The 229,915-nt window shown below is 69.2% G+C and carries 217 protein-coding genes, 7 tRNA genes, 2 pseudogenes and 2 riboswitches (1 of these 228 cut by a window edge); of the genes and pseudogenes, 96 read left to right on the top strand and 130 right to left on the bottom strand.

Annotated features, from left to right (window positions below; all coding sequences use genetic code 11):
* The 10 genes from E0497_RS03390 to E0497_RS03345 form a co-directional block, all read right to left on the bottom strand.
* Positions 1-506 carry the 5' end (the start) of an FAD-binding protein gene (locus E0497_RS03390; RefSeq protein ID WP_137723366.1) on the bottom strand. 1,117 nt of this gene lie to the left of the window's left edge, so the window shows 506 of its 1,623 coding nt (coding positions 1-506); it begins with the start codon at positions 504-506; the stop codon falls past the left edge of the window.
* A 54-nt stretch (positions 507-560) separates the two neighbouring features.
* A complete protein-coding gene (hsaA, locus tag E0497_RS03385; protein WP_137723365.1) occupies positions 561-1,736 on the bottom strand; it encodes a 3-hydroxy-9,10-secoandrosta-1,3,5(10)-triene-9,17-dione monooxygenase oxygenase subunit in 1,176 nt (391 codons plus the stop codon).
* 262 nt (positions 1,737-1,998) lie between these two features.
* A tRNA-Phe gene (locus E0497_RS03380) sits at positions 1,999-2,075 on the bottom strand.
* A gap of 51 nt (positions 2,076-2,126) precedes the next feature.
* Positions 2,127-2,200, bottom strand: a tRNA-Asp gene (locus E0497_RS03375).
* A gap of 72 nt (positions 2,201-2,272) precedes the next feature.
* A tRNA-Phe gene (locus E0497_RS03370) sits at positions 2,273-2,349 on the bottom strand.
* 55 nt (positions 2,350-2,404) lie between these two features.
* Positions 2,405-2,478, bottom strand: a tRNA-Asp gene (locus tag E0497_RS03365).
* Between the two features lie 47 nt (positions 2,479-2,525).
* Positions 2,526-2,598, bottom strand: a tRNA-Glu gene (locus E0497_RS03360).
* A gap of 106 nt (positions 2,599-2,704) precedes the next feature.
* Positions 2,705-3,394: a TetR/AcrR family transcriptional regulator gene (locus E0497_RS03355; RefSeq protein ID WP_137723364.1), complete on the bottom strand. Its 690-nt coding sequence runs from the start codon at positions 3,392-3,394 to the stop codon at positions 2,705-2,707.
* 228 nt (positions 3,395-3,622) lie between these two features.
* A tRNA-Lys gene (locus tag E0497_RS03350) sits at positions 3,623-3,698 on the bottom strand.
* Positions 3,699-3,804: 106 nt separating this feature from the next.
* Positions 3,805-4,413 carry a hypothetical protein gene (locus E0497_RS03345; RefSeq protein ID WP_241665683.1) on the bottom strand — a complete coding sequence of 203 codons (609 nt, stop codon included), beginning with the start codon at positions 4,411-4,413 and terminating at the stop codon, positions 3,805-3,807.
* Between the two features lie 380 nt (positions 4,414-4,793).
* On the opposite strand from E0497_RS03345, the gene E0497_RS03340 reads away from it, so the two are divergent.
* The 4 genes from E0497_RS03340 (at position 4,794) to phoU (ending at position 9,752) form a co-directional block, all read left to right on the top strand.
* Positions 4,794-5,747 carry an acyl-ACP desaturase gene (locus tag E0497_RS03340; RefSeq protein ID WP_137723363.1) on the top strand — a complete coding sequence of 318 codons (954 nt, stop codon included), beginning with the start codon at positions 4,794-4,796 and terminating at the stop codon, positions 5,745-5,747.
* 96 nt (positions 5,748-5,843) lie between these two features.
* A complete protein-coding gene (gene dusB / locus E0497_RS03335) occupies positions 5,844-6,998 on the top strand; it encodes a tRNA dihydrouridine synthase DusB (RefSeq protein ID WP_137723362.1) in 1,155 nt (384 codons plus the stop codon).
* Positions 6,999-7,292: 294 nt separating this feature from the next.
* Complete coding sequence (locus E0497_RS03330; RefSeq protein WP_421958301.1) at positions 7,293-8,981, top strand: LCP family protein; 1,689 nt, start codon at positions 7,293-7,295, stop codon at positions 8,979-8,981.
* A gap of 81 nt (positions 8,982-9,062) precedes the next feature.
* Complete coding sequence (phoU, locus tag E0497_RS03325; RefSeq protein ID WP_137723360.1) at positions 9,063-9,752, top strand: phosphate signaling complex protein PhoU; 690 nt, start codon at positions 9,063-9,065, stop codon at positions 9,750-9,752.
* A 60-nt stretch (positions 9,753-9,812) separates the two neighbouring features.
* Here phoU and E0497_RS03320 read toward each other — a convergent pair whose 3' ends face one another.
* Together E0497_RS03320 and E0497_RS03315 are read right to left on the bottom strand one after the other, a co-directional pair.
* A complete protein-coding gene (locus tag E0497_RS03320) occupies positions 9,813-10,658 on the bottom strand; it encodes an SAM-dependent methyltransferase (RefSeq protein ID WP_206663621.1) in 846 nt (281 codons plus the stop codon).
* Positions 10,659-10,782: 124 nt separating this feature from the next.
* Positions 10,783-11,166 (bottom strand): YybH family protein, encoded by a 384-nt coding sequence (locus tag E0497_RS03315; RefSeq protein ID WP_137723358.1) that lies wholly within the window; start codon positions 11,164-11,166, stop codon positions 10,783-10,785.
* Between the two features lie 195 nt (positions 11,167-11,361).
* Between E0497_RS03315 and E0497_RS03310 the strand changes: the two genes are divergently transcribed.
* A complete protein-coding gene (locus E0497_RS03310) occupies positions 11,362-12,801 on the top strand; it encodes an aldehyde dehydrogenase family protein (protein WP_137723357.1) in 1,440 nt (479 codons plus the stop codon).
* A gap of 64 nt (positions 12,802-12,865) precedes the next feature.
* Here E0497_RS03310 and E0497_RS03305 read toward each other — a convergent pair whose 3' ends face one another.
* The 7 genes from E0497_RS03305 to E0497_RS03280 form a co-directional block, all read right to left on the bottom strand.
* Complete coding sequence (locus E0497_RS03305) at positions 12,866-13,996, bottom strand: class II histone deacetylase (RefSeq protein WP_137723356.1); 1,131 nt, start codon at positions 13,994-13,996, stop codon at positions 12,866-12,868.
* A 113-nt stretch (positions 13,997-14,109) separates the two neighbouring features.
* Positions 14,110-14,241 (bottom strand): hypothetical protein, encoded by a 132-nt coding sequence (locus tag E0497_RS20945; protein WP_277751661.1) that lies wholly within the window; start codon positions 14,239-14,241, stop codon positions 14,110-14,112.
* A 176-nt stretch (positions 14,242-14,417) separates the two neighbouring features.
* Positions 14,418-15,485 carry a 3,4-dihydroxyphenylacetate 2,3-dioxygenase gene (gene hpaD / locus E0497_RS03300; protein WP_137723355.1) on the bottom strand — a complete coding sequence of 356 codons (1,068 nt, stop codon included), beginning with the start codon at positions 15,483-15,485 and terminating at the stop codon, positions 14,418-14,420.
* A 26-nt stretch (positions 15,486-15,511) separates the two neighbouring features.
* Positions 15,512-17,029: a 5-carboxymethyl-2-hydroxymuconate semialdehyde dehydrogenase gene (gene hpaE, locus E0497_RS03295; RefSeq protein WP_137723354.1), complete on the bottom strand. Its 1,518-nt coding sequence runs from the start codon at positions 17,027-17,029 to the stop codon at positions 15,512-15,514.
* A 29-nt stretch (positions 17,030-17,058) separates the two neighbouring features.
* Positions 17,059-17,985, bottom strand: a complete 927-nt coding sequence (gene dapA / locus E0497_RS03290; protein ID WP_137723353.1) for a 4-hydroxy-tetrahydrodipicolinate synthase — start codon at positions 17,983-17,985, stop codon at positions 17,059-17,061.
* A complete protein-coding gene (locus E0497_RS03285) occupies positions 17,982-18,686 on the bottom strand; it encodes a GntR family transcriptional regulator (RefSeq protein WP_137723352.1) in 705 nt (234 codons plus the stop codon). The genes dapA and E0497_RS03285 overlap by 4 nt, the downstream gene beginning before the upstream one ends.
* Complete coding sequence (locus E0497_RS03280) at positions 18,683-20,137, bottom strand: fumarylacetoacetate hydrolase family protein (protein WP_137723351.1); 1,455 nt, start codon at positions 20,135-20,137, stop codon at positions 18,683-18,685. Before E0497_RS03280 ends, E0497_RS03285 begins: the two co-directional genes overlap by 4 nt.
* Positions 20,138-20,236: 99 nt before the next feature.
* Between E0497_RS03280 and E0497_RS03275 the strand changes: the two genes are divergently transcribed.
* Positions 20,237-21,742 carry an NAD-dependent succinate-semialdehyde dehydrogenase gene (locus E0497_RS03275; RefSeq protein ID WP_137723350.1) on the top strand — a complete coding sequence of 502 codons (1,506 nt, stop codon included), beginning with the start codon at positions 20,237-20,239 and terminating at the stop codon, positions 21,740-21,742.
* Positions 21,743-21,765: 23 nt separating this feature from the next.
* On the opposite strand, the gene E0497_RS03270 is transcribed toward E0497_RS03275, so the two are convergent.
* A complete protein-coding gene (locus E0497_RS03270) occupies positions 21,766-22,719 on the bottom strand; it encodes an AraC family transcriptional regulator (protein WP_137723349.1) in 954 nt (317 codons plus the stop codon).
* Positions 22,720-22,879: 160 nt separating this feature from the next.
* Between E0497_RS03270 and E0497_RS03265 the strand changes: the two genes are divergently transcribed.
* Positions 22,880-23,638 (top strand): alpha/beta fold hydrolase, encoded by a 759-nt coding sequence (locus E0497_RS03265; RefSeq protein WP_241665682.1) that lies wholly within the window; start codon positions 22,880-22,882, stop codon positions 23,636-23,638.
* Positions 23,639-23,666: 28 nt separating this feature from the next.
* Here E0497_RS03265 and E0497_RS03260 read toward each other — a convergent pair whose 3' ends face one another.
* A complete protein-coding gene (locus E0497_RS03260; RefSeq protein WP_137723348.1) occupies positions 23,667-24,632 on the bottom strand; it encodes an aldo/keto reductase in 966 nt (321 codons plus the stop codon).
* Between the two features lie 143 nt (positions 24,633-24,775).
* Here E0497_RS03260 and E0497_RS03255 point away from each other — a divergent pair, with 143 nt between their 5' ends.
* Positions 24,776-25,519, top strand: a complete 744-nt coding sequence (locus tag E0497_RS03255; RefSeq protein WP_137723347.1) for an SDR family NAD(P)-dependent oxidoreductase — start codon at positions 24,776-24,778, stop codon at positions 25,517-25,519.
* Between the two features lie 42 nt (positions 25,520-25,561).
* Here the strand turns inward: E0497_RS03255 and E0497_RS03250 are convergent, their stop codons facing one another.
* Positions 25,562-26,911, bottom strand: coding sequence for an amidohydrolase (locus tag E0497_RS03250; RefSeq protein ID WP_137723346.1), 1,350 nt, complete (start codon positions 26,909-26,911; stop codon positions 25,562-25,564).
* A gap of 111 nt (positions 26,912-27,022) precedes the next feature.
* On the opposite strand from E0497_RS03250, the gene E0497_RS03245 reads away from it, so the two are divergent.
* The 4 genes from E0497_RS03245 (at position 27,023) to E0497_RS03230 (ending at position 31,474) form a co-directional block, all read left to right on the top strand.
* Entirely contained in the window at positions 27,023-28,141 is a 1,119-nt protein-coding gene (locus tag E0497_RS03245) for a zinc-binding dehydrogenase (RefSeq protein ID WP_241665681.1), read from the top strand.
* A 24-nt stretch (positions 28,142-28,165) separates the two neighbouring features.
* Positions 28,166-29,134, top strand: coding sequence for an aldo/keto reductase (locus tag E0497_RS03240; RefSeq protein ID WP_206663620.1), 969 nt, complete (start codon positions 28,166-28,168; stop codon positions 29,132-29,134).
* A 100-nt stretch (positions 29,135-29,234) separates the two neighbouring features.
* Positions 29,235-30,242, top strand: coding sequence for an alpha/beta hydrolase (locus E0497_RS03235; RefSeq protein WP_137723344.1), 1,008 nt, complete (start codon positions 29,235-29,237; stop codon positions 30,240-30,242).
* A complete protein-coding gene (locus tag E0497_RS03230) occupies positions 30,239-31,474 on the top strand; it encodes a multidrug effflux MFS transporter (RefSeq protein ID WP_206663619.1) in 1,236 nt (411 codons plus the stop codon). Before E0497_RS03235 ends, E0497_RS03230 begins: the two co-directional genes overlap by 4 nt.
* 60 nt (positions 31,475-31,534) lie before the next feature.
* Here E0497_RS03230 and E0497_RS03225 read toward each other — a convergent pair whose 3' ends face one another.
* The 4 genes from E0497_RS03225 to E0497_RS03210 are packed head-to-tail and all read right to left on the bottom strand — an operon-like array spanning position 31,535 to position 36,723.
* Positions 31,535-32,404 carry an ABC transporter ATP-binding protein gene (locus E0497_RS03225; protein ID WP_137723343.1) on the bottom strand — a complete coding sequence of 290 codons (870 nt, stop codon included), beginning with the start codon at positions 32,402-32,404 and terminating at the stop codon, positions 31,535-31,537.
* Positions 32,401-34,209 (bottom strand): dipeptide/oligopeptide/nickel ABC transporter permease/ATP-binding protein, encoded by a 1,809-nt coding sequence (locus E0497_RS03220; RefSeq protein WP_137723342.1) that lies wholly within the window; start codon positions 34,207-34,209, stop codon positions 32,401-32,403. The genes E0497_RS03225 and E0497_RS03220 overlap by 4 nt, the downstream gene beginning before the upstream one ends.
* Positions 34,206-35,147 carry an ABC transporter permease gene (locus E0497_RS03215; protein ID WP_137723341.1) on the bottom strand — a complete coding sequence of 314 codons (942 nt, stop codon included), beginning with the start codon at positions 35,145-35,147 and terminating at the stop codon, positions 34,206-34,208. Before E0497_RS03215 ends, E0497_RS03220 begins: the two co-directional genes overlap by 4 nt.
* A gap of 58 nt (positions 35,148-35,205) precedes the next feature.
* Entirely contained in the window at positions 35,206-36,723 is a 1,518-nt protein-coding gene (locus E0497_RS03210) for an ABC transporter substrate-binding protein (RefSeq protein WP_137723340.1), read from the bottom strand.
* Between the two features lie 440 nt (positions 36,724-37,163).
* On the opposite strand from E0497_RS03210, the gene E0497_RS03205 reads away from it, so the two are divergent.
* The 3 genes from E0497_RS03205 (at position 37,164) to E0497_RS03195 (ending at position 39,892) form a co-directional block, all read left to right on the top strand.
* Positions 37,164-38,144, top strand: a complete 981-nt coding sequence (locus E0497_RS03205) for a methyltransferase (RefSeq protein ID WP_137723339.1) — start codon at positions 37,164-37,166, stop codon at positions 38,142-38,144.
* Positions 38,145-38,181: 37 nt separating this feature from the next.
* Complete coding sequence (locus tag E0497_RS03200; protein WP_137723338.1) at positions 38,182-39,144, top strand: alpha/beta hydrolase; 963 nt, start codon at positions 38,182-38,184, stop codon at positions 39,142-39,144.
* Between the two features lie 154 nt (positions 39,145-39,298).
* Positions 39,299-39,892 carry a TetR/AcrR family transcriptional regulator gene (locus E0497_RS03195; protein WP_137723337.1) on the top strand — a complete coding sequence of 198 codons (594 nt, stop codon included), beginning with the start codon at positions 39,299-39,301 and terminating at the stop codon, positions 39,890-39,892.
* On the opposite strand, the gene E0497_RS03190 is transcribed toward E0497_RS03195, so the two are convergent.
* The 9 genes from E0497_RS03190 to E0497_RS03150 form a co-directional block, all read right to left on the bottom strand.
* Positions 39,879-40,478: a TetR/AcrR family transcriptional regulator gene (locus E0497_RS03190; RefSeq protein WP_137723336.1), complete on the bottom strand. Its 600-nt coding sequence runs from the start codon at positions 40,476-40,478 to the stop codon at positions 39,879-39,881. The genes E0497_RS03195 and E0497_RS03190 overlap by 14 nt on opposite strands.
* A gap of 10 nt (positions 40,479-40,488) precedes the next feature.
* A complete protein-coding gene (locus tag E0497_RS03185; RefSeq protein ID WP_161987381.1) occupies positions 40,489-40,947 on the bottom strand; it encodes a hypothetical protein in 459 nt (152 codons plus the stop codon).
* Entirely contained in the window at positions 40,944-42,884 is a 1,941-nt protein-coding gene (locus tag E0497_RS03180; RefSeq protein WP_137723334.1) for a primary-amine oxidase, read from the bottom strand. Before E0497_RS03180 ends, E0497_RS03185 begins: the two co-directional genes overlap by 4 nt.
* A 244-nt stretch (positions 42,885-43,128) precedes the next feature.
* Positions 43,129-43,905 carry a phosphate ABC transporter ATP-binding protein PstB gene (gene pstB, locus E0497_RS03175; RefSeq protein WP_137723333.1) on the bottom strand — a complete coding sequence of 259 codons (777 nt, stop codon included), beginning with the start codon at positions 43,903-43,905 and terminating at the stop codon, positions 43,129-43,131.
* A 95-nt stretch (positions 43,906-44,000) separates the two neighbouring features.
* A complete protein-coding gene (pstA, locus tag E0497_RS03170; protein ID WP_137723332.1) occupies positions 44,001-44,906 on the bottom strand; it encodes a phosphate ABC transporter permease PstA in 906 nt (301 codons plus the stop codon).
* A gap of 3 nt (positions 44,907-44,909) precedes the next feature.
* Positions 44,910-45,962 carry a phosphate ABC transporter permease subunit PstC gene (gene pstC / locus E0497_RS03165; protein ID WP_137723331.1) on the bottom strand — a complete coding sequence of 351 codons (1,053 nt, stop codon included), beginning with the start codon at positions 45,960-45,962 and terminating at the stop codon, positions 44,910-44,912.
* A gap of 57 nt (positions 45,963-46,019) precedes the next feature.
* Complete coding sequence (gene pstS / locus E0497_RS03160) at positions 46,020-47,147, bottom strand: phosphate ABC transporter substrate-binding protein PstS (RefSeq protein ID WP_137723330.1); 1,128 nt, start codon at positions 47,145-47,147, stop codon at positions 46,020-46,022.
* 211 nt (positions 47,148-47,358) lie between these two features.
* Positions 47,359-48,264 carry a mycothiol synthase gene (gene mshD / locus E0497_RS03155; RefSeq protein ID WP_137723329.1) on the bottom strand — a complete coding sequence of 302 codons (906 nt, stop codon included), beginning with the start codon at positions 48,262-48,264 and terminating at the stop codon, positions 47,359-47,361.
* Complete coding sequence (locus tag E0497_RS03150) at positions 48,261-49,046, bottom strand: winged helix-turn-helix transcriptional regulator (RefSeq protein WP_137723328.1); 786 nt, start codon at positions 49,044-49,046, stop codon at positions 48,261-48,263. Before E0497_RS03150 ends, mshD begins: the two co-directional genes overlap by 4 nt.
* A 139-nt stretch (positions 49,047-49,185) precedes the next feature.
* Here E0497_RS03150 and E0497_RS03145 point away from each other — a divergent pair, with 139 nt between their 5' ends.
* The 6 genes from E0497_RS03145 (at position 49,186) to E0497_RS03125 (ending at position 52,347) form a co-directional block, all read left to right on the top strand.
* On the top strand, positions 49,186-49,968 hold the full coding sequence (locus E0497_RS03145; RefSeq protein ID WP_137723327.1) for an LmeA family phospholipid-binding protein: 783 nt from the start codon (positions 49,186-49,188) through the stop codon (positions 49,966-49,968).
* Complete coding sequence (locus tag E0497_RS03140; RefSeq protein ID WP_137723326.1) at positions 49,965-50,420, top strand: thioredoxin family protein; 456 nt, start codon at positions 49,965-49,967, stop codon at positions 50,418-50,420. The genes E0497_RS03145 and E0497_RS03140 overlap by 4 nt, the downstream gene beginning before the upstream one ends.
* 34 nt (positions 50,421-50,454) lie before the next feature.
* The gene (locus E0497_RS21060) at positions 50,455-50,541 is read left to right on the top strand and encodes a putative leader peptide (protein ID WP_421958300.1); all 87 of its coding nucleotides are present in this window, start codon (positions 50,455-50,457) and stop codon (positions 50,539-50,541) included.
* A gap of 135 nt (positions 50,542-50,676) precedes the next feature.
* Positions 50,677-51,147: a DUF4395 domain-containing protein gene (locus E0497_RS03135; protein ID WP_137723325.1), complete on the top strand. Its 471-nt coding sequence runs from the start codon at positions 50,677-50,679 to the stop codon at positions 51,145-51,147.
* A gap of 55 nt (positions 51,148-51,202) precedes the next feature.
* The gene (locus tag E0497_RS03130) at positions 51,203-52,036 is read left to right on the top strand and encodes a sulfurtransferase (RefSeq protein WP_137723324.1); all 834 of its coding nucleotides are present in this window, start codon (positions 51,203-51,205) and stop codon (positions 52,034-52,036) included.
* A gap of 5 nt (positions 52,037-52,041) precedes the next feature.
* Positions 52,042-52,347 carry a DUF1416 domain-containing protein gene (locus tag E0497_RS03125; RefSeq protein WP_137723323.1) on the top strand — a complete coding sequence of 102 codons (306 nt, stop codon included), beginning with the start codon at positions 52,042-52,044 and terminating at the stop codon, positions 52,345-52,347.
* Positions 52,348-52,423: 76 nt separating this feature from the next.
* Here E0497_RS03125 and E0497_RS03120 read toward each other — a convergent pair whose 3' ends face one another.
* The gene (locus tag E0497_RS03120; protein WP_137723322.1) at positions 52,424-52,651 is read right to left on the bottom strand and encodes a PLDc N-terminal domain-containing protein; all 228 of its coding nucleotides are present in this window, start codon (positions 52,649-52,651) and stop codon (positions 52,424-52,426) included.
* Positions 52,652-52,732: 81 nt separating this feature from the next.
* Between E0497_RS03120 and E0497_RS03115 the strand changes: the two genes are divergently transcribed.
* From E0497_RS03115 to E0497_RS03105, 3 genes are all read left to right on the top strand, one after another.
* Positions 52,733-53,137, top strand: a complete 405-nt coding sequence (locus tag E0497_RS03115) for a hypothetical protein (protein WP_137723321.1) — start codon at positions 52,733-52,735, stop codon at positions 53,135-53,137.
* A 161-nt stretch (positions 53,138-53,298) separates the two neighbouring features.
* Positions 53,299-53,748 carry a hypothetical protein gene (locus E0497_RS03110; protein WP_137723320.1) on the top strand — a complete coding sequence of 150 codons (450 nt, stop codon included), beginning with the start codon at positions 53,299-53,301 and terminating at the stop codon, positions 53,746-53,748.
* Positions 53,749-53,984: 236 nt separating this feature from the next.
* Entirely contained in the window at positions 53,985-54,620 is a 636-nt protein-coding gene (locus E0497_RS03105; RefSeq protein ID WP_241665697.1) for a heme-binding beta-barrel domain-containing protein, read from the top strand.
* Positions 54,621-54,980: 360 nt separating this feature from the next.
* Here E0497_RS03105 and E0497_RS03100 read toward each other — a convergent pair whose 3' ends face one another.
* The 6 genes from E0497_RS03100 to E0497_RS03075 form a co-directional block, all read right to left on the bottom strand.
* Positions 54,981-55,682, bottom strand: coding sequence for a hypothetical protein (locus E0497_RS03100; RefSeq protein WP_137723318.1), 702 nt, complete (start codon positions 55,680-55,682; stop codon positions 54,981-54,983).
* A 266-nt stretch (positions 55,683-55,948) separates the two neighbouring features.
* Complete coding sequence (gene cydC, locus E0497_RS03095) at positions 55,949-57,664, bottom strand: thiol reductant ABC exporter subunit CydC (protein ID WP_137723317.1); 1,716 nt, start codon at positions 57,662-57,664, stop codon at positions 55,949-55,951.
* Entirely contained in the window at positions 57,654-59,366 is a 1,713-nt protein-coding gene (gene cydD, locus E0497_RS03090) for a thiol reductant ABC exporter subunit CydD (protein WP_137723316.1), read from the bottom strand. Before cydD ends, cydC begins: the two co-directional genes overlap by 11 nt.
* Position 59,367: 1 nt before the next feature.
* Positions 59,368-60,387 carry a cytochrome d ubiquinol oxidase subunit II gene (cydB, locus tag E0497_RS03085; RefSeq protein ID WP_137723315.1) on the bottom strand — a complete coding sequence of 340 codons (1,020 nt, stop codon included), beginning with the start codon at positions 60,385-60,387 and terminating at the stop codon, positions 59,368-59,370.
* A gap of 9 nt (positions 60,388-60,396) precedes the next feature.
* Entirely contained in the window at positions 60,397-61,899 is a 1,503-nt protein-coding gene (locus E0497_RS03080; protein ID WP_137723314.1) for a cytochrome ubiquinol oxidase subunit I, read from the bottom strand.
* 156 nt (positions 61,900-62,055) lie between these two features.
* Positions 62,056-62,916, bottom strand: a complete 861-nt coding sequence (locus tag E0497_RS03075; protein WP_137723313.1) for an aminodeoxychorismate lyase — start codon at positions 62,914-62,916, stop codon at positions 62,056-62,058.
* Between the two features lie 86 nt (positions 62,917-63,002).
* Between E0497_RS03075 and ygfZ the strand changes: the two genes are divergently transcribed.
* The 3 genes from ygfZ (at position 63,003) to E0497_RS03060 (ending at position 65,502) form a co-directional block, all read left to right on the top strand.
* Positions 63,003-64,133 (top strand): CAF17-like 4Fe-4S cluster assembly/insertion protein YgfZ, encoded by a 1,131-nt coding sequence (gene ygfZ, locus E0497_RS03070; protein WP_137723312.1) that lies wholly within the window; start codon positions 63,003-63,005, stop codon positions 64,131-64,133.
* A 29-nt stretch (positions 64,134-64,162) separates the two neighbouring features.
* Positions 64,163-65,158: an asparaginase gene (locus tag E0497_RS03065; protein ID WP_137723311.1), complete on the top strand. Its 996-nt coding sequence runs from the start codon at positions 64,163-64,165 to the stop codon at positions 65,156-65,158.
* A gap of 143 nt (positions 65,159-65,301) precedes the next feature.
* Positions 65,302-65,502: a DUF3073 domain-containing protein gene (locus E0497_RS03060; protein ID WP_137723310.1), complete on the top strand. Its 201-nt coding sequence runs from the start codon at positions 65,302-65,304 to the stop codon at positions 65,500-65,502.
* Between the two features lie 200 nt (positions 65,503-65,702).
* Here E0497_RS03060 and purM read toward each other — a convergent pair whose 3' ends face one another.
* From purM to E0497_RS03030, 6 genes are all read right to left on the bottom strand, one after another.
* Entirely contained in the window at positions 65,703-66,782 is a 1,080-nt protein-coding gene (purM, locus tag E0497_RS03055) for a phosphoribosylformylglycinamidine cyclo-ligase (RefSeq protein ID WP_137723309.1), read from the bottom strand.
* 145 nt (positions 66,783-66,927) lie between these two features.
* Entirely contained in the window at positions 66,928-68,517 is a 1,590-nt protein-coding gene (gene purF / locus E0497_RS03050; protein WP_137723308.1) for an amidophosphoribosyltransferase, read from the bottom strand.
* A gap of 120 nt (positions 68,518-68,637) precedes the next feature.
* Complete coding sequence (locus tag E0497_RS03045; protein ID WP_137723307.1) at positions 68,638-69,024, bottom strand: sterol carrier family protein; 387 nt, start codon at positions 69,022-69,024, stop codon at positions 68,638-68,640.
* Between the two features lie 29 nt (positions 69,025-69,053).
* Positions 69,054-70,838 carry an alpha/beta hydrolase gene (locus tag E0497_RS03040; RefSeq protein ID WP_137723306.1) on the bottom strand — a complete coding sequence of 595 codons (1,785 nt, stop codon included), beginning with the start codon at positions 70,836-70,838 and terminating at the stop codon, positions 69,054-69,056.
* A gap of 3 nt (positions 70,839-70,841) precedes the next feature.
* Entirely contained in the window at positions 70,842-73,121 is a 2,280-nt protein-coding gene (gene purL / locus E0497_RS03035; RefSeq protein ID WP_137723305.1) for a phosphoribosylformylglycinamidine synthase subunit PurL, read from the bottom strand.
* Positions 73,122-73,217: 96 nt separating this feature from the next.
* A complete protein-coding gene (locus E0497_RS03030) occupies positions 73,218-74,516 on the bottom strand; it encodes a M18 family aminopeptidase (RefSeq protein ID WP_170312851.1) in 1,299 nt (432 codons plus the stop codon).
* Positions 74,517-74,667: 151 nt separating this feature from the next.
* On the opposite strand from E0497_RS03030, the gene E0497_RS03025 reads away from it, so the two are divergent.
* Complete coding sequence (locus E0497_RS03025; protein WP_137723304.1) at positions 74,668-75,630, top strand: Dyp-type peroxidase; 963 nt, start codon at positions 74,668-74,670, stop codon at positions 75,628-75,630.
* 99 nt (positions 75,631-75,729) lie between these two features.
* On the opposite strand, the gene purQ is transcribed toward E0497_RS03025, so the two are convergent.
* A complete protein-coding gene (gene purQ / locus E0497_RS03020; protein WP_137723303.1) occupies positions 75,730-76,407 on the bottom strand; it encodes a phosphoribosylformylglycinamidine synthase subunit PurQ in 678 nt (225 codons plus the stop codon).
* On the bottom strand, positions 76,404-76,640 hold the full coding sequence (gene purS, locus E0497_RS03015) for a phosphoribosylformylglycinamidine synthase subunit PurS (protein ID WP_137723302.1): 237 nt from the start codon (positions 76,638-76,640) through the stop codon (positions 76,404-76,406). The genes purQ and purS overlap by 4 nt, the downstream gene beginning before the upstream one ends.
* A 141-nt stretch (positions 76,641-76,781) precedes the next feature.
* Here purS and E0497_RS03010 point away from each other — a divergent pair, with 141 nt between their 5' ends.
* Positions 76,782-77,429: an MBL fold metallo-hydrolase gene (locus tag E0497_RS03010; protein ID WP_137723301.1), complete on the top strand. Its 648-nt coding sequence runs from the start codon at positions 76,782-76,784 to the stop codon at positions 77,427-77,429.
* 12 nt (positions 77,430-77,441) lie between these two features.
* Here E0497_RS03010 and E0497_RS03005 read toward each other — a convergent pair whose 3' ends face one another.
* From E0497_RS03005 to E0497_RS02970, 8 genes are all read right to left on the bottom strand, one after another.
* A complete protein-coding gene (locus E0497_RS03005; RefSeq protein WP_137723300.1) occupies positions 77,442-78,146 on the bottom strand; it encodes a DUF2334 domain-containing protein in 705 nt (234 codons plus the stop codon).
* Between the two features lie 100 nt (positions 78,147-78,246).
* A complete protein-coding gene (locus tag E0497_RS03000) occupies positions 78,247-78,735 on the bottom strand; it encodes a glutathione peroxidase (RefSeq protein ID WP_137723299.1) in 489 nt (162 codons plus the stop codon).
* A 10-nt stretch (positions 78,736-78,745) separates the two neighbouring features.
* Positions 78,746-79,711 (bottom strand): DMT family transporter, encoded by a 966-nt coding sequence (locus E0497_RS02995; protein ID WP_137723298.1) that lies wholly within the window; start codon positions 79,709-79,711, stop codon positions 78,746-78,748.
* Positions 79,712-79,733: 22 nt separating this feature from the next.
* Positions 79,734-80,846 carry an ABC transporter ATP-binding protein gene (locus E0497_RS02990; protein ID WP_137723297.1) on the bottom strand — a complete coding sequence of 371 codons (1,113 nt, stop codon included), beginning with the start codon at positions 80,844-80,846 and terminating at the stop codon, positions 79,734-79,736.
* Positions 80,843-81,679, bottom strand: a complete 837-nt coding sequence (locus E0497_RS02985) for an ABC transporter permease (protein WP_137723296.1) — start codon at positions 81,677-81,679, stop codon at positions 80,843-80,845. Before E0497_RS02985 ends, E0497_RS02990 begins: the two co-directional genes overlap by 4 nt.
* Positions 81,676-82,599 (bottom strand): ABC transporter permease, encoded by a 924-nt coding sequence (locus tag E0497_RS02980; protein ID WP_206663618.1) that lies wholly within the window; start codon positions 82,597-82,599, stop codon positions 81,676-81,678. The genes E0497_RS02985 and E0497_RS02980 overlap by 4 nt, the downstream gene beginning before the upstream one ends.
* Positions 82,596-83,654: an ABC transporter substrate-binding protein gene (locus E0497_RS02975; protein WP_206663617.1), complete on the bottom strand. Its 1,059-nt coding sequence runs from the start codon at positions 83,652-83,654 to the stop codon at positions 82,596-82,598. Before E0497_RS02975 ends, E0497_RS02980 begins: the two co-directional genes overlap by 4 nt.
* A gap of 205 nt (positions 83,655-83,859) precedes the next feature.
* Positions 83,860-85,287 (bottom strand): cation:dicarboxylate symporter family transporter, encoded by a 1,428-nt coding sequence (locus tag E0497_RS02970; RefSeq protein WP_137723295.1) that lies wholly within the window; start codon positions 85,285-85,287, stop codon positions 83,860-83,862.
* A 172-nt stretch (positions 85,288-85,459) separates the two neighbouring features.
* On the opposite strand from E0497_RS02970, the gene E0497_RS02965 reads away from it, so the two are divergent.
* The gene (locus tag E0497_RS02965) at positions 85,460-87,061 is read left to right on the top strand and encodes a sensor histidine kinase (RefSeq protein WP_170312850.1); all 1,602 of its coding nucleotides are present in this window, start codon (positions 85,460-85,462) and stop codon (positions 87,059-87,061) included.
* The gene (locus E0497_RS02960) at positions 87,058-87,756 is read left to right on the top strand and encodes a response regulator (RefSeq protein WP_137723293.1); all 699 of its coding nucleotides are present in this window, start codon (positions 87,058-87,060) and stop codon (positions 87,754-87,756) included. Before E0497_RS02965 ends, E0497_RS02960 begins: the two co-directional genes overlap by 4 nt.
* Positions 87,757-87,769: 13 nt before the next feature.
* Here E0497_RS02960 and E0497_RS02955 read toward each other — a convergent pair whose 3' ends face one another.
* Entirely contained in the window at positions 87,770-89,881 is a 2,112-nt protein-coding gene (locus E0497_RS02955) for a S9 family peptidase (protein ID WP_137723559.1), read from the bottom strand.
* Between the two features lie 10 nt (positions 89,882-89,891).
* The gene (locus E0497_RS02950) at positions 89,892-90,776 is read right to left on the bottom strand and encodes a phosphoribosylaminoimidazolesuccinocarboxamide synthase (protein ID WP_137723292.1); all 885 of its coding nucleotides are present in this window, start codon (positions 90,774-90,776) and stop codon (positions 89,892-89,894) included.
* A 140-nt stretch (positions 90,777-90,916) separates the two neighbouring features.
* Between E0497_RS02950 and E0497_RS02945 the strand changes: the two genes are divergently transcribed.
* The 5 genes from E0497_RS02945 to E0497_RS02925 all read left to right on the top strand — a co-directional run bounded on the left by E0497_RS02945 (position 90,917) and on the right by E0497_RS02925 (position 96,193).
* Positions 90,917-92,353, top strand: a complete 1,437-nt coding sequence (locus tag E0497_RS02945; protein WP_421958298.1) for an MFS transporter — start codon at positions 90,917-90,919, stop codon at positions 92,351-92,353.
* A gap of 16 nt (positions 92,354-92,369) precedes the next feature.
* Positions 92,370-92,559, top strand: a riboswitch (cobalamin riboswitch).
* A 31-nt stretch (positions 92,560-92,590) separates the two neighbouring features.
* Positions 92,591-93,586 (top strand): ABC transporter substrate-binding protein, encoded by a 996-nt coding sequence (locus E0497_RS02940; protein ID WP_241665679.1) that lies wholly within the window; start codon positions 92,591-92,593, stop codon positions 93,584-93,586.
* Positions 93,583-94,650 carry a FecCD family ABC transporter permease gene (locus E0497_RS02935; RefSeq protein ID WP_137723290.1) on the top strand — a complete coding sequence of 356 codons (1,068 nt, stop codon included), beginning with the start codon at positions 93,583-93,585 and terminating at the stop codon, positions 94,648-94,650. The genes E0497_RS02940 and E0497_RS02935 overlap by 4 nt, the downstream gene beginning before the upstream one ends.
* A complete protein-coding gene (locus tag E0497_RS02930; protein WP_137723289.1) occupies positions 94,647-95,459 on the top strand; it encodes an ABC transporter ATP-binding protein in 813 nt (270 codons plus the stop codon). The genes E0497_RS02935 and E0497_RS02930 overlap by 4 nt, the downstream gene beginning before the upstream one ends.
* Entirely contained in the window at positions 95,456-96,193 is a 738-nt protein-coding gene (locus tag E0497_RS02925) for a (2Fe-2S) ferredoxin domain-containing protein (protein ID WP_137723288.1), read from the top strand. The genes E0497_RS02930 and E0497_RS02925 overlap by 4 nt, the downstream gene beginning before the upstream one ends.
* Here E0497_RS02925 and E0497_RS02920 read toward each other — a convergent pair.
* Together E0497_RS02920 and E0497_RS02915 are read right to left on the bottom strand one after the other, a co-directional pair.
* The gene (locus E0497_RS02920; RefSeq protein WP_137723287.1) at positions 96,156-97,175 is read right to left on the bottom strand and encodes a 1-aminocyclopropane-1-carboxylate deaminase/D-cysteine desulfhydrase; all 1,020 of its coding nucleotides are present in this window, start codon (positions 97,173-97,175) and stop codon (positions 96,156-96,158) included. The genes E0497_RS02925 and E0497_RS02920 overlap by 38 nt on opposite strands.
* Complete coding sequence (locus E0497_RS02915) at positions 97,168-97,596, bottom strand: HIT family protein (protein ID WP_137723286.1); 429 nt, start codon at positions 97,594-97,596, stop codon at positions 97,168-97,170. The genes E0497_RS02920 and E0497_RS02915 overlap by 8 nt, the downstream gene beginning before the upstream one ends.
* Positions 97,597-97,769: 173 nt before the next feature.
* Between E0497_RS02915 and E0497_RS02910 the strand changes: the two genes are divergently transcribed.
* Positions 97,770-99,254 carry an FAD-dependent oxidoreductase gene (locus E0497_RS02910; protein ID WP_137723285.1) on the top strand — a complete coding sequence of 495 codons (1,485 nt, stop codon included), beginning with the start codon at positions 97,770-97,772 and terminating at the stop codon, positions 99,252-99,254.
* On the opposite strand, the pseudogene E0497_RS02905 reads toward E0497_RS02910, so the two are convergent.
* Positions 99,243-101,054, bottom strand: a pseudogene (locus E0497_RS02905) (ABC transporter ATP-binding protein); the annotation flags it as partial. The gene E0497_RS02910 and the pseudogene E0497_RS02905 sit on opposite strands and share 12 nt — an antisense overlap.
* Before the next feature lie 89 nt (positions 101,055-101,143).
* Here E0497_RS02905 and E0497_RS02900 point away from each other — a divergent pair.
* Together E0497_RS02900 and E0497_RS02895 are read left to right on the top strand one after the other, a co-directional pair.
* A complete protein-coding gene (locus E0497_RS02900; RefSeq protein ID WP_137723284.1) occupies positions 101,144-101,575 on the top strand; it encodes a MarR family winged helix-turn-helix transcriptional regulator in 432 nt (143 codons plus the stop codon).
* Positions 101,576-101,619: 44 nt separating this feature from the next.
* Positions 101,620-102,039 carry a hypothetical protein gene (locus tag E0497_RS02895; RefSeq protein ID WP_137723283.1) on the top strand — a complete coding sequence of 140 codons (420 nt, stop codon included), beginning with the start codon at positions 101,620-101,622 and terminating at the stop codon, positions 102,037-102,039.
* 86 nt (positions 102,040-102,125) lie between these two features.
* Here E0497_RS02895 and purB read toward each other — a convergent pair whose 3' ends face one another.
* Genes purB through E0497_RS02870 form a run of 5 tightly spaced genes read right to left on the bottom strand, consistent with a single transcriptional unit; the run spans position 102,126 to position 107,352 of the window.
* Positions 102,126-103,547 carry an adenylosuccinate lyase gene (gene purB, locus E0497_RS02890; protein ID WP_137723282.1) on the bottom strand — a complete coding sequence of 474 codons (1,422 nt, stop codon included), beginning with the start codon at positions 103,545-103,547 and terminating at the stop codon, positions 102,126-102,128.
* A 37-nt stretch (positions 103,548-103,584) separates the two neighbouring features.
* Positions 103,585-104,211 carry a TetR/AcrR family transcriptional regulator gene (locus E0497_RS02885; RefSeq protein ID WP_137723281.1) on the bottom strand — a complete coding sequence of 209 codons (627 nt, stop codon included), beginning with the start codon at positions 104,209-104,211 and terminating at the stop codon, positions 103,585-103,587.
* Between the two features lie 52 nt (positions 104,212-104,263).
* A complete protein-coding gene (locus tag E0497_RS02880; protein ID WP_137723280.1) occupies positions 104,264-105,430 on the bottom strand; it encodes a pyridoxal phosphate-dependent aminotransferase in 1,167 nt (388 codons plus the stop codon).
* A gap of 14 nt (positions 105,431-105,444) precedes the next feature.
* Positions 105,445-106,698 carry a phosphoribosylamine--glycine ligase gene (gene purD / locus E0497_RS02875; RefSeq protein WP_137723279.1) on the bottom strand — a complete coding sequence of 418 codons (1,254 nt, stop codon included), beginning with the start codon at positions 106,696-106,698 and terminating at the stop codon, positions 105,445-105,447.
* Between the two features lie 54 nt (positions 106,699-106,752).
* A complete protein-coding gene (locus tag E0497_RS02870) occupies positions 106,753-107,352 on the bottom strand; it encodes a YdcF family protein (RefSeq protein WP_137723557.1) in 600 nt (199 codons plus the stop codon).
* A gap of 247 nt (positions 107,353-107,599) precedes the next feature.
* Here E0497_RS02870 and E0497_RS02865 point away from each other — a divergent pair, with 247 nt between their 5' ends.
* Positions 107,600-108,025, top strand: coding sequence for an HIT family protein (locus E0497_RS02865; protein WP_137723278.1), 426 nt, complete (start codon positions 107,600-107,602; stop codon positions 108,023-108,025).
* 6 nt (positions 108,026-108,031) lie between these two features.
* On the opposite strand, the gene E0497_RS02860 is transcribed toward E0497_RS02865, so the two are convergent.
* On the bottom strand, positions 108,032-109,438 hold the full coding sequence (locus E0497_RS02860) for a sensor histidine kinase (RefSeq protein ID WP_137723277.1): 1,407 nt from the start codon (positions 109,436-109,438) through the stop codon (positions 108,032-108,034).
* Positions 109,439-109,448: 10 nt separating this feature from the next.
* Entirely contained in the window at positions 109,449-110,150 is a 702-nt protein-coding gene (locus E0497_RS02855; protein ID WP_137723276.1) for a response regulator transcription factor, read from the bottom strand.
* An 82-nt stretch (positions 110,151-110,232) separates the two neighbouring features.
* Positions 110,233-110,293: riboswitch (guanidine-III (ykkC-III) riboswitch) on the top strand.
* 15 nt (positions 110,294-110,308) lie between these two features.
* On the opposite strand from E0497_RS02855, the gene E0497_RS02850 reads away from it, so the two are divergent.
* Together E0497_RS02850 and E0497_RS02845 are read left to right on the top strand one after the other, a co-directional pair.
* Positions 110,309-110,623: a DMT family transporter gene (locus tag E0497_RS02850; RefSeq protein ID WP_137723275.1), complete on the top strand. Its 315-nt coding sequence runs from the start codon at positions 110,309-110,311 to the stop codon at positions 110,621-110,623.
* Between the two features lie 57 nt (positions 110,624-110,680).
* The gene (locus tag E0497_RS02845) at positions 110,681-111,520 is read left to right on the top strand and encodes an ABC transporter (RefSeq protein ID WP_137723274.1); all 840 of its coding nucleotides are present in this window, start codon (positions 110,681-110,683) and stop codon (positions 111,518-111,520) included.
* Here the strand turns inward: E0497_RS02845 and E0497_RS02840 are convergent.
* On the bottom strand, positions 111,503-112,117 hold the full coding sequence (locus E0497_RS02840) for a helix-turn-helix domain-containing protein (RefSeq protein ID WP_137723273.1): 615 nt from the start codon (positions 112,115-112,117) through the stop codon (positions 111,503-111,505). The two genes, E0497_RS02845 and E0497_RS02840, sit on opposite strands and share 18 nt — an antisense overlap.
* 88 nt (positions 112,118-112,205) lie before the next feature.
* Between E0497_RS02840 and E0497_RS02835 the strand changes: the two genes are divergently transcribed.
* Complete coding sequence (locus tag E0497_RS02835) at positions 112,206-113,180, top strand: NAD(P)/FAD-dependent oxidoreductase (protein WP_137723272.1); 975 nt, start codon at positions 112,206-112,208, stop codon at positions 113,178-113,180.
* On the top strand, positions 113,180-113,815 hold the full coding sequence (locus E0497_RS02830) for an SAM-dependent methyltransferase (protein WP_137723271.1): 636 nt from the start codon (positions 113,180-113,182) through the stop codon (positions 113,813-113,815). The genes E0497_RS02835 and E0497_RS02830 overlap by 1 nt, the downstream gene beginning before the upstream one ends.
* A 4-nt stretch (positions 113,816-113,819) precedes the next feature.
* Here E0497_RS02830 and E0497_RS02825 read toward each other — a convergent pair whose 3' ends face one another.
* Together E0497_RS02825 and E0497_RS02820 are read right to left on the bottom strand one after the other, a co-directional pair.
* Positions 113,820-114,977, bottom strand: coding sequence for an LLM class flavin-dependent oxidoreductase (locus E0497_RS02825; RefSeq protein WP_137723270.1), 1,158 nt, complete (start codon positions 114,975-114,977; stop codon positions 113,820-113,822).
* Between the two features lie 268 nt (positions 114,978-115,245).
* Positions 115,246-115,320 (bottom strand) — tRNA-Thr (locus tag E0497_RS02820).
* 82 nt (positions 115,321-115,402) lie between these two features.
* Between E0497_RS02820 and E0497_RS02815 the strand changes: the two genes are divergently transcribed.
* Both E0497_RS02815 and E0497_RS02810 read left to right on the top strand, forming a co-directional pair.
* Positions 115,403-115,795, top strand: a complete 393-nt coding sequence (locus tag E0497_RS02815; protein WP_137723269.1) for a nuclear transport factor 2 family protein — start codon at positions 115,403-115,405, stop codon at positions 115,793-115,795.
* 1 nt (position 115,796) lies between these two features.
* Positions 115,797-117,269: a threonine/serine exporter family protein gene (locus E0497_RS02810; protein WP_137723268.1), complete on the top strand. Its 1,473-nt coding sequence runs from the start codon at positions 115,797-115,799 to the stop codon at positions 117,267-117,269.
* Between the two features lie 11 nt (positions 117,270-117,280).
* Here the strand turns inward: E0497_RS02810 and E0497_RS02805 are convergent, their stop codons facing one another.
* The 5 genes from E0497_RS02805 to E0497_RS02785 all read right to left on the bottom strand — a co-directional run bounded on the left by E0497_RS02805 (position 117,281) and on the right by E0497_RS02785 (position 121,911).
* The gene (locus E0497_RS02805; RefSeq protein ID WP_137723267.1) at positions 117,281-117,514 is read right to left on the bottom strand and encodes an MbtH family protein; all 234 of its coding nucleotides are present in this window, start codon (positions 117,512-117,514) and stop codon (positions 117,281-117,283) included.
* Between the two features lie 178 nt (positions 117,515-117,692).
* Positions 117,693-120,347 carry a condensation domain-containing protein gene (locus E0497_RS02800; protein ID WP_137723266.1) on the bottom strand — a complete coding sequence of 885 codons (2,655 nt, stop codon included), beginning with the start codon at positions 120,345-120,347 and terminating at the stop codon, positions 117,693-117,695.
* Between the two features lie 7 nt (positions 120,348-120,354).
* A complete protein-coding gene (locus tag E0497_RS02795) occupies positions 120,355-121,155 on the bottom strand; it encodes an alpha/beta fold hydrolase (protein WP_137723265.1) in 801 nt (266 codons plus the stop codon).
* Positions 121,156-121,213: 58 nt separating this feature from the next.
* Positions 121,214-121,540 carry a DMT family transporter gene (locus E0497_RS02790; protein WP_137723264.1) on the bottom strand — a complete coding sequence of 109 codons (327 nt, stop codon included), beginning with the start codon at positions 121,538-121,540 and terminating at the stop codon, positions 121,214-121,216.
* The gene (locus E0497_RS02785; RefSeq protein ID WP_137723263.1) at positions 121,537-121,911 is read right to left on the bottom strand and encodes a DMT family transporter; all 375 of its coding nucleotides are present in this window, start codon (positions 121,909-121,911) and stop codon (positions 121,537-121,539) included. Before E0497_RS02785 ends, E0497_RS02790 begins: the two co-directional genes overlap by 4 nt.
* Positions 121,912-121,979: 68 nt before the next feature.
* Between E0497_RS02785 and E0497_RS02780 the strand changes: the two genes are divergently transcribed.
* The gene (locus E0497_RS02780) at positions 121,980-123,152 is read left to right on the top strand and encodes a sensor histidine kinase (protein ID WP_137723262.1); all 1,173 of its coding nucleotides are present in this window, start codon (positions 121,980-121,982) and stop codon (positions 123,150-123,152) included.
* Entirely contained in the window at positions 123,149-123,796 is a 648-nt protein-coding gene (locus tag E0497_RS02775) for a response regulator (RefSeq protein ID WP_137723261.1), read from the top strand. Before E0497_RS02780 ends, E0497_RS02775 begins: the two co-directional genes overlap by 4 nt.
* Here the strand turns inward: E0497_RS02775 and E0497_RS02770 are convergent.
* Together E0497_RS02770 and E0497_RS02765 are read right to left on the bottom strand one after the other, a co-directional pair.
* Complete coding sequence (locus E0497_RS02770; protein WP_241665678.1) at positions 123,790-125,271, bottom strand: multicopper oxidase family protein; 1,482 nt, start codon at positions 125,269-125,271, stop codon at positions 123,790-123,792. The two genes, E0497_RS02775 and E0497_RS02770, sit on opposite strands and share 7 nt — an antisense overlap.
* Before the next feature lie 264 nt (positions 125,272-125,535).
* Positions 125,536-127,224, bottom strand: coding sequence for a metallophosphoesterase (locus tag E0497_RS02765; RefSeq protein WP_170312849.1), 1,689 nt, complete (start codon positions 127,222-127,224; stop codon positions 125,536-125,538).
* 531 nt (positions 127,225-127,755) lie between these two features.
* Between E0497_RS02765 and E0497_RS20580 the strand changes: the two genes are divergently transcribed.
* Both E0497_RS20580 and E0497_RS02760 read left to right on the top strand, forming a co-directional pair.
* Positions 127,756-127,920 (top strand): hypothetical protein, encoded by a 165-nt coding sequence (locus E0497_RS20580; RefSeq protein WP_170312848.1) that lies wholly within the window; start codon positions 127,756-127,758, stop codon positions 127,918-127,920.
* Between the two features lie 50 nt (positions 127,921-127,970).
* Entirely contained in the window at positions 127,971-129,524 is a 1,554-nt protein-coding gene (locus tag E0497_RS02760) for an alpha,alpha-trehalose-phosphate synthase (UDP-forming) (protein WP_137723260.1), read from the top strand.
* Between the two features lie 82 nt (positions 129,525-129,606).
* On the opposite strand, the gene E0497_RS02755 is transcribed toward E0497_RS02760, so the two are convergent.
* The 12 genes from E0497_RS02755 to E0497_RS02700 all read right to left on the bottom strand — a co-directional run bounded on the left by E0497_RS02755 (position 129,607) and on the right by E0497_RS02700 (position 141,387).
* Complete coding sequence (locus E0497_RS02755; RefSeq protein ID WP_241665677.1) at positions 129,607-130,158, bottom strand: h domain protein; 552 nt, start codon at positions 130,156-130,158, stop codon at positions 129,607-129,609.
* Positions 130,155-130,871, bottom strand: a complete 717-nt coding sequence (locus E0497_RS20575; protein ID WP_170312847.1) for a hypothetical protein — start codon at positions 130,869-130,871, stop codon at positions 130,155-130,157. Before E0497_RS20575 ends, E0497_RS02755 begins: the two co-directional genes overlap by 4 nt.
* Positions 130,838-132,256, bottom strand: a complete 1,419-nt coding sequence (locus E0497_RS02745) for an MCE family protein (protein ID WP_137723259.1) — start codon at positions 132,254-132,256, stop codon at positions 130,838-130,840. Before E0497_RS02745 ends, E0497_RS20575 begins: the two co-directional genes overlap by 34 nt.
* Entirely contained in the window at positions 132,253-133,488 is a 1,236-nt protein-coding gene (locus E0497_RS02740; RefSeq protein ID WP_137723258.1) for an MCE family protein, read from the bottom strand. Before E0497_RS02740 ends, E0497_RS02745 begins: the two co-directional genes overlap by 4 nt.
* Positions 133,485-134,780, bottom strand: coding sequence for an MCE family protein (locus E0497_RS02735; RefSeq protein WP_137723257.1), 1,296 nt, complete (start codon positions 134,778-134,780; stop codon positions 133,485-133,487). The genes E0497_RS02740 and E0497_RS02735 overlap by 4 nt, the downstream gene beginning before the upstream one ends.
* The gene (locus tag E0497_RS02730) at positions 134,777-135,829 is read right to left on the bottom strand and encodes an MCE family protein (RefSeq protein ID WP_137723256.1); all 1,053 of its coding nucleotides are present in this window, start codon (positions 135,827-135,829) and stop codon (positions 134,777-134,779) included. Before E0497_RS02730 ends, E0497_RS02735 begins: the two co-directional genes overlap by 4 nt.
* Positions 135,826-136,851 (bottom strand): MCE family protein, encoded by a 1,026-nt coding sequence (locus E0497_RS02725; protein ID WP_137723255.1) that lies wholly within the window; start codon positions 136,849-136,851, stop codon positions 135,826-135,828. The genes E0497_RS02730 and E0497_RS02725 overlap by 4 nt, the downstream gene beginning before the upstream one ends.
* Complete coding sequence (locus E0497_RS02720) at positions 136,851-138,032, bottom strand: MCE family protein (protein WP_137723254.1); 1,182 nt, start codon at positions 138,030-138,032, stop codon at positions 136,851-136,853. Before E0497_RS02720 ends, E0497_RS02725 begins: the two co-directional genes overlap by 1 nt.
* A 12-nt stretch (positions 138,033-138,044) precedes the next feature.
* Complete coding sequence (locus E0497_RS02715; RefSeq protein WP_137723253.1) at positions 138,045-138,896, bottom strand: MlaE family ABC transporter permease; 852 nt, start codon at positions 138,894-138,896, stop codon at positions 138,045-138,047.
* Between the two features lie 20 nt (positions 138,897-138,916).
* A complete protein-coding gene (locus E0497_RS02710; protein ID WP_137723252.1) occupies positions 138,917-139,681 on the bottom strand; it encodes an MlaE family ABC transporter permease in 765 nt (254 codons plus the stop codon).
* Positions 139,682-140,156: 475 nt separating this feature from the next.
* Complete coding sequence (locus E0497_RS02705; protein ID WP_137723251.1) at positions 140,157-141,071, bottom strand: 3-oxoacyl-ACP reductase; 915 nt, start codon at positions 141,069-141,071, stop codon at positions 140,157-140,159.
* Positions 141,072-141,198: 127 nt separating this feature from the next.
* Positions 141,199-141,387, bottom strand: a complete 189-nt coding sequence (locus E0497_RS02700) for a ferredoxin (RefSeq protein ID WP_137723250.1) — start codon at positions 141,385-141,387, stop codon at positions 141,199-141,201.
* A gap of 282 nt (positions 141,388-141,669) precedes the next feature.
* Here E0497_RS02700 and E0497_RS02695 point away from each other — a divergent pair, with 282 nt between their 5' ends.
* The 3 genes from E0497_RS02695 to E0497_RS02685 all read left to right on the top strand — a co-directional run bounded on the left by E0497_RS02695 (position 141,670) and on the right by E0497_RS02685 (position 145,697).
* Positions 141,670-142,851 carry an acyl-CoA dehydrogenase family protein gene (locus E0497_RS02695; RefSeq protein WP_137723249.1) on the top strand — a complete coding sequence of 394 codons (1,182 nt, stop codon included), beginning with the start codon at positions 141,670-141,672 and terminating at the stop codon, positions 142,849-142,851.
* A gap of 14 nt (positions 142,852-142,865) precedes the next feature.
* Positions 142,866-143,987 carry an acyl-CoA dehydrogenase family protein gene (locus tag E0497_RS02690; protein ID WP_137723248.1) on the top strand — a complete coding sequence of 374 codons (1,122 nt, stop codon included), beginning with the start codon at positions 142,866-142,868 and terminating at the stop codon, positions 143,985-143,987.
* Between the two features lie 75 nt (positions 143,988-144,062).
* Positions 144,063-145,697, top strand: a complete 1,635-nt coding sequence (locus E0497_RS02685; protein ID WP_137723247.1) for a long-chain-fatty-acid--CoA ligase — start codon at positions 144,063-144,065, stop codon at positions 145,695-145,697.
* 66 nt (positions 145,698-145,763) lie between these two features.
* Here E0497_RS02685 and E0497_RS02680 read toward each other — a convergent pair whose 3' ends face one another.
* Complete coding sequence (locus tag E0497_RS02680; protein ID WP_137723246.1) at positions 145,764-146,876, bottom strand: NAD(P)H-dependent flavin oxidoreductase; 1,113 nt, start codon at positions 146,874-146,876, stop codon at positions 145,764-145,766.
* Entirely contained in the window at positions 146,876-148,522 is a 1,647-nt protein-coding gene (locus tag E0497_RS02675; RefSeq protein ID WP_137723245.1) for an acyl-CoA synthetase, read from the bottom strand. The genes E0497_RS02680 and E0497_RS02675 overlap by 1 nt, the downstream gene beginning before the upstream one ends.
* A gap of 79 nt (positions 148,523-148,601) precedes the next feature.
* Here E0497_RS02675 and E0497_RS02670 point away from each other — a divergent pair, with 79 nt between their 5' ends.
* The 3 genes from E0497_RS02670 to E0497_RS02660 all read left to right on the top strand — a co-directional run bounded on the left by E0497_RS02670 (position 148,602) and on the right by E0497_RS02660 (position 151,079).
* Positions 148,602-149,432 carry a crotonase/enoyl-CoA hydratase family protein gene (locus tag E0497_RS02670; protein ID WP_170312846.1) on the top strand — a complete coding sequence of 277 codons (831 nt, stop codon included), beginning with the start codon at positions 148,602-148,604 and terminating at the stop codon, positions 149,430-149,432.
* A 164-nt stretch (positions 149,433-149,596) separates the two neighbouring features.
* Positions 149,597-150,220: a TetR/AcrR family transcriptional regulator gene (locus tag E0497_RS02665; RefSeq protein WP_137723244.1), complete on the top strand. Its 624-nt coding sequence runs from the start codon at positions 149,597-149,599 to the stop codon at positions 150,218-150,220.
* Positions 150,221-150,317: 97 nt separating this feature from the next.
* On the top strand, positions 150,318-151,079 hold the full coding sequence (locus tag E0497_RS02660; protein WP_137723243.1) for a 3-hydroxyacyl-CoA dehydrogenase: 762 nt from the start codon (positions 150,318-150,320) through the stop codon (positions 151,077-151,079).
* Between the two features lie 66 nt (positions 151,080-151,145).
* Here the strand turns inward: E0497_RS02660 and E0497_RS02655 are convergent, their stop codons facing one another.
* Positions 151,146-152,186: an LLM class F420-dependent oxidoreductase gene (locus tag E0497_RS02655; protein WP_137723242.1), complete on the bottom strand. Its 1,041-nt coding sequence runs from the start codon at positions 152,184-152,186 to the stop codon at positions 151,146-151,148.
* A 104-nt stretch (positions 152,187-152,290) separates the two neighbouring features.
* On the opposite strand from E0497_RS02655, the gene E0497_RS02650 reads away from it, so the two are divergent.
* The 5 genes from E0497_RS02650 to E0497_RS02630 are packed head-to-tail and all read left to right on the top strand — an operon-like array spanning position 152,291 to position 156,812.
* On the top strand, positions 152,291-153,247 hold the full coding sequence (locus tag E0497_RS02650; RefSeq protein ID WP_421958297.1) for a Zn-ribbon domain-containing OB-fold protein: 957 nt from the start codon (positions 152,291-152,293) through the stop codon (positions 153,245-153,247).
* A gap of 13 nt (positions 153,248-153,260) precedes the next feature.
* Positions 153,261-154,325: a thiolase domain-containing protein gene (locus E0497_RS02645; protein WP_137723240.1), complete on the top strand. Its 1,065-nt coding sequence runs from the start codon at positions 153,261-153,263 to the stop codon at positions 154,323-154,325.
* Position 154,326: 1 nt separating this feature from the next.
* Complete coding sequence (locus tag E0497_RS02640; RefSeq protein ID WP_137723239.1) at positions 154,327-155,502, top strand: thiolase domain-containing protein; 1,176 nt, start codon at positions 154,327-154,329, stop codon at positions 155,500-155,502.
* Positions 155,503-155,515: 13 nt separating this feature from the next.
* Positions 155,516-156,379, top strand: a complete 864-nt coding sequence (locus E0497_RS02635; protein ID WP_137723238.1) for a TIGR03619 family F420-dependent LLM class oxidoreductase — start codon at positions 155,516-155,518, stop codon at positions 156,377-156,379.
* 10 nt (positions 156,380-156,389) lie between these two features.
* A complete protein-coding gene (locus E0497_RS02630; protein WP_137723237.1) occupies positions 156,390-156,812 on the top strand; it encodes a nuclear transport factor 2 family protein in 423 nt (140 codons plus the stop codon).
* A 146-nt stretch (positions 156,813-156,958) separates the two neighbouring features.
* On the opposite strand, the gene E0497_RS02625 is transcribed toward E0497_RS02630, so the two are convergent.
* The gene (locus E0497_RS02625; protein ID WP_137723236.1) at positions 156,959-158,209 is read right to left on the bottom strand and encodes a cytochrome P450; all 1,251 of its coding nucleotides are present in this window, start codon (positions 158,207-158,209) and stop codon (positions 156,959-156,961) included.
* 183 nt (positions 158,210-158,392) lie between these two features.
* On the opposite strand from E0497_RS02625, the gene E0497_RS02620 reads away from it, so the two are divergent.
* From E0497_RS02620 to E0497_RS02610, 3 genes are all read left to right on the top strand, one after another.
* Positions 158,393-159,556 (top strand): steroid 3-ketoacyl-CoA thiolase, encoded by a 1,164-nt coding sequence (locus tag E0497_RS02620; protein WP_137723235.1) that lies wholly within the window; start codon positions 158,393-158,395, stop codon positions 159,554-159,556.
* 7 nt (positions 159,557-159,563) lie between these two features.
* Entirely contained in the window at positions 159,564-160,034 is a 471-nt protein-coding gene (locus E0497_RS02615; RefSeq protein WP_137723234.1) for a nitroreductase family deazaflavin-dependent oxidoreductase, read from the top strand.
* Between the two features lie 99 nt (positions 160,035-160,133).
* On the top strand, positions 160,134-160,805 hold the full coding sequence (locus E0497_RS02610; protein ID WP_137723233.1) for a GNAT family N-acetyltransferase: 672 nt from the start codon (positions 160,134-160,136) through the stop codon (positions 160,803-160,805).
* Between the two features lie 69 nt (positions 160,806-160,874).
* Here the strand turns inward: E0497_RS02610 and E0497_RS02605 are convergent, their stop codons facing one another.
* The gene (locus E0497_RS02605) at positions 160,875-161,789 is read right to left on the bottom strand and encodes an SDR family oxidoreductase (protein WP_137723232.1); all 915 of its coding nucleotides are present in this window, start codon (positions 161,787-161,789) and stop codon (positions 160,875-160,877) included.
* 125 nt (positions 161,790-161,914) lie between these two features.
* Between E0497_RS02605 and echA20 the strand changes: the two genes are divergently transcribed.
* The 4 genes from echA20 to E0497_RS02585 are packed head-to-tail and all read left to right on the top strand — an operon-like array spanning position 161,915 to position 165,427.
* Positions 161,915-162,700, top strand: coding sequence for a (7aS)-7a-methyl-1,5-dioxo-2,3,5,6,7,7a-hexahydro-1H-indene-carboxyl-CoA hydrolase (echA20, locus tag E0497_RS02600; RefSeq protein WP_137723231.1), 786 nt, complete (start codon positions 161,915-161,917; stop codon positions 162,698-162,700).
* Positions 162,700-163,590: a CoA transferase subunit A gene (locus E0497_RS02595; protein ID WP_137723230.1), complete on the top strand. Its 891-nt coding sequence runs from the start codon at positions 162,700-162,702 to the stop codon at positions 163,588-163,590. Before echA20 ends, E0497_RS02595 begins: the two co-directional genes overlap by 1 nt.
* A complete protein-coding gene (locus tag E0497_RS02590; RefSeq protein ID WP_137723229.1) occupies positions 163,587-164,336 on the top strand; it encodes a CoA-transferase subunit beta in 750 nt (249 codons plus the stop codon). The genes E0497_RS02595 and E0497_RS02590 overlap by 4 nt, the downstream gene beginning before the upstream one ends.
* Complete coding sequence (locus tag E0497_RS02585) at positions 164,333-165,427, top strand: NAD(P)H-dependent flavin oxidoreductase (protein WP_241665676.1); 1,095 nt, start codon at positions 164,333-164,335, stop codon at positions 165,425-165,427. The genes E0497_RS02590 and E0497_RS02585 overlap by 4 nt, the downstream gene beginning before the upstream one ends.
* An 84-nt stretch (positions 165,428-165,511) precedes the next feature.
* Here E0497_RS02585 and E0497_RS02580 read toward each other — a convergent pair whose 3' ends face one another.
* From E0497_RS02580 to E0497_RS02550, 7 genes are all read right to left on the bottom strand, one after another.
* Positions 165,512-167,815 (bottom strand): ATP-binding protein, encoded by a 2,304-nt coding sequence (locus E0497_RS02580; RefSeq protein WP_137723228.1) that lies wholly within the window; start codon positions 167,813-167,815, stop codon positions 165,512-165,514.
* 76 nt (positions 167,816-167,891) lie between these two features.
* Positions 167,892-168,512, bottom strand: a complete 621-nt coding sequence (locus tag E0497_RS02575; protein ID WP_137723227.1) for a DUF8176 domain-containing protein — start codon at positions 168,510-168,512, stop codon at positions 167,892-167,894.
* Positions 168,513-168,564: 52 nt separating this feature from the next.
* The gene (locus E0497_RS02570; protein WP_137723226.1) at positions 168,565-169,680 is read right to left on the bottom strand and encodes a hypothetical protein; all 1,116 of its coding nucleotides are present in this window, start codon (positions 169,678-169,680) and stop codon (positions 168,565-168,567) included.
* A gap of 370 nt (positions 169,681-170,050) precedes the next feature.
* On the bottom strand, positions 170,051-171,205 hold the full coding sequence (locus E0497_RS02565) for an acetyl-CoA C-acetyltransferase (RefSeq protein WP_137723225.1): 1,155 nt from the start codon (positions 171,203-171,205) through the stop codon (positions 170,051-170,053).
* 22 nt (positions 171,206-171,227) lie between these two features.
* Positions 171,228-171,851: a TetR/AcrR family transcriptional regulator gene (locus tag E0497_RS02560; RefSeq protein WP_137723224.1), complete on the bottom strand. Its 624-nt coding sequence runs from the start codon at positions 171,849-171,851 to the stop codon at positions 171,228-171,230.
* 126 nt (positions 171,852-171,977) lie between these two features.
* Positions 171,978-172,787 (bottom strand): SDR family oxidoreductase, encoded by an 810-nt coding sequence (locus E0497_RS02555; RefSeq protein ID WP_137723223.1) that lies wholly within the window; start codon positions 172,785-172,787, stop codon positions 171,978-171,980.
* Positions 172,784-173,977 (bottom strand): acyl-CoA dehydrogenase family protein, encoded by a 1,194-nt coding sequence (locus E0497_RS02550; RefSeq protein ID WP_170312861.1) that lies wholly within the window; start codon positions 173,975-173,977, stop codon positions 172,784-172,786. The genes E0497_RS02555 and E0497_RS02550 overlap by 4 nt, the downstream gene beginning before the upstream one ends.
* Before the next feature lie 95 nt (positions 173,978-174,072).
* Between E0497_RS02550 and E0497_RS02545 the strand changes: the two genes are divergently transcribed.
* From E0497_RS02545 to E0497_RS02525, 5 genes are read left to right on the top strand one after another with little or no spacing between them, the layout of a single operon-like run.
* Positions 174,073-175,659 (top strand): FadD3 family acyl-CoA ligase, encoded by a 1,587-nt coding sequence (locus E0497_RS02545; RefSeq protein WP_137723550.1) that lies wholly within the window; start codon positions 174,073-174,075, stop codon positions 175,657-175,659.
* On the top strand, positions 175,656-176,519 hold the full coding sequence (locus tag E0497_RS02540) for an enoyl-CoA hydratase (RefSeq protein ID WP_137723221.1): 864 nt from the start codon (positions 175,656-175,658) through the stop codon (positions 176,517-176,519). Before E0497_RS02545 ends, E0497_RS02540 begins: the two co-directional genes overlap by 4 nt.
* On the top strand, positions 176,519-177,658 hold the full coding sequence (locus tag E0497_RS02535) for an acyl-CoA dehydrogenase family protein (protein WP_137723220.1): 1,140 nt from the start codon (positions 176,519-176,521) through the stop codon (positions 177,656-177,658). The genes E0497_RS02540 and E0497_RS02535 overlap by 1 nt, the downstream gene beginning before the upstream one ends.
* A complete protein-coding gene (locus tag E0497_RS02530; RefSeq protein ID WP_137723219.1) occupies positions 177,655-178,644 on the top strand; it encodes an acyl-CoA dehydrogenase family protein in 990 nt (329 codons plus the stop codon). Before E0497_RS02535 ends, E0497_RS02530 begins: the two co-directional genes overlap by 4 nt.
* Complete coding sequence (locus E0497_RS02525) at positions 178,641-179,762, top strand: acyl-CoA dehydrogenase family protein (protein WP_241665675.1); 1,122 nt, start codon at positions 178,641-178,643, stop codon at positions 179,760-179,762. Before E0497_RS02530 ends, E0497_RS02525 begins: the two co-directional genes overlap by 4 nt.
* 34 nt (positions 179,763-179,796) lie before the next feature.
* On the opposite strand, the gene E0497_RS02520 is transcribed toward E0497_RS02525, so the two are convergent.
* Entirely contained in the window at positions 179,797-180,624 is an 828-nt protein-coding gene (locus E0497_RS02520; RefSeq protein ID WP_137723218.1) for an HAD family hydrolase, read from the bottom strand.
* A 111-nt stretch (positions 180,625-180,735) separates the two neighbouring features.
* Positions 180,736-180,906, bottom strand: a pseudogene (locus E0497_RS20730) (cyanase); the annotation flags it as partial.
* Here E0497_RS20730 and cynR point away from each other — a divergent pair.
* The 6 genes from cynR (at position 180,862) to E0497_RS02485 (ending at position 186,640) form a co-directional block, all read left to right on the top strand.
* On the top strand, positions 180,862-181,752 hold the full coding sequence (gene cynR / locus E0497_RS02510; protein WP_137723217.1) for a transcriptional regulator CynR: 891 nt from the start codon (positions 180,862-180,864) through the stop codon (positions 181,750-181,752). The pseudogene E0497_RS20730 and the gene cynR sit on opposite strands and share 45 nt — an antisense overlap.
* Positions 181,753-181,761: 9 nt before the next feature.
* Positions 181,762-182,637, top strand: coding sequence for an aldo/keto reductase (locus E0497_RS02505; RefSeq protein WP_137723216.1), 876 nt, complete (start codon positions 181,762-181,764; stop codon positions 182,635-182,637).
* An 80-nt stretch (positions 182,638-182,717) separates the two neighbouring features.
* Positions 182,718-183,146 (top strand): cupin domain-containing protein, encoded by a 429-nt coding sequence (locus E0497_RS02500; RefSeq protein ID WP_137723215.1) that lies wholly within the window; start codon positions 182,718-182,720, stop codon positions 183,144-183,146.
* A 47-nt stretch (positions 183,147-183,193) separates the two neighbouring features.
* Positions 183,194-183,736, top strand: a complete 543-nt coding sequence (locus E0497_RS02495; protein WP_137723214.1) for a hypothetical protein — start codon at positions 183,194-183,196, stop codon at positions 183,734-183,736.
* 16 nt (positions 183,737-183,752) lie between these two features.
* Positions 183,753-184,481 (top strand): acetoacetate decarboxylase family protein, encoded by a 729-nt coding sequence (locus E0497_RS02490; RefSeq protein ID WP_137723213.1) that lies wholly within the window; start codon positions 183,753-183,755, stop codon positions 184,479-184,481.
* Positions 184,482-184,585: 104 nt separating this feature from the next.
* Positions 184,586-186,640, top strand: coding sequence for a neutral/alkaline ceramidase (locus E0497_RS02485; RefSeq protein ID WP_137723212.1), 2,055 nt, complete (start codon positions 184,586-184,588; stop codon positions 186,638-186,640).
* Between the two features lie 71 nt (positions 186,641-186,711).
* Here the strand turns inward: E0497_RS02485 and E0497_RS02480 are convergent, their stop codons facing one another.
* The 5 genes from E0497_RS02480 to hsaA (E0497_RS02460) all read right to left on the bottom strand — a co-directional run bounded on the left by E0497_RS02480 (position 186,712) and on the right by hsaA (E0497_RS02460) (position 190,913).
* On the bottom strand, positions 186,712-187,173 hold the full coding sequence (locus E0497_RS02480; RefSeq protein ID WP_137723211.1) for an SRPBCC family protein: 462 nt from the start codon (positions 187,171-187,173) through the stop codon (positions 186,712-186,714).
* A gap of 197 nt (positions 187,174-187,370) precedes the next feature.
* On the bottom strand, positions 187,371-187,952 hold the full coding sequence (gene hsaB, locus E0497_RS02475; RefSeq protein ID WP_137723210.1) for a 3-hydroxy-9,10-secoandrosta-1,3,5(10)-triene-9,17-dione monooxygenase reductase subunit: 582 nt from the start codon (positions 187,950-187,952) through the stop codon (positions 187,371-187,373).
* Positions 187,952-188,851 carry an iron-dependent extradiol dioxygenase HsaC gene (gene hsaC / locus E0497_RS02470; protein ID WP_137723209.1) on the bottom strand — a complete coding sequence of 300 codons (900 nt, stop codon included), beginning with the start codon at positions 188,849-188,851 and terminating at the stop codon, positions 187,952-187,954. The genes hsaB and hsaC overlap by 1 nt, the downstream gene beginning before the upstream one ends.
* Positions 188,848-189,756 (bottom strand): 4,5:9,10-diseco-3-hydroxy-5,9,17-trioxoandrosta-1(10),2-diene-4-oate hydrolase, encoded by a 909-nt coding sequence (gene hsaD, locus E0497_RS02465; protein ID WP_137723208.1) that lies wholly within the window; start codon positions 189,754-189,756, stop codon positions 188,848-188,850. Before hsaD ends, hsaC begins: the two co-directional genes overlap by 4 nt.
* An 8-nt stretch (positions 189,757-189,764) precedes the next feature.
* On the bottom strand, positions 189,765-190,913 hold the full coding sequence (gene hsaA, locus E0497_RS02460; protein ID WP_170312860.1) for a 3-hydroxy-9,10-secoandrosta-1,3,5(10)-triene-9,17-dione monooxygenase oxygenase subunit: 1,149 nt from the start codon (positions 190,911-190,913) through the stop codon (positions 189,765-189,767).
* A gap of 217 nt (positions 190,914-191,130) precedes the next feature.
* On the opposite strand from hsaA (E0497_RS02460), the gene E0497_RS02455 reads away from it, so the two are divergent.
* The 5 genes from E0497_RS02455 to E0497_RS02435 all read left to right on the top strand — a co-directional run bounded on the left by E0497_RS02455 (position 191,131) and on the right by E0497_RS02435 (position 197,373).
* Entirely contained in the window at positions 191,131-192,300 is a 1,170-nt protein-coding gene (locus E0497_RS02455) for a 3-ketosteroid-9-alpha-monooxygenase, oxygenase component (RefSeq protein ID WP_137723206.1), read from the top strand.
* Entirely contained in the window at positions 192,297-192,635 is a 339-nt protein-coding gene (locus E0497_RS02450) for a hypothetical protein (RefSeq protein ID WP_137723205.1), read from the top strand. The genes E0497_RS02455 and E0497_RS02450 overlap by 4 nt, the downstream gene beginning before the upstream one ends.
* A 203-nt stretch (positions 192,636-192,838) precedes the next feature.
* Positions 192,839-194,539 (top strand): 3-oxosteroid 1-dehydrogenase, encoded by a 1,701-nt coding sequence (gene kstD, locus E0497_RS02445; RefSeq protein ID WP_137723204.1) that lies wholly within the window; start codon positions 192,839-192,841, stop codon positions 194,537-194,539.
* A 13-nt stretch (positions 194,540-194,552) separates the two neighbouring features.
* Positions 194,553-195,413, top strand: a complete 861-nt coding sequence (locus tag E0497_RS02440) for a MaoC/PaaZ C-terminal domain-containing protein (protein WP_137723203.1) — start codon at positions 194,553-194,555, stop codon at positions 195,411-195,413.
* Positions 195,414-195,516: 103 nt separating this feature from the next.
* Positions 195,517-197,373, top strand: coding sequence for a cholesterol oxidase substrate-binding domain-containing protein (locus tag E0497_RS02435; RefSeq protein ID WP_137723202.1), 1,857 nt, complete (start codon positions 195,517-195,519; stop codon positions 197,371-197,373).
* A gap of 3 nt (positions 197,374-197,376) precedes the next feature.
* Here the strand turns inward: E0497_RS02435 and E0497_RS02430 are convergent, their stop codons facing one another.
* The 6 genes from E0497_RS02430 to E0497_RS02405 form a co-directional block, all read right to left on the bottom strand.
* Positions 197,377-198,879: an MFS transporter gene (locus tag E0497_RS02430; RefSeq protein ID WP_241665674.1), complete on the bottom strand. Its 1,503-nt coding sequence runs from the start codon at positions 198,877-198,879 to the stop codon at positions 197,377-197,379.
* Positions 198,876-199,721, bottom strand: a complete 846-nt coding sequence (locus tag E0497_RS02425; protein WP_137723201.1) for a mycofactocin-coupled SDR family oxidoreductase — start codon at positions 199,719-199,721, stop codon at positions 198,876-198,878. The genes E0497_RS02430 and E0497_RS02425 overlap by 4 nt, the downstream gene beginning before the upstream one ends.
* Positions 199,722-199,844: 123 nt before the next feature.
* Positions 199,845-200,180 carry a DUF202 domain-containing protein gene (locus tag E0497_RS02420; protein WP_137723200.1) on the bottom strand — a complete coding sequence of 112 codons (336 nt, stop codon included), beginning with the start codon at positions 200,178-200,180 and terminating at the stop codon, positions 199,845-199,847.
* Positions 200,181-200,184: 4 nt separating this feature from the next.
* On the bottom strand, positions 200,185-200,547 hold the full coding sequence (locus E0497_RS02415; RefSeq protein WP_137723199.1) for a YidH family protein: 363 nt from the start codon (positions 200,545-200,547) through the stop codon (positions 200,185-200,187).
* Positions 200,548-200,569: 22 nt separating this feature from the next.
* Complete coding sequence (locus E0497_RS02410; RefSeq protein ID WP_137723198.1) at positions 200,570-201,487, bottom strand: TauD/TfdA dioxygenase family protein; 918 nt, start codon at positions 201,485-201,487, stop codon at positions 200,570-200,572.
* A 12-nt stretch (positions 201,488-201,499) separates the two neighbouring features.
* On the bottom strand, positions 201,500-202,129 hold the full coding sequence (locus E0497_RS02405; protein ID WP_241665695.1) for a TetR/AcrR family transcriptional regulator: 630 nt from the start codon (positions 202,127-202,129) through the stop codon (positions 201,500-201,502).
* Positions 202,130-202,342: 213 nt separating this feature from the next.
* On the opposite strand from E0497_RS02405, the gene E0497_RS02400 reads away from it, so the two are divergent.
* Positions 202,343-204,685: an arylsulfatase gene (locus E0497_RS02400; protein ID WP_137723196.1), complete on the top strand. Its 2,343-nt coding sequence runs from the start codon at positions 202,343-202,345 to the stop codon at positions 204,683-204,685.
* A 70-nt stretch (positions 204,686-204,755) separates the two neighbouring features.
* Here the strand turns inward: E0497_RS02400 and E0497_RS02395 are convergent, their stop codons facing one another.
* Genes E0497_RS02395 through E0497_RS02370 form a run of 6 tightly spaced genes read right to left on the bottom strand, consistent with a single transcriptional unit; the run spans position 204,756 to position 211,871 of the window.
* A complete protein-coding gene (locus E0497_RS02395; RefSeq protein WP_137723195.1) occupies positions 204,756-205,928 on the bottom strand; it encodes a lipid-transfer protein in 1,173 nt (390 codons plus the stop codon).
* Entirely contained in the window at positions 205,925-206,368 is a 444-nt protein-coding gene (locus E0497_RS02390; protein WP_137723194.1) for a MaoC family dehydratase, read from the bottom strand. Before E0497_RS02390 ends, E0497_RS02395 begins: the two co-directional genes overlap by 4 nt.
* Positions 206,365-207,369, bottom strand: coding sequence for a bifunctional MaoC family dehydratase N-terminal/OB-fold nucleic acid binding domain-containing protein (locus tag E0497_RS02385; protein ID WP_137723193.1), 1,005 nt, complete (start codon positions 207,367-207,369; stop codon positions 206,365-206,367). Before E0497_RS02385 ends, E0497_RS02390 begins: the two co-directional genes overlap by 4 nt.
* A complete protein-coding gene (locus E0497_RS02380) occupies positions 207,366-208,544 on the bottom strand; it encodes an acyl-CoA dehydrogenase family protein (protein ID WP_137723192.1) in 1,179 nt (392 codons plus the stop codon). The genes E0497_RS02385 and E0497_RS02380 overlap by 4 nt, the downstream gene beginning before the upstream one ends.
* Positions 208,529-209,638 (bottom strand): acyl-CoA dehydrogenase family protein, encoded by a 1,110-nt coding sequence (locus tag E0497_RS02375; RefSeq protein WP_137723191.1) that lies wholly within the window; start codon positions 209,636-209,638, stop codon positions 208,529-208,531. The genes E0497_RS02380 and E0497_RS02375 overlap by 16 nt, the downstream gene beginning before the upstream one ends.
* Positions 209,639-209,672: 34 nt before the next feature.
* Positions 209,673-211,871: an acyl-CoA dehydrogenase family protein gene (locus tag E0497_RS02370; RefSeq protein WP_137723190.1), complete on the bottom strand. Its 2,199-nt coding sequence runs from the start codon at positions 211,869-211,871 to the stop codon at positions 209,673-209,675.
* A gap of 93 nt (positions 211,872-211,964) precedes the next feature.
* Here E0497_RS02370 and kstR point away from each other — a divergent pair, with 93 nt between their 5' ends.
* Together kstR and otsB are read left to right on the top strand one after the other, a co-directional pair.
* The gene (gene kstR / locus E0497_RS02365; protein WP_137723189.1) at positions 211,965-212,612 is read left to right on the top strand and encodes a cholesterol catabolism transcriptional regulator KstR; all 648 of its coding nucleotides are present in this window, start codon (positions 211,965-211,967) and stop codon (positions 212,610-212,612) included.
* Positions 212,613-212,672: 60 nt separating this feature from the next.
* A complete protein-coding gene (gene otsB / locus E0497_RS02360; protein WP_137723188.1) occupies positions 212,673-215,234 on the top strand; it encodes a trehalose-phosphatase in 2,562 nt (853 codons plus the stop codon).
* An 11-nt stretch (positions 215,235-215,245) separates the two neighbouring features.
* Here otsB and E0497_RS02355 read toward each other — a convergent pair whose 3' ends face one another.
* Positions 215,246-216,334 carry a LacI family DNA-binding transcriptional regulator gene (locus tag E0497_RS02355; RefSeq protein WP_137723187.1) on the bottom strand — a complete coding sequence of 363 codons (1,089 nt, stop codon included), beginning with the start codon at positions 216,332-216,334 and terminating at the stop codon, positions 215,246-215,248.
* 169 nt (positions 216,335-216,503) lie between these two features.
* Here E0497_RS02355 and E0497_RS02350 point away from each other — a divergent pair, with 169 nt between their 5' ends.
* The 6 genes from E0497_RS02350 (at position 216,504) to E0497_RS02325 (ending at position 221,563) form a co-directional block, all read left to right on the top strand.
* Positions 216,504-217,475: a metal ABC transporter solute-binding protein, Zn/Mn family gene (locus tag E0497_RS02350; protein ID WP_137723186.1), complete on the top strand. Its 972-nt coding sequence runs from the start codon at positions 216,504-216,506 to the stop codon at positions 217,473-217,475.
* Positions 217,472-218,326, top strand: a complete 855-nt coding sequence (locus tag E0497_RS02345; RefSeq protein ID WP_137723185.1) for a metal ABC transporter ATP-binding protein — start codon at positions 217,472-217,474, stop codon at positions 218,324-218,326. Before E0497_RS02350 ends, E0497_RS02345 begins: the two co-directional genes overlap by 4 nt.
* Positions 218,323-219,222 (top strand): metal ABC transporter permease, encoded by a 900-nt coding sequence (locus E0497_RS02340; RefSeq protein ID WP_137723184.1) that lies wholly within the window; start codon positions 218,323-218,325, stop codon positions 219,220-219,222. The genes E0497_RS02345 and E0497_RS02340 overlap by 4 nt, the downstream gene beginning before the upstream one ends.
* A 10-nt stretch (positions 219,223-219,232) precedes the next feature.
* Complete coding sequence (locus E0497_RS02335; RefSeq protein WP_137723183.1) at positions 219,233-219,991, top strand: LamB/YcsF family protein; 759 nt, start codon at positions 219,233-219,235, stop codon at positions 219,989-219,991.
* Positions 219,991-220,596, top strand: a complete 606-nt coding sequence (locus E0497_RS02330; protein ID WP_137723182.1) for a 5-oxoprolinase subunit B family protein — start codon at positions 219,991-219,993, stop codon at positions 220,594-220,596. The genes E0497_RS02335 and E0497_RS02330 overlap by 1 nt, the downstream gene beginning before the upstream one ends.
* A 100-nt stretch (positions 220,597-220,696) precedes the next feature.
* Positions 220,697-221,563, top strand: coding sequence for a 5-oxoprolinase subunit C family protein (locus E0497_RS02325; protein ID WP_137723181.1), 867 nt, complete (start codon positions 220,697-220,699; stop codon positions 221,561-221,563).
* Here E0497_RS02325 and rlmB read toward each other — a convergent pair.
* From rlmB to carD, 5 genes are read right to left on the bottom strand one after another with little or no spacing between them, the layout of a single operon-like run.
* Complete coding sequence (rlmB, locus tag E0497_RS02320; RefSeq protein WP_137723180.1) at positions 221,548-222,513, bottom strand: 23S rRNA (guanosine(2251)-2'-O)-methyltransferase RlmB; 966 nt, start codon at positions 222,511-222,513, stop codon at positions 221,548-221,550. The two genes, E0497_RS02325 and rlmB, sit on opposite strands and share 16 nt — an antisense overlap.
* Entirely contained in the window at positions 222,513-223,931 is a 1,419-nt protein-coding gene (gene cysS / locus E0497_RS02315) for a cysteine--tRNA ligase (RefSeq protein ID WP_137723179.1), read from the bottom strand. Before cysS ends, rlmB begins: the two co-directional genes overlap by 1 nt.
* Positions 223,932-223,942: 11 nt before the next feature.
* Positions 223,943-224,419, bottom strand: a complete 477-nt coding sequence (gene ispF, locus E0497_RS02310) for a 2-C-methyl-D-erythritol 2,4-cyclodiphosphate synthase (protein ID WP_137723178.1) — start codon at positions 224,417-224,419, stop codon at positions 223,943-223,945.
* Positions 224,420-224,455: 36 nt separating this feature from the next.
* Positions 224,456-225,139, bottom strand: coding sequence for a 2-C-methyl-D-erythritol 4-phosphate cytidylyltransferase (gene ispD / locus E0497_RS02305; RefSeq protein ID WP_137723177.1), 684 nt, complete (start codon positions 225,137-225,139; stop codon positions 224,456-224,458).
* A gap of 2 nt (positions 225,140-225,141) precedes the next feature.
* Positions 225,142-225,630: an RNA polymerase-binding transcription factor CarD gene (gene carD, locus E0497_RS02300; RefSeq protein ID WP_007528440.1), complete on the bottom strand. Its 489-nt coding sequence runs from the start codon at positions 225,628-225,630 to the stop codon at positions 225,142-225,144.
* A gap of 320 nt (positions 225,631-225,950) precedes the next feature.
* Here carD and E0497_RS02295 point away from each other — a divergent pair, with 320 nt between their 5' ends.
* Together E0497_RS02295 and radA are read left to right on the top strand one after the other, a co-directional pair.
* Positions 225,951-226,550, top strand: coding sequence for a copper chaperone PCu(A)C domain-containing protein (locus tag E0497_RS02295; protein ID WP_137723176.1), 600 nt, complete (start codon positions 225,951-225,953; stop codon positions 226,548-226,550).
* An 88-nt stretch (positions 226,551-226,638) separates the two neighbouring features.
* Positions 226,639-228,027 (top strand): DNA repair protein RadA, encoded by a 1,389-nt coding sequence (gene radA, locus E0497_RS02290; protein WP_137723175.1) that lies wholly within the window; start codon positions 226,639-226,641, stop codon positions 228,025-228,027.
* A gap of 20 nt (positions 228,028-228,047) precedes the next feature.
* Here the strand turns inward: radA and E0497_RS02285 are convergent, their stop codons facing one another.
* Positions 228,048-228,608, bottom strand: a complete 561-nt coding sequence (locus E0497_RS02285) for a PaaI family thioesterase (RefSeq protein ID WP_137723174.1) — start codon at positions 228,606-228,608, stop codon at positions 228,048-228,050.
* Between the two features lie 102 nt (positions 228,609-228,710).
* On the opposite strand from E0497_RS02285, the gene disA reads away from it, so the two are divergent.
* Complete coding sequence (disA, locus tag E0497_RS02280) at positions 228,711-229,796, top strand: DNA integrity scanning diadenylate cyclase DisA (protein WP_137723173.1); 1,086 nt, start codon at positions 228,711-228,713, stop codon at positions 229,794-229,796.
* Positions 229,797-229,915: the final 119 nt, after the last annotated feature.

The raw sequence follows: 229,915 nt of genomic DNA, 5'->3' as shown, positions 1-229,915 counted from the left end.
ACCTTGCCCGACGTTCCGCGGCCCTTGGTGCGGTGTCCGCGTGGCGCCGGCTTCGCCGCCTCCTTGTACGGCGGGGCGAGTTCGTTGCCGGAGTAGTACAGGTAGTAGTCGTTCGTGGGATACGACGTCTTCCGCGGCGCCATGCTGCCCTCGAACGGCACTCCGAGCGATTCGAGCCACTGCAGGTTCTCGACGCTGCGCGCGCAGAAGTCCTCGAGCACCTCGTCGGAGACCACGCCGTTCGCCTCGAGTTTCAGGTACTCGAGCATCGCGGCCGGGGTGTCGTAGTCGATCCCCGCTTCCTTCTGCTGCGTCGTCCCGCCACCCGCGTAGACGATGCCGCCGCTGATCGCGGTGGCACCGCCGCCGTCGAAACGTTCGACGACGAGCACGTCGGCGCCCCGGTCCGCAGCCTCGATCGCGGCACTCGCCCCGGCCGCACCGAATCCGACGACCACCACATCGGCCTCGCCGTCCCAGTGATCGATCTCGTTGTGCGACTTCATGTCCTCGTCTCCTTGCCGCTCATCTGCAGGGTCGAATACTTGCCGGTGGACGCGTCACACCCACGCGTCGCGAATGTCGTGGCCGAGTTCGCTGCGGCCGGACAGGGTGAGCGCCTGGTGCGGATCATTGATCACGTGAGCACGTCCGGCGTGCGCGTCCCGCCAGAACCGTTGCAGCGGGGCGCTGCTCCGCAGTGCTGCACCCCCGGCGAAGTCGAACAGCCGATCGATCGCGGCCACCGCCGACCCGGATGCACCGACCTGGTCGCGCCGGGTCTTGATCCGCAACGACAGTGGAATCCGCTCCTGCGCCCGCGCCGACTCCAGCAGCGCGTCGAGATTGCCCCGCAGCTGGGTCCACGCGATCTCGATGTCGCGCGCAGACTCCGCGAGTGCCGCATGCATGAACGGATCGTCGGGAACCCGGAGCGTGTTCGACGACTCCCGTCGCGCCGTCTGCTGCTCGACGAAAGCCGTGTACGCCCCGTCCGCCATCCCGACGATCGGCGTCGCGATCGCCGTGGAGAACACCGCCGAGAACGGAAGCCGATACAGTGCAGACGGATTGACGTCCTGCCCGGGGCAACGGCACTGGACCGTCGCGGCGAAACTCAGCGTGCGGTACTCGGGCACGAACGCGTCCTCGACCACGACATCGTTGCTGCCGGTGCCCCTCAGGCCGACGGTGTCCCACACATCGTCGACGCGGTAGTCCCGGGCCGGGATCAGGAACGTGCGGAAGTCGATCGGATCGCCGGCGTCATCGACGACGAATCCACCGACGAGCACCCAACCGGCATGCGCGATGCCCGACGAATAACTCCACCGACCCGAGAAGAAGTAGCCGCCGTCGGAAGCGACGGCCCGCCCCATCGGCGCGTACGCGGACGACAACAGGGTGTCCGGGTCCTCGCCCCACACGTCCTGCTGCGCACGTCCGTCGAACAGCGCGAGATGCCACGGGTGTACGCCGAGGACCGACGACACCCATCCCGTGGACCCACACGCGCTCGCCACCCGGCGCACCACCGCGAAGAAGTCGACGGGATCGGCCTCGAGTCCCCCGTACCGGTGTGGCTGCAGCACGGTGAACAGGCCGGTCCCGGTGAGATCCCGCATCACCTCGGTCGACACCTGCCGCTCGTCCTCGGTCGCGCGCGCCCGGGTCCGCAACTCCGGCAGCAACGCCTCGACGGCGTCGTACACATCCGATATCCGACGGTTCCGCATCGAAGCCCCCATCCCAGCCAGGAGCAGTTTCCGCGGCCGCACGATCATGACTGATCCGAGACTAGAACAGGGTACAGATTTTGTCGATGACAACAGTGCTCGAACACACATCCACCCATGCTGAACTGCGAATTCACTCGCGCAGGTCGACTGACACGAAGGTGGAATCTGTTCCACTTCCATCGAGTGTTCACCACGGATGCAGAAACGAGAAAACCTCCCCTCGAAAAATCGAGGAGAGGCTGTGAAGCGGCCGAGGCCGTGGTGGCCAGGGCCGGGATCGAACCGGCGACCTTCCGCTTTTCAGGCGGACGCTCGTACCAACTGAGCTACCTGGCCGGGAACACCCGAACCGAATGTTGTCGCATCGCATCGTCTCCGATACGTGAGCGACCCTGACGGGACTCGAACCCGCGACCTCCGCCGTGACAGGGCGGCGCGCTAACCAACTGCGCCACAGGGCCATGCTGCAAAGCATGAAACTGGGTATTGCGTGTGAAACTGTACTGCTTTCACGGAAGTGGAAACACTTCCCGTGGTGGCCAGGGCCGGGATCGAACCGGCGACCTTCCGCTTTTCAGGCGGACGCTCGTACCAACTGAGCTACCTGGCCGGGCGGCACCCGAACCGAATGCCTATCGCACCACACCGTTTCCGGTGCAGCATTGCGACCCTGACGGGACTCGAACCCGCGACCTCCGCCGTGACAGGGCGGCGCGCTAACCAACTGCGCCACAGGGCCATACTGTACTGCTATTCAACTGTGCGTTCACTTCTGCGAGAGAAGCGTACCCCCTACGGGATTCGAACCCGCGCTACCGCCTTGAAAGGGCGGCGTCCTAGGCCGCTAGACGAAGGGGGCCCGCTGGATTGCTCCAGCCAGTACCCTCAACGGCGTTCCGTTGGGAGCGTGGATAGCTTAGGGCACCGCTTTCGGAAACCACAAATCAGCTGTTCAGAACCCGTATTCACCCCGCGTCTCCACCACTGTCGGACTCCACCGTGTCGGAGTCGGCGGCCGGCGACTCCACCGGCCAGCCGTCCCGCCGCCACCCGGTCAGCCACTCGTCGGTCGCGACGCCCGCGAGGATCACGTCGAGCGACTCCTCGAACCGGGCCCGCAGGTCGATCTGCCGGGCGGTGAGATCCGACATGTACCGCTGGCCGGCCAGGCTCGCCGCCAGCACCCGGGTCACCTTGTCGGCGTCGACGCCGTCGCGCACCAACCCGTCCTGCACGGCCCGCTGGATCAGGTCGCGCGCCGACGCTCCCCAGACCCGCGCGCCCCCGTTCTGCACGTCGGGGTAGAACTCGGGTTCGATGATGAGCCGGAACTCGGCCTGCACGATCGGGTCGGACAGGAACATCCACGCAACCTCGTCGACGAGCCCGTGCAGGGTCTGGAACGCGTCGAGGTCGGTGCGATCCGTCCACCGATCCGTGACCGCCCTGAATTTCTCGAGCGCCGCGGCGAGCACCGCCCGCCCGAGTTCCTCCTTCGATTCGAAGTGGAAATACATTGCGCCCTTGGTGGCGTGCGACCCCTCGAGGATCGCATTCACCGACGCTGCCGCATATCCGTGCTTGCCGAACTCCACCGCAGCCGCTTCCACGATCGCGGCGCGGGTCCGCCGCGCACGTTCCTGTTGACGTGCCATTGCGCTGATCGCCTCCGAAAGCCGTGATGCTCGCCGATGGTTTCGGCCAGCTCCCCGCTCGACAACCAGACTAGTCCGCTTGTCCGGCCACCTGAAACGTCTCCGCGGGAGGTTGCTGCGCACCGCTCTCGACCGTTCGTGCAGCAACCACCCGTGTCGGGCGTGGCACGAAGTTGGCACGCCCCGGAAATGCGAAACCCCTCACCCGGCGAAATGCCAGGTGAGGGGTGGTGCCCCCAGTAGGGCTCGAACCTACGACCTGCGGATTAAAAGTCCGTAGCTCTACCAACTGAGCTATAGGGGCGTGCGGCGAGCAGTCTAGTGGGATCGACTCGCTCACGGAAACCGCGGCCCCGACAAGCGTGTTGGCGGACGGACTTTCGGCGTGTGCCGGGCCGACGGGGACCCGGTCAGAGCTCCGGGGCCGGCGACTCCCCCGACGACTCGGGTTCCCGCTGGTGCAGGTCGCTGCGCAGCCGCGTCACTTCCTCCCCGCGTTTGCGGTAGCGCCACTGGAGGACGAGCGCGCCCACGAACAGGGCGGCACCGATGATCGCGCCCCACAGGGATGCGCCCCGGAACCCGGGTGCGGACACGTCGAGGACGCGTTCACCGGCGTGCGCCGCGCTGCTGCCGCCGAGCACCACGGTCAGGGTCAGCAGATTCGGGATCGCGACGACCACACCGAGGATCACGCTCGACAGGACCCAGATCCTGGCGTGGGCCCGGCGGCGCGACCGCCACGCAAGGTAGAAGAAGAGCAGCGGCACCGCGGTACACAGCACCCCGTACAACAGCCCCCACGTGATTCCCCGGCCGAAGCTTCCGTCCGCGAGCGAGGCGACCCGCTGGGACCACCAGCGTGGCAGGAACGCGGCGAGCACGAAGTAGGCGATCACGAGGGCCGCGAGAACGACAGCACCCCAGATCGCTTTCTTCGCCCAGGCCGGCAGGCCAGCTTTCCCGACGGCGGCAGCGGCGGTGCCGATGCCACCGGATGGCGTCGAAGTGTCGTTCACGCTCGTCCTCCCGTCGTGAATGTGCCGCCGTCACCGAGCGCGACCCTGGCCAGATTGTGTGCGCACCGGACCCGGTGCCGCAACACCTGCCGACGGAGTGCGGCGAACCTGCGAAAACCGCACCCGAGAAGGTCACCGACATGTAACGTCCGTCACGCGCGATGCGGTGTACGTCACGACGGCGGGAACCGTCGAGCAGGGGAAACGGGACTTTCGGCAGCGGCGTACGGGCTTCGGACCCCACCTCGACGGACAAACCTACGCTACCGTAGGTTTGCGACCCGCCCCGACGACCACGCCGACGGCGCACACCAGCGAAGGACAGCCACAGAAGACGCCAACGTCTTTTCGCGTCAACGACTTTCATGGAGGCAGAACTGATGTCGAGGGATCTCACCCAGCTCGAGTTGCTGCAGGAACTGCAGCCCGTCGCGGAAGAGAACGTCAACCGGCATCTCTCGATGGCCAAGGCGTGGCATCCGCACGACTACGTGCCGTGGGACGAGGGCCGCAACTTCGCCGCGATGGGCGGCGACGACTGGGATCCCGAACAGTCCCGCCTCGGCGAGGTCGCGAAGGCCGCGATGATCACCAACCTCCTCACCGAGGACAACCTGCCGTCCTACCATCGCGAGATCGCGGAAAACTTCTCGCAGGACGGCGCGTGGGGCACGTGGGTCGGACGGTGGACGGCCGAGGAGAACCGGCACGGCATCGTGATGCGCGACTACCTCGTCGTCACCCGTGGCGTCGACCCGGTCGAACTCGAGAACGCCCGCATGATCCACATGACGAACGGCTACAACTCCCCCGCCGGGGACAACGTCGGCCTGCTGCACTCGGTGTCGTACGTGACGTTCCAGGAACTCGCGACCCGGGTGTCGCACCGGAACACCGGCAAGGCCTGCCAGGATCCGATCGCCGACCGGATGCTGCAGCGCATCGCCGCCGACGAGAACCTGCACATGATCTTCTACCGGAACATCTGCGGCGCGGCGATGGACATCGCCCCCGACCAGACGCTCCGGGCCGTGACCGACATCATCAAGAACTTCGAGATGCCCGGCGCCGGCATGCCGAACTTCCGACGCAACGGCGTCCTCATGGCCAAGCACGGCATCTACGACCTGCGCCAGCACCTCGAGGAGGTCGTGCAGCCGGTCCTGCGGAAGTGGAATGTGTTCGACCGCACCGACTTCACCGCTCGCGGCGAGGACACCCGCGAGGAACTCGCCACGTTCCTCGAGAGCCTCGAACAGCAGGCCGTCAAGTTCGAGGAGATGCGCGACCGCTCCCTCGCCCGCGACGCCGCCCGCGCCGAGAAGGCGTCCTGACAGGTTCCCACCTGGCCCGTTGCGGCTATCCTGTGCCCGGTACCGGATTCGGTACCGGGCACAATTTTTCTCCCAAAGCAGTCACCCCGAGGTCACATGTCTTCTTCCCGATCGCCCCTCCGCATCGGTTCGCTCGAGCTGGGCAGCCCCGTCGTGCTCGCCCCCATGGCCGGCATCACGAACGTCGCCTTCCGGACGCTGTGCCGGGAACTCGAACTCGAACGCGCCGGCAGCACCGCCGGCCTGTACGTGTGCGAGATGGTGACGGCCCGCGCCCTCGTCGAACGCCATCCGGTGACGATGCACATGACCACGTTCGGTCCCACCGAGACGCCACGGTCGCTGCAGCTGTACACGGTCGATCCGGAGATCACCTACGCCGCGGCGAAGATGATCGTCGACGAGAACCTCGCCGACCACATCGACATGAACTTCGGCTGCCCCGTCCCCAAGGTCACCCGCAAGGGCGGCGGCTCCGCCCTGCCCTACAAGCGCCGACTGTTCGGGCAGATCGTCGCGGCCGCGGTGAAGGCCACCGAGGGCACCGACATCCCGGTCACCGTCAAGATGCGCATCGGCATCGACGCCGAGCACCACACCCACCTCGACGCCGGACGCATCGCCGCCGCCGAGGGTGCCGCCGCCGTCGCACTGCACGGCCGCACCGCCGCGCAGCGCTATTCCGGTCAGGCCGACTGGTCGGAGATCGCCCGACTCAAGGAACACGTCACCGACGTCCCGGTCCTCGGCAACGGCGACATCTTCGCCGCCGAGGACGCCGAGAAGATGATGACCGAGACCGGCTGCGACGGCGTCGTCGTCGGACGCGGCTGCCTCGGTCGGCCGTGGCTGTTCGCGGAACTCAGCGCGGCCCTCAACGGCGCCGAGATGCCCACGCCGCCGAATCTCGGCGAGGTCACCCGGATCATGCGCCGGCACGGCGGACTGCTCGCCGACCACCACGGCGAAGACCGTGGCATGCGGGAAATGCGCAAGCACATCGCGTGGTACCTGCGCGGATTCCCCGCCGGCTCCGATCTGCGCAACGGACTCGCCCGGGTGTCGTCGCTCGCCGAACTCGAGGATCTGCTGGGCCAGCTCGACCCGACGGTGCCGTTCCCGAAGGACGCCGAGGGCCCGCGGGGCCGGCAGGGCTCCCCGGGCACGGTGGCCCTGCCGGACGGGTGGCTCGACGACCCCGAGGACACGCTGGTGCCGGCCGGCGCCGACATCATGCACTCCGGCGGATAGACCAGGCGGTCTGCTCCAGGCCACTGTTCAACTCGCAAACGATCAGTATCATGGCGGCGTCGCCGAGCGACGGTACTTGTTCGCAGGCGGAGAGGTCAGGGCACGCAGGTGGGTGACGAACGCAATCCCGGTCACGACACACCGGAAGGCCGTGCCCCCTGGGAGCGTCACCTGGCCGACCGCCACGGAGACGATCAGGCGGCTCGCCACGGAGACGACCAGGCGGCTCGCCGCCGTGGCCGCAGGGGGATCGACGACCCCGACTCCGAGGAACAACTCTCCGTCGCCGACCTGATGGCAAAGATGGGGCGGCCCACTCCCCCCGCCGACTCCGACCCCGACACCGAGGTCATTCCCGCGGTCCCCGCCCCACCGCCACCGCCCGAACCTGCCCCGAGCGAACCCTCGTGGGTCACCGACACCGTCACCACCGCCGCGCCCCGTGCCGTCGGCACCCCCAACCAGACCCGTCTCGCCGCGAGCCGCGACCGCAAACGCCGCCGACTGCTGGTGGCGGGACGTTCCGCCGTCGCGTTCGTCGCGGTGCTGACGTTGCTCGCGACCGGCGTCATCTGGGGCTACCTACAGTCCACCGAGGGCCGGTTCGCGCAGATCTCGGCGCTCGACGTCGACTCGTCCGACATCGTCGACCCCGGCGGGCAGACCGGTGACGAGACCTACCTGATCGTCGGCACCGACACCCGGGCGGGCGCGGCCGGTCAGGTCGGCGCCGGCACCGTCGAGGACGCCGAGGGCGCCCGCTCGGACACCGTCATGCTCGTGCACGTCCCCGCCGACCGCAGCCGTGTCGTCGCGGTGTCCTTCCCCCGCGACCTCGACGTGGAACGCCCCGTCTGCGAGGGCTGGGACAACGACACCGGCACGTACACCGGTGAGACGTACCCCGCGGCGGACGGCGACAAACTCAACGCCACCTACGCCCTCGGCGGACCGAAGTGCCTGGTCAAGGTGATCCAGAAGCTGTCCGGCGTCAAGATCCGACATTTCGTCGGCATGGATTTCGCGGGCTTCGAGAACATGGTCGACGAGGTCGGCGGCGTGCAGGTGTGCGTTCCCCAGCCCCTCGTCGACGGCGAACTGGGCACCGTGCTGCCGAACACCGGCAACCAGACGCTCGACGGCCGCAAGGCTCTCGACTACGTCCGGGCCCGGCACGTCGACGCCGAAGGCAACGGCGACTACGGCCGGATCAAGCGTCAGCAACTGTTCCTGTCCGCGCTGCTGCGGGAGGCCATGTCGAGCAAGGTGCTGTTCGATCCGGGCAAGCTCAACGGCTTCATCAACGCGTTCACCCGCGCGACGTTCGTCGAGAACATCGACACCAAGTCGCTGCTCACTCTCGGGCAGTCGCTGCGCAACGTCGACGCCGGCGCGGTCACCTTCATCACCGTCCCGACCGCCGGCACCAACGACTGGGGCAACGAGATCCCCCGCCTCGGCGACATCAAGGACATCTTCCAGGCGATCATCGACGACGAGCCGCTGCCCGGCGAGAAGCGGGACGCCGAGAAGAAGGACACCACCGCGCCGGCCCCGGCACCCGAGCCGACGCAGCTGGCCGTCGCCCCGAACGAGGTGAGCCTCCAGGTGTCGAACGGCTCCGGGGTGTCCGGATTGGCCGCGACCACCGCCGACCGGTTCGCCGCGTACGGGTTCCAGATCTACAGCGTCGGCAACTACACGGGTTCGAGCACCCAGACCGTCGTGCGGTTCTCACCGGGCACCGAGGCCGAGGCCGCGACGGTGGCGTCGTCGATTCCCGGTGCGGTGCTCGAACAGACGAGTGGGCTCGGCGCGATCGTCGAGGTCGTGCTGGGCACCGCGTTCGATCGCACCCTGACCCCGCCCGCGGAGGCCGGGGAGACCGTCGACGCGCCGCCCACCCGGATCGCCGAGCCGGAGGAGGTCGAACTGCCCGCCGACCTCGCCGTGACCAACGCGACCGACAACCCCTGCACCTAGGACCGGATTCCCCCGCGCATTCATCGGGCGTTCACCCGACCGTGGTGACTACGTCTCCGACACGCCGTAGGCTGTGGCCTCATGCGCGTCGCATACAACGAACAGATGACCGAACTCGCCGACACCCTGGGCGAGATGGCGGGCTTGGCCGGAGCGGCCATGGAGAAGGCAACCCAGGCGCTCCTGCAGGCGGATCTCGGCCTCGCCGAGGAGGTCATCGGTGAGCACGAGAAGATCACCGAACTGAGCGTGATCGCCGAGGAGCGGGCCTTCGCGCTCCTCGCCCTGCAGGCCCCGGTGGCCGGCGACCTGCGGTCGGTGGTGAGCGGCATCCAGATCGTCGCCGACATCGATCGCATGGGTGCGCTCGCGCTGCACGTCGCCAAGATCACCCGTCGACGGCACCCCAACCACGTCCTCCCCGAGGAGGTCAACGGCTACTTCGCGGAGATGGGCCGCATCGCCGTCGCCCTCGGCGCGGGCGCCAAGGAGGTCCTCGAGACCCGCGATCCCGAACGTGCCGCGAAGATGCACGAAGAGGACGACGCGATGGACGACCTCCATCGCCACCTGTTCAGTGTGCTCATGGACCGGGAATGGAAGCACGGCGTCGCCGCCGCCGTCGACGTCACCCTCCTGGGCCGCTTCTACGAGCGATTCGCCGACCACACCGTCGAGGTCGCCCGCCGGGTGATCTTCCTCGTCACCGGCAAGATGCCCGTCGAACCCGGCAAGGACTTCGAGGACATCACCTCGTACCCCGAACTCTGACCCCACGCGCATTCGACGACGCCCACCGGAACATCCGGTGGGCGTCGTCGTTCGTGGTCGTCACTCCGTCGACACCTGTGCGATCACCGCGAACTGTGGGGCCGCCGGATCGTACGGTGCCCCCGCGACGTCCCCGAGCACCTCGACGACCGAGAGACCGGCCTCGCGCAGTTCCGCGGTCAGTTCGCCGGGGGTGAAGAACTGTGTCCAGTTGAAATACGTCCGCGTCCCGCCCTGCTCGACGATCTCGTACTTGTCGAGGGACACCCGCTCCTGCTCGTACCGGAACGTGTCGAGGAACCCGAAATACGGTCGCGGCGAGAAGAACCCGTCCATGAGGGAGCGGGCGTGGACGACCCGCTCCTCGACCCGGTCGAACGCCGGCGCCGCATCGACGTCGAAGAAGAACGAACCGCCGTCGGCGAGGTGCTCCCGGACCACACCGAGGAGCCGGCGTCGCGCATCCGGGATCATCGCGCAGTAGTCGCGCATGATCATCACGACGACGTCGTACCGCGCGGTGTCCCGGTAGGTCAGGTAGTCCTGGTGCAGATACCGGATGTCCCGGCCCGCCTCCCGCGCCGCGGCGCGCGCGTACTCGATCGACCGCCGCGAGAAGTCGAGGCCCGTCACCTCGCAGCCCGTCTCGGCGAACCGCCGGGTGTACAGGCCCGGACCGCACCCGAAATCCGCAAGCCGCCGCCCCGGCCCGAGCGCGAACCGTTCCGTGACGAACGCGACCGCACGCTCGATCAGCTCACCCCGATACGACGACAGATCCACGCCCGGATCCAGATGCGTGGCGAGCATCCGTTCGGAAATGTGCGGATCCGTCCACAGCTCGGGGATCGTCGTCGACGAGAAGATCACGGGACGGGTGTGGATACGGGCGAGGGCGTCGAACACGCAGGGTTCCCACTTTCGGGGCCGGTCGGGAACTGCCGGGGACAGAAGTATCGGACCTAGGAACTCATGGTCGGGAAGGCTAACGGAGCCACCCGTCCTCCCGCAAAGCATTACCCTGCTCGCGTCACAGCGAGAAGAACGGGTCGTCGAGCACGTACCGCCAGGTTCCGTCGCTCTGTCGGCGGACGACCTCCGTGGTCATCGTGGGCGCGGGCCTGCCGTCGACCGTCACGACGGCGTCGTTCGACAGGACGGCCACGTCCCCGATCTCGTGGATTCGGCGCAATTCGAGGGTGATGGTGGCGCCGACGTCCATCATCGCGCCGAGCGAGCGGCGGATGGCATCCGTCCCGTGATCCGTCTCCCCCGGAGACGGGCAGAACAGGGCTGTCGACTCGTACAGTCCCACGAGCGCGTCGAGGTCGCGCCCGTTGAAGTACGCCGTGAACAGTTCGGCGAGTTGCGCGGGGGTGGTCGCGCCTCGAACGTCGACTCGATCGGTCGTCATCGTCACTCCTTCGATCCGGGTTCGGGCCGGGAACGTCCTCCCGGCACTGTTCCATCGAAGCCGAACTCCCCCAAATGAATCCGAACCGAACAGGACATCGAGCACCGATCACCAACGATCGTGCACGGGTTGCCATGCGCCGGCGGCGGTCCACGCCGCAGCATGACGGCATCCCTCACGCAAAGGACCGGAATCATGGACCGCAAGACCCACCTGTTCATCGGCGGCACCTGGCAGCCCGCCCGCTCCGGTGACACGTTCGAGACCGTCGATCCCGCCACCGGGCGGGTCCACGCGCACTGTGCCGACGCCGGCGCGGCGGACGTCGATGCGACCGTCACTGCAGCCCGCGACGCTCTGCACGATCCTGCGTGGGCCGGGCTGAGTCCGGCGGAGCGCGCAAAACTGTTGTGGCGCATCGGTGATCTGATCGACGAGCATGCCGACGAGCTGGCTGCGCTCGAGACCGCCGATCAGGGCCAGCCGCTCGGGGTCGCCCGCGCGGTGAGTGTCGCGGGCGCCGCCGAGCACTTCCGCTACTACGCCGGCTGGGTCACCAAGATCGAGGGCGAGACGTCGCCGGTGTCGTTCCCCGGGGTGCTGCAGTATTCGACACGCGAACCGGTCGGGGTGTGCGCGCTCATCACCCCGTGGAACTTCCCGCTCATGATCGCCGCATGGAAGATCGCGCCGGCGCTGGCGTGCGGCAACACGGTGATCGTCAAGCCCGCCGAGCAGACCCCGCTGACGACCGTCCGACTCGTCGAGTTGTGCGAGCAGGCCGGGGTTCCGGCCGGGGTGGTGAACCTGCTCACCGGCGGACCGGAGGCCGGCAAGGCCCTGGTCGCCCACGACGACGTCGACAAGGTGTCGTTCACCGGGTCCACCGCGGTCGGGCGGGAGATCGTCCGCGCCGGCGCCGGCAACCTCAAGCGGGTGTCCCTCGAGCTCGGCGGCAAGGCGCCGGTGATCGTGCTTCCCGACGCGGACCTCGATGCCGCCGTCACCGGCGCCCTGCAGGGCGCCCTGCTCAACAGCGGGCAGGTGTGCGCCGCGTTCACCCGCTTCTACGTGCACCGCAGCGTCGCCGACGAGTTCGCCGACCGCTGCGCCCGCGCCGTGGAGTCGATGACGGTCGGGGCCGGCGCCGCACCGGGCACCGACCTGGGCCCGCTCGCCTCCGCAGAGCACCTCGCCCACGTGCAGGACCTGGTGCGGGCCGGCATCGACGAGGGCGCCCGCCTCGTCACCGGCGGTGCGCCGCTGGACCGGCCCGGGTTCTTCTTCGCGCCCACCGTGTTCGCGGACGTCCGCGACGGCATGCGGATCGCCCGCGAGGAGATCTTCGGTCCGGTGCTGGCGATCCTGCCCTACGACGACGTCTCCGAGTTGGTGGCCCGTGCCAACGACACCGAGTACGGGCTGGCGGCGTCGGTGTGGACCCGCGACGTCGGTGCCGCCCACCGGTTCGCGGCGGCTGTACGGGCAGGCACCGTGTTCGTGAACATGGCCAACCCGGTCGACGCGGCCGCGCCGTGGGGCGGGTTCAAGTCCAGCGGCTGGGGCCGGGAGATGGGCAAGCACGCACTCGAGCTGTACACCGAACTCAAGAGCGTGTGGACGAACATCGGCTGATCTGCCGACGACATGGAAACGGCCCCAGGATATTCCGTCCTGGGGCCGTTCACGTGCTCCGGGGTCAGGGTACGGTGACGCCGACGGGCGTGAGCCCCAGCGCCGCCGCCATCTCGTCGATCAACCCGCGCTGGAACGCCTGGAACCGCTCCCCCGGCTGCTGCAGCCGGAAGAAGTCGAGTTCGCCGTCGACGACGTCGGTGCGGACCCCGGCGAGTTCCTCGAGGATCGGCAGTCCGCAGAACGGCACGTACGCCTCCGAGTAGCCGCCCTCGTGGACGAGCACCAGTCGGCCGTCGCCCTCCGCGAGCAGCATCCGGGTCATCTCCCGGAACGTCTCGCTGTGTGCCTGCATCCGGGCGAGCGGGTCGACGGTGTTGGCGTCGAGCCCGGATGCGACGACCACCAGGTCGGGTTCGAACCGTGCGAGCGTCGGCAGCACGACGGTCTCCATCGCATACAGGTATTCGGCGTGCCCGCCGCCCGGCTGCAGCGGCACGTTGACGTTGAAGCCCAGGCCCGCGCCCTCGCCGCGGTCGTCGACGCCGCTGTATCCGGGCGGGAAGCACAGATCCTGATGGATCGAGATCGTGAGCACGTCGTCGCGGCCGTAGAAGATCGACTGGGTTCCGTTGCCGTGGTGGACGTCCCAGTCGACGACCGCGATCTTCCGGGCCAGACCGCGGGCGAGGGCCGACTCGACGGCGATCGCGATGTTCGCCAGGAAGCAGAAGCCCATCGACGCGTCGGGCAACGCATGGTGACCGGGCGGACGGCTGAGCACGTAGGCACGGTCGATGTCCCCGGTGAGGACGGCGTCGAGCGCCGCCTGCGCCAGCCCCGCGGACAGTTTCGCGATCTCGTAGGTGCCGGGACCGCACGGGGCGTGGTCGCCGAGGCTGCCGCCACCGGCGTCGCTGACCGCCTTGAAACGGTCGAGGTACTCGGCGGTGTGGATGCGCCGGATGTCGTCCTCGGACGCCATCGGTGCGGTGCGGAACTCGAGATGCGACGCCAGTCCGGAGACGTCCACGAGGTTCTTCAGGCGCCGCTTGCTCTCCGGCGACTCGGCGAGACCGGAACCGGACGGCGGCTGCACCCACCCGCCGACCGGGAGCGTGAGCGCGTACTGACCGGCACTGTGCCACATGCATTTCTCGTCGAAGTACAGTGCAGCCTTCTTGTTCGGGTCCATGAACGTAACCTCTTCGATGCCATCGATGATTCGGAGTGGAGAAACACCTCGGCCGGTACCCCTCGGGGGATCGCCCCGATGCCGGTACCGGCCGAGATACGCAGAACTGTGGATCAGCCGAGGAGGCCGACGACCATCGCGGCCAGTCCGGCCGCCGCACCGAGACCGGCGAGGGTGCCGCCGATGGCACCGAGCCAACCGCCGGCCTTGCCGAGGTTCTCGAGGTCAGTGGCAGAAGATCCCATGTCAAACTCCTTGTCCGAAGGGTGAACTGCTTACCGAAATGCGCACCGTGGCGCGGCGGATCGCCCGGAACCTCTTTCGCCCCAAGCGCTTCCGTAGGGAGAACTCTAGGATCCCGGATACACCGGCGGATTGTCGCCGCGTGCACGAACCTTGCCGATCGGCGCGAACCGACCCGTCACACCTGCTCGCCGAGCTTGAAGCCGGCGATCGCATCGTCGACGCGGGTGTAGGAGAAGCCGTCCGCGCCGATCGTGACGTCGGACTCGCGGGCGTCGGTGCGTTCGACGACCACCTTCGGCCGGCGGTCCAGGTCCAGGACCGTCGACGCGTTGCTGTACCACGACGGCACGACCGCGTTGCCCCACCAGTCGCGGCGCTGGTTGTCGTGCACGTCCCACGTGATCGTCGGGTTGTCCGGGTCTCCGGTGTAGTAGTCGTGCGTGTAGATCTCGATGCGGTGCCCGTCCGGGTCCAGCAGGTACAGGTAGAAGGCGTTGGAGACGCCGTGCCGGCCCGGGCCACGCTCGATGGCGTCGGAGCGGCGCACCGCCCCCAGATGGTCGCAGATGTGCAGCAACTGGTGGGCTTCCTGCGTCGCGAACGCGATGTGGTGCAGGCGCGGTCCGTCACCGCCGGTGAGGGCGACGTCGTGGACGGTGGGCTTGCGGAACATCCAGGCCGCGTAGACGGTCTCGTCGGAGTCCTGGATGTCCTCGGACACCCGGAAGTTCAGCGACTCGTAGTAGGTCCGGGCCGCGGGCACCGACGGCACCATGAGGTTGAAGTGGTCGAGTCGGGCGATCGCGCCGGCACCGTGCAGGTCGTAGCGCTGGGTGAAGCGTTCGACGTGGTCGGCGGCGTAGAAGAACTCGATCGGGAATCCGAGCGGGTCCTCGATCCGGACAGCCTCCCCGATGCCGCGTTCGGTTCCGGCCGGCACCCGTTCGGTCCGCACCCCGAGTTCGCGGTAGAACATCTCGGCGGCGTCGACCTCGTCGGCCGAGCGCACCCGGTAGGCGAGACGACCGAGCGCCGCCACCGGCCCGCGCCGCAGCACCAGCGAGTGGTGCAGGTACTCCTCGAACGCGCGCAGATAGATGGCGTCGTCGTCCTCGTACGTGACGACGAGCCCGAGCACGTCGACGTAGAACGCGCGCGACGCGGCGAGGTCCGTGACGACCAGTTCGACGTAGGCGGCGCGGACGACGTCCGGCGGCGGCGCCTGGATGCTGTTGTCGGACATGATGGTTCTCCTCGTGAGGGTAGGGGTCAGTGGGCGCCGAAGCGAGGGGTGTGCACGTCGCCGAGCGTGATGTGGACGGCCTGCTGGTCGGTGTAGAAGTCGATGCTGCGGTAGCCGCCCTCGTGGCCGAGGCCGCTGGCCTTGACGCCGCCGAACGGGGTCCGCAGGTCGCGGACGTTGTGCGAATTCAGCCACACCATCCCGGCCTCGACGGACTGCGCGAACGTGTGGGCACGCTTGAGGTCGCCGGTCCACACGTACGCGGCCAGGCCGTAGCGGACACCGTTCGCGAGTTCGAGGGCCTCGGCGTCGGTGTCGAACGGGGCGATCGCCACGACCGGGCCGAAGATCTCCTCCTGGAAGATGCGGGCGTCGCGGTCGACGTCGGCGAACACGGTCGGTGCGATGTAGTTGCCCTCCGGCAGGTGTTCCGGTCGGCCGCCGCCGGCGAGCAAGCGGCCCTCGGTCTTGCCGATCTCCACGTAGGAGGCGACCTTGTCGTAGTGCTCGGGGTGGACCAGCGCGCCGACCTCGGTGGCCGGGTCCTGCGGGTCGCCGACGACGATGCTCTTCGCGCGCTCGGCATAGCGGGTGACGAACTCGTCGTAGATGCTGCGTTCCACCAGGATTCGCGATCCGGCGGTGCAGCGTTCCCCGTTGAGGGAGAACACACCGAACAGGGTGGAGTCGATCGCGGCGTCGAGGTCGGCGTCGGCGAACACGATCGCCGGCGACTTGCCGCCCAGTTCCATCGACATGCCCTTGAGGTGCTCGGCACAGTTCCGGAAGATCGTCTTGCCGGTGTTCGATTCGCCGGTGAACGAGATGAGTGGGACGCCGGGGTGTTTGACGAGGGCGTCGCCGGCCTCCTCGCCGATGCCGTTGACGAGATTGAACACGCCGTCCGGCAGCCCGGCCTCCTCGAAGATCTCCGCCCACAGGCTCGCCGAGAGCGGCGTGAACTCGGCCGGCTTGAGCACCACGGTGCAGCCGGAGGCCAGGGCGGGGGCCAGCTTCCAGCTCTCGAGCATGAACGGGGTGTTCCACGGCGTGATGAGCCCGGCCACGCCGACCGGCTTGCGGTTGACGTAGTTGACCTGCGCACCGGGCACCTTGTAAGTGTCGTCGGCCTGCGCGACGATCAGGTCCGCGAAGAACCGGAAGTTCTCGGCGGCCCGCTGGGCCTGCCCGAGGGCCTGGGTGATGGGCAGGCCGGTGTCGAAGGTCTCGAGTTCGGCGAGGCGGCTGTCCCGGGCGGCGACACCGTCGGCGATCCGGTTCAGGATCCGGGCACGTTCGCGCGGCTTCATCTGCGGCCACGAGCCGTGGACGAACGCCTCGGTGGCAGCGGCGACGGCCCGGTCGACGTCCTCGGCCCGACCGGCGGCCGCGGTCGCGTACGGCAGGTTGGTGACCGGGTCGAGCACGTCGAACGTGTTGCCGGACAGGCTGTCCACGAACTGTCCGCCGATGTAGTGCTGGATGTGCGTGGGCAGTCCCTGCGGGGCGCGCGCCGGCAGCGCGCGGGATTCGGTGGTGGTCATCGGTGGTCTCCGGGAAGGTAGGGGCGAGCTCAGACGGTGATCGGGGTGAGGTACTCGGCAGCTCGGTCGGCGAGCGTCTTCACGCGGGCCTGCCCGTCCTCGGTGAGCGGGATCAGCGGGGGCCGCACGTGCGCCGAGGACAGCAGCCCTCGCTGGTGCAGCAGCCACTTCGCGGGCGCCGGGTTGGTCTCGACGAACAGCAGGTCCACCAGCGGGTGCACCCCGTAGTGCAGCGTCCGGGCCAGGTCGAGGTCCCCGGCCTGGTACGCCTCGTAGGTCTGTGCGACGGCCGCGGGCGCGATGTTGCACAGCGCCGAGACGAAGCCGACGCCGCCGAGGGTGAGCAGCGGCAGGCACAGCAGCTCGATGCCCGACCACACCAGCAGGTCCGGGCCTGTGGCGTGCAGGGTGCGGGAGAAGTGCTCGAAGTCCTTGGTGGTCTCCTTGACGCCGACGAAGTTGTCGAAGTCGCGGAACAGCCGGGCGATGGTCTCGGGCGCGATGTCCACGGCGGTCCGCGACGGCACGTTGTACGCGATGATCGGCAGGTCCGGGAATTCCCGGGCCACCGTGGCGTACCACGTGTACAGCGCCTCTTGGGTGGGCTTGGCGTAGTACGGGGTGATGATGAGGGCGGCGTCGACGCCGGCGTCCTGCGCCGCCGCGGTGAGCTCGAGGGTCTCGTCGAGCTTGGCCGAGCCGGTACCGGGCACGAACGGCACCCGGTCGCCGATCTCGTCGGCGACGGTGCGGATCGCGGCGGCCCGCTCGGCGATCGACTGCGACGACGGCTCGCCGGTGGAACCCCCGAGCGAGATGCCGTGGGTGCCGGAGGCGAGCTGCCAGCGCACCAGCCGGCGCAGTGAGTCGTGGTCGACGGCGGAGTCGTCGGTGAACGGGGTGATCAGCGGGGCGATGGAACCCTTGATCTGACGCGGGTCGGAGCGAAATTTCATGCCGGGCTGCTTCCTGGGCTCTTGTACGCCGCAAACGGTTTCGCTGCGGACGGCTGGTTGGCGAGGACGAGGTTCAGGGTGTTCTCGCGGTGCGCGCGGGCGGCGGTCTCGATGTCCGCGCGCGGCGCACCGGCGTCGATGAGGTCGAGGATGTGCTCGTGCTCGGCGACGGATTCCTCCGCCCGCCCCGGCACGAACACGAACGTGGACGAGCGCAGTACCGTCAGCCGAGCCCAGCCCCGCCCGACGAGGTCGAGCAGGTGCGGGTTGGGGCACTGCGCGCACAGTTCCTGGTGGAATCGGGCGTTGAGGGCGGTGAATTCCTCGGGGTCGAAACGGGTGAGGCACGCGCGCATCTCGTCGTTGATCGACCGGGCGCGAGCCCGGGCGGTCGGGTCGAGCAGCGGCGCCGAGTAGCCGGTGGCCGCGGACTCGACGACCGCGAGGGTCTCCATCGTCCAGCGGTACTCGTCGAGGTCGAGGCGGGCGACGGTGGCGCCGACGTTGCGCTCGAACGTCACCAGCGACTCGGCCTCGAGCCGGCGCACCGCCTCGCGCACCGGCACCACCGACACCCCGAGTTCGGCGGCGACCCGGGAGAGCACGAGTCGGTGCCCCGCGGCCCACTGGCCGTCGACGATCCGCGCGCGGATCTGCTGGTAGGCGAACTCGGACTTGGACTGCTGGGCCGGTTCGCTCATCGCTGAGCTCCCGCCGCGGCTCCGGTCCGGTCGAGGTAGCGCTGCTTCCAGTCGCCGGACAGCGGGTAGAGTCCGTCGACGCTGTGCCCGGCGCGCACCTGCTCGGCGATGAACGTCTCCTGCCGTTCCTGTTCCTCGGCGGCGGTGAGAACCTCCTCGACGAGGTGCCGCGGGATCGCGATCACCCCGTCGTCGTCGCCGACGATCACGTCCCCGACCTGCACGGTGGCGCCGCCGCACCCGATGGTCACGTCGGTCTCCCACGGCACGTGCCGGCGGCCCAGCACCGACGGGTGCCGCCCACCGCCGAACACCGGCAGACCCACGTCGGCGACCGCGGCGGCGTCACGGACCGCACCGTCGGTGACGATGCCGGCGGCGCCGCGGGCCAGCGCCCGCAGGGCGAGGATGTCGCCGAGGGTGCCGGCGGTGGTGTCACCGCGAGCCTCCATCACCAGCACCTCCCCCTCTCCGAGCGTGTCGATCGCACGTTTCTGCGCGTTGTAGCCGCCGCCGTGGGCGGTGAACAGGTCCTTGCGGAACGGGATGTAGCGCAGGGTGCGTGCCGTCCCGACCATCCGACGGCCCGGCGCGAGCGACCCGACACCGTCGATGCTCACGGATTCGAAGCCGCGGGTCCGCAACTGCGCGGACAGCGTCGCCACCGCGACCTTGCCGAGCCGGCTCCGCAGTTCCGGGTCGAGCCGGGGTGCGGCCGCGCTGCCGTAGGCGTCGGCGGCCGTGGCCGCGTCGGCCTTCGCCGGGGAGCCCCACGACGCGAGCGGCTCCCCCTCGACGACCTCGGTGCGCAGCCGTCCGGTGGTCACCGCAGGATCGGCGAGCGCGTCGATCTCGACCTCGACGACCTGGCCGGGCAACGCGACGGACGCGCCCGCGGGGGTGCCGGTGAGGATCACATCTCCGACCTCGAGAGTCATCACCCGGGACAGGTCCGCGACCAGGTGCCCGAACGGGAACAGCAGGTCGGCGGTGGTGTCCTCCTGGACGAGCCGGCCGTCGAGCCACGCGCGGATCCGCAGACCGTCGGGTGCCACGGTGGCCGCGTCGATCAGCCGCGGTCCGAGTGGAGTGCACCCGTCGCCGCCCTTGGATCGGGTGTTGGAGCCGGCGTCCGCGTACCGCAGGTCGTACAGACCGAGATCGTTTGCGGCCGTGACCCATCCGATGTGCCGCCAGCCGTCGTCGGGGGCGACGTGCCGGGCGGTGGCACCGACGACGAGGGCGATCTCGCCCTCGAACCCGAGGAGTTCGGTGCCGCCGGGGCGGACCACGGCCCCGCTGCCGGCCAGTGACGTCGCCGGCTTGAGGAAGTAGGACGCGTATCGCGGCGTCCTGCCCCGTTCGGCGGCGCGGGACGGGTAGTTCAGGTGTACCGCAATGATTTTCCCGGGGCGGGACCCCAGGGTTTCCGTTACTGCGTCGACGGACATCGTGCCTCCCGATGGAGCTAAATCGTATACGATGTGAGATATGATACGGATCACGTTCGATCCGTCAACCCCAACACACCCACTCCGCGAGGACGCGCGATGACGATCCAGACCTCCCCCCTTCGTTCTGCTGAAGCCTTGTCCCCCAAGCACACCGGCGTCTTCGTCGCCGGCCGATGGCAGGCCGCGTCGACCGGTGCCACGTTCGACGTGCTCGACCCGGCCACCGGTCACGTGATCGCCGAGGTCGCCGACGCAACCCCCGAAGACGGCGCCGCAGCCCTCGACGCCGCGGCCGCCGCACAGCGCGACTGGGGCCGCACCCCCACCCGCGAGCGGTCCGAGATCCTGCGTCGCGCATACGATCTGCTCATCGCACGCACCGACGAGTTCGCGGTACTGATCACCGCCGAGATGGGCAAGTCCCTCACCGAGGCCCGCGGCGAGGTGGTCTACGGTGCCGAGTTCCTGCGCTGGTTCTCCGAGGAGGCGGTGCGGATCGGCGGCCGCTACTCCCACGCCCCCGACGGCCGCTCCCGACTGCTCGTCACCAAGCGCCCCGTCGGCCCGGCCCTGTTCGTCACTCCGTGGAACTTCCCGCTCGCGATGGCCACCCGCAAGATCGCTCCCGCACTGGCCGCGGGCTGCACCAGCATCCTCAAGCCCGCCGCGCAGACCCCGCTCACCGCACTCGCATTCGCGGCCCTGCTCGCCGAGGCCGGGGTACCCGACGGCGTCGTCAACGTCGTACCCACGACCTCCGCGGGCGCGGTGACCGCGCCGCTGCTGCGGGATCCGCGGCTGCGCAAGCTGTCGTTCACCGGGTCGACCGGTGTCGGCAAGCGTCTGCTCGCCCAGGCCGCCGAGGGCGTCCTGCGGACGTCGATGGAACTCGGCGGCAACGCCCCGTTCCTGGTGTTCGAGGACGCCGACATCGACGCCGCACTCGACGGCGCGATGATCGCCAAGGTCCGCAACATCGGCCAGGCCTGCACGGCCGCGAACCGGTTCCTCGTCCACGAGTCGGTGGCCGAGGAGTTCACCGCCGGTCTGACCGCCCGGTTCACTGCGCTGCGGCTCGGCCCCGGCGCCGCGGACGGTACCGATGTCGGCCCGCTCGTCGACGAGACCGCCCGCGCCGGCGTCCACGCCCTGGTTCGCGCCGCGGTCGCGGACGGGGCCCGGGTCTGCACGGGTGGCTCGATCCCCGACGGGCCCGGCCACTTCTACCCGCCGACCGTGCTCGCCGACGTCCCCCGTGGCGCCGCGATCCTGCGGGAGGAGATCTTCGGCCCGGTCGCCCCGGTCGTCACGTTCGCCACCGAGGCCGAGGCGATCGCACTCGCCAATGCGACCGAGGTGGGTCTGGCCGGCTACGCGTACACCCGCGACGCGGCCCGGATGCTGCGGCTGTCCGAGGAGATCGAGGTGGGCATGCTGGCGATCAACCAGGGGCTGATCTCCAATCCGGCTGCGCCGTTCGGCGGCCTCAAGGAGTCCGGGCTGGGCCGCGAGGGCGGCACCGAGGGGGTCGAGGAGTTCCTCGACACCGTGTACGTGGGCATCGTCGACCCCCACACCGATCCGCACCTCGGAGCCCGCTGACCGTATGGGGGCGGGTACTGCCGTCAGGCGCCCGCCCCCGACGCCGCGAGCCGGTACTGCTTGGGACTGGACCCGTACGCGGACTTGAAGATCCGCGACAGGTGGGCCGGGTCGTCGAGGCCCCACCGGGCACCGATCGCACCGACGGACAGACCCGCGAGCATCGGATCCGCGAGGTCGCGACGGCAGCGTTCGAGCCGTCGACCGCGCACCCACGCCGCCACCGTCCGACTCTCGGCCCGGAACAGGCTGTGCAGGTGCCGGGTCGAGATGAAGTGGGCCGCCGCGATCCGCGGTGGATCCAGTGCCGGATCACCGAGGTGTTCGTCGATGTAGCCGCGGATGCGGGCGACGAGTTGCCGGTGCGGGTCCGGACGTTCGTTCGCGCCGAGGCCCAGGTGGGCGGTACACGCCGTCGAGATCAGGTCGAGCGCCGAGTGGGTGAGGCGGGCCCCTGCCGGTCCGGTCAGAACGTCGAGATTCGCGGCGACGGCCGCCAGGTACGGGGCGACGACCCGCCCGAGCGGATCGTCGGCGCGCGTCGCGACTGCGGTCACCTCGCGGACCGACGCGGGCGGCAGGTCGAGCATCGACTGCGGGAACATCAGCACCAGCGACGAGAACTCGTCGTCGAATTCGAGGGCATAGGGGCGGCCGGCGTCGTAGATCGCGAAGTCGCCTGCCCGCAGTACAGTTTCGCGACCGTCCTGGACGAGGATGCCACTGCCCCGCAAGAGCATCGACACCTTGTAGGCGGGATCGGGCGGCACCGCTGCGTCCCCACAGGTCCGATGGACCCGGTGGGCCGTCGCATGCACGGTGGACCAGCCGACGTCGCCGACGGCGCACCGGCGCAGTTCCCCGGCGAACGACGCGACGCCCGGTGTCTCGACGCCGAGCGGGACGAACGCGGAGCTGACGAGGCGCCGCCAGTCGTCCCTCGCCCCCACCCGGTGGCACTGCACGTCGATCGTCATGCGCTCCACCCTCCGTGTATCCATGTTCGATCGATCGACCGGATCGGTTGCGACCCAGTGCAATCTGCGGAAAATCCTTGTCCGGTCGGCCACCCGACTTTATTGTCTACATTCATAGACTAAAAGTGGTTCGTCCACCAGAGATTCCGAAGGAGCTTCCGTGACCGCTCACCCCCGGACCGGCATCGCACCCCTGACCGTCCGCACGACCACCCCCACCGCCCCGCCGTCCGGTCCCCCGGTCCTGCTCGTCCACGGATTCACCTCCGACGGCACCGCCGACTGGGCGGACGCCGGCTGGCCGCAGGAGCTCGCGGCGGCAGGCCGGACCGTGATCGTTCCCGATCTGCGCGGCCACGGCGCCAGCCCGGCACCCTCCGACGCCGCGCAGGTCACCGCCACCGCGATGGTCGACGATCTGGTGGCGGCGCTCGGCGGCGCGACCGTCGTCGATGTGATCGGCTACTCGCTCGGCGCCCGGCTGGCCTGGGAGCTGCCACGACATCCGGCGGTGACGGTGCGGAAGATGATCCTCGGTGGACTGAGTCCCGTCGAGCCGTTCGGGGCCGTCGACGTCGATGCGATCCACACCCACCTGGGCGGCGGCGACGCCCCGGCCGACGGCCTGACCGCGATGATCACCACGATGATCACCACCCCCGGCCGGAACGCTGCCGCGCTCGCCACCTGCATCGAAGGCCTGCGCGCCGAGCCGTTCGCGCCGCAGGACACCAGGTTCGACACCCCGACCCTGTTCGTGGCCGGCGACGCCGACCCCATGACGGCGGGGATCGACGACCTGGCCGCCCTGATTCCGGGAGCGACCGTCGTGCGGGTCCCCGGCGACCACCACGGAGCCCTGACGAGCACCGAGTTCCGCAGTACGGCACAGGAATTCCTCGCCGCACCCGCATCCTGAGCGGGCACGGCGAGCCGCGCGGACGGTACTACCAGGCGCCGTCCGCGCGGACCTCCCGGTCGAGCCACAGCTCGGACAGCGCGGCGTCGATCTCGGCGCCGTGCCGGGCGTACAGTTCGATCGCTCCGAGGTTGTCCTCGAGCTGCGAGATACGGCTCACCCCGACCAGCACGTTCGCGACCGCCGGGTTGCCCAGGCAGAACGCGACCGACAACTGCGCCGGGGTCACCCCGAACTCGGCGGCGATCCGCGCGACCGTGTCCGCGGCGTCGCGGATCCGCTCCCGGATCTCCCCCGGATCGGCGCCGATCTTGCGGTCGGGATGCTTCTTTCCGGCCAGGATGCCACCCTCGAGGACGTCGGAGGCCTGCAACGCCAGGGTGCCGTCGGCGAAGAGTGCGCCGTAGTGCGACCCCTCGGCCATGCTGCGGCGTACGACGCTGTACTTGAGCTGCGCGAAGGTCGGTGCCGGAATGCTCTCGGCTCGAGCGAAATCGAGTGCTGCGCGCAGGTCGTCGGCGATCCAGTTGTTGACACCCCAACTCGCGAACCGGCCGGCTCGGATCTGCTCGCCGACATCGGTGACCAGGCGTGGAATGTCGGGGCGTTCGAAGTAGTCGCCGACCACCACGGTGTCGGCGGACTCGATCCCGATCCGGTCGAGGGACCGCACCATCTGCTCGCCGAACCCGGTCGCCGGGTATTCCCACAGCCACAGCTTGCCGCACAGTTGGTACTCGCCGCGGGGCACACCGGCCGCACGGATCACCTCGCCGAAGATGATGTCGGTCCGGGCCTGTTCGGCGTGCGGGCCCATGTTGTAGTGCGCGACGTCGAACAGCGTGACCCCCGCGTCGACGGCCCGGTGGACGAGCGCCACCGCATCGTCGAAGTCCATGCGGTCCCACGTGTTCCACGAGCCGAGCCCGAGGAGCGACACCTCCGGCCCACCGGGCCCGAGCCGACGCCTCGGGGTCGTGATGCTCTCGGTCATCCGTCCACCTCCTGTTGCCTCCGTCACATTTATTTTCTACGCTTGTATAACATAGCGAGCGGACGGTGTGCCATCCCGGACGTTCTCCGAACTCTCACGCGCTCAACAGAAATCACTCCTCTCCGACCCATGGAGGTCTCACCATGAACACATCCAGCGGACGCACGGTGCTCGTCACGGGCGGCGCGAGCGGTATCGGCCGCGGTATCGCCGAGGCCTTCGTCGCCGCCGGCGACCGCGTCGTCGTCGCCGACATCGACCCCGCGGCCGCGGCCTCCACCGCGCAGGAGATCGGCGCCGGACACGTGCGCGTCGACATCGGTGACGCGGACTCGATCGACGCCGCCGTCGCCGCCGTCACCGCCGAGCACGGGCCGATCGAGGTCCTGGTCAACAACGCCGGCCTGGCCGCCGGCGGCGCACCGCTCGTCCACCTGCCCGTCGAGGTTCTCGACACCGTGCTCCGGGTGAACTTCCGCGGCACCTTCCTGATGACCCGCGCCGTCGGGGCACACATGATGACGCACGGCACGCGCGGTGCGATCGTCAACGTCAGCTCGATCGGCGCCCGCCAGCCCACCCCCGGACTCGGGCACTACGAGGCCACCAAGGCCGCCGTCGACGCCATCACCCGGTCCGCCGCGATCGAGTTCGCCGCCGACGGGATCCGGGTCAATGCCGTCGCCCCCGGACCGGTGCTCACGCCGATGACCGCCGAGTTCGCGAGCAACGCCGAGGCCCGGGCGGCATGGGAGTCGCGGATTCCGTCCGGACGCATCGCCGGGGTCGACGACGTCGTGCCGTCCGTGGTGTTCCTGGCCGGCCCCGGGGCCGCCCACATCACCGGAGTGAGCCTGGCTGTCGACGGCGGCCAACTCCTCGCCTGAGCCGGTCGTGGTGGGGGCGGGTACGTCCCGCCCCCACGAGGCTCAGCTCCGGCGGAACACCGTCCGGCCGTCGACGATCGTCGCATCGACCGCGACGTCGGGCAGTTCACTCGGGGCGAGCTCGAGTGGATCCTGTTCGAGGACACAGACGTCCGCGGCCATCCCGACGGCAAGCGTGCCCTTCCAGTGCTCGGCGCGATCCTGCACCGCCGGCTCGACGGTGTAGCAGCGCAGCAGCCGCCGCATCACCGCCCGCGGGTCGCGGCGCACCGCGTCCGGCATCGACGCGGCCGCGGCCGCGATCCCGAGCCGCCAGTCCGGGGTGAGGACCGGAGCATCCGAGCTCAGCGACACCGGCACCCCGGCGGCGAAGGCCTGTTCGAGCGGCCAGGCGGCGCCGGCGATCTCGTCGCCGAGGGCGCCGGCCATCCACCCGCGGGTCTGCGCGGCGATGCACGGCTGGGTGTTCAGACCCACCCCGACGGCGGCCATCCGGCCGAGGATCTCGGGGGTGACCAGGTCGCCGTGGATGACGTAGTGCCGGGGCCGCTGCGGATCCCGTTGCTGCTCACGGGCGAGCGCGTCGACCATCGTCTCGATGGTGCGGTCCCCGGTGGCGTGGACGCCGATCTGCAGGCCGCGCGCGTGCGCGAGGGCGATCATCCGGCGCAGGTTCGCCTCCCGCTCGGCCGCGTCGGCGCCGTCGACGAGCAGGGCACCGTCGGTGCCGTCGGCGTAGCAGTGGTGGGTCCACGCGGTCCGCATGGGCGGGATGCCGTCGGCGAAGATCTTCACCCCGGCCACCCGCAGCCACCGCGGGTCGGACTGCGGGACAGGTGTGTCCAGTCCGCGCTCGAGGTTCGCCACGGCGCTCGGCCCGTCGAGTTCCCCGAACAGGCGCAGCACCGTGACGCGCGCATCCAGGGCGCCCTCCCGCGACAGGGCCGCGTACTCGTCGAGAACGGCGGACGAGAAACACCCGGTGGGGCCGTCGTCCTCCCCCGGCCCCAGTCCCGGTTCGGTGAAACTGGTGATGCCCAGGCCGGAGGCGATCCGCACCGCTCGCAGGATCGCCGCGCGCCGGTCCGCCGCGGTCACCAGGGCCGGGGGCGGGTCGGCGGGGTCGGTTCCGCCGCCGAGGAGCGTGGCGGGCCACATCGCGCCGAGCCACGCGGCGTGCAGGTGCGAGTCGTTGATACCGGGAACCAGGGCCCGTCCGGCGAATTCGAGGACCTCGGTGCGGGGTCCGATCAGGTGCCGGACGTCGCGCTCGTCGCCCGTCGCGACGATCCGTCCGCCGCGGATCGCGAGCGCGGTCGCCGGACGGGCATCGGGATCGAGTGCCGATACGGTCGCTCCGAGGACGACCGAATCCGCGTGTGCGTCAGTCACGTTCACAGCAGGTGGGGCGAAATCCGCCTCCGGAAACTCTGGTGATTTTATTTCCACGCTCGTAGACTAAAGCAATTCACGGCGATGTCCACCCCGATCAAGGAGACCGAATTGCCCGTATCCACCACGCCACGCGTCTCGACCCGCGCCGCGGTCCTCACCGCGCACGGACAGCCCCTGAGCATCGGCGAGATCCCGCTGCCGCCCACCGTCGAACCCGGCGCCGCCCTGGTCCAGGTCAGCTGTACCTCCTTGTGCGGCACCGATGTCCACCTGTGGTCGGGCGCCATGACCTTCCCCGGCATGCTGCCGATGGTCCTCGGGCACGAGATGGTCGGCACCGTCGTCGCGGTCGGTGACGGCACCGTCGACACCCTCGGCCGTCCCGTGTCGATCGGCGACCGCATCGGCTGGTCCGAATCCACGTGCGGCACCTGCTTCGGTTGCACGGTGCTGCGCGAGCCTGTCGCGTGCTCGTCCCGCGGCTACGGCTTCCTGCAACGCTCCGACGTCGCCCCGTACGCCACCGGCGGGCTCGTCGAGTACTGCTACGTCACCCCCGGTGCCGCGAAACTGCTGCTGCCCGAACAGGTCGCCGACACCCACGCCGCGATGAGTGGCTGCGCCGCCAAGACCGTGCTGCGCGCCTTCTCCCGCGTCGGCGGCATCCGTCCCGGCGCCAGTGTCGTCGTCCAGGGTGCGGGCGCCCTCGGCCTGTTCGCGACCGCGTTCGCGCAGATCTCCGGCGCCGGCCGGATCGTCACCGTCGGTGGCCCCGACGACCGACTGCGCGCCGCCACCGCGTTCGGCGCCACCGACACCGTCGACCTGTCGGCCGCCCCGGCCGAGCGGATCGAGCACATCCTCGACCTCACCGGCGGCGGCGCCGACTACGTGTTCGACTTCGCGGGCGCACCCAGCGTCGGCGAGGAGGCGATCGGGGTGGCCGCGCACCGGGGCACGGTCGCGATCGTCGGCAGCACCGGACCGGTGGCCACCCCCGTCGCCCTGGGCACGGTGATGGGCAAGGAACTGTCCGTAGTCGGCTCCCTCAACGGCGACATCGCCGACTACTACCGGGCCGTCGAGTTCTTCGGCACGTTCGGTGACCGCTTCCCGTGGGACGAATTGTTCAGCACCCCGGTCGGACTCGGATCCGCATCCGACGCGCTCGCCTCGATGCACCGGCTCGGTGAGATCAAGGCCGTCGTCGACCCCCGCCTGCCCTGACCCCTGCTCCCGAAGGAGACCCCCATGCCCGACACTGCCCTGGCCCCGATCCCACAGCGCCGCATCGGCGCCGACGGCCCCCTGACCTCCACGCTCGCCCTCGGCTCGTGGCACACCTACGACCGCATGGACTTCCGCGACGCGGTCGCGATGGTTTCCGAGGCCGTCGACCGCGGTATCACCCTGTTCGACGTCGGCGTCTACAGCATGCCCGGGCACCCGCCGGTGTTCACCGACGTGCTGTTCTCGGCGATCGTCCGGGCCGCCGGGCTGCACCGCGAGCAGTACCAGCTCTCCGCCAAGCTGTGGCTCGAGCCGTACCCGGCGCAGCCGCTGCGCGACCAGTTGGAGAACGCGCTGCTGCGCGCCGGCACCGACCACGCCGACCTGGTGATCCTCGGCGACCTGCGCACCGAGGGCCTCGACCTGACCCGCCTCGTCCACGACCTCGCCGACCTGCGCGACGCCGGCCTGATCGGCGCGTGGGGAGTGAACAACTGGTCCGCCGTCAATGTCGGCACCCTGCTCGACGTCGCCGCCGCCGACGGCGTCCCCGGACCGCAGATCGCGCAACTCAAGTACAGCGTCGCCCGCCGCGCCATCCCCGACGGCGAACCGTTCGCCGCCCTGTGGGCCCGCGGCCTGACCATGCAGTCCTCCGACGTGATGGAGGGCGGCATCCTCGCCGGCAAGACTCCGCAGCGGGAGATCGGCCGCGACCCCGGCGGGATCCGCGAGCGGATCGTCGAGGTCGCCCCGAAGCTCGTCGCGATCGCCGCCGAACTCGGCACCACCGCCGCCCAGTTGGCCGTCGCGTTCACACTCACCCACCCGGCCAACACCACCACCCTGTTCGGGGCCACGAGCATCACCCAACTGCGCGAGAACCTCGGCGCCGTCGACCTCGTCGAACGTGTCGGCGCGCAGCCGCTGCGCGATCTGGTCGCCGACCTGCAGGCCGACGCCGGCGTCGTCGACCCGGCCGGGCCGTAATCGCGGCCGCAGCCACAGCCGCCCATCCCCGATCCCCCGTCGCCCCTCGGACATCCGGTCCGGGGGGCGACGCCGCATCCCTTCCCAGAAAGCCGAGCCCATGACCTACGTTCCCGTCCCGCCCGTCCCCTACGATCCCGACCTCGAACCGGGCCTGGCCGCGTTCCTCGACCTCGTGGAACGGATCCCGTTGCGCGCGGGCACGATCCACGTCAACCGCGCCCACTTCGAAACGATCGTCCCGCCTGCCGACACCCAGATCGGCGACCGCCCCGTCGACGTCGAGCACCGGCGGGTGCCCGGACCGGATGGTGCCCCCGAGATCGAACTGACGATCCTGCGGCCCCGCGACGGCGGCGCACCCGCCGCCGGCCGGCCCGCGATCTACCAGATCCACGGCGGCGGCATGATCCTCGGCAACCGTTTCTTCGGACTCGACGGCCTCGCCGACCTGGTGCTGCGCACCGGTGCGGTCGGGGTGAGCGTCGAATACCGGCTCGCCCCCGAGCATCCCGGCCCCGCCGCCGCCGAGGACTGTTATGCCGGACTGTGCTGGCTGGCCGGCAACGCCGCCGCCCTCGGTGTCGACCCGCAGCGGATCCTCGTCGGCGGTGCCAGCGCGGGCGGCGGACTCAGCGCCGCGGTCGCGCTCATGGCCCGCGACCGCGGCGGCCCGGACCTCGTCGGTCAGCTCCTCGACTGCCCCATGCTCGACGACCGCAACGAGACCGTGTCGGCCCGCCAGTACGACGGGATCGGCGCATGGGACCGCAACAACAACGACACCGCATGGGACGCGATCCTCGGCGCCGACCGCTTCACCGACGCCGTGTCCCCGTACTCCGCACCCGCCCGCGCCACCGACCTGTCCGGGCTGCCGCCGGCGTTCGTCACCGTCGGCGCCGCCGAGGTGTTCCGGGACGAGGCGATCGCCTACGCGGGCCGCATCTGGGCGTCCGGTGGCACCGCCGAGCTGCACGTGTGGTCCGGTGGCTACCACGGCTTCTCCGGGTTCTCCGCCGGTACCGCGGTCGCGGCGGCGTCCGACGACGCACGCCTCTCGTGGATCGACCGGGTGCTGGGCACGGCGACGCAGGGGTCGGTGTGACGGCCCCCGCGGCGCCGGTGATGAGCCTGCGCCGCAGCATCCTCGTCCTCGGTGCGCTCGAGGTCTTCGGGCCGCTGTCGATGGACCTGTACATGCCGTCGCTGCCGCAGCTGGCCGCCGACCTGGGCACCAGCGACGCGCTGTCGCAGGCCACGATGTCGGCGTCGATGATCGGGCTCGGTCTCGGCCAACTCGTCGTCGGACCGCTCAGCGACCGGTTCGGCAGGCGCCCACCACTGCTCGTCGGTGTGGCGCTGTTCGCGGTACTCAGCCTGGCATGCGCCGCCGCACCGAACATCGAAGTCCTGCTGGCGGTCCGGTTCCTCCAGGGGCTCGCCGGATCGGCCGGGATCGTCATGGCGCTGGCCGTGGCCCGCGACCTCTTCGACGGCGCAGAACTCTCGCGGCTGCTGTCGATGCTCGCACTGGTGGCCGCGCTGGCCCCGATCCTGGCGCCCGTCATCGGCGGTCAGCTCGCGACGGTCATGAGCTGGCGGGGCATCTTCGTCGTCCTGGCCGGATTCGGTGCCGCGATCTTCGCGATCGGCGCGACGTCCCTGCGTGAGACGCTGCCCCCGGAACGCCGGCACGGCGGTGGGCCGGCCGCCACGGGCCGGCATTTCGCGGTGGTGCTCGGCGACCGGGCGTTCGTGGCGATCCTCACCGCGCTCGTGTTCGGTGGGATCACGTTCTTCACGTACCTCGCGTCGATCAGTTTCGTCGTGCAGAACGAGCACCACCTGGGCCCGCAGGCGTTCAGCCTGATCTTCGCGGCCAACTCGGTGGCGTCGGTGCTCGGCGCGCAGCTCAACCGGGCCCTCGTCACCCGAGTCGGCCCCCTGCGAATGTATGTGGCCGCGTCGACCGCGACGACGGCCGCCGCACTCGCCATGCTCGGGTTCGCGCTCACCGGTGCGGGACTGTTCCCGGTTCTGACGGCCCTCGCCGTGCTGCTCGCCTGCAGCGGCATGTCGTCGCCCAACAGTTCGGTACTCGCACTCGAATCCCATGCCGCACATGCCGGGACAGCAGCTGCCCTGCTCGGGACGGCAACGTTCGTGGCCGGCCCGCTGGTCGCACCGCTGGTCTCGCTCGGCGGCGCGAACACGGTCACGATGGCGGTGACGATGGTGACCGCGAGTGTGGCGTCCACCGTCGTCGTGTGGACGGTGGTCGCACCGCTCGTGCGCCGACGCGAGGCCACGTCGCCCGTCCTGGCACCGGCACGGTAACCCGCGACACGCGAAAGCCCCTGTGCGTCACAGCACAGGGGCTTTCGTCGTGGGGAGCGGTCAGGCCGTCTCGCGCAGCCGCGCCCACTCCCGTCGGCGGGCCGCCTGCCGCTCAGGGTCCGCGACCGGGGACGCGAGCAGCAGCCTGCGGGTGTACTCGTGCCGCGGCGACCGGGTCACCGCCTCGGCGTCACCGGTTTCGACGATGGTGCCGTGGTGCAGCACCGACACCCGGTGGCAGAGACGGCGCACCACGTTCAGGTCGTGCGAGACGAACAGGTACGACACCCCGGTGTTGCGCTGGACGTCGATGAACAGGTCCACGATCGATGCCTGCGTCGTCAGATCCAGTGCGCTGACCGGTTCGTCACAGATGATCAGGCGTGGCCGGCGCACCAGCGCCCGCGCGATCGCGACCCGCTGCCGCTGGCCGCCGGAGAACTCGCTCGGGTAGCGGTCCGCGGAACCACGGGGCAGCGAGACCAGATCGAGGGCCTCGGTGACGGCACTGCGGGCCGCGGACTTCCCCGTGCCCGACGCGACGAGCGGTTCGGCGAGGACCTCACCGACGGTCATCCGCGGATTCAGCGACCCGTACGGGTCCTGGAACACCACCTGGATACTGCGCGACAGGCTACGGCGGTTCGCGCCCCGGGCCCGGGTGATGTCGGTGCCGTCGAACACGATCCGGCCACTCGCGACGGGCGCGAGCCCGAGGATCGCCTTGCCGAGCGTCGACTTGCCGGACCCGCTGCCGCCGACCAGCCCGACGCATTCGGACTGTCCGATGTCGAGAGAGACACCCTCGAGGGCACGGAACGTCTTCTTGCCACGGGCCGGGTATTCGACGACGACGTTCTCCGCGGAGAGCAGCGCCGTCCCGGGCCGGTCGGGTGCGAACGGATCGGTGGTGTCGATGGTGCCGGTCATGCGTTCACGGTCCTCTCGGTCTCGGCGCTGGCGCCGTCGATCTGCCCCCGACAGTCGGTGTCGTCGAGGGAGGCGCCGATGAGTTCGGCGGTGTACGGGTCGGCCGGGTCGGCGAAGATACGGTCCACCGGGCCCTCCTCCACGACGCGGCCGTCCCTCATGACGACGACGCGGTCGCAGATGTCGGCGACGACCCCGAAGTTGTGTGTGACCAGCACGAGAGCCATTCCGTCCTCCCGTTGCAGTTCCCGCAGCAGGTCGAGGACCTCGGCCTGCACCAGGACGTCGAGGGCGGTGGTCGGCTCGTCCGCGATCAGCAGTGCCGGCTTGCAGATGACCGCGCCGGCGATGAGTACCCGTTGCGCCATACCGCCCGAGATCTGGTGCGGATACGACGCGAGCACCCGATCCGGGTCGACGATCCCGACGCGGGCGAGGGTGTCACGGGCCCGATCACGGGCCTGCGTCTTCGACAGTCCGGCGACGACGCGCAGCGGCTCGGTGAGCTGGTGTCCGATCGTGTAGCAGGGGTCGAGGTTGGTCATGGGTTCCTGTGGGATGTAACCGATTCCGGAACCGAACAGGGCGTGCCGCCGACGCCGGGGCAGGGATCCCACCTCGGTGCCGCCGATCCAGATGCCGTCGGCGTGGGCTTCACCGCCGGCGGGCAGCAGGTCGAGGGCCGCGAACATCGTCTGGGACTTGCCGGAGCCGGACTCACCGACGATGCCGAGGACCTCGCCGGGTGCGGCCGAGAGGCTCACCTCGTGCACGACCTCCCTGTCACCGTCGGGGCCGGGGTAGGTGACGCGCAGGTTCTCGATCCGGAGCGCGGCCCCCGACGGGTCGCGCTCCGGTGCCGGATCCTGTTCTGCCGCGCGAGGTGCCGGCGGGGTGACACCGCCGGGGCGCGGGGCGCGACGTTTACGGCGCGGCACGACGGTGGGCGCCCCGACGACGTCGGCGAGCGTCGATCCCACCAGCGCGAGCGAGGCGATCGTGATGCCGAGTGCCAGCGACGGCCACAGCAGGATCAGCGGATGGTTGAGCATGTTGAGGAAGCCGTCGTTCATCATCGCGCCCCAACTGGGGGTCGACGCGGACCCGACACCGAGGAACTGCAGCCCGGCCTGCATGCCCATCGCGATGCCGGCGGTGAGGGCCGTCTGGATGATGATCGGCGCGTACACCGACGGTGCCACGTGCGCGGCGAGGATCCTCCCGGTCTTCAGACCGGAGACCTGCGCCGCATCGATGTAGGCCTCGCGGCGTACCGTCTGCGCGAGCGACCGGGCGATCCGAAAGTATCCGGGGGCCAGGAAGATTCCGATGGTGACCATCAGCACGGTGAAGTTCGAACCGCTGCCGGACGCGACGATGAGCAGCACGATCATGGCCGGCACCGACTGCACGGCGTCGCTGACCCATGTGCAGGCCCGATCCAGGCCGCCGCCGAAGTAGCCGGCCGCGACACCGGCGGGGGTGCCGAGGAGGAGGCCGGTCAGGCACGTCACGAACGCCCCATAGAGGGTGGTCTGCGCGCCGAAGAGCAACCGGCTGAGGATGTCCCGGCCGGCGGAGTCACCGCCGAGCGGGTGACCCGCACCGGGGGGCGCCTTGGTGAGCGCGAAGTCCACGAGGTTGGGATCGTACGGTGCGAGAACCGGTGCGAGGATCGCGACGACGAGGACCACGGCCAGCATCACGAACGCGATCGTGCCGAGCGGACGGCGGAAGAACCGGGACGCGATGCTTCCACGGTGCGACGGCGACGCAACGGGCGGGTCGAGCGGGGCAGTGGTCATGACTGGCGCGCTTTCGGGTTGACCCACCCGAGTACGACGTCGAGCAGGAGGTTGACGATGACGACGAATGCGACTGTCACAGCCGTCAATCCGAGGAGGACGGGAATGTCTCCGATCTGTGAGGCCGACTGGGTGAGGCTGCCGATGCCCGGCAGGTTGAAGATGATCTCGACGACGACCGCGCCGCCCAGCAGTCCCACGAAGATCAGGGCGAGGACGGCGAGTGTCGACGACGACGCGTTCCGCACCACGTGCCGGGTCACCCGCGACTCGGGGAGGCCGCGGGCACGCAGCGTGCGGACGAAGTCCGAGCCGGAGACCTGGACGAACGCGTTGCGGAGTTGTTCGCCGAGCATGACGATCCCGCCGAGCGCGAGGGATACGGCGGGCAGCGTGATCGAGCGCAGCCACCCGGTGACCGACTCGGCCGGGGCGACGTAGCCCACCGCCGGGAACCAGCGCAGCTGGATCGCGAACCACATCACCAGCACGAGGCTGACCCAGAATCCGGGCAGTGCGAACAGGGCGACGGATGCCAGCTTGAGTGTCCGGTCGACGGCGCCACCGGGATGCCGGCCGGACACGATGCCGATCGCGACGCCGAGGACGCCCGCGAGGACGGTCGCCGCGACGACCACCGACAGTGTCACCGGCAGGCGCAGTGCGATCTGGTCTCCGACCGGCTGGAAGTTACGCCACGACGTACCGAAGTCGCCGCGCACGGCGTGCGAGAACCAGTCCCAGTACTGCACGACGAGGGGACGTTCGAGACCGAGTTGCTCACGGAGAGCGGCTCGCTGCGTCTCGGTGGCACTGTTCCCGAGCAGACCTGCGGTGGGGTCCCCGACCGCGAAATGCGCCATGAAGAACACGGCGCTGGTGACGATCAGCAGCAGGGCGATACCCGACGCGAGTCGCTTGACTATCAGATTGACCATGTTGGACTCCTTGGCGGTGGCGGGCCGCCGGTCTGGGCGGCCCGCCACACGAACGGCGCTAGCCGCGCTGGATGAAGCGCAGCGGCGGGAACATCGTTCCGGTGATCGGGGTGACCGTGACGCCCTGCACGCTGAAGTAGGTGTTGTTCGCCTGGTACCAGACCGCGTTGAACGCCTGGTCGACCACCTGCGCGTTGAGTTCCCGGACCGCGTCCACCTGGTCCTGGCCGGTCGCGGTGTGCGCTGTCTCCGCGAGCCTGGCCATCTCCGGCTGGGACGCGATGCCCGGCTCCGGGTTGTACCACTGCGGGACGGTGATCTGCCGGTTGACCGTCGCCATCATGTTCGAGTCCAAGGCCACGACGGCGATGAACATCGGGTAGGTCGGCGCGTTCTTCTGATAGTCCATGGGCGACACGTTGTCCCAGGTCACCTTGATGCCGAGTTCACGGAACGTCTGCTCGACGGCGGGCTGCCACGGCTGGAACATCGTGGTCATGGGCATCGTCACCGAGAAACCGCCGCCGTAGCCGGCCTCGGCGAGCAGCGACTTCGCCTTCGCCATGTCGTACGCGTACTTGCCGTCGAGCGCGGGGTCGTAGCCCGGATCGTCGGCGGTGAACAACTGATTGGTCAGCTCACCGGCCTTGTTGCCGATCGACGAGAGCATCGCAGCGGTATCGAACGCGTAGTTGAGCGCGCGACGCACCCGGACGTCACCGAGCGCGGGCAGACGCTGTCCGGTGCGGTCGACGAACTGCAGCCCCACCCACGTCGCCACGCCCGACGCGATGTTCCAGTTGTTCTGCTCGGCCCGCGGCCGGTCGGCGGGGTTCGCGTAGTTCACGTTGAGCTGCCCGGAGAGCATCGCGTTGCTGCTCGCGGCCGCGTCGGTGATCGGCAGCAGCCGGACCGACGGGAACGGATAGGTGGCCGAATCCCAGTGCCGATCCTTCTTGGTGAATGCGTACTGGGAGCCGGCGGTCGACTGCGACGCCTCGAACGTGTACGGCCCGGAGCCGACCGGCCCGGCGTCGAGCGTGCCGGACGCGATGGCGGCGGGCGACGCCATCCAGCTGCGCCCCAGTCCCATGAAGTAGAGGAGCGTGTCGTCCCGCTTGTTCAGGTGCACGGCGATCGTGTCGTCGTCGACCTTCGAGATGCCGTCGACGCTGCCGTATGCCTCGGAGGAGCGCACCCCCTTCCGGAGGTGCTCGAGATTGGCGACCGCGGCGTCGGCGTCGAATACCTGACCGTCGTCGAACGTGACACCGGACCGGAGATCCATCGACAGCGTCAACCCGTCCGGCGAGTAACTCCACTGTGTGGCGAGCGCCGGGATCGGCCGGGACTGGTCGTCCAGGGCGATCAGCGGGTCGTACACGGCCGACAGGTAGGGGCCGTCGAAACCGATGTCGGCCTTGGCCGGATCCCAGGACGTCAGGTCCAGGAACGTGCCGATCTTCAACTCGTCGACCTGACCGCCCCCGGCACCGCCACCCGTGGCACCCGCCGAACACGCGGTGAGCACGAGGGCGACGGCGGACGCAGCCACAGCCTTCCAGGTTCTTTTCATCGGAATCTTTCTTCTCGAAGCTCTGCGGGCTGACGCGACGGGCGCACGCCCCTCGCGCATCCTCGATCCGGCACGGGCCGGCGCACGGCGAGCAAGCGGAACGGTTTGGCGGGAAGTGCTTTTCGCTCGACACGGGCAGCCGGCAGGACGTCACTTCGCACCCCGCCCACGGCAGCCCGGAACGACGGCGTTTCAACTACGAGCCACAGACTGTGGCGCGGATCACGCTAGACCCCGATTGCCGGTTTGTCTACACATGTCGGCAAACGAGCGCCGGCGCCGGCTTCCACTCCCCACTCCGAACCCAGGTTCGACTGGGCCCGTGTCGAATTCCCACCCGAGGAAGACCTGGACATGTTTATTCTACGAATGTAGATTTTCCGGCAGTTCGCGTCCGACCCGTCCGGAACGGCGTTCCGGCATCCCGAAAGCGAGACACCATGACCGCTCCCTCCCCCGCCGCCATCGTCGACATCGCCGTCGGCTACATGGGCGCCAAGCAACTGTTCGCCGCTCGCCGCATCGGCCTGTTCGAGGCTCTGGCGGACGGCCCCCTCACGCTGGCCGACCTGTCCACGAAACTCCCTGTATCCCAACAGATGACACGCATCCTGGCCGACGCCATGAACTCGCTCGGATTGCTCGACCGCGCGGACGGCACGTACCGGCTCACCGCCGAGTCCGCCGCCTACCTCACCGGCGAGCACGCCGACCTCGACCTGGGCGACTTCCTCGCCTTCCTGAACGACATCAGCTACGGCCACTGGCTGCAGTTCGACGGCACCGTCGACACCACCGAACCCGGCACCCTCGACCTCGAGGGCGAACGTTGGAACCACTTCCTCGCCGGCGTCATGAACTACAACGCCCTGCACGCCCGGATGCTCGTCGGCGCCTTCGACTTCGGGCCGTACCGTTCGATGCTCGACCTCGGCGGGCTCGCGAGCGGGTTCTCCGTCGCCGCCATGCAGGCCAACCCCGACCTGCACACCACGTTCGTGTTCGATCCGGCGGCCGTCGAGTCGGTGGTCAAGGAGCTGGCCGCCGCCGGACTCACCGACCGCGCCGAGGTGATCGGCGCCGACACCCCCACCGCGCAGCCGGTCGGCGACCACGACCTCGTCATGGTCAACCATGTGGTCCACCGCTTCGACGCCGAACAGAACGCCGCGATCCTGCGCAACGCGCGCGGCGCCGCCCGCACCGGCGCCCGCCTGGTGCTGCTCGACTTCTTCCTCGACGACGACGCCCGCCAGCGCCGCATCGACGCCCTGCACGCCGGCGAGTACCTGGTCATCGACGGCACGATCGTCTACCCCGAGTCCGAGGTCCGCGGCTGGCTCGAGGCCGCCGGCTGGGCCCACGTCGACACCGTCGCGCTGCCGGGATGCCCCCGCATCCTCGTCGCCGAGGCCCGATGACCATCGCATCCCGCCAACCGAGAAACGAGGGGCACCCATGCCGCTAGATCCCGCCGTCGCCGAGATGCTCGCCGCGACCCCGTCCGACGCACCACCGGCCGACGCACCACCGCTCACCGCCGCCGACCTGCGCCGGATGTTCCAGGACGCGCTGCCCCCCACCGGGCCGCTCGAACCGATCCGGTCGGTCACCGACCTCACCGTCCCGGTCCCGTCCGGGGAGATCCGGGTCCGCCTCTATCTGCCCGACACCGACGACCCGGTCCCGGTCTTCGTGTGGATCCACGGCGGCGGCTGGACGATCGGCACCGTGGAGGAGAACGACGTGGCCTGCCATGCGATCTGCCACGACGCCGGCATCGCCGTCGCGTCGATCGAGTACCCGCTCGCCCCCGAGAACCCGTTCCCGGCCGCCCTGACCGACTGCTACGCGGTGGTCGAGTGGCTGTCCCGCGGCGGCACGGTGCACGCACCCGTCACCGGTGGGCCGGAGATCGACGGGGCCCGGATCGCGGTGGGCGGGGAGAGCGCCGGCGGCAACCTCACCGCCGCCATCTGCCTCCGCTCGCGCGACGAGCAGGGGCCGGCCGTCGCCGCGCAGGTCCTGATCTGCCCGGTCCTCGGGCATCCGCGGGACGGACACGCGTCGTACGACGACTTCGCGACCGGCTACGGCATGACTGCCGACAGCATGGACTTCTTCTTCGAGCAGTACGTGGCCGATCCGGCCCAACTGGAGGACCCGTACCTGCTGCCGTCGCGTGCCGACGACCTGTCCGGACTGCCGCCGGCGCTCGTCATGACCGCCGAGTTCGACGTGCTGCGCGACGAAGGTGAGGAGTTCGCCCACCGACTGCAGGATGCCGGCGGGACCGCCCGCCTCGAGCGGTACGACGGCCAGATCCACGGCTTCTACGGCCTGTACACCCATCTCCCTGCGTCGCGGCCGTCCCAGACCGACGTCGCGAAGTTCCTCGGCGACGTCTTCGCGTCGCACTGATCGGATCGGCCGGTCGGATGCCGGTGTGCCGGGTCGTCGGGGCCCGGCACACCGGCGCGCGTGTGAGAACACCGCGTTCCCTCCCCACCGGCAGATCGTCTACGCTGGGCGACAATCACACCGTTGCGAGTTGCCGGCAGGCACGGGGGTACGGATGCCCAAGATCATCGACCACGACGAGCGGCGACGCGAGATCATCGACGTCACCTGGAAACTCATCGTCGACGGCGGCCTCGAGTCGGTCACGATGCGCGAGATCGCGAATGCGGCCGGCTTCGCGAACGGCGCCCTCAAGCACTACTTCCCCAGCAAGGACGACATCGTCGAGGCCACCTACGAGCGTGCGCTGGAGGTGATGACCGAGCGTGTCGTCGCTGCCGTCGAGGAACAACGCGGACTCGCCGCGCTACGCGAACTGTGCTGGGCGGCAATGCCGCTCGACGAAGAAGGCATCACCGCCGGACGGGTCCTGCTGCCGTTCTGGGAACTGTCGCTGTCCAATCAACGGCTCTACGACCACTACCTCGAACACCTCGAGAACTGGCGCCGACAGCTGTTCGGCCTCCTCGCCCAGGCCCGGGAGGACGGCGACGTCGTCGTCGACACTCCCGACGAGCAACTGGTGGACGAGCTGATCGTGATGAACGTGGGCGCCAACGTCATGGCGCTGATCGGCCCACGATTGTCGACGCCAACCCTGCACGAGGCGCACCTGACCGCATTCTTCGACCGGATCACCGCGCGCTAGACCGCAGGCGACCGAGGAACGAATCCAACTCCCCCACCAGCCGAGGTGTCGCGTCGCCCGGGCCGGCGAGCAGACCGAGCATCTGCTGTCCGATCAGCATCGCGAGCAGTTCCCCGGCCACATCCTCGAGCGTGTCCGGATCCGCGAGCTCACCCAACGCCGCCGCCTCGCGCAGGTGCGTGACGACGACGCCCCGCCACTGCGCGACGACGACCGCGTTGATCCGCGCCGACTCCGGGTCGGTGGCGGCGTGATGCCACAGCGCCATCGCGATCCGCGCCTCGAGTCGGGCGTCCGCGGTCACCGGGAGCACCTCGAGGCAGAATGCGCGCAGGGCACGCAGTCCGATCGCCTCGCCCCGCGCCTCGTCCGCCCGGCGGTTCGTCTCGGCGACGATGTGTTCGTGGGCGGCGCGCAGGATCGCCCGCTTGTCCGCGAAGTAGTGCCGCACCGTGCCGTTGGCCAGGCCGGCCTCGTCGGCGATCCTCCGCACCCCGGTCGCCGACATCCCCTCAGAGGCGATCAGACGCCATGTCGCACAAATAATTTCGCGCCTTCGTTCGTCGTGGTCCACCAGTTTCGGCATGTACGTCCCGCTACCCGATCCCGGCGGACATCAGCACCGACGCCGCGATCATCACCGCACCGCCCGCGGCCCGGACCGTCCGCCGCCGCCCGCCGCGTCGCCAGAGCACACCGTGGCCGACCACCCAAGCCACGAGGACCACGACCACTGCCGCCTGCATCCCGAACCCGCCGGCCTCGTGTGCATGACCGGGCCAGGATGCGCCGGACGGAATCGGCTGCGCTGCGCCCCCGTGCGTCATCGTGATCGGCATCAACAGCGCCAGCAGCGCCATCGCCGTCAGGTCCAGGACGCAGTGCCGATAGCGACGGGCCTGCTGCGGGGTGCCGGTGAGCACGAGCACCGTGCCCACCAGCACCGCGACCTCCGCCACCGGCAGCCACACCACCGAGTGCCCGACCAGCATGGCCCCCATCGACACCACCATCACAGCCTGGGCCGCGACCACGCGCGGATCCCGGTCGGTCACCCGTGTGCCACACCGTGACAGCACGAGTCCCCCTCGTCGCGGCGGGCCGACGGCGGCACGTCGAGCGTCGGGTTGCGGTCGAAGAAGCCGTTCGGCTTCAGCGTGAATCCGGTGTAGTCCACCGGCATGATCGGCCAGTCCTCGGGCCGGGGCACGTGGGTGAGTCCGAACGTGTGCCACACCACGAGATGCTCGTCGGCGATGTTCCGGTCGCCGGCGACGTACGCCGGCAGACCCGCCCCACCCGGATGCTGGTTCACGAAATCTCCTGCGGCATAACGCTCCGACGGATCGAACCGGGTCACCCACAGGTGCTCGGTCGCGAACGCGGCCCGACGGCTGATCGAGGACTCGTCCGCCGCGAGGAGCGTGGGATTGCCTTCCGGGACAAGCGAGTACGCCACCGGACGGCCGAGTCGGTTCAGCGAGTTCGGGTTGGTGATCTCCCACGTGCGGCCGACGGAACGGTCCGCCGTCCGCCGGGCGTCCGATTCCCTCGTCAGCGGCGTCGAACGGTAGGTGAACGCGTTCCCGTGCGGGTTCGTCTCCGATATCGGCACTCGCACGAAATCGCGCTCGACCACGGTGTTACCGAAGCCGTCGACGGCCATGTCCAGTCGCGCGGAGAACAGATGCTGATGCAGTGGTCCGCCCAGCCCGGGTGCCAGTTCGGACGCGTACGGGTTGTCGTCGCCCTCGGCGTACGGGCCGGGGTAGGCGGCGGTGAACACGACACCGGTGGCCTTGGCCTCCAACTCGATGGTTCCGTCGAGGTACAGATACCAGTAGAAGCCGTAGTCGTAGTTGCCGATCGTCGTGAAGAACGAGATCACCAGCCGCCGTTGCCGTCTGGTCTCCGACGATCCCGCCCACTCGTCGGTGTGCTTCCACAGGATGCCGTGGTCCTCCTCGTGGATGCAGATCGCGTTCCGGATGGTGTGCGGGTGACCCACCTCGTCGGCGATCGTCGCGTCCAGGTAGGTGATGTCGCCCAGGCAGTCGCACCCGAGCTCGAGCGAGTTCGCGTACCGGCCGATCAGGTACTCGCCGGTGTCGAAGTAGTTCTGCCACGACCGCACCGGGGACGGATCCGCGTACGGCACCACCATCTCCGAGACCGACGCCCGGTTGACGATCGGCCGCACCCGCCCCTCGTCCTCGAACGAGATCTGGTGCAGCACCAGCCCTTCCCTGGCATCGAACCCGATACCGACCGACCACCGCTCCCACTCGAGCACGTTCCCGTCGAGTGTGAAACTCGGCCCCTCGGGCTGAGTGATCTCGATCGGCCGCTGCGTGGTCCGGGTCGGTTCGGTACGCAGATGGAAGTTCCCGTCCCCCTCCGGGATCGGGACCGCGCCCAGATCGATCACGTCGAGCACCTCGCGCGCGACGACGTCCACGAAGCCCACGAGCCCGTCGATGGGGTGCGCCCACGCGTGGTCGTCGGCGTGGTCCTGCCGGAAACCCAGGCCCCGCAGGATCCTGCGGCCCGTCTCCCCCGGATAGTCGAACACCCCGGCCGACAGCGGCGCCACCCGCACCTGCGCCACGTCGATGCCCCGGGCGTCCAGCGCCGCCCGCCACCGCTCGTCGGCCGCGAGGACGGACTCGACCACCGCGAACTCCTCGCCGAGGACCGGCAGCATTCCGTCCGTCGCCCCGTCCAGCACGGTGTGTGACACCACGATGCCCCGGGCCAACGACACCACGACGTCGGCGCCGTTCGCGTGCCGGACGTCGTGCAACAGCACCCGCACCCGCCGGTCCTCGATCGCCTCGGCGTCGTAGTCGTCGAGTCCCAGATACGCGAACCGGGTGTGTTCGCCGACCAACCCCTGCCCGGACAACAGGCTCCGGGCGGCGTCGATCTCGGCTCCACTCAGCGGCGCCGGCGGCCGCGACGTCTGACGGGGGTGGTCGATCCGAACGGTCATGGAAGTGCTCCCGATACGACAGGGGCGGCATGTCGCCCACGTTTTCGGACGGTCGTGCGACCACCCGGCGGCAGCCACGCTATGGCCCCGGTCACAGTCGGGATGTGGTCGCGGACGGATCGTGCCCGCACGTGCAAGACCTGTGCACCGATCGTCATGCCCGGCCCCGCCCCCCGATGCACGAACGACCCGGTGCGACGGGTGTCGCACCGGGTCGTTCGCCGGGCCGGGAGCGCCGTAGGTCTCAGCCGAAGCGGCCGGAGATGTAGTCCTCGGTGGCCTTCTGGGTGGGGTTGGAGAAGATCTTCTCGGTGTCGTCGATCTCGATGAGCCGGCCGGGCTTGCCGGTGGCCTCGAGGTTGAAGAACGCCGTCTGGTCGCTGACGCGGGCGGCCTGCTGCATGTTGTGGGTGACGATGACGATCGTGAAGTCCTGCTTGAGTTCGGTGATGAGGTCCTCGATCGCGAGCGTCGAGATCGGGTCGAGGGCCGAGCAGGGCTCGTCCATGAGCAGCACGTCCGGGGAGACGGCGATCGCGCGGGCGATGCACAGGCGCTGCTGCTGACCGCCGGACAGTCCGCCGCCGGGCTTGTCGAGCCGGTCCTTGACCTCGTTCCACAGGTTGGCGCCGCGCAGCGACTTCTCGGCGACCTCGTCGAGTTCCTTCTTGTTCCGCACGCCCTGCAGCTTGAGGCCGGCGACGACGTTGTCGCGGATCGACATGGTGGGGAACGGGTTGGGTCGCTGGAACACCATCCCGATGGTCTTGCGGACACCGACCGGGTCGACGGTCGAACCGTAGATGTCCTCACCGTCGAGGAGCACGGAGCCTTCGACGCGGGCGCCGGGCGTCACCTCGTGCATGCGGTTGAGGGAGCGCAGCACCGTCGACTTGCCGCAGCCGGACGGGCCGATGAACGCGGTGACGCTGCGCGGCGGCACCGACAGCCCGACATCGGCGACGGCGTGGAACTTGCCGTAGTAGATGTTGACGTCCTTGAGATCCAGACGCTTGGCCATTCATCGGCTCCCTACTGGTGTGAGCTTCTGCTCGAGTATGTACTGACGAGGTTCGGGGGTGGCGGTGATCGCGGCGACCGTCACGGAATCGGTGCTCACTTGCTGCGGACGGCGGTGAAGCGGCCGATCACCTTGGCGACGACGTTGAGGACCGCGATGACGAGGATCAGGGTCAGGGCGGCGCCCCAGATCCGGTTGGAGCCGGCGTCGGTCGGGTTGTTCATCTCGGCGACCATCACGCCGGGCAGGGTGCCCATCTCGCCGCCGAACAGGTTGAAGTTGATGAACGGCGCGTAGCCGACCAGGATCAGCAGCGGCGCGCTCTCGCCGAGGACGCGGGCGAGGGCGAGCATGACACCGGTGATGGTGCCGGGCAGCGCGGTCGGGACGACGATCCGCATGATCGTCTTCCATTTGGGGACGCCCAGCGCGTACGACGCCTCCCGCAGGTCGTTGGGCACGATGCGCAGCATCTCCTCGGTGCTGCGGACCACGACGGGGACCATCAGCAGCACCAGGGCGAGCGACACGGCCAGCGCCGACTTGGGGAAGCCGAACGTGGCGACCCACAGCGCGTAGATGAACAGGGCGGCGACGATCGACGGGATGCCCGAGAGGATGTCGACCATGAACGTCGTGAGCTTGCCGAGCTTCGAGTCGCCCGCGTATTCGACGAGGTAGACGGCGACGAACAGGCCGAGCGGCACTGCCAGGATCGCGCAGAACAGGCCCTGCAGGAGCGTTCCGACGAGGGCGTGGTAGATGCCGCCGCCCTGTGCGGACGCGGACAGGCCGCTGAACGAGTGGGTGAACCACGTCTGCGACGTGACGGCCGGCAGACCCTTGACGATCACCGTCCACAGCACCCACACCAGTGGCACCAGTGCGATCAGCACGGACAGCGTGACCAGCACGGTGGCGGCGTGGTCGGTGATGCGGCGGCGCAGGCCCACCCCTTGGAAGGCGGGCGCCTTGATGGGCTTGTCGAGAACGCTGGTCATCGGTCAGTCCCGCTTTCCGGAGATCACGGCGCGTGCGGCCGCGTTGACCACGAAGGTGAGCACGAAGAGGACCAGGCCGGCGGCGATGTAGGCGCCCGCCTGGATGTCGTTGTTGAACTCGGCGTATCCGAGGGCGATCTTGGATGCGATCGTCGCGCCCGAGTCGTTGAGGCCGAACCACGACGCCGGCGCGGACGTGGTCCGCAGGATCATGTACAGCGCCATGGTCTCGCCGAGTGCACGGCCGAGGCCGAGCATGGAGCCACTGATGTAGCCGGACTTGCCGAACGGGATGACGGTGGTGCGCACCACTTCCCACCGCGTCGCACCGAGCGCGAGCGCGGCCTCGACGTGCGCCTTGGGGGTTTGGGCGAACACCTCGCGGGTGACGGCGGTGATGACCGGCAGGATCATCACCGCGAGCACGATGCCGGCGGTGAACACGGTGCCGCCGCCGCGGATCGAACCGGTGCCGTCCGCGAAGAACGGGATCCAGCCCAGGTGCTCGTTGAGCCACACCGCGGCCGGTGCGACGGCCGGCGCGAACACCAGCAGGCCCCACAGGCCGTAGACGATCGACGGCACCGCGGCCAGCAGGTCGATCACGTAGGCGAGGGGGCCGGCGAGACGTTTCGGCGCGTATTCGGTGAGGAAGATCGCGATGCCGAGCGCGATCGGCATCGCCAGCACCAGCGCGAACACCGACACCTTGACGGTGGTGATGAACAGGTCGAGCACACCGAACGCCATGGCGTCGATGTCGACCGTGTCCCATACCCGGCTGGTGAGGAAGTTGACCTCGTTGCGCTGCAATGCGGGCACGGCACGCCAGATCAGGAAGATGCCGACGGCCGCGACGAGCAGGGTGACGAAGACCGCCGAACCCGAGGCGAAGGAACCGAAGATCCGGTCTCCGGGCCGGGTGACAGCCTTGTTCTTCGTTTCCGGTGAGGAAGTGATCGGGGCCTCCGGGGTACCGTTCGGACCGCCCACCCCGGCCCCGCCGTCCGCGGGGCCGGAGGCGCGTGGTGTTGACCGTGTGCTCGCGTCAGTCATCTGCGCTCACATTCTCCGTCGAATATAGATGGGCAGTCCGGATACGGTGCGTCCCGATCAGCCGATGGCCGCGATCGACTCGTTGATCTTGGCGCGGAACGATTCCGGCAGCGGGACGTAGCCCTGGTCGGCGAGCGTCTGCTGGCCCTCGTTCGCGGCACTGGTCAGGAACGACTTCACGGCGGCGGAGATGTCCGCGGGGTACCCGGCCGAGCACACGATCTCGTAGGTCGCCAGGATCAGCGGGTAGGTGCCGGCCTCGGTGCTGCCGTAGATCGACTTCAGGTCGAGCGTGAGATCGCCGGTGCCCGCGCCCTTGAACGCGGCGTTCGCGATCGCCTTGCCGGCGGTGTCCTGCGTCAGCGCGACCGGGCCGGAACCGTTGTCGATCTGCGCGACCGACAGCTTCTGCTGATCGGCGAACGACTTCTCGACGTACGTGATCGACCCGGGAGCGGTCGCGACGGCCTGCGCGACACCCGCCGAGCCCTTGGCGCCCTCACCGGCACCGCCCTTGAAGTCGGAGCCCGCGCCGGCCGTCCAGGCACCCTTCGACGACGCCTCGAGGTACTGCTGGAAGTTGTCGCTGGTGCCCGACGAGTCGGAGCGGAAGATCGGGTTGATCTTCTCGTCCGGGAGCGTGACACCCGGGTTGAGGGCGGCGATCGCCGGATCGTTCCACGTGGTGATCGTGCCGTTGAAGATCTTGGCGATGGTCTCGCCGTCGAGAACGAGGGCGTCGACGCCGTCGAGGTTGTAGGCGACCGCGACCGGACCGAACACGAGCGGCAGGTTCCACGCGTCGTTGCCGTTGCAGCGCTGCTTGGCCTGCTCGGCCTGCTCCCCCTTGATCGCCGAGTCCGAACCGGCGAAGTCGATCTTGTTCGCGATGAACTGGGTGCGGCCGTCACCGGAACCGCTCGGGTTGTAGGCGACGTTGACGTTCTTGCCCTTGTTCTGGCAGGCCGCGATGTAGGCGGAGGTGAACTCGTCCATCGCATTCTTCTGCGCGGACGATCCGGCCCCGGACAGCTTGTCCTTGCCGTCGCACAGTGCCGTGGACGCCGACGTGTCGACCGTCGAGGAGGCGGCGTTGTTGTCGCTGCCGCAGGCCGTCAGCGTCATCGCCGCGACAGCACCGAACACCACTGCTCCGAACACTGCGCCGTTACGCTCGAGCTTCACCCTGGATCCTCCGCTGTCCTGGCGTTCCGCCCGTCGTCGGGCGGCGTGGGGATGCCGGCCCGTACGGGACCGCACCGGGTGACTCTGCGCCACCCAGGCCAGAAAGGTAAGGGTGCCCGGTAGCCATCGGGACCCGGTTCGGTGAACGGAAGGTGAACTCCCGCCGGGAATTCCTCGAGTGATGCGTCACACCCGCCCGGCCGGGCGTTTCTCAGACGCCGGCGGCGTAGGCGACGTCGACGTGGAACCGCTCGAATCCGAGCCGCTCGTACGTGTGCAGAGCTGCGGTGTTGTCCCCCTCGACGTACAGCAGGACGGCGCCGAGACCACGCTCGCGCAGGTGGTGCAGGCCCGCCAGCGTCAGGACCCGGCCCAGGCCGCGGCCCTGCGCGTCGGGGTCGATACCGACGACGTACACCTCGCCGAGCGCCGGGTTGCCGTGCTCCGGCGCGTGCACCTTGGTCCAGTGGAAACCGAGAAGACGCTCGGTGTCACCGGTGTCGGGGAACGCCAGGAACAGACCCTCCGGGTCGAACCACGGTTCGCTGCGCCGTTCGTCGACGTCGTGCTGCGTCCACGTGCCCTGCTCCGGGTGCCATGCGAACGCGGCCGCGTTGACCCGCAGGATCTCCGCGTCGTCCGCCGGGCCCCGGTACGTGCGCAGCGTGACACCGTCGGGCACGACGACGTCGGGCAGTGGTTCGGTCAGCGACCGCCGCAACTGCAGCAGTTCCCGCGCCCCGACGAGGCCGAGCCGGTCGGCGACGGCGACGGCCGCCGGCAGGTTGCCGTGCGCCCACACCCGGGTGCCCGCTCCCCCGGCGTGCAGCGCCTCCGCGACGAGCCGCCGCCCGGTCCCGGCCCCTCGGCCGTCGGGGTCGACGACGACCTCCGCCATCGCCGGATGGTCTCCGTGCCCGGGTTCGAGCTGCGCGTAGCCGACGACGCGGCCGTCGACCGTGGCCGTCAGGTGCCGTGCGGAACCGGTGCCGGTGAGCGCGTGCAGGGCCTGCTCCGACACCGGTGCGGTGCCGTCGGCCGTCGTGGCCCGGGCCACGAGATCCCGGATCGCCGCGGCCGGCGGTGAATCGATCCAGTCGAGCTGCAGAGTGTTCATCGATACGCCGATCCGTGGGTAGGGGCAGGGGCCGGATCCGGTCCGTCGGGAGCCGGGTCGCGGTCGGGGTTCGGGTCGTCGGGTGCAGTACCGGCCGGCGCCGGGCCCGACCGGGTCGGGGGACGTACCGCCTTGTAGCCGACGTTGCGGACGGTGCCGATGAGCGACTCGTAGTCCGAGCCGAGCTTGGCGCGCAGTCGCCGGACGTGGACGTCGACGGTGCGGGTACCACCGAAGAAGTCGTAACCCCACACCTCCTGCAGCAGCTGCGCGCGGGTGAACACCCGGCCCGCATGCTGCGCGAGGTACTTGAGGAGCTCGAACTCCTTGTAAGTCAGATCGAGGGGACGACCCCGCAGTCGTGCGGTGTACGTCCCCTCGTCGATCACCAGCTCGCCGAGCGTGATCTTGCCGGTCGCTTCGGGCGCGGCGACACCCCCGTTGCGGCCGACGAGCAACCGCAGTCTCGCATCGAGTTCGGCCGGCCCGGTCGTCGGGAGCAGGATGTCGTCGAGACCCCAGTCCGCGTTGACGGCGACGAGCCCGCCCTCGGTGAGGACGGCCACGACCGGGATCGCGGACCCCGTCGTCCCCAGTAGCCGGCACAGTCCGCGGGCCGCGGCCAGGTCGGAGCGGGCATCGACGAGGGCAATGTCCGCCGCGCCTGCCTCGAGGAGCGACGACACGTCGGTCGGGGCCGGCCGCACGGTGTGCGACAGCAGGGCCAACGACGGCAGCACCGTCTCCGGATCGGGGTCGGAGGTCAGTAGCAGAAGCTCCACTCAGGCCTCCCTCTCTGTCGCCGCGAACGCCGGCGGAGGGCCGACACCGAGTGGTCCGACAAGTTTTCGCGCACAGACTAGCGCGAGCCGACACCGGACCGCCGCACCGGCACCCGGGGCGAACGGTAACAATGGAACGGTGCGGAAACTGATCATCGGGCTGGTATGCCTCGTCGGAATCGCCGTCGTCGTCGATTTCGGCGCCGCGGCCTACTCCGAGTATCGGGTGTCCCGGGCGCTGCGTGAGGGTGGATCCCTCACCGCCGACCCCGAGGTCACCGTCCACGGCTTCCCGTTCCTCACCCAGGCGTGGCGCGGCAAGTACGACGACGTCGAGATCCGCGCCCGGCAGGTGCACCGGGACATGATCGGCGACGTGACGATCGAGGCGACGCTGAACGGGGTGTCCGTCCCGGCGTCCTCGATCCTCGACGGATCCGTGTCGCAGGTGCCCGTCGACCATCTGGAGGGCCGGATGATGATCGACGCCACCGACCTGGGGAAGTTCCTCGGCATCCCCGACCTGCAGGTGTCGGCGCCGCCGGCGGACAAGTCGGACGGCACCGGCGGCTCCGGCGGCTCCGGGTCGCCGACCACCGGCGGCATCGTGTTCACCGGCACCGTCCCGGTCGGCCCGCTGCAGACGTCGGTGAGTGTGCAGGCCGATCTGGTGCTGCGCGGCGAACAGTTGATGATCGTGGCCACCGACTTCTACTTCGGTCCCGAGGGTGAGGCGGACTTCTCCGTCCCGAATCCGCTGCGCCAGGGGGTGCTCGACCTGTTCACCAAGACGATCGACCCGCAGGCCCTGCCGTTCGGCATCATGCCCACCGACGTCTACGCCGAGGGGTCGCAGATCGTCGTCGAGGGCACCGGCGACCACCTCGTCATCGACCTCGACCGCCTCCAGGAGGCCGCGTGACCGCCGTCGTCGTGCTCCTGATCGCGGTCGCCGCCACCGTCGCCGTCGGACTCGCACTGCGGGCCCGGGCCGGGCAGGTGCGAGCCTCCGCACCGGCCCCGGCGGCCTCCGACGATCGTCTCGGGCTGCTCGCCGAGGCCGGAGTGACCGCGACCGGACGTCCCGTCGTCCTGCACTTCTCCGCCGACTGGTGCGGTCCGTGCGCGGCGGTCCGCCGCGTCGTCGGGCAGGTGCTCACCAAGCTCGACGCCTCCCGCACCGGCGGTCCCGCCGCGCTCGAGGTGGAACTCGACATCGACGAAAGCCCCGCTCTGGCAAAGACTCTCAGCGTCCTGTCGCTGCCGACGACGTTCATTCTCGACGGCGACCTGACCGAGCGTTTCCGCATCTCCGGGGTGCCGTCGGCGACCGACCTCGAAGTGGCGCTGCTCCCACTCCTCGAAACGGAGTGACCCAGATCGCGAAAAACGGGGTACGCTGCCCCTCGTGTACCCCAACCACGAGCTGATGCTCACCCGGCGCCGCGCAGTCGACCTGTGCCGTGTCGGTGGTTGTTGCTGTCCCTGCTGTTGATCACGGCCGGTCGACGCCTCGTTCCGTCCCAGTGTGTCGTCGCCGACCGACGGCCCCGCCCGTGATCGGTGCATCCCGAACCCCGCCGCCCCGCGCCGGCATCTCAGCACTCGGTATCCCGCAGGAGCACACCCCATGTCCACTCCCACTCTCACCCCGCAGCAGGTCGACGTCCGCGGCCCCCGGTTCGCCGCCTGGGTCACCACCGCCGTCCTGGTGGCCGTCCTGATCGTGTCGACGGTCTCCCCGCTCGCCGCCGGCATCCTGCTGGCCGCGCAGGCGGTCGTCTTCGCGATCGGCGCCCTGGCCGGCCCGCGCCGCAGCCCGTACGGCCGCCTGTTCGCGGCCCTCGTCGCGCCCCGGCTGGGTCCGGTGACCGAACGTGAACCCGCCGCACCGCTGCGATTCGCGCAGCTCGTCGGCCTCGTCTTCGCCGTCGTCGGCACCGCCGGCTTCCTCACCGGTGCCGGGCTCGTCGGGGCCGTCGCCACCGGTTTCGCCCTGTTCGCGGCCCTCCTCAACGCCGCGTTCGGGGTGTGCCTGGGCTGCCAGATCTATCCCCTGGTCGCGCGCCTGCGCGGCGGCAACACGCCGCACCCGGCCTGACCTCACAGTTTCCCGAAATCTCCACTCGCCGTATCGAACCCCGAAAGGACCACCTATGGCTCGCTCCGACGTCCTGGTCTCCGCAGACTGGGCCGAGCAGAATCTGACCGCCCCCAAGACCGTCTTCGTCGAGGTCGACGAGGACACCGCCGCCTACGACGTCGGCCACATCGAGGGCGCGATCCGGCTCGACTGGCGCAAGGACCTGCAGGACGCGGTCCGCCGCGACTTCCTGAACCAGGAACAGTTCTCCGCGCTGCTGTCCGCGAAGGGCGTCGCCAACGACGACACCGTGGTCCTCTACGGCGGCAACAACAACTGGTTCGCCGCGTACGCGTACTGGTACTTCAAGCTGTACGGCCACCAGGACGTCAAGCTGATCGACGGCGGCCGCAAGAAGTGGGAGCTCGACGGCCGTCCGCTGTCGAAGGACACCGTCACCCGCCCGGCCACCGAGTACAAGGCCGCCGCCGCCGACACCTCGATCCGCGCGTTCCGTGACGACGTCATCGCCGCGATCGGTTCCGCGAACCTGGTCGACGTCCGCTCCCCCGACGAGTACTCGGGCAAGATCCTCGCCCCCGCGCATCTGCCGCAGGAGCAGGCGCAGCAGCGCGGCCACGTCCCCGGCGCCATCAACATCCCGTGGAGCACCACCGCCAACGAGGACGGCACCTTCAAGTCCGACGAGGACCTCGCGAAGCTGTACGCGGACAAGGGCTTCGACGACTCCAAGGAAACCATCGCCTACTGCCGCATCGGCGAGCGCTCGAGCCACACCTGGTTCGTGCTGCAGGAGATCCTCGGCAAGCGGAACGTGAAGAACTACGACGGCAGCTGGGTCGAATACGGCTCGCTGGTCGGCGCACCGATCGAGTTGGGAGCATAAGAGTCATGTGCGGAGCACCTGTTCAGACCCAGACCCTGCCCGCAGGCGTCAACGTGGAGACCGAGACGGTCATCACCGGCCGCGTCCTGGCCGCTGACGGCCAGCCGGTCGGTGGCGCGTTCGTCCGCCTCCTCGACGGCACCGACGAGTTCACCGCCGAGGTCGTCGCCTCCGCGACCGGCGACTTCCGTTTCTTCGCCGCCCCCGGCGACTGGAAGGTCCGCGCCCTGTCCTCCACCGGCAACGGCGACGTGCGCATCAGCCCGTCCGCGCCCGGCGTGCACAACGTCGACGTGACGGTCGCCAAGTAGGTCATCCCAAGCCCGGCACAGGGGCGTCGTTCCGTCACGGAGCGGCGCCCCTGTGGCGTGCGCAGGGGCGGTCGTGTCAGCGGGCGCGGCGACGCAGTGGCGGCGCCCCGAACAGGAACCACGCGGCCGGCCCGATGACGGGCAGCACGACGACGAGCGCGGACCACCAGAACTTCGAGCCGACCCGGTCGTGACGGGTGCGGAAGATCGAGACCAGTGCGGCGACGATGAGTCCGACGTAGACCAGCACGATGACCGTCACCCGGATGTCGAAGCTCAGCGGCAGGGTCGCGGTGTGGTCCATCTCTGATTCCCCCTCGAAACGATGTGAGCCTGACGCTAGCGGATGTCGCGGTCACCCGGCGCGGTGTGCTTGGCTGCACGTATGGGGTGGATTGCGCGGGAGATCGGCATCGCATCCGGGGTCGGAGCCGCGGTGGCGGCGGTCGAGACGGTCCGGTCCGGAAACCTGGGACTGACGCCCGTCGCGCTGGTTTTCGGGGTGTTCGCCGGGATGGCGGTCGGCGCGGTGTCGGTGGCAGGCGGCTCGCTGGCCCTGCGGTCGGCGCAGGCGTGGCCGCCACATTCGGTGCGGTGCCTGCGGCAGCGATTCGCGACCTGGTCGGCGGGTGCGGTGTTCCTGTTCGTCGCGATGTTCTTCGTCTGGGGTGCGACGACGGGCACGAACTCAGCCGGCGGGGCATGGTTCCTGACGGTCTCGGCGGCGTGCGCGGCGGTGACCTACGTGTGCACGCTGCTGCTCACGCCGGTGGATCGACCCACGACCTGAAGTCTCGGGTATCGGGAGAACAACACGATTCGGCCCTACCGGTGGTGTCGGTCTGGTTCCATCGACGGATGGGCTTTTCCGCGTCGAATCGGCTCCGCAGGGCGAGTATGGGTGCAGCCGGTGTCGTGTTCGTCGGGTGCGGAGTCGCCGCTGGAGCCGTCGTGCTCACGGAACCGTCCGATCCGCCGGAGACGGCCGGTGACGTGATCGAGATCGCCGCAGTGACGGAAGAGACCGGCCGCGCCCTGCCCTGCGATGCAGTCCGGGAACTCGACCGGCAGTCCGCGGCCCGGGCCGCGGCGTCGGGCGTCCCGCTGCCCCCGCTGGAACAGTGGCCGCCACTGTCGCCGTGGATGAACCCGTGGGAGGGCGCCGAACCCTGGGACGCCGGTGACCGACGGCCGTGCGGCGACGCGGTCGACGCCGCCCAGGCGCAGGCGGAGGCGTCGACCAGCCTTGTCAACTGTTTCCTGCCGGACGGCCGGTTCGGCACCCAGATGATCGTGGACATGCTGCCCGTCCCGCCGGCCACCGTGCTCGACCACCGACCCCCTCAGGACGGTTTCGACGCGGCATGCCGCAGCAGCGGCTGGGACCGCGGCCACCCCTGAACCGCCGTCCGCGAACACGGGAACGAACCACCGATTTCGAACGTTCTCGCGGCGAGGTCTAGGATGAGCGACGTGGTCATCTTCTTCGAGGTTCTTCTTGTCCTTGCCGCCATCCTGATCACCTGGTTCTCCGTGTACACGGTGTACCGCCTGGTCACCGACCAGCCGTGAGTCAGGATCCGGAAGCCGGCACCGATTCGGCGTCCGAGCAGCCCGACGCGGCCGCATCGCAGGTAGTGCGCGGCAGCGGTAACCAGGCTGTCGAGGACGCCGTCGTGCGCGCCGAGGACACGGCGGGACGCAACATCGCGAACCTGCCGGATCTGCCGCTGCCCGACGACACCGCGAATCTCCGCTTCGGCCCGGACCTCAATCCGGGCATGCTCGCGCTGATTCCGCTCGTCGGTGTGTGGCGCGGTGAGGGCGAGGGTCGTGACGCCGACGGCGACTACCGGTTCGGCCAGCAGATCGTCGTCTCCCACGACGGCGAGAACTACCTGGCCTGGGAATCGCGGTCGTGGCGCCTGGACTCCGACGGCAACTACGCGGCCCCCGATCAGCGGGAGAGCGGCTACTGGCGGGTCGCCGGCGACGGCATCCCCGGCAGTACCAACGAGGAAGTCCTCGAACTGCTCCTCACCCACGCCTCCGGTGTCGTCGAACTGTTCTACGGACAGGCGTTGACACAGTCGTCGTGGGAACTCGGCACCGACGTCGTCATCCGCTCCCAGTCCGGTGAGCTGATCGGCGGCGCCAAGCGCCTGTACGGCATCGTCGAGGGCGGCGACCTCGCGTACGTCGAGGAACGCGTCATCGCCGACGGCCCCCTCGAGCCGCGCTTCTCCGCGCGACTCCAGCGCTACGCAGGTTAGAAACCACCCCAGACAAGCAGCAACCCCCGGGCCTGTCCACTGCGGACGAAGCCCGGGGGTTTCGTCGTTCGTGGCGTCCCGACCTGGACACGATCGGGGGGCTCGGGGGTCGGGTAGCTGCCTGGGATTCGCCGGCCTGACACGGTCAGTGAATTCCGAGAGCGTCGTGGCTAGCGGACAGCCACCTCACGTGTCCGTATGTCGATCAACTCCAGACCACCTCCTTCCTCGCGTAGAGCCGAAGGTACGCCCGGATCCGCGAGGTCGGCAACGGGTTTTTCGTCCCCGCACGACTTCCCCGCACACGACGCAGCCCCGCCCCGGACGAATCCGGGACGGGGCTGCGTGGACGTTCTGCGACTAGCTGGCGCTCTTGAAGACGTTCGCGATGATGTCGCCGATGAAACCGGCCGGGTTGTTGATGATCGACGACGCCGCCGAACCACTCGCCACCGGACCCGACGAGCCGAAGCCCGAGGAATCGAGGCTGCCGGTCACGATCTCACCCGGGTTGGCGGCACGAACCGTCACGCACACGCCCATCGGGTTGGCCTTCTTCTCGCCCCACGCATCCGGGGTGGCCGACGCACCACTGTCGAGCACAGAACCGATCTTGGCGTCCGCCGGAACCTTGTACGTGGTGACGAACTCCGCCGGGCTACCGTCGATCGTCCAACCCCAGCCCGAGGTCGTGGACACGGTGTTCGCCGTGTAATCGTTGTTGGTCTTGACGGTCTTACCGTCCACGGTCGCCGACTGAAGCGTGAAACCTGCCGGGAAGTAGTCGGTCATGCTACGCAGCAGCGTCGCGGTACCCGACTCCTTGCCGACCGTGATCTTGTAGCTCACGGTGCCGCCCGGGGCAACGGTGCCGTCGCCGATGACCTGCTTGGTCAGCTTGATCTTCACCAGACCGGCGGGGCCGGCGAAGACCTGAGAGGCCTGGGTACCGCACTCCGTCGGCGCAGCCGAGGCGACACCGGTACCGACGGTGATGCCACCGGCGACGATAGCGGCGGCGGCAGCGGAGGCTGCGATGCGGCGGGTCAGGGGTCGGGTCATGAAAAGCTCCTTTGTTCGTCCTGACGAGGGGGAAATCAGGAGAGGTAGAACACGTTCCAATTACGCCTCACCGCAGATCACAGACTGGTGAACGCTGTCACAGCATGCCACGTAGTCGGACGTTCGTTCAAGCCGCGCCACCGCAGATGAGGCACACTTTTTCGCCCCCCGGAACCCGTAACGTCGCGCCGTCACACGACGATCACCGGAAAAACTGCAACACGTTTCAAGATCGGCGCCGAGTGGATACCGGCGGTTTCACCACGTCAGGACCGACCGACCCGCACGTTCCCCAGGTCGCCGACCGGATCGACGCCCGCGCCACCGACCGCCACCACCCGGTCCGCGCTCGTCCCCTCCGGGAGTTGGTGCGTGACGAGGACCACGGTGCGCCCGAAGTCGATCAGTGTGGACCGCCGGTCGAGCAGCGCCCGCAGGATCGCGTCACCGTCGGACGCGTCGAGATGCTCGGTGGGTTCGTCGAGCAGCAGCACCCGCGCCGGGGACACCAGCGCCCGCGCGAGCAGCAGGCGGCGCCGCTGACCACCCGAGATCGCCCGCGCCCCACCGGCGAGCGGCGTGTGCACGCCCCGCGGCAGCCGGGTCACCCACTCCCCCAACCCCACCGCGCCCAGAGCGTCCAGCGCCTCGTCCTCGGTGAGGTCGCCGCGGGACACCCGCAGATTCTCGAGGACCGACGTGTCGAACACGTGCGCGTCCTCCGCGAAGAAGCCGACAGCCCTGCGCAGTTCGTCGGCGCGGAACCGGTCGAGCCGAACACCGTCGACGGTCACCTCACCGCCGCACGGAGGCAGCAGTCCGGCCAGGGTCATGAGCAGTGTCGTCTTGCCGGCGCCGCTCGCCCCGACGACCGCGATCCGGGCGCCGGGTTGCACGTCGAGATCTAGGGCCGCGGTCACCCGGCCACTGCCCGGCCAGCCGCAGCGCACCCCGGACGCGGCGAGATGCACGGGCCCGGACGGGGTCTCGGTGCCGTCGGTGACCGGATCCCCGGCCCGGTCGACGAGCGCCATGACCCGCCGGGCGGCGATCCGGGCCCGGGTCAGGGCCAACGCCGCGGCGGGCAGTGCCGCGGTCGCCTCGAACGCGGCCAGCGGCACCAGCACGAGGATCGCCAGCGACATCGGCGTCATGCCGCCCGGGGTGCCGCCGTCCGGGCCGTAGAGCGTGATGCCGATCAGCAGGGAACCGAGCACGCTCGCCCCGATCGCGAGTGGGGTCGCGGCGGCGGCGAACGCCGCCGGCAGGGCCGCCCGATCCGTGGCCTCCACCGCGTCCCGGTTCGCGGTCGCGGCGTCGGCGAGGACGTCGTCGAGTCGGCCCGCGACGCGCAGTTCCGCGGCGTGGTCGAGTGCGGTCACCGCGGTCTCACTGAACAGTGCTGCGGCATCGGCACTCTCGTCCTCGGACAGTCGCGCAGCCCGCGCCGACAGCCACGGGGCGAGCACTCCCGACACGGCGAGCGCGACCGCCAGCACGAGGGCGCCGGCCGGGGAGACGACCGCCAGCAGCACGACGGCACTCACCGCGAGGATCGCGCCGACCGCGATCGGGATCAGGGCCCGCACCACGACGTCGCCGAGAGTGTCGATATCGGTGCCGGTGCGGGACAGCAGGTCTCCGCGGCGCAACCCGGCCGCGGCGGCCGGGTCACCGTCGGCGAGGCGCCGGTAGAGCACGGTGCGCGCCGACGTGGTCCCGCGCAGTGCGGCGTCGTGCGTCGCGAGTCGTTCGAGGTAGCGGAAGACACCACGGGAGATGCCGAGGGCCCGCACCGCGACGACCGCGACGGTCAGGTCGAGGACGGGCGGCATCTGCCAGGCCCGGGTGATCAGCCACGCCGACAGCGCCGCGAGCACGAGCGCACTACCGAGGGTCGCGACACCCGCCGCGATCGCCGCGAGGATGCGACGCGGTTCGAGTTCGAGGAGGCGGATCGCCCTCAGCAGATCACGATTCATCGGTCACCTCGTCGGAATGCCGTGCCCGGACCTCGATCACGCGGTCCCCGACCGCCAGCACGGTGGGCCGGTGCCCCACCACGATCACCGTCCGGCCGTCCTGCGCGAGACGGCGCAGCGACGCGAGCACGGTGCGTTCGGTGCCGTCGTCGAGGTGTGCGGTGGGTTCGTCGAGCAGCAGCACCGGCCGCGGCGACACCAGCAGTCGGGTCAGCGCGAGTCGCTGCCTCTGCCCCAGCGACAGGCCCAGTCCGCCGGCCCCGACGACGGTGTTCCAGCCGTCGGGCACCTCGGTCAGCACGGTGTCGAATCCGGTGGCCCGGCAGGCGTCCCGGACGGCGGCGGAGTCCGGGTCGGTGGCGCCGGTGAGGGCGAGGTTGTCCGCCAGTGTGCCGGGTAGGAGCACGGGATGCTGTGGCAGCCAGGCGATCTGCGCCCACCAGCGGTTCAGGGCGAGTTCGGCGACGTCGACGCCGGCCACCCGCACCACACCGTCGTCGGGTGCGGTGAGGCCGAGGATCGTGTGCAGCGCAGTCGTTTTCCCGGATCCGTTGGCTCCGGTCAGGACGGTCACCGCGCCGGGCAGGCATCGTGCGTCGAGGCGGTGCGGGGCCGATCCGGAGCGGGACCCGACACTCACCCCGTCGAGTTCGATCACCTCCCCACCGGCGTCGACCGAGGCGCCCCCGGATGTCCGGCGGCGCGGCGAGTCGTCGAGCACCCCGAATGCCTTGCCGGCGGCGGCGAGTCCGTCTTCGGCGGCGTGGAACTGGGCGCCGACCATCCGCAGCGGCAGATACACCTCGGGGGCGAGGATCAGGGCGATGATGCCGGGTTCGAGTTCCATGTTCCCGAACACCAGTCGTAGGCCGATGCTCACGGCGATGAGCGCCACCGACAGCGTCGCGAGCATCTCGAGCACCATCGACGACAGGAACGCCACCCGCAGCGACGACATCGTCGTCTTCCGGTGGGCGTCACCGAGTTCCCGGACGCGGGCGGCGGGCCCGTGTTCGCGACCGAGGGCCCGCAGCGTGGGCAGTCCGGCGATCAGGTCGAGCAGTTGCGAGGACAGCCGGGTCAGCGCGGACAGGGTCCGGTCCGCCTTCCCCTTCGTCAGCAACCCGATGAGGATCATGAACACCGGGATCAGCGGCAGTGTGACGACCACGACGAGGGCCGACGTCACGTCCTGGGTGAGGATGACGACGAAGGTGGCCGGGGTCAGGGTCGCCGCCAGGATCAGCGCGGGCAGGTAGCCGGTCAGGTACGGGGCGAGGGCCCGCACCCCGCGGGTGACGACGGTGGCGATCTCGTCGCGGCGCGGGTCCAGGTCGCGCGGCGACATCGCGGTCGCGGCCCGCAGCACCTCCGTCTCGAGTTCGGCGACAACACGATTGGACGATCGGTGCGCGTAGCGGGCGTGCAGCCACGACGCCGCCACCCGCACCGTGACGGCCACCGCGAGCCACAGCAGGTCGGTGCGCCAGTCGGCGAGCGACCGCCGGTCCGAGGTGATGACGCCGGCGAGGATCCGTCCGATGAGCACCGCCGAGACGATCACCATCGCGACGTTCACCGTCGACAGCACGACGGTGAGGGTCAGGTAGCCGCGGGCCGACGTCGAGTACTTCCAGATCCGGGGGTCGACCGGCCCCGCCCGGCGGGAGTCGCGGGCGGGGCGGCCGGTGGCGATACTCATGTCACTTCCCGACCGGGAGACCGATCGACGGCGGAATGTGCTTGGTGGAGATGCGCTTGCGGAACACCCAGTACGTCCAGCCCTGGTAGATCAGCACGATCGGGGTGAGGATCACCGCGGCCCAGCTCATCACCTTCAGCGTGTACGGGCTGGACGACGCGTTCTCGATCGTGAGGCTGAACGCCGGGTCGGTCGTCGACGGCATCACGTTCGGGAACAGCGACGCGAACAGCAGCACGCTCGTCGCGACGATCGCCACGGTGGTGAACACGAACGCCCACCCCTCGCGTTCGGCGCGGGTCAGCAGCACCACGGCGAGGACCGCCAGTGCCGCGAGCGCCACCAGGATCCACGTCCAGCCCTTGCCGTACGCCAGCTGCGTCCACAGCACGAACCCGCCGGCGATGGGCACCGCGGGGATCGCGAGTTTCTTCGCCAGGTCGGCGGCGTCTGCGCGGACGTCGTCGGCCGTCTTGAGGGCGATGAACACGGCACCGTGCAGCGCGAACACGAGGGCGGTGGTGATGCCGCCGAGCAGCGCGTACGGGTTCAGCAGGTCGAGCAGGCTCGCGGTGACCTTCTTGTTCTCGTCGATCGCGACGCCGCGCACGATGTTCGCGAACGCCACACCCCACAGGACGGCCGGCACCCAGGAGCCGATCATGATGCCGAGGTCGGCGCGGCTGCGCCAGCGGTCGTCGTCGATCTTGCCGCGCCATTCGATCGCGACGATCCGCAGGATCAACGCCACCAGGATCAGCAGCAGCGGCAGGTAGAAGCCGGAGAACAGGGTGGCGTACCACTCCGGGAACGCCGCGAACATCGCGCCGCCGGCGGTGATGAGCCACACCTCGTTGCCGTCCCACACCGGGCCGATGGTGTTGAGCAGCACGCGACGGCGGGTGTCGGTCCGGCCGAGTACCCGCAGCAGCATGCCGACACCGAAGTCGAAGCCCTCGAGCACGAAGTAGCCGGTGAAGAGCACCGCGATGAGAACGAACCAGAATTCCTGCAGTCCCATGGCGCTCTCCTAGTACGCGAACGACAGTTGGTCTTCGGACCCGGAATCGTCCGGTCCGTCGGGCTTCGGGCCGGTGCCCGGCGGGTGGACGTCGTGGTCGGACGGCCCCGCGATCGTGTAGCGCCGGATCAGGTAGAACCAGACGACGCCGAGCGCGCCGTACAGCAGTGTGAACACGATCAGCGACGTGAGCACCGTGCCCACCGGGTGGTCGGAGACGCCCTGGTCGACCATCAACCGGATCTGGTCGACGCCGGTCGGGTTGGGGTGCACCACCCACGGCTGGCGGCCCATCTCGGTGAAGATCCAGCCGGCGCTGTTCGCGAGGAACGGCGTCGGGATTGCGACGAGGCACAGCCACTTGAACCACTTCTGGTCCGGGACGCGGCCGCGGCGGGTGACCCACAGTCCGGCCAGGGCGAGCGCCAGCGAACCGACCCCGAGGCCGATCATCGCCCGGAACGACCAGTAGGTGACGAACAGGTTGGGCCGGTAGTTGCCGGGCCCGAACTGCGCCTCGTACTTGGCCTGCAAGTCCTCGACACCCTCGAGGGTCACCCCGCTGAACTCGCCCTTGGCCAGGAACGGCAGCACGTAGGGCACCTCGAGCACGTGGGTGACGCTGTCGCAGTTGTTGTGGGTGCCGACGGTGAGGATCGAGAAGTTCGGGTCGGTCTCGGTGTGGCACAACGATTCCGCGGACGCCATCTTCATCGGCTGCTGCTCGAACATGAGTTTGCCCTGGACGTCGCCGGTCGCGATGAGCCCGATACCGGAGATCAGCATGACGATCATGCCGAGTCGGGCCGCGGGGCGGAACATCTCGCGGGCGTCGCGCACCATCGTCTCGGATTCGGCCGGCGCGGCGGTCTTCGACCGGCGCATGTTGCGCACCATCCACCAGCCGGCGATACCGGCGACGAACGTGGCCGCGGTGAGGAACGCGCCGGCGACGGCGTGCCCGAACGCCGCGATCGCGGTGTTGTTGGTGAGCAGCGCCCAGATGCTCTCGAGTTCGGCGCGTCCGGTCTCCGGGTTGTAGCGGGCGCCGACCGGGTGCTGCATGAACGAGTTGGCGGCGATGATGAAGTACGCCGACGCGTTCACGCCGATCGCGACCATCCAGATGGTGGCCAGGTGCACGAGTTTCGGCAGGCGTGTCCAGCCGAAGATCCACAGGCCCAGGAACGTCGACTCGAGGAAGAACGCGATCAGGCCCTCGAGGGCGAGCGGCGCACCGAACACGTCACCGACGAAGCGGGAGTATTCGCTCCAGTTCATGCCGAACTGGAATTCCTGCACGATGCCGGTCGCGACACCGATCGCGAAGTTGATGAGGAAGAGCTTGCCGAAGAACTTGGTGAGGCGATACCAGTGGTCCTTCTTCGTCACGACCCACAGCGTCTGCATGATCGCGATCAGCGGCGCCAATCCGATCGTGAGTGGAACGAAGATGAAGTGATAAACGGTGGTGATGCCGAACTGCCACCGTGAGACGTCCAAGACATCCATGGCTACTCCGAAAAGTCGACCCGCAGGACAGGCTTCGGGGTCGGGGCGTGGGTGTCCGCCCGATCCCTGGTCACAAGCTACTGCGGGGTCGGTAGTCCTCGCAGCGGTTCGCTACGACGCAATGTAGTAGACCGTCGGGTCGAAGCCCAGCCCGGGTCAGCCGACGCCGGCCGTCTCCACCGCCAACTCGACGAGCGACGCCACGTCCTCCGCGGCCGGCGACGGACGCAACACGAGCCCGTCGAGGGTGTGCACCCGCGCCGCCAACGTGACACTCGAGACCAGCCACACCCCTTCCGCCGCAATGAGATCCGACGGGAACAGGGGTGCGTACTCGCACACGTACCCCTTGCCGGGCGCCACCTCGAACAACGCCCGCTGGGTGGTGCCGGCAAGGATCGACTGCTCCGGCGGCGGAGTGATCAACGTCTTACCGCGGGCGATCACGACGGACGACCTCGGCCCCTCGAGCACCCGCCCCTCACTGCTGGTGAAGACGACGTCGTCCGCCCCCCGGGACTGCGCGTGCCGCAGCGCCGCCATGTTCGTCGCATACGACAGCGTCTTCGCGCCCACCAGTTGCCACGGCGCGGTCGCCGACAGGTCGACCGAGTAACCGCGCGGCAGCGTGATCGCCGCGACACCGTCGCGCCGGGACCGCAGCACCCGCTCGGCCACCGGGCCGACGGTGACGAACGCGGTCGGCGGGCCACCGCCCTCGCGGCCCCGGCTGAGGACCAGCCGCATCCAGCCTTCCCGGCCCGCGCCCCACTCGCGGGCGGCCGCACCGATCGCCCGCACCCACAGGCCCCGACCCGGCCACGGCAACTCCAGTGCCCGCGCCGACGACTCCAGCCGATCCAGGTGCAGCGCCGGCTTGCACGGGCGACCGTCACGGACCAGCAACGTCTCGAACACGCCGTCGCCGCGCACGACCGCGAGATCGTCCACGGTCAGCAACGGCGCATCGGCGTCGCGCACCTGCCCGTCCAGCGTCACCAGCACCTGCTCTGCCATGCGCCCACCCTATCCAGGCCGGCCGGACCGACCGGTTCGACGACACGGCCCCGCCACGATCGGTTCCCGCTCCTAGACTGGGGGGCGTGGCCGACACTCCGCTCGTTGCATCCAGCCCACTCCTGACCGCGCCCGGTGCCGTGCCGCCGCCCGAAGGTTCCCCGGATCCCGGGGTCGCCTGGCACTACGGCGACCCGTTCGCCGAACAGCGCGCCGCGACCCGTTCGGTCGCCGTCGTCGACCGGTCCCACCGGTTCGTCGTCGCCGTCCCCGGCGACGAACGGCTGACGTGGCTGCACACCATCTCCAGCCAGCACGTCGCGGCCCTCCCGGACGGGGCGAGCGCCGAGAACCTCAGCCTGGACCTCAACGGCCGCATCGAGCACCACTGGGTGCAGACCGACCTCGGCGGGGTCACCTGGATCGACACCGAGACGCAGCGCGGCCCCGACCTGCTGTCGTTCCTGCAGAAGATGGTGTTCTGGGCCAAGGCCGAACCCCGCGACGGCAACGAACTCGCGGTGCTGAGCCTGATCGGCCCCGACGCCTCCTCCCCCGCGGTCCTCGCGGCGCTGGGAGTCACCGCACTGCCGGACACCTACCGCGCCGTGGCCCTGCCCGGCGGCGGCTTCGTCCGCCGCATGCCGTGGCCGACGGCCGACTCGTTCGATCTGCTCGTCCCGCGCGCCGACCTGCCCCGCTGGTGGGCCACGCTCACCGGTGCCGGGGCCCGCCCCGCCGGATCGTGGGCGTTCGAGGCGCTGCGGGTGGCCGCCCGGCGGCCGCGGATCGGCGCCGACACCGACGACCGCACCATCCCGCACGAGGCCGGCTGGATCGGCGGGCCCGCCGAGCACGGTGCCGTCCACCTCGACAAGGGCTGCTACCGCGGCCAGGAGACCGTCGCCCGCGTCCACAATCTCGGCAAGCCGCCCCGGCACCTGGTGATGCTGCACCTCGACGGCTCCGCCGACGGCCGACCCGAGACCGGCGACCCGGTGACCGCCGACGGGCGTGCCGTCGGCCGTCTCGGCACCGTCGTCGACCACTTCGAGTGGGGTCCGATCGCGCTCGCCCTCGTCAAGCGGGCGGTCCCCGCCGACACCGCCCTGATGGCCGGCCCGTGCGCGGCGGCGATCGACTCCGATTCGATGCCGCGGCACGACGAGGTCCAGGCGGGCCGGGAAGCCGTCGAACGATTGCGCGGCCGGAGGTAGCCGACTCGTCCTGAAGCGGAGGTGGCGTCGTGAGCGTCGAACTGGTGGAGGTCGTCCGATCCGGGTTCCGCGAGTGCGTGCACCGCGGCTCGCTCGTCGCCCTGGCCCCGGACGGCACACCGGTGCTGTCCCTCGGCGAGGTACACGCCCCGATCTACCCGCGGTCGACGAACAAGCCGCTGCAGGCCGTGGCGATGCTCCGCCACGGCTTCGTGCCCGGCTCCGACAAGGAACTCGCGATCGCCTGCGCCTCCCACGACGGCGAGGCGGTGCACGTCGCACTCGTCGAGCAGATCCTCCGCCGGTGCGGGCTCGACGCCTCCGATCTGCGCTGCCCGGCGGACCTACCGGGCAACGAGTCGGCGCGGGCCGCGATCGTCGCCGCGGGCGGACCGCCCCACCCGATCTACATGAACTGTTCCGGCAACCATGCCGCGCTGCTCGCGACGTGCGTGGCCAACGACTGGCCGCTCGACTCGTACGCCGATCCGGCCCACCCGTTGCAGGAGGTGATCGCCCGGGCGGTCTCCGGGGTGGGCGGCGAACCGGAGACCGAACTGGGTATCGACGGCTGCGGGCTGCCGATCGTCCCGCTGTCGCTGACCACCCTGGCGCGCGCCTACACGGCGCTCGTGACCGCGGCACCCGGGACGCCGGAGCGCACGGTGGCCGACGCGATCCGCGCGCACCCGCACCTGGTGTCCGGGACCGGACGCGACGACGCCCGGCTGATGCCCGCGGTGCCGGGACTGCTGTGCAAGGCCGGGGCCGACGGCGTCCACGCCGGCGCGCTCCCCGACGGCACCGCATTCGCCCTCAAGATCGACGACGGTCACGAACGCGCCCGGCTGCCGCTGACCGCGGCGCTGCTGCACCGGCTCGGCGTGGCGTGGTCCGAGGATCGTGCGGCGCTCGCATCGCAGCCGGTGCTCGGCGGCGGGGTCCGGGTCGGCACGATCCGCGCCGTGCCCGGCGTGTTCCAGACTGCAGAGAGCCCGGATAATCCCAGTTCACGACCCCTCTGAGACAAAACAGACACCGCCGAGGGTGACACCTGGAAGCGGAACAGACTTTTCCACGCTAGAGTGTTGGGCAGGACAACATTCAACACTCACGCGGGGCCGCCACTTTCCCCAGGCCGCCCCGCGAAAGCGCGAGGGGGTCAGCCATGGGCCGCGGCCGGGCTAAGGCAAAGCAGACCAAGGTTGCACGGGAGCTCAAATACAGCTCTCCGTCCACGGATTTCGACAGCCTGCAACGAGAGCTCTCGGACACTTCGTCCAGAAGCGGCATCCTCGCGGATCAGCGCTCCGACCAGGAGAGTCGCTCCCGCTGGGAAGACGACGACTACGACGACTGGCGTCGCTGAGCGTCGCACCGATAAGTCTGAAACTCATTGTTGAGGGGGAGCCCGTAACGGCTCCCCCTCAACAATGGCATCCGGGGTATCCCGGGTTCCCGAGTTCCACCTCGACCCGGCACCGACGGCTTGTCGCACATCCGTGAAATACGAAACGTCCCCGGATCCTCCGCAGAGGATCCGGGGACGTTCGTGTGGGACTTGCCGGCTCAGAAGCGCGGGTGATCGCCCAGCAGCAGTGCACGCACCGCGTCGGAGTCCGACGCCTTCTTGACGGTGCCGAGCGTCCAGCAGTCGATGTGGCGGGCCGTCAGGACGGCCAGGGCGCGATCCACGTCCTCCGGCGCGACGATCGCGACCATACCGACACCCATGTTGAACGTCGCCTCCATCTCGGCGCGCTCGACACGGCCACGCTGGCCGATCATCGTGAACACCGGGGCCGGGCTCCACGTGCCGCGATCCAGCTCCGCGACCAAGCCCTTGGGCATGACGCGGGCCAGGTTGTTGGCCAGACCGCCACCGGTGACGTGGCAGAACGTGCGCACATCCGTCTCGGCCGCGAGCGCCAGGCAGTCCTTGGCGTAGATCTTGGTGGGCTCGAGCAACTCCTCACCGAGGGTGCGGCCGAACTCGTCGACGTGACCGGTCAGCGACATGCGACTGATCTCGAGCAGCACGTTGCGGGCCAGCGAGTAGCCGTTCGAGTGCAGGCCCGAGGCCCCCATACCGATGACGACGTCGCCCGGGCGGACCCGGTCCGGGCCGAGCACCTGATCGGCCTCGACCACACCGACACCCGTCGCCGACAGGTCGTAGTCGCCGTCCGCCATCACACCGGGATGCTCGGCCGTCTCGCCGCCGAGCAGCGCGCAGCCGGCCTGGATGCAACCCTCGGCGATACCGCCGACGATCTCCGCGACCCGCTCCGGCACGACCTTGCCTACCGCGATGTAGTCCTGCAGGAACAGCGGCTCCGCGCCGCACACCACGAGATCGTCGACGACCATCGCGACCAGGTCGAGACCGACCGTGTCGTGCTTGTCCATCGCCTGCGCGACGGCCAGCTTGGTGCCGACACCGTCGGTGGACGCGGCCAGCAGCGGCTCCTTGTAGCCACCCTTGAGCGAGAACAGTCCGGCGAACCCGCCGAGGCCGCCCATGACCTCCGGTCGGCTGGCCTTCTTCGCCAACGGGGCGAACAGCTCGACTGCCCGGTCGCCCGCTTCGATGTCGACTCCGGCGGCGGCGTACGAAGCGCCCTGCGTGCGGGTACTGTCCTCGGTCATTGGATTCTGGCTCCAGCCTTGATTTCGGGAACGTCTCGACTGCCGCAACTCACGGCAGCCGCGCATAGGTGTACACGCGCAATCACCTCGATTGCGCTCTTACGCTACCGGAGTCCTCCGCGGACTCCGGTAGCAATCGCGGGCCCTAGGGACGCGACAGTGCGTCGGCGTTGTCGTTGTCGTGCGAGATCGGGATACCCGCAGCGGCTTCCGTGGACTCCAGCATCCCCTCGAGGACGTTCTTGCCCACACCGGCGGCCGGCAGCCCGATCGGGTAGTCCCCGTCGAAGCACGCCTTGCACAGCCGGCTCGTCGGCTGTTCCGTCGCCGCGACCATGCCGTCGATCGAGATGTAGCCGAGCGTGTCGGCGCCGATCGACCGGCGCACCCCCTCGAGCATCTCCTCGAACGTGTCGTTGATACCGCTGCCCTCGGCACCGTTCGCGATCAACTCGGCGGGCGACGCGAAGTCGATGCCGTAGAAGCACGGCCACTTGACCGGCGGCGACGCGATCCGCACGTGGATCTCCAGGGCGCCGGCCTCACGCAGCATCCGGATCAGGGCCCGCTGAGTGTTGCCTCGGACGATCGAGTCGTCGACGACCACCAGGCGCTTACCGCGGATGACTTCCTTCAACGGGTTCAGCTTGAGCCGGATACCGAGCTGGCGGATCGTCTGCGACGGCTGGATGAAGGTGCGGCCCACGTAGGCGTTCTTCATCAGGCCCTGGCCGTACGGAATACCCGAACCCTGCGCGTACCCGACCGCGGCCGGCGTACCGGACTCCGGCACCGGGATCACCAGGTCACCCTCGGCGGGATGCTCCTTGGCCAGCCGGCGACCGATCTCGACACGCGTCGAATGCACCGACCGTCCCGAGATGACACTGTCGGGGCGGGCCAGGTACACGAACTCGAAGACGCAGCCCTTGGGCTCCGGGTTCGCGAACCGCGACGACCGGACACCGTCGGCGTCGATCGCGAGCAGCTCACCGGGCTCGATCTCCCGGACGAACGACGCACCCACGATGTCGAGGGCCGCGGTCTCGGACGCGACGACCCACCCGCGGTCGAGACGGCCCAGGCACAGCGGGCGGATGCCCCACGGGTCACGCGCCGCGTACAGCGTGTGCTCGTCCATGAACGTCAGACAGAACGCGCCACGCAGCGTCGGCAGCAGCGTCATCGCGGCCTGCTCGAGCGTGCTGTCGGCGGCGGCGTGCGCCAGCAGCGCACCGATGATGTCGGAGTCCGACGTCGCGGCACCCGGACGCTTGTCGTTGATCAGACCGGCCTCGCGGGCCCGCTGCGCGAGCTCGGCGGTGTTGACCAGGTTGCCGTTGTGGCCGAGCGCGACCCCGGTTCCGGCGGCGGTGGTGCGGAAGATCGGCTGCGCGTTCTCCCAGGTCGTCGAACCGGTGGTCGAGTAGCGGCAGTGGCCGACGGCGACATGACCCGGCATCGCGGCCAGGGTCTGCTCGTCGAACACCTGACTGACCAGGCCTAGATCCTTGAAGACCAGCACCTGCGCACCGTCGGCGACGGCGATGCCGGCGGCCTCCTGGCCGCGATGCTGGAGGGCGTACAGCCCGTAGTACGTGAGCTTGGCGACATCCTCGTCCGGCGCCCAGACGCCGAAGACGCCGCACTCCTCGCGAGGTTCGTTCTCGTCCTCGTCCGGTGCGGTCGTTGCGAGAAGATTCCGACTGTTGACCGACAGGTCGGCACGAGTCACGGCAGGCGCTCCCTTAGGGGATTCGGTGTGGGGGGCGTGCCCCATTCTAACGACCGCAGTCGCGGAGTACGACGGTCGGTGCACGAGAACCTCCCCGATGCGACCGGCATCACACGACGGTCACAGCCGCAACAGCGGCAGCCAGTGCCCGATTTCGGCGGCCCGACTGCCCGACGCGTCGAGCACACCGGCCGCCGCGGCGGCGTCGAATCCGAGGAGTCCGGTCGCCAGCAGCAGCCACGTCCGCGGGTCGGTTTCGACGACGTTCGGCGGGGTGCCGCGGGTGTGCCGGGGTCCTTCGATGCACTGCACCGCCACGAACGGCGGCACCCGCACCTCCACGCTCGAGCCGGGCGCGACGTGTTCGAGGGTGCGGGCACTCAACCGCACCGCGGCGGCCAGCACCGACCGGGCCGGCGTCTCGTCGTCCTCGCCGCGCAGCCACGGCCCGACAGCGAGCAGCGCGGCGCGGAGTTCGGCGGGGTCGACGGCACGACGAGGGGGCATGGGTACCGAACCTACCGTCGGACGGTGCGCTACTTCTCCGGCCCGTCGTGGCCGCGCAGCGCCTCGAGCACCACCCGGACCCGGTCGGTGTCGGCGGACGTCCACCCGTCCGGTCGGGTGACGGCGACCCAGCCGTCGAGGATCGTGGTGCCGTAGTTGTGGCCGTGACCGTCCGGGACCCCGGCCGCGTTCGCCAGATCGGCGCTCACCTGCCAGAACGTCACGAACGGGAACCACTTCATCGACGGCAGCCGATCGAAACCGGGCGGCTCCGACAACCAGTCCGGACGCTGGAACGCGAGGTCCGTCGACCACCACACCACCGGGTCGGACGGATGCTGGATGTACAGCACCCGGGGCTCGAGCCACGGCCCCGGCGCGCCGGGGATCGAGCCACCGTCGTCCGCGAACCGCACCACCAGCCCGTCCGCGTACACCGGCTGCACCTCCGGGGTGCCGGGGTCGCGGCGCCGGGTGAGCGCCTGCCACAACGGGTTCGAGTTGGGCGGGCCCACCCACAACACGCCGTCGACGGTCTCCCGGATGTCGGCCAGACCGTCGAACGCCCCCTCCCCGGCCTGCGTGCCGAGGCTCTCGCCGTACACGTACAGGCGGGGGCGGGTGGCCTCCGGTTTCGTGAGCCAACGCTCGTGGACGGCGTCGATCAGCGCCCGTCCGGCGACCGCCGCCTTGCCGCGGTCCGCGAGGAACGACACCCAGCTCGGCAGGTACGAGTACTGGGCGGCGACGAGCGCGCTGTCCCCGTTCGCGACCAGTTCGATCGTCTGCGCGGCGGTGGGGTTGACCCAGCCGGTGCCGGTGGTGGGGACGACGACGAGCGTCTTGCGTTCGAAGGCGCCGGTCCGTTCGAGTTCGTCGAGCACCACGTTCATGCGGGCGTCGGCGTCGTCGGCACTCTCGAGACCCGCATACACCCGGATCGGCTCCTTCGCCGGACGTCCGGTGGCAGCGGCCAGGTCGTCGGCGTGGATGCCGCCGGACACGAAGTTGCGGCCCTCGAACCCGAGGGTGTCCCACGGTGCCGCCGACATCGGACTGCCCGACTTCTCGGGCAGCATCGGCTGCACGGCCCCCGGCCGGGTCTCGTTGTTCTGCAAGCTGAACGCCGAGTTGACGGCGGCGTAGCCGACGCGCAGCAGGATGCCGTCGACGAGCATGAACACCAGCACGAGGACGACCGCGAACCCGGATGCGGACGCCGCCGGCCGCGGGATCTTGAGCCACCGGTTGAGTTGCCGGGCCACCCAGCGCACGAGGTCCCGCAGCACCCGCCACAGGGAGATGAGGGCGGCCGCGACGAGGACGCTGAGGCCGAGGGTGCGGATGTAGCCGGTGGTGGTGGTGCCCTCCGCGGTCATCAGCGTGGACAGCTCCCGCTGCCAGCCGGCCGAATACACCAGCATGATCACCGCGGCGATCACCGACAGCACCGGTACCGCGACCTTGACGGGCACCAGGACCCGATCCGACGGCGGCCACCACGGTCGGCGGGCGAGCCCGAACTCGTAGACCAGCCAGCCGATCGCGGTACCGGCCGCGTAGCCGATCGCGGCGCTGATCCCCCCGATCAGCCCCTGGTACAGCCAGTCGCGCGGCAGCAGCGACGGCGTCAGCGACCAGCAGAAGAATAGCGTCCCGAACGCGATGCCGGTGAAGTCCAGGCGCAGCAGACTCCACGCCCAGACGGCGAACGGGTGCCGTTGATCGAACCGGGGGCCGACGGCAGGTGTCGGTGGCTGCGGATCCTCCCGCAGCTCAGCGACCGCCTCCCGTCCGACCCCCGAGTCCGTCACATATCACCCAAACAGGGCGGGAAGGGTCGATTCGAACGTCTTCCGCAGCTCGGCCATCGTGACCGAGAACTGACCCTGGACCTCGATCGAGTCGGAGCCCTCGTCGACGACGCCGATCCGCGTCCACGGCAGGTTGCGGGCCGTGCACATACCGGTGAAACGGGTCTCCTCGGTGCGCGGCACCGCGACCAGCACCCGGCCGGCCGACTCGGAGAACAGCGTCACGAACGGGTCCGCGTCCTCCGGCAGCAGGATCCGGCAGCCGGTCTCCCCGGCCAGCGCGGCCTCGACGACCGCCTGCATCAGGCCACCCTCGGACAGGTCGTGTGCGGCCGAGATCAGGCCGTCCCGCGAGCCCGCGAGCAGGATGTCGGCCAGCAGACGCTCACGCTCGAGATCGACCTTCGGCGGGACACCGCCGAGGTGGCCGTGCTCGACCTGCGCCCAGATGGAACCGTCGAACTCGTCGCGAGTCTCCCCGAGCAGGATCAGCGTCTCGCCCGGCTCGAGGCCGAGACCGGTGGGGATGCGACGGTGCACGTCGTCGATCACACCGAGCACGGCGACGACCGGCGTCGGCAGGATCGCGGTGGCACCGGTCTGGTTGTAGAAGCTGACGTTGCCGCCGGTGACCGGGATACCGAGCTGCGCGCAGCCGTCGGCGAGGCCGCGGACGGCCTGCTGGAACTGCCACATGACACCCGGATCCTCGGGGGAACCGAAGTTGAGGCAGTTGGAGACGGCCTTCGGGGTGGAGCCGGTGACGGCGACGTTGCGGTACGCCTCGGCCAGCGCCAGCTGCGCACCCGCGTACGGGTCGAGCATCGTGTAGCGGCCCGACGCGTCGGTCGCGAGCGCGATACCGCGGCCCGTCTCCTCGTCGATGCGGACCACGCCACCGTCGGCGTTCTCGGCGAGCACCGTGTTGCCGCGGACGTAGCGGTCGTACTGCTCGGTGATCCACTTGCGGCTGCACAGCGCCGGCGACGCCAGCATCTTCAGCGTGGTCGCCTTCAGCTCGTCCGCGGTCTGCGGGCGCGCCAGGTTCGCGGTGGTGTCCGCGATCAGCGCGTCCTGCGTGGCCGGACGCTGCACGGGGCGCTCGTAGACCGGGCCCTCGTGGGCGATGGTGTTCGCCGGGGCGTCGACGACGGTCTCGCCGTACCAGTCGATGACGAGGTGCTCACCGTCGGTGACCTCGCCGATGACGGTGGCCAGGACGTCCCACTTCTTGCAGACCTCCATGAACGCGTCGACGTTCTCGGGGGTCACGACCGCACACATGCGCTCCTGCGACTCGCTCGAGAGCACCTCGGCGGCCGTCATGCCGGTGGCACGGGTGGGCACCAGGTCGAGGTCGATGTGCATGCCGCCGTCACCGGCCGCGGCCAGCTCGGACGTCGCGCAGGACAGCCCGGCACCGCCGAGGTCCTGGATGCCGACGACGAGCTCGGCCTTGTACAGGTCGAGGCAGCACTCGATGAGCACCTTCTCGGTGAACGGGTCGCCGACCTGGACGGCGGGGAGCTTCTTGGGGCGGCCGCCGCTGGACTCGTCGAACGTCTCCGACGCGAGGACGGACACGCCGCCGATGCCGTCGAGGCCGGTGCGCGCACCGAACAGGATGATCTTGTTGCCGGCTCCGGACGCGAACGCCAGGTGCAGGTCCTCGACACGCATCGCGCCTGCGCACAGCGCGTTCACGAGCGGGTTGCCCTGGTAGGAGGCGTCGAACACGGTCTCGCCGCCGATGTTGGGCAGGCCGAGGGAGTTGCCGTAGCCGCCGACACCGCGGACCACACCGTCGACGACACGACGGGTGTCCGGATGATCGGCCGCACCGAACCGCAGCTGATCCATCACCGCGATCGGGCGGGCACCCATCGCCATGATGTCGCGGACGATGCCGCCGACACCGGTCGCCGCACCCTGGTACGGCTCGATGTACGACGGATGGTTGTGCGACTCGACCTTGAAGGTGACCGCCCAGCCGTCGCCGATGTCGACGACGCCGGCGTTCTCACCGATACCGGCGAGCATCGACGCACGCATCTCGTCGGTCGTGGTCTCACCGAAGTACTTCAGGTGGACCTTGGAGGACTTGTAGGAGCAGTGCTCGCTCCACATGACCGAGTACATCGCGAGCTCGGCGTCCGTGGGACGGCGACCGAGAATCTCCTTGATGCGGGCGTACTCGTCGTCCTTGAGGCCCAGCTCCTTGAACGGCTGAGCGACGTCGGGAGTCGCGGAAGCGTTGGTGACGGTATCTACCTGCGGAGACACGGGGCGTGGGGTCCCTTCCCTCTGGGATCGAATCGGCAGGGCGGGCGGCGCACTGCCAGGGCAAAGTCTAACCGGGAGCACCGACCGGTCGCGCACTCACCTCACCGGAGCGAGGAACGCGGCCAGCGCGTCCGCGTACATGCGGACGTCGTCGGCGCCCATCAGTTCCCGCGCCGAGTGCATCGCCAGCTGCGGTGCACCCACGTCGACGGTGGACAGACCTGTGCGGGACGCGGTGATCGGCCCGATCGTGGAGCCGCACGGAAGATCGGCGCGGTGCACGTACCGCTGCAGCGGGACCCCGGCACGATCGCATGCGAGGGCGAACTCGGCGGCCCCGGCGGCATCGGACGCATACCGCAGGTTCTGGTTGACCTTGAGTACCGGACCGGCGTTGACGCGGATGCGGTGTGCAGGCTCGTGCCGGTCCGGATAGTTCGGGTGGGTGGCGTGGGCCATGTCGCCGGACGCGCACACCGACCCGGACATGGCGCGCAGGAACTCCTCCCGGCCGCCTCCGCGGAGCAGCACGATCCGCTCGAGCACCGAGTTCAGCAGATCCGAGAACGCACCCCGGTCGGACATGCTGCCGACCTCCTCGTGATCGAACAGCGCGAGCACCGGAATGCTGTCGCCGGGTTCGTCGACCGCGGCGAGCAGTGCCTGCATCCCCGCGTAGCAGGTGCCCTGGTTGTCGAGGCGCGGCGCACTCACCAGCGAGGCGTCCTCCCCCACCACCGCGGACGGTGCGAGATCGTGCGTCATCAGCTCCCAGCCGAGGACCGCACCGGCGTCGACGCCCGCCTCGCCGGCAACGAAGTCGAGGAACGAACGGGGCTCGTCCCCGATCCCCCACACCGCGTTGACGTGCCGCTGCGGATCCGGCTGCACACCCTTGCGGTCCTCGGACAGGTGGATCGCCAGCTGCGGCACCCGCAGGATCGGACGGTCGATGCGCACCAGCACTTCCCGGACCGCGTCACCTACACGGACACCGAGTCGCCCGGAGATACCGAGGTCCCGGTCGAGCCACGAGTTGAGCCACGCCCCGCCGTACGGTTCGAGACCGACCATCCGCCACCCGGCGGAGATCAGATCGGGGTGCTGCTTGACCCGCAGGTTCGGGCTGTCGGTGTGCCCGCCGACGATCCGGAACGGGGTCACCCCCGAGGTTCCGGAACCCCCGAAGCCTTCGGTGCTCCACGCGATCAGCGAGCCGCCCCGGATCAGGTAGTAGCGGCCCGGGTCCGCCGGCCAGCCGTCGGTCTCCCGCAGTTCGGTGAAACCGTCGTCCGTGAGACGCGCCGCGACCGTCGCGCACACGTGGAACGGCGACGGTGACGCGTCGACGAACGAACACAATCCCTGGGCATCGGCGCTGGTCTTCGCTGGCATACCGACCATCATGCAGGACCGGGTGCGAACGCCCTGTCCGGCAGGCTGACGCGCAGCACCGACATCCGCAGTGGGACCGGACATCTCGGATACGGTGATGTATCGAGAGGGCGCCGCGCAGGCTGGAGCCCACCGGACCCGTGGAGAAGCCATGTACGAAACACCGTCCGCATCGGCCACCATCGCATCGCAGACACTCGCCACCCCGTTGACTCCGGCCGCGATGTTCCTCGTGTTGACGGTCGACGACGGCGGCGAGTCCGGTGTCCGACGAATTCTCGCCGGCCTCGCCGGGATGCATCGCGAGGTCGCCGGACAGTTGCCCGACGCGGAACTCGAATTGATCGTCGGCATCGGATCGGCCGTGTGGGACCGGCTGTTCACCGGCCCACGGCCCGCCGGACTGCACCCGTTCCCGGTGCTGCGCGGCGCCCGCCACCAGGCGCCGTCGACCCCCGGCGACCTGCTCCTGCATCTCAAGGCGATGAGCGCGGACGCCTGCTTCGAACTGGCCCGCCGGATCACCCGGAGCCTCGACGGCGCGGCCACCGTCGTCGACGAGGTGCACGGCTTCTCCTACTTCGAGAACCGCGATCTGATCGGTTTCGTCGACGGCACCGAGAACCCCACCGGCGACGACGCGGTCGCGGCCGTCACCATCGGCGCCGAGTATCCGGAGTTCGCGGGCGGCTCCTACGTCCACGTGCAGCGCTACGTCCACGACATGGAGGCGTGGGAGGCGCTGCCCGTCGCCGAGCAGGAGAACGTGATCGGCCGCAGCAAGACCGACGACGTCGAGATGTCCGACGACGTCAAACCCGCCGACTCGCACGTCGCACTCACCGCGATCAAGGACGAGACCGGCACCGCGCTCGAGATCCTGCGCGCCAACATGCCGTACGGGCGGGTCGGGGACGGCGAGATGGGCACCTACTTCATCGGCTACTGCAAGACGCCGGAGATCACCGAACGGATGCTCGAGAACATGTTCCTCGGCAGCCCGCGCGGCAACCACGACCGGCTCCTGGACTTCTCCACCGCGGTCACCGGGTCGGCGTTCTTCGTTCCCGCCGCCTCATTCTTCGACGCACTGCCGGCGGCGCCGGCGGTCTGACCCGAATCAGCTGAAGGGACCCTTCGGTCGCTGTGAGCGACTGAAGGGTCCCTTCAGCTGTGGACCCAGGGGTGGGCGCGACAAACACGCGCCGACGGCTCAGGCCGTCAGGACGCCCTCGAGGGCCGAGTAGAACATGCCGAGTCCGTCGTCGCTGGGGCCGGTGAGGGCCTCGGTGGCGTGCTCGGGGTGCGGCATGAGGCCGACGACGCGGCCGTTGGCGGATGCGATGCCGGCGATGCCGCGCTGCGAGCCGTTGGGGTTGTCGCCGGCGTAGCGGAACACGACGCGGCCTTCGCCCTCGAGTTCGTCGAGCACCTGCTCGGACGCCTGGTAGCGGCCTTCGCCGGACTTGAGCGGCACGAGGATCTCGGCGCCGGACTCGTAACGCGACGTCCAGGCCGTCGAGTTGGACTCGACCTTCAGCCACTGGTCGCGGCACACGAAGTGCAGACCGGCGTTTCGGGTCAGTGCACCGGGCAGCAGTCCGGCCTCGCACAGCACCTGGAAGCCGTTGCAGATACCGAGGACCGGCATACCGGCCTCGGCAGCCTTGACGACCTCGCCCATGGCGGGGGCGAAACGGGCGATGGCACCGCAGCGCAGGTAGTCGCCGTAGGAGAAGCCACCGGGAACGATGACCGCGTCGACGCCCTTGAGGTCGGCGTCGCCGTGCCACAGGCTGACGGCTTCGCCGCCGGCCAGCTTCACGGCGCGGGCGGCGTCGACGTCGTCGAGCGTGCCCGGGAACGTGATGACTCCGATACGTGCGCTCACTGGACTCGCGTGACCTTCCAGTCTTCGATCACCGTGTTCGCCAGCAGCGACTCGGCGATGGTGGCGAGCTCGTCGTCGCTGACACTGTCGTCGACTTCGAGTTCGAACCGCTTACCCTGACGGACTTCCGAGACACCGGCATGACCGAGCCGGGACAGGGCCCCGGCAATGGCCTGCCCCTGCGGGTCGAGAATTTCGGCCTTGGGCATGACATCGACAACGACACGGGCCACGTGCTGCTCCTCGCTATGGCTGGTTTGTGCCCGGGATCGCACCGGGCATGCAGCAGTTTACCGGTGAGGTGAACAGTCCTCGGCATCGAGTGATCCTGCGAGGCGCCCACGGGCGCGAGTGTGATCCCGCATACTCGTGTCATGCGACTGACGCACTTCGGCCATTCCTGTGTCCTGGTGGAGCTCGACGGTGCAAAGATCCTGTTCGATCCGGGTAATTTCTCGCACGGATTCGAGGGAATCACGGGCCTCGACGCCATTCTGATCACGCATCAGCATCCCGATCATGCCGACCCGGAACGCCTGCCGGCGCTGGTCGACGCGAATCCCGGTGCGGGCCTGTACGCGGACCCGGAGACGTCGGCGCTGCTCGGCGAGACGTGGACGGCGGTGTATCCGGGGGACGTCTTCAACGTCGGCGAGGTGCAGGTGACCGGGACCGGCGGCACGCATGCCGTCATCCATCCGGAGATCCCGCTGATCGACAACACCGCCTACCTGCTCGGTGACGCCGAGAACCCGGCGAAGCTGATGCATCCGGGTGATTCGCTGTTCGTGCCCGAGCAGCGGGTCGATGTGCTGGCGGTGCCGGCGGCGGCGCCGTGGCTGAAGATCTCCGAGGCCGTCGACTACCTGCGTGCCGTCCATCCGCGGGTCGCGGTGCCGATCCACCAGGGTGTGGTCGCGAAGGAGGCGCGCGGTATCTACTACAGCCGACTCACCGAGATGGGTCCCGGAGGCACCGAGTTCCGGGTACTGCCGGAGGAGTCGAGCCTCGAGGTGTCCTGATCCTGCCCTCGCTCACGCCACTTCGCTGACCCCGTCGTGCAGCGGCCAGCGGTAGACGGCCGGGGTGGCATCGTGGTGCAGGGCCAGGTCGACGGCGTCGAGCAGAGCCTGCCGGGGTCCGGGTCTACCGAGTTGTTTCGCGGTGATCGCCAGTCGGACGAGCCGGCCGCGGCGGGCCGCCCGGGACGCTGTGAGGACCATGGTGCGGCACCGCCACGGTTCGGAGCGGAAACCGTCGCCGAGACCGACGACGTGACTGCGGACGGCGGTCCCGTGGGCGAGGTCACGGATCGCGGTCATGCCGGCGAGCAGCCGGAATCCGGTGCCGGGCAGGACTGCGACGGCACCCGGGGAGGCGACCCAGCGGGGGGCCGCGAACAGCCGGGTCCGCAGCCCGGTCTCCTCCAGGACCCGGTCCGCGGCGATGAGCCGCAGCCGGGCCTCGTGCTCGGGAAGGACAGCGAATTCGGCGCGCCGCCGCTTCGTGGCGGCCTGGTCGTAGCCGTGCAGGACGATCGCGTCACCGAGGTCGCGGCGTCCACGCAACCATTCCTGGGTGCCGTGATCGGTGACGAGTCGGTACTTGTCCTTGAGCCGCGGCGCGACCAGCAGCGACAGCCGCACCGCCCGCCGATCCATCTCCGCGGCGAACGCGGCGACCACGTCGCACGTCTCGTCCCTGATTCCCGACACCGACACGATCAGTTGCCCGGTCATGGACTCCAGGGTGACACCCGAAAGTGAACGGGCGCTGACGCGCCCGTGCGCCTTTTTGGTAGTTCTGGCTACCAAAAAGGCGCACGGGCGGCGCAACCGCCTACAGCAACGCGTCGATCGCGGCGATCACTTCGGGGGCGTCGGGTTCGGTGCGGGGGCGGAAACGGTTCGTGACGGTGCCGTCGCGGGCGATGAGGAACTTCTCGAAGTTCCACTGGATGTCGCCGGCCTCGCCGTCGGCGTCGGTGGTCTTGGTGAGTTCGGCGTACAGGGGGTGCCGGTTCTCTCCGTTGACGTCGACCTTCTCGGTGAGAGGGAAGGTGACACCGTAAGTGGTGGAGCAGAACGTCTGGATTTCTTCGGGGGTGCCCGGTTCCTGTCCCATGAACTGGTTGCACGGGACCCCGATGACGGTGAGGCCGCGTTCCGCGTATCCGGACGCCAGCTTCTCGAGCGCCGTGTACTGCGGGGTCAGGCCGCACTTGGAGGCGACGTTGACCAGGAGGACCACCCGGCCCCCGTATTCGCCGAGGCTGGTGGGCACGCCACCGAGGGTGTCGATCGTGATGTTCTGCAGTGGGGTTGTCATGCGCCCCAACCTAGTCCGCCGCGACGTCGGTGCCCACCGGAACTTTCCGCGCAGCGGACACCCGCGGCAGTATCGCGCAGACTGCCAGGATCACGAGCATTCCCGCCCACTGCACCGGCTGCAGCCGCTCCCCCAGCACGACCCGTGCCGCCAGCACCCCGACGACCGGTTCGAGCAGTCCCAGCAGGCTCAGCGAGACCGACCCCAGGCGGCGCACCGCGTAGAAGGCGCAGCCGACGCCGATCGGAATCATGAACGCGCCCTGCGCGATCACCGACACCCATCCGGCCGCGGTGAAGGACGCCGGTTGGGCGGTGACCGCCGCGACGAGTCCCGCCGCGACGAGTCCCGCCGTGGCTGCGGCCCCGACGGTGACGAGGCCGCTGGACAGGACCGCGCCCACATGACGGACCCAGCGCTCCCCGAGAACCAGATAGAGGGCATACCCGACCGCGCTCGTCACCGCGAGTCCGACTCCGGCCGGGGTGACGGCGGCACCACCTGATCCGCCGACCAATCCGATGCCGCCGATCATCACCAGGCACAGGACGATCACGGCAGGATTCTGTCGTTGCCGTGTGGTGAGCCAGACGAAGAACAGCACGAACACCGGGTAGACGTGCACGACGACCACCGACACCTGCGCACCGGTCGACTGGACGGCGGCGAAGTAGCAGATCACCTGGAGGCCGAACAGCGGTCCGCACACCAGCATCAGCCCCAGTGCGGCACGGACCGGCACCCGCCGGATCCTGCCGGTGGCACCGGCGAACGCCAGAATCAGTATCGCGCCGCACAGGCTCCGCAACGCCACCAGCACGGTCGGGGTCAGTCCGGTGTCGTACGAGAGTGCGGCCACCGTCGGTGTCAGCCCGTAGACCACCACCGAGGCGAGGCCGCACGCCCAGGCGACAGCGACGTGCGGTGCGTCGACCGGAAGAGTCTGTGCGGGTGGGCTTTCAGCGCGGGTCGCCATCGATGTCAGAAACCCGTCGGTGTCAGGAGCCGAGGACGACGACGTCCTCGACACCCCAGTGCACGCGCACCGCGGCACCGGGGACGACCCCGTCCGCTGTGTGGGGCACGGGGGTGCGGGCGAGGACGAGCCGGCCGTCGGGGGTGCGCACCTGGACCTGGCGGTTGGTACCGAAGTAGACGGTGTCCTCGACGATGCCGTCGAGTCCGTCACGTCCGCCGGGTACGTGTTCCCCTGCACCGACCACGCCGATGCGTTCGGGCCGCAGCATCACCGAATGCGCTCCGGCGGTACGGGTTACGGGTTCCGATACGCGGAATCGGTGCGCGGTGCCGTTCTCGGTGAAGCCTGCGGTGTCGATGGTTCCGCGGAAGATGTTGGAGGCACCGACGAATTCGGCGGCGTACTGGCAGTTGGGACGCTCGTAGAGTTCTTCGGGGGTACCGACCTGCACGATGGAACCGCCCCGCAGCAACGCGATGCGGTCGGACATGGCGAGCGCCTCGTCCTGGTCGTGGGTGACGAACACGAACGTGATGCCCAGTTCCTGGTGCAGGCGGCGGATTTCGAGTTGCAGTTGCTCGCGCAGGAGCTTGTCCAGGGCACCGAGCGGTTCGTCCATCAGCAGCACCGGCGGCCGGAACACGATGGCGCGGGCGAGGGCGACGCGCTGTTGCTGTCCGCCGGAGAGTTCCGACGGCATGCGGGCACCGAGGTGGCCCAGTTCGACGAGGTCGAGTGCTTCGGCGACACCGCGTTTGATCTCGCTCGTGGACCAGCCGTGCCGGGCGAGTGGAAAGGCGACGTTGTCGGCGATGCTCATGTGTGGGAACAGCGAGTAGTTCTGGAAGACGACGCCGAAACCGCGCTTGTGCGGCGGTACCCGGTTGAGGGTGCGTCCGGCCACCTCGATGGTGCCCGCCGTCGGTTTGATGAATCCCGAGATGATGCCCAGCAGGGTGGACTTGCCGGAACCGCTGGCCCCGAGGAGGGTCAGGAACTCTCCGCCGCGGATCTCGAGGTCGAGGTTGTCGAGCACGGTGGTGGCACCGTAGGTCTTGCTGATACCGGTGACGGTGATCGGCGCACCGGTCACGGTCGTCGCGGGCGAGGCGGTCGGGGTCGAGATGCTCACGGGAGTTCTCCGATCACTGTGACGGAATCGCGGTACTTGAATGCGCGAACGGCCTTGCGGGTCAGTTTCATCGCTCCGAAGAGCACGAACGATCCGATGATGACGAACAGGGTCAGGCCGGAGATCGCGGCCACGCTGGGGTCCACCGACACCTTCACGCCGGACCAGATACGCACCGGCAGGGTGGTCATCTGCGGGCCGGAGAGGAAGATCGCGCTGACGACCTCGTCCCACGAGGTGATGAAGGCGAACAGGGCACCGGCGAAGACACTGGCGGCGATGTTCGGGAAGGTGATGCGGAAGAAGGTGGAGACGGGTCCGGAGCCGAGCGACTGGGCGGCGCGTTCGAGACCGCGGTCGAATCCCACCAGACCGGAGGCGACGTTGATCGTCACGTACGGCACGGCGAGGGCGGTGTGGACGAGGACGAACCCGAGGGTGGTCTCGGTGAGCCCGAGTTTCAGGAACACAATGTACACCGCGAGACCGATGATCACGTACGGCACGATGATCGGCGCGAGGAGCAACGCGGTGATCGGACCGCGCAGCGGGTACCGACCCCGGACCAGTCCCAGCGCCGCGAGCACACCGAGTGTCACCGCGCAGATCGTGGACAGGACGGCAACCCGGAGGCTGACGAGCGCCGAGGCGAGCCAGGTCGGGTCGTCGAGCAACTGTCGGTACCAGCGGGTGGAGAACGCCTTCGGCGGGAACGTCAGGAAAGCACTGTCCGCGAAGGACATCGGGATGACGACGAGGACGGGGAGGATCAGGTAGGCAACGGTGAGGGTGGCGAGCAGCACCAGGCCGGCGCGGGTGAGAAGTCGAGTCATGATTGCCCCATCAGGTATTTCTTCATGTCCACGAACCGGCCGGCGACGGCGAGCAGGATCAGCGTGCTCGCGAGCAGGACCACCCCGAGCGCGGCGGCGAAGCCGAACCGTAGGACGGTGCTGACCTGCTGGACGATGAGTTCGCCGATCATGGTGTTCTGCGGTCCGCCGAGCAGTGCGGGGGTGATGTAGTAGCCGAGCGCCTGGATGAACACCAGCACGATGCCGGCGAACAGGCCGGGCAGGGTCAGCGGGACGAACACCCGCACGAACGCGAGAGCCGGTCGGGCGCCGAGACTTTCGGCCGCGAGCAGCAGCCGGCGATCGATGCCGCGCATCGTGGCGTACAGCGGGAGCACCGCGAACGGCAGCGTGATCTGCACCATGCCGAACAGGACGCCCCACAGGTGCCGTAGCAGCGGCAGCGGCTCGTCGATCAGCCCGATCGACTCGAGCCCGATGTTGAAGGCACCGGTGTCCCGCAGCACGAGCACCAGCGCGAAGCTCCGCACCAGCAGGCTCGTCCAGAACGGGACGAGGACCGCGACGAGCATGATCGCCCGCCAGAACGGGGTCGCCAGCGTCATGAGGTAGGCGTAGGGGAAGGCCAGGAGCACCGTCACCACCGTGGTCGCGCCGGCGACGAGGAAGGTGTTGCCGAGGACCTTGAGATAGAGGGGGTTCTCCCAGATGGCCCGGTAGTTCCCGAGCCCGATCGTCGGGTCGGTGACGCTCTTGGAGAACATGAGGACCAGGGGGATCACGAACACCACGGCGAGGAAGACGAGCAGCGGCACGAGCAGCAGTGCCCAGCCGTTGAATTCGAATCTCGGTCGCCGGGCACGGCGACGGCGTCCGGGCGTCTTCTCGGGTGCCACCGCGGTGTCCGGCGCGGGAGCAGTGTCGATCGTCCGGGTCACGACAGCACCCACGCATTCAGGCGTTCGGTGACCTCGTTGTAGTGCTCCGCCCAGTAGCGGTAGTCGATGGTGCCGGCGGACTTCGCGACGTTCTCGGGGGCGGTCGACAGCAGTTCCGCGACGTCGGCGGGAACCTTGTCGAGCGCGGCCGGGGCGACGGGTGCGAACAGGCTGCGTTCGGCATCCCGGGCCTGCCCGTCGATGTCGCCGAGGAAGTGCGCCATCCAGTCCATCGCGAGGTCGGTGTTGGGGTATCCGGCGGGGACTGCCACCTGGTCGTACGAGACGAGGTTCTGGCCCCACTCGTTGGCGATCGGCTGGCCCTCCATCGCGGCCTGGTCGATCCGGCCGCTCCACGCCTGGACGAGCGGCGCCTCCCCGCTGGCGACGAGTTGCGCCTGTTCGTCGCCTGTGTCGTAGAAGACGATGTCCTTCTTGATGGTGTCGAGTTTGCGGAACGCCCGGTCGATGTCGAGGGGATAGAGCTGGTCGGGCGCGACGCCGTCGGCCAGGAGCGCGGCCTCGAACATGCCGCCGGTGGCGTAGTTCCAGAAGCCGCGTTTGCCGGGGAAGCGTCCGGTGTCGAAGAATTCCGCCCACGTGGTCGGATGCGCGTCGGCGAATTTTTTGGTGTTGTAGGCGATCGTGAAGGAGTACAGCAGGTTCGGTATCGAGCACTCCCCCAGGAACGTCGGGTCGACACCGGCGGCTGCGGCCGCGGCGACGACCTCGTCGGTGAGCGGGGTGAGGATGCCGGCGGCACAGGCCGTCTCGGCGTAGTTCGGTTCCACTTCGACGACGCCCCACGTGACGTGGCCGCTCTGCACCTGGGCGCCGATCTTCGCGTAGTCGGTCGGTGAGTCCTCGAGGACGGTGACGCCGGCGTCCTTGGCCCACGGGTTGACGTAGCTCTGGAGGTGCACGCGTTGGGCGGCTCCGCCCCACATCGTGACGGTGAGCGTCTTCGACGGGTCGGTGGTGCTGCCGCAGGCCGACGCGGCCATCAGGGCGACGAGCCCGATGCCGAGGCCGGCTCGCCTTTTCACTGAAGTCACGTTTCGGCTCCCATACTGACTGACGGATCAGTTATTAGCCGATAGTGTGACGTAGGCCATTCGGGGTGTCAATATGTGATGCGTGTCCCGTTATTGAACGTTCGACCAGGTCAGCGTGGCGGACCGGCCGGAACCCCACAGACGCCGATGCGGGGTGCGGCTCGGCGAATACCGAGCCACACCCCGCATCGGGAAGGCGGACGTGTCAGGCGCTGGCCAGTTTCCGCTCCTCACGGACGGGCGCCGGGCGCGCATCGTCCGCGGCGTCCGTGCTGTCACTGCCGTCGGCGTCGAGCATCGTCGTCTCGTCGAACGGCATCTTCCCGTCGAGGACGTCGCGGACGCGGTCGGTGTCGACGGTCTTGGTCCAGGTGCCGACGAGGAGGGTGGCGACGGCGTTGCCGGAGAAGTTGGTGATGGCGCGGGCTTCGGACATGAACCGGTCGATACCGACGATGAGGCCGACGCCGTCGAGGAGTTCGGGGCGGTGGCTCTGCAGGCCGCCGGCGAGGGTGGCGAGTCCGGCACCGGTGACACCGGCCGCACCCTTCGACGCGACGATCATGAACAGCAGCAGCGACAGCTGTTCGGTCAGCGACAGCGGCTGGTGCATGGCGTCGGCGATGAAGATGGACGCCATGGTGAGGTAGATGGCGGTGCCGTCGAGGTTGAACGAGTAGCCGGTGGGGACGACGATGCCGACGGTGGTGCGGTCGACGCCGACGTGTTCCATCTTCGCGATGAGCCGCGGCAGCGCGGATTCGGACGACGACGTCGCGAAGATCAGCAGGTATTCGCGGGCGAGGTAGCGGACGAGCTTGAAGATCGAGACCCCGGCGAAGGCGCGCAGCAGGCTGCCGAGGACACCGAACACGAAGATCAGGCAGGTCAGGTAGAAGCCGAGCATGAGGGCGGCGAGTTGGACGACGGCGGCGAGGCCGGTCTGTCCGACGACGTTCGCCATCGCGCCGAACGCGCCGATCGGGGCGAGCCACAGGATCATGGTGAGGATCTTGAAGACGAGCTTCTGTGCGTGGCCGACGCCGCGGAGGATCGGTTCGCCCTGCTTGCCGAGGGCCTGCAGGCCGAAGCCGACGAGCAGCGCGACGAACAGGGTCTGCAGGACGCTGCCTTCGGTGAGCGCGGACATCAGCGATGTCGGGATGATCGACGCGATGAAGTCCATGGTGCCACCGGCGGCGTGGGCCTTTTCGGCGTAGGCGGCGCCGGAGCCGGCGGCGCCGGCGATGTCGAGGCTGCTGCCGGGGCTGATGAGGTTACCGACGACGAGGCCGATACCGAGGGCGACGGTCGACATGCCGATGAAGTAACCGAGGGCGAGGCCGCCGACCTTGCCGACGCTGGCGGCGGCGCGGACCGAGCCGATACCGAGGACGATGGTGCAGAAGATGACCGGGCTGATCATCATCTTGATCAGGTCGACGAACATCGTGCCGAGCACACCGAACGACTTGCCGGTGTCGGGGGCGAGCCAGCCGACGAGGATGCCGCCGACGACGGCGACGATGACACCGATGTAGAGCCAGTGTGTGCGGTCCCGCTTCGTACCGGTGGCGGCGGGTTGCGGTGTCGGTTGCGCGGCGCTCAGCTTCCCTGGTGCACTCGTGCTCATCGGTGTTCCCTTGCTCGGATGGATACTCGAGGGGCCGACGTCTCCGATCATCGAGTGATCGAGGTCACGAGAGCCCGTCAGTGATCGTCGTACCGTTCGGGGCGGCGGTGAAGATTGTGTTCATTGATTTCACGAGAGGAGCGCCGTGCCCTACGCCCGGTCCCGTCGGCCGATGAGCGTCGCCCGCCAGTTGCTGGTGCTGCAGTTGGTGGTGTTGACGCTGGTCGCGGCCGCGGTGTCGGGGTTGGCGGTCCTCGACGAACGACGCGACTCGGACGATGCGACACGCCGGGTGGTGACGAGCGTCGCAGAGACGATGGCGCACTCGGATTCGACGGTCGCGGCGCTGCGCGGCCCGGATCCGACGGCGGTGCTGCAGCCGGAGGTCGAGCGGATCCGGGCGGCGACGGGCACCGATTTCATCGTGGTGATGGCACCGGACCGTACCCGGTTCACGCATCCGGATCCGGCGATGATCGGTAAGCGGTTCGAGGGGCACGTCGACCGGGCGCTGGCCGGCGAGACGGACACGGAGACGTACACGGGGTCGTTGGGGCCGTCGATCCGCGCGGTCACACCGGTGTTCGACGCCGGCCGGGTGATCGGGATGGTGTCGGTGGGGGTGACGCGGGAACGGATCGGCGAGCAGTTCGCGGAGGGGTTGCCGTCGCTGCTGGGCATCATCGGGGTCGCGGTCGCGCTGGCCGCGCTCGGGGCGGCCACGGTGAACCGGCGGCTGCGCCGGCAGACGATGGGGTTGGATCCGGGCCAGTTGCGCCGGCTGTACGAGCATCACGAGGCGGTGCTGGGGTCGATCGGCGAGGGGTTGATCGTGTTCGGACGCCGCCGGGACGGCCGGGTCCGGGTCGACGTGATCAACGACGAGGCGCGGCGGCTGCTGTGGCTGCCGGACGGTCCGATCACGGTCGACCAGTTGCCGGAGACGCTGCGGCCGGACGGGCCCGACGACGCCGGTGAGCAGGACGAGGTGCACGTGACCGCGGACCGGGTGCTGGTGGTGGGCCGCTCCCCCGTGTCGTGGGAGGGCCGGCGCATCGGCACCGTCGTCACGCTCCGGGATCACACCGAGTTGCAGACGGCGCTCGGTGAGCTCGATTCGACGCGCAGTGTCGCCGAGTCGCTGCGCGCGCAGGCCCACGAGTACGCGAACCGGCTGCACACGATCGTGACGCTGGTCGAGTTGGGCCGCAGCGACGAGGCGGTCGCGTTCACGACTGCGGAGTTGTCGACGTCGCAGCAGTTGATCGACCGGTTGATGGCGGCGGTGCACGAGCCCGCCCTGGCCGCGCTGCTGCTCGGGAAGGTGAGCGAGGCCGCCCAGCAGGGGGTCGAGTTGACGGTCACCGAGGACACCGCGCTGGGGTCGGTGCGGCCGCTGAGCCCGCTCGAACTGGTGACGGTCGTGGGCAATCTGATCGACAACGCGATCGACGCGGCCCGGTCCGCGGCGGTCGACGGCGAGACCCCGTGGGTGGAGGTGACTGCGGCGGAAGAGGGTTCGACGCTGGTGCTGCGGGTCGCCGACAGCGGCCCCGGGATGGCCCCGGACACGTTGGCCCGTGCGTTGGGCCGTGGCTACTCGACGAAACCGGTGGACGGCCGGCCGGCCCTCCAGCGCGGACTGGGGCTGGCCCTGGTGGCGCAGGTCGTCGCCCGGCACGGTGGCCGCCTGCGCACCGAGCCGTCGCTCGCCGGGATGCTGGTCGTCGAGATCCCCCTGCACGACGTCGGATTCGACGGTGGTGACCGATGATCCGGGTACTGGTCGTCGAGGACGAGCCGCTGATCGCACAGGCACACCACGCCTATGTGGAGCGGGTCGACGGATTCGCGGTGGCGGCGGTCGCGCACACCGCGCAGGACGCGATCCGGGTCGTCACCGAGGCGTCCGCAGCCGAGGCGCCGATCGACCTGGTGCTGCTCGACATCGGCCTGCCGGACGCGAGTGGGCTGGATCTGGCTGCCGCCCTGTCGAATCTGCGTCCCGCACCCGGCATCATCGCGGTGACGTCGGCGCGGGATCTGGACGTGGTCCGGACTGCGGTGGCCCGCGGGGTGGTGTTGTACCTGCTCAAGCCGTTCACGTTCGCGGCGTTGCGCGACAAACTCGAGCACTATCGGGAGTTCCGGGCCGCACTGCCCACGGGCGGGACGGCCGCGAGCCAGCGGGACATCGACCGGGCGATGGCGGTGCTGCGAACCGCGGACGAGCGCGCCACCACACCGAAAGGTGTTGCCCCGCAGACGATCGACCTCATCGGATCGTGTGTACGCGATGCCGGATGTCCTCTGACGGCCGCCGAGGCTGCGACGGCCGCCGGGGTGTCCCGGGTGACGGCGTGGCGATATCTCGAACGTCTCGCCGACGACGGGATCCTCGCCCGCACGACGGAGTACGGGCGGGCCGGGCGACCTCAGGTGCGATACATGTGGGCGACGTCGCGGTGAGGCCGTGCGGCGGCTACCGCGCCCCGGCCGTCTCGATCAGCCACGCGTATTCGAACGCGGCTTCCTTCCACTTCTCGTAGCGTCCGCTGACCCCGCCGTGTCCGGCGCTCATCTCGGTCTTGAGGAGCAGCGGTGCGTCCCCTGTCTTGGTGGCACGCAGGGCGGCAACCCATTTGGCGGGTTCGACGTAGAGGACGCGGGTGTCGTTGATGCTGGTGATCGCGAGGATCGCCGGGTAGTCCTTGGCCTCGACGTTCTCGTACGGGCTGTAGGACCGCATGTACGCGTACACCTGCGGATCGTCGAGCGGGTTGCCCCACTCGTCCCACTCGATCACGGTCAGCGGCAGGTCCGGGTCGAGGATCGAGGTGAGCGGGTCGACGAACGGAACGTTCGCGAGGATGCCCGCGAACAACTCCGGCGCCAGGTTCGCCACCGCACCCATCAGCAGACCGCCCGCGCTGCCACCGTCGGCGACGAGTTGCGCCGGGGTGGTGCGTCCTTCGTCGATCAGATGCCGTGCGCACGCGACGAAATCGGTGAAGGTGTTCTTCTTGGTGAGGGTCTTGCCGTTCTCGTACCAGAGCCGGCCCATCTCGCCACCGCCGCGCACGTGCGCGACGACGAACACCGTGCCCCGGTCGAGCAGCGACAGCCGCGCCACCGAGAACGCCGGATCCATGCTGGCCTCGTACGAGCCGTACCCGTACAGCAGGGTCGGTGCCGGTCCGGAACCGATTCCCTTGCGCTGCACCACCGACAGCGGGATGTGGGTGCCGTCGTCGGCGACCGCCCACTCGCGGTGCTGTTCGTAGTCGGCCGGGTCGAAGTCGCCGAGGACGGGCTGCGCCTTGCGCAGGATCAGGTCCCCGGTGGCGACCCGGTAGTCGTACACCCGCGACGGCGTGACGAACGACGTGTAGCCGATCCGCAGCGTCGGCTGATCCCATTCGGGGTTGGAGCCGAGGCCGACGGAGAACAGTTCCTCGTCGAACCGCATCTCGGTGAGCTCGCCGTACCCGTCGGCGGTGAGCGGCCAGATCGCGAGCCGGGTCAGGCCGTCGCGCCGGTAGCTGAGCACGAGATGGTCGGCGAACGTGTCGATGTCCTCGAGCCGCACGTCCCGGCGGTGCGGGACGAGGATCTCCATCGCCGCCGGGTCCGCGATCGGGGCCTGCGCGAGGACGAAGTTCTCGGCCTTCTCGCCGTCGGCGGTGACATCGTTGTGCAGGATGAGGAAGCGGTCCTCACCGGCGATCACGGCATGTTCGGCCGCGTATTCGACGCCCTCGCGGCGCGGCAGGATCACCCGGAACTCCCCCTCGGGGTCCGCGGATTCGAGGATCCACCCCTCGGTGGTGATCTTGGAGCCGACCCAGATCATCAGGTACTTCTCGCTGCGCGTCGACCCGACGGACACCCAGTAGCGGTCGTCCGGCTCGTGGAAGACCTGCACGTCGGCGTCCTGCGACGTGCCCAGTTCGTGCCGCCAGACGGTGTCGGGACGCCACGCATCGTCGACGGTGAGGTAGAAGACGTGCCGCTGGTCGGCCGCCCACGTGGCGCCGGGGGCGGTGTTCGGGATCTCGTCGGGCAGCAGCGCGCCGGTGGTGAGGTCCTTGAACCGCAGCGTGTACCGCTCGTCGCCGACGACGTCGACGGCGTATGCGAGCAGGGTGCCGTCGTGGCTGACGGTGTAGGCGCCGAGGGAGAAGAACTCGTGGCCTTCGGCCTCGGCGTTGCCGTCGAGTAGGACCTGTTCACCGTCGATCGCGACATCTGCCGACAGCTCGGGCGGCGTCCAGTCGTCGGCGTCGGCGATGGGGCACCGGCAGTGCACGCCGTACTGCTGTCCTTCGACGGTCCGCGAGTAGTACCACCACTGCCCGAGCCGGGTCGGCACCGACATGTCGGTTTCCTGGGTGCGGGATTTGATCTCCTGGAAGATCTTCTCCCGCAACGGCTCCAGATGTTCGAGCTGCTGTGCGGTGTACGCGTTCTCCGCCTCGAGGTACGCGACGACCTCCGGGTCCTCCTTGTCGCGCAGCCACTCGTAGTGGTCGACGAACGTGTCCCCGTGGTGGATCCTCTCGAGCGGAACTCGTTTGGCGACAGGCGGAGTCAGCGCACCCACGTCAGCCCACCCAGTCGGCGAACGACAGACCCGAAATACGCTCGTACGCTTCGATGTAGCGGGTACGGGTCGCGTCGACGATCTCCTGCGGCAGCGCCGGCGGCGGGGTGTCCGACGCGCGGTCCCAGCCGGATGCGGGGCTCGTGAGCCAGTTGCGCACGAACTGCTTGTCGAAGCTGGGCTGCACCTTGCCGACCTCGTAGCTGTCGGCCGGCCAGTACCGCGACGAGTCGGGCGTCAGCACCTCGTCGGCGAGCACCAGGTTGTTCTCGGCGTCGAGGCCGAACTCGAACTTGGTGTCGGCCAAGATGATTCCGCGGTCGCGCGCGAAGTTCGCGGCACGCGTGTAGATGTCGAGGGTGTCGTCGCGCAGCTTGACGGCGAGATTCTGGCCGACCTTGTCGATGACGGCCCGGAAGTCGATGTTCTCGTCGTGATCGCCGAGGTCAGCCTTGCTCGCCGGGGTGAAGATCGGCTCCGGCAGTTCACTCGCCTCGACCAGCCCGTCCGGCAGGGAGACGCCGCACACCGCGCCGGTGTCCCGGTAGTCGACCAGCCCGGACCCGGTCAGGTAGCCGCGGGCCACACATTCGACGGGCACCATGCGCAGCTTGCGGACCACGAGCGCCCGTCCCAGCACCTCCTCGGGGATCCGCTCGTCGAGCGGGTCGCCGGCGAGGTGGTTGTTGCCACCGAGCTTCTCGAAGAAGAACACGCTCATCGCGGTGAGGACGCGGCCCTTGTCCGGGATGGGGGTGCTCAGGATGTGGTCGTAGGCCGAGATCCGGTCACTCGCGACCAGCAGGAGATGCTCGTCGTCGATCGCGAAAAGATCGCGGACCTTGCCGCCGGCCAGGTGGGTGTAGGAGTCGAGTGAAGGGCGCACCCGTCCACCCTATCGGTCCGTCGGGTTTACGTACCGGACACCACGATCTCGACGTTCGTCCAGCATGCCGGTTTTGCCGGTGTCATACTCCCGCCAGCGGTGTCGCCGGCACCGCGCGGTTCCCACACACAGTCGGGGTTGTGATGACGGACACTGCAGTTCGGGACGGGGCAGGTCTGCGCTCGGAGCGCGGCCCTATCCTGGCGTCCCTCATGCTCACAGCGGCCATGGTCGCGATCGAGACCTCCATCGTCGCGACGTCGGTGGCGTCGATCGTCGACGATCTCGGCGGCTTCACCGAGTTCCCGTGGCTGTTCTCGGGCTATCTACTGGCGCAAGCCGTTTCGGTGCCGGTCTACGGACGCCTGTCGGATCTCTACGGCCGCAAGACGATCATGATGTGGGGCCTCGGGGTGTTCACGGTCGGGTCGCTGCTGTGCGCTCTCTCCTGGTCCATGGCGGCGCTGGTGGTGTTCCGGGTCGTCCAGGGATTCGGGGCCGGGGCCGTGCAACCGATGAGCCAGACCATCGCCGGGGACATCTACACGGTCGCCGAACGCGCCCGGATCCAGGGCTATCTGGCCGGGGTGTGGGGTACCGCCGTGCTCGTCGGGCCGTCGCTCGGCGGACTGCTGTCGGCGCACGTGTCGTGGCGGGCCACCTTCCTCGTCGCGATTCCCGGATGCCTGCTCGCGGCGTGGCTGTTGTCCCGGCACTTCGTCGAGGACCAGGACTTCGCCGGGGAGGTGTCCGGACGTCGCACCGTCGACTACACCGGGGCGATCCTGCTCAGCAGTGGTTCCGCGCTGCTGATCCTCGGTCTGCTCGAGGGCGGCGACTCGTGGGCGTGGAGGTCGCCGATCGGCGCCGGGGTCCTCGGGGCGGCGGTCGCCCTGCTGATCGTGTTCGTCTGGGTCGAGCGCCGCGTGCCCGACCCGATCCTGCCGCTGCGGGTGCTGGCCCGCCGGATCGTCGTCGCCGCGTGCCTGATCTCCCTGTTCCGCGGGGCCGTCGCGATCGGGTTGACCGGGTACGTGCCGACGTTCATCCAGGAGGTACTGGGCACCGGACCGGCCCGTGCCGGGTTCGCGCTGGCGGCGCTGTCGGTCGGCTGGCCGATCGCGTCGGCGCTCGCCGGGCGACTGTACATGCGGCACGGGTTCCGGGCGGCCGTCCTGGTCGGGGCGGTGACGACGGTCGTCGGGGCCGTCCTCGCGTCCCGGCTGACGGTGCATTCCGAGTTGTGGCACGTGATCGGGGCGTGTCTCGTCATCGGTACCGGGATGGGCCTGATCGGCGGACCCACGCTCATCGCCGCCCAGTCGTCGGTCGGCTGGGCCGAACGCGGTGTCGTCACCTCCACGTCGGCGTTCGCCGTGTCGATCGGCAGTGCGGTCGGTGTGGCGGTCTTCGGGGCCGTCGTCAACGCCCGCCTCGGCATGGTCGACGCCCCGGAACCGGGAGACCTCGCGGACGCCGTGCACCTGGTGTTCGTGGTGATGCTCGGGGCGGCGATCGTGATGACGGTCGCCGGGACGGTGTTGCCGGGGGGCCGGACGGATCGCACACCGGCCTGAACAGCCCCTCGTCTATCCTTGGCCCCGTTGCCACGGTGAACGGGAAGTCCGGTGCGAATCCGGCGCGGTACTCGCCACTGTGAGCAGGGACGTCGACTCGACGTGCGGCCCCCGAGCCACCGGAGAAGTCCGGGAAGGTTCGATCGGCCGGGAGACGACGGTCGTCCCTGCCGAGCCAGGAGACCGGCCGTGGCACCTACCTGCACGTTTTCCACGAGTCATGGAAGGCGGGTCGCCGTGCGCACCCCTGTCTCTCGCCGAGTCCTGTCCACGACGGCGGTCGCCGTCGCTGCCGCCCTCACCCTCACCGCGTGCGGCGGATCACCACAATCCGAGTCCGACGCCGCCACCGACGCCGCGATCTCCCTGCAGAACTGCGGCCGCACCGTCACCCTCGACGGGCCGGCGCAGCGCGCGGTCACCCTCAATCAGGGGGCCACCGAGTCGGCGCTGTCGGTCGGCGCGCAGGGGCAGATGGCCGGTACCGCCTACCTCGACGACACGATCGCCCCACAGTGGCGCGACGCGTACGCGCAGATCCCGGTGCTGAACGAATCCGCCTACCCGAGCCGCGAGGCCGTCCTCGAGGCGAGGCCGGATCTGGTGCTGGCGTCGTACGCGAGCGCGTTCGACGACAAGGCCGTCGGTTCGCAGGATTCGCTGGCCGACCTCGGTGTCGCCACCTACGTCTCGCCGTTCGGGTGCCAGGACAAGTCCCAGCGTCCGCCCGTCGGATGGGACGCCGTCGCCACCGAGATCGGCGACTACGGGACGCTGTTCGGCCGCGGATCCGACGCCGACGCCGAGAGCACCCGCATGCGTGACACGCTCGCCGGGATCGAGTCCGCGGCACCCGGACGCGGCAAGTCCGTCTTCTGGTACGACAGCAAGACCGACACCCCCTACGTGGGCGGCAACGCCGGCGGCCCGCAGTTGATCATCGATGCGGTCGGCGCCACCAACGTCTTCTCCGGACTGAACGGCGCGTGGGGCAACGGCAACTGGGAGACGGTGCTGCAGGCGAATCCCGACGTCATCGTCCTCGTCGACGCCACGTGGGACACCGCCGAGTCGAAGAAGCAGTTCCTGAAGAGCGATCCGGCGTTGCGGGATCTGACGGCCGTGCGCACCGACGCATTCGTGGTGGTGCCGTTCTCGGAGGGCACGCCCGGCCCGCGGCTGATCGACGGCGCGCGGTCCGCCGCCGATCAGCTGGGCGGCCTGCGGGGATGAGTGCGGTGACCCGGGTACCGGCGCGGGCACGCACGCGGCCCCGGGCCGGCGGGGCCGGGTGGTTCTCGGTCCTGGCCGCGCTGCTCGCGCTCAGCTGCGCGGCCGGTGTCGTGATCGGGGCCGCGGACCTGTCGATCGGGACGGTCGTCGCGTCGATCGCCGGACGCCTCGGTATCGGCCCGGGCACCGATCTGCTCACCACCCACATCGTCGTCGATCTGCGGCTGCCGCGGGTGCTGGCCGCGGCGCTCGCCGGGGCGGGGCTCGCACTGTGCGGCGCGGTGCTGCAGTCGCTGACCGGTAATCCGCTCGCCGACCCGTACCTGCTGGGCATGTCGGGAGCGGCGTCGCTCGGCGCGGTCCTCGCGCTCACCGCCGGCATCGGCACCGTCGGTGTGCTCGGGTTGACGACGGTGTCCGCGGCCGCCTTCGTGGCGGCGATCGCGGGCCTGCTGCTGGTGTTCCTCATCGCGACCAACCGGTCCGGTGCGCTCGTGCCGGGCCGGCTGATCCTCGGCGGTATCGCGGTCGGCCAGTTCACGGCGGCGCTCACGTCGGCGCTCGTCATGCTCGGCGACCGGGATCTCGCGCAGCGGGTGCTGCAGTGGACCCTCGGCTCGGTGGCCGGGGCGCGCTGGGCGAGCCTGACCCCGATGCTCGTGGTGGTCGCGGTCACCGCGGCCGTCGTACTCGCGCACGCACGGGTCCTCGACTCGTTCGCGTTCGGCGACCGGGCCGCCGCGAGCCTGGGCACGCACGTCGAACGGTCCCGCTGGGTGCTGTACGGGGTGGCGTCGCTGTGCACCGCGACGCTCGTCGCGCAGGCCGGGGTGATCGGGTTCGTCGGGCTCGTCGTCCCGCACGCCGCCCGGATGCTGGCCGGTCCGCTGCACGCGCGGCTGCTGCCGGTGGTCGCGCTCACCGGCGCGCTGCTGCTGGTGTGGGCCGATATCGCCGCCCGCACCGTGATCCCGGGCCGCGAGCTGCCGATCAGTGTGGTCACCGCGGTCGTCGGTGTCCCGGTGTTCGTGCTGCTGCTGCGCCGACGTGGGGCCCGCGCATGAGCCACCACTCCCCCGAGGTCCGCGTCGAGCACGTGTCATGGTCGGCGGGCGGCACGACGATCCTCGACGACGTCACCTGCTGCGCCCCGTCGAGGAAGGTGACCGGGCTGATCGGCCCCAACGGCTCCGGCAAGACGTCGCTGCTGTCCGCGATCGCCCGCCTGACCCGCGCCGATTCCGGGCGGGTGCTGCTCGGCGACGACCCGGTGGAGTCGATCCACCGCCGCGAGTTCGCCCGCACCGTCGCCCTGCTCGAACAGCATTCGGCGACCGGACTCGAGCTGACGGTCGAGCAGATCGTCGAGCTCGGGGTGATCCCGCACCGCGGCGGCTGGGCCCGGCCGGCGTCCTCCGTCCCCGACGGGGTCGTCGACGACGCGCTCGCGATGGCCGGGATCACGGGGCTGCGGCGACGGGTGTGGCAGTCCCTGTCCGGCGGCGAGAAGCAGAAGACGCAGCTGGCGCGGGCGTTCGCGCAGCGGCCGTGCGTGCTGCTGCTCGACGAACCCACCAACCATCTGGACGTGTCGGCGTCGCTGGAGTTGCTCGATCTGGTGCGCGGGCGCGGGCTGACGACCGTCGCGGCGATGCACGACCTGAACCTCGCCGCGATGTACTGCGACCACCTGGTGGTGCTGCAACGCGGCCGGGTGGTCACCGAGGGCCCCACCGACACCGTCCTCACCGCGGACCTGCTGGCCGACGTGTACGGCCTGGACGCGATCGTGCAGCCACATCCCCGCACCGGGCGTCCGATGGTGGTGCTGTGCGGCACCCACGGCGCCGACCTCGAAAGGATCCGACCGTGAACGACTTTCGACGCTGGGTGATCGTCACCGCCCCGACGGACCGCGGCGACGACCCGCACGACCAGGTGATCGGCGCACTCACCGAACTACGGAAACGCCACCCCGACACGGTGTTCCGGACGGCGGTCCTCGGCGGCCCCGGACCGACGGTCACCGCGGTGCTCGACGAGGCCGCCGACGCCGGGGTGTCCGAGGTGGTCGTGGTCAGCGCCCAGACCGTCCTCGACCGCAAGATGGACGCATGGTTCCGCCGGGTGATCGGGCACTGGCTGCGGGAACGGGCCGACGCCGCCGTCCCGGACGTGCGGATCGCCGGCCCGCTCACCGACGCCGAGTCCTACCCGGACCTGTTGGACGCCGCGATCAGCGGACCGACCGCACCGGCCCGCACCACCACCGCACCGCTCACCTCCCCCGCGTGGGACGAGGTGCCCGGCTTCGCCCGGCACGTCCTGGTGTGCCGGGGACCGCGCTGCTCGGCACGTGGCGGCGCCGAGACCGGACGCGCCGTCGACGATGCCCTCACCGCCCGCGGCCTCGACGACGACGACGTCCTGATCACGTTGACCGGCTGCATGTTTCCGTGCTCGCAGGCCCCCGTGGTCGCGGTGTACCCGGACGACACCTGGTACGCGGGCCTGACCGCGGACCGCGTCGACCGACTGGTCGACGAGCATCTGATCGGCGGCCGGCCGATCACCGAGTGGGCCGGGGACCGAAGGTGTCGAGCATGACGATCGGCCGGTCGTCGCTGCGGGTCTCGGCGTCGATCTCGAGCAGGCCCGCGAAGGTTTTCGCGGTGTAGACGGGGTCGAGCGACACCTGGTATTCGGCGCCGACGCGTTGCGCGGCCCGACCCTCCGCAGTGGCGTATCCGTAACCGGGGCCGAGGTAGTCGCGGGTCACGGTCAGCCGTGCTTTCCCGAGGTCGAGGTCGTCGAATCGCGCGCCGCGGCGCCGCAGCACCTCCTCGGCGCGGACCGCGAGGTCCCGGATCTCGTGGGCGCCGAGGGGCAGGGTGTCGTTGACGACGACACCGACGACACCCGTGTCCAGCCCCGCGAGTCGCAGACCGAGGAGCAGTCCGGCGACCGTCCCACCGGAGCCGGCGGCCACGACGATCTGCGCCGGTTCCGGCATCACCCCGGCCTCGACCTGCGCACCGATTTCCAGTGCGGCCTCGACGTATCCGAGGGCGCCGATCGGTGACGATCCGCCCGGCGGCAGATAGTAGGGCAGCTTGCCGCCCCGTATGTTGCGGAGCATCAGCAGCGGTGCCGACGCGAACGTCCGCGCCTTGTTGCGGGTGTAGTGGAGTGTGGCACCGGACCGTTCGAGCCGGGCGAGCTGGGCGCGGACGTGGTCGTCGAGGGGTTGGTCGATCAGGGCGAGTGCGGTGTCGATCCCGAAATCCCGTGCGTACAGGGCAGTTGCGAGACCCCAGTTGGTGCCGAGACCGCCCACCGTGATGATCCGCTTGGTTCCACGGGCGAGGACGTCGGGGATGATCCACTCGAGCTTGCGCACCTTGTTTCCACCCCAGCCACCGGACCCGTACTGTCCGTCGTCCTTGAGCCAGAGCCGGTTCCGGGTGCCGAGCCCGTCGAGTCTGCGCAGTGGTGTCGGGGCGTCCCCGAGCCGGACGTACGGCAGTGTCTCCGCCAGTTCCGGGAACCGCACGTGCAGGTGCGGCGGGCGCGCGTCCTCGTCACGCATCGGCGCCGCCGAGTCGGCCGGCGATCGACGCCGCCAGATAGTCGAGGTCGGTGCGGGGCGGCGTCGTCGGACGGCCCCGCAACCCGAATCCGTCTCCCGCCGTGCGGGGTACCACGTGCAGGTGGACGTGGAACACCTCCTGCCCGGCGATGACGCCGTCGGCGAGGAAGAAATTGACGCCCTCGGCGGCGACGGTGCTCTCCCGCAGCGCCGCGGCCACCTGCTGCCCCACCCGGAACAGACGTCCGCCGTCTTCCGGATCGAGCTCGGACAGGTTCGCGGCGTGTGTCTTCGGCACCACCAACAGATGCCCGGGCGTGAACGGACGGATGTCCATGAACGCGATCGTGTGGGCGTCGTCGTAGACGACGCTCGACTCGGCCCCACCCGAGATGACGGCGCAGAAGACGCAGTGACTCATGCACAGATGTTATGCGGCGAACGCCGAAGTGTTACCGCTTCGCAGCCTCTGCGGGTCTTCGTGTCGCGGGGCGCGTGTCCCGCCCACCGAACACCGGTCTTCCCCCACGACCGGACCCTTCCTACGGTGACGGGCACCACAGTCATGGCCGGTTCCGACGACAGGAGTTCCGCATGAGCACCCCCATACCCACCACCCCGCTCGACGTCACATCGATCGGCACGTTCGATCACGAGACCGACGTGCTGATCATCGGTTACGGCTGCGCGGGGGCGTCCGCGGCACTCGAGGCCGACGCCGCGGGCGCCGACGTGATCCTGCTCGAACGACAGAGCGGCGGCGGCGGATCGTCGGCGCTGTCCGGCGGCGAGATGTATCTCGGTGGCGGCACCCCGATCCAGGAGGCGTGCGGGTTCACCGACACCGCGGACGCCATGGAGAAGTTCCTCCTCGCCGCACTCGGCCCGGACGCCGACCGGGAGAAGGTCGGCCTCTACAGCCGTGACAGCGTCGACCACTACCGATGGCTCACCGATCACGGGGTGCCGTTCAAGCCGTCGCTGTGGGATTCGCCGACGTGGGTGCCTCCGACCGACGACGGCCTGATGTGGATGGGCGAGAACGCCTATCCGTTCACCGAGATCGCCGCACCCGCGCCGCGCGGGCACCGGGTCACCGCCGACGGGTTCGGCGGCAAGGTGCTCATGGCGGTACTGGCCGAGTCCGTCACGGCATCCGACGTCGCGGTCCACACCGACACCCGGGCCCTGCGCCTGATCCGGGACGAGGCCGACGGCAACCGGGTCGTCGGTGTCGTGGCCCGGCACTTCAACGACGTCGTCACCTACCGTGCCCGCCGCGGCGTGATCGTCACGACCGGCGGTTTCGCCGACAACCCCGAGATGGTGGCCCAGCACGCACCGCAACTCGTCGGCCTGGGTGTCAACAGCGACGGCGGCGACGACGGCCGCGGCATCGTGATGACCCAGGCCGTCGGCGCGGCCGTCAAGCACATGTCGGCGGGCCAGGTCGGGATCTCGCTGGTGCCGGGAATGATGGTGCGCGGCATGATCGTCGACCGACACGGCCGGCGGTTCGTCAACGAGGACGTCTACCCCGGGCTCGTGGGTCAGGCCGCGCTGTTCAAGCACGACCTGCAGGTGTGGGTGATCCTCGACGAGGAGGCGTACGAGGAGATTCCCGTCGACGAACGCTGGGGTGTGCGGCCGCATTTCGTCGCCGAGACCCTCGAGGAACTCGAACGCGAGATCGGCATGCCGGAGGGGGCGTTGCAGACCACGGTCGGCGAGTACAACCGGTTCGCGGCCCGCGGCGAGGACCCCTACTTCCACAAGTCGGCGCGCTGGCTGCGGCCGCTGCGGTCACCGTTCGCGGCGATCGACGTCCGACGCGGCATGACGGCGCCGAGCGAGGGCGGCACCGAGAACAGCGGTGGTGCCGCGGTGTTCACGATCGGTGGACTGCACACCACCGTCGACGGACACGTTCGGGATCTCGACGGGAACACGATCCCGGGCCTGTTCGCGGCCGGCCGGGCGACGTCGGGCCTGCACTCGTGGGGGTACATCAGCGGCACCTCCCTCGGCGACGGCACCTTCTTCGGTCGCCGCGCCGGTGTCGCCGCCGCGGGCGAGTAGCGCCGCATACCGGCCGCCGAGCACGCGCAACTCGTCGTGGGTGCCGTGCTCGGCGATGCGGCCGTGGTCGAGGACGACGATCCGGTCGGCGCCGCGGATCGTGGAGAGCCGGTGCGCGACGGTGATCGTGGTGCGGCCGCGGCTGACGACGTCGAGGGCGGCCTGCACGGCCCGTTCGGTCTCGTTGTCGAGGGCGCTGGTGGCCTCGTCGAGCACGAGGATCCGGGGGTCCCGCAACAGGGTTCGGGCGATCGCGAGGCGCTGCTTCTCCCCGCCGGAGAAGCGGTGCCCGCGGGCCCCGACGAGGGTGTCGTAGCCGTCGGGCAGCGACGCGATCAGCTGATGCACCTGTGCGGCACGGCACGCGTCCTCGATGTCGGTGTCCGACGCGTCGGGGCGGGCGTGCCGCAGGTTCTCCCGGATCGTGGCGTGCAGCAGGTACGTCTCCTGGGAGACGACGCCGACGAGCCCGGCGAGGTCGGTGAGCCGGATGTCGCGCAGGTCGACGCCGTCGATCGTGACCCGACCGGACGTCGGGTCGTGCAGCCGTGGCACGAGGGATGCGAGTGTGGTCTTGCCGGAACCGGTTTCCCCGACCAGGGCGAGCGACGACCCGGCCGGCACGTCGACGGTGATGCCGGCGAGCGCGTCCCGGTCGGCGCCCGGATAGCGGAAGCCGACACCCTCGAAACGCACCGCGCCGGACACCGTCTCGCGGGGCATCGGGACCGGGTGGGGTGGGTCGTCGATCTCGACGGGCAGGTCGAGGTACTGGAAGATCCGGCTGAACAGGGCGAGTGAACTCGTCACGGACACACCGACGTCCAGCAGGCCCATGAGCGGACGGAACAGGGCGGTCTGCAGGCCGGTGAACGCCACCAGCGTGCCGATCGTCATGCCGCCGGACGTCGCGGGCAGCCCGGCCGCGAGGTACAGCAGGGCGGGGATCGCGGAGAACACGATGCTCATCGTCGCCATCCGCCACCGCCCGGACAGCTGCGATCGGACCTCGAGATCGACCAGGACCGTGGAGGTTTCGTCGAACCGTTCCGACATCGTGGGCCCGGCGCCGAGGGTCTTGCCGAGCTGGACACCGCTGATCGACAGGCTCTCCTCGATCTGGGTCTGCATGTCCGCCAACGCCTTCTGACGCTGCGAGGTGATCGCGCGACGCAGGAGCGCCACCTTGCGGGTGAGCCAGATCGCGGGCGGCAGCACCACGAGCGACAGCAGCGACAGCCGCCAACTGAGCACGGCCATCGCGATCGCGGTGCCGACGACGGTGGTGACGTTCGACGCGATCGACGTCGCGGTCGAGGTGACGACGGTCTGCATGCCGCCGATGTCGTTGGTGAGCCGGGACTGGATCTCCCCGCCGCGGGTGCGGGTGAAGAACCCGAGAGACTGCCGATGCAGGTGACCGAACACCCGGGTACGCAGGTCGTGCATGATCCGCTGCCCGACGGTCGTCGAGATCCACGTCTGGATCACCCCGAACACCGAACCGACGACGGTGACCGCAAGCATCCCGAGCACACACCACACCAGCAGGCGCACATCCTGCTCGGGGATCGCCCGGTCGATGACCTCCCGGACCAGGAACGGGGTGGCCAACGAGATCGCCGATGACGCCACGATCAGCACCGTCACCACGGAGATCTGCCAGCGATACGGCGCGAACAGCGCGCCGATCCGGCGCAGACTCACCGGGGAATCCTCGAGTTGGGCTCGGTCGGCGGGATCGACCTTGCGGGTCCGCATCGGGCCGCCACCGGGTCCGCCGTGGAACGGGTTCGTCATGCAACCACCCCTCTGTCGATGTCGGGGCAAGACTATTACTGAGGTTGGCTCAATATGAGGTGGCTGTCAAGTGAGGTAAGCTCCGACACATGACGGAGGTATCGGCCGAGCACCTGCGCGACCTGGTGATGACGACGTCGCGGGGCCTGCGCCGACGCTGGTTCTCAGCCCTGCAGCCGTGGGAACTCTCCCCGCACGAGTTCCGCGCACTCCGTGTCATCGACCGCGAGTCCGACGGCCGGCCTCGTCTCGGCGACGTCGCGAAGGCCCTGCGGATCGCGCCCCGCTCGGCCACCGAGGTGGTGGACCGACTGCAGAAGCGTGATCTCGTCGAACGTGTCGCCGACGGGGTCGACCGGCGGGCCGTGTGCGTCCGGATCACGGACACCGGCCGCACGCTCCTCGACGAGATGTCCGCGGCCCGCGACGCTCAGGCCGCCGACTTCTTCGCCGGACTCGACGAACGCGACCGCAACGAGCTCGGCCGGATCCTCGGCAAACTCACCGCCGACGACTGCTGACCGAGAAGATCCATGGGCATCCGTATCCCGACTATGGTCCAGTCATGCGTATCCCCGACCGAGGATCCGGCACCGCCGACGAGGAACACAGACAGCACCTTGCTGCGCGGGTGACCTCGGGGCCCACCCTCTACTGGGTGTCCGGGGTCGTCATGGGTTACTACGCATCCGAACGAATGAGCCGGGAATCGGGAGAGTCCTACTGGGAGAACGCGTTCGAGTGGATCAACGTCCCGTTCTTCGCCGCCCTCACAGTCGTGTGCCTACTCGCCGAAGTCGCGTACCGCGCAGGAAGACTCGTCACACTCCGCGCGCTCGCGCCGGCCCCGTTCATCGTGATCCAACTCCGGTTCGCCCTGTGGCTGCTCTACTACCCTGCCTACTGGCTCTTCTGGCTCGGATCCGCAAGCGCGGTCTCCCTCACCGTCGCGGCCGTGATTCTCGGCCGGCCCCGCAGGTCGTAGCCGTGCCGTTCGACGCCGAACGGGAGTCCACCGCACGCCCGGTGGCCGGCAGCGTGCGGTGAACTCCCGTTCGGGGGTCGGTGAACCTAGAGAATCGCGCCGGGCGCGTACCGCGCGGCCTCGGGGTTGGCGTCGACCAGCTTCTGGACCTCGGCGACGACGGAGTCGACCTGGGCGCCGGCGGCACCGACGAATGCGGTCCGGTCGGCGAGGGCCTCGTCGAGGGCGGCGCGGTCGAGCGGCAGACGCTCGTCGGCGGCGAGCCGGTCGAGCAGGTCGGGCTCCTTGCCCTCTTCGCGCATCGCGAGTGCGACGGCGACGGCATGCTCCTTGATGGCCTCGTGCGCGGTCTCGCGTCCGACCCCGGCGCGCACCGCGGCCATGAGGACCTTGGTGGTGGCCAGGAACGGCAGGTAGCGGGTGAGTTCGTTCTCGATGACGGCCGGGTAGGCGCCGAACTCGGCGAGGACCGTCAGGAACGTCTCCATCTGGCCGTCGATCGCGAAGAACGCGTCGGGCAGGGCGACGCGGCGGACGACGGAGCAGAACACGTCACCCTCGTTCCACTGCGCGCCTGCCAGTTCGGAGGCCATCGACGCGTAGCCGCGCAGCACCACCTGCAGGCCGTTGACCCGCTCGCAGGAGCGGGTGTTCATCTTGTGCGGCATCGCCGAGGAGCCGACCTGGCCGGGCTGGAAGCCCTCGGTGACGAGCTCGTGGCCGGCCATGAGACGGATGGTGTGCGCCATCGACGACGACGCGGCACCCACCTGGACCAGCGCGGAGAGCACGTCGTGGTCGAGGGAACGCGGGTACACCTGGCCGACGCTGGTGAACACGTGCGCGAAGCCGAGGTGCGCGGCGACCTTCGTCTCGAGCTGCTCGAGCTTGGCGGCGTCACCGTCGAGGAGGTCGAGCATGTCCTGCGCGGTGCCCATCGGGCCCTTGATGCCGCGCAGCGGGTAGCGGTCGATCAGTTCCTGCACGCGGGTGAGGGCGACGAGCATCTCGTCGGCGGCGGACGCGAACCGCTTGCCGAGGGTGGTGGCCTGCGCGGCGACGTTGTGGGAGCGGCCGGCCATGACGATGCCGGTGTACTCGGCGGCCCGCTCGGCCAGGCGGGCGGCGATCGCGATGCCGTGTGCGTGGACGTGCTCGAGCGAGCGCAGCACCTGCAGCTGCTCGACGTTCTCGGTGAGGTCACGGCTGGTCATGCCCTTGTGGACGTGCTCGTGACCGGCGAGGGCGTTGAACTCCTCGATGCGGGCCTTCACGTCGTGGCGGGTGACGCGCTCACGGTCGGCGATGGAGTCCAGGTCGACGCTCTCGAGCACACGCTCGTAGTCGGCTACGGCCTCGGCGGGAACGCTGATGCCGAGTTCGGCCTGGGCCTTGAGCACCGCCAACCACAGCTGACGCTCGAGCACGATCTTGTGCTCCGGCGACCACAGCTCCTTCAGTGCGGGGCTGGCGTAACGGTTGGCAAGGACGTTCGGGATGCGGCTCACGGGACCCCAGTCTACCGGCGGATTCGGAGCGTCCCCGTCAGCGCATGGTCGGGGGCGCCAGGTCGTCGATCAGGTCGAGCAGCATCGCCTCCACCATCGCCCGCGGATCGGGGTCGACCTCGGCGAGCGCACCGACGACGATCCCGTCGACGACGGCCACGAGGCGGCGCAGGTGCGCCGGCCGGACCAGCCGCCCGGAGCGGCGCAGCACGTCGGCGAGCAGGTCGTCGAGCTGGGCCCGCAGCCGCAGCTGCACCTGCCGCAGTTCGGGATGCCGGGCGCACGCCACGAATCGTTCGTATCGGGCGATCAGGCGTTCCCGGCCACCGTCGTCGGACGTGTCCACGGTGTCGTGTTCGGGCCCCACCAGCAGATCCACGATCAGTTCGACGGTCGCCTCGGTGCCGCGCCGGCGCTGGGAGACGTCGTCGATCCGGGCGCGCATCGTGTCGAGCTCCCGGGTGCCGACGAGTTCGACGGCGACAGCGACCAGTTCGTCGAGGGACCCGAAGTAGTAGGTGGTGGACGCGAGCGGCAGCCGTGCCCGCGCCGCCACCGCCCGATGGCTGACGGCGTCGAACCCACCCTCGACCAGCAGATCGGCTGCCGCGGCCGCGAGGGCCCGACGACGCCGCTCACCTTTGGGAGTCGCGGCCGAAGTCATGCCGCCATCGTGCCAGCCGCCGGCGAGTCGCTCGACGGATTCGACCGAGCCGTTACGCCGGCAGCCACCGCCCGAGCCGGACCAGCGCGTCCTCGATCTCGGCGGTCGACCCCGCGAACGACAGCCGGACCGTGCGATCACCGTGGACGGTGTCGAAGTCGATACCCGGCGCCAACGCCAGCCCGGTGTCCGCGAGCAGGCGCGCACACCACGACGTCGAATCGTCGGTCAGGTGCGCGATGTCCGCGTACACGTAGAACGCACCGTCGGCGGGTGCCAACTCGGTCAGGCCCAGTTTCGGCAGCCCGGTCAGCAGCAACTCCCGGTTCACCGCATACCGCCGGACGTGCCCGTCGAGTTCGGCGCGAGCCTCGTCGCCGAACGCCGCGACCGCCGCGTACTGGGAGATCGCGGGCGGGCACACCGTCATGTTCGACGCGAGCCGCTGCAACGGCCGACGCAGATGCTCGGGCACCAGCATCCATCCCATCCGCCAACCGGTCATCGAGAAGTACTTCGACACCGAGCCGATGACGACAGCCTCCCGCGACGTCTCCCACGCACACGCCGTCACCGGGCTGTCCCCGGAACTGAACTCGATGCCGTGGTAGATCTCGTCGGAGATCAGCAGCGTCCCGTGCTCCTCGCACCAGCGGGCCAGGGCCGCCAGTTCGGCCGGGTCGATGACGGTGCCGGTGGGGTTGGCGGGGCTCGCGACGATCAGCCCGGCGGGCGGGGCGTCCAGTTCCTCGAGCATCGCGACGGTCGGCTGGAACCGGGTCTCGGGACCGCAGTCGATCTCGATCACGGTGCAGCCCAACGCCGTCAGCGTGTTCCGGTAGGCCGGGTAGCCGGGGCGGGCGACGACGACGGTGTCGCCGGCGTCGAACGCGGCCAGGAACAGCAGCGTGAACGCGCCCGACGACCCGGTGGTGACGACGACCTCGTCGGCGTGCACGTCGATCCCCGACCGGTCACGGTGGTAGCCGGCGATGGCCTCCCGCAACTCCTGGATCCCGAACGTCTCGGTGTAGCCGAGCAGGTGCCCGTCGATCGCCTCGCGGGCCGCCCGCAGCACCGGCCGCGGTGCCGGCGTCGACGGCTGACCGGCCGCGAGGGACAGCACGTCACCGTGGGTGCGCTGCCGTTCGGTGGCCGCCTTCCACACGTCCATGACGTGGAAGCCGGGAATGGAGGATCGCTGGGATTCGGTACGCACGTTCTTCCTGTCGATCAGATCGAGATACGGCCCTCGACCGCGGCGAGGCCGATGTCGCTGCGGAAGTGTCCGCCCGGCAGGGTGATCTCGTGCAGGCGCGCGTACGCGTCCTCGCGGGCCTCGGTGAGGTCGGCGCCGACACCGACGACACTCAGGACGCGGCCGCCGGCGGAGACGATCGCGCCGTCCTCGCGGGTCTTGGTGCCGGCGTGCAGGACACGGTCGGCCTCGGACCCGGTGACGACGTCACCGGTGCGCGGGGTGGCCGGGTAGTTCTCGGCGGCCAGGACGACGGTGACCGCGGACCCGTCCTGCCACTGCAGCGGTTCGACCGAGGCGAGGGTGCCGGTCGCGGCCGCGTTCAGGACCTCGCCGAGCGGGGACTCGAGCAGTGCCAGCACGGCCTGAGTCTCGGGGTCACCGAAGCGGCAGTTGAACTCGACGACGGCGGGACCGTTCTTGCCCATCGCCAGGCCCGCGTACAGCAGACCGGTGAACGGGCAACCGCGCTTCACCATCTCGGCGGCGACGGGCTTGCACACCTCGTCGACGATCTGTGTGACGGCGTCCGCGGGCAGCCACGGCAGCGGCGTGTAGGCGCCCATGCCGCCGGTGTTGGGGCCGGTGTCGCCGTCACCGACACGCTTGTGGTCCTGCGCGGGCAGCAACGGGACGACGGTGTCGCCGTCGACCAGGCAGAACAGGGACACCTCGGGGCCGTCGAGGAACGATTCGAGCAGCACCGGATGCCCCACCTCAAGGCATTCCGCGGCGTGTTCGCGGGCGGCGGCCCGATCGGTGGTGACGACGACACCCTTGCCGGCGGCCAGGCCGTCGTCCTTGACGACCCAGTTGGGGCCGAAGCGGTCGAGGGCGGCATCGAGGTCGGCCGGGTTGTCGACGACCTCGCTGTGCGCGGTGCGGACACCGGCGGCGGCCATGACGTCCTTCGCGAACGCCTTCGACCCCTCGATGCGGGCGGCCGCGGCGGACGGACCGAAGCAGGCGATGCCCGCGGCCCGGACCGCGTCGGCGACACCGAGGACCAGCGGCACCTCGGGGCCGATGACGACGAGGTCGGCAGCCTGCGCCTTCGCGAGAGCGACGACGGCGTCACCGGACGCGACATCGACCGCGTGGGTTTCGGCGATGCGGGCGATTCCGGCGTTGCCGGGGGCACACATCAGCTTGTCGACGCCCGGGTCGCGGGCGAGGGCCAACAGGAGGGCATGTTCACGGGCTCCGGAGCCGATCACGAGTACGCGCACGGGTGTCAGCCTACGGCCCGGAGGCCCCCGCCTCGACCACCCCCTCACCCCACGTCAGTACGGGGCGACGACACCGGCGATGGGCATGTTTCCGCCGAGCGCGACCCGGAAGTCGACCATGGCCCGCTGCAGGTGGTCGGGGCTGGTGACGACGACGGCGCCGGTCGCGCCGCGCTGCTCGAGGATCGTGCTGGTGTTGGCCGCGTTCTCGACGGTGGATCGTGACGTCCCTTCCTCGGTGATCCGGATACCGGGGACACCGTGGGCCTCGAGCCACTGTCGCATGGCGCGGGCCTCGGTGACCCCGGACTGCGGCACCCCACCGGAGACGACGATCGGTGTGATCGGAAAACGTTGTGCCAGTTGCAGTGCCGCCTCCAGCCGGGATTCGAGGACGGGTCGCATGGTGCCGTCGGGGAACAGGCCGGCCCCGAGGACGACGATGTTGGTGGTGAACGGGTTGAGGGCGAGCATCACCGGGACCTGGGACGTGAGCGTCTCGAGTTTCGTGCACGAGACGATCAGGTCACGGCTCGCGGTCTGGCAGCCGCCGACCATCGAGAGCACCCCGTTGACGAGCGTGGTCGGCGACAGGGCGTCGACGACGTCGAGCGACGATTCGGCGTGCGCCGGACCGGGCAGGGCCAGGCCCATCACCGCGGCCGCGGCGGCGGACGACACGAGGACACGAACACGACGCGAAGAAATTACGGACACAGCACACTTCCCTGGGTGGTAGTAGTGGTCCCCCCGACCGAATGTGGCGATCGTCACCCAGTGTTACCGAAAGAAGCGCCCCTGTCCTCCGATCCGTGATTTTCCGCGGGGACCGCGCACACCTCCGATGTCCGGCCGTCACGCCGGGCCCCACCGGAGCCGACGAGCCACCTATCCTCGCGGTATGCCTTCAGTGTTCAGCGCCATCATCGCCGGTGACCTGCCGGGACGCTTCGTCTGGGAGGACGACGACGTCGTCGCCTTCCTGACCATCGCTCCCCTGACCCAGGGCCACACCCTCGTGGTCCCGCGGCAGGAGGTCGACCAGTGGCAGGACGTGGACGATCGACTGTTCGACAAGTGCACCGCGGTGTCCCGGACGATCGCGCGGGCCGTCCGGCAGGCGTTCGACGCGCCGCGCGCCGGGTTCCTGATCGCGGGCCTCGAGGTGCCGCACCTGCACATGCACGTGTTCCCCGCCTACAGCATGGGCAACTTCGACGTCTCGAAGGCGGACCCGACCCCGTCGCCGGAGTCGATGGACGAGGCCGCCGACAAGATCAAGACCGCGCTGCGGGATCTCGGCCACGGCGAGTTCGTCCCCGCCTGACCGGCGTCACCCGACCGGTCCCGTACGCGGCAGTCGCACCCGGAACGTCGCACCCGCTCCGGGTGCGCTGTCGACGGTGACGGTGCCGTGGTGGCCCGCGACGATGGCCGACACGATCGACAACCCCAGGCCGGACCCACCGCTCGCGCGGGTGCGGGAGTCGTCGGTGCGGTAGAAGCGTTCGAACACGCGGGCCGCGTCGTCGGCACCGAGTCCCGGACCGGTGTCGGCGACGTCGAGGACGGCGTCCGCGCCGTCGGTACCCACCCGCACCGTCACCTCCGCATCCGGTGGGGTGTGCTCGAGCGCGTTCCCGATCAGGTTGCCGACCACCTGCCGCAGCCGGGCATCGTCCCCGATCACATCGGCGGGATCCGAATCGGGCAGGAACTCCACCATGATTCGCCGGTGCGGGGCCAGGGCGCGGGCGTCGTGGACGGCGTCGACCGCGATCGCCAGCAGATCGACGGGCACCCGATCGAGCGGCCGCTGCGCGTCCATCCGGGCGAGCAGCAACAGGTCTTCGACGAGCAGCCCCATCCGGGTGGCCTGGTCCTCGATCCGGCGCACCACCATGTCGGTGTCGGTGGACGCCCCCTGCCGGTACAGTTCCGCGAACCCGCGGATCGTCGCGAGCGGGGTGCGCAGTTCGTGGCCGGCGTCGGCGACGAAGCGGCGCATACGTTCCTCGGACCGGCGCGCCGACTCCTCCGATGCGGCCGTCGCCGCGAACGCGGCCTGGATCTGCGCGAGCATCCCGTTGAGCGCGGACGACAGCCGTCCTACCTCGGTGCGCTGGTCACGTTCGGGTACCCGCCGGTGCAGGTCGCCGGCCGCGATCGCCGCGGCGGTCTCCTCCACCTCCCGCAGCGGACGCAGGCTGCGTCGCACCACGAGGTAGGTGCCGAAGCCGAGGGCGACGAGCACCACCGACCCGATCACGATCTGCAGCACGACGAGTCGGCCCACCGTCTCGTCGATGTCGGTGAGCCGGACCGCGACCGTCGTCGTACCGGCCGGCGTGGCGACCGTCAGTTCGCGCCATCGCGGCCCGTCCCCGCCGACGGATCCCACCGTGACCGGTCCGGGTTCCGACACGATTTCCGGTGCCGCATCACCTTTTTCGTCGTACACCTGGATTCGCAGCGCACCGTCCGGATCCGTGATCCGCACGTAGAACGGGCTGGGCGGCCGGTTCGGTCCGGGGGCCGTCAACGGTGGCGCGGTGCGCGGGTCCTGCGGTTTGGCCCACCCGTGCGCGGCGTCCGCCAACTGCCGATCCGTCCGGTCCAGCAGCGAGCGTTCCATCGCCGACGTCACGGCGATCCCGGAGGCCAGCAGTCCGACCACGGCCAGCAGGAGCAGCGCGGCGACGAGCGTGATCCGCAACGGCAGTGTGCGCAGACGAGTCATCGCGGATGCCCTACCGGGGTTCGCGCATCACGTAGCCGACGCCGCGCAGCGTGTGGATCAGCCGGGGTTCGGTGGTGTCGACCTTGCGACGCAGATAGGAGACGTACGACTCGACGACGCCGACCTCGCCACCGAAGTCGTAGCGCCACACGTGGTCGAGGATGCGGGGCTTGCTCAGCACGGTGCCCGCATTGACCACGAAATACCGCAGCAGCGTGAATTCGGTGGGCGACAACGACACCGGCTCGCCGGCCTTCCACACCTCGCGGGTGTCGTCGTCGAGTTCGATGTCCGCGAACCGCACGCGCGACGGCTGCCCGTCCGCCTCGCCGTGGCCGACGCGCCGCAGGATCACCCGCAGCCGGGCGACCACCTCCTCGAGGCTGAACGGCTTGGTGACGTAGTCGTCGGCGCCGATGGTCAGCCCGGCCACCTTGTCCTCCACCGCATCTCGCGCGGTGAGGAACAGCACCGGTGCGGTGACCCCGTCGGCGCGCAGTCGACGCAGCATCCCGAACCCGTCCATGCCCGGCATCATGACGTCGAGGATCAACGCGTCGGGGCGGAACGAGCGCGCCTTGTCGAGTCCCTCCGCGCCGTCCGCGGCGGTCTCGACCGCGAATCCCTGGAAACGCAGACTCACCGACAGCAGTTCGACGAGTGTCGGTTCGTCGTCGACGATGAGGATCCGGGCCTGCGGTATGTCGTTCACCCCACCAGAGTCTTCCACCGGCCTGGCCCCGAGCTGGGGGTTTCCTGGGAGGTTTCTGTGAATCCCGATTCGGGTACGCTCGTGCCAGTCGATCGACACCCGGACGAGCGCACCGTACCCGGCCAGCGACAAGACGGTGCTGTGGGAGTTGACTCGTCATGGCCTGGATCGTTCTCGTCCTGTCCGGCATCCTCGAGGCCGTGTGGGCCACCGCCCTCGGCCGGTCCGCCGGATTCACCCGCCTCGCCCCCTCGATCGTGTTCGGTGTCGGCCTGCTGCTGAGCATGGCCGGGCTCGCGTACGCGATGCGCACCCTGCCGACCGGAACGTCGTACGCGGTGTGGGTCGGGATCGGCGCATCCCTGACGGTCGCCTTCGCGATGCTCACCGGCACCGAGTCGGCGTCGATCGTGAAGATCGCACTGATCCTCGGCATCGTCGGCTGCGTGATCGGGCTCAAGGCGTTGCACTGACCTCGCCCACCGACCGGGTGCCCCGATTATGTGTGTGGTGCGGGTTACAGTGAGCGCATGAACCTGGTGTCCGCGATCACCACGCCGATCCGTGTCGGCCTCGCCGTCACCGATGCCGCGCTCGGCATCGCCGAGACCGCGCTGACGACGACCCGGCTGGCGCTGTCGAGCAGCGCGGTCACCAGCATGAGTGCGGCGACGCTCGCCAACCCGCGGGGACCACTGCAGTTGATGCAGCAGCTCGCGGCGATGGCGTCCGACGACCGCCCACTCGGCCTGGCACTCGCCCCGGGCGGGCCGTTGGACCGGCTGCTGGCACCGGGTGGTGTCGTCGACAAGCTGACGTCGGAGGGCGGCACCCTCGAGCGACTGTTCGAGCCCGGCGGCCCGCTCGAGCGGGTCCTCGCGCCGGGCGGCCCGCTGGATCGGGTGCTCGCCGAGGACGGGCCCCTCGACCGGGTCCTCGCCCCGAACGGCCCGCTCGAACGCCTGCTCACCCCCGGCGGTCTGCTCGACCGGCTCACCGCAGAGGACGGCCCCCTCGAGCGGCTCACCGCGGAGGACGGGGCCGTCGAACGGCTCACCGCGAAGGACGGCATCGTCGACAAGGCGCTCGCCGAGAACGGCATCCTCGACACCCTGCTCGCCGAGAACGGCGCGTTCGAGCGGCTCATCGCCGAGGGCGGCCCGCTCGACCAGATCGTGGCCCTGTCGGAGACGCTGACGGCGGTGGCGCCGAACCTGCAACGCCTGAGCAACAGCGTCGACCTGCTGCAGGACACCGTCGGAATCCTCAGTGCCGCAGTCGGTCCGCTCGGCGACCTCGCCGGACGCCTGCCCGGACGCTGGCTCAAGAGCGGCGGACGCGGACCGGACCTGTCACTCGGGCCGGCCTGAGCCGCCGGACTCCCCCGCCGGCCGCACCCGGATGTGGGCGCGTTCGCCCTGCGTGCCGAACAGGCCCAGGAACTCGACGGGTTCGGGTCCGGCGGCACCGAACCAGTGCGGCAGTCGGGTGTCGAATTCGGCGACCTCGCCGGGTGTCAGCACCAGATCCCGCTCGCCGAGGACGAGCCGCAGCCGGCCGTTCAGGACGTACAGCCACTCGTAGCCCTCGTGGACCCGCAGGTCCGGTTCCTGGGGTCGTGTGACGCCAGGCAGCACCTGCTTGTAGGCCTGGATGCCGCCGGGCCGGCGGGTGAGCGGCACGATCGTCCGGCCGCCGTGGGTGATCGGCTCGAGATGGATCCGCGGGTCCCCCGTCGGCGGTGCCCCGACGAGTTCGTCGAGCGGCACCCCGTAGGCCCGCGCGAGCGGCAGCAGCAGCTCCAGGTTCGGTTTGCGCTGCCCCGATTCGAGCCGGGACAGCGTGCTCACCGAGATCCCGGTGTCGGCGGACAGGTCCGCGAGCGTCACACCCCGCTGCTGCCGCAGCGCGCGCAGTCGCGGCCCGACCGCACCCAGGATCCGGTTCGTGTCGTCGGCGTCGTCCATCACACCAGCTTGCCACTTCGGCAATATTTCTTGCCAGATTCCACGGACCGTCGGCAGGGTGGTGGCCGGACGAGAGAAGGGACGACACATGAGCGATCGACTGTCGGAGAACTACGACGTCGTGGTGATCGGCGGCGGCGCCGCGGGACTCGAGGGCGCTCTGATGCTGGCCCGGTCGCGGCGATCGGTGCTGGTGATCGACGCGGGTGAACCGCGCAACGCGCCCGCGTCCGGTGTGCACGGATTCCTCACCCGGGACGGGCTGGCGCCCGCCGACCTGACCGCGATCGGCCGCGACGAGGTGCGCCGCTACGGCGGGCACGTCGTCGACGCGGCCGCCACCGACGTCCGCCGCACCGGCGACGGATTCACGGTGACCCTCACCGGCGACCGGGCGGTGCGCGCCCGCCGCGTGCTCGTCGCGACCGGCCTGACCGACGAACTCCCCGACGTCCCCGGCCTGCGGGACCGCTGGGGCCGCGACGTGCTGCACTGCCCGTACTGCCACGGCTGGGAGATCTCCGACGCACCTGTCGGCGTGCTGGCCACCGGACCGATGTCGGTGCACCAGGCGCTGATGTTCCGGCAGTGGAGCGACGACGTGATCCTGTTGCGGCACACCGGACCCGAACTGTCCGCCGAGGACCTCGAACGGCTCGAGGCGCGCAGCGTCCGGGTCGTCGACGGCCGGGTGGCGTCGCTGCTCGTCGCCGACGACCGGCTCACCGGGGTGCGTCTGGCCGACGGCACCGTCGTCGATCGGCGGGCCCTCGTCGTGGCACCGCGGTTCGTCGCGAACCTCGACGGGCTCACGTCGCTGGGCCTGGACACCGAGGTCGAACCGATGTCCGGGGGCCGATACGTCCCGACCGACGCGTTCGGCGCGACGAAGGTGCCCGGCGTGTGGGCCGCCGGCAACGTCACCGACATCAAGGCGCAGGTGATGGGGTCTGCTGCCGGCGCCGCACTGGCCGCCGTCGCGATCAACAGCGACCTGATCGCCGAGGACACCGACCTCGCCGTGACCGCACTACGGTCCCGGAACCCGAAGGGATACAACTGATGACCGAACTTCCCGAGATCCTCGACCGCGAGTTCTGGAACGAGCGCTACCGCTCGAGCCACCGCCTGTGGAGCGGCAACCCCAACTCCACTCTGGTGACCGAGGCGACGGGGCTGACGCCCGGAACCGCCCTCGACGTCGGCTGCGGTGAGGGCGCCGACGCGATCTGGCTCGCCCGCCAGGGGTGGACGGTGCACGGCATCGACCTGTCGAGCGTGGCGATCGACCGGGCCGCCGAACACGCCGCCGAGGCCGGCGACCTGGCCGGCCGGGTGACGTGGGAGGCGGCGGACCTGCTCGCGTGGGGTCCGGACGCCGACCGGTACGACCTGGTGACGTCGCAGTACGTGCACCTGCCGTCCGGGCAGCGCGAGGTGCTGTTCACCCGCCTCGCGGACCTCGTCGCGCCGGGCGGCACGCTGCTGATCGTCGGGCACCACCCGTCCGACCTGGACACCGAAGTCCCTCGACCACCCCGTCCGGAGCTGTTCTTCACCCCGGACGAGGTTGTGGCACTGCTCGATTCGGTCGAGTGGGCCGTCGACACGGCCACGGCCACATCGCGCACCGTGATGCACGGCGACCACGAGGTGACGATCCACGACACCGTGGTGCGGGCTCACCGCACCCGCTGACGGGCTACGACGCCGCGCGCACCGGCCACACTGCCGGTGCCGCGGCGGGGTGCGCCCACAGTCCCCGGCGCTGCAGGATCGGGAGCACGCCCTCCCCGAACCAGTAGGCCTCCTCGAGGTGCGGGGCACCCGACAGCACGAACTCGTCGACGCCCGCAGCGCGGTACTCCTCGACGAGGGCCGCGACCTCGGCGTGGCTGCCGACCAGTGCGGTGCCGGCACCGCCCCGGACCAGGCCGACACCGCTCCACAGGCCGGGGTGGATCTCGAGGGCGCGGGCGTCGCCGGAAGCCGTGCCGCCGTGCAGCTCCCGCATCAGCCGCTGCCCCTCGGCTTCGCTGGACGCCATCCCGGCCTGCGCGCGGGCGACGTCGGCGGGATCCATCTCGTCCTGCAGTGCCTGTGCCTGCGCCCACGCCTGCGCCGACGTGTCCCGACTGATCACGTGCAGACGCACCCCGAAGCGGAGGGTGCGGCCGTGTTCGGCGGCCGCGGCCCGTACCCGGGCGATCTTGGCGGCCACCGCCGCCGGCGGTTCCCCCCACGTGAGGTACACGTCAGCGTGCCGTCCCGCGACCGGCAGCGCAGCCGCCGACGAGCCGCCGAAGTACACCGTCGGTGCCGTCTCGGGCACCTCGTCGAGCCGCGCCCCTTCGACTCGAATGTGCTTGCCGTGGAGGTCGACTCGTTCACCTCGCCACAGTCCACGCACCACCGACAGGAACTCGTCGGTGCGGCGGTAGCGTTCGTCCTTGTCGAGGAAGTCGCCGTACGCGCGCTGCTCGACGCTCTCTCCACCGGTCACGACGTTGATCAGTAGTCGGCCGTTCGAATGCTGCTGGTAGGCGGTCGCCATCTGCGCGGCGAGCGTCGGGGAGAGTGCGTCCGGCCGGAACGCGACCAGAAACTTGAGCCGTTCGGTGGTGGCGGCGAGCATCGCGGTGGTGACCCACGGGTCGACGCACTGCAGTCCGGCCGGCGTCAACGCGCCCTCGAAGCCGAGTTGTTCCGCGGACCGGGCGATCTGGCCGAGGTACGCGAGGGTCGCGGGCCGGTCGGCGGCCGACGCCCGCAGGTCGGCGCCGTGGCCGCCGCCGACGATCGAGCGGCTGTCACCGGAGGTGGGCAGGAACCAGTGGAAAGACAGGGGCGCAACAGACATGACGATGCCTTCGGGGTGTCGTGAGAATGCGGGAAGCGATGCGGAACACGCCGATTCACCGCGGTGATCGGCGTCGATCAGCTACGACAGCGCAGGGCCCCGACCCGGCACAGATCCACGTACAGCCGCCAGCTGTGCCACACAGTGCGCAGCACGGGCGGCTGCGGGGCACTGATCGGCGTCATTGCTGGGCTCCTGAAGTACGGGTGCGGGTAACCGGGGACGATACCTCACACCCGTGGCCGACAGCACGCACGGGAATCGAGACTGGAGCCCCCTGTCGGGATTGAACCGACGACCTTTCGCTTACAAGGCGAGTGCTCTACCACTGAGCTAAGGAGGCAGTTGGGCGCGCTCATCATATCCATAGCCGAATTCGGGTGTGTAACCGTGCCATGACCGCCTGTTGTGACTAGCGTTGTCGCATGCGCATCTCGGAGATCGCCACTGTCCTCGCGTGGCACGACGCCTTCAACGATTCGGACATCGAGACGCTGCTCGCGCTGTCGAGCGACGACATCGAGATCGGCGGTGCCGAGGGGGCCGCGCAGGGCCTGGCGGCGCTGCGGGAATGGGCCGGTTCGGCGGGGCTTACGCTGGTGCCCGGCCGGATGTTCGTGCACGACGGCGTCGTGGTGGTCGAGGAACGGGCGACGGTAAACCCCGACGAGGCGGTCGAGGCGGTCGAGGCCACGAACGTCGCCACCGCTTTCCGGGTGGTGCACGATCAGGTGACTGCGGTATTCCAGCACGACACACTCGCATCGGCACTGGAGGCCACCGATCTCACGGAGAAGGATCTCGTCACCGACATCTGACGTGCGCCGGTTCGCGGCGTCACTCGGCAGTCTGGTCAAGGACCGCCGGGCGACCGCGGACGCGGTCACAGCGGCGCCGACCCCGCTGCAGCCGATCGACCTCACCGACGACGCGCGGGTCGCGGAGGTACTGGATCTGGCGGTGCGGATCGGGGATCTGCTGCTGGCGTCGGGCACGTCCGCGGTGGACACCGCGACGCAGGTGCGGTTCGTGGCCGCGACATACGGTCTGGCGCAGTGCGACGTGGATGTCACCTACAACTCGATCGTCCTGTCCGCGCATCGTGGACCGTTGATCCCGCCGGCGAGCACGATGCGGATCGTGCACTACCGGTCGATGGATTTCACCCGGCTCGCGGCCGCCGACCGACTGACCCGCCGGATCCGGCTCGAGGCGATCACCCCGGGGCAGGCGCACGCCGCGCTCGACGCGATCGTGTCGGCACCCCACCCGTACAGCCGGTGGGTCGCGACGGTGGGCTGGGCGGGTCTGGCTGCGGCGGTGGCGGTGCTGCTCGGCGGCGGGCCGCTGATCACGGTCGTCGCGTTCCTCACGACCGTCGTGATCGACCGGGTCAACCGGGTCCTCAACCGACTCGGGCTACCGTACTTCTTCCAGCAGGTCGTCGGCGGACTCATCGCTGCGGCCCCCGCCACCGCGCTGTACACCGTCCAGGATCAACTGGGGGTGGTGATCCGTCCGTCGCTGATCATCGCGGCCGGTGTCGTGGTGCTGCTGTCCGGGCTGTCCCTGGTGGGTTCGGTGCAGGATGCCATCACCGGTGCACCGATCACGGCGTCCGCCCGCTTCTTCGAGGTGCTGATGATGACCGGCGGCATCATCGCCGGTGTCGCGATGTCGCTGCGACTCGCGGGTGCCCTCGGCGCGAATCTGCCGGTGATCAGCAATGCCGCGCCCCCGGACATCACCCAACTGCCGGCGAAGGTGGTCGCGGGTGCGCTGGCATCGATGTTCTTCGCGATGGCGTGTTACGCGGAACGTCGTGCCCTGACCGCCGCCGGACTGGGTGGCGCCGCGGGGCTGTTGTTCTTCGTGCTGGCGGAGAGTGCGGGGGTGGGTCCGGTGATCTCGTCGGCGATCGCGGCGACCGTCGTCGGCTTCGCGGGTGGTCTGATGGCGCGTCGCGCACTGACGCCACCGCTGGTGGTCGCGGTCGCCGGGATCACGCCGTTGCTCCCCGGCCTGGCGCTGTACCGCGGCCTGTACGCGCTGCTCAACGACGAGATGCTGCTCGGCCTGTCCGCGCTGCTGGCGGCGTTCGGTGTCGGGTGTGCACTCGCGGCCGGTGTCACGCTCGGCGAGTGGGGCGCCCGGACGTTGCGCCGCCCGCCACGGCTGCGGCGAGGCGGCGTGGGACGCCGGAACACGACGCTGCGCCGCCCGAAATTCGGACGACGCAGCGTGGTGACGAACACGTCTCTGCCCGCATCCGGGGAGGGCGGCACCCGGTAGCGGACCGGGAGTTACCGACCGGCGTTCTTCTGGTCCTGTTCCATGGCCTCGCGCAGGCTCTTCGGACGCATGTCGGTCCAGTTCTTCTCGACGTAGTCGACGCACGCCTGACGCGAATCCTCACCGAACACGATCTTCCAGCCCTGCGGGACCTCGGAGAACGTCGGCCACAGCGAGTGCTGGTCCTCGTCGTTGACCAGCACGTAGAAGCGGCCGTCTTCGTCGTCGAACGGATTGGTGCTCATCTAACCTCGCTTGTCGCGCTACGGGTTGTCTGTGATCAGCCTAGCAAGGTGACCGACGATATCCGGTCGTGCGGGAACCGAACGGTGAATCTGTTGCCACGATTCGGCGACATCCGAGGACATTCACGGACATTCGCGGAATACGACGCGACACGGGCACCGCGGTCGGTCCGTCGGATCACTCGTCGCGGCGGCGTTCCCGATCGGCGACCGACGCCAGCAACGCCGGCAGGGCGCGCGCCCACGCCGTCACCGATTCCCGGTCGAGGGTGCCGGTGGAGAACTCGAAGTAGCCGCGGACCGGGCCCGGCCCGGCCGGATCGAAGAACCCGAACGTCAACTCCGTGGCCGGCAAGCCGACCGGGACCGATGCGACACCGTCGACCGGAACCGCGAAGGCGTCGACGGGCAGCGACTCGTGCCGCACCAGCACGACCTGCGGATAGCGCCGTTCGGATCCGCGTCCGGGCAGGTCCGCGGCCACGTCGGCGAATCCGATGTCCCGGTGGTCGAGCGCTGCGACGTTCGCCGCATGCACCCGGGTGAGGATCTCCTCGAAATCGGGGTGCCCCCCGATGTCGGTGCGCGACACGACGACATTGAAGAAGCAGCCGACCATCCGGGTGAGCACGTCCTCGTCCCGGCCCGCGGCGAACACACCGATCGGGATGTCGCTGCCGGCGCCGTGCCGGGACAGCAGGGTCACCAGCGCCGCCTGCAGAATCGTGGACAGGTCGGTTCCCACTCGACGCGCCAGATGCTCGACGCCCTCGTGGACCGTGGCGTCGATCTCGATCGGCACCATCCGTCGGCGCGGTTCCCGCACCCCCGCCGGGGCCGGCAGATGCAGCCGGGACGGCATGCCCGCCAACCGTTTCCGCCAGAACGCCGACTGCCGCGCATATCTGCTGTCGGGGTCGCCGGGATCGCCGAGCCGGGCGCACTGCCAACGTGCGTAGTCCGCGTACTGCACGTCGAGTGGCTCCCACCGCGGTGCGCGGCCGTCGATGCGGGCGGCGTACGCGGTGAGCAGATCGCCGAGCAGCGGTGCCACCGACCCCTCGTCCACGGCCAGGTGGTGCATCGTCAGCAGCAGTGCCTGGCGGCGGGCGTCGTCGCGCACGACGTGGACCCGCAGCGGCGCCTCCTCCGTCAGGTCGATCCGCAGTTGCGCCAGTTCGTAGGCGCGCCGGTCGAGGTCGTCGCCGCCGACCTCGATCACGTCGACGCCCGGCCGTGCACCGGACGACACGAACGTCTCCGCACCGTCCGGCGTGAACACCGTGTGCAACGGCGCGTGCCGGTCGACGACGTCGTCGAGGGCACGGGTCAGCACGTCCACGTCGATCGGGTCACGCAGGCGCACCACGAGCGCGTGATCCGCGCGCGCGGACGATCCCGCGGCCCGGTGCCGGAGCCAGTGCAGTCGCTGCGCCGGCGACAACACCGCGGTGCCGTCGTCCGTTCCGATCAGTTCCGGCTCCCCCGAAACGAATTCGAGTTTCCCGATCGGGGACACCGGGTCCCCCAGGAACCGGGAGACGAACGCCACCAGCCGATCCTGATGCCGCAGCAGGTCCCGTCGCCGCCCCGCCGGGGCCCGCAGATCGATACGGATCGGTTCCCCGGGTGCGCCGCTGTGGACGGTGAACGCGAGATCGTCGACCGGTCCGGTGACCACGTCCCGGATCCGGGCACGGTGGTCGCCGAAACGCAGTGTCCTGCTCTCCGTCATCGAGCCGATACTCGGACCGAACACCCGGCGTCCGGGTGCCATTTCCCGCACGAGAGCGTCGACGGGGAACCGTCCGTGGCGCAACACTTCCGTCAACCGGGTGTCGATCGCGTGTGCGAGATCGCCGACGGTGGTGTCCGGGTCCACCCGGAACGTCACCGGCAGCACCGTCGACACCGTGCCGGGGGTGCGGTGCATCGCACCACCGACCCGCGCCGGCACGGGCACCGACACCGTGACGTCCCGCCGGCCGGTGCTGTGGTGCAGGTAGGCGATCAGCAGCGCCATCGGCACGCGCGCCCGACGGATCCCCACCGCGGCCGCGAACTCGGCGAGCGCGTCCGCGATGGCCGATTCGATCTCGACGGTCGTCGACTCCGCCGGTGCGGACGCATCGGTGGCGGCCCGGCAGAGCCTCGGCGGTTCCGGGGTCGCCGCGATCTCGGTGATCCAGAAGCCTCGGTCGGCTGCGAACCGCGGCGACGACCGGTACTCGCGGTCGGCGTCGACGAGTGCCGCCAGCGACCAGTCCTTCGACGGTGACGCAAGATTCGGGTCCCCGTAGCGGGCCGCGACATCCGCGACGATCAGGGACATGCCGGCTGCGTCGACGACCGCCTCGTGATACCGCTGATACCAGAGGACACGGTCGTCGGCGACGCGGACGACCGCGTGCGCGAACAGCGGGTCACCACCGGTGACGTCGACGACGGCGGCCCGGTCGTCGTCCGTCCACCGCTGCGCCGCCGCATCCGGGTCGTCGGCGCCGCGCACATCGACCACCGCGGGCCGCCACGTGGTCATCGCGTCCCGGGACACCGGAACCTGACGCCACGTGCCGTCGGCGCCGGCCCGCAGTCGCACGTGCAGTGCCTCCGTGCGGAGCACGGTCCGCCGGATCGCGTCGGCCAGTCGATCCGGATCGACCGGCCCGGCGATCTCGACGACGAGGGCACGGGTGGTGACGGCGGCGGGTGCCGCAACCGGCCGGGTCGTGAGAACCGTGGCCTGCGCCGCGGTGACCGGCAACGCCACGACCGACTCGTCGGAGGTACGCACGGTCGGCGCGTGGTCTCGGTCGTCCCTCGTGGTACGCATACGCTCGTCAGCCGGCGAGGAAGTCCAGCACGACCTTGTTCACGGCCTCGGGACGTTCGAGGTAACCGTAATGTCCGGCGTCGGGGATCTCCTGGTAGTCCGCGCCCGGGATCGCGTCGGCAACCTCCTGGGACAGGTACGCGGGAATCATCCGGTCGTCGGCGAATCCGACGGACAGGCACGGCCGGGTGATACCCCGGTAGGCGTGGGCCCGGTCGAAGTCCCGGTCCATCGCCAACTGCGCCCGCACCCCCGCGGACGTCTTGCCGGTAGAGAACTCGAACACGTCGAGCCAGTCGCGGGCCGCATGCTGGTCGGCCAGCGTGGCCGGCGACAGATTCATCACCGCGGTGACCGCGGCCCGGTACTTCGCCGGCAACGTCACACCGGAATCCTCGAGCGCCCGCTCCCCCTCGTTGAGAGTGCGCTGGAACTGGTCCATCCGGGCATGACCGGCCAGGAAGACGGCCTTGCGCACCAGATCCGGGCGGGCGAGCGCCAACTCCTGCGCCACCTGCGCCCCCATCGACGTCCCCACCACATACGCGGGACCACCGAGCAGTTCGATCAGGCCCGCCGTGTCCGCCACCATCGCCTCGATCGTGATCCCGCCGACGCTCTCCCCGGACGGGGCGATACCGCGGTTGTCGAAGGTGCACACCCGGTAGCCTGCCGCCACCAACGCCGGAACCTGATGCAGGTCCCACACCCGGCCGGGACTCCCGGTGCCCATGATCAGCACGACGAGGTCGCCCTCACCCTTGACCTGGTAGTTCAGAGGGATTCCGTTGACGGTCGCGATGGGCATGACGTCACCGTACCGTGCAGACCGGCCCGATCCGGTCAGTGGTTCCGGCCGCGTTTCGCTACCCGTGCATCGCGCCGAGTTCGATGCACAGCACCCCGGCGACGATGAGGCCGATCCCGATCATCATCACGCGGGTGAGGGGTTCGCGGAACAGGACGCGCGACGCGAGCGCGATGATCGCGACACCGGCGGCCGACCAGATTCCGTAGGCGACGCCGATCGTCATGCCGCGGTCGAGGGCGAGGCTGAGGAGGGTGAACGCGGCGAGGTATCCGGCGGCGGTGACGCCGTACCAGGTGGTGCGCCCGGTGTGCACGGCCGTGCGCAGCGCGAGGGTGCCGACGACCTCGGTGAGGATCGCGCCGATCAGGAAGAGCCACATCATGCGGCGACCTCCCGGCCCTCGGCCGAATCATCGCCGGTCGCATCGTCGTGTGCCGACGAGGATCCGAGCTCGACGCACAGGACGCCCGCGATGACGAGCGCGATACCCACCCCCATGAGTGCGGTGAGGGGGTCGCCGAACAGCACGGTCGCGAGGACTGCGGTGAGCGCGACCCCGGTCGCTCCCCAGATGCCGTAGGCCACGCCGATCCCCATGCCCGACCGCAACGCGAACGACAGTGCGGTGAACGCCCCCAGGTAGCCGACGACCACGACCGCGTACCAACCGGTGTGGTCGAGTGCCGCCCGCAGCGACAGCGTCGCCGCGACCTCGAGTCCGATCGCCGCGGACAACAGCAACCACTTGTTCATCGCACAAACTTTACCGTCCGGCTGGTACAGCTCCGCTGGTGACGCGGCCTGCCGCCTACTCTTGACCCATGCCCTCGTCGACCCGGCGTCACTCCCTTCTGTCGTGGGCCCGTTTTCTTCCGCTGCTCCTGGTACCGCTGCTGCTGCTCGCAGGGACCTTCCCCGGCGAGTACCGGGTGCCCGGCTGGTACTGGGTGACCGCATTCGCGGCCGCAGCGACGTTCCTGGTCGGGGGTCGACGCCCGCTGCCGGTCTCGCTCGTGCTGTCCGCGCTCGCGGCGGTGATGTTCACCGAGCATGCGTGGGGTCTGGCCGGTCTGGTCCCCTATCTCGGTGCGATCGGGGTGGGCGAGGTGGCGATGCGGTCCCGTCGCGCCGCACCGGTGATCGTGGCGACAGCAGGTTGGACGGGTTCGGTGCTCCTCGGGCTCGCCTCCGAAACCTATGCGACGTTCTGGCGTCCGGCGACCGCCGTCGAGACGCTCGCGGTCGTCGGACTGCCCCTGCTGCTCGGCCTCTATCTGCGGGCGCAACGTGACCTCGCCGCCACCTATGCGGCGCGGGCCGCGGAGGCCGAGTCCCGCCGGGCGGGTGAGGCGGCGCGCGCCCGCGCCGACGAGCGCAGCGCACTGGCCCGGGAACTCCACGATCTGGTGGCGCACCACATGGCGTCGATCGTGCTTCGGATCGGCGTCGCCCGGCACGTGGTGGCGGAGGCCGACCCGCGGGTCCGCAGTGTGTTCGACGACGTCCACGCCACCGCGTCGGGGGCGCTGTCGGACATCCGGCGGCTGCTGGTGGCGCTGCGGGATCCCGCGTTGGGTGAGGTCGCGCTCGTCGAGGCCGGTGCGGTACCGGACGAGATCGCCGCCGCCGTCGACCGCACCCGCGCGGCCGGGTTCACCGTCGACGTCCGGGTCGATCCGGACCTCGGCCGACTCGACGCGATCGGCCGGCTCACCCTGCTGCGGGTGGTGCAGGAGTCGCTGACCAACACCATGAAACACGCCGACCCGGACGGGGCGGTGACGGTGGCGGTGACCCGGCGCGACGGCGGTGTCGCGGTGCGCGTCACCAACCGGCGACCGGCCGGTGCGGAACCGAACATAGAGGGGCACGGCCTGATCGGGATGGCCGAGCGGGTGACGCTCGCCGGTGGCCGGCTCGACGTCACCGCCGACGGAGACTGGCGGGTGGACGCGTGGCTGCCCGCCGAAACGGACACGGAGGAGCAGGGATGATCCGAGTGATCGTCGTCGACGACCAGCGGCTGGTGCGGGCCGGCCTGCGCATGCTGTGCGAATCCACCGACGACATCGAGGTTCTCGGCGAGGGCGGCAGCGGTGTCGACGCGATCCGGCTGGCCGCCGAGTTGTCCCCGGACGTGATCCTCATGGACCTGCGGATGCCCGGCATGGACGGTATCGAGGCCACCCGCCGACTCCGGGGCGCGAGGTCCGCGTCGAAGGTGCTGGTGCTCACCACATTCGACGACGACGAGCATCTGTTCCCCGCGCTCGCGGCCGGAGCCGACGGGTTCCTCGTCAAGGACACCGCCCCGACCGACCTGCTCGACGCGATCCGCCGCGTCGCCGCCGGCGACCTGCCGTTCTCCCCCGACGTCCTGCGCCGTCTCGTCGATCGGGCCGCCGACCCCGGCGCCCCACCGACCACCGAACCATCCTATGCCGCACCGGAATTGACGCCCCGCGAGGTCGAGGTGCTCGCCCTGGTCGGGGACGGTCTGGGCAATCAGGAGATCGCCGACCGCCTGCACCTCGGGGTGTCGACTGTCAAGTCCCATGTCGCGAACCTCATGGACAAGACCGGGTGCGACAACCGGGTGCGGTTGGCGGTGTACGCCTTCCGGCGCGGACGTCAGTGACCGCCGTGGCCGCCACCACCGTGGCCCGCACCCGACATCGGTGACGAGGACATCGGCATGTCCATTCCCGGCATGTCCATCGTCATCGGCGCGGGTTCCTGCCCCGGCGCGAGCACCAGGAACTGGCCCATCATGCCCTGGTCCTCGTGCAGCATCAGATGGCAGTGGTACATGTACGGGTACGTCGGATCGGTGTACTCGGTGAAGCGCAGCACCAGTCGGACCTCGGAGCCGGGCGCGACGTAGACGGTGTCCTTCCAGCCTGCCAGCACCGGTGGCGGTGCCGCCCCGTCGATGTCGAGAATCCGGAACTGGGTGTCGTGGACGTGGAAGTTGTGCGGCCAGTTGTCGGCGTTGCGGACCGTCCACACCTCGGTGGTGTCGACGGTGGGCGTGAAGTCGATACGGTTCATGTCCATCCGCTCGCCGTTGATCATGAACCACTGCAGTTCGAAGTCGCGGCGGGCGACGACGTCCGACACGTCCGGCCGCGGCAGCGTCGCGAGGACGGCCGGTAGGGCCTCGGACCGCTCGAGGCGGGCGCCGGGCCGCAACTCGAGGACGTCGAAGGAGTCGGTGAGCCCGTACTGCGCGGCCTCGCCACGGGCGACCCCGGCCAGGTCGTCGAACGGGAAGGCCCGCAACATCATCGACTTTCCAGGGCGGACCGCGACGACGATCTCGGCCCGTTCGCCCGGGCTGAGCGCGATGCGGGTCGTCCGGGCCGGCTCGGCGAGCAGGCCGCCGTCGCTCGCGATCATCGTGAACTCCTCGCCGCCGTCGAATCCGAGGTTGTACATGCGGCCGCCGGAACCGTTGAGGATCCGCAGTCGCACCAACTCGGTGCGCACCGGCAGGTAGGCGTCGGCGATACCGTTGGTGACGATCGTGTCGCCGAGCAGTCCCACATCGGTGGGATCGGATTCGTCGAGGGTGCCGTCGGTGGTGAACCGGCGGTCCTGCACGACGAGCGGGACGTCGTCGACACCGTAGGTGCGGGGCAGGTTCGACGCAGCGGACTCGTCGTCGTCGACCAGGAACATCCCGGCCAGCCCGCGGTACGCGTGCTTCTCCGTGGAGCCGTGCGGATGCGGGTGGTACCAGAGGGTCGCGGCGGGCTGGTTCACCGTCCACGACGGCTCCCAGCGGCCACCCGGTTCGATGTTCTGGTGCGGGCCGCCGTCGAAACGGGCCGGGACGTGGACGCCGTGCCAGTGCACGGTGGTGATCTCCGGGAGCGCGTTGTCGATGGTGAAGGCGACCGTCTCGCCGCGGCGGGCCCGGATCGTCGGCCCCAGCACCGACCCGTTGAAACCCCACGTCGGGGTGCGAGTGCCGCGCAGCATCTCGGTGGTCCCGGCGGCCGCGGTGAGCGTGAAGTGCCGGACCCCGGACGCGTCGACGGTCGACTCCGCGAGCGGCGGGACCGGCAGGGGCCGACGCCCCGGCGTGCCGGACATTGCTGCGGTCGGCACCGTATTCGGTTGTCCCGTAGCGCATCCCGCTGCCAGTGTGATCGGGGCGGCGACCAGCCCGAGCAGGAAGGTGCGCCGCGAGAGGTGGGTCCGGGGCAGCCGGGGTCGAGACTGGGTGTTCACGATGTTCCTCGCACGATTCGACGACGGTCGGTCGTGTTCGAGTCTTCGCGGAACCGGCACGGTCGGCGTCCACCCGGAGGCCGGAGGTCGCGCGACGAAAATCCGCCGCGCGACCCTTGTGCCGGGACGCCGGCCGTGGTATCAGCGCGTGAACGTCAGCGTCGCCTCGGGTGAGGCGTTGCCGTACGCGTCGACGGCGACGACCTTCGCCTCGTACTCGCCGGTCGCTGCGTCGGGCATCGGGACGTCGAGGTGGTCGGGGCGCGGCACGAACGCGAAGTCCGACAGCACCTTCGACGAGACGACCTTCGCGCCGGTCGCCGTGTCGGCGATCTCGACACGGTAGTGGTACACCATCTGGTCGTCCCGGGCCTGCGCGATCCGCAGCGACAGCGCGCCGTCCAGCCCGGTCACCGTCGACAGCGGTGTCGGGGAGGCGAATTCGGGGGCCACCGTGTTCCGCGCCGCCGCCGTGTACCGGAAGTTGTCCTTGATCTCCCGGCTCGTGGCGCCGTCGAGGGTCACCGTCCAGCTCGGCCCGCTCAGGGTGCCGGCGCTCGAGTACGGCGGCTGCCAGCTCGCCGACCACTGTCCGCCCGTGTAGATGTCGTGCCGGTCGGCGGCCATGTTGACCCGGCTGATCTCGGTGCGGCCGGCGTACACCTCGACGAACAGGGCCTGCGCGGTGGGCGCCTCGAACCGGTTCGCCAGCCCGGTCTCGGTGACCATCTGGAAGCCCTTGTCGAACTCGATGTACGACATCGAGCCGTCGTTGACGGAGGTGAAGTCCTTCTGGTGGATCGCCCGGTCGTCGAAGTTGTTCAGGTGCGAGTGCCCGGAGAAGTAGATCGCCTGCGGGAACGCCTTCAGGTCCTCGGCCAGCCGCGGATTCGACGCCTGCTGTCCGTCCATCGTGGTGCCCACCGTCGGGCGGTGGCCCTGCACGAGGATCGGCGCCCCGACGTTCGCGGCGGCGAGTTCCGCGAGCCGGCCCTTCAGCCAGTCGCGCTGCGCGGTGTCCCCGTTGTACGTCTCGGTGTTGACAGTGAAGACGTGTACACCACTGACCTCCGACTCGTAGTAGCCGCCACCGGAATCCGGGAACCACGCCTGCGGGTAGCCGGCTCGGACGTCGGCCAGTTTCGCGTCGTGGTTGCCGAACGACATGAGCACCTGAGTGTCCGTCATGCCCTTGCGCGCCAACTGTTCCTGGAACACCTGCGCGACGATCTTGTGGTCCGGCCCCTTGCCGTCGCCGTTGTCGTTGATCATGTCGCCGTTGGACAGGATCGCATCGGGCTTCGGGAAGATCGAGCCGATCGTGTCGAAGAAGCTCTCGTACTTCCGGATGTTCGACTCGTACCCGCCGATGTGCACGTCCGACATGACGACAAGTTGCGCGATCGGCTTCTCGGCCGTCTTGATCAGGTAGCCGACCGATACCGGCACGCTCTGCCGCTCACCCCGGAACGCGGCGACGGTGACGTTGGTGTCACGGTCGATGCGGACCGGACGCCGCGGATCGAACGCAGGACTGCTCACGGTCGGGGTGCTGCCGTCGAGGGTGTACCGGGCCGTCGCGCCGCGCTCGACGTCGAACGTCAGATCCACGGGATGCTCGTAGCGGCCACCGGGGACGCTCACCGCCGGGGTCGCCGGCGCGGCACCGTTGTCGGTGTCGCCGCCACCGTCCCCACCGCCGTTGTCCCCGGAGCTGCCCCACGCGGCGCCCAGGCTTCCCGCGCTGCCCAGACCCGGGGCTGCGTGCGCCACCCCCGGAGCGACGAGTGCAGCGGCCACGGCGGCGATCACCAGTGTCTTACGTTTCACGAGCAGTCCTTGTCTCCCTGGGATTCCAGACCGTTCCCGAAATTGGTCTGGGCCAATGAAGCTAGGGAGCGCGGACGAGCAGCAGGCACTCTCCGGCGGGCGTCGGGGTGAAGACCGGGTGAACTTCCCCGCAGGAGCCGCCCGTCTCGGTGCATCCGACACTGCCACCGCCGCACAGCCACTACCCTGCCAGACGAATCCGCGTGCGGCACGGCACCGTTCGCAGCCTTCACCACCTGCGAAGACCCATGACTCCGACCCGTACCGCGTTCGTTCGAGCGGCCGCCCTGTGCGCGGTCCCGGTCACCCCGGCGACGGGTGCCGGCGTCACGCTCGACGTGGATCTGCGGAACAGACAGGAGCGCCGGGACGATCCGGCCCGTCCCACGCCACCCGACGCAGACTGCCCGGTCTTCTTCCGTGCTGTCCCGCCTCGACCCCGGTGTGAGTGGCGCCGACCGGGGCGGTTCTCATAGAGTCGCAGTCAGGAACTACCTGCGGATAAACCGCAGCAAGCCCGGAAGGAACATGATGGCCGCGAAGACGACCGCCGAGAACGATATCGCGGACGAGGAACTCGAGCCCGTAGCCGACGAGACGGCCCGGCAGGCACAGCGCGTCGTCGCTGCGTACGCCACCGACGCCGACGAGTGCCGCATGCTGCTCGCGATGCTGGGCATCGACCCGGTCGCCTAGTTCGTCCGACCTCACCCGTATCGGTTCGACAGAGAGAAGAGCAGGAATCCGTGACCGCGCCCTCGGAGTCATCACAACGTCCGGGGGAATCCGCCGTCACGGAATCCGGTGAGCACACCGACTCCGAGAACGCAGGGGATGCCGGTTCGCGGTTCGTCGTCGTCGCCAACCGGCTGCCCGTCGATCTCGAGAAACTGCCCGACGGTACGACCCGCTGGAAGCGCAGTCCCGGCGGGCTCGTCACCGCACTCGAACCGATCCTGCGCAACAACAGGGGCGCCTGGGTGGGGTGGCCCGGCGTTCCCGACGTCGACCTCGACCCGATCGTCGAGGACGGCCTCGACCTCTACCCGGTGCCGCTGAGCGAGCGGGAAGTCGCCGACTACTACGAGGGCTTCTCCAACGCCACCCTGTGGCCGCTGTACCACGACGTCATCGTCAAACCGGAGTACCGGCGCGAATGGTGGAACGCGTACGTCGAGGTGAACCGCCGGTTCGCCGAGGCCACCTCGAAGGCCGCTGCACAGGGCGCCACCGTCTGGATCCAGGACTACCAGTTGCAGCTGGTGCCGAAGATGCTGCGGATGCTCCGCCCCGATCTCACGATCGGGTTCTTCCTGCACATCCCGTTCCCGCCGGTCGAGTTGTTCATGCAGATGCCGTGGCGACGCGAGATCGTCGAGGGCCTGCTCGGCGCCGACCTCATCGGCTTCCACCTGCCCGGCGGTGCCCAGAACTTCATGTTCCTCGCCCGCCGCCTCGCCGGCCAGCAGACCTCCCGCGGCACCGTCGGTGTCCGCTCCAAACTCGGTGTCGTCCAGGTCGGGTTCCGCACCGTCCGGGTGGGCGCGTTCCCCATCTCCATCGACTCCGGGCAGCTCGACGAGATGTCCCGCCGCAAGTCGATCAAGGACCGCGCCAAACAGATTCGCAAGGAACTCGGCAACCCGAAGCATGTCATGCTGGGCGTCGACCGCCTCGACTACACCAAGGGCATCGACGTCCGCCTCGACGCCCTCTACGAACTCCTCGAGGAGGGACGCGTCGACCCGGCCGAGACGGTCATGGTCCAGCTCGCCACCCCGAGCCGCGAACGCGTCGAGAGCTACGTGCAGATGCGCGGCGCCATCGAGCAGACCGTCAGCCGCATCAACGGCGAGTACGCCGAGGTGGGCCGTCCCGTCGTGCACTACATCCACCGACCCATCGGCCGGGACGAGTTGATCGCGTTCTTCGCGGCCTCCGACGTCATGCTCGTGACCCCGCTGCGCGACGGCATGAACCTCGTCGCCAAGGAGTACGTGGCCTCCCGCAGCGACCTCGGTGGCGCCCTGCTGCTGAGCGAATTCACCGGCGCTTCAGCCGAACTCCGTCAAGCGTTCCTGTGCAACCCGCACGATCTCGAGGACGTCAAGGACAAGATGGAGGCCGCGCTGTACCAGAACCGGGAGGACGGCCGACGCCACATGCGCGCCCTACGCCGGCAGGTGCTCGCGCACGACGTCGACCGCTGGGCCCGGTCCTTCCTCGACGCTCTCGGACAGCAGGGGATCGCCGGATCGGCGCTGCTACCCGCAGACGACGAGTACATCGAACAGGACTGACGCAGAACGGCTTCCGCCGCAGATACGCCGACGGGCTCCCGCATCGCGCGGGAGCCCGTCGGCGTTCGTCCGTGGACGGCGGCTACACCGGCGACAGCCGCCCGGTGAGCCAGCGGTCGCCGTCCTTGTGCATCTCCATCCGCACCCGGCTGCCCGTGGTGGCGGCGTCCGGCATCTCCTCGCTGGTGGTGATCTGGTTGACGAACAACAGCACCACCGCGTCGTCCGGCGTCACGGACACGACGGCACCGGCCTGCACCGTGGCCTGCACGGTGATCTTCTTCTCCTTCGCGCCCGGCACGATCGTCTCCTGCACCAGCTTCTCGTACTCTGCCTTGAAATCGCCGGTCAGCCCGTCGGCGGCGGCCGCCAACTGCTGGTCCACCTCGGTGTGGTCGTACGACAGCATCGCTTCGGCCTGCGCGGACGCCGCCGCAACCGAGTCGACACGCGCCTGCTCGGTGGCCCGGTCCTGCAGGTACCCCCAACCGAGCCAGCCGACACCGACGACGAGTGCCGCGACCAGGACACCGGCGACCACCGCGAGCCCGCGGGTGCCGGATCCGCCACTCGGCTGCCGATCGTCCTGCTGCTCGTCCTGCTGCTGATCTGTCATGGTCTGTCGATCGTTCACGGTACGAACTCCACCTTCGATGCCGACATCGAATCCCCGTCACCGGTGACCGTCACCCGCAACCGGAAGTCACGGGGACCGTTCTGGGTTCCGTCGGGGGTGCTGACGTCGGCGCGGGCCGCGACGAGTACCCGTGCGGTGTCACCGTCGGTGCTCTCGATCCCGGACTCGACGATATGACCGACGGTCGTCACACCCGCCTCCTGGACGATGCCGACGAACGGGTCGACGCGGCCGTCGAACTCGGCCTTGAAGTCGCCGCTCGCCCCGGACAGGATGCGTTCGACGTCGTCCTTCGCAGTGTCCGGCTTGATCGTCGTCAGGTTGAGCACCGTCTGGCGGGCCGTCTGCTCGAACGCACCCCGCTGCACGTCGCGGTCGTGTGCGGCCTTCTTCTCGAACAACAGCCATCCGCCGGTCACGAGGAGCGCGAGCACGAGCACCGCACCCACGATCGTGACGAACGAACGACCGGTCGGGCGGCGCCGGACTGCCGGCTCGACGACCGGGGTCTCCGGCGAATCCGCCGCTGCCGCCGCGACAACCGGGTCGATGCTCGCCACACCGGCACCGGACGTCTTCTCCATCGTCACCGTCGCTGCCGCCGGTCCGGCCCCGTTCGCCGGTCCGGCACCGCGACTCGCTCGCCGACGTGCCGGACGTGCGCTCTCGTCGACCGTCAGCCCTGCTGACGTGTCATCATCGTCTGCCACGTCGTGTCCTCTCTGGGTGTGCCTCCCGACGCCAGCCCGGGCTGCGAGTACAGCAGGCCGTCCGGGCCCGTGAACTTGCCCGTCGTCGGGTCGTAGGGGCGTGCTGTGGCAGGCACATTCACGCTTCCCCCGGTGCTCGCCGGCACCGTCGTGTACGAGGGTACAGACGGATCCTGAGGTGGCCCACTGGGCGGGTTGTTGCCCTCCGGAACGTATCCGGCGGCGCTGCGGCACTCCTCGGGCGACGCGGCCCGCCGGCCCGGGAACTCCATGCACGGGTAGTTGCGGGCGCCGCGCACGGCGACCGGGTCGTTCGGGGCCAACTTGCAGAACAGGTCCGACGGGGTGTCCGGAATGGACGCCTCGTTCGGGGCCCGCCACTCGTTGCCGGGCAGGAAGCCGGTGGTGCACGGCGGCGGATCGTTCAGTTCGAGACCGAAGTTCACGATCGCACCGTCGTCGATGGGCCCCTTCATGGCGGCAGTCAGGAGCGCGGACGTCAGCGGCGGGTAGATCACCAGCACCTGTTCGAGGCTCTTGTGGTAGATCGTGGTGACCTCACCGACGCTCACCAGGTTGGCGAGCAGCAGTGGCAGCGTCGGCTGCAGATCCTGGAACAGCCCGTTCGCCTGCGCCGCCGCGTCCGGGGTCTTCGCCAGGATGCTGCGGATCTGAGGATCGCTGGCGCGCAACTGGTTCGAGAACGTCACCAGGTTCTTCGTCCACGCCCGGATCGCATCGCTCGTGACCACCTGGGTGTCGAGCAGACCCTCGGCCTGCTCGATGAGGGTCGTGGTGGCATCCGAGTTGGCGTTGGCCTCCTGCACGAACAGACGCGCGGAGTCGATGAGCCGCTGCAGATCCGGGCCGGCACCGTTGAACGCCTTGAACGACTCGTCGACGACCATGCGCAGCTTGGTGTTCGAGACACTCTGCACGAGAGCATCCGCCTGATCGAGCATCGCGCCGACGTCCTGCGGAACACTGGTGCGATCGACGGGGATCACGTCGCCGTTCGCGAGGTACGGCGACGAGTCGGTACGCGGAATCAGATCCACGTACTGCTCACCGATCGCCGAGACACTCTTGACCGCGGCGTCGAGATCGGCGGGGATGTCGAAACTGTCGCTGATCGACAGCGTCGCGGCGACACCGTTGTCGGTGAGCACCACGTCGTCGACCTTGCCGACATTGGTGCCGCGGAACGCGACGTTGGCGTTGGTGTACAGGCCACCGGTCGACGGCAACTCCACCGTCACCCGGTTCTGCCCGATCCCGAACAGCGCGGGCAGGCGCACGTACTGCGTGGCCATCACGACCAACCCGATCACCGTCAGGATCGAGAAGATCACCAACTGGATTCGGACGAACCTCGTAAGCATCATGGCGTCGGCACTCCTAGTTGCGGAAGGCCGGGAATCTGCAGCAGCGGAATCCCATTGTTCTGTTCGGGTTTCGGTGCGGGCTTCGGTTCCGCCTGGATCAGGTCGGGTTTCTTCGGGTTCGGGATCTTCAGCGGATCGGCGGCCTGGCCGGCAGTGCCGGCGATACGTCCCAGTGCACCCTCGACGCCGCCGAGCGTCGCCCCCAGGCCGGTGTCGGACATGAAGTTGTCGTTCAAACGCTGGTTCGTCAGGTCGATCATCATGTTCAGGTTCGCGTAGTCGCCCTGGAAGACCTGATCCAGGTTCTTCATCGTGAACGGGAACGTCAGCATCAGTGACAGCACCTCGGTCAGGTTGTGACCGGTGCCGGCGAGCTGCTGGAGCAGCGGTGCCAGGTTCGCCAGGTTGCCCTTCAGATCGTCGCCGCTCTCGTCGATCACGCGGGTGGCGGTGTCGCTGAAATTACCGAGTGCGACGAGCGCATTCGTCAGGTTCTGCCGCTGACCCACCAGCACCTCGAGCGCCGGCGGGATCGCGTCCAGCGCGTGGGTGAGGGTGTCGGTCTGCTTGTTGACGGTCCCGGCGAGCCGGTCGATTCCCTCCATCGCGGAGATGATCTCACCGCGCTGCGCGTCCAGGCTGCCCACGAGCTGGTCGAGCTGCGGCAGCAGGTCACGCACCGAATCCTCGCGGCCACCCAGGGCTGCGTTGAGCTCGCGGGTGATGTCGTTGATCTGCGCGAGCCCACCACCGTTAAGTACCACCGACAGTGACGACAACGTCTGCTCGGTGGTCGGGAACGCACCCGCCCGGTCGAGTGGAATCACGTCGCCGTCCTGCAGGGTGCCCTGCGGCGCGACACCGGTCGGTGCCGACAGTTCCAGATGCTGCGACCCGAGCAGGCTCGTCTGCCCGATCTTCGCGGTGGCGTTCGCCGGGAGTGTCACCCCCTCGTTCAACGACACCGTCACCAGCGCGTGCCAGTCCTGCACCTCGATACCGGTGACCGCGCCGACCGTCACGTCGTTCACCTTCACCGGCGAATTCTGCGACATGGTCGTCACGTTCGGCATCTGGATCTGCACCGAGTACGAGCCGTCCCCGCCGCCCTGCGTGCCGGGCAGCGGCACCGAGTTCAGTCCGTTCCATTCACAGCCGGTGACGGTCAGGGTCAGCGACAGTGCGACGGCGGACGTCGCCACCACACGGGTGCGCCTGCGACGTTCGGTCATCGTCCACCTCCCGGGGTGAGCAGGGCGCCGAGATCCTTGGGCACCGCGATCGTCGGCATGGCAGCGAGCGGGCCCGACACGGTCGTCGGAGCGGAGCGGGCGGGCACCTGCGAGGCGAGGCTCGGCGGGCTGAACTCGATCTGGTCGGGTCGGGCGGCCTGCGAGACCGCCGGGTTCGACATGATGCCCGGGTAGTTGGTGGTGATCGAGTTGAGGACCGGCGCCAGGTACTGCGCGCACAGGTCCGCCGAACGATCCGAGTCGTTGTTCTCGAGGCCCGCGATCAGACCGCACACCATCGTCATCGGGTTCCGTGCGTTGCTGGCCGCGAGCACACCGTTGAGCGAGCCCTGACGGGGGCTGTAGATGTTGTTGAAGTTCGCCAGCGCGGTCGGGGCCACGTGCAGCACCAGTTCGAGTTCGGGCCGCTTCTCGACCAGCACGGCGGTCGCGTCGGCGAGCCGGCCGACCTGCTCGTTCAGCGAGGACCGGTTGTCGGTGACGAACCGGTTGACGTCACCGATCGCGACGTCGAGATCCTGCAGCGCCGTACCGAGTTCGTCGCTGGTGTCCGCGAGCAGCGACGACACCGAACGCAGCCGGCCGCCGAACTGCACGATCTGCTCGTTGCTCGCCGACAGTGTCGTGACGAACGTCTGCAGGTTGCGGATGGTGCCGAACAGGTCGGTGCGGCCGTCGGACATCGTCTTCATCGTGTCGGACAGCTCCCGCAGGGTGCGGCGCAGCGCATCGCCGTTGCCGTCGAGGTTGTCGCCGACCGTGTCGATGAACGTGCCGAGCGATCCCTGGTCGGCGCCGCTCTGCGGGCCGAGCGCCTCGGACAGTTTCGTCAGCTCGGTCTTGATCTCGTCCCACTCGACCGGAACCGCGGTGCGCTCGAGCGGAATCTCGGCACCGTCGGCCATCGCCGTGCCGCCCGTGAACACGGGGGTCAGCTGCACGAACCGGGCCGAGACCAGGTTCGGGGCCACGATCACGGCCTTCGCGTCGGACGGAATGTCCACGGAGCGATCGACGTTCATGACGACCGTCGCGCCGGTGCCGTTCGGATCGATGCTCTCGATCGAGCCGACCCGCACACCCAGCACGCGGACGTCGTCACCGGCGTACAGGCCCGTCGTCGACGGGAACTGTGCCGTGACGGTCGTCTTGCCGAGACCCGGGAACAGGTAGACCACCGCAGCGACGAGCACAGCGAGGACGACGACGGTCGCACCGCCGATCGTCAGCCACTTCTTCGGGATACGGGACTGCTTCTGTGCGCCGCTCATCGGTTCGGATCCTTGAGCTCGGTGGTCAGCGGCGGGAACTGCTTCAGGTCCTCGGGGACGTGTTCCGGCCACACCAACTGGTCGACCAGGGTCTGGGTCATGGCGCTGACGCTGAAGTTCGCGACGTACGCCATGAAGAACGGGCCGCTGCTGACGGCCTCGCCCAGCGACCGCGCGTACGGGCCGAGCCCGTCGAGCGCCCGGCTGATGTTGTCCTTGTTGTCCTGCAGGTTCGCCACGACCGAATTCAACTTGTCGAGGGTCGGCTTCATCTGCTGCTCGTTGTCCTGCACCAGGCCGGTGAGCTGCCGCGACACCGCCGAAATGTTCGTGATCAGTTCGCTGATCGCGTTGCGGCGCCGGTCGAGTTCCCCGAGCAACTGGTTGCCGTCGACCATGAGCGCGTTGATCTGGTCACTGCGGTCCGCGAGGATCCCGGTCACGCTCTCGGCACGGGCGAGCAGATCCTTCAACGACTCGTCGCGGGAGTTGATGCTCTCGGACAGGCGGCTGACGCCGTCGAGCGCGGTCCGCAGTTCCGGCGGGGTGTCGGTCAGCGACTCGGACACCGCGTCGAGGGAGTCGCTGAGCCGACCGGTGTCGAGGTCGTTGACGGTCGACGACAGATCCCCGAGCGCATCGTTGAGCGAGTACGGAGAGTTGGTGCGCTCCAACGGGATCGTGCCGCCGACCGCGAGCACGTCGAACCCTTCCGGCGTGACCTGCAGCGACTTGCGGCCGAGGATCGTGTTGGTCTTGATGTCGGCGCCGGTGTCGGCGCCGAGTCGGATGCCCTCCTCCATCGAGAACGTCACCCGCACATCGGTGCCGTCGAGGGCGATGGTCTCGACCTTGCCGACGTTGACGCCGGCGACGGTGACGAAGTCGCCCGCCATCAGACCGCCCGCGTCCTCGAACAGGGCGTCGTAGCGGACTCCGCCGAACAGGAACGGCAGCCGGTCGTACTGCAGGCCCGCGAGTACCAGGCAGGCCGAGACGGCGACACCGATGATGCCGATCCGCACAGGATTTCGTTCACGCTTACTCATTTGATCGCGCACCTCCCCGTGGTCTGCAGCGGTGTCGTCGGCAGGTCGACGCGCAGTTCCTGACCGTCCGGTCCGGAGAACTTGAACGCGACCTCACATGTGTAGAACTGGAAGAACGCGCCGTAGGTACCCACGCGGATGAGCTTCCGGTACGCCTCCGGGAGACGTTCGAGCACCCAGTTGACGTCGTCCTGACCGTCCTGCAGGTTCCCGGCCAGCTGGTTCGCGTTGGCGATGGTCGCCTGCAGGTCCGGACGGGCGCCCTGCAGCAGCCCCGCCAGATCGTCGGTCGCGGTGGCGATCTTGGGGATCGCCGCGCCGATCGGATCCCGGTCCCGTGCCAGGCCGGTCACCAACTGCTGCAGCTGGTCGACCGTCGACGAGAACTGGTCGCCCTTGTCGTCGATCGTCTTCAGCGTGCTGTTCAGGTTGACGATGACGTCACCGATCAGCTGGTCCCGGTCGGCGAGCGCGTTGGTGAACGAGCTGGTGCCGCCGAGCAGCGACACCAGTGTGCCGCCCTGCCCCTGCATCACCTGCAACAATGCACCGCTGAGGTCGTTGACCTGGTCGGCGCTCAGCCCGCGCAGCAGCGGCTTGAACCCGCCGAGCAGCAGGTCCAGGTCGAGTGCCGGCGACGTCTGTGTCTGCGGGATCGTGGAACCGGAGGACAGCGTCTCCGGCGCGCCGGTGCCCTCGAGCAGTTCCAGGTACCGGTCGCCGACGAGGTTCTCGTAGCGCACGGTGGCCCGGGTGCTGTGCAGCAGGGAGTATTTCGTGTCCACATCGAAACTGACGTGGGCGAGGTTCACGGAACCGACCTCGACGCCGGTCACCGAGCCGACCGGGACACCGGCGATCCGCACCTTGTCCCCCGACTTCAGGCCGGACGCGTCGGTGAACTCGGCGTGGTAGTCCTCGGTGCTGCTGAACCGTGCCTGACTGAACACGACTGCGAGGCCCGCGAAGATCAGCACCATGACGGTCGTGAAGACGGTGAACTTGACTGTGGTCGCGCGCATCACTTCTGCCCCTCCGACGGTGCGACGCCGCCGTACAGCCACTGGAACAGCTTGGGCACGTTGAGCGACGCCGTCGTCGACGGAACGAACGGCACGGTGCCGGTGTCGGAGGCGACGAACTTGGCGTTGCCGTCACGGCGCGGATCGAAGTCCGGCAGGCCCCAGCAGTTCGGTCCGCCGGTCGCGTTGACCTTGGGCAGATCCTTCGGGACGGTGTACGGCTCGAAGCCGGGCAGGAAGCCTGCGCTCATCGCGAAGCCGGCCTGACCACCGCCCTCGATCTCCTCCGCCATCGGGCGCGCCTTGTTGAGTCCGACGATCAGGCACGAGATGGACGGCGAGTACCCGGACAGCAGCGCCGTGGTGGGCTCGAGCAGGGCCAGCGAGCGCGTCAGGTCGGTCTCGTTGTCGGTGAGCAGCGTGTTGCCGGTGTTCGACAGTGCCACGGCGTTCTCCAGCGTCATCCGCAGGTTCTCCCGCTCGTCGACGATGCTGCCGCTGGTCGCGGTCAGGTTCCCGAGCAGCGTCATCAGGTCGGGGGTGACGTCCGCGTAGGTGTTGGTCACCGTGTCCGCCGCAGCAAGATCCCGCTGCAGTTGCGGCAGCGTCGGATTCATCTTCTTCAGGTAGGTGTCCGTCTCGGCGAGCAACTGACCGAGTTCGTCACCGCGCCCGTTGAGCGCCGACGAGATCGCGCCGAGTGTCGCGTTGAGCTTCTCCGGTTCGATCTGCTGCAGCAGGTCCGACAGATTCTGGAACAGCGTGTTGAATTCGACGGTGACGCTGTCCGCGCCGATGACCGATCCGGGCTGCAGTGTCTTCGACGAAGGATCTGCGGGCGCCACGAAATTGACGTACTTGGAGCCGAACACAGTGGTCGACTTGATCTCGACGGCCGAGTTCGCGGGAATCAGGTGCATCTGCGCCGGATCCATGGCGAGCTGGATGCGGGCCTGACCGTCGACCTCGTCGATCGACGCGACCCGGCCGACCTCGACACCACGGAGCTTGACCTTGGCGTCGGGATCCATCACCAGGCCGGCACGGGACGCCGTCACCGTGACCGGTTCACTCTTCGTGAAGCCGCCGACGAACATCGTCAACGCCACCACGATGATCGCCACCAGACCGAACACCATCACGGCCGCAGCGAGTTTCGTCTTCCACCTAGCTTCGGGCATCGTTCCTCCGCCCTATCCGGAAAGATTGAAGTTGCCGGACTGTCCGTAGATGGCCAGCGAGATCAACAGGGTCACCGTCACGACGGCGATGAGCGAGGCGCGGACCGCGTTGCCGACGGCCACACCGACCCCCACCGGGCCACCGCTCGCGGTGAAGCCGTAGTAGGTGTGAATGAGCATGACCGCGACACCCATCACGATCGCCTGCACGAACGACCACAGGATGTCCGTCGGGTTGAGGAACGTCGAGAAGTAGTGGTCGTAGACGCCCGGGGACTGGCCGTTGATCACGACGGTCGCGAACCGGCTGGCGATGAACGACGCGATCACCGCCAGCGAGTACAGCGGGACGATCGCGATCATCCCGGCCATGACGCGGGTCGACACGAGGTACGGGATCGACGGGATCGCCATGCACTCGAGCGCGTCGACCTCCTCGGAGACCCGCATCGCGCCCAGCTGCGCGGTCGAGCCGGCACCGATGGTGGCGGCCAGACCGATGCCGGCGATCACCGGTGCCGCGATGCGCACGTTGATGAACGCCGCGAAGAAGCCGGTGAGTGCCTCGACACCGATGTTGCCGAGCGAGCTGAATCCCTGCACCGCGATCGTGCCGCCGGTGAACAGGGTCAGGAAGCCGACGATGATGACGGTGCCGCCGATGACGGCGAGCGCACCGGTGCCCATGCTGATCTCGGCGATCAGCCGGACGGTTTCCTTCCGATAGTGGACGAGCGCCTTGGGCGCCCAGATGAGTGCACGCCAGAAGAACAGCGCCTGCTCACCGATTCGGTCCACCGACCGCGAGCTACGAGCGATACGCCGTCGTGTGCGCACGAACCGCCCGGATGCGACCAGAGCCATCTATTCCATCCCCCTGTCACTCACCCGGACGTCAGCTTGATGCCGATGGCGGTGACGAGCACGTTGACCACGAAGAGCGCCATGAACGAGAAGACGACGGTCTGGTTGACGGCGTCACCGACACTCTTGGCGCCACCCTTGACGTTGAGTCCGAGGTAGGCGGCCATGAGGCCGGCGATCATGCCGAACAGTCCCGCCTTGAGCATCGAGATCATCAACTCGCCGAACCCGGTGAGCAGGGTGATGCCGTTGACGAACGATCCGGGGTTGACGTCCTGGACGTACACAGAGAAGAGGAAGCCACCCAGGATGCCGATGGTGCAGACCAAGCCGTTGAGCAGCAGGGCGACCGCGGTGGACGCCAGTACGCGCGGCACGACCAGTCGGTGGAGCGGATTGATGCCGAGCACCCGCATCGCGTCGATCTCCTCGCGGATCGTGCGGGCCGCCAGGTCCGCACAGATCGCGGTGGCACCGGCACCGGCGACGATGAGCACCGTCACGATCGGCCCGACCTGCGTCACCGCACCGAGTGCGGCGCCCGCGCCGCTGAGGTCGGCGGCACCGATCTCGCGCAGCAGGATGTTGATCGTGAAGCTCACCAGCACGGTGAACGGGATCGCGACGAGAATCGTCGGAACCATCGACACCCGCGCGACGAACCACGCCTGATCGATGAACTCCTGCCGCTGGAACGGGCGCGAGAAGACGGCCTTGAGCGTGTCCGCCGACATCGCGAAGAACCCGCCGGCGGCCCTCAGTGGCACCTCGAGGAGGTCGACCATGTTGCCTCCTCACCAATCCTCGTCGTTACTCATGCGTGCGGCGCGTAGTGCGGCCCGACACGACACATCCCCCAGAGCGTCCGAACAGGGCAAACGCTCTGTGACCCAGGTCATATTAACTAGAACGTGTTCACCTGTCAAAGGTCGATATCCGTCGAGCGTGAATCGAACCTCGCCGCGCACACGGATCCGCCATCGACACTGCTTACAGGCCTGAAAATTCCACTCAGCCCACCCGGCAACACAGTCGACACGGACGGACACCTACGAAAAACTGGAACTCGTTCCAGACACCAGTACATCGAACTACCCGGCGGCAGTCCCCCACCACTGCCGCATCCCCCGGGATCGGATTCGATCATCCGCATCCAATCACCCCGCGCACCCGCCATCTTTGCCGGGTTTGTTGCCGGATGTATCGAAAACCCCGCAATCACCCGTTACACAGGGCGATTGCGGGACATCGGGAGAGTGACTAGCCGAGACTCCGCAGCGCCTCCGAGGCCGAGAACATGCGCTCGGGATCACGATCGTCGAAGTAGGCGCCCATCTCGTCGGCGAGGGCCGCAGGCGTCCACTGCGACGTGGACGCGTCGAATCGCTGCTCGACGACGGGAGCTGCCATCAGCGCCACCATCGGGCCGTACACGACGAACACCTGACCGTTGACCGCGTCGGCCGCCGGGGATGCCAGGTACGACACCAGCGCGGAGACATGCTCGGGCGACAGCGGATCGATCTCGCCGGCAGGAGCGTCACCGAACACCGATTCGGTCATCGCGGTCCGGGCCCGCGGGCAGATGGCGTTGGCGCGGACGCCGTACCGGGACAGGCCGCGCGCCGCCGACAGGGTCAGCGCGGTGATACCGGCCTTGGCGGCACCGTAGTTCGGCTGCCCGGCCGGGCCGAGCAGACCGGCCTCCGACGACGTGTTGATCAGGCGGCCGTAGACGGGTGCGCCGTCGGCCTTGGACTTGTCCCGCCAGTACGCCGCGGCGTTGCGGGAGAGCAGGAAGTGGCCGCGAAGATGCACCTTGAGGACGAGATCCCACTCGTCGTCGGACATCCCGAACAGCATGCGGTCGCGGCAGATGCCGGCGTTGTTGACGACGATATCGACGCCGCCGAGTCCCTGCGCCGCCGCCATGAGGGCGTCCGCCGTGGACCGCTCGCCGACGTCGCCGGCGACGAACTCGGCCTTGCCACCGAGAGTGCGGATCTCGTCGAGCGTCGCCTCGACCGCGTCGTTCGCGGCGAGATCGTTGACGACGACGGCAGCCCCCGATCGAGCGAGGCCGACGGCCTCCGCCCGGCCGAGACCGGCTCCCGACCCGGTCACGATGGCGACCTTGCCCTCCAAGCTGACCTCGCGACTGCTGTCTGCACTCATGCGCGCACTCCCGTACCCGTGACGGACCGGCTGGGCACCGGTCGGTACTTCGTCGCCGCGGCTGCCGACGACAGCGGCCAATGTAGAACGTGTTCTACATTGGCCGCAAGGGTGGCGCCGTCGTACGTCAGTGCTCGGTGAGCGCGGCGCGCGGGCACTGCGCGATCGCCGAGCGCACGTCCGCCTCCCGATCCGCCGGCACCACGGCCGACGTGATGATCAACTGCTCGTCGTCGTCCAGTTCGAAGATGTCGGGGGCGATTCCGACGCACACCCCGTTGGCTTCACAGCGGTCGCTGTCGACCCTGACCTCCATGACAGTTCCTCATTTCGCATTCGTTCGGAAGACTCGCCGGACGCTCGTTGCATCGGGCTGTGATGCAACATCATTCCGCCATTAGACTAGAACCCGTTTCACTGCTGTGCAATGATTCGGACAACCATCCTCGACGCGCCGACCGCGCGGACCGCGCCGGTGCCGGAAAGCCCGCTGTCACAGCATTCTCCACGATCATCCGTGTCCGTGGCCCTTTCCGAACCAGCCGTGTCGCATCCGACGAAGCAGCGCCGACGATCGCCGACGGAACGGAGAAGGCACGTGGATATCACCTACACCCCGCAGCAGCAACAGTTGCGGGAGGAATTGCGCAGCTATTTCGCGAAGCTGATGACCCCCGAACGCCGCGAGGCGCTCGCCGCGACCACCGGCGAATACGGCGAGGGCAACGTCTACCGTGACGTCGTCCGCGACATGGGCCGGGACGGGTGGCTCACGCTCGGCTGGCCCGAGGAGTTCGGCGGCCAGGCCCGCTCGGCCATGGACCAGCTCATCTTCACCGACGAGGCGGCCATCGCGGGCGCACCGGTCCCGTTCCTGACGATCAATTCCGTCGCACCGACGATCATGCATTTCGGCACCCCCGAACAGAAGGCGTTCTTCCTGCCCAAGATCTCCGCGGGTGACCTGCACTTCTCGATCGGCTACTCCGAGCCGGGTGCCGGCACCGACCTCGCGTCGCTGCGCACGTCCGCGGTCAAGGACGGCGACGACTACGTCATCAACGGCCAGAAGATGTGGACGAGCCTGATCCAGTACGCCGACTACGTGTGGCTGGCGTGCCGCACCGATCCGGAGGCCCGCAAGCATCGCGGCATCAGCATGCTGATCGTGCCGACCACCGCGGAGGGTTTCTCGTCCACACCCGTCCACACGATGGCCGGACCGGACACCAGTGCCACCTACTACCAGGACGTGCGGGTTCCGCAGTCCTCGCTCGTGGGCGAGGAGAACGGCGGCTGGAAGCTCGTCACCAACCAGCTCAACCACGAGCGGGTGGCGCTCACGTCCGCGGGCCCGATCATGACGGCCCTGCAGGAAGTGCGCGAGTGGGCGCAGAACACCAAGCTGGCGGACGGTCGCCGGGTGATCGACCAGGAATGGGTGCAGATCAACCTGGCGCGGGTCCACGCCAAGACCGAATACCTCAAGCTGATGAACTGGGAGATCGCGTCCGCCCAGGATCATGCGCCGGGCCCGGAGGCCGCGTCGGCCAACAAGGTGTTCGGCACCGAGTTCGCGACGGAGGCCTACCGGCTGCTGATGGAGATCCTCGGCCCGTCGGCGACGATCCGACAGAACTCGGCCGGCGTCCTGCTGCGCGGACGCATCGAGCGGATGCACCGCTCGGCCCTCATCCTCACCTTCGGTGGCGGCACCAACGAGGTGCAGCGCGACATCATCGCGATGACCGCACTCGGTCAGCCCCCGGCCAAGCGATAAGGACGGACCCCGACATGGACTTCTCCCTCACCGAGGCCCAGCACGATCTGGCCGGCCTGACCGGCGGTATCGTCACCGACCTCGTCACGAACGAACGGCTGCGCGAACTCGATTCGGCCGACGACCGGTTCGACCGCACACTGTGGGACGCGCTCGCGACGTCCGGTGTGCTCAGCGCGGCACTGCCCGAGTCCGTCGGCGGCGACGGGTTCGGCATCCTCGAGCAGTGCAGCATCCTGATCGAGCTGGGTCGCGGTGTCGCACCGGTGCCGTACCTGTCGTCGATCGTCATGGCGGCCGGCACGATCGCCGAGTTCGGCTCGGACGCACAGCGTTCGGAATGGGCAGCACCCGCCGGCGCCGGCACGAAAATTCTCGCGGCCGCGCTCGTGGAGGAACTGAACGACGATCCCGCCGCACCGGTCACCCGCGCCGAGCGGACCGCCGACGGCTGGACGGTGCACGGCACCAAGATCGTCGTCGATGCGGCCCCGATCGCGGACCTGTTCGTCGTGCCCGCATCCACCGACGCCGGCACCGTCGTGTTCCTGGTGCCCGCGGGCACTCCGGGGGTCACCGTGATCCGCCAGCAGACGACGGACTTCGGGTGCGCCGGCATCGTCGAGTTCACCGATGCCCATGTCGGCGACGACGCGGTCCTCGGCACGACGGACACCGGCGCCGAGGTCGTCGACTGGATCCTCGATCGCGGTGCGGTCGGGTCGAGCGCCTACCAGTACGGTGTGCTCGACCAGGCCCTGAAGATGACCGCCGAGTACGCCCGCGAGCGTGTGCAGTTCGACCGCCCGATCGGCAGCTTCCAGGCCGTCGCGCAGCGTCTCGCCGACGGCTACATCGACGTCAAGGGTGTGCGGCTGACCCTGTGGCAGGCAGCGTTCCGACTGGACGCGGGCCTGCCGATCGAGGGCGAGATCGAGACCGCGAAGTTCTGGGCGGCCGACGCCGGTCACCGGGTCGCGCACACTCTCGTCCACGTCCACGGCGGTGTCGGACTCGACGAGGACCATCCGGCGCACCGCTACTTCCTCGCCGCCAAACGGCAGGAGTTCACTCTCGGCTCGGCCACCGACCAACTCCGCAAGCTCGGCGCGGAACTCGCCGCGACTCCGGCGTAAGTATCACGGGGACAAGAAGTCCCACAGAATGAAACCGTCGAACATGACGGGCGTCACACCCGCCATGATGGGGGCATGACAGCAGCAACTCCCACGATCGCGGACCTGCTCACCCGACTCCGTGACATCGGCACACACGGCATCCGCTTCGAGGACACGTACATTCCGTGGACGGACCACGTCCACGGAATGTACGACCGGGCGGCGTTCCTGAACGATCTGCTCGACGCGGACCGCCCCCACCACTTCGGGATCCTCATGGACAACAGGCCGGAGTTCTCGTCGCTGGTGGGTGCCGCCGCGTTCGCCGGCGCGGTCGTCGCGGGACTCAACACGACCCGGCGCGGCGATGCCCTGGCCCGGGACATCGCCCTGTCCGACTGCCAGGTCGTGTTCACCGAGACCACGCAGGCGCACCTGCTCGACGGACTCGACCTCACCGAGGTCCGGGTGATCGACGTCGACGCACCTCAGTGGCGGGAGATGCTGGCGCCGTACGCGAACAGTCCCGTGATCGAACCGGCGGCCCGACTCGACGACCTGCTCATGCTGATCTTCACATCCGGGACGAGTGGAGATCCCAAGGCGGTGCGCTGCACGCACGCCAAGTTCACCGCACCGGGCACCATGCTGGCGGAACGTTTCGGTCTCGGCGAGTCCGACGTCGTGTACATGTCGATGCCGATGTTCCACTCCAACGCGATGATCGCCGCGTGGTCCGTCGCGCTGGCCGGTCACACGTCGATCGCGATGCGACGCAAGTTCTCCGCGTCCGGGTTCCTGCCGGACGTGCGCCGCTACGGCGTCACGTACGCCAACTACGTCGGCAAACCGCTGTCGTTCATCGTGTCCACTCCCGAACGTCCCGACGACGCCGACAACCCGCTGCGTCTCATGTACGGCAACGAGGGCTCGGTGCCGGCGGTGCGGGAGTTTGCGCGGCGCTTCGGGGTTCGGGTCGTCGACGGCTTCGGGTCGACCGAGAACGGCATCTCGATCCGTTCGCATCCCGACGCACCCGCCGGAGCACTGGGTCTCCTGCCGCCGGAGATCGAACTGCGCCACCCGGAGACCGGGCAGGCATGTCCCCCCGCCGAGTTCGACACGGACGGCCGTATCGTCAACGCCGAGGACGCCACCGGTGAACTGGTGAACGTGACCGGGCCCGGCGGATTCACCGGCTACTACAACAATCCCGAGGCCGATGCCGAACGGATGCGTGACGGCATGTACTGGAGCGGTGATCTCGCGTACCGGGACGCCGACGGATTCGTCTACTTCGCGGGACGCAGTTCGGGCTGGCTGCGTGTCGACGGCGAGAACATCGGGGCCGCACCGATCGAGCGTGTCCTGGTGCAGTATCCGGGCTTCGCCCAGGTGTCGGTGTATGCGGTCCCGGACCGGGAGGTGGGTGACCGGGTGATGGCGGCGGTCATCCCGGTCGGCGACGTCGACGACTTCGATCCGGTGGCGTTCGCCCGGTTCCTCGACGCCCAGCCCGATCTCGGACCGAAGCAGAAGCCGACCCTGGTCCGGGTGTGCGCCGAGTTCCCGCGCACCGCGACGTTCAAGGTCGTCACCCGCTCACTGAGTGCCGAACGTTGGCACTGCCCCGAACCGGTGTGGCTGCGCGACCGCGGGAGCGACGAATTCACCCTGCTCACACCGGAACTCGCACAGGCCCTGGAACGACAGACCGCCGACGCCTGACGGACCGAATGTCACATGCGTTCAGTTCAACTGAACGCATGTGACATTCGGCCGGGTCGGGTCGGGTTACTTCAGACCGTCGAGTCGGGTGACGGTCGCCTCGAACTCGGCGACCAGGTCGGCCATGCTCTCGGCGACGGGACGGATCTCGTTCATGCGTCCGACGATCTGCCCGGCCGGCATGGCGACCACGTCGGGGTTCTCGGCCGCGGAGATGCGTTGGTGCGCCTCGGCGACCAGCAGGTTCTGCAGCGGCATCGGCAGGGCGTCGGGGGCGCCGGGCGCCGACCAGGCGTCGGTCCACTTGGTCTTGAGCAGCCGGGCCGGCTTGCCGGAGTAGATCCGGGACCGGACGGTGTCGCTGGACGTGGCCGCCAGCAGGGCCCGCTGGATCGCGGAGGTGCCGTCGGCGGCACTGCCGAGCCGGTATTCGGCGGCGGTGAGCCAGTAGGAGCCCATCCACACACCCTGCGCACCGAGGGCGAGGGCAGCGGCGATCTGCCGTCCGCTGCCGATACCACCCGCGGCCAGGACTGCTGCGGAATCGCCGACCGCGTCGACGATTTCGGGGACGAGCACCATCGAGGCGATCTCCCCGGTGTGGCCGCCGGCCTCGTAGCCCTGGGCGATGACGATGTCGACACCGTTCTCGACGTGGCTGCGGGCGTGCCCGACGGCACCGGCGAGCGCCGCGACCGGGACACCGTGGCCGTGGGCCTCGTCGATGACGTCCTTCGGCGGGGAGCCGAGCGCGTTGGCGATGAGCGCGGGACGGTGCTTGAACGCGACGTCCAGCTGAGCTCGGGCCACCGAGTGCAGCCATCCGAGGACACCGGTGGCATGCTCGACGTCGTCGGACAGCGGCGGCACACCGAGTTCGGCGAGGGTGCGGTCGACGAACGCGCGATGCTCGGCCGGAATGAGCTTGTCGAGGTCGACGGCGGCACCCTCGGTGGGCAGCTTGGCGGGCATGACGACGTCGACGCCGTAGGGCTTGCCGTCGGTGTTCTCGTCCATCCACGACAGCGTGGCCTCGAGCTCGTCCGGATCGTTGAACCGGACGCAGCCCAGCACACCGAGTCCACCGGCCCGGGTGACAGCCGCGGCCACGTGCTCGGACGGGGTGAAGGCGAAGATCGGGTACTGGATGCCGGACTTCGCGGCAAGATCGGTGTGCATCAGGAGTTTCCGTTCGTGTAGTGGTCGTCGGCGTCGCGTGCCTCGGTTTCGGCCTTGGCCCATTTGTAGTCGGGCTTGCCGGCCGGCGACCGCTTGATCTCGTCGACGAACCAGACACTGCGCGGCACCTTGTAGCCGGCGATCTCCTTGCGGGCAGCCGCCACGATGTCGTTCATGCTCGGACGTGCGCCGTCACGGGTGGCGACGACGGCGACGACCCGGTTGCCCCAGCGCTCGTCCGGCACACCGACGACGAGCGTGTCGAACACGTCGGGGTGGGTCTTGACGGCACCCTCGACCTCTTCGGGGTAGATCTTCTCGCCGCCGCTGTTGATGGAGACCGACCCGCGACCGAGCATCGTGACGGTGCCGTCCTCCTCGATCGTGGCGTAGTCGCCGGGGATGGAGTAGCGGATCCCGCCAAAGACCTTGAAGGTTTCGGCGGTCTTCTTCTCGTCCTTGTAGTAGCCGACGGGGATGTGGCCGCTACGGGCGAGGACGCCGATCGTCCCGGAACCCGGTTCGACGGGGTTGCCGGCGTCGTCGAGGACGGTGGTCTGCGAGTCGACCTTCACCCGCGGCCCCCCGGAGTGCTCGAATCCCTTGGTGATGGTGGCCAGGCCACCGAACCCGGTCTCGGACGAGCCGATCGAATCGGTGAGCAGGCGGTTCGGCAGCAGTTCGAGGAACTGCTCCTTGAGTGACGGCGAGAACAGTGCCGCACTGCTGGCGATCACATACAGAGACGAAAGATCGTACGGCTGACCGGTTTCCGGATTTCCCGCGACGAGCGCATCGATCATCGGACGCGCCATGGCGTCGCCGGTGATGAAGATGAGGTTGATCTTGTGGCGGTCGATGGCCTGCCACACCGTGTGCGCCTCGAACTCCGGCACCATCACGAGGGTGCCACCGCCGAACAGACTGTGGAACACCGCGGACTGCGAACCGCCGTGGATCATCGGCGGGATCGGGAAGCGCACCATCGCGGGATGTGCGGCACCGAGCTTCGCCATCTCCCACTCGTCCTGCACGTACTCGCCGGTGACGAAGTTGACGCCGCCGCCGAGCACCCGCCACCAGTCCTCGTGCCGCCACATGACGCCCTTCGGCATGCCCGTGGTGCCGCCGGTGTAGAGGATGAAGATGTCGTCGGGGCTGCGCTCCCCGAAGTTACGCTCGGGCGAACCCTGCGACAGCGCGTCCTCGAACTCGACTCCGCCGTACGACGAGTAGTCGAGATCGGATCCGTCCTCGACGACGATCGAGGTCGTCACCTGCGGGGTGTTCGGCAGGACGTTCGCGACCTTGTCGGAGTACCGGCGCTCGTGGACGATCGCGACCATGTCCGAGTTCTCGAAGATGTACTGCAACTCGTTCTCGACGTACCGGTAGTTGACGTTGACCATGATGGCCCGCGCCTTGAAGATCGCGACCATGGACACGATGGCCTCGATGGTGTTACGGCTGTAGATACCCACCTTGTCACCCGGAGCGACGCCGTGCACGCGCAGGTAGTCGGCGAGGCGGTTGGCCTTGTCCTCCAGTTGCGCGTAGGTGATCCCCCGGTCCGCGTCCACCAGGGCGAGGCGGTCCGGGTTGAGGTCGATCGAGTGCTCTACGAGGTCTGCGATATGAATGGCCACGCCATCAAAGTAGAACGTGTTACTGTCGCTGACAAGACCCAATCTGAGACGCGAGTCACATACTTTGCGGGAGTTTCCAGTGCCTATCGACGCCACCGAGAAGTCGGATGTTTCGACCGAGTCGCCCCGGTCGCCCCACTGCCTGGTCGAGAAGCGCGGCCACATCCTGATCGTGACGATGAACCGTCCCGAGGCCCGCAACGCCCTCTCCGGCGAGATGATGGCGATCATGACCGAGGCCTGGGACCGGATCGACGCCGATCCCGACATCCGCGTCGCGATCCTCACCGGCGCCGGCGGAACGTTCTGCGCCGGAATGGACCTCAAGGAGATGAACCGCAACTCCCCCGGCGACAAGTTCTCCGGCGGCATGGACGTCACCACGATTCCGGCACTGCTCAAGGGCCGACGCCTCACCAAACCGCTCATCGCCGCGGTCGAGGGTCCCGCCATCGCGGGCGGCACCGAGATCCTGCAGGGCACCGACATCCGCGTCGCCGGCGAGAGCGCCCGCTTCGGTGTCTCCGAGGCCAAGCTCGGACTGTTCCCGCTCGGCGGGTCCGCCGTCCGCCTCGTGCGCCAGATCCCCTACACCGTCGCCGCCGAGATCCTGCTCACCGGCCGCACCGTCCCCGCCCCCGAAGCCAAGGAACTCGGCCTGATCGGCCACGTCGTCCCCGACGGCCACGCCCTCGACAAGGCCCTCGAGATCGCCGAACGCATCGCCGCCAACGGCCCCATCGCCGTCCAGGCGATCCTGAAGACCATCCGCGTCACCGAGGGCATGCACGAGGAGGACGCGTTCAAGGTCGAAGCCGAGATCGGCATGGCCGTCTTCACGAGCAACGACGCCAAGGAAGGCCCCCGCTCCTTCGCCGAGAAGCGGGCGCCGAAGTTCACGGGCACCTAGACCCGCACGCCGTATCCGCCCCGGGCCACCTCCACCTCCGCAGCTGAAGGGTCCCTTTGTTCGCCGTGAGCGCACGAAGGGACCCTTCAGCTGTGTACGGGACACCCGACCGCCGTGCGTATCCTCGACGGACACCGACCGAGGATCGACAGTTGAGGGAGCCGATGGGCACACGAGCGGACGAGGCCCCCGTGCCGGAGTGGCGGCGACTCGAGCCGCTCGAGCTGACCCCGATCCTGTCTGCGGCGCTCGATGTGTTCTACGAGAAGGGGTTCCACGGTTCGTCGGTGCGGGAGATCGCCCGACGGGTGGGCGTGACGGTACCCGCGCTGTACTACCACTACGAGAACAAGGAAGGGCTGCTCGTCGCTCTGATCGAGTTGTCCACCGGGGACGTGTTGCATCGGGCGCGGGCCGCGAACGAGGCCGGCGGCGACGACCCGGCCCAGCGTCTCGCGAATGTGGTCGCGGCGATCGTGCTGCGGATGACGGACCGGGCCCGACTGGCCGCGGTCGAGGGTGAGGCCCGGTATCTGACGGGCGAGAACCACGAGCGGTACCGGACGGTCCGCAAGCGGATCGAAACGATCGTGTCGGACATCGTCCGGGACGGGGTCACTGCGGGCGTGTTCGACGTCGACGACGCCGCGGAGACGACACGGGCAGTTCTCGGCATGTGTCAGGCGATTCCGCGCTGGTATCACGCGGAGGGCGAACTGGGCCCGGAGGCCGTGGCAGCGAAGTACGTGGCGATCGCCGGACGGATCGCGGGTGAGTCCCCGGCCTGACCGGGCCGTCCGGTCTCCACTTTGACCTGGCACGACGCCACGTGGTACCAAACTTAGCGATCGTTAAGTAAGCGGTTGTCCAACCGGAAGGAAGCGCATGATCGTCAAGGACAGCGTCGCCATCGTCACCGGCGGTGCCTCGGGCCTCGGCCTGGCCACCGCGAAGGCCCTGCACGCGGACGGTGCCACCGTCGTCATCCTCGACCTGCCGTCGTCGAACGGCGAGGCCGTCGCCGCCGAACTGGGCGACCGCGTCCGCTTCGCACCGGGTGATGTCACCGACGAAACCTCGGTCTCGGCGGCCCTGGATCTGGCCGAGTCCCTCGGCACACTGCGGGTGGCCGTCAACTGCGCCGGCATCGGCAACGCGATCAAGACCGTCAGCAAGAAGGGTGCGTTCCCGCTCGCCGACTTCTCGCGGGTGATCACCATCAACCTGGTCGGCACGTTCAACGTGATCCGCCTGGCCGCCGAACGCATCTCGAAGGTCGAACCGATCGACGGCGAGCGCGGCGTCATCGTCAACACCGCCTCCGTCGCGGCGTTCGACGGCCAGATGGGTCAGGCCGCCTACTCGGCGTCCAAGGGCGGCGTCGTCGGCATGACGCTGCCGATCGCGCGCGACCTCGCGTCGTCGCTGATCCGCGTCGTCACGATCGCTCCGGGCCTGTTCGCGACCCCGCTGCTCGCCGGCCTGCCCGAGGAGGCCACCAAGGCGCTCGGCGCGTCGGTGCCGCACCCGGCCCGACTGGGCGACCCGTCGGAGTACGGCGCGCTCGCGTCGCACATCGTCTCCAACCCGATGCTCAACGGTGAGGTCATCCGCCTCGACGGCGCGATCCGCATGGCGCCGCGCTGACCCATCGGCACCGCGAGGCGCCGTCGGACACGAACTCTCGTGTCCGACGGCGCCTTCCGTGTCGGATCAGGCCGTCCCGACGGCCGCCGCGAGCTGACGCATGTGCTCGACGCTGCGGCACGTCACGAGCAGCATCGTGACGCCGGCGTCCTCCCACACCTTCACCTGCTCACGGACCTCGTCGACGTTGCCGATGATCATGGTGTCGGTGACCATCTTGTCCGGGACGATCGCGGCCGCCTCGTCCTTGCGCCCGGACAGGAACAACTTCTGGATCTCGGCGACCTCGTCGCCGTAGCCCATCCGGGTGTACACCTGGGCGTGGAAGTTCATCTCGGCCGCACCCATCCCGCCGACGTAGAGCGCGGTGAACGGCTTGTACTTGTCGATCTCGGCCTGCCGGTCGTCGGTGACGACCACCTGACACGTCGCGGCGATCTCGAAGTCGGCGCGACTGCGGCGCGCACCCGGACGCGCGAATCCCTCGTCGAGCCACTCGTTGTACATCGGTGCCAGCCGCGGCGTGTAGTAGATCGCGAGCCAGCCGTCGGCGATCTCCGCGGTCAGCGCCACGTTCTTCGGCCCCTCGGCCCCGAGCCAGATCGGCACGTCGGCCCGCAGCGGATGCGTGATCGGCTTGAGCGGCTTACCCAACCCCAGCGATCCGGAACCAGTGTAGGGCAACGGATAGTGCGGTCCGTCGTTGCGTACCGCACCGTCGCGGGCGAGGACCTGCCGCACGATCGACACGTACTCGCGGGTGCGGGCCAGCGGCTTGGCGAACGACTGCCCGTACCAGCCCTCGACGACCTGCGGCCCGGACACGCCGAGCCCGAGGATGGCACGGCCCCCCGACAGGTGGTCGAGGGTGAGCGCGTGCATCGCACAGTTCGTGGGGGTGCGCGCCGACATCTGCGCGACGGACGTCCCCAGTCGGACGTCGTCGGTACTCGACCCCCACCATGCCAGTGGCGTGAACGCGTCGTTGCCCCAGGACTCGGCGGAGAAGACCGCGTCGAACCCCGATCGGTCCGCCTCTGCAACGAGTTCCTGCGCGTTGGCCGGAGGCTGCGCACCCCAGTACCCGAGTTGTAACCCCAGCTTCATTGTGTGCCTCCGTGTTTTCCCACATCCGCGGCGCCACGGACGTGACCCTTGCCACAATAATAAGAACCTGTTCTACTCGATTCGTGACCCCTACGGATAGCGCCGTGGCCGAACAGCCACTGAGGGCGCCTCTTAATCTGAAATTCGACTACACCCGATCCGTCGGCCCCACCATCGGAGCGTTCGTGACGGGCCTGCGTGACCGGAAGATCGTCGGTGCCCGCGGGTCCGACGGCCGTGTCCACGTGCCGCCGCCGGAGTTCGATCCGGCGACGCACGAACCGATGACGGACTTCGTCGACGTCGCCGACACCGGCACGGTCGTCACCTGGTCGTGGATGTCCGAGCCCATCGACGGTCAGCCGCTGACGCATCCGTTCGCGTGGGCGCTCGTGCAGCTCGACGGCGCCGACACGTCGATCCTGCACGCCGTCGACGCCGGCTCCCCCGACGCGATGAGCACCGGCATGCGGGTGCGGGTCCGCTGGGCCGACGAGCGCGCCGGCCACATCCGCGACATCGTGTGCTTCGAGCCGGGCGAGAGCGAACCCGGCTCGGCGACACCGGCTTCCGACGCCGACCCGGTCACCCGGATCGTCACACCGATCGACCTGCACTACACCCACACGGCATCGTTCGAGGAGAGCTACTACCTCCGCGGGCTGATGGAGGGCAAGGTCATCGGCGGCCGCACCGACGCGAACGGCAAGGTGTACGTCCCGCCGCGCGGCTCGAACCCCACCGACGGCGTCCCCACCAAGGAGCAGGTCGAGGTGTCCGACAAGGGCACCATCACCACGTTCTGCATCGTCAACGTCCCGTTCCTGGGCCAGCAGATCAAGCCGCCGTACGTCGCGGCGTACATCGTCCTCGACGGCGCGGACATCCCGTTCCTGCACCTGATCCTCGACGTCGACGCCGCCGAGGTGCGGATGGGCATGCGGGTCGAGGCCGTCTGGCGGCCGAAGGAGGAGTGGGAGTACTCGCTGCGCAACATCTCCCACTTCCGCCCGAGCGGTGAACCGGACGCGGACTACGACACCTACAAGCATCACCTCTAGGAGCCTCGAGACCATGACAGACATTGCAGTCGTCGGCTTCGCACAGGCCCCCCATGTGCGCGAGACCACCGGTACCACCAACGGCACCGAGATGCTCGTCCCCTGTTTCCAGGAGTTGTACTCCACCCTCGGAATCACCAAGTCCGACATCGGCTTCTGGTGCTCCGGCTCGTCCGACTACCTGGCCGGCCGATCCTTCTCGTTCATCTCCGCGATCGACTCGATCGGCGCCGTGCCGCCGATCAACGAGTCGCACATCGAGATGGACGCGGCCTGGGCACTGTACGAGGCCTGGGTCAAGATCATGACCGGCGAGGTCGACACCGCACTGGTGTACGGCTTCGGCAAGTCGTCCGCCGGCAACCTGCGTCAGATCCTCTCGATGCAGATGGACCCGTACCTGGTGACGCCGCTGTGGCCGGACTCCATCTCGGTGGCGGGCCTGCAGGCCCGCCTCGGCCTCGACGCCGGCAAGTGGACCGCCGCGGACATGGCCGAGATCGCCCGGCGCAGCCGCGCCGCCGCCAAGGACAACCCGAACGCGCAACTCTCCGGGGACCTCGACATCGACAGCCTCCTCGACAGCGCTTTCGTGGCGGACCCACTGCGCGCCCACGACTGCGCGCCGATCACCGACGGTGCCGCCGCGATCGTCCTGGCCCGCGGCGACCGCGCCCGCGACCTGTGCGAACGCCCGGCGTGGATCACCGGGATCGAGCACCGTATCGACTCCCCCGGCCTCGGCTCGCGTGACCTGACGGTGTCACCGTCCACGGCCGCCGCGGCCCGCGCCGCGACCGGCGGAGACGTCGGCAGCATCGACGTCGCCGAACTGCACGCGCCGTTCACGCATCAGGAGATCATCCTGCGCGAGGCGATCGGCCTGACCGACGCCACCACGATCAACCCGTCGGGCGGCCCGCTCACCGGCAACCCGATGTTCTCCGCCGGCCTCGAACGCATCGGCTACGCGGCCCGCCAGATCTTCAGCGGTGACGCCCAGCGCACCCTCGCCCACGCCACCAGTGGTCCTGTACTGCAACAGAATCTGGTCGCGGTCATGGAAGGACGCAACTGATATGGGCAAGCAACTCGCCGCAGTCCTCGGTACCGGCCAGACCTACTACGAGGCCAAGCGCCTCGACGTCACGATGGCCGGCATGATCCGTGAGGCGATCGACCGTGCCATGGCCGACGCCCACGTCGGCTGGGACGACATCGACGCCATCGTCATCGGCAAGGCCCCCGACCTGTTCGAGGGGTCGATGATGCCGGAACTGGCGATGTCGGATGCCCTCGGCGCCCACGGCAAGCCGTTGCTGCGGGTGCACACCGCCGGCTCGGTCGGCGCGTCGACAGGCAACGTCGCGACCAGCCTGGTGCAGGCCGGCATCCACAAGCGGGTGCTCGCGGTGTCGTGGGAGAAGCAGTCCGAGTCGAACGCCATGTGGGCGCTGTCGACGCCGGTGCCGTTCACGATGCCGGTCGGCGCGGGTGCGGGCGGCTTCTTCGCCCCGCACGTGCGCTCGTACATCCGCCGCTCGGGAGCCCCCGATCACATCGGTGCGATGGTCGCGGTCAAGGACCGCCGCAACGGTGCGATGAACCCGTACGCGCACCTCAAGCAGCCCGACATCACCGTCGAGTCGGTGATGGAGTCCCAGATGTTGTGGGATCCCATTCGTTTCGACGAAACCTGCCCGTCGTCGGACGGCGCGTGCGCCATCGTCATCGGCAACGAGGCTGCGGCGGCGGAGGTCCTGTCCGAGGGCCGCAAGGTCGCGTGGATCCATGCGACGGCGATGCGCACCGAGCCGCTGTCGTACGCGGGCCGCAACGTCGCCAACCCGCAGGCCGGTCGTGACGCCGCGGCCGCACTGTGGAAGGCCGCGGGCATCACCGACCCGCTCACCGAGATCGACGAGGCCGAGATCTACGTGCCGTTCTCGTGGTTCGAGCCGATGTGGCTCGAAAACCTCGGCTTCGTGCCGGAGGGCGAGGGCTGGAAGTTCACCGAGGCCGGCGAGACGGCGATCGGCGGCCGGCTTCCGGTCAACGCGTCCGGCGGTGTGCTGTCGTCCAATCCGATCGGCGCGTCCGGCATGATCCGGTACGCCGAGTCGGCGATGCAGGTCATGGAACGGGCCGGCGACCACCAGATCGACGGCGCGCGGAAGGCGTTCGGACACGCCTACGGCGGCGGCTCGCAGTACTTCGCGATGTGGGTGGTCGGCTCCGACCGCCCGACCAACTAGGAGGGTCCACACCATGAAGTTCACAGTCGGCATCGCGATGAGCCCGCTGGATCAGTTGACCGCTCTGGCGCAGACGGCGGAGGAATGCGGGTTCGCGAACATCGCCCTGCCCGACTCCCTGTTCTTCATGGAGACGGCCGCCGCGGACTACCCGTACACACCCGACGGCTCGCGCATGTGGAACGCCGAGACGCCGTGGGTGGACCCGTTGATCGCGGCGGCCGCCATGGGTGCCGTCACCAGCACGATCGGCTTCTACACGAACGTGCTCAAGTTGGGTTCCCGCAACCCGCTGCTCCTCGCCCGCCAGGTGGGGTCGGTGGCGAACCTGACCGGCAACCGGTTCGGCTTCGGTGTCGGAATCGGCTGGGCACCCGAAGAGTTCGAATGGTGCGGGGCACCGTACAAGCGCCGCGGCGCCCGCGTCGACGAGATGATCGATATCCTCGAGAAGGTGCTGGCCGGCGGCATGGTCGAGTACCACGGCGAGTTCTTCGACTTCGACCGCCTCCAGATGAGCCCGGCACCGAGCAAGCCGGTCCCGTTCTACGTCGGCGGGCACACCGAGGTCGCGTTGAAGCGGGCCGCCCGCGTCGGTGACGGCTGGACGTCCGCGATGATGAAGTTCGACGACATCGTCTCCACCATCGCCCGACTGACGGAACTGCGCACCGAGTACGGCCGCGCCGACCGGCCGTTCGAGATCCAGACCGTGTGTATCGACCGTTTCGGCAAGGACGGCTACGCGCAGTTGGCCGACGCCGGTGTCACCGACAGCATCGTCGTCCCGTGGATCTTCGACGGCGTCGGATTCGACGCCCCCGTCGAGGCCAAGCAGGACTCGTTGCGCAAGTTCGCCGACCAGTACATCAAGTAGGGAGATCCCCGTGACGGTCCAGTCGACCACAGAACATCCCGCACGCGTGGCCGCGAAGGCCTCGCAGGCCGCCGCCAGTGGTAAGCGCAAGGAGGAATGGCTCGACCTGTTCGCCGACGACGGCTGGGTCGAGGATCCCGTCGGCCCCTCAGGCTTCGACCCGGAGGGCAAGGGCCACCACGGCCGCGAGGCGATCTCGAAGTTCTACGACATGACGATCGCCACCACCGACTCCCTCGAGTTCATCGTGAACGACTCACTGGTGTGCGGCGACGAACTCGTCAACATCGGCGCGATCCGAACCATGCTGGCCGGCAACCGGATCGACGCCGAAGGAGTGTTCGTCTACCGCGTGAACGCCGACGGCAAACTGCAGTCGCTGCGCGCGTTCTGGGAGGTCGAACGCGCGATGAAGACGCTCACCAAGCTGTAACCGGAGACCGGAAGAAGGGGGCTGCACAGGATTTCCTGTGCAGCCCCCTTCTGTTGCGTCCTCTGGAAGGGAAAATGCCCGGCCGGCATACGACGACGGCGCCGGCACGGAATCCGTGCCGGCGCCGAAGACGTTGTACAGGTGGGTCAGTGCTTGACCGGGCAACCGCCGGTCTTGTAGTCGACCTGGTACTCCTTGATGCCGTTGAGCCAGCCCGAGCGCAGACGACGCGGGTCGCCGGCCTCGGCGATGTCCGGCAGGAACTCGGCGATCGCGTTGAAGATCAGGTCGATCTCCATGCGGGCCAGGTTGGCACCCAGGCAGTAGTGGGCACCGGTGCCGCCGAACGACAGGTGCGGGTTCGGGTCACGGGTGATGTCGAACGTGTGCGGGTTCTCGAACACGTCCTCGTCGAAGTTGGCCGAGATGTAGTTCATCACCACACGCTGGCCCTTCTTGATCGCGACGCCACCGATCTCGGTGTCCTCGAGCGCGGTGCGCTGGAACGCGGCGACCGGGGTGGCCCAGCGGATGATCTCGTCGGCCGAGGTCTTCGGACGCTCCTTCTTGTAGAGCTCCCACTGCGCCGGGTTGTCCATGAACGCCTTCATGCCGTGCGTGATGGCGTTACGGGTGGTCTCGTTGCCGGCGACCGCGAGCAGGATGACGAAGAAGCCGAACTCCTCGGCGCTGAGCGCCTCGCCGTCGACGTCCGCCTCGATGAGGGCGGTGACGATGTCGTTGCGCGGGTTGGCCTTCCGATCCTCCGCCATCTGGTAGGCGTAGCCGAGGATCTCCATCGACGCCTGCGTCGGGTCGATGTCGAGTTCCGGATCGTCGTAGCCGGTCATCTGGTTGGACCAGTCGAAGACCTTGCCGCGGTCCTCCTGCGGCACGCCGATCAGCTCGGCGATGGCCTGCAGCGGCAGCTCGCACGCGACCTGGGTGACGAAGTCGCCCTTACCCTCCTCGGCCGCGGCGGTGACGATCGCCTGTGCACGGTCGGTGAGCTCCTTGCGCAGGCCGTTGATGGCGCGCGGGGTGAAGCCGCGGGAGACGAGCTTGCGCAGCTTGGTGTGCTCCGGCGCGTCCTTGTTCAGCAGCACGAAGCGCTGCAGCTCGATGTTCTCGCGCGGGATGTCGTCCGCGAACCGGGGGATGGCCGTGTTCTCGAACGTCGAGAACACGTCGCTGCGCTGCGAGACGTCGCGGACGTCCTCGTGCTTGGTGACCAACCAGTAGCCGCCGTCGTTGAATCCGCCGACGCCGTCCGGCTGCTCGACCCAGAACACCGGGCTCGTGTGCCGGACCTCGGTGAGCTCCTCGACGGGAAGTCGGTGTGCGTAGATGTCAGGATCCGTAAAGTCGAACCCTGCGGGGATGTTGGGCTGCGCCACTGTAAGTCTCCTGCCCTCGCGGCCCTCGCGCCCAGGCGCGAAGTGATGTGTAACACGTTCTATATCTATTGAATCACAGAGCGCCGATCCTGGGAAGAATAGGCGGAAATCCCCCCAAACAACCCTTGCTCGAACCAGAGAACCTGTTCTATTTTTCGAAGTAGCGAGTGAAAGGAGCCCGCCGTGGGCACACCAGTAATCGTCGAGGCAGTTCGTACCCCGATCGGAAAGCGTGGTGGCTGGCTGTCCGGCCTGCACGCAGCCGAGACCCTCGGAGCCGTACAGAAGGGCATCCTAGACCGCGCGGGCATCGACCCGGCGCTGGTCGAGCAGGTCATCGGCGGGTGTGTCACGCAGGCCGGCGCCCAGTCCAACAACGTCACCCGCACCGCATGGCTCGCGGCCGGACTGCCGTGGCAGACCGGCGCCACCACCGTCGACTGCCAGTGCGGCAGCGCGCAGCAGGCCAACCACCTCATCGCGGGCCTCATCGCGACCGGCGCGATCGACATCGGCATCGCGTGCGGCGTCGAGCAGATGAGCCAGGTGCCGCTCGGCGCCAACGTCGGCACCGAGGCCGGCCCCCGGCGTCCCGCGTCGTGGGACATCGACATGCCCGACCAGTTCGGTGCCGCCGAGCGGATCGCCAAGCGCCGCGGCATCACTCGCGCGGACATCGAGGCCCTCGGCGTGCAGTCCCAGGCCCGCGCCAAGCAGGCGTGGGCGGAGGGACGCTTCGACCGCGAGGTCCTGCCGGTCACCGCACCCGTCATCGGCGAGGACAAGTTGCCGACGTCCGAGACGACCGTCGTCAGCCGCGACCAGGGCCTGCGCGACACCACCGCCGAATCCCTCGCCAAGCTCAAGCCGGTCGTCGAGGGCGGTATCCACACCGCCGGCACATCGTCGCAGATCTCCGACGGTGCCGCCGCGGTCCTTCTCATGGACGAGGACCGTGCCCGCGCACTCGGCCTGACACCGCGGGCCCGCATCGTCTCCCAGGCCCTCGTCGGCGCCGAGCCCGAGTTCCACCTCGACGGCCCGGTCCAGGCCACCACCCGGGTGCTCGAGAAGGCCGGCATGAAGATGGGTGATCTGGACCTGTTCGAGGTCAACGAGGCGTTCGCCTCGGTCGCGCTGTCGTGGGCGCAGGTCCACGGCGCCGACATGAGCAAGGTCAACGTCAACGGCGGCGCGCTCGCACTCGGACATCCCGTGGGCAGCACCGGTTCCCGCCTCATCACCACCGCGCTGCACGAACTCGAGCGTCGGGACGCCTCGACCGCGCTGATCACGATGTGCGCCGGCGGCGCGCTCGCGACCGGCACCATCATCGAGCGGATCTGATCGCACGATGACGACGACGCGCCCGTCGGGGCTCGATTCGAAGTACACGGCCCGCATCATCAAGTGGATGTCGCGGATCAACGTGACGCTGTATCGGGCCACCGGCGGGCGCCTCGGCGGAAAGTGGCGGGTCGGCAGCGCCTTCCCGTGGGGCATCCCGGTCTGCCTGCTCACCACGACCGGCCGCAAGAGCGGACAGCCCCGCACCAGCCCGCTGCTGTTCCTCGAGGACGGCGATCGGATCGTACTCGTCGCGTCGCAGGGTGGGCTGCCGAAGAACCCCCTGTGGTATCTGAACATTCGCGCGAACCCGGACGTCACCGTGCAGATCGGGTCCCGTATCCGGACGATGCGGGCACGCGTGGCGGCGGATGACGAACGCGCCGCACTGTGGCCGCGTCTGGTCGAGTTGTACGCCGACTTCGACACCTACCAGTCGTGGACCGATCGGACGATCCCCGTCGTCGTCTGCGAATGACGCACGCCGCTCCCCCGCGATGAATCCGGGGCAATAATGGGGGGCGACGCCCGGCACACCGCGTCGGGCACACCCGGTCTCGAGGAGGAATGTCGCACCATGACTGTGAAGAACCACGACCAGGTGATCGACCGGCGGGAGATCGCGTCGGCCCTGTTGAAGGCACTCGATCGACGCCACGAGGTTCTGGACGCCATCGTCGAGAGCGCGGATCGGGATGCGGCCGTCGCCGCGGTCCGCGACCTGCTCGGCACGTCGGACTTCTGCGCAGAAGCCGTGCTCGGTCTGCGTTTCGACCGGCTCACCGTCAAGGAACGCGACCGGATCCGGACCGAACTCGAGGACCTCGATGCCGCTCTGCAGTGGCTGCCCGAGCAGCGTCCGTACAGCACCGGCAGCGGAGTTCGACTACGCCCCTTCACCGACTCCGATGCCGATGCCACCCTGTTCCGCACCCGCTCCACCGAGCGCCTCGACGACACCGGCACACCGTGGGACGCGGATCGTGTCGAACGGGAACGCCGCGGCGGACTCCACCGCATCGACGACGAGTCGGCGGCCTGGTTCGTCGCCGAGTGCACCACCGGAGACCGGCCGTCCTGCGTCGGCATGGTGTTCGGTGAGCTGGCCGGCAACGAGGTCGACGTCGCCGTCTGGGTCGCCCCGGATGCCCGCAAACAGGGCTACGGCACCGCGTCCCTCAAGCAGGCCCGCAGCGAACTCGCGGCCTACTTCCCCGGCACCGTCCTGGTCGTGCGCGCACCGGCGTAGGGCAGCGAAGCTGCTTGTGCGCCTTTCTGGTAGTGGGTACTACCAAAAAGGCGCACAAGCGCGAAGCGCCTACGCTCCGTAGACCGGCGTGGGGGTCTCGGCCTTGGCCAGCAGATCGGCGACGACCGGGCCGAGTTCCTTCGGATCCCAGCGGTCACCCTTGTCCTGGGTGGGGCCGTGACGCCAGCCCTCGGCGACCGTGATCTTGCCGCCCTCGACCTCGAACACGCGGCCGGTGACGTCCTTGGACTCGGCCGAGCCGAGCCACACGACCAGCGGGGAGATGTTCTCCGGCGCCATCGCGTCGAAGCCCTCCTCCGGTGCGGCCATCGCCTCGGCCATCGCGCCGCCGGCGCCGACGGTCATGCGGGTGCGGGCCGCGGGGGCGATCGCGTTGACCGAGACGCCGTAGTTCTTCAGCTCGGCGGCGGCCTGGATGGTCATCTCGGCGATGCCCGCCTTGGCGGCCGCGTAGTTGCCCTGGCCGATGGAGCCCTGCAGGCCCGCACCGGAGCTGGTGTTGATGATGCGGGCGTCGACCGGACGCCCGGCCTTGGCCTCGGCACGCCAGTAGGCGGCGGCGTGGCGCAGCGGCGCGAAGTGGCCCTTGAGGTGCACGCGGATGACCGAGTCCCACTCCTGCTCGCTCATGCCTACGAGCATGCGGTCACGCAGGAAGCCCGCGTTGTTGACGAGGATGTCCAGGCCACCGAACGTGTCGATCGCGGTCTGAACGAGGTTCTGGGCACCCTCCCACGACGCGACGTCGTCGCCGTTGACGACGGCCTCGCCGCCGGCTGCCTTGATCTCCGCGACGACCTGCTCGGCCGGGGTCTCGCCGGTGTTCGAGCCGTCGCCGCCGACACCGATGTCGTTGACGACGACCTTGGCGCCCTCGGCCGCGAAGGCCAGGGCGTGGGCACGACCGATGCCACGGCCGGCGCCGGTGATGATGACGACTCGGCCGTCAAGCAATCCGCTCACTTGTTCTCCTTGGATAGTTGCCGCGGGGTTCGTCGTCCGCACCAGCGGCACGGCTTGTCCGGACCCGTCTGTGATAACTTACCAAGCAATCGCTTGGTTCGGTCAACAGACGTAAGGAACATGCCATGGGCATCACCTCGACTTCGGACGGTGCCGGAATCACCACGGTCACCGTCGACTACCCGCCCGTGAACGCCATCCCCTCCAAGGGCTGGTTCGAGCTGGCCGACGCCATCCTCACCGCGGGTAAGGATCCCAGCACGTCCGTGGTGATCCTGCGCGCCGAGGGACGCGGCTTCAACGCCGGCGTCGACATCAAGGAAATGCAGGCCACCGAGGGTCACGGCGCCCTGATCGACGCCAACCGCGGCTGCGCGGCAGCGTTCGGCGCCGTCTACGACTGCGAGGTGCCCGTCGTCGTCGCCGTCAACGGCTTCTGCGTCGGCGGCGGCGTCGGCCTGGTCGGCAACGCGGACGTCATCGTCGCGTCCGACGACGCCGTCTTCGGCCTGCCCGAGGTGGACCGCGGCGCGCTCGGCGCGGCCACGCACCTCGCCCGCCTCGTCCCGCAGCACATGATGCGGACGCTGTACTACACGGCCAAGAACGTCGACGCCCAGACCCTCAAGCACTTCGGGTCCGTCTACGACGTGGTCCCGCGCGAGGAACTCGACGCCTGCGCAATCGCGATCGCCACCGACATCGCCAAGAAGGACACCCGGGTCATCCGGCGCGCCAAGGAAGCCATCAACCGCATCGACGTGATGGACGTGCACACCAGCTACCGGATCGAGCAGGGCTTCACGTTCGAGCTCAATCTGGCCGGCGTCGCCGACGAGCACCGTGACGAGTTCGTCGCCACCGGCAAGCCGAAGTCGAACACCACCGCACCCAAGGGAGACAGCAAGTAATGGCTGAGAAGCGCGACAAGCGCCGCTCACTGGATGAGGCAGTCGCCGGTATCCAGAGCGGGATGACCATCGGCATCGGCGGCTGGGGCTCGCGGCGCAAGCCGATGGCTCTCGTTCGCGCACTGCTGCGCAGCGACGTCAAGGACCTGACGGTCGTCGGGTACCTCGGCCCGGACCTCGGTCTGCTGATCTCCGCAGGCAAGGTCAAGCGCGCCTACTACGGCTTCGTGTCCCTGGACTCGGCGCCGTTCTACGACCCCTGGTTCGCCCAGGCCCGCGTCGCCGGGACCATCGAGTCCCGCGAGATGGACGAGGGCATGGTCAAGGCCGGCCTGCAGGCCGCCGCCGCCCGCCTGCCGTTCATGCCGATCCGCGCCGGCCTCGGCTCGGATGCGCAGACCGTCTGGGGAGACGAGCTCAGGACCGTCGCGTCGCCGTACCCGGACGCCGACGGCCGCATCGAGTCCCTCATCGCGATGCCCGCGCTGAACCTCGACGCCGCCCTGGTCCACCTGGACCTGGCCGACGAGCGCGGCAACGCCGCCTACACCGGCGTCGACCCGTACTTCGACGACCTGTTCTGCCTCGCGGCCGAGCAGCGCATCCTCAGCGTCGACAAGATCGTCTCGACCGAGGAGCTCGTCAAGTCGGTCCCGAATCAGGCTCTGATCCTGAACCGCTCGATGGTCGACACCGTCACCGAGGCCCCGGGCGGCGCGCACTTCACCTTCGCCGGCAGCTACAAGCGCGACGAGAAGTTCCAGCGCCACTACGCCGAGTCCGCCAAGACCCCCGAGGCATGGCAGGCCTTCGCCGAGACCTACCTGTCCGGCAGCGAGGACGACTACCAGGCAGCCGTGCGCAAGTTCGCAGAGGAGCAGAAGTCATGACCGAGGTAACCCGCGCGGAGTACTGCGCCATCGCGTGCGCCGAACTGTTCGCCGACGCCGGCGAGATCTTCGCCTCGCCCATGGCGACGCTGCCGCTGATCGGTGCCCGCCTGGCCAAGCTCACCACCGAGCCTGACCTGATCATCACGGACGGCGAGGCCCTGATCCTGGCCGACGCCCCGGCCATCGGTGCCAGCGCACCGATCGAGGGCTACATCCCGTTCTCGAAGGTGTTCGACGTCGTCGCCTCCGGCCGTCGCCACGTGGTCATGGGCGCGAACCAGATCGACAAGTTCGGCAACCAGAACCTCTCCGCGTTCGGCCCGCTCGACAAGCCGACCCGCCAGATGTTCGGCCTGCGCGGCGCTCCCGGCAACACGATCAACCACGCCACCAGCTACTGGGTGGGCAAGCACTCCTCGCGTGTGTTCGCGGAGAAGGTCGACGTGGTGTGCGGTGTCGGCTACGACAAGGTCGACCCGGAGAACCCGGCGTTCCGCTTCCTGAAGAACCACCAGGTGGTCACCAACCTCGGTGTCTTCGATTTCCAGGGCCCCGGCCAGACGATGCGTGCGGTCACCCTGCACCCCGGCGTCACCGCCGAGGACGTCAAGGCCAACACGTCCTTCGAGATCGCCGGTCTGGATTCGGCGGGCATCACCCGCGAGCCCACCGCCGAGGAGCTGCGCCTGATCCGCGAGGTCATCGACCCGAAGAGCCTGCGCGACCGCGAGGTCTCCCTGTGAGCCAGGGCGAGCGCAGCGACGGGGGATCGACACAGGTTCTGAAGACGCCGTTCACCGAACTGGTGGGCGTCGAGCATCCGATCGTGCAGACGGGCATGGGCTGGGTCTCCGGCCCGCGCCTGACCGCGGCCACCGCCAACGCGGGCGGTCTCGGCATCCTCGCCTCGGCGACGATGACGTACGACGAGCTCGAGGCGGCGATCAAGAAGACCAAGTCGCTGACCGACAAGCCGTTCGGTGTGAACATGCGCGCCGACGCGTCCGACGCCGGGCAGCGCTGCGACCTGCTGATCCGTGAGGGCGTCAAGGTTGCCTCGTTCGCGCTGGCACCCAAGAAGGATCTGATCGCCAAGCTCAAGGACAACGGGATCGTCGTGATCCCGTCGATCGGTGCCGCCAAGCACGCCGTCAAGGTCGCCTCGTGGGGCGCCGACGCGGTGATCGTGCAGGGCGGTGAGGGCGGTGGCCACACCGGCGGTGTCGCCACGACACTGCTGCTGCCGTCGGTCCTCGACGCCGTCGACATCCCCGTCGTCGCAGGCGGCGGCTTCTTCGACGGACGCGGCCTCGCCGCCGCGCTGTCGTACGGTGCCGCCGGTGTCGCGATGGGCACCCGCTTCCTGCTCACCAGCGACTCCGCCGTGCCGGACTCGGTCAAGCAGGAGTACCTGAAGCGTGGCCTGCAGGACACCACGGTGTCCCGCAAGGTCGACGGCATGCCGCACCGCGTCCTCGACACGGATCTGGTCAACGCGCTCGAAAAGTCCAGCTACGCCAAGGGACTCGTCGCCGCAGCCAAGAACGCGATGAAGTTCAAGGCCATGACCGGCATGAAGTTCTCGACGCTCGCCAAGGACGGACTGGCGATGAAGAAGTCGTCCGACCGCACCTGGCAGCAGATCATCATGGCCGCCAACACCCCGATGCTGCTCAAAGCCGGCCTGGTCGACGGCAACACCGAAGCCGGCGTGCTGGCGTCCGGCCAGGTCGTCGGCATGATCGAGGACCTGCCCAGCTGCCAGGAACTGATCGACCGCATCATGGCCGACGCAGTGAAGCGCATCGACGCGCTCGGTGGGCTCAAGGCCTGACGCGGCCGGCTCACCTTTTCAGCTGAAGGGTTCCTTCGTTCGCTCCCAGCGCACGAAGGAACCCTTCAGCTGTATCCGGGAACGTCACGAATCGGACTGCTGCAGCACCCAGGTCGCGATCTGGGTGCGCGAGGAGAATCCGAGTTTGTCGCGGATGTGTTCGACGTGGCCCTCGACGGTCCGCTGCGAGATCACCAGTTTGTCGGCGATGGCCTTGTTGGTCAGTCCCTGCGCCACGAGGTCGGCGACCTGTCGTTCCCTGCGGGTCAGGACGAGGTCATCGGACGCCTGGTCCGGCGCCGGCTCGTCGCGCCCTTCCCCCAGCGTCCTGGCGATCATGTCGTCCAGGGTGAGGGTGCGGCCCTTCGCGAATGCCGCATCGAACCCCTTGGCGCCGAGTGCCTTCTGTGCAGACTGCACACAGTTGTCGTGACAGGTGCTCAGCCGCGCGAAGGTGTCCATGGGACTGCCGGTGGCGGCGAACTGGGCCTCGGCCGCACCGAGCAGCATCGCCGCGAGTTCGGGATCACGGTCTGCCGACGCCCATGCGGTTTCCTCGAAGCACCAGGCGCACCCGAACAGGTTGACTATCTTGCGTATCAGTTTCAGTGCATCGTCGAGCAGTTCGCGTCCCCGCACCCGTTCCCCGCGCCGCCACAGGGTCGAGCCGTAATCGGACAGTGCCATCGACCGCCACATGATCTCGCCGCGGGATTCGGTGAGCCGCAACTGTTCCTCGTACACCGGTGCCGCGCTGTCGACGTCGCCGAGGGTGAAGTACGCGCATCCGAGCCAGTACAGCGCCGGCACGAGACGGTTGAGGTCGTCGTCGGCGCGGAACCGATCGATCGCCTGCCCGAGGAGACCGATACCGCGCGGGAGGTCGTCGGCGGCGATGGCGACGATGCCGGTGGCGAACGTCGCCGACGCCGCCGCCTCAGGGTCCCGGATCTCGTCGGCCAGGCGATTCACCTCGTCGACGAGTGCCGATGCCGCGGTCACGTCACGTTGCAGTGCGGCGAGGATGCTTCCGGTGACCGTCGCGGTGAGTCGATCTCGGGTCGTGCCGCCCGGTTGTGCGAGGGCACGTTCGAACCAGTACCGTCCCTCGTTGAATCTGCCGCGCAGAATCCAGTAGTCGGGTAGACCGACCGCGAGGTGCAGTGCGGCGCCGCCGGGGTCCGGTTCGGTCAGACTGAACTCGAACGCGTCACGAAAGTTCGGCTGCTCGCGTTCGAGTTGCGCGGCCCATTCCATCTGCCGCGGCCCGATCCAGTCCGACCGCCCCCGCAGGAGCAGACCCTCGAACCAATCCCGGTGGTGGCGTTGCAGATTCCGATACTCGTCGGGATCGTCGAAGCGGCTGAGACCGTACTCGCGGAGCGTTTCGAGCATCCGGTACCGCACCGTGGCATCGACGTCGTCCCGGATGAGGATCGACTTGTCGACGAGCGACATCAAGGGATCGAGGAGGTCACCGTGCGGCGCACGGTCCCCGAGGACACCGTCCACCGCGTCCCAGCCGAACGTTCCCGCGAACACCGTCAGGTGCGTCCACAGCCACTGCTCGTCGGGCGTGCACAGGTCGTAGCTCCAGTCGATGCTGTACCGCAGCGCCTGCTGGCGGCTCGGTGCGTTGCGGCTGCCGCGGGTCAACAACCGGAACCGGTCCTCGAGCCGTCGTAGCACCTCGTCGACGGACATCGCGCGCAGGCGGGCCGCCGCAAGTTCGATCGGCAGCGGTAGCCCTTCCAGTCGGCGACAGATCTGCGCCACCGAGGTCCGGTTGCCGATGGTGACCCGGAAGTCCGGTAGCACCGCCTGCGCCCGCTGCTCGAACAGCGACAGCGCGTCGCCGTCACTCGATTCGGACCCGTCCGGCCCGGGGTCCGTCCCCGCCGGCACTCCCATCGGGGACACCCGCATCACGACCTCGCCGGCCACCCCGAGCGGCTCCCGACTCGTCGCGAGGATCGACAACCCCGGACAGCTCCGCAGGAGTTCGACGGTGACGTCCGCGACCGGGGCGATCAGATGCTCGCAGTTGTCCAGCACCAACAGCAGTCGACGGCCGTCGAGGTGCTCGACCAGAACTGTCCGTGGGGGTCGCGCCGAACGGTCCTGGATCCCGAGCGCGCCGACGATCACCTGTTCGAGCAGCGCCGGATCCTGCAGTTCCCCCAATTCGACGAGCCAGGCCCCGTCCACGAAGGTCCTGTGCGCCTCCTCGGCGATGCGCAGCGCCAACCGGGTCTTCCCGACACCACCGAGGCCCGTCAACGTCACGAGACGTGACTCCGACAGCAGGCGTCGCGCCTCGGTGACTTCGGGCCGCCGACCGACGAAACTGGTCAGTTCGATCGGCAGATTCCCCAATGTGGCTGCCATGTGCGTCCATGCCGAAATGTATTGTGCCGGTAGTTGTACCGCCGAGTCTACCCGTCGGCTACCGCCGGTCAGGCCGTTACGCGTCCTCGACCCGCACGATCCGATAGCCGCCGGGAGAGGGCGCGACGGTGATCGTCTGCCGGATGACACCGTCCGACCGACCCGGTATCCGCAGTCCGAGTTCGACGCTGTAGACGTCCGGGACCGGGGTGGCGGCGATCGTGACGCAGTGCTCGGTCCCGGCAGGGACTGCGTCGATCCACCGCTGGATCTCCGGGACCGGATTGGGCTCGACCATGAGCGACGCCACCCGTTCGCCGTCGCGTTCGGCGTAGTAGGCGTGATCGAATGCCCGGATCGCGCCGGGCCCGTCGGACGTGCCGCCGGGCCCGCGTCCGACGCTGCGCCCCGCCTCCACCGATTCCACACACCACGGCGACGGCACCGCCGGGTCCACGACGAGTGCGGGTGCCTCGGCCGGGCGCGGCGACCCCGTCGTCGACGATGCCGGCAGGGACACGGACCGGGCCGCGACGAGTCCGGCACCCCCGATCACGGCGACGACGAGGACCGCACCCGCAACCCGCCGTGCCGGCGGCACGCGTTTCCGCAGTGCCGGCGGCACACGTTTCCGCGGCGTCGCAGCGACCGGTTCCGCATCCGTCAGCCACGTCGGCGTGTGGTCGTCCGTCGACATCTGTCCCCTCCTGCCGGTGGGGCGGGCGCCGACCGCACCCGCCCCACCCCGTTCACACCCGGATACCGGCCCCGACCGCGTCACCGATCATGTTCGACGCGACTCCGAGCGACGACTCGGTGACGAACGTCGTCAGCCCGTTGTCGATCTGCGCCAGGACTCCGTCACCGCCCGGCTGTGTGGACACGAATTCCCGTGCCCGACGGTCGATCTCCGGCGCCTGCTCGACGACGTCCCGGACCGTCGACGCGGCGACGGCGCCCGTCGGGGTGGCGTCCCATTCGGTCAGGGTCTGCTGCGTGCGCTCGGTGACCGCCGCCTGGTCGACGTCCGGGATCGGCAGATCGATCGGTTCCCCGAGATCGCCGGCGCCGATCGCGGTGCCGAGACCGGCACCGACGACTCCGCCGACCACAGCGGCGGGGATGCCGCCGATGGCAGCACCGGCCGCAACAGCGATGGCGTTGCCCGGCACCCAACCGATGCCCTCGAACCACATCGGAGGGTTGAGAGCGTTGGCTGCGCCACCGATTGCCCCACCGATCAGGGCGCCGCCGGCACCCGCGACGCCCGCCCCGACCGCGCCCATGCCGACCTGTGCGGCGGCGAGGCGGTTGGCGCGGGTGGTCTCGACGCCGAGGGACCGCCAGAACGTGGAGACTTCGGCCTCGGCGACGGCGGACGTGTTGTTGGTGCGGGCGAGGTCGCCGTCGGTGACCCAGTTGGGCTGTGGGGTGTGGAAGGTGCCGAGCCGCAGGGTTTCCCGCGGCGCGATGATGGGCGCGGTCGGCTCGACGTAGGTGGGCAGGTGCAGTTCCTGGACCTGCAGGGGCGCGACGTAGTAGTCCTCGGGGGCGCTGTAGGTGTCGGTGCCGTAGTCGTAGTTCTCGAGCGGCTGGTACTCGATGTTCTGGTACTGGGCGGGCGGTTCGACCCAGTAGACGGGTTCCGGCTGGGCCGGGGCCGTCGGGGCGGTTTCGGTGGCCGGCACCGTAGCCGTCACGCCTCCCTGCGTGGACGGTGCGGATGTGACGCCGCCCTGCGACGGCAGTTCCTCCGGTGCGGCCGAGGCGATACCCGACGCTGCGACGAGGACGGCCGCGGCCGCCGACGGAACGATGGCGGCGCGGGCGACGGCCGACACCCTGCTTCTGTGATGCTTACCCATTGACGAACTCCCCCAAGAACTTCGGATGCATCACGGCGTGCGCCGCGATGCCGTGATCGATCCGGCACGGCCGGGGACGACGCGGGAAGCCACGAGAACGGAGACGAACGGAATCGGTGCGGGCCACGCGTGACGCGCTCCCGGCGCGGGCGTGCGACCGCCCGGCATCCCCTCTCGGCAACACTGCCGCCCCCACTTGCGATGATCTTCCCCCGCCGACCCGTTTCCCCCGGACCGGACATGTGCGCCCTCGAATATACCTGCGGTTACCGACCGGTACGACTGTCGGATGCGTCACTCCGCCCCCCACGAACGCGAACACCCTCCCACCCGGTCGGGATGGGAGGGTGTTCGCGACGAACAGGTGAGGCTAGTTCTCGATGCGCTCGATGATCGTGACGTTGGCGGTGCCGCCGCCCTCGCAGATGGTGAGCAGGCCGTAGCGTCCGCCGACACGCTCGAGCTCGTTGAGCAGCGTCGCCATCAGCTTGGTGCCGGTGGCGCCGAGCGGGTGGCCGAGGGCGATCGCGCCGCCGTTGACGTTGACCTTGGCCGGGTCGGCGCCGATCTCCTTGATCCACGCGAGGACGACGGGCGCGAAGGCCTCGTTGATCTCGACGACATCGATGTCGTCGATGGTCAGGCCGGTCTTGGCGAGCGCATGCTGGGTGGCCGGGATCGGCGCGGACAGCATGAAGATCGGGTCGTCGCCACGGGCGCTGACGTGGTGGATGCGGGCGCGCGGCTCGAGGCCGTACTTCTGGACGGCTTCCTCCGACGCGAGCAGCAGGGCGCTGGAGCCGTCGGAGATCTGGCTGGCGACCGCGGCGGTCATCTTGCCGTTCTCGACGAGGACGTTGAGGCTCGCCATCTTCCCGAGGCTGGTCTCGCGGGGACCCTCGTCGACGGTGCAGTCGCCGAACGGGACGGTCTCGTTGTCGAAGCGGCCCGCGGCGATGGCGGCCTTGGCGCGCTCGTGGCTCTGCAGGGCCCACTTCTCGAGCTCTTCGCGGCTGATGTCCCACTTGTCGGCGATCATCTCGGCGCCCAGGAACTGGGACACCTCGGCGTTGCCGTAGCGCTCCGTCCAGCCCTTCGACTCCGCGGTGGGGCTGGTGAACCCGAACTGTTCGCCGACGACCATCGCCGAGGAGATCGGGATCTGGCTCATGTTCTGGACGCCACCGGCGACGATGAGGTCGGCGGTGCCGGCAAGGATCGCCTGGGCGCCGAACTGGATGGCCTGCTGGCTCGAACCGCACTGACGGTCGACCGTCACACCCGGGACGTGCTGGGGCAGGCCGGCGGCCAGCCACGAGAGGCGCGCGATGTTGCCGGCCTGACCGCCGACCGCGTCGACGCAGCCGAAGATGACGTCGTCGACGTTCGCCGGATCGATGCCGGTGCGCTCGACGAGCGCGGAGATGATGTGCGCGCCCAGGTCGATCGGGTGGACCGGGGCCAGGCCGCCGTTCTTCTTGCCGATCGGGGTACGGATGGCGTCGACGATGTAGACCTCGGGCATGAGAGCGCTCCTGGTTGTCGGATTACTTGCGGGAGTCAGGGCTGGCGAGCCCGTCGAGAACGATGGAGAGGTACTGCTGGGCGACGGCTTCGGCGGTCATCGAGCCGCCGGGCCGGTACCAGCGCACGGCCACCCAGACGGTGTCGCGCATGAAACGGAAGACCAGTTCGATGTCGAGGTCCTGACGGAAACTGCCGTCCTCGACGCCGGTCTCGAGCACGCCGACCCACAGGTCACGGAACTCCTGGTTGCGTTCGGCCAGGTACGCGAACCGGTCGTTGGCGGCGAGGTGCTTGGCCTCGTCCTGGTAGATCGCGACGGCACTGTGGGAGGCGTCGATCGCCTCGAACGACGCGACGACGAGAGCCTCGAGGGTCTCGCGGGAGTTCGTACCGGCGTCGACGATCGCACGGTAGCGGCCGAACAGGTCGTCCTGGAAGCCACGCAGAATCTCGTCGACCATGGACTCCTTGGAGTCGAAATGGTGGTAGAGGCTGCCGGACAGGATGCCGGCGGCGTCCGCGATGTCGCGCACGGTGGTGGCCCGCAGACCGCGTTCGGCGAACAGGCCCGCGGCGAGCTCGAGGAGTTCGGCGCGGCGCCCGGACTTGTTCGACGACTCGTCGGCGCCTCGGGGTGGAGTCATGCCGCCCATCCTAGCAACCAAGCGATTGCTTGGGCATCGGGATGCTTCACCCGCCCCGGCCGAATGTCACACCGGTTCAGTTGAACTGAACGCATGTGACATTCGGCCACGGGAACGGTAGGGAACCTACGCGCGCTGGCTGGAGACCGAGACGATCTCGCCGGTCATGTAGGTGGTGTAGTCGCTGGCGAGCATCGCGATGACCGAGGCGATCTCCCACACCTCGGCGGCGCGGCCGTAGGCCTCGCCGGAGGCCAACTGGTCGAGCAGTTCCTCGCTGGTGACCTTCGCCAGGAACGCGTGGCGGGCGATGGACGGGGAGACGGCGTTGATACGCACGCCGTACTCGGCGGCCTCGATCGCGCTGCAGCGGGTGAGCGCCATGACGCCGGCCTTCGCGGCCGCGTAGTGCGACTGCGAGTGCTGCGCGCGCCAGCCCAGGACCGACGCGTTGTTCACCAGCACACCGCCATGGTCGACGGACTTGAAGTAGCGCAGGGCCGCGCGGGTGGCACGGAAGGTGCTCGTGAGCGTGATGTCGAGGACACGGTCCCACTGGTCGTCGGTCATGTCGACGATCGGGGTCTCGCCGCCGAGGCCGGCGTTGTTGACGAGAACGTCGATGCGGCCGAGCTTTTCGGCGGAGCCGGCGATGAGGGCGTCGATCTGCTCGGTGCTCGAGACGTCACACACGAACGACTCGACCTGCTGGCCGCCGAACTCGGCGGACAGCTTCTCGACGGTCTCGCCGAGGCGGCGCTCGTGGAAGTCGGAGACGAGGACGTCGGCGCCCTCGAGCAGTGCACGGCGGGCGGTGGCGAAGCCGATGCCGGTGCCGGCGGCGGCCGTCACGACGACCTTCTTGCCCTTCAGCAGGTTGTGGCCCGCAACCTCTTCGGGTGCGACGGCGAGGGGGGATTTGACGGTGGCGGTCACGGGCGTGCCTCTCGGGGAAGGCCGAGCACGCGCTCGGCGATGATGTTGCGCTGGATCTCGTTGGATCCGCCGTAGATGGTGTCGGCGCGGGTGAACAGCCACAGCCGCTGCAGGTCGTTCAGTTCCTCGCCGGGCTCGGTGTTCTCGACGCCGACGAGCGACGCCGCCCCCTGGACCTCCATGGCGAGCTCGCCGAGGTCGCGGTGCCAGTTGGCCCACAGCAGCTTCGCGACGGACGCCTCGCCGCCGCTGGCGCTGGCGTCGACGCTGGCGAGGGTGCGCAGGGCGTGGGCGCGGATGACCTGCAGGCTCATCCAGGCCCGGGTGAGCTTGTTGCGGACGACGGAATTCTTCGCGGCACCGTTGCGCTGCGCGAGTTCGACGATCGATTCGAGTTCGCGGGCGAAGCCGATCTGCTGGCCGAGGGTCGAGACGCCGCGCTCGAACGTGAGCGTGCCCATCGCGGTGGCCCACCCGTTGCCCTCACCGCCGACGACGAGGTCGGCGTCGGTGCGGGCGCCGTCGAAGAACACCTCGTTGAACTCGGAGGTGCCGGTGAGCTGGATGATCGGGCGGACCTCGACGCCGTCCTGGTTCATCGGGACCAGCAGGTACGACAGGCCCTTGTGGCGCGACGAACCCGGCTCGGTACGGGCGACGACGAAGCACCAGTCGGCGAGGTGCGCGAGCGACGTCCACACCTTCTGGCCGTTGACGACCCACCGGCCGTCCTCGAGGCGTGCGGTGGTCGACACGTTCGCGAGGTCGGAGCCCGCGCCGGGCTCGGAGTAGCCCTGGCACCACAGTTCGGTGACGGTCTTGATGCCCGGCAGGAACCGCTGCTTCTGCTCCTCGGTGCCGAACGCGATGAGCGTCGGGCCGAGCAGTTCCTCACCGATGTGGCTCACGCGAGCCGGTGCGTCCGCGCGCGCGTATTCCTGATGGAAGATGATCTGCTGGCTGAGGGTGGCCTCGCGGCCGCCGTACTCCTTCGGCCATCCGAGGCAGGTCCAGCCGGCGGCGGCGAGGTGACGGTCCCATTCGAGGCGTTCCTCGAACGCCTCGTGTTCCCGTCCCGGCCCGCCCAGGCCCTTCAGCTCGGCGAACTTCCCGGTGAGGTTTTCTTCGAGCCATTCGCGAATTTCCCGCGCAAAGGCCTCGTCAGCGGCGGCATTCCCGCTGGTCTCCATACCCTGGCTAACGTCCACAGCGATACGGTACCCTACCAAGCACTTGCTTTGTATAGAGGTTCCGCCTCGCCTTAGGAGAGATTGTGAGCACGAATGTGACCACCGAGCCCCGGACGACGCCGGCTGCACTGTGGCGAGCCGCGGAACAGTTCGGTTCGAACGAGGCCGTGGCGGACGGTTCCGACCGCGTCACGTACACCGAACTGCTCTCCCGGGTCCGGACGACGGCGCGGGCCCTGATGGCCGAGGGCGTCGAGGCCGGCGATCGGATCGCGATCTGGGCCCCCAACACCCACCACTGGGTCGAGGCACTGCTCGCCGCGCAGTACGCGGGCGCGACCGTCGTACCGATCAGCACCCGCTACACCGGCCACGAGGCCGCCGATCTGCTGCAGCGCACCGCCGCCAAGGCCCTCGTCGTCCCGGCCCGTTTCCTCAAGTCGGACCGGCTCGCGAACGTCCTCGACGCGGCCGGACCGGGCGGCCTGCCGGACCTGAAGTTCGTGGTCCGCACCCCGTCCGACGACCCGACCTCCGGCGCGCCGACCACCACGTTCCCCGGCGGCAGGATCGTCGAATGGGATCAGTTGGCCGCGGCCGCCGAGTCGGTGTCCGTCGAAGAGGCCGATGCGCGTGCCCGCGCAGTGAGCCCCGACGACGTCGCCGACATCCTGTTCACGTCCGGCACCACCGGCAAGAGCAAGGGCGTCATGACCGCGCACCGCCAGACCGTCGGCATCGCCGACGCGTGGGCGGACTGCGCCGAGGTCACCGGCGACGACCGCTACCTGGTCATCAACCCGTTCTTCCACACGTTCGGCTACAAGGCCGGGATCATGGTGTGTCTGCTGCGCGGCGCCACCAACGTGCCGATGGCCCTGTTCGACGTCCCGAAGGTGATGGACACCGTGGCGGCCGAGAAGATCACCGTCCTCCCGGGCGCGCCGACCATCCACCAGACCATCCTCGACTTCCCGACCCGCGACGACTACGACCTCTCCAGCCTGCGCGTCGCGATCACCGGCGCCGCGGCCGTCCCGGTCGTCCTCGTCGAACGGATGCAGGCCGAACTCGGCTACGACGCCGTCATCACCGCCTACGGGCAGACCGAGGCGGTCGTGGTGACGATGTGCCGCACCGACGACGACCCGGTCACGGTGTCGACGTCGTCGGGTCGCGCCATCCCCGGCATGGAGGTCAAGATCGGCGATCAGGGTGAGATCCTGGTGCGCGGCGAGAACATCATGCTCGGCTACCTCGACGACCCCGAGTCCACTGCCAAGACCATCGACGCGGACGGGTGGCTGCACACCGGCGATGTCGGTGTCCTCGACGAGCGCGGCTACCTCGACATCACCGACCGACTCAAGGACATGTACATCTCGAACGGGTTCAACGTGTACCCGGCCGAGGTCGAGAACGTCCTGGCGCGCATGGATTCCGTCTCCGAGGCTGCCGTCATCGGCATCCCGGACGAGCGGGCCGGTGAGGCCGGGCGGGCGTACGTCGTGCCGAAGTCGGGTGTGACGGTGACCGAGGCCGAGGTCATCGCGTTCTGCAAGGAACGTCTGGCGAACTTCAAGATTCCGCGTGAGGTGCGGATCATCGACGGTCTGCCGCGCAACCCGTCCGGCAAGGTCCTCAAGAACGACCTGCGCGAGGGCCGCGAGGGCACAGCGTGACGCCCTCCCCCGCCCTTCCGGACGAGGGCGAGGTCGTCACCTACGAGGTTCGCGACCACGTCGCGTTCGTGACACTGAACCGTCCGGACTACCGCAACGCGCAGAACTCGGTGATGACGTACGCCCTCGATGCCGCGTTCGAGCGGGCCGTCGAGGACGACGACGTCAAGGTGATCGTGCTGGCCGGCAACGGCGAGCACTTCAGCGCCGGCCACGACATCGGTACGCAGGGCCGTGATCACCACGTGCACTACGAGAACAAGGCCGCCCTGTGGTGGGACCACCTCGGCAAGTCGGGCGGCGACCAGCGTTTCGCCCGCGAGACCGAGGTCTACCTGGGCATGTGCCGCCGGTGGCGCGAGATCCCGAAGCCGATGATCGCCCAGATCCACGGCGCCTGCATCGCCGGTGGCCTGATGCTCGCATGGTGCTGCGACCTGATCGTGGCGTCGGACGACGCGTTCTTCGCGGACCCCGTCGTCCGAATGGGCGTTCCGGGTGTCGAGTACTTCGCGCACCCGTGGGTGCTGGGGTCGCGGTTCGCGAAGGAGATCCTCTTCACGGGCGATCGCTTCTCCGCGCAGCGCGCGTACGAGGTGGGCATGGTCAACCGGGTGGTGCCGCGCGCCGACCTCGAGACCGAGACGCTCGCGCTGGCCGCGCGGGTCGCAGAGATGCCGCGGTTCGGGCTGGCCCTGACCAAGAAGGCTGTCAACCAGTGCGAGGACCTCATGGGTCAGCGCGCCGGAATGGATTCGGTGTTCGGCCTGCACCACTTTGCCCACGCACACAATGCCGAGGTGGGCAGGGACTCGCTGGGTGGAATGGACGTCAACAGTATGAAAGCGAAGGCGAAATAGTGGATCTCGAACTGGATGAGAAGGCCCGCGCCTTCCAGCTGGAAGTGCGCGAATGGCTCACTGCCAACGTCCCGGCACAGCCGCTGCCGTCGATGGACACTGCGGAGGGTTTCGAGGCCCACCGCGAGTGGGAGCACAAGCTCGCCGACGCCCGCCTGTCCACCGTCGCGTGGCCGGCCGAGTACGGCGGACGCGACGCGTCGATGATCGAATGGGTGCTCTTCGAGGAGGAGTACTACAAGGCGGGCGCGCCCGGGCGCGTCAGCCAGAACGGCATCTTCCTGTTCGCGCCGACGCTGTTCGAGCACGGCACCGAGGAGCAGCTCGCGCGCATCATGCCGCGCATGTCCCGCGCCGACGACATCTGGGCGCAGGCGTGGTCCGAGCCGGAGGCCGGCTCCGACCTGGCGGGTATCCGCTCGACGGCGCGGCGCACCGACGGTGGCTGGATCCTCAACGGGCAGAAGACGTGGAGCTCGCGCGCGGTGTACGCCGACTGGGGCTTCGGCATGTTCCGCACCGACCCGGAGGCACAGCGCCACAAGGGTCTGACGTACTTCATGTTCCCGCTGAACCAGGACGGCGTCACCGTCCGCGCGATCCCTCAGCTCGACGGCGAGCCGGGCTTTGCGGAGATCTTCTTCGAGGACGTGTTCGTCCCGGACACCGACGTCGTCGGCGAGGTGAACAACGGCTGGCGGGTCGCGATGAGCACCGCATCCAACGAGCGCGGCCTGTCGCTGCGCAGCCCGGGACGCTTCATGTCGGCGGTCGACCGCCTGGTCGAGGTCTGGAAGAGCAACGCTGACGACACCGACACCGCCGCACGGGATCGTGTCGTCGACGCCTGGATCGGTGCCGAGGCGTACCGCCTGCACACGTGGGGCACCGTCACCCGCATGCTCGAGGGTGTGCCGCTGGGTGTCGAGGGCTCGATCAACAAGATCTTCTGGTCGGAGCTCGACGTCCGCATCCACGAGACGGCCCTCGATCTGCTGGGCGCCGACGGCGAGCTCGCCGGCAAGTGGCAGGACGGGTACCTGTTCTCGCTGTCCGGCCCGATCTACGCCGGCACCAACGAAATCCAGCGCAACATCGTTGCCGAGCGGCTGCTCGGACTCCCGAAGGCGGATCGATGAAATTCTCTCTCACCACCGAGCAGCGTGACTTCGCGGACAGCCTCCGCGGTCTGCTCGCAGGCGCCAACACCCCTGCCGTCGTCCGCGCGTGGGGCGAGAACGACACTGCTGCCGGGCGCGAACTGCTCGGCCAGCTCGCCGAGACCGGCGTGACCGCACTCGCCGTGCCCGAGGAGTTCGACGGTATCGGCGCGCACCCGGCCGACCTGGCCGTCGCGTTCGTCGAACTGGGCCGTGCTGCGGTTCCCGGTCCGCTCGTGGAAACCGCAGCGGCCGTCCCCGCCCTGCTGTCCGCGCTGGACGACCAGTCGCTGGCCAAGCGGTTCCTGCCGGGCATCGCCGAGGGCACCTCGCTCGCGTCGCTGGTCCTCGAGCCGTCCACCCCGCGCGCCCTCGACGCCGACCTCGCCGACACCGTCCTGAAGGTCTCCGGTGACACCCTCGAGCTGGTCCGCCCGACCACGCAGCTCGAGTCCGTCGACCCGGCCCGCCGCCTGTTCGAGGTCGAGTCGGTCGAGACCCTCGCGCAAGGCCCGGACGTCGCCGCGGCCGCGGGGAAGGCGTACGACCTGGCGGTGCTCGCGGTGTCGGCGCAGCTGATCGGTGCCGGTCACGCGATGATCGACACGGCCACCGAATACGCCAAGAACCGGTCGCAGTTCGGCCGCGTCATCGGCAGCTTCCAGGCCGTCAAGCATCATCTGTCCGACGCGAAGGTCGCCGTCGAAATGGCGACGCCGCTCGTCTACGGTGCCGCGATCTCCCTTGCCGAGGGCTCCAGCACCGTCGCCCGCGATGTCTCCGCCGCCAAGGTCGCCACCGCGAACGCCGCCTACGTGGCGTCGCGTAAGGCACTGCAGGTACACGGCGCGATCGGCTACACCCTCGAGTGCGACCTGTCGCTGTGGCTGACGAAGGTCCGTGCACTGCAGTCCGCGTGGGGCACCACGTCCGCGCACCGGGCCCGGGTGGCGAGCGCGCTGTGAGCGGCGTCGGCGTGTTCTCGGAGGAGCAGCTCGAACTCCGCAAGACGGTGGCGCAGCTGCTGTCCAAGCGGGCCGACGCTGCGGCGCTGCGCAAGACCCTCGAGTCGGGCGAGCCGTTCGACCGCGGCCTGTGGGACGTGCTGTGCCAGCAGGTCGGTGTCGCGGCGCTCGCGATCCCCGAGGAGTTCGGGGGCTTCGGCGCCACCGTCGTCGAGCAGCATCTGGTGCTCGAGGAGCTCGGTGCCGCGCTGACGCCGTCGCCGATGTTCGGCTCGGCCGTCCTGGCCGCGCAGGCGATCCTGGCGACCGGCAACACCGAGGCGTGCGAGCGACTGCTGCCCGGCATCGCCGAGGGATCGTCCGTCACGGCCCTGTGCTGGGTGGGCCCCGAAGGCCATTGGCGCAGCGACGACGTCGCCTGCGTCGCGTCCGGCAACGACGCCGACGGGTACACCGTCTCGGGTACCGCGCACTACGTGCTCGACGGTGCACACGCCGACGTCCTGATCGTCGCCGCCACGCTCGACGGCGTCATCGGGCTGTTCGAGGTGGATCCGTCGGCCGACGGTGTCGCCCGCCGGCAGCTGCCGACGATGGACCTGACGCGTCCGATGTCGCTGGTGGAGTTCGCGTCGGCTCCGGCGGTCCGGCTCACCACCGGCGATGCGTCGGCCGCGCTCGAGCGGGTCCGGCAGATCGCGATCGTCGCACTGTCCGCCGAGCAGGTCGGTGCCGCCGCGCGCTGCCTGCAGATGACGGTGGACTACAGCAAGGACCGCGTCCAGTTCGGTCGCGCGATCGGCAGTTTCCAGGCCCTCAAGCACCGCATGGCCGACCTGTACTTCCTGGTGGAGACGGCCCGGTCGGCATCGTACGCGGCAGTGCACTCGCTGGCAGAGGGTCTGCCGTCCGCGGCCGCCGACGCCGCAGTCGCCAAGGCGTACTGCTCGGAGGCGCTGCTCGCGGTCACCGGTGACTCCATCCAGTTGCACGGCGGCATCGCGATCACGTGGGAGCACGACGCGCACCTGTTCTTCAAGCGCGCCCACTCCAGTGCCCAACTGCTCGGCCAGCCCGAAGAGTTCCTCGCGGAGATGGAGTCGCTCGCGGGGCTGTAGGCGCTCCGCCTGTGCGCCTTTTTGGTAGTAGCTACTACCAAAAAGGCGCACAGGCGGCTTGCTGCTCCAGATACTGGGCGACGCCGTCGTCGGCGTTGCTCGGTAGGACGCGGTCCGCCAGGTCCAGTACCTCGGGCAGCGCATTGGCCGGGGCGAGTGCGGTCCCGGCCCACATCAGCATCGGGATGTCGTTGACGGCGTCCCCGATCACCGCGACCTCGTGCGCGGTGATTCCTCTCGCGTCGCACAGTCTGGCGAGTGCACTGGCCTTCGACACCCCGGCGGCGGCCATCTCGATGTACGGGGCTCCGGAGTGGGTGACCTCGACGCCGTCGACACCGGCCGTGGCGGCGAGCCGGTACAGCTCGTAGCCGGGGATCTCCGGATGCCGGGCCACGATCTTGACCATCGACTCCCCCGCCCGCGGCAACCGCGGGTCGAGGATCATCTCGTCGAGGGTCCGGTGGTGGTCGGTGTAGTTGCACAGTGCCGCGTACTCGGGTTCGGCCACGAAGCTCGCCGCCCCGACGTTGGCGAACACCACGCCCGGCACCAGGGTGCGGACCCGGTCCATCACGGTGAGCGCCGCGGTGACCTCGATCGCGACGGTGCCGACGATGCGCGGGGTGCCGTCCGCGAGATCGAGGGTGACGGCGCCGTTCGCACCGATCGCGGTGCCCCGGAATCCGCACGAGTGGGCGAGCTCGTCGATCGAATGCCGGGCGCGGGCGGTCGCCCACACCACCTCGATACCGGCGACTCGGGCCGCGGCCATCGCGGCGGCCGTGCGCGGCGACACCGTTCGGTCGGGGCGCAGCAGGGTGCCGTCGAGGTCGGAGGCCACCAGTCTGATTCGGGTCACCTGTCGATGATCTCAGTCCTTGCCACGGCGTCCGCACAGGCAGGGCTGGCCGGAAGGCGTATCCGGCCCGCCCCGTTGCCACCGTGTCTGCGACGCGGGCTCGGTGTCGGATCAGAACGGCTCGGTCGGCAGGTACTTTCCGTCCAGGGTGATGACGGCGCGCTCGCCCCCGTCCGGGTCGGCGACCTTCTTCACGTCGAGCTTGAAGTTGATCGCGGAGATGATGCCGTCACCGAATTGCTCGTGGACCAGGGCCTTGATAGTGGTGCCGTAGACCTGCACATCTCCCAGCCCACGCTCTCCCAGCAGATCAAGCAACTGGAGGAAACGGTGGGTGTGCAGTTGCTCGACCGCACCGGCCGCACCGTACGACTCACCGACGCCGACGCCGACGCCGGCGCCGTCTACGCCGACCACGCCCGTCGTGCACTTCGCAACCTGGACACCGCCGAACGCGCCGTCCACGACGTCCGGAACATCTCCCGCGGCCACCTACGTCTGGGCGTCACCCCCACCTTCACCGCGTACCTCGTCGGCCCGCTCACCGCCGAACTCCACACCCGCCACCCCGGCATCAGCCTGACGCTCACCGAGACGACCCAGGACCGCATCGAAGCCGCCCTGCTCGCCGACGAACTCGACCTCGGTATCGCCTTTACCGGCCGTCACCTACCGGGTATCGGCGCCACCCCGCTGTTCACGGAAACCCTGAGCCTCGTCACCAGGACGCCGCCTACCCCGACGATCACGGAACCCCTACCTGTGCAGGCCCTGACGGACACACGACTGGCGTTGCTCAGTAGCGACTTCGCCACCCGGAGCTACATCGACGCCTATCTCGCCGACCACCGCATCACCCCCCACATCGCGGTCGAGGCCAACTCCGTCCAAGCCCTCACCGAAATCGTCGGACGTACCCCCCTGGCCACCGTCCTGCCCGACGCCGTCACCCACGATCACCCCCACCTCACCCCCGTCCCGCTCGACCCGCCGTTGCCCACCCGCACCGTCGCCCTCCTGGACCGGCACGGCGCCTACCGCAGCGCCGCCGCCCGCGCCTTCACGCGGCTCACCCGCGACCTCGTCCACGCCCGCCGTTACACCCCACCCGGGCGCGAACCCTCCTAACCTGGATCCATGACCACTCCCGAGATCACCCTGAATTCCGGAACCGTCATCCCGCAACTCGGCCTGGGCGTATGGCAGGCGACGAACGACGAGACCGAGCGCGCCGTCCGGTTCGCCCTCGACGACGCCGGCTACCGGCATATCGACACCGCCGCCGCGTACGGCAACGAGGAGGGTGTCGGTCGCGGCATCGCGTCGTCGTCGGTACCCCGTGGGGACGTCTTCGTCACCACCAAGCTGTGGAACTCCGAGCAGGGCTACGAGTCCGCTCTGACCGCATTCGACGCGAGCCTGTCGCGCCTGGGTCTCGACTACGTCGACCTGTACCTGGTCCACTGGCCGCTGCAGGATCGGGACACCCGCCTGCGCACGTGGGACGCGATGGAGAAGATCGCCGAGTCCGGTCGGGCGAAGGCGATCGGGGTGTGCAACTTCGAGCCGCACCACCTGCAGGAACTCGTCGACCGTGGCGGCATGCTGCCCGCCGTCGACCAGGTGGAGTTGCACCCGCATCTCCCCCAGCACGCGATCCGCGACGTCGCCGCACTACACGGCATCGCAGTCGAATCATGGAGCCCGCTGGGCGGTTCCAGCAACTCCGGCTGGGGTGACGCGTCCAAGCCCAACACGCTCCTCGGCGACCCGGTCCTCACCCGCATCGGTGCGGCACACGGCAAGTCGTCCGCCCAGGTGATGATCCGCTGGCACCTGCAGAACGGGCTGATCGTCATCCCGAAGTCGGTGCACGACAACCGGATCGCCCAGAACATCGATGTGTTCGACTTCCGACTCACCGACCGGGATCTGGCCGACATCGCGACCCTCGACGACGGCGGCCGGGTCGGCTTCCACCCCGACGAGATGAATCTCGGCGCACCCGAGTAGGGGTGTTCCCACGAAAACCACCCCCGCACGCGTTCCGTTACCGCAGGATGGTGTCGTACTCCACCCGGGAAAGGACCGCCATGCGCCGTTCGTACCGCTTCGCCGTCGCGGTCGGTGTCGCCGCGGCGGCCGTCGCGCTCACTCCCGCGACCGCGTCCGCCACACCGAGCCAGGGGGTCACGGGAGAGATCCTGGCGCAGACGACGATCGGCGGCCGGGACTACGTCCTCCGGAAGATCACCATCGCACCCGGCGGCACGACGGGCTGGCATTTCCACGACGGCATGCTGTACGGGATCGTCACGGAGGGCACGCTGACGCACTACCGCTCGGACTGCACGGTCGACGGCGTCTACGACGTCGGCGGCACCATCACCGAACCGAGCGGAGACGGCTACGTCCACAGGGGCCGCAACCTCGGTCCGGGGCCGATGGTGCTGCACGTGCTGTACATCGATCCTGCCGGCAGCCCCCTGGCGCAGGACGCTCCGGCACCGGTGTGCGCGTAGACTTTTCCGAATAGTCGACCGGGTGGTCGGTTCATTCGGGAGGATTTGTGAAGTCGTTCGGCCGCGCGGCCGTTGCCGCCGTACTCACCACACTGACGCTGCTCGTACCGGGCACTGCCGTCGCGGACACCGTGATCACGCCGACCGCACCCGGATTCGGTTCGTCGGCACTCGAATTCCCCGGTGTCCCGGTCTATCTGCCGGGCACGCTCGACTCCCGCGATGCGCGCATCGTCTATCTGTACGGCGAGCGCGAGATTGCCCGCGCGAACGAGACGCAGAAGGCGTTCGGTGTCCCGACCGAGGTTCGAGCGCGGACCCTGTTCGAGATGCGGAACGCGCTGCGGACGTACACGCGGGTCGTCATGGCCGACCATGTGACGGCACTCGGTCTCGCGATCACCGACCCCAACATGACGTGGGAACAGATCATCGACCGCTACCGGGCCCGCGGGCTCGACGGCGCAGCGCTGTACGAGGCGATTGCCGAGTCGGCGTCGAAGTCCCGCAAGGGTATCGACGAACAGTTCGGGCTCGACCCGGCGAACCTGCCGCCGCTGCCGGCGATGCGCCTGGCACCGGCGGCCTGACGAGAGGACGACCCGGATGACCTCGCACGAGATCCTCGGCAGGCGCATCGACATGCCGGTGCAGATCCGCCGGGCGTCGGCGTTCATGGCGCTGTACTCGGTCCCGGGCCGCGCCGCCCAGCGGTTGATCGACGGGACGGGCCTCGAGATCCTGCGGTGGCGCGGCGGGCGGGGGCTGTGCGGGCTGGTGTTCGTCGACTACGTCGACGGTGATCTCGGCCCGTACAACGAATTCGGTGTCACGTTCCTGGTCCGGGATCACCGGCAACGCGGCGTCGCGCAGGTGCGGCGCGATCTGCGGGCGCTGGCGAGTGGGCGCGCCGGTGCTCTCATCCATCGACTTCCCGTCGACGGCGAGTTCACGCTCGCCGCCGGCCGCGGTATCTGGGGTTTCCCGAAGACCCTGGCCGACTTCGACACCGACCACACCGGCGACGTCCCCCGCGGCAGGGTCACCCAGGACGGGCGGCTCGTCGTCGATCTCACTGTCCGCCGCGGTATCCCGGCCCCTCGTGGTGGGGGCGCGTCGCTCGCCGCGTACTCGCACCTGGATGGTGTCACCCGCCGCACGACATGGGACATGCGGCCGTCCGGGGTCCGCTCCCGGATCGGCGGCGCCGATCTGCTCCTCGGTGACCACCCCATCGCCGACGAGTTGCGGAGTCTCGGGTTGCCGCGGCGGGCACTGGCGACCACGACGATCCCCGACCTGCGGATGGCATTCGGCGACGCCACCGCCCTCTGACCGGACCACGTCCCGGACCTTGCGCATTCCGACCGCGTGGTGTGTGCTGAGATCCTGGACGTTTGATCAAGTTCGATTATCGACCTCGCGCAAAGGATTACGACGTGACGATCAGCCGACGCAGCGTGCTGGCCGGAGCTGCGGCCGCACCGGCGCTCGCAGCCCTGGCCGGTTCGACCGCCACCGCCCGACCGGCCGCCGGCACCGTCCGACAGTCACCGTCGGGGACGGGGTTCCGGGTCGGGGTGGGCCGCTCCGACATGACCGGTCCGGTCGCCGAGAACGGCATGATGGGTTACTCCCAGTTCGACCAGCGTGCCGAGGGCCTGCACCAGCGAACCCGGGTGCGGGCCTATGTGTTCGCCGACGCCGCCGACAACCGTGTCGTCTACACGTGCGCCGACACCTGCATGGTGTTCCAGGCCGTACACGACGCGGTCCTGGCGCGGTTGGCCGAGAAGTTCGGCGGCCTGTACACCGAGAAGAACGTGATGCTCACGGCCGTGCACTCGCACGCGGCGTGCGGTGGCGCGTCGCAGGACTACGCGTACAGCCTGGCGACGCTGGGCTTCCAGCCGCAGGTGTTCGACGCCGAGGTCGACGGCACGGTCGAGGCGATCACCGCCGCTCACGACAATCTGGCGTCCGGCACCGTCGCGTACGGGCGCAGCGAACTGGCCGATGCGAGTGTCAACCGGTCCCGCGTCGCCTTCGAGCGGAACCCGCAGCGCGACAAGGACTACTACCCGCTCGGTATCGACACCGCGATGCGCGTCCTCAAGATCAGTCAGGGCGGCGACAATGTGGGCGGTATCGGCTGGTTCCCCACCCACGGCGCGTCGCTCACCAACGAGAACCACCTGATCTCCGGTGACAACAAGGGTGCGGCCGCCTACTTCTGGGAGCACGACGTCGCCGGGGTGCGTTACCTCGACGGCACCCCCGGTGGGTTCGTGGCGTGCTTCCCGCAGACCAACACCGGCGACATGTCCCCCAATCTCGATCTGAAGCCGGGTCACGGTCCGACCGCCGACGAATTCGAGAACGCCCGCATCATCGGGCAGCGGCAGTTGACGGCCGCCCGGGAGGCGTTCCGGGCGGCCGCGCCGCTGTCGTCGACCGCCGTCGACAGCCGAATCATGTACCTGGACATGGCGGACCAGGTCGTCGACGGCAAGTACACGTCCGACGGGCAGACCCGGCGCACCGCACCGGCGTGTGTCGGTGCGGCAATGGCTGCGGGCAGCACCGAGGACGGCCCGGCGATCGAGATCTTCACCGAGGGCACCCGCAACCCGCTGATCGACGCACTCGGCGGCATCGACACGCCGACCCCACAGTGGCTCGCCGACGCGCAGGCCCCCAAACTCGTGCTGGTGCCGGTCGGCCTGCTACCCCCGGACGGTTGGGTGCCGCACGTGCTCAAGATCCAGATCCTCCGCATCGGCGACGTCTACGTCGTGGGTGGTCCGGCCGAGTTCACCATCGTCTCCGGCCTGCGGATCCGCCGCACCGTCGCCGAGGAACTCGGTGTCCCCCTCGAGAACGTCGTCTTCAACGGCTACGCCAACGCGTATTCGAGTTACTGCACAACCCCCGAGGAGTACGACGCCCAGCAGTACGAGGGCGGCTCGACCATGTTCGGCCGCAACACCCTTCCCGCCTACCAGCAGGGCTTCGCCGCGCTCGCGGCCGCCATGAAGTCGGGTGGCGACGTCCCCCGCGGCCCGGCACCGCGCGATCTGTCCGGCTTCCAGCCCGGCTTCGGACACGACGTCCCCTTCGACACGCCCCTGCCCGGACGCAACTTCGGTGACGTCCTGATCCAGCCCGCCGGCACCGTCGGTACCGGCGAGCAGGTTGCCGTCGAATTCGTCACCGGTCACCCCAAGAACGACCTGCACCGCGGCGGAACATATTTCGAGGTGCAACGCCGCGACGGCACCCGCTGGCTCCGGCACGCCGACGACGGCGACTGGGCCACCAAGTACCGCTGGCGCCGCGACGGACTCAACGCGTCGATCGCCCGCATCACCTGGGACGTCCCCGACGGCACCCCGTCCGGCACCTACCGGATCCAGCACTTCGGTAACTGGAAGAACCCTGACGGGGCGATCTTCCCGCTCACCGGCACCTCCGCGGAGTTCGTCGTCCGCTAGTCGCTCCGATCAGCTGAAGGGACCCTTTGTGCGCTCCAGGCGGACGAAGGGCACCTTCAGCTGACGGGGTGTCAGCCGTTCGTGGCTTCGAGAATCGTCTTGGCGTTCCGGAGGTTGCCGCGCACGTCGTGGGCGTACAACTTCTGGGTGATGGCGTCGGCGAACTTGAAGATTCCCGTTCCTGTTTCGGCGTCGAGACGGTACGTCACCTTCGTCGCGCCGTCGCCGTCGCTGGTGAAGTCGAGTGCCCGTTCGTACGGGATGCGTGACTCCGTCGAGTGAAAGCCGATGGTCCGGTTCTTCTCGTACGCGGTGATCTCCTCGGTGGCGTGCAGTTTCACGCCGGCGACCTTGGTGGTCACGGCAGCCAGGGATCCGGGTACGTCCGGGGAGCCCGACACCATGGCGTACTCCTCGGCGCTGCTCACCCATTCCGTCGCGCGCGCGGGATCGGTCATATACGAGAAGACTTGGGAGAGTGGACAATTGATGACGATGGATTCGTCGGTGTGCAGAGTTCCGGCCGCAGCCATGAGTCTCACGTCCTCAGGCACGCAGACAACCGATCCGGCCGCACGCTCGGTGCGCGCTGAAAGGCCGCGGGTCCGACATGTGCCGTCGACAATCCTAGCCGCGCCGGCAGAAAGGCTGAAGGGTCCTTTCGTGCGCTCACAGCGCACGAAAGGACCCTTCAGCCCCTGTCAGCCCCTCCCCCCGGGCAGTTCTTCCCCTACAACCAGGTGTCTTCGGTGGTGGTGGTGAGGAACGCTTCGAGGTCGTCCCGCCACTTGGCCGGCACCGTCTTGTCCGGTTCGATCGCGGTGTACTGTCCGCGATAGAACAGCAGTGGCCGCTCGGTTTTGATCTCGCTCATCGAATGCACCCGGCCGAAGACCACGTAGTGGTCGCCGCCGTCGTGGACGGTTTCGACGGTGCAGTCGATGTGGGCGAGCGATCCGGTGAGGATCGGGGAGCCCAGCGGCGACGGTGTCCAGTCGATGCCCGCGAACTTGTCGGGTTCGCGGGAGCCGAATCGGGCGCACGTGGACTGCTGTTCCTCGGCGAGGACGTTGACGGCGAAGTGGCCGGACCGTTCGATCGCCGCCCACGATCGTGACGCCTTGGTGGGGCAGAACAGTACGAGCGGCGGGTCGAGCGACAGCGCCGCGAACGACTGGCACGCGAACCCGACCGGGGCGCCGTCGTCCATCGTCGTGATGATCGTGACGCCGGTGCAGAACTGGCCGAGGACGTTGCGGAACTGGCGCGGATCGAGTTCCGCGCCGGCCCCTGCTCCCTCGGGCGCGGACATTACTGGAACCCGACCATGAAGTCGTGACCCCACAGGCTGACCGCGGTGCTCTCCTTCGCGATCCATGTCTCGTCCTCGACTTCGAGTCCCTCGCAGCCGAATTCGATGTCGAAGCCGCCCGGAGTCTTCATGTAGAACGACAGCATCAGGTCGTTGACGTGGCGGCCCAGGGTCGCCGACATCTTCACCTTCTTGCGGATCGCGCGGTCGAGGCAGAGTCCGACGTCGTCGGAGTTCTCGACCTCCACCATGAGGTGCACGATGCCCGACGGGTTGGGCAGCGGTGCGAACGCGAGGCTGTGGTGACGCGGATTGCAGCCGAGGAACCGCAGCCAGGCGGGATCGCCGTCGGCGGGACGCCCGACGACCTGCGGGGGCAGGCGCATCGAGTCGCGCAGCTTGAATCCGAGGACGTCACGGTAGAATTCGAGATCGGCCGCGTCGTCCTTGGTTGCGAGCACCACGTGCCCGAGTCCCTGCTCACCGGTGACGAACTTGTGGCCGTACGGGCTCACGATGCGCCGGTGCTGCAGGGCGACGGTGTGGAAGACCTCCAGGCGGGAGCCGGACGCGTCGCGGCACGTGATGAACTCGACGACGTTGCGTTCGGCCGCCTCCTCCTTGGTGCCCTCCTCGAACGCCCGGTCCGCCTTGGCGAGGCGTTCGCGGATCTCCTGCAGGCCTTCGGCATTGGCGCATTCCCAGCCGGTCGCGTACAGGCCGTCCCGCTCGCCGGGAACGATGACGAGGCGGGCCGGATAGTCGTCCATGCGCAGGTACAGGTTGTCGGGGTTCGCGCCCTTACCCTCGATCATGCCGAGGACCTTGAGGCCGTACTCGCGCCAGGCCGCCATGTCGGTGGCCTCGATCCGCAGGTAGGCCAGAGTACGGATACTCATCGCTTGCCCCCTTCTCGGGCGGAGCCTCGGGCAGTGTCCCTGTCGAGAAGGAAGTCGCCCGCGAGCCGGTTGAACTCGTCGAACTTCTCGAGCTGTGCCCAGTGACCACAGCCACCGAACACGTGCAGTTGCACTCGTGGAATCATCTTGAGCGCCACCAGCGCTCCGTCGATCGGGTTGACGCGGTCCTCGCGACCCCAGATCAGCAGCACCCGCTGACGCAGCTTGTAGGCGTCGCGCCACAGCATGCCGAGTTCGAACTCGGAACTGGAGAACGACTTGCCCATCGCCTTCGAGGCGGCGAGGGATTCGGGTGTGCTGGCTGCCGCAAACCGCTCGTCGATCAGCTCGTCGGTGACGAGCTTCTGGTCGAACACCATGATGCGCAGGAACGCCTCGAGGTTCTCGCGGGTCGGCTGGTAGCTGAACTTGCCGAGGTTGCGCACCCCCTCGGTGGGGTCGGGTGCGAACAGGTTGACGCTCAGACCGCCGGGGCCCATGAGCACGAGCCGGCCGGCCCGGTCCGGGTAGTCCAGGGCGAACCGCACGGCGGCGCCACCGCCGAGCGAGTTGCCCAGCAGGTGAACGCGTTCGGTGATGCCGAGGGTGTCGAGCAGGTCCTTCAATGCCGACGCGCTGTGCCGGAAGTACTGCGGGTGTTCCGTCGGCTTGTCGGACTGCCCGTAGCCGGGCTGATCGACCGCGATCACATGGAACTGCTCGGCCAGCACCGGAATGTTCTTGGAGAAGTTGGACCACGACGAGGCGCCCGGCCCGCCGCCGTGCAGCAGCACAATCGTCGGCCCGTTGCCGACGCCGGCCTCGTGGTAGTGCAGCTTCAGGTCCTCGCGGACCTGCGCGAAGCGGGACGTGGACTCGTAGGTGAGTTCTTCGGTGACCGTCATCGCCGCCCCTAGACCATCGTGTCCGTGAGCGGCAGGCCGAACTCGGCGCCACCGAACATCACGTACGCGCGCTCGGCGTCGTTGGCGGCGTGCACGCGACCGGCGTGGGCGTCACGCCAGAAACGCTGGATCGGCGTGCCGTTCGCGAGTGCGGTCGCACCCGAGTTCTCGAACAGCCGGTCGATCGACGCGATCGCACGGCCGGTGGCCCGCACCTGGTCGCGACGGGCGCGCAGCCGCATCTCGATCGGAACCTCTTCGCCCGCAAGGAGAAGCGCGTACTCGTCGGCGACGTTGCCGGACAGCTGACGCCACGCGGCGTCGATGTCGCTGGCCGCCTCGGCGACGCGCACCTTGGCGAACGGGTCGTCCTTGGCCTTCTCGCCGGCGTACGCGGCACGGACACGCTTGCCCTGGTGCTCGACGTGGGCGTCGTACGCGCCGTAGGCCATGCCGACGATCGGGGCGGAGATGGTGGTGGGATGAACGGTGCCCCACGGCATCTTGTAGACGGGTGCCGTGTTCTGCTGCAGGCCGGGAGCCGTGAGGTCGCTCATCGCCTTGAAGCTCAGGAAACGGTGCCGCGGCACGAAGACGTCCTTGACGACGATCGTGTTGGAACCGGTGCCGCGCAGGCCGACGACGTTCCAGACGTCGTCGATCTCGTAGTCCTCCCGCGGGATCAGGAAGCTACCGAAGTCGACCGGGCGTCCGTCCTTGATGACCGGGCCGCCGACGACGACCCAGCTGCCGTGGTCGGAGCCGGACGACCAGGCCCACGCGCCGTTGACCGTGTAGCCGCCGTCGACGACCGCACCGGCGCCCATCGGGGCGTACGACGACGAGATACGGACGTCGGTGTCCGTGCCCCACACGTCTTCCTGAGCCTGCTGGTCGAACAGCGCGAGGTGCCAGTTGTGCACGCCGACGATGCCGGCGACCCAGCCGGTGGACCCGCATGCGCTCGCGAGGTTGCGCACCGCGGTGTAGAAGGTGACGGGATCGGCCTCGTAGCCGCCCCACTGCTCGGGCTGCAACAGACGGAAGAAGCCGGTCTCCTGCAGTGCCTTGATGGACTCGTCGGGGATGCGGCGCAGATCCTCGGTTTCCTGCGCACGTTCACGCAGCACCGGCAGTAGCGCGTCGATCCGCTGCATCACCTCGCGGCTGTCATGGTCACCCACTGGACGCTCCCGTCTGTAATCGATGTTCACTTGCCCCGAGACTAGAACACGTTCTCTTCCGTGTCGAGGAAACGCGTATTCCACCGGTTATGCACAGTTGTCGCGGATGACAAGCATGCGATATCTAGCGGAATCTGCCCGAGTTCTATAACGTGTTCTAGCAACAGCTAGGAAGGGATGTGAGGTACTGATGGCGCAGATTCGTGAGATCGACGTGGGAGCCGCCCCGACGCGTTTCGCACGCGGTTGGCACTGCATCGGCCTGGAGCGAGAGTTCCTCGACGGCAAGCCGCACGCCGTGGAGGCGTTCGGCACCAAGCTCGTCGTGTTCGCCGACAGCAAGGGCGATCTCAAGGTTCTCGACGCGTACTGCCGGCACATGGGCGGTGACCTGAGTCAGGGCGAGATCAAGGGCGACTCGGTGGCGTGCCCGTTCCACGACTGGCGCTGGGGCGGTAACGGCAAGTGCACCGACATCCCCTACGCCCGCCGGGTTCCGCCGATCGCCAAGACCCGGGCGTGGACGACGCTGCAGCGCAACAAGATGCTCTACGTCTGGCACGACCCCGAGGGCAACCCGCCGCCCGAGGACGTCACCATCCCCGAGCTCCCCGAGGTCCTCACGGACGAGTGGACCGACTGGGAGTGGCACCGTCTCGAGATCACGGGCTCGAACTGCCGCGAGATCGTCGACAACGTCGTGGACATGGCGCACTTCTTCTACGTCCACTTCGGTTTCCCGAAGTACTTCAAGAACGTCTTCGAGGGACACGTCGCCTCGCAGTACCTGCAGAACCACGGCCGCCCCGACGTCGGACAGATGGGCACCCAGTACGGCGACACGATCCTCGACTCCGAGGCGGTCTACTTCGGTCCGTCGTTCATGGTCAACTGGTTGCACAACAACTACAGCGGCTACAAGGTCGAGAGTCTGCTGATCAACTGCCACTACCCCGTCACGCACGATTCGTTCGTGCTGATGTACGGCGTGAGTGTGCAGAAGCCGCAGGGCCTCGACGACGCCACCACGGCGAAGCTGGCGCGCAAGTTCACCGCGGGTGTCACGATGGGCTTCGAGCAGGACGTCGCGATCTGGAAGAACAAGACCAAGATCGACAATCCTCTGCTGTGCGAGGAGGACGGTCCGGTCTACCAGCTGCGCCGCTGGTACGACCAGTTCTACGTCGACGTCGCCGCTGTCGATCCGAAGGCCACCGAGCGCTTCGAGTACGAGATCGACACCACCAAGGCCGTCGAGGCCTGGCAGCGTGAGGTCGACGAGAACCTGGCGCGTCAGGCGGCCGAGAAGGCAGCCGCAGAGGCCGAATCGGACAGCGCAGAACACAAGACGGGAGTGTGACGATGACCTCGACCTGGGCCAAGGCCCCGACTTTCGCGGACGACCCGGCCCGGGTCGAGGCCGTTCGCTCGCAGACCGTCGTCGACCAGCACCACTACCTGGATGCGGGACTGCAGGAAGTGCAGTGCCGGGCGTGCGGGACGTGTGTGCTGGTCCGGAAGAACAGCTTCCGCCACACCAGCATCCAGTGGCAGGGCGATCCGGCGCGGGTGTGCCCGGAGTTCACCGGGGCGGGCGGCGGGCCGGCGTCCCGACAGACGTGCCCGCGACTGCTCGCCAGCATCGAGCACGCGGTGATGGAGGGCATCCTCGAGGTGCAGGACCCCGAGGGGTAACCGAACCGGCGACACGCGACGCAGCGGCCGGTCGACGAACGACAACGGCAGGCTGTGCACCCACCCGGGTGCACAGCCTGCCGTTTCGCGTCTCCCCCACCATTCCAGTGGAACGCGTGTCTGTTTGCTGCCGACCACAACCCACCCGAAAACCCATACTCACTGGCAGAAAGCATGGACTCACCCCGCATCGGTTCTATAACGTGTTCTACATGAGCAAGCAGGAATACGACATCGTCGTCGTCGGCAGCGGCGCTGCCGGCATGACCGCGGCCCTGACCGCCGCCCACCAGGGCCTGAGCGTGGTCGTCGTCGAGAAGGCGGCCCACTACGGCGGCTCGTCCGCACGATCGGGTGGAGGTGTCTGGATCCCGAACAACGAGGTGCTCGCGCGGGACGGCGTCACCGATACCGTCGATGCGGCCCGCACCTATCTGCACAGCATCATCGGTGACGTCGTCTCCCCCGAGATGATCGACACCTACATCGACCGCGGCCCCGAGATGCTGTCCTTCGTCCTGAAGAACAGTGCCCTCGAACTGCAGTGGGTGCCCGGGTACTCGGACTACTACCCGGAGGCTCCGGGCGGCCGGCCGGGCGGCCGTTCCGTCGAACCGACGCCGTTCGACGGCAACCGTCTCGGCGACGACCGCAAGAACCTCGAGCCCGACTATGTGAAGGCCCCCAAGAACTTCGTCATCACGCAGGCCGACTACAAGTGGCTCAACCTGCTCATGCGCAACCGTCGTGGCCCGCTGCGCGCGATGAAGGTGGGTCTGCGCTTCCTCGGCGCCAAGGCCCGCGGCAAGGACCTGCTGGTGCGCGGCCAGGCCCTCATGGCCGGCCTGCGGATCGGCCTGCGCGACGCCGGCGTCCCGATCCTGCTGAACACCCCGCTCACCGAGCTCGTCACCGAGGGTGATGTCGTGCGCGGCGTCAAGGTCCTCGTCGACGGGCAGGAACAGGTCATCCACGCCCGCCACGGTGTCGTGCTCGGCTCGGGCGGCTTCGAACACAACGAGGAGATGCGCAAGAAGTACCAGCGCGCCCCGATCGGCACCGAGTGGACCGTCGGCGCGAAAGCGAACACGGGTGACGGCATCGTCGCCGGCCAGAAGCTCGGTGCTGCCGTCGGTTTCATGGACGACGCGTGGTGGGGTCCGTCGATCCCGCTGACCGGCGGCCCGTGGTTCGCGCTGTCCGAGCGCACCCTGCCCGGCTGCATGATGGTCAACACCGCCGGCAAGCGGTTCGGCAACGAGGCCGCCCCGTACGTCGAGGCCGTGCACACCATGTACGGCGGCGAGTACGGCCAGGGTGACGGCCCGGGCGAGAACATCCCCACGTGGATGATCCTCGACCAGCGCTACCGCAACCGGTACACGTTCGCCGGCATCACCCCGCGCACCCCGTTCCCCGGGCGTTGGCTCAAGGCCGGCATCGTCGTCAAGGCCGGCTCGATCGCCGAGCTCGCCGAGAAGACCGGGCTGCCGGTCGACGCCCTCACCGCCGAGGTCGAGCGGTTCAACGGGTTCGCCCGCAACGGCAAGGACGAGGACTTCGGTCGCGGCGACAGCAGCTACGACCACTACTACGGCGATCCGCGACTGAAGAACCCCAGCCTCGCCGAGATCGGCAAGGCCCCGTTCTACGCGATCAAGATGGTGCCGGGCGACCTGGGCACCAAGGGTGGCATCGTCACCGACGTCGACGGCCGCGCGCTGCGCGAGGACGGCACCGTGATCGAGGGTCTCTACGCCGCCGGCAACTGCAGCTCGCCGGTCATGGGTCACACGTACGCCGGACCGGGCGCCACCATCGGCCCCGCGATGACGTTCGCGTACCTGGCCGTCCTCGACATCGCCGCCCGCGCCGAGGCACCCGCCGCGCCCGCGGCCAACTGACAGGAGAGACGACGTGCCCATCGATCCGTCGATCGCGATCGGAGCCGAGCTTCCGGCCCAGGAGTTCTCCTGGACGCCGTCGGACGTGCAGCTCTACCATCTCGGGATCGGGGCGGGTGACCGCCCGCTCGACTCGCAGGAACTGCGCTACCTCGACGACGCGAAGCCGCAGGTGCTGCCGCCGTTCGCGACCGTCGTCGCGAACATCCATGCCACGGAGGCGCCTCGGGTGTCGTTCCCCGGTGTGGAGATCGACCTGGCGAAGGTCGTCCACGGCAGCCAGGAAGTGTCCGTGCACCAGCCGATTCCGGCGTCCGGGTCGGCCCGGACGACCACCCGCATCGTCGAGGTGTGGGACAAGGGCAAGGCTGCGGTGATCGTGCAGGAGTCCGAGACGGTAGCCCTCGACGGGTCGCCGCTGTGGACGGCGCGGTCGTCGATCTTCGCGCGCGGCGAGGGCGGTTTCGGGGGTGAGCGGGGGCCGTCGGAGTCGGTCCCGCTGCCCGATCGGGAGCCGGATGCGGAGGTGCTGTCACCGGTCCTGCCGCAGCAGGCGCTGCTGTATCGGATGTGCGGGGACCGCAATCCTCTCCATTCGGATCCGGCATTCGCGTCCGGTGCCGGGTTCCCTGCGCCTATCCTGCATGGACTGTGCACGTACGGGATCGTCTGCAAGGCCGCGACCGACGCCGTCCTCGACGGTGATGCCGATCGGGTCAAGGGATTTCGCGCTCGGTTCGCCGGGGTAGTCTTCCCCGGCGAGACACTGCGGACACGAATCTGGCGAGACGGCGGTCGGTTGCTGATCTCGGCGACCGTGCCCGAACGTGACGACTCCCCCGCCCTGGCGGACGTCGTGCTCACCGTCGCGTAGCCCGGTCCGACACAGCTGTACCGGTCGGGTCGACACCTGTCGGCCCGACCGGGCGTATCTGCACCCGAATCTCCCTCCCCCTCGACATTTTTGGAGTACAGGAATGACGTCACTCGACGAAAGCCGGCTCTCCCGGCGCGGATTCCTCGCGGCCGGCGCGGGCGTGCTGGCGGCCGGCGCGGTGGTCGGCGGCTGGACCCCGGCCTTCGCGGTTCCCGCCGGATCCGCCGGATCCTCCGGGTCGCTCGGCTCGCTCGGTTCGACGGGGCCGGTCGCCCCGCTGCCGACGCCGCCGAACTTCCCGGACGGCATCGCGCTGTTCCAGCAGGCGTACCAGAACTGGTCCAAGGAGATCATGCTGGACGCCACCTGGGTGTGTTCCCCGAAGACCGCGGACGACGTCGTCCGCCTCGTGAACTGGGCGCACGACAACGGTTACAAGATCCGTCCGCGCGGTGCGATGCACGGGTGGACGCCGCTGACCGTCGAGAACGACTCGAACGTCGAGAAGGTGATCCTCGCCGACACGATGACCCACCTGAACTCGGTCACGGTGAACACCTCGGGCTCCCTGAAGACCGTCACCGCGGGTGCCGGCGCGAGCCTCGACGCGATCGTCACCGAGCTGCAGAAGCAGGGCCTCGGTTTCGCGAACCTGCCGGCGCCGGGCGTGCTGTCCATCGCGGGTGCCCTCGCGGTCAACGCGCACGGTGCGGCGCTGCCCGCCGCGGGCCAGGAGACGCTGCCCGGCCACACCTACGGTTCGCTGAGCAACCTGGTCACCGAGCTCACCGCGGTGGAGTGGGACGGCAGCAAGTACGCGCTGAAGACGTACCAGCGCAGCGACCCGAAGATCCTGCCGATGCTCACCAACCTCGGGCGATGCTTCCTGACGTCGGTGACGCTGCAGGCCGGCCCCAACGTCCGGCAGCGGTGCCAGAGTTTCACCGACATCCCGTGGCAGGAACTGTTCGCGAAGAAGGGTGCGCAGGGCCGGACGTTCGAGAAGTACGTCGCCGAATCCGGTGGCGCCGAGGCCATCTGGTACCCGTTCACGGACAAGCCGTGGATGAAGGTGTGGACGGTGTCCCCCACCAAGCCGGACTCGTCGAACGAGGTCGGCAGCTCCGGCAGCCTGGGCAGTGCCGGGTCGCTGGTGGGCAAGCCGCCGCAGTCACGTGAGGTGACCGGCCCCTACAACTACATCTTCTCCGACAACCTGCCCGAGCCGCTCACCGACATGATCGGCGCGATCAACGCCGGAAACCCGGGTATCGCACCGATGTTCGGTCCGGCGATGTACGAGATCACCAAGCTCGGCCTGGCCGCGACCAATTCGAGCGACATCTGGGGCTGGTCGAAGGACGTCCAGTTCTACATCAAGGCGACCACGCTGCGGTTGACGGAGGGCGGCGGCGCCGTCGTCACGAGCCGCGCCAACATCGCAACCGTCATCCACGACTTCACGCAGTGGTTCCACGGGAAGATCGAGGAGTACCGCGCCAAGGGCCAGTTCCCGCTCAACGGCCCCGTCGAGATCCGGTGCTGCGGCCTCGACAAGGCCGAGGAGGTGCTGGTGACGTCGGCCGGTGCACCGACCATCGCGGCGACCCGTCCGCGTCCCGACCACCCGGACTGGGACGTCGCCATCTGGTTGAACGTTCTCGGCGTGCCCGGCACCCCCGGCATGTTCGAGTTCTACCAGGAGATGGAGCAGTGGATGCGCACGCACTACAACAACGACGCCGCCACGTTCCGCCCCGAGTGGTCGAAGGGCTGGGCGTTCGGCCCGAACCCGTACACCGACATGAACATCGTCGAGAACGGGATGCGCAAGACCTACATGGAGGGTGTCGGGGGCACCTACAACTGGGACACCGCCCGGGCCCGGTACGACGCGATCGACCCGCACCGGATCTTCACGAACACCTTCATGGACCACCTGCTGCCGAAGGCATAGCGGCTAGGCAGGTTCCGTGACACCGACGCCGGTGGCGCCACGCACGTCGTGGTCGTCACCGGTGTCGTCGTCTCGGGTGCCGTCGTTTCCGGTACCGGGCCGGGTCCGGGACACCATCGGCATGCACCCGACGACGACCAACGCCACCACAGACACGGCCGCACCGAGCCAGAACAGCCGGTCCAGGCCGGCCTGCGCGGGCACCACCGCCGCCCCGATCGTCACCGTCGACGCGGCGATCACCGCGGCCCCGACCGCACTCGCGGTGGACGTGCCGACGGCCCTCACCAGGCTGTTGACGCTGTTGGCGGACGCGGTCTGGTCGAGCGGCACGGACGTGGTGATGAGGACCGGCATCGCTGCGAGCGCGAACGCGACACCGATCGAGATGACGAAGGCACTGACACCGACGGTGAGGACCGTGCTGCCGAGGACGCCGCGTTCGACGAAGCCGACGGCCATCGCGGCGGCCGCGATCGCGAGGGTCACCCGGCCCCCCCACTTACCGATCATGGCCGCGGTCACCGGCGCCAGGACGATCATCGCGACACCGCCGGGCAGCATCACCATGCCCGCCATGGTCGCGCTGAGGCCGAGTCCGTCGCCGGTCGCGGCCGGCACCTGCAGTTCCTGCAGCGACGCGTACGAACTGAGGAACATCGCGAATCCCAGCAGCAGTGCGCACATGTTCGCCACCAGCACGGGACGACGGACGGAGGTCCGCAGATCGACGAGAGGCTCGGACATCCTCAGCTGCAACGGGATCCACGCGGCCAGGCCGACGACACCGACGGCGACCAGGCCGATCGACGCCGGACTCCCCCACCCCCAGGCCCCGCCCTTGGAGATCGCGAGCAGGACCGCGGTGAGCGCGGTCGTGAACAGGAGCGCGCCGGCGTAGTCGAAACGGCCACCGGAGCGGGTCGTCGATTCGGGGACCGCGAGCGGCAGCAGCACCGCCATCAGGATCGCGAACGCCGCCGGCAGCCAGAACAGCGACCGCCATCCGAGGCTGTCGTAGAGCACACCGGCCAGGGGCGCGCCGAACACGCTGCCGATGCCGATCGTCGCGCTCATCAACGCGACACCGGTGCCGAGTTTCTCCGGTGGCAGGATGTCGCGCATCATGCTGATGCCGACGGGCATGAGGGCCACCGCGAAACCCTGCAGTCCCCGGCCGACGACCGCGCCCGCGAACCCGGGCCCGAGGACGGCGACGACGGAACCGGCCACCATCATGCCCAGGCACACCAGCATCATCGCGCGTTTGCCGACCATGTCGGCGAGACGGCCGATGAGCGGGGTGCCCACCGCACCGGTGAGCAGCGTGATCGTGACCAGCCAGGATGCACTCGTCGCGGGGATGCCGAGGTCGACGGCGAACGACGGCAGCACCGGCACCATCAGCGTCTGCAGCAGTGCGACGAGGATGCCGCTCAGGCTCAGGACCGCGACGGCGAGCCCGCCCCGCGCGGACCGCGGGGCGGGCGTCGAGGAGTCCGTCACCCGGTCACGCGTGCAGCGTTACCGGCGTCGATCGGGAGGACGGTGCCGCTGATGTGGGCACTGCCCGCGGCGGAGTAGAACAGCACCGCACGGGTGATCTCGTACGGGTCGAGCCACGGCACCGGCTGCGCGTGCAGGCTCTGGAAGATCGGGGCGACGTCGTCCATCGTCGGTGCCTCGAGATCGGGGCGCATCATCGAGTACAGCATGTCGTTGTGGATCATCCCGGTCGAGATGTTGCCCGGTGCAATCACATTGACGGTGACGCCGTGCGGTGCGAGGTCCAGTGCGGCACTCTTCGACATGCCGATGACACCCCACTTCGACGCCGAGTAGCCGACCATGTTGGTGTTACCGGCGCGGCCCAGCATCGAGGAGATCGTGACGATCCGGCCGTAGCCTCGCTCGATCATGCCGGGCGACACCGCACCGATCGTGTTGAAGACACCGGTGAGGTTGCTGGCGATGACCTCGTTCCACTGCGCCGACGTCATCGACTGCACCGGCGCGGCCAGCGTGATACCGGCGTTCGCGACCGCGATGTCGATGCGTCCGAACTCGGATTCCGCGCGGGCGACGAGGGCGTCCATCGCCGCCCGGTCCGCGGTGTCGGCCTTGACGGCGATGCACTTGCGGCCGGTGGCCTCGACGAGGCGCACGGTCTCGGCCAGGTCGTCCTCGGTGCCCAGCGGGTAGCGCACCTCGTCGCGGTCCTCGCACCGGTCGCAGATCACGATGTCGGCGCCACGCTCGGCGAAGGCCACCGCGTGCGACCGGCCCTGTCCGCGGGCCGCTCCGGTGATCAGGGCGACGCGGCCCTCGAAGCTCGAGAATTCGTCCATGTTGTTACTCTCCTCGGAGTCGTACGGCCGTGCCGGAACACTTCGGTCCGTCACTATCAGTACCGGCCGTCGATGTGTCTCCGGTCACGAATCCCGTCCACCGGGAGTCCCGACAGGACAGGGTCACCGTCCGGTGGCGAGGACGACGGCCGCCGACGCCGCCGCCAACGCCACCACCGTGCCGGCCAGACCGGCCACGAGCAGGAACGGGTAGTCGACGCGCCCCGCCCCGAACTTCTCGCTGACCCGCTGATGGCGTCGACGCGCCGTCACGATGACGACGGACGCCGACACGACCGCCCACACGCCGACCACCTGCACGAGCGTCGACGACCCCGGCACGTACCGCAGGCACAGGAACGCGACGGCCGCGAGACTCGCCGCGGTCCGCACCCAGGCCAGGGTGGTCCGCTCCGGTTGGAGTCCGGGATCACCGTGACCGTCGGCCGTCGGGGGCATCGCGTCAGCGCGCCATGACGACGAGCAGGGTGACGGCCGCACCGGCGATCATGCACACCAGCAGCGCCGCCAGCGCCGGCACCGGCAGGCTGCGGCCGTGCCGCATCGCCGCCTCCACCGACATCCACCGCAGGAACGCGAACGCGACCAGCAGCACCGCCCCGACCAGCAGACCCACGACGAGCACCGTGTGCACGGCCGGGCCGACCACGTCGGTGCCGAACGCCTCGAGGCCGACCGCGGCCGCGATCAGTCCGAGACCCGTCCGCACCCAGGCGAGGAACGTGCGCTCGTTGGCGAGCGTGAACCGGGGATCGGGGTCGTCGCCCTCCCGGAACGCTTTCGGTCGCCATCCTTGCCGCGTCATCACGTTGCCCTCTCCTCGTCCGTCACACAGGAATGTCGCCGAGGATCGACACCCGCTCCATGACACGACGGTGCGGGAAGTAGTCGCTCGCCGCGTAATGCTGCGTGGCACGATTGTCCCAGAACGCAATCGAGTTCGGCTGCCACTTGAACCGGCACTGGAAGTCGGGCACCTTGGCCTGATCGAACAGGTGACGCAGGAGTTCTTCCGCCTCGGCCGGATCCATGTCCGGAATGTGGGTGGTGAACAAACTGTTGACGAACAGCGTCCGCCGCCCCGTCTCCGGGTGGATCCGGACGATCGGATGCTCGACCGGCGGGTACTGCTCCTGCATGGCCGCCAGTTTCTCCGGGGACATCGAACGCCCGAACGACGGCACGAAGTCGTGGATCGCGACGCGGCCCTCGATCTTCTCCTTCACCTCGTCGGACAGGCAGTCGTACGCGTTGCCCATGTCGGCCCACAGGGTGTCGCCGCCGGCGGGCGGCACGTCCAGGGCACGCAGCATCGAACCGAGCGGCGGCCGCTTCTGCCACGTCACGTCGACGTGCCAGATGTTCTCGGTGCCCGGGCTGTGCTCACCGCGTTCGAAGTGGACCACCTCCGGCACCTCCCCCTGCGGCAGCAGCGGATGCACCTCGAGTTCACCGAACTGCCGGGAAAAGTCCCGGTGTTCGAGGGCTGTGATCTTCTGGTCGCGGAAGAACACCACCTTCCACTCCAGCAGGGCACGCCGCAGGTCCGCGACGGTCTCGGCACTCGGATCCCGCAGGTCGACGCCGTGGATCTCGGCACCGATGAACGGGGTCATCGGACGCACCTCGAACCGCGTGTACGGTTCCGGCTCGAAACCGTCTGCGCACCTGCGCATCCCGCGCGGACCGAACTCGATCGAGTGGCGTCCGATCTCGACGGTGCGTGATGTGGTCATGGTCTGCACAGCATCCTCCGATCATCTGCTCGAGCCGGTCGCGCCGGCTCGATCCTGTTGTGTGTAGGGCGCTTCGAGAGCGCCCACCGACATGTCGACGAGATGCCCGACGGTCTCGTCGAAGTCGGCGTGGCTCATAGTCCGGCCGTGGGCCCGGAGCTGCTCGTACAGCGCGAGTCCGGACACCGCCATGTTCAGCATGAGGGTGGCCCGCGCCGCCGCGACCCGGCGCGGCAGATGGTCCAGCGCGGCGATCAGCCGCACCGACACCTCACGACTCGCGTCGGTGACCTCGGCCAGGTCCGGGTTCTTCATGTCCACCACCGGTGACACCCGGGCGATGAACTGGGCATAGTACGACTCGGTGCCGGACGTGCGCAGGTGGTCCGCGAGGGGCAGCACGACGGCCTCGACGAGGGTGCGCACGTCGTGGCCGCGCCCGTCTGCGTCGATACGCTCGAGGAACTCGCGGCGATGCTGATTGATTTCCTTCATCCGCCGGCGGAACACCTCGAACACGAGTCCGTCGCGTCCACCGAAATGGTATTGAACTGCCGAATTGTTCTTCTGGCCGGCAGCGGACGCAATATCCCGCATCGACACACCGTCGATGCCCTTCTCGGCGAACATACGTTCCGCCACTTCGATCATGGCACTCTTGGCGTTACCGGTTCCGGACACCACCCGACCATACTAAGACAGTGTCTTAACTGTCAACAGTCACCGAGCACCGGCTCACGAAAGCCGCCCTTGACAAGGACCGATACCTTCGCGAGACTCCAGAACACACCTGATTAAGAACACGTCTTATCGTTGCGGGACGGCGACCCGCGACTATTCCGATTCCGATCGAGAGGCCCTGATGTGAACCGTCATTCGATACCGATCGTGACGAACGATCCACAGCCGTCGGCGGCGGTCGACTACCGCAACCAGCGCGAGCCGTTCACCCGGCCGCAGCCGGTACGGCCACCGGCCGGAGCACCCAACGTCCTACTGGTGATGCTCGACGACGTCGGCTTCGGCACGGCGTCGGCGTTCGGCGGTCCGTGCCGCACCCCCACCGCGGAACGCCTCGCCGAGGGCGGTGTCGCATACACCCGGTTCCACACCACCGCCCTGTGCTCGCCGACCCGCGCCGCCACCCTCACCGGCCGCAACCACCACAGCGTCGGCTTCGGCGTGATCGCCGAACAGGCCACCGCCGCACCGGGATACAACGGCACCCGGCCGGCGACCGCAGCGACCGTCGCGCGTGTCCTGCAGGGCAACGGCTACGCGACCGGCGCGTTCGGCAAGATGCACCAGACACCGACGTGGGAGATCAGCGAGGCCGGCCCGTTCGACCGATGGCCCACCCGTGAGGGTTTCGACCGCTTCTACGGTTTCCTCGGCGCCGAATCCGACCAGTTCTCCCCCGTCCTGTACCGCGACTTCACCGTCGTCGAGCCGCCGCGGACCCCCGAGGAGGGGTACCACATGTCGGAAGACCTGGTGGACAACGCGATCGAGTGGATCGACTCGGTGTCCACGATGGACCCGGACAAGCCGTGGTTCTGCTACCTGCCGTTCGGTGCGTGCCATGCTCCGCTGCAGGTGCCGGACAGCTACCTCGACACGTACCGCGGCGAGTTCGACGACGGCTGGGACCGCCTGCGCGAGGTCACGCTCGCGAAGCAGAAGCAGCTCGGTGTGGTGCCACCGGAGACCGAGCTCGCACCGTGGGCGCCGGGACTGCCGCACTGGGACGAACTCGACGACGACCAGAAAACCGTCTCCGCGCGGCTGATGGAGTTGTACGCGGCGTTCCTCGAACACACCGACGACCAGGTCGGCCGCCTCGTCGACCACCTGCAGGCGTCCGGAGCCCTCGACAACACGCTCGTGCTGTACATGCTCGGCGACAACGGCGCGTCCGCCGAGGGCGGCATGGAAGGCTCGTTCAACTACCTCGCCGGACTCAACGGCTACAAGCAGACCACCGCGGAAGTGCTCGAGAAGCTCGACCTGCTGGGCACCCCGGAGAGCTATCCGCACTACCCGGCGTCGTGGGCGATGGCCCTCGACACCCCGTACCAGTGGACCAAGCAGGCGGCGTCGCACTACGGCGGCACCCGTAACGGCCTGATCGCCCACTGGCCCAAGGGGATCAACGACGCCGGCGCCATCCGGGACCAGTGGCATCACTGCGTCGACATCACCCCGACGATCCTCGAGGCCGTCGGAGTCCCGGCCCCCGACACCGTCGACGGCGTCCCACAGAAGCCGATGGAGGGCGTCGCGATGAACTACACGTTCACCGACGCCGACGCCGCCGACCGGCACACCACCCAGTACTTCGAGATCTACGGCAACCGCGGCATCTACGACCACGGCTGGACGGCAGTGACACTGCACCGGGCGCCGTGGCTGATGGCCACGTACGGGCTGCAGTTGCCGGCGTTCGACGAAGACCACTGGGAGTTGTACGACACCACGGTCGACTGGTCGCAGGCCCGTGACGTGTCCGCCGAGTTCCCCGAAAAGCTCGCGGAACTCAAGCAGAAGTTCCTGGTGGAGGCCGCGAAGTTCCAGGTCCTGCCCCTCGACGACCGCACCGTCACCCGGAACGCGGCCCCGCAGGACCGGCCGCCGCACCCGCTGCGGGGGCGCACGTCGATCACGCTGTACCCGCACATGAACGGTCTGCCCGAGAAGTCGGCGCCGCCGCTGTTCAACCGCTCGTACACGATCACCGCGTCACTCGAGACCGGCGGGAAGCCGTGCGACGGCGTACTGTCCAGTGTCGGTGGACGATTCGGCGGACTCGCCCTGTACGTGGCCGACTCGAAGCCGGTGTTCTGCTACAACTTCAGCGGCGGCGGGCTCACATTCGTCCGTTCCGACGCCGAACTCACCGACACCTCCCGCGAAGTGACGCTGGAATTCGTCTACGACGGCGGCGGAATCGGCTTGGGCGGCACCGCAATTCTGTCGATGGACGGTGTCGAAGTGGCCCGCGGCCGGATCGCACAGACCACCCGCGCGATCTTCAGCATGAACGAACAACTCGACATCGGCGTCAACCGAGGCAGCCCGGTGTGCGACGACATCACCGGCCGCTCCGCGTTCACCGGACGCCTGCACCACGTCCGCATCGATCTGCCCGGCGAGGGACGCCCGGAGACCGCCGTCGAACGTGAGCGGATCGCGCTGGCGACGCATTAGGCAGCGAAGCTGCCCGTGCGCCTTTTTGGTAGTCCCAGCTACCAAAAAGGCGCACAGGCGGCGCAGCCGCTTACCCCGTCAGTACCAGGCCCGAGGTGGGGACGCCGGTGCCGGCGGTGACGAGCACCTGCTGGGCGCCGGGCACCTGGTTGACGGAGGTGCCGCGGATCTGGCGGACGCCCTCGGCGATGCCGTTCATGCCGTGGATGTAGGCCTCGCCGAGCTGTCCGCCGTGAGTGTTGAGCGGCAGCGCCCCGCCGACCTCCAGGGCACCCGGCTGCCGGACGAAGTCCTTCGCCTCGCCGCGACCGCAGAACCCGAGGTCCTCGAGCTGCATGAGCACGTACGGGGTGAAGTGGTCGTACAGCACCGCCATGTCCATGTCCTGTGGGCGCAGACCGGACTGCTCCCACAGTTGGTTGCCGACCAGTTCCATCTCGGGGATGCATGCCAGGTCGGGCCGGTAGTAGCTCATCATCGTGTACTGGTCCTTGGCGCTGCCCTGTGCTGCGGCCGCGATCGAGACCGGCTTCTGCTTCAGGTCCTTCGCCCGCTCCGCGGAGACGACGACGATCGCGATGCCGCCGTCGGACTCCTGGCAGCAGTCCAGCAGGTGCAGCGGTTCGGCGATGAACCGCGAGTTCTGGTGGTCTTCGAGGGTGATCGGCTTGCCGTAGAAGAAGGCGTTCGGGTTGGTCGCCGCGTGCTTGCGGTCGGCGACCGCGATCCGGCCGAAATCCTCACTGGTGGCGCCGTACTGGTGCATGTACCGGCGCGCCATCATCGCGACGCTGCCGGCCGGGGTGCTCAGCCCGTGCGGGTACGAGAACGCGTAGTCCGCACCCGACGAGTTCACCTGGTTCACCAGACCGGAGTCCACCTGACCGAACCGGTGCCCGGACCGCTCGTTGAACGCCCGGTACGCGACGACGACGTCGGCGACCCCACCGGCCACCGCGAGGGCCGCCTGCTGGATGGTGGCGCACGCCGCGCCGCCGCCGTAGTGGATGCGGGAGAAGAACTTCAACTCCGGAATCCCGACCGCACGGGCGACCGCGATCTCGATGTTGGTGTCCATCGTGAACGACACCAGGCCGTCGACGTCGGCGGGCGTGAGGCCCGCGTCGGCGAGGGCCGCGTTCACCGCCTCCGCGGCCAACCGCAGCTCGCTGCGCCCGGAATCTTTCGAGAAGTCGGTGGCGCCGATACCGACGATCGCCGCCTTGCCGGACAGTCCGCTCATGATGCGCTCCCCACGGTGATCGAGCCGTCCAGCACGAGCGTGACGGTGGAGGTGATGTGCTTGCCGAGGGAGTCGGTGCCGACGACTGCGAGGGTGACCAGGCCGTCGTCGTCGACGGATTCGACGGTGCCGGTGAGGGTCAGGGTGTCGTACGCATACCACGGCACCCCGAGGCGCAGCTGGATCGACTTGATCACGGCACGCTGCCCGGCCCAGTCGGTGACGTACCGCTGCACCAGTCCGGTGTCGGTGAGGATGTTGACGAAGATGTCCTTCGACCCGCGCTGCTGCGCGAGATCCCGGTCGTGGTGCACGTCCTGGAAGTCGCGGGTGGCCAGTGCCGTCGACACGACGAACGTCGGCGTCCCCTCGACGACCAGGGTGGGCAGGGTGTCGCCCACCGCGACGGCGGGCGGGGTCACAGGAGTCACAGGGCTCATCGGTTCTCCTCCACACCGCGCCACGCGTACAGCGTCCACGGGCCCTTGGTCTCGTCGTCGGGATCGGCCGGGAAGTCGAGGAAGTCCACCTCGACCCGCTGCCCGACGGCCACGGCCTCGGGGTCGACGCCGCGCAACTCGCCGAGCATCCGCACCCCTTCGTCCAGTTCGACGAGCGCGACGACGAACGGCAGCGGCCGTCCCGGCACCTTCGGGGCGTGGTGCACGACGAAACTGCACACCGTGCCCCGCCCGGATGCCACGACGTAATCGGTGGTCTCCTCCTTGGGTTTCCACACCGCCGGCACGGGCGGATGCTGCAGCGTGCCGTCGGGGCGCTGCTGCAGGCGCAGCTCGTGCGCGGCGACACCCTCCCAGAAGAACTGGGTGTCCCGCGACGCGGCCGGACGCATCATCCGGGTGGGATCCAGGTCGTCGACCGGGTCACCACTCGCCGCGACCGAATGTGACATTCGGTCAGGGGCCGGGGGTGCGAACTTCAGGATCCGGAACAGCATTTCGGCGACGATCTCGTCGGTGCCGTCTTCTCGGGCGACTTTCCAGTAGTTGCGGGTGGTGAAGAACCAGCCCTCACCGAGGCCCGTCTTCTTCGGTCCGACCACGTCCTCGAGGACGGACTCGATGGTCACTTCCTCGCCGGGGCGGAGGTACCGGTGGTAGGTCTGGTCGCAGTTGGTGGCGACGACGGACGTGTAGCCGGCGTCGTCGAGGATCTGCGTCATCCGGCCCAGCGGATCGTCGTCCTCGCGGACCGCACCGAGGCCGCGCATGGTCCACACCTGCGCCATCGCTGGTGGTGCGACGAGGCCGCCGTGACCGGCGGCGACCGCGGCGTCCTCGTCGACGTAGATGGGGTTCGTATCGCCGATCGCCTCGACCCAGTTGCGGATCATCGGCAGGTTGATCGGGTCACGCCCCGCGCGGGCCTTGCTGGCCCCGCCGTCCCGGACCTGTTGCGCCGCAGCGAGAATGTCGGTCATCGACGGGCCACCTTCGGCAGTCCGAGTCCGGCGGTGGAGATGAGGTCGCGCATGACCTCGTTGACGCCGCCGCCGAACGTGATGACGAGGTTGCGCTTGGTCTGCGCGTCCAGCCAGCGCAGCAGGTGCCCGGTCTCCGGGTCGGCCGGGTCGCCCCAGCGTCCGACGATCTCCTCGGCGAGCCGGCCCATCCGCTGGATCTGCTCGGTGGCAAACACTTTGGTGGCCGACGCGTCGGCCATGTCGACCTCGCCGGCGGCGGACGCGACCTGCCAGTTGAGCAGTTCGTTGAGCCGGTAGATCGCCCGGATCTCACCGAGTGTGCGCTGCACGTCGGGCTGTGTCGCGATCGGATTCCCGTCGGGGCCCGGATGTTTCGCCCATTCGCTGACGTGGTCGTACAGCCCGCCGACGCGGCCGGACGGGCCGAGCATGACGCGCTCGTGGTTGAGCTGGGTGGTGATGAGCCGCCAGCCCTTGTTCTCCTCGCCGACGAGCATGTCGACGGGGACGCGCACGTCCTCGTAGTAGGTGGCGTTGACGTGGTGGGCGCCGTCGGCGGTGATGACCGGGGTCGACGAGAAGCCCGGGTCGGTGGTGTCGACGATGAGGATCGAGATGCCGCGGTGCCGGTCCTCGGGGGTGCCGGTGCGCACCGCGAGCCAGATGTAGTCGGCGGCGTGACCGCCTGTGGTGAAGTACTTCTGGCCGTTGACGAGGTAGTAGTCGCCGTCCGGGTCACTCTTCCTGACCGCGGTGGTGCGCAGCGACGCCAGATCGGTGCCGGCCTCCGGTTCGGTGTAGCCGATCGCGAAGTGCACGTCGCCGGCGAGGATGCCGGGCAGGAACTTCCGCTTCTGTTCCTCGGTGCCGTACGTCTGCAGCGTCGGACCGACGGTCTGCAGCGTCACCGACGGCAGCGGCACGTCCGCACGGACGGCCTCGTTGGTGAAGATCTGCTGTTCGATCTCACCGAAGCCCTTGCCGCCGAATTCCTTCGGCCAGCCGACACCGAGCCAGCCGTCGCGGCCCATGCGCCGGATGACGTCGTGGTAGACCGGCCCGTGCCGGTCGGTGAGCATGATCTCGGTCTCCTCCGGCGAGATCAGGCCGGAGAAGTAGTCGCGCAGCTCCGCCTGGAGCTTGCGCTGTTCCGGGGTCAGATCGATGAGCATGCTGCCTCCACACCGAGGTCGCGGGCGCTGAGGGCGCCGAGGATGGTCAGACGGGACGACGGGCCGCCGACGAGCCGGACCAGGTCCTTGGTCTGCTCGTAGTACAGGTGCGCCGGGTAGGTGACGTCGGCGCCGAGACCGCCGTGCATGTGGCTGCACTGCTGCATCGCCACCGGCAGCTGCTCGGCCAGCCAGTACGCGGCCACCGACGTGTCCTCGGTGGCGTCGAGTCCTTCGGCGAGCCGCCAGCACACCGACGTGGCCGCCAGCTCGAGGGTGCGGGCGGTGACGTACGAGTCGGCGAGCTGCTGCGACACGGCCTGGAACGCCGCGATCGGCTTGCCGAACTGTTCGCGGGTGCTCACATGCTTGGCCGCCAACTCGGTCATGCCCGCGCCCAGACCGGCGGCCTGCGCGGCGAGCACGGCCAGCGCGATCCGGTACAGCGCCTGCACCGGGGCACCGGTGAGCAGGGCACCGGAGTCGATGCGGACCCCGTCGAGCACCATCGTGCACTCCGGCGCCAGCGACGCGGTGAACGTGCGGGTGAGCGTGACCCCGTCCGCGTCGGGTGCGATCACGGCGACACCGGCGTCCGTCGGCACCAGCACGAATGCGGCCTGCTCGGCGTACCGGACACCGACCTTGCGGCCGGTGACGGCGTAGCCGTCGCCGTCGGCGACCGCGGTGGTGGCGGGCACCGCCGGCAGCGGCGCGCCCGGCTCGCCGAGCGCCGCGGTGAGGATCGCGCCGGACGCGACACCGGCGAGGAACCGCTGCGCATCACCGCCGAACGCGAGCAGCGGCAGTACACCGAACGCGAGGGTCTCGAGCACCGGCACCTGCGCGGCCACCCGGCCGACCCGGTTCAGCAGCACCCCGATCTCGGCGATCCCGAGATCGTCGCCGCCGAGAGACTCGGGCAGCGGCAGCGACAGCACCCCCTCGTCGGCCAGCCGCTGCCACAGGGTGGCGTCCCACACGGGGGCGTTCCTGTCCATCGCCGCGAGCGTCTCGGCGCTCGCCGCCGTCTGCAGCACGGCGTCGGCCACCTCGGCCACCGCCTGCTGCTCACTACCGAAAGTGAAGTCCACCTGAGATTTCCGTCCTGTAGAAGTACATAGAAGGTCAGCCGCGGGGCAGGCCCAGCAGGTGCTCGGCCGCGACAGTGAGCAGGATCTGGGTGGTGCCACCGGCGATGGACAGGCAGCGGGTGTTGAGGAACTCGCGGGTGAGCGGGCCCTCCACCCAGCCGGCCTCACCGGCGAGGTCGACGGCGAACTCCGCGACGTCCTGGCGGTTGCGGACGCCGACGAGCTTGCGCACGCTCGACGCCGGTCCCGGGTCCTGCCCGTCCAGCTGCCGCAACGTGGTGCGCAGGTCGATGATCGAGCCGACCAGCGCCTCGGCGATGAGGGCACCGAGACGGTCCGCGGTCACCGGGTCCGGGTCACCGGCCAGTTCGAGCAGTTCCTCGACGGCCTTGCCGAGCGACGAGCCGCCGCTCATCGCGACCCGCTCGTTCGCGAGCGTGGTGCGGGCGAGCTTCCAGCCCCCGTTCACCTGGCCGACGACGCACTCGTCGGGGACGAACACGTCGTCGAGGAACACCTCGTTGAAGAGGGCGTCGCCGGTGATCTCCCGCAGCGGCGAGATCCGGATGCCGGGGGTTTTCATGTCGAGCACGAAGTACGTGATGCCCTTGTGCTTGGGCGCGTCCCGGTCGGTGCGGGCCAGGCAGATCGCCCAGTCCGCTTCCATCGCGAGGGACGTCCACACCTTCTGCCCGTTGAGTTTCCAGCCGCCGTCGACCTTCTCTGCGCTGGTCCGCAGCGACGCCAGATCGGAGCCGGCACCGGGCTCGGAGAACAGCTGGCACCACGTGATCTCTCCGCGCAGCGACGGCAGCGCGAACCGCTCGATCTGCTCGGGGCTGCCGTGCTCGAGAACTGTCGGCACCGCCCACCAGCCGATCACGAGGTCCGGGCGTTCGAGACCGACCGCTGACATCTCCTCCGCGATGAGGATCTGCTCGGCGGCCCCGGCGCTGCGACCGTACGGGGTCGGCCAATGCGGTGCGGCATAACCGGATTCAGCGAGTGCGATACGACGCTCGGACTCGGGAACCGCGGCGAGCGCAGCAACCTCGGTGCGGACCGCGAACCGTCCGGCCTCCACCGTCGGATCGATCTCGGACAGGTCGATCGCCAGGTGCCGTCGGGCCCCGGCCCGGGTCAGGTCGGTGACGCGGGCCCGCCACGCAACGGCGCCGCCGAGGAACTGTGCGGTGGAGACCGCGCGGCGCAGGTAGTAGTGCGCGTCGTGCTCCCACGTGAAGCCGATGCCACCGAGGATCTGGATGCAGTCCTTGGCGTTCGCGGTGGCGGCGTCGAGGGCGACGGCCCCGGCGACGGCCGCCGAGATCGGCAGCTCCGACGCGGCCGCGCCGGCGGCAGCGAGGTCCGGGTCCGGCAGGGCGTCCTCCGCGGCGGAGGCGGCGTCCCACGCCACGGCCCGCGCCTGCTCGACGCGGCACAGCATCTCCGCGCACAGGTGCTTGATCGCTTGGAAGGATCCGATCGGCTTGCCGAACTGCTCACGGATCTTGGCGTACTCGACGGCGGTGTGCAGCGTCCAGCCGGCGACACCGGCCGCTTCCGCGGCGGCGAGCGTCGCCGCGAGATCACGGACGAGGCCGGTCGAGATGCCGGTGACGATGCGGTCCGGCGACACCGCGACCTGCGCGCACCGGACGCGGGCGGCGGCCCGGCTCTTGTCGAGGATGTCGAGGGTCTCGACCGTCAGGCCCGGCGTGTCGGCGTCGACGAGGCACCAGGCGGTGCCGTCGGCGGTCGACGCGGGCACGAGGACGGCGACGCCCGGCTGTCCACCGAGCGCGTTGCCGGCGTCACCGCTCAGGACGAGACCACCGTCGGCGTCCGGGGTCGCGGCCAGGTCCGGGGCCTCGAGGACGACCGCAACCGGGAGCTGTCCCTCGGCGATCGCGGCGGCCCACTGCTTGGCGGCGGCGGTGCCGCTGCGCCCGATCACGAGCCCGGCGAGCGCGGTCGGCAGAACCGGGCCACCGACGAGTTCGGTGGCGGCCTGCTCGAGCATCGCGGCGAGGTCCACGACCTGTCCGCCGACGCCGCCGACGGACTCGGGGACCCCCACCGCGAACAGGCCCAGGTCGGCGATCGCCGACCACGACCGGCGCCAGGAATCTGCTGGTCCCTCCCGTAAAATGGCAATCGGGGCCGCAGAGCGGGCCCATGCCCGGATCGACTCCTGGACGGCCTTCTGTTCGTCGGTCGTGGCGATAGTCACAGCGGCTCCCAGCCTCTCGTGAATGGCATCTTCATTTAGAACGTGTTCTAATATGTGCGGCCGTCCAGAGTCAAGGCGTGAAGGAAACAGTCGATGACCACCTCATCTCGATCCCGTTCTGCCGGGACACCGGTCTCGACGCTCACCGACGACGATCTCAGTTCCAACGCCCAGCGGGAGCGCCGCAAGCGGATCCTCGACGCCACCCTGACCCTGGCCTCCAAGGGCGGCTACGAGGCCGTCCAGATGCGCGCCGTCGCCGAACGCGCCGATGTCGCGGTGGGCACGCTGTACCGCTACTTCCCGTCCAAGGTGCACCTGCTGGTCTCGGCGCTGGCCCGCGAGTTCGAGCGGATCGAGTCGAAGGGCAAGATCCCCCCCGGCCACAGCCCGCTCGAGCGGATGAACCTGATCCTCGGCCAGATCACCAGGGCCATGCAGCGCGATCCCCTCCTCACCGAGGCCATGACCCGCGCGTTCATGTTCGCGGACGCGTCCGCCGCCGCCGAGGTCGATCAGGTCGGCAAGCTCATGGACACACTGTTCGCGCGCGCCATCACCGACAGCGACCCCACCGAGGACCAGCTCGCGATCGCCCGCGTCATCAGCGACGTGTGGCTGTCGAACCTGGTGGCGTGGCTCACCCGCCGCTCGTCGGCCACCGACGTCGCCAAGCGCCTGGAACTGACCGTCGAACTGCTCCTCGGCGACGGCTCCAAGCGTCCCCTGCCGTCCGCGTAATTCGCCCGCTCGGGTGATTGCGGCGCGCCACGCCGCCGACGATCGCCTAGGTTTGAACCTGTGAGCGCTCTGGATCTGCCGATCGAAGTCCGCCGGGCCCTGTCGACCGTGGCCCGGACACCGCGCCTGCTGGTGGCGTCCGACTACGACGGCACGATGGCACCCATCGTGTCCGATCCGGAACGGGCGTATCCGCATGCCGAGTCGGTGCGGGCGCTGCGCGCACTGGCCGGGCTCGCGTCGACCACCGCAGCCGTCATCTCCGGACGCGCCCTCAAAGACCTCGCAACGCTGTCCCGGCTGCCCGCGGAGGTCCAGTTGGTCGGCAGCCACGGCTCCGAGTTCGACGTCGGATTCGTGCATGCCATCGACGCGAACGCCCGCAAACTGCTGCACGAGGTGATCGCCGAACTGTTCCGCATCGCCGGCCTGTACGCCGGGGTGACGGTCGAGACCAAACCCGCGAGCGCCGCCCTGCACGTGCGCAACGCATCCGACGAGGACGGCGCCTCCGCCCTGGCCGCGGTCCGCACCGAGGCCGCGCTGTGGACCGGCGTCCAGGTCACCGAGGGCAAGGCCGTCATCGAACTGGCCGTCATCGCGACCGACAAGGGCAAGGCACTCGACATCCTTCGCCATCAGGAGGGTGCGACGGCCGCGGTCTTCTTCGGCGACGATGTCACCGACGAGAAGGCGTTCGCCCGGCTGCAGGGCCCTGACGTGGGTGTCAAGGTCGGCGGCGGCGCCAGCCGCGCCGAGTACCGCGTCGAGACCACCGAGGACGTCGCGACCGCGCTCGCGTTCCTGCTCGAGGAACGCCGGATGTGGCTGTCCGGGCCGGACGCACCGCCGATCGAGCGGCTCACGATGCTCGCGAACCCGCGGTCGGTCGCGCTGCTCACGCCGGACGCGAACCTGACGTGGCTGTGCCATCCGGAGCCGGATTCCCCGGCGGTGTTCGCGCACCTGCTGGGCGGGCCCGAGGCCGGGCACTTCAGTGTCGGACCGCAGCGGGACGCGCTGCCGCTGAGCCAGCAGTACCTCGACGGCACCATGACCGTGCAGACCCGGTGGGCCAGCCTCACCGTCACCGACTATCTGCCGCACGACGTCCAGCCGAGCCGCACCGACTTCACGCGTGTCATCACGGGACGCGCGAAGGCGGTCGTCAGCTTCGCGCCCCGGCCGGAGTTCGGTCTGGCCACGATGCAGTTGGAGACGGACACCGACGGACTCCGGGTCTCCGGCACGAGTGAGCCGATGGTCCTCCACTCCCCCGGCGTGCACTGGGACATCACCACCGACGGCACCCGGCAGACCGCGTTCGCGGTCGTCGACCCTTCGCAGGGGCCGATCGTTCTCGAACTGCGTTGCGGCACCGAAGATCTGGGACCTTCGCAGATTCCGGAGCCGGAACGTCGAGAGTTCGCCGAATCGTACTGGCGGGACTGGGTGGACACGCTCGACCTACCGCCGCTCAAGACGAATCTGATGAAGCGGTCGGCTCTGACACTGCGCGGACTCGTACACGCACCGAGCGGATCGATCCTCGCGGCGGCCACGACGTCGCTGCCCGAGGAGATCGGCGGCGTCCGCAACTGGGACTACCGGTACTGCTGGCTGCGTGACGCGGCACTGACGGCGTCGGCGCTCGTGAGCGTCGGCTCCCTCGGGGAGGCCGAGGCCTACCTCGAATGGGTGCACCGGGTGCTCGACACGCTGCACGGTCCGGAGCGGCTGCACCCGCTGTACACGCTGTACGGGGGCAATCTACCGGCCGAGGCCGTGATCGATTCGCTGCCGGGCTACGCGGGTTCCCGGCCGGTGCGGGTCGGGAACGCCGCCAACCAACAGGTGCAGTTGGACGTGTTCGGTCCGATCGTCGACCTCATCGCGTCGCTCGCGCACGCGCGGGCGAAGAACGGTGTCACGGGTTCCGGCGCGCTCACCGACCGGGACTGGGAACTGGTGTGCGCGATGGTCGAGGCCGTCGAACGGCGGTGGAGCGAACCGGATCACGGCATCTGGGAGATCCGCGACAACCCCCGCCACCACGTGTACTCGAAGGTAATGGGCTGGCTCACCGTCGATCGGGCGCTGACACTGGCCACGAGCTTCGGCCGGGACGCCGGCGCCACGTGGGCGGCGCTGCGCCGGGAGATCGCCGAGGAGGTCACCGAGAAGGGCTGGAACGCGGACGCCGAGTCGTACACCGCTGCCTACGACGGCACCGATCTGGATGCGGCGACGCTGCACATCGGCCTGTCCGGGCTCATCGATCCGTCGGACGAACGGTTCGCCGCGACGGTCGTCGCGACCGAGCGGGAACTACGCAGCGGCTCGACCGTGTACCGGTACCACCACGACGACGGACTGCCCGGCACCGAGGGCGGCTTCCATCTGTGCGCGGCGTGGCTGGTGGAGGCGTACCTGCTGATCGGGCAGCGCTCCGACGCGGAGGCCCTGTTCAAGCAGCTCGTCGACGCCGCCGGCCCGACGGGCCTGCTCGCCGAGGAATACGACCCGGTCGCCGAACGATCGCTGGGCAATCATCCGCAGGCGTACAGCCACCTGGGTCTGCTGCGGTGCGCGCAGCTGCTGAGCGCGGACACCACGCGGTAGACCGGCCCGCCCTACGGTTCGGGTGGCGCGGCCGACGTGCGCCCGCGCACCAGTTCCGTGTCGAGCATCACGGCCGTCGGGACACCGGAGTCCGAACCGGACAGCAGCAGTGCGCCGGCGCGGCGACCCTTGTCCTCCTGCGGCTGCCGCACGGTGGTCAGGCCGACCCGCATCGCCTCGTCGATGCCGTCGAAACCGGTGATCGACAACCGGCCCGGAACATCGATGCCGCTCTCGTGTGCCCAGTCGAGGGCACCCAGGGCGAGGACGTCGGTGGTGCACACGAGCGCCGTGATGCCCGGGTCGACCGTCAGCGCCTCCTCGGCTGCGGACCGTCCGGCGTCGGCGGTGTGCTCGTAGCGTTCGACGACGGTCAGCGACGTCGCCGGGCCCGCGTCCGCCAGCGCGTCCTGCACCCCGGCGATGCGTTCGCGCTGGACGTGGAAGTTGGGGGCGCGCAGCCGGGTGCCGTCGACGACGCCGTCGGCGGCGTCCCGTCCGAGCCGCATGCACAGCACACCGATCCGACGATGTCCGAGCGCGAGCAGATGATCGGCGACGGTGCGCATCGCGCCGCGGTCGTCGATGCCGACGAGGGACGCGCCGGACATCTCCCGCGGCTGGTCGCAGATGACGGTCGGCAGGCGCCGCTCCTGCACCGCGGCCAGGTAGGGGTCGTCGTCGGCGACGGAGTAGACGACGAAGCCGTCGACCGCGGCCTGCTGGACGACGGCGGCGGCGTCGACGTCGCCGCGGCCGGGTCCGGCGGGGATGAGCAGCAGTCCCTGTCCGGCGGCCTCGCACGATTCGGTGAGGCCGGCGAGGAAGCTCATGGCGCCCGGGTCCCGGAACGAGTAGCTCAGCGCCTCGGTGAGCAGCAGTCCGACCGCGCCCGCACGGCGGGTGCGCAGGGACCGTGCCACCGGGTCCGGGCCCGGATAGCCGCGCCGTTTGGCGGCGAGCAGCACCCGTTCCCGCAACTCGGCCGACAGCTGGTCGGGACGGTTGTACGCGTTGGAGACGGTCGTCCGCGACACCTTCAGTTCGGCGGCGAGCGACGCCAGTGTGGCGGGGCGGCGTGGCTGGCGGGACCTTGGCATAACGGGACGGTATCGGGTCGTGACCGAGTCGCCGCACCCGGACGCCTACCTACCGGGACTCGACCTGCACCGTTCCGCTAAAGTGTAAACGGGAACCGTTACCAATAACGATCCGGCGCGGTCCCTGATCGACCGGATTCGCAGTCGTGACCAGGAGAAAGTTGTGCGCATGCCCGGTAAGGCCGGCAAGTCCCGCAGGTTCGTCGCCACCCGCATCGCCGTCGCAGTGATCGGGACCGCCCTCACCGGCGCCGGACTCACCGCCTGCGGCACCGCCCCCGGCGACGACGGACAGATCCGGGTCGTGGCCTCCACGAACGTGTGGGGCAGCGTCGCGCAGGCCGTCGCCGGCGACCGACTCGAGGTCGTCTCGATCGTCACCGAACCGTCCGCCGACCCACACTCGTACGAGGCCAGCCCCGCGGACGCCGCGAAGATCACCGACGCGTCGCTCGTCGTCCTCAACGGCGGCGGCTACGACCAGTTCGTCGAGGACGTCCTGAAAGCCGGCGGCACCACCCCGACCGTCGACGCGTTCGCGCTGCACGAGCAGCGCACCGGCACCCACGCCGGCGAATCCGACGGCGATCATGCCGGGCACGCGCACGGGGCGGTCAACGAACACGTCTGGTACGACATGCCCACCGTGGACGCGGTCGCCACCGCGATCGCCGAGCAGTTGGGAAAGCTCGACCCCGAGGGCACCGACGTCTACACCCGCAACGCCGAGACGTTCCGCACGCAACTGCGCACCGTCTCCGAGATCACCACGTCGATCGCGGCCGGTCACCGTGACACCCCGATCGCCCAGACCGAGCCGATCGCCCATTACCTGATCGAGGCCGCCGAATTGAAGGACGTCACCCCCGAGGCGTTCACCGGCGCCGTCGAGAACGGCACCGACCCGTCGCCCGCCGCGATCGCCGCGACCCGGCAACTGTTGTCGGACAAGCAGGCTCATGTCCTCGTCTACAACGTCCAGACCGAGGACAAGGTCACCCGGGCCATGCGGGGCACCGCCGACACCGCCGGTGTCCCCGTCGTCGAGGTCACCGAAACCCTGCCCGCGGGAACCGACTTCGTGACGTGGCAGACGCAGGCCGCACAGTCGCTGGCCGACGCCCTGAACGGCGCGTCGTGAGCACCACGAGCACGCCCGCCGTCGAGCTGCGGGACGCGAGCCTGACGTTCGGGGAACGCACCCTGTGGTCGAACCTGAACCTGACGATCGAACAGGGCGAGTTCGTCGCCGTCCTCGGCCCCAACGGATCCGGGAAGACGTCGCTGCTCAAGGTCCTGCTCGGGCAGCTCGCCCCGACGTCCGGGACCGTTCGGATCGCCGGCACCCCGGCGAAGGCCGGGCACACGCACGTCGGCTACGTGCCCCAGCAGAAGTCGCTCGACGAGGGTCTGCCGCTGCGCGGACGTGACCTTGTCGGCCTCGGCGTCGACGGGCACCGGTGGGGCACCGGACTGTTCGGCCGCGCCCGGCGTCGCCGGATCGTCGACTCCGCGATCGGACAGGTCGGCGCGCAGGCCTACGCCGACGCCCCGATCGGCGCGATGTCCGGCGGCGAACAGCAGCGGCTGCGGATCGCGCAGGCCCTCGTCGGGGATCCGAAGGTGCTGCTGTGCGACGAACCGCTGCTCAGCCTCGACATCGCCAACCAGCACCGCGTGTCCGACCTGATCGACCGGCGCCGCCGCGACCACGACACCGCGGTCCTGTTCGTCACCCACGAGATCAACCCGATCCTCCCCCTCGTCGACCGGGTGCTCTACCTCGTCGACGGCACGTTCGAGATCGGCACCCCCGCCGAGGTCATGACCTCCGAGGTCCTGTCCCGGCTGTACCGCACCGACGTCGAGGTGCTGCACGTGCGCGGCCGACTCGTCGTCGTCGGCACCGGCGACGCCATCGACGCGCTCGGCAGCGGCAGCGGGCCACGTCCCGGCGAGGGCGTCCACCACACCGACGAGGACCACGCATGAGCAACAAATTCACGGACGCCATGTCGCATCTGCTCGACGTGTCCGTCACCGCCGACCTGCTGCGCTACGACTTCGTGCAGCAGGCCCTGATCGCGGGCGCAGTCCTCGGCCTGCTCGCCGGCGTGATCGGCCCGCTGATCGTCAGCCGGCAGATGTCGTTCGCGGTACACGGCACGTCCGAGCTGTCGCTGACCGGCGCGTCCGCCGCCCTGCTCATCGGCGTCGGCGTCGGGATCGGCGCGGTCGTCGGCTCCGTCGTCGCGGCCGTCCTGTTCGGCCTGCTGGGTGCCAAAGCGCGCGAACGTGATTCGGTGATCGGCGTGATCATGGCGTTCGGCCTGGGCCTGTCGGTGCTGTTCCTGTGGGCCTACGACGGCCGCACCGGCACCAGTTTCTCCCTGCTGGTCGGCCAGATCGTCGCCCCCGGAAATTCCGGTCTGGCACTGCTGTTCGGGTGCGCCGTCGTGGTGCTGGGCACGCTGTCGGTGATCTACCGGCCACTGCTGTTCGCCAGCACCGACCCCGACGTCGCCGCCGCCCGCGGTGTCCCGGTGCGCGGCCTGTCGATCGTGTTCGCCGTCCTCGTCGGCATCACCGCGGCCCTCGGCGTGCAGATCGTCGGCGCGCTGCTGGTGATGGCACTGCTCATCACCCCGGCCGCCGCGGCCGCCCACGTCACCGCCAACCCGCTGAAGGCCACGATCCTGGCGGTCGTGTTCGCCGAGATCGCCGCCGTCGGCGGCATCGTACTGTCCCTCGCCCCCGGTGTCCCGGTGTCGACGTTCGTCACCACCATCTCGTTCGTCATCTACCTGGTGTGCCGCGCGATCGGCGTGGCGCGCCGCAAATCCACCGGCCGGGTACTCGTGCCCGCCGGGGAGCACCTGCACGCCTAGGATCGACGCCGTGGCGGTCATCGATCTCAACAGCGACCTCGGCGAGAGCTTCGGCGCCTGGACCCTCGGCGACGACGCCGCGATGCTCGACCTCGTCACCAGCGCCAACATCGCGTGCGGTTTCCACGCCGGCGACCCGTCGACGCTGCTGCGTACGTGCCGCGACGCCACCGCCCGCGACGTGCGGATCGGCGCGCAGGTCGGCTACCGGGACCTCGCCGGATTCGGACGCCGGTTCGTCGACGTCGCCCCCGCCGACCTCACCGCCGACGTCATCTACCAGATCGGTGCGCTCGACGGCCTGGCCCACGTCGCCGGGTCCGCGGTCACGTATGTGAAACCGCACGGTGCGCTGTACAACACGATCGTCCACCACCGGGCGCAGGCGCGGGCCGTCGTCGCCGCAGTACTCGCGGTAGATCCGGCGCTGCCCGTCCTCGGGCTACCCGGATCGGTGTTCCTCGAGGAGGCGTCAGCGGCGGGCCTGCGGACCGTCGTCGAAGCGTTCGCCGACCGCGCCTACACCCCCGACGGCACCCTCGTGCCGCGCACACAGCCGGGGTCCGTCCTCCACGATCCGGACATCGTCGCCGCCCGGGTCCTGCGTCTGGTCACCACCGGCACGATCGAGGCCGTCGACGGCAGCGTGATCACCGTGGCGGCGGACACGGTCTGCGTGCACGGCGACACCCCGGCCGCCGTCGCGATGGCCACCGCGATCCGGGCTCTGCTCGACGAGCATCGGATCCCCGTGGCACCGTTCGTGTGATGCGCCTCCTCGACGCGGGCGACCGGGCACTGCTCGTCGAATTCGACGACCTCGGCGCCACGCTCGCGCACTACCGGGGATTGGCCGCCCACCCGCATCCGTCCGTCACCGACCTGGTGCCCGCGGCCCGCACCGTGCTGGTGCAGTTCCGCGGGGTCCGATCCGACGTGGTCGCGGCATGGGTCCGGGCGACCGCACCGGTGTCCGCCGACGATCTGCCCCCGGTCGCCCCCGTCTCGGTTCCCGTCCACTACGACGGCCCGGACCTCGACGAGGTCGGCGAGCTCACCGGACTCGGCGCCGACGGTGTCGTCGCCGCCCACACCGGACAGCCGTGGACGGTCGCGTTCGCCGGGTTCAGTCCCGGTTTCGGGTATCTCGTCGCCGAGGACGACCGCCTGCACGTGCCGCGACGCTCCTCGCCCCGCACCCGGGTCCCGGCCGGTGCCGTCGGCCTGGCCGGCGAGTTCTCCGGGATCTATCCGCGCTCCTCCCCCGGCGGCTGGCAGTTGATCGGCACCACCACCGCCCGGATGTGGGATGTCGACCGCGATCTCCCGGCCCTGCTGCGGCCCGGCGCCGTCGTCCGATTCGTCGCAGTCTGATCCCGCCTCCGAACCCGCGTTTCGCGCACTTGTCGCGCTCCCCGGCGGTGTGTCGGGCACGACAAGTGCGCGAAACGCGAGGGATGGGGACAATCGACGCATGGCTTGGCTCGAGATCGTCCGCGCCGGCACCCGCACCACCGTCCAGGATCGGGGCCGGGTCGGGCATGCAGCGCTCGGGGTCGGGACGTCCGGTGCCTCCGACACCACCGCCCACGACGCCGCGAACCGACTCGTCGGCAACCACCCGGACGCCGCGACACTCGAGGTGACACTCGGCGGGCTGCGGTTCCGCGCGGTCGGCGACGCCGTCTTCGCGGTCACCGGCGCATCCGCCGCCCTGACCGTGAACGGTCTACCGCGCCCACGCTATTCGACGCTACGACTGCGCGACGGGGACGACGTCGCCCTCGGTGTCGCCGCCACCGGACTGCGCACGTACGTCGCGGTGCGCGGCGGTATCGACGTCCCCCCGGTCCTCGGCAGTCGCGCCACCGACACCCTGTCCGGGATCGGCCCGGACCCTGTCCGGGACGGGGACCGATTGCCCGTCGGAACGCAGCACGGCAACCTGCCGGCCGAAGACCTCATTCCGCCGCCCGCACCGACCACCGACCCCGTCGAACTGCGGATCACGGCGGGACCACGCGACGACTGGTTCACCCCGGCGTCCCGGGCCGCGCTCGTACAGCAGATATGGACGGTCACCCCCGACACCGACCGGGTCGGCGCCCGCCTGCACGGGCCCGGACCACTGCACCGGGCCCGCCGCGGCGAGTTGCCCAGCGAGGGTATGACGTCCGGCGCGCTACAGGTCCCGCCGGACGGGATGCCGGTACTGTTCCTCGCCGACCACCCGGTCACCGGCGGCTACCCGGTGATCGCGACGGTGGTGTACGACGACATCCCGGCCGCAGCACAGCTACGACCGGGATGTCGGGTCAGGTTCCGTCAGCTACGCCGCTGACGTGCGATCTCCGACAGCACGACGCCCGCGGCGACGGACGCGTTGAGCGACTCCACCTCGCCGGCCATCGGGATGCTCAGGATCGTGTCGCACGTCTCACGGACCAGACGCGACAGCCCCTTGCCCTCGGAGCCGACGACGATGACGACCGGATCGGTGCCACGGTAGGTGTCGAGGGTGGTGTCGCCGCCCGCATCGAGGCCGACGACCTGCACACCCTTGTTCTGCCAATCCTTCAGGGTGCGAGTCAGATTCGTGGCGCGGGCGACGGGCAGACGGGCTGCGGCACCGGCGCTGGTGCGCCATGCGACCGCGGACACGCTCGCGCTGCGCCGCTGCGGGATGACGACGCCGTGGCCGCCGAACGCGGCGACGGACCGGACGACCGCGCCGAGGTTGCGGGGGTCGGTGATGTTGTCGAGCGCCACCAGCAGTGCCGGCTCGTGCTTGGCGCGAGCCGCGGTGAGCAGATCGTCGGGGTGCGCGTACCGGTACGGCGGCACCTGCAGGCCGATGCCCTGATGCATGCCGTTGGCGCTCATCCGGTCCAGATCGGTGCGCGGCACCTCCAGGATCGAGATACCGGCGTCGGCGGCACGCTGCACCGCTTCCTTGAGCCGGTCGTCGCTCTCGGCGCCCACCGCGACGTACAGCGCGGTGGCCGGGACGTCGGCGCGCAGGCACTCGACGACAGGATTGCGTCCGAGCACCATCTCCGGGGTGTCGTCGGAGCGGCGGATCGCGGCCGCACGCTGCATCTGCCGCTGCTCGGTGGCGCGGGCCGTGGCCCGCGCCTTCTTCGCGGCGGGATGCTTGGTCCGCTCCGCCGCCGGCGGTGTCGCACCGCGGCCCTCGAGGCCCTTGCTGCGCTTGCCGCCCGATCCGACGACCTGGCCCTTCTTGGTGCCACCCTTACGGATCGCGCCACGCCTACTCGAATTACCCGCCATCACTTACCCGATTCGTTGGAAGAAGCCTGTTCGAGCGACCACTCGGGGCCGTTCGGGGTGTCGGTCACGGCGATACCCGCCGCGACCAGCCGGTCGCGCACCTCGTCGGCGACGGCCCAGTTCTTCTCGGCCCGCGCCTGCTGACGCCGGTCGAGTTCGGCACGCACCAGCACATCGAGCGCGCCGAGGGCAGCGGTGTCGTCCGCACCGGCGGCCCAGTGCGGGTCGAGCGGATCGACACCGAGAACACCCAGCATCGCCCGCACCTGTCCGGCCCGTGTCCGCGCCTTCTCGAAGTCGCCCGCCTCGAGAGCGGTGTTGCCCTCCCGCACCCGGCCGTGGATCTCGGCGAGCGCCGCTGGGACGTTGAGGTCGTCGTCGAGCGCGGCCGCGAACTCCTCGGTCCACGTCCCGACGGGAAGGTCGCCGTCCGTGCCCGTACGTTCGGAGACCCGCTGCACGAACGACTCGCAGCGCCGGTACCCGACGGCGGCCTCCTGCAGCGCCTCCTCCGAGTACTCCAGCATCGACCGGTAGTGGGCGCTGCCGAGGTAGTACCGAAGCTCTTGCGGGCGAACGAGTTTCAGTACGTTCGGAATAGACAGGACATTACCCAGCGACTTCGACATCTTCTCGCCGGACTTGGTGACCCATCCGTTGTGCAGCCAGTACTGCGCGAAGTCGTCACCCGAGCACTTCGCCTGCGCAATCTCGTTCTCGTGGTGCGGGAACACCAGATCCATTCCACCGCAATGGATGTCGAATGCCGATCCGAGGTAGAACTCGGCCATCGCGGAGCATTCGAGATGCCAGCCGGGGCGCCCCGGCCCCCAGGGCGTCGGCCACGACGGCTCCCCCGGCTTCGCGGCCTTCCACAGGGTGAAATCACGCGGATCACGCTTGCCCGCGCCGACGCTCTCCCCCTGGTGGACGTCGTCGAGCCGGTGCCCCGACAGGTTTCCGTAGTCGGGGAAACTCCGGACGTCGAAGTAGACGTCGCCCGCGGCGGCGTACGCGTGGCCGTTCGCGATGAGCCGCTGCATCATCTCGACCATCTGTGTGATGTGACCGGTCGCCCGCGGCTCCACCGACGGCGGCAGCACCCCGAGCTGCCCGTACGCCCAGTCGAACGACCGCTCGAACGTGGCGGCCCACTCCCACCACGGGCGGCCCGCCTCGGCGGCCTTGTTCAGGATCTTGTCGTCGATGTCGGTGACGTTCCGCACGAACGCGACGTCGTAGTCGTGGGCGAGCAGCCAGCGCCGCAGCACGTCGAACGCGACACCGCTGCGCACGTGGCCGATGTGCGGCTCCCCCTGAACCGTTGCGCCACACAGGTACACCGAGGCATGGCCGGGGGTCAGCGGAACGAAGTCGCGCAGAGCCCGTGTCACGGTGTCATATAGGCGCAGGGTCACGACGAGCGATTCTACCGGTCCGGACCGGCGGAGACGACGAGCGCGGTCGCGACCGCGGCGATGCCCTCGCCACGACCGGTGAGACCGAGTCCGTCGGTGGTCGTCGCGGACACCGACACCGGGGCACCCAGAACGTCGCCGAGCACCCGCTGCGCCTCGTCCCGACGCGGCCCGATCTTGGGGCGATTGCCGATCACCTGCACCGCCGCGTTCCCGACCGTGAACCCGGCGTCGCCGAGCAGACACCGCACCTCCGCGAGCATCCGGACGCCGCTGACACCGTCCCATTCGGGCCGGCCGGTGCCGAACACCGATCCGAGGTCGCCGAGTCCGGCCGCGGACAGCAGGGCGTCGCACAGGGCGTGCGCGGCGACGTCACCGTCGGAATGCCCGGCGCAGCCATCCTCGCCGTCGAACAGCAGACCCGCCATCCAGCACGGGCGACCCGCCTCGATCGGATGGACGTCGGTGCCGATACCCACTCGCACGGGCGAAACTCTCTCTCGTCGCAGTTGTCCGCCGGGTTACTCGGCGCTGTCCCGTTCCGACAGGATCCGGGCCAGCGTGAGATCCCACGGTGTCGTGATCTTGAATGCTTCGAATTCCCCGGCGATGGTGTGGACCCGTTCCCCGAGTCGCTCCACGAGACCGGCGTCGTCGGTGGCGTCGACGCCGTCGTCCTGGTAGGCCCGGCGCAGCAGGGTGGCATCGAAGCCCTGCGGGGTCTGTACCGCCCGCAGCGTCGACCGGTCCGGGGTGCCGGTGACGGTCCCCAGCACGTCGACGGCCTTGACGGTGTCGGCCACCGGCAGGACCGGGATCACCGCGGTCCGGCCGGACCGCAGTTCCGCCACCACCCGGGCCACGAGCGACGACGGCGTGAGCGCACGGGCCGCGTCGTGCACCAGCACCAGTTCGGCACCGGTCGCGGCGGCGAGGCCGGCCCGCACCGAATCCGTACGTTCCACCCCACCCACGACGACCACGACGCCGTCGGGCAGATCCGCCCGCGCGGCGTCGACAAGTTCTTCGGGCACGATCACGACGACCGTGTCCACCACCCCCGACCCCAGGAGTCCGTCGACCGACCGGCGCAGCATGCTGCGACCGGCCAGTTCGACGAACGCCTTGGGTACTGCTTCACCCAGCCGGACTCCACGCCCGGCTGCCGGGACCAGTGCAACGACCGGTCCTCGCTGTTGCGTCACCGTCAGGAGGCGGCGGCCAGAACCTCGTCGAGAATGATCTCGGCCTTGGCGTCGTCGGTGCCTTCCGCCAGAGCGAGCTCACCCACGAGGATCTGCCGGGCCTTGGCCAGCATCCGCTTCTCACCCGCGGACAGGCCGCGGTCCTGCTCACGACGCCAGAGGTCGCGCACGACCTCGGCCACCTTGTTCACGTCACCCGAGGCCAGCTTCTCGAGGTTCGCCTTGTAACGGCGAGACCAGTTCGTCGGCTCCTCGGTGTGCGGCGCGCGAAGCACCTGGAACACCTTGTCGAGACCCTCCTGGCCGACCACGTCACGGACGCCGACGTACTCGGCGTTGTCCGCGGGAACGCGGACCGTGAGATCACCCTGCGCGACCTTGAGAACCAGGTATTCTTTCTGCTCACCCTTGATGGTGCGGGTTTCGATCGCTTCGATCAGCGCCGCTCCGTGATGGGGGTATACGACGGTGTCTCCGACCTTGAAAATCATCTGTCCCGTGCCCCTTTCGATTTTCCGAGTTTATCACGCGGCCGACGGATCGGCTCACCAACGGCGCAGGTCAGGGGCTTCCTTACCCGATCTTAGGGGTTGACAGGACCTACCCGGCGTGCATTTCGGACCTCGCGGACCACCCCGTCGGGAGGCCCGTGCGCGGCACCGAACCCGTACGCGGACAACGCCCCTACCCCCACGCAGGCAAGCCGGACACGCCCGACACGCCCCCGGTTACGAGACCCAGAGGACACGCCGCCGCAGCCGACTACTACTCTGCCTAGTGGATTGTGAACCTGACCCATGGAGGACAACCCGTGACTGCTCTCAATGCGTCGCCGACTCGTCGAGTCGCCACCGCGCTCGCCCTCGCTGCCGGCGCGACGCTCGTGCTGTCCGCGTGCGGCGCAGGTCAGATCTCGCAGACGGCCACTCAGGTCGCTGCCGTGAACGGCAACCAGGCCACCGACGCGAACATTGCCCTGCGCAACGTGCACGTCGTGTACCCGAACTCCGAGGAGTTCAGCCTCGAGCCGGGCGGCTCGGCGCAGCTCGCCTTCACCGCCGTCAACCTCAGCGAGCACGAGACGGACCGGCTGAAGAGCATCAAGACCGACTACGCCGGTTCCGTGACGATCACCGACGAGGCGGGCAGCCTCGCGATCAAGCCGCAGCAGGCTCTCGGCGCCGGCAACCCGGACGTCCAGGTCCCCGAGGAGGCCCCGGAGCACGTCAGCCTGATCGACGTCACGCTCGAGGACATCCGCGAGGGTGTGCGCCCGGGCCTGACCTTCCCGGTCATCTTCACGTTCGAGAACGCGGGCGACGTCACCGTGCAGGTGCCGGTCGATGCGGGCCCGAAGACGGAGCGCCACGTGTCGGACAAGTCTCCCGTCGTCTCCGAGGGTCACCACTGATCCGCCGGTCACACCGCTACTGACGGAACGGCCCGGGCACCGATGGTGCCCGGGCCGTTCTGTCGGTACCGGACATTAGGCTTCCGGCGTGGCAAAAGCGAAGTCGAGCTTCCGGTGTTCGTCGTGTCAGCACACGGTCGCGAAATGGGTGGGGCGCTGCCCGGAATGCGGCACGTGGGGGTCGATGGACGAGTCACCTGTGCTCGCCGCCGTCGCCGCGCGGCCCGGCGTGTCGCTGGCCCGCAGCGGGGCCGCGGCCCTGCTGCCCAGCACCCCGGCCACACCGATCACGCAGATCGACGGTACGGCGACGCGCGCCAAACCCACCGGTGTCGACGAACTCGACCGGGTCCTCGGTGGTGGCGTCGTCCCCGGTTCGGTGGTGCTCCTCGCCGGTGAGCCCGGCGTCGGCAAGTCGACGCTACTGCTCGAGGTCGTGCACCGGTGGGCGACCCGCGGCCCCGACGACCGCGCGCTGTACGTCACCGGCGAGGAGTCGGCCGGGCAGGTGCGATTGCGTGCCGACCGGACCGGCGCGGTGCACGAACGGGTCTATCTCGCAGCCGAATCCGACCTGGCCACCGTGCTGGGGCACGTCGAGCAGGTCCGCCCGACACTGCTGATCGTCGATTCGGTGCAGACCATGCTCGCGGCCGACGTCGACGGCGTGACCGGCGGAGTGACGCAGGTACGGGCCGTCACCAGCGCACTGACGTCGCTCGCGAAGGCCGGCGGCATCCCGGTCCTGCTGATCGGGCACGTCACCAAGGACGGTGCCGTCGCCGGCCCCCGCTCGCTCGAACATCTGGTGGACGTCGTCCTGCACTTCGAGGGCGACAAGCATTCGACGCTGCGGATGATTCGCGGCGTCAAGAACCGATTCGGGGCGTCCGACGAAGTGGGCTGCTTCGAACTGCGCGAGGACGGCATCGTCGGGGTCAGCGACCCGTCGGGCCTGTTCCTGCACCACCGGACCGACGAGGTGTCCGGCACTGCCGTCACCGTGACGATGGACGGCAAACGGCCGCTGCTCGGCGAGGTGCAGGCCCTCGTCGCGCCCACCCACAATCCGTCGCCGCGGCGGGCGGTGAGCGGACTCGACTCCGCACGGGTGTCGATGGTGCTGGCCGTCCTGGAGCGCCGGCACGGCATCAAGCTGTCCGACAAGGAGGTCTACGCGGCCACCGTCGGCGGGATGCGGATGACGGACCCGTCGTGCGACCTGGCGCTCGCCGTCGCGGTCGCGTCCGCCGGTAAGGACCGCCCGATCCCGGCCGGCACCGTCGTCCTCGGCGAGGTCGGCCTGGCCGGTGAGGTCCGCCGGGTCACCGGCGTGGCCCGGCGCGTCGCCGAGGCCGCCCGCATGGGATTCACCCGCGCGGTGGTCCCGGCCGGCGCCGGCGACCTCCCCGGCAAGATCCGCCCGGTCGAGGTGTCGAACGTCGGAGAAGCCTTGCGGGCGTTGAACCTTCGGTGACCTAGAACTTTCGGTGACCGTCAGACGGCGGAAGTACCGAACGGTGACGTCGGCACCCCGTCGACGAACTCCGCGGTCGGCGCGAAGTGCGCGGCCTGCACCGTCAGGAACAGTCCCCGCGACGTGGCGACGGGGGTCTCCGGGTCGGCGCCGGGGCCCTCGACGATGAACGCCTCCGCAGTGGTGTACGCCTTGCGGCGGACCGTGCCGTCGAGTCGGGCCCGGATCTCGAGCACCGAACTGAGCGGGATCGGCCGGGCGAAGTCGATCTCGAGATGCGCGGTGACGACGGGCCCGCCGAGCACCATGCACGCCATGCCCTGCGCCTCGTCGAACGCGGTGGACAGGATGCCGCCGTGGATCACGCCCGGGCCGCCCTGGTAGCGGTTGGCCACCTCGAGGCGTCCGGTCACGGTGTAGTTCTCGCCGGCCGCGAAACTCATCTTCATGCCGGCGGGCTGGTCGTCGCCGCACCCGAAGCACTTGGACCAGTGCTGGGGCAGCGGCTCACCCGGGGCCGGGAAAAGCTCCGGCACCGGCGGCATGACGAGGTCTTCGGGCAACGTCCAAGTACTGCTCACAACTAGGTAATGTAGAGACGGCGCGTGTGCCGCCCGAACGCGGCTCCACCGGATGTGATCTCGGACGCACTGATTTCGACTGCTCGAGGGGGGATTGTCGCGATGAACGATGCCGCGTCGTCGTCGGTACTGCGCGACACCATCGCCCGCCTCGCCCCCGGGACGGCCCTGCGCGACGCGCTCGAACGCATCCTGCGGGGACGCACCGGCGCCCTGATCGTGCTCGGCTACGACGAGCAGGTCGAGGCCCTGTGCGACGGCGGATTCGAACTCGACGTCGAATTCGCGCCCACCCGGTTGCGGGAACTGTCGAAGATGGACGGCGCGGTGGTGCTCTCGTCCGACGGTGGCCGCATCGTGCGCGCCAACGTGCAACTGGTCCCCGACCACCGGATTCCCACCGTCGAGTCCGGTACCCGGCATCGTGCCGCCGAGCGCACCGCCATCCAGACCGGCTGTCCGGTGGTGTCGGTGAGTCAGTCGATGAGCATCGTGAGCGTGTACGTCGGCGGGATCCGGCACGTGATCAACGGGTCGGCGACGATCCTGTCGCGGGCGAACCAGGCCGTCGCCACCCTGGAGCGCTACAAGTCACGGCTCGACGAGGTGACCCGGCAGCTGTCGATCGTCGAGATCGAGGACTTCGTGACCCTGCGCGACGCGCTGACCGTCGTACAGCGGCTCGAGATGGTGCGTCGCGTATCGGTCGAGATCGAACAGGACGTGCTCGAACTGGGCACCGACGGCCGGCAACTCGTCCTGCAGCTCGAGGAGTTGGTCGGCGACAACGACACGGTCCGCCAGCTCGTCGTCCGGGACTATCTGGCCGGGTCCGGGCCGGCGTCCACGTCGGCGGTGGAGGCGACACTGGCCGCGGTCGACAAGCTCACCGACGTGGATCTGCTGGATCTGACGACCCTGGCGCGTGCGTTCGGGTATCCGGGGACGATCGAGGCGCTCGACGCACCGATGAGCCCCCGCGGCTACCGCATCCTCACCCGGGTCCCCCGGCTGCAGTTCATACAGATCCACCGGCTCGTCGGATCGTTCGGGACCCTGCAGGGCCTACTCGCCGCCACCGCCGCGGACCTGCAGTCGGTGGACGGGATCGGCGGCCTGTGGGCGCGGCACATCCGGGAAGGACTCTCCCGCCTCGCGGAGGCGTCGATCAGCGGTCCGTTCGACTAGTGGTCGTCGGCGTTAGTTCGTCGGGGGTTCAGCCCCACGCGGTCGGGTCTGCGAGGTAGAGGCCGCAGGCGGTGTCGAGAGCGTCCTCGGCGGTGCCGGCGCCTTGGCCGGTGGGCAGG

Source organism: Prescottella subtropica (assembly GCF_005434945.1).
Classification (GTDB): domain Bacteria; phylum Actinomycetota; class Actinomycetes; order Mycobacteriales; family Mycobacteriaceae; genus Prescottella; species Prescottella subtropica.
The sequence above is the reverse complement of the archived record's forward strand: the minus strand, read 5'-3'. Positions and strand labels throughout refer to the sequence as shown.

Excerpts from the sequence above, each read along its gene's own strand:
- E0497_RS03225 (WP_137723343.1), bottom strand. The coding sequence starts at position 32,404 with ATGACCGGCACCATCGACACCACCGATCCGTTCGCACCCGACCGGCCC.
- E0497_RS02995 (WP_137723298.1), bottom strand. The coding sequence starts at position 79,711 with ATGGCGACCCGCGCTGAAAGCCCACCCGCACAGACTCTTCCGGTCGAC.
- echA20 (WP_137723231.1), top strand. The coding sequence starts at position 161,915 with ATGGGCATCACCTCGACTTCGGACGGTGCCGGAATCACCACGGTCACC.
- E0497_RS02730 (WP_137723256.1), bottom strand. The coding sequence starts at position 135,829 with ATGAGTAAGCGTGAACGAAATCCTGTGCGGATCGGCATCATCGGTGTC.
- disA (WP_137723173.1), top strand. The coding sequence starts at position 228,711 with ATGAACGATGCCGCGTCGTCGTCGGTACTGCGCGACACCATCGCCCGC.
- E0497_RS03045 (WP_137723307.1), bottom strand. The coding sequence starts at position 69,024 with ATGCCCCCTCGTCGTGCCGTCGACCCCGCCGAACTCCGCGCCGCGCTG.
- E0497_RS03340 (WP_137723363.1), top strand. The coding sequence starts at position 4,794 with ATGTCGAGGGATCTCACCCAGCTCGAGTTGCTGCAGGAACTGCAGCCC.
- E0497_RS02350 (WP_137723186.1), top strand. The coding sequence starts at position 216,504 with ATGCCCGGTAAGGCCGGCAAGTCCCGCAGGTTCGTCGCCACCCGCATC.
- phoU (WP_137723360.1), top strand. The coding sequence starts at position 9,063 with ATGCGCGTCGCATACAACGAACAGATGACCGAACTCGCCGACACCCTG.
- E0497_RS03310 (WP_137723357.1), top strand. The coding sequence starts at position 11,362 with ATGGACCGCAAGACCCACCTGTTCATCGGCGGCACCTGGCAGCCCGCC.
- hsaC (WP_137723209.1), bottom strand. The coding sequence starts at position 188,851 with ATGAGTATCCGTACTCTGGCCTACCTGCGGATCGAGGCCACCGACATG.
- E0497_RS02710 (WP_137723252.1), bottom strand. The coding sequence starts at position 139,681 with ATGGTCGACCTCCTCGAGGTGCCACTGAGGGCCGCCGGCGGGTTCTTC.
- kstR (WP_137723189.1), top strand. The coding sequence starts at position 211,965 with ATGACCACCTCATCTCGATCCCGTTCTGCCGGGACACCGGTCTCGACG.
- E0497_RS03075 (WP_137723313.1), bottom strand. The coding sequence starts at position 62,916 with ATGGCAGAGCAGGTGCTGGTGACGCTGGACGGGCAGGTGCGCGACGCC.
- E0497_RS02340 (WP_137723184.1), top strand. The coding sequence starts at position 218,323 with ATGAGCAACAAATTCACGGACGCCATGTCGCATCTGCTCGACGTGTCC.
- purM (WP_137723309.1), bottom strand. The coding sequence starts at position 66,782 with ATGACCGAGGACAGTACCCGCACGCAGGGCGCTTCGTACGCCGCCGCC.
- E0497_RS02330 (WP_137723182.1), top strand. The coding sequence starts at position 219,991 with ATGCGCCTCCTCGACGCGGGCGACCGGGCACTGCTCGTCGAATTCGAC.
- E0497_RS02565 (WP_137723225.1), bottom strand. The coding sequence starts at position 171,205 with ATGCCCGAGGTCTACATCGTCGACGCCATCCGTACCCCGATCGGCAAG.
- E0497_RS02405 (WP_241665695.1), bottom strand. The coding sequence starts at position 202,129 with ATGATCGAAGTGGCGGAACGTATGTTCGCCGAGAAGGGCATCGACGGT.
- E0497_RS03000 (WP_137723299.1), bottom strand. The coding sequence starts at position 78,735 with ATGACAACCCCACTGCAGAACATCACGATCGACACCCTCGGTGGCGTG.
- E0497_RS02910 (WP_137723285.1), top strand. The coding sequence starts at position 97,770 with ATGAGCACCCCCATACCCACCACCCCGCTCGACGTCACATCGATCGGC.
- E0497_RS02595 (WP_137723230.1), top strand. The coding sequence starts at position 162,700 with ATGGCTGAGAAGCGCGACAAGCGCCGCTCACTGGATGAGGCAGTCGCC.
- E0497_RS02355 (WP_137723187.1), bottom strand. The coding sequence starts at position 216,334 with ATGCCAAGGTCCCGCCAGCCACGCCGCCCCGCCACACTGGCGTCGCTC.
- E0497_RS02720 (WP_137723254.1), bottom strand. The coding sequence starts at position 138,032 with ATGCCCGAAGCTAGGTGGAAGACGAAACTCGCTGCGGCCGTGATGGTG.
- E0497_RS03270 (WP_137723349.1), bottom strand. The coding sequence starts at position 22,719 with ATGACGATCGACGTGCAGTGCCACCGGGTGGGGGCGAGGGACGACTGG.
- E0497_RS02560 (WP_137723224.1), bottom strand. The coding sequence starts at position 171,851 with ATGACTCCACCCCGAGGCGCCGACGAGTCGTCGAACAAGTCCGGGCGC.
- E0497_RS03240 (WP_206663620.1), top strand. The coding sequence starts at position 28,166 with ATGCCCGACACTGCCCTGGCCCCGATCCCACAGCGCCGCATCGGCGCC.
- E0497_RS02385 (WP_137723193.1), bottom strand. The coding sequence starts at position 207,369 with ATGACCGACATTCTCGCTGCGGCGCAACAGGTCCGGGACGGCGGGGCC.
- E0497_RS02845 (WP_137723274.1), top strand. The coding sequence starts at position 110,681 with ATGAACCTGGTGTCCGCGATCACCACGCCGATCCGTGTCGGCCTCGCC.
- E0497_RS02965 (WP_170312850.1), top strand. The coding sequence starts at position 85,460 with ATGAGCGTCGCCCGCCAGTTGCTGGTGCTGCAGTTGGTGGTGTTGACG.
- E0497_RS03100 (WP_137723318.1), bottom strand. The coding sequence starts at position 55,682 with ATGACCCGACCCCTGACCCGCCGCATCGCAGCCTCCGCTGCCGCCGCC.
- hpaD (WP_137723355.1), bottom strand. The coding sequence starts at position 15,485 with ATGTCCGACAACAGCATCCAGGCGCCGCCGCCGGACGTCGTCCGCGCC.
- E0497_RS02745 (WP_137723259.1), bottom strand. The coding sequence starts at position 132,256 with ATGATGCTTACGAGGTTCGTCCGAATCCAGTTGGTGATCTTCTCGATC.
- E0497_RS02780 (WP_137723262.1), top strand. The coding sequence starts at position 121,980 with ATGCCCTCGTCGACCCGGCGTCACTCCCTTCTGTCGTGGGCCCGTTTT.
- E0497_RS02825 (WP_137723270.1), bottom strand. The coding sequence starts at position 114,977 with ATGTCTGTTGCGCCCCTGTCTTTCCACTGGTTCCTGCCCACCTCCGGT.
- E0497_RS02655 (WP_137723242.1), bottom strand. The coding sequence starts at position 152,186 with ATGAAGCTGGGGTTACAACTCGGGTACTGGGGTGCGCAGCCTCCGGCC.
- rlmB (WP_137723180.1), bottom strand. The coding sequence starts at position 222,513 with ATGGCGGGTAATTCGAGTAGGCGTGGCGCGATCCGTAAGGGTGGCACC.
- E0497_RS02900 (WP_137723284.1), top strand. The coding sequence starts at position 101,144 with ATGACGGAGGTATCGGCCGAGCACCTGCGCGACCTGGTGATGACGACG.
- E0497_RS03130 (WP_137723324.1), top strand. The coding sequence starts at position 51,203 with ATGGCTCGCTCCGACGTCCTGGTCTCCGCAGACTGGGCCGAGCAGAAT.
- E0497_RS03355 (WP_137723364.1), bottom strand. The coding sequence starts at position 3,394 with ATGGCACGTCAACAGGAACGTGCGCGGCGGACCCGCGCCGCGATCGTG.
- E0497_RS03195 (WP_137723337.1), top strand. The coding sequence starts at position 39,299 with ATGCCCAAGATCATCGACCACGACGAGCGGCGACGCGAGATCATCGAC.
- E0497_RS03305 (WP_137723356.1), bottom strand. The coding sequence starts at position 13,996 with ATGGACCCGAACAAGAAGGCTGCACTGTACTTCGACGAGAAATGCATG.
- E0497_RS02685 (WP_137723247.1), top strand. The coding sequence starts at position 144,063 with ATGACAGCAGCAACTCCCACGATCGCGGACCTGCTCACCCGACTCCGT.
- pstA (WP_137723332.1), bottom strand. The coding sequence starts at position 44,906 with ATGACCAGCGTTCTCGACAAGCCCATCAAGGCGCCCGCCTTCCAAGGG.
- hsaD (WP_137723208.1), bottom strand. The coding sequence starts at position 189,756 with ATGACGGTCACCGAAGAACTCACCTACGAGTCCACGTCCCGCTTCGCG.
- dapA (WP_137723353.1), bottom strand. The coding sequence starts at position 17,985 with ATGAAATTTCGCTCCGACCCGCGTCAGATCAAGGGTTCCATCGCCCCG.
- E0497_RS02725 (WP_137723255.1), bottom strand. The coding sequence starts at position 136,851 with ATGCGCGCGACCACAGTCAAGTTCACCGTCTTCACGACCGTCATGGTG.
- pstC (WP_137723331.1), bottom strand. The coding sequence starts at position 45,962 with ATGACTGACGCGAGCACACGGTCAACACCACGCGCCTCCGGCCCCGCG.
- E0497_RS02415 (WP_137723199.1), bottom strand. The coding sequence starts at position 200,547 with ATGACGCGGCAAGGATGGCGACCGAAAGCGTTCCGGGAGGGCGACGAC.
- E0497_RS03005 (WP_137723300.1), bottom strand. The coding sequence starts at position 78,146 with ATGACCGGGCAACTGATCGTGTCGGTGTCGGGAATCAGGGACGAGACG.
- E0497_RS02860 (WP_137723277.1), bottom strand. The coding sequence starts at position 109,438 with ATGACTCGTCTGCGCACACTGCCGTTGCGGATCACGCTCGTCGCCGCG.
- E0497_RS02395 (WP_137723195.1), bottom strand. The coding sequence starts at position 205,928 with ATGAGCGGACTGTCCGGCAAGGCGGCGATCGTCGGTATCGGCGCCACC.
- E0497_RS03135 (WP_137723325.1), top strand. The coding sequence starts at position 50,677 with ATGTCCACTCCCACTCTCACCCCGCAGCAGGTCGACGTCCGCGGCCCC.
- E0497_RS02740 (WP_137723258.1), bottom strand. The coding sequence starts at position 133,488 with ATGACCGAACGTCGCAGGCGCACCCGTGTGGTGGCGACGTCCGCCGTC.
- E0497_RS02690 (WP_137723248.1), top strand. The coding sequence starts at position 142,866 with ATGGACTTCTCCCTCACCGAGGCCCAGCACGATCTGGCCGGCCTGACC.
- E0497_RS02530 (WP_137723219.1), top strand. The coding sequence starts at position 177,655 with ATGAAATTCTCTCTCACCACCGAGCAGCGTGACTTCGCGGACAGCCTC.
- E0497_RS02490 (WP_137723213.1), top strand. The coding sequence starts at position 183,753 with ATGACCTCGCACGAGATCCTCGGCAGGCGCATCGACATGCCGGTGCAG.
- E0497_RS03260 (WP_137723348.1), bottom strand. The coding sequence starts at position 24,632 with ATGACCGAGAGCATCACGACCCCGAGGCGTCGGCTCGGGCCCGGTGGG.
- E0497_RS02610 (WP_137723233.1), top strand. The coding sequence starts at position 160,134 with ATGACTGTGAAGAACCACGACCAGGTGATCGACCGGCGGGAGATCGCG.
- E0497_RS02645 (WP_137723240.1), top strand. The coding sequence starts at position 153,261 with ATGACAGACATTGCAGTCGTCGGCTTCGCACAGGCCCCCCATGTGCGC.
- E0497_RS02640 (WP_137723239.1), top strand. The coding sequence starts at position 154,327 with ATGGGCAAGCAACTCGCCGCAGTCCTCGGTACCGGCCAGACCTACTAC.
- hsaA (WP_170312860.1), bottom strand. The coding sequence starts at position 190,913 with ATGCAGCGGATCGACGCGCTACTGCCGGTGCTGCGTGAACGTGCGCAG.
- E0497_RS02815 (WP_137723269.1), top strand. The coding sequence starts at position 115,403 with ATGCGCATCTCGGAGATCGCCACTGTCCTCGCGTGGCACGACGCCTTC.
- E0497_RS03010 (WP_137723301.1), top strand. The coding sequence starts at position 76,782 with ATGCGACTGACGCACTTCGGCCATTCCTGTGTCCTGGTGGAGCTCGAC.
- E0497_RS03215 (WP_137723341.1), bottom strand. The coding sequence starts at position 35,147 with ATGGTCAATCTGATAGTCAAGCGACTCGCGTCGGGTATCGCCCTGCTG.
- E0497_RS03125 (WP_137723323.1), top strand. The coding sequence starts at position 52,042 with ATGTGCGGAGCACCTGTTCAGACCCAGACCCTGCCCGCAGGCGTCAAC.
- E0497_RS03080 (WP_137723314.1), bottom strand. The coding sequence starts at position 61,899 with ATGGATGTCTTGGACGTCTCACGGTGGCAGTTCGGCATCACCACCGTT.
- E0497_RS02480 (WP_137723211.1), bottom strand. The coding sequence starts at position 187,173 with ATGGCTGCGGCCGGAACTCTGCACACCGACGAATCCATCGTCATCAAT.
- E0497_RS03180 (WP_137723334.1), bottom strand. The coding sequence starts at position 42,884 with ATGACCGTTCGGATCGACCACCCCCGTCAGACGTCGCGGCCGCCGGCG.
- E0497_RS02705 (WP_137723251.1), bottom strand. The coding sequence starts at position 141,071 with ATGAGTGCAGACAGCAGTCGCGAGGTCAGCTTGGAGGGCAAGGTCGCC.
- E0497_RS02805 (WP_137723267.1), bottom strand. The coding sequence starts at position 117,514 with ATGAGCACCAATCCGTTCGACGACGAAGACGGCCGCTTCTACGTGCTG.
- cydB (WP_137723315.1), bottom strand. The coding sequence starts at position 60,387 with ATGGGACTGCAGGAATTCTGGTTCGTTCTCATCGCGGTGCTCTTCACC.
- E0497_RS02785 (WP_137723263.1), bottom strand. The coding sequence starts at position 121,911 with ATGAACAAGTGGTTGCTGTTGTCCGCGGCGATCGGACTCGAGGTCGCG.
- E0497_RS02930 (WP_137723289.1), top strand. The coding sequence starts at position 94,647 with ATGAGCCACCACTCCCCCGAGGTCCGCGTCGAGCACGTGTCATGGTCG.
- E0497_RS03255 (WP_137723347.1), top strand. The coding sequence starts at position 24,776 with ATGAACACATCCAGCGGACGCACGGTGCTCGTCACGGGCGGCGCGAGC.
- E0497_RS03235 (WP_137723344.1), top strand. The coding sequence starts at position 29,235 with ATGACCTACGTTCCCGTCCCGCCCGTCCCCTACGATCCCGACCTCGAA.
- hpaE (WP_137723354.1), bottom strand. The coding sequence starts at position 17,029 with ATGACCACCACCGAATCCCGCGCGCTGCCGGCGCGCGCCCCGCAGGGA.
- E0497_RS02775 (WP_137723261.1), top strand. The coding sequence starts at position 123,149 with ATGATCCGAGTGATCGTCGTCGACGACCAGCGGCTGGTGCGGGCCGGC.
- E0497_RS02735 (WP_137723257.1), bottom strand. The coding sequence starts at position 134,780 with ATGAGCGGCGCACAGAAGCAGTCCCGTATCCCGAAGAAGTGGCTGACG.
- E0497_RS02870 (WP_137723557.1), bottom strand. The coding sequence starts at position 107,352 with ATGGGCCTGGCCCTGCCCGGTCCGGCGCACGCCGAATCGTCGCTCGAC.
- E0497_RS03220 (WP_137723342.1), bottom strand. The coding sequence starts at position 34,209 with ATGACCACTGCCCCGCTCGACCCGCCCGTTGCGTCGCCGTCGCACCGT.
- E0497_RS02455 (WP_137723206.1), top strand. The coding sequence starts at position 191,131 with ATGGCGCAGATTCGTGAGATCGACGTGGGAGCCGCCCCGACGCGTTTC.
- E0497_RS03025 (WP_137723304.1), top strand. The coding sequence starts at position 74,668 with ATGTACGAAACACCGTCCGCATCGGCCACCATCGCATCGCAGACACTC.
- E0497_RS03200 (WP_137723338.1), top strand. The coding sequence starts at position 38,182 with ATGCCGCTAGATCCCGCCGTCGCCGAGATGCTCGCCGCGACCCCGTCC.
- E0497_RS02550 (WP_170312861.1), bottom strand. The coding sequence starts at position 173,977 with ATGGAGACCAGCGGGAATGCCGCCGCTGACGAGGCCTTTGCGCGGGAA.
- E0497_RS03315 (WP_137723358.1), bottom strand. The coding sequence starts at position 11,166 with ATGACGACCGATCGAGTCGACGTTCGAGGCGCGACCACCCCCGCGCAA.
- hsaA (WP_137723365.1), bottom strand. The coding sequence starts at position 1,736 with ATGCGGAACCGTCGGATATCGGATGTGTACGACGCCGTCGAGGCGTTG.
- E0497_RS02660 (WP_137723243.1), top strand. The coding sequence starts at position 150,318 with ATGATCGTCAAGGACAGCGTCGCCATCGTCACCGGCGGTGCCTCGGGC.
- E0497_RS03280 (WP_137723351.1), bottom strand. The coding sequence starts at position 20,137 with ATGTCCGTCGACGCAGTAACGGAAACCCTGGGGTCCCGCCCCGGGAAA.
- E0497_RS02325 (WP_137723181.1), top strand. The coding sequence starts at position 220,697 with ATGGCTTGGCTCGAGATCGTCCGCGCCGGCACCCGCACCACCGTCCAG.
- E0497_RS03275 (WP_137723350.1), top strand. The coding sequence starts at position 20,237 with ATGACGATCCAGACCTCCCCCCTTCGTTCTGCTGAAGCCTTGTCCCCC.
- pstB (WP_137723333.1), bottom strand. The coding sequence starts at position 43,905 with ATGGCCAAGCGTCTGGATCTCAAGGACGTCAACATCTACTACGGCAAG.
- E0497_RS02920 (WP_137723287.1), bottom strand. The coding sequence starts at position 97,175 with ATGCGTGACGAGGACGCGCGCCCGCCGCACCTGCACGTGCGGTTCCCG.
- E0497_RS02435 (WP_137723202.1), top strand. The coding sequence starts at position 195,517 with ATGACGTCACTCGACGAAAGCCGGCTCTCCCGGCGCGGATTCCTCGCG.
- E0497_RS02615 (WP_137723234.1), top strand. The coding sequence starts at position 159,564 with ATGACGACGACGCGCCCGTCGGGGCTCGATTCGAAGTACACGGCCCGC.
- E0497_RS03190 (WP_137723336.1), bottom strand. The coding sequence starts at position 40,478 with ATGCCGAAACTGGTGGACCACGACGAACGAAGGCGCGAAATTATTTGT.
- E0497_RS02680 (WP_137723246.1), bottom strand. The coding sequence starts at position 146,876 with ATGCACACCGATCTTGCCGCGAAGTCCGGCATCCAGTACCCGATCTTC.
- E0497_RS20580 (WP_170312848.1), top strand. The coding sequence starts at position 127,756 with ATGGCCGCGAAGACGACCGCCGAGAACGATATCGCGGACGAGGAACTC.
- E0497_RS02700 (WP_137723250.1), bottom strand. The coding sequence starts at position 141,387 with ATGGAGGTCAGGGTCGACAGCGACCGCTGTGAAGCCAACGGGGTGTGC.
- E0497_RS02505 (WP_137723216.1), top strand. The coding sequence starts at position 181,762 with ATGACCACTCCCGAGATCACCCTGAATTCCGGAACCGTCATCCCGCAA.
- E0497_RS02790 (WP_137723264.1), bottom strand. The coding sequence starts at position 121,540 with ATGATGTGGCTCTTCCTGATCGGCGCGATCCTCACCGAGGTCGTCGGC.
- E0497_RS02635 (WP_137723238.1), top strand. The coding sequence starts at position 155,516 with ATGAAGTTCACAGTCGGCATCGCGATGAGCCCGCTGGATCAGTTGACC.
- hsaB (WP_137723210.1), bottom strand. The coding sequence starts at position 187,952 with ATGTCCGCGCCCGAGGGAGCAGGGGCCGGCGCGGAACTCGATCCGCGC.
- cydC (WP_137723317.1), bottom strand. The coding sequence starts at position 57,664 with ATGAATCGTGATCTGCTGAGGGCGATCCGCCTCCTCGAACTCGAACCG.
- dusB (WP_137723362.1), top strand. The coding sequence starts at position 5,844 with ATGTCTTCTTCCCGATCGCCCCTCCGCATCGGTTCGCTCGAGCTGGGC.
- E0497_RS02425 (WP_137723201.1), bottom strand. The coding sequence starts at position 199,721 with ATGGACGAATTCTCGAGCTTCGAGGGCCGCGTCGCCCTGATCACCGGA.
- E0497_RS02390 (WP_137723194.1), bottom strand. The coding sequence starts at position 206,368 with ATGAGCCCTGTGACTCCTGTGACCCCGCCCGCCGTCGCGGTGGGCGAC.
- E0497_RS02840 (WP_137723273.1), bottom strand. The coding sequence starts at position 112,117 with ATGGACGACGCCGACGACACGAACCGGATCCTGGGTGCGGTCGGGCCG.
- E0497_RS02500 (WP_137723215.1), top strand. The coding sequence starts at position 182,718 with ATGCGCCGTTCGTACCGCTTCGCCGTCGCGGTCGGTGTCGCCGCGGCG.
- E0497_RS02835 (WP_137723272.1), top strand. The coding sequence starts at position 112,206 with ATGAGCGATCGACTGTCGGAGAACTACGACGTCGTGGTGATCGGCGGC.
- E0497_RS02420 (WP_137723200.1), bottom strand. The coding sequence starts at position 200,180 with ATGCCCCCGACGGCCGACGGTCACGGTGATCCCGGACTCCAACCGGAG.
- E0497_RS02800 (WP_137723266.1), bottom strand. The coding sequence starts at position 120,347 with ATGCGTACCACGAGGGACGACCGAGACCACGCGCCGACCGTGCGTACC.
- E0497_RS02915 (WP_137723286.1), bottom strand. The coding sequence starts at position 97,596 with ATGAGTCACTGCGTCTTCTGCGCCGTCATCTCGGGTGGGGCCGAGTCG.
- E0497_RS02715 (WP_137723253.1), bottom strand. The coding sequence starts at position 138,896 with ATGGCTCTGGTCGCATCCGGGCGGTTCGTGCGCACACGACGGCGTATC.
- E0497_RS02830 (WP_137723271.1), top strand. The coding sequence starts at position 113,180 with ATGACCGAACTTCCCGAGATCCTCGACCGCGAGTTCTGGAACGAGCGC.
- E0497_RS03205 (WP_137723339.1), top strand. The coding sequence starts at position 37,164 with ATGACCGCTCCCTCCCCCGCCGCCATCGTCGACATCGCCGTCGGCTAC.
- E0497_RS02985 (WP_137723296.1), bottom strand. The coding sequence starts at position 81,679 with ATGACTCGACTTCTCACCCGCGCCGGCCTGGTGCTGCTCGCCACCCTC.
- E0497_RS02380 (WP_137723192.1), bottom strand. The coding sequence starts at position 208,544 with ATGCTCATCGATCTGACCCCGGAACAGCGCAAGCTCCAGGCGGAGCTG.
- E0497_RS03120 (WP_137723322.1), bottom strand. The coding sequence starts at position 52,651 with ATGGACCACACCGCGACCCTGCCGCTGAGCTTCGACATCCGGGTGACG.
- mshD (WP_137723329.1), bottom strand. The coding sequence starts at position 48,264 with ATGAACACTCTGCAGCTCGACTGGATCGATTCACCGCCGGCCGCGGCG.
- E0497_RS02960 (WP_137723293.1), top strand. The coding sequence starts at position 87,058 with ATGATCCGGGTACTGGTCGTCGAGGACGAGCCGCTGATCGCACAGGCA.
- E0497_RS20945 (WP_277751661.1), bottom strand. The coding sequence starts at position 14,241 with ATGGGATCTTCTGCCACTGACCTCGAGAACCTCGGCAAGGCCGGCGGT.
- E0497_RS03330 (WP_421958301.1), top strand. The coding sequence starts at position 7,293 with ATGGCAAAGATGGGGCGGCCCACTCCCCCCGCCGACTCCGACCCCGAC.
- cydD (WP_137723316.1), bottom strand. The coding sequence starts at position 59,366 with ATGAGTATCGCCACCGGCCGCCCCGCCCGCGACTCCCGCCGGGCGGGG.
- E0497_RS02575 (WP_137723227.1), bottom strand. The coding sequence starts at position 168,512 with ATGTCGACGGACGACCACACGCCGACGTGGCTGACGGATGCGGAACCG.
- E0497_RS02895 (WP_137723283.1), top strand. The coding sequence starts at position 101,620 with ATGCGTATCCCCGACCGAGGATCCGGCACCGCCGACGAGGAACACAGA.
- E0497_RS02590 (WP_137723229.1), top strand. The coding sequence starts at position 163,587 with ATGACCGAGGTAACCCGCGCGGAGTACTGCGCCATCGCGTGCGCCGAA.
- E0497_RS03285 (WP_137723352.1), bottom strand. The coding sequence starts at position 18,686 with ATGAGCGAACCGGCCCAGCAGTCCAAGTCCGAGTTCGCCTACCAGCAG.
- E0497_RS02865 (WP_137723278.1), top strand. The coding sequence starts at position 107,600 with ATGCCTTCAGTGTTCAGCGCCATCATCGCCGGTGACCTGCCGGGACGC.
- E0497_RS03060 (WP_137723310.1), top strand. The coding sequence starts at position 65,302 with ATGGGCCGCGGCCGGGCTAAGGCAAAGCAGACCAAGGTTGCACGGGAG.
- E0497_RS03115 (WP_137723321.1), top strand. The coding sequence starts at position 52,733 with ATGGGGTGGATTGCGCGGGAGATCGGCATCGCATCCGGGGTCGGAGCC.
- E0497_RS03030 (WP_170312851.1), bottom strand. The coding sequence starts at position 74,516 with ATGCCAGCGAAGACCAGCGCCGATGCCCAGGGATTGTGTTCGTTCGTC.
- E0497_RS02935 (WP_137723290.1), top strand. The coding sequence starts at position 93,583 with ATGAGTGCGGTGACCCGGGTACCGGCGCGGGCACGCACGCGGCCCCGG.
- E0497_RS02885 (WP_137723281.1), bottom strand. The coding sequence starts at position 104,211 with ATGACTTCGGCCGCGACTCCCAAAGGTGAGCGGCGTCGTCGGGCCCTC.
- carD (WP_007528440.1), bottom strand. The coding sequence starts at position 225,630 with ATGATTTTCAAGGTCGGAGACACCGTCGTATACCCCCATCACGGAGCG.
- E0497_RS02970 (WP_137723295.1), bottom strand. The coding sequence starts at position 85,287 with ATGAGCACGAGTGCACCAGGGAAGCTGAGCGCCGCGCAACCGACACCG.
- E0497_RS03210 (WP_137723340.1), bottom strand. The coding sequence starts at position 36,723 with ATGAAAAGAACCTGGAAGGCTGTGGCTGCGTCCGCCGTCGCCCTCGTG.
- E0497_RS02570 (WP_137723226.1), bottom strand. The coding sequence starts at position 169,680 with ATGGGTAAGCATCACAGAAGCAGGGTGTCGGCCGTCGCCCGCGCCGCC.
- E0497_RS02850 (WP_137723275.1), top strand. The coding sequence starts at position 110,309 with ATGGCCTGGATCGTTCTCGTCCTGTCCGGCATCCTCGAGGCCGTGTGG.
- E0497_RS02580 (WP_137723228.1), bottom strand. The coding sequence starts at position 167,815 with ATGGCAGCCACATTGGGGAATCTGCCGATCGAACTGACCAGTTTCGTC.
- E0497_RS02795 (WP_137723265.1), bottom strand. The coding sequence starts at position 121,155 with ATGCCCATCGCGACCGTCAACGGAATCCCTCTGAACTACCAGGTCAAG.
- E0497_RS02665 (WP_137723244.1), top strand. The coding sequence starts at position 149,597 with ATGGGCACACGAGCGGACGAGGCCCCCGTGCCGGAGTGGCGGCGACTC.